General features: G+C 65.8%; 183 protein-coding genes and 2 pseudogenes (2 of these 185 cut by a window edge). 120 read left to right on the top strand and 65 right to left on the bottom strand.

The genetic code is table 11. The features are described from left to right. Positions 1–825: the 5' portion of a replication initiation protein gene (locus ABE464_RS03055; RefSeq protein WP_346470700.1), read on the bottom strand. It extends 108 nt beyond the left edge of the window; 825 of the gene's 933 nt are visible here — the first part of the coding sequence; it begins with the start codon at positions 823–825; its stop codon lies off the left edge, out of view. A 1429-nt stretch (positions 826–2254) separates the two neighbouring features. Between ABE464_RS03055 and ABE464_RS03050 the strand changes: the two are divergent. The 9 genes and pseudogenes from ABE464_RS03050 to ABE464_RS03010 form a co-directional block, all read left to right on the top strand. Next, positions 2255–2713 (top strand): annotated as a pseudogene (locus ABE464_RS03050) (tyrosine-type recombinase/integrase); the annotation flags it as partial. 146 nt (positions 2714–2859) lie between these two features. Then, a complete protein-coding gene (locus ABE464_RS03045) occupies positions 2860–5844 on the top strand; it encodes a TrlF family AAA-like ATPase (protein ID WP_346470664.1) in 2985 nt (994 codons plus the stop codon). Between the two features lie 621 nt (positions 5845–6465). Next, positions 6466–10188, top strand: coding sequence for a hypothetical protein (locus ABE464_RS03040; protein WP_346470663.1), 3723 nt, complete (start codon positions 6466–6468; stop codon positions 10186–10188). A 992-nt stretch (positions 10189–11180) separates the two neighbouring features. Next, positions 11181–12203, top strand: coding sequence for a phospholipase D-like domain-containing protein (locus tag ABE464_RS03035; RefSeq protein WP_346470662.1), 1023 nt, complete (start codon positions 11181–11183; stop codon positions 12201–12203). 101 nt (positions 12204–12304) lie between these two features. Beyond that, positions 12305–13222, top strand: a complete 918-nt coding sequence (locus ABE464_RS03030; protein WP_346470661.1) for a hypothetical protein — start codon at positions 12305–12307, stop codon at positions 13220–13222. 11 nt (positions 13223–13233) lie between these two features. Continuing rightward, positions 13234–14361, top strand: a complete 1128-nt coding sequence (locus ABE464_RS03025) for a hypothetical protein (RefSeq protein ID WP_346470660.1) — start codon at positions 13234–13236, stop codon at positions 14359–14361. A gap of 461 nt (positions 14362–14822) precedes the next feature. Next, the gene (locus tag ABE464_RS03020) at positions 14823–16145 is read left to right on the top strand and encodes a DUF6361 family protein (RefSeq protein WP_346470659.1); all 1323 of its coding nucleotides are present in this window, start codon (positions 14823–14825) and stop codon (positions 16143–16145) included. After that, a complete protein-coding gene (locus tag ABE464_RS03015; RefSeq protein WP_346470658.1) occupies positions 16145–17938 on the top strand; it encodes a hypothetical protein in 1794 nt (597 codons plus the stop codon). The genes ABE464_RS03020 and ABE464_RS03015 overlap by 1 nt, the downstream gene beginning before the upstream one ends. Then, positions 17935–21066, top strand: coding sequence for a helicase-related protein (locus ABE464_RS03010; protein ID WP_346470657.1), 3132 nt, complete (start codon positions 17935–17937; stop codon positions 21064–21066). Before ABE464_RS03015 ends, ABE464_RS03010 begins: the two co-directional genes overlap by 4 nt. A 225-nt stretch (positions 21067–21291) precedes the next feature. Here the strand turns inward: ABE464_RS03010 and ABE464_RS03005 are convergent, their stop codons facing one another. Beyond that, entirely contained in the window at positions 21292–22275 is a 984-nt protein-coding gene (locus ABE464_RS03005; protein ID WP_346470656.1) for a LacI family DNA-binding transcriptional regulator, read from the bottom strand. 165 nt (positions 22276–22440) lie between these two features. On the opposite strand from ABE464_RS03005, the gene ptsP reads away from it, so the two are divergent. From ptsP to ABE464_RS02985, 4 genes are all read left to right on the top strand, one after another. Next, the gene (gene ptsP, locus ABE464_RS03000; protein ID WP_346470699.1) at positions 22441–24942 is read left to right on the top strand and encodes a phosphoenolpyruvate--protein phosphotransferase; all 2502 of its coding nucleotides are present in this window, start codon (positions 22441–22443) and stop codon (positions 24940–24942) included. After that, positions 24939–25895 carry a 1-phosphofructokinase family hexose kinase gene (locus tag ABE464_RS02995; protein ID WP_320490904.1) on the top strand — a complete coding sequence of 319 codons (957 nt, stop codon included), beginning with the start codon at positions 24939–24941 and terminating at the stop codon, positions 25893–25895. The genes ptsP and ABE464_RS02995 overlap by 4 nt, the downstream gene beginning before the upstream one ends. 86 nt (positions 25896–25981) lie before the next feature. Further along, positions 25982–27685 carry a fructose-specific PTS transporter subunit EIIC gene (locus tag ABE464_RS02990; protein WP_346470655.1) on the top strand — a complete coding sequence of 568 codons (1704 nt, stop codon included), beginning with the start codon at positions 25982–25984 and terminating at the stop codon, positions 27683–27685. Between the two features lie 80 nt (positions 27686–27765). After that, a complete protein-coding gene (locus ABE464_RS02985) occupies positions 27766–29022 on the top strand; it encodes a carbohydrate porin (RefSeq protein WP_346470654.1) in 1257 nt (418 codons plus the stop codon). Between the two features lie 82 nt (positions 29023–29104). Here ABE464_RS02985 and ABE464_RS02980 read toward each other — a convergent pair whose 3' ends face one another. Next, entirely contained in the window at positions 29105–30025 is a 921-nt protein-coding gene (locus tag ABE464_RS02980; protein WP_346470653.1) for a type II CAAX endopeptidase family protein, read from the bottom strand. Positions 30026–30345: 320 nt separating this feature from the next. On the opposite strand from ABE464_RS02980, the gene ABE464_RS02975 reads away from it, so the two are divergent. Both ABE464_RS02975 and ABE464_RS02970 read left to right on the top strand, forming a co-directional pair. Further along, a complete protein-coding gene (locus ABE464_RS02975) occupies positions 30346–30861 on the top strand; it encodes a helix-turn-helix domain-containing protein (protein ID WP_346470652.1) in 516 nt (171 codons plus the stop codon). Beyond that, positions 30858–31778, top strand: coding sequence for a type II CAAX endopeptidase family protein (locus ABE464_RS02970; RefSeq protein WP_346470651.1), 921 nt, complete (start codon positions 30858–30860; stop codon positions 31776–31778). The genes ABE464_RS02975 and ABE464_RS02970 overlap by 4 nt, the downstream gene beginning before the upstream one ends. 276 nt (positions 31779–32054) lie before the next feature. Here the strand turns inward: ABE464_RS02970 and ABE464_RS02965 are convergent, their stop codons facing one another. Continuing rightward, positions 32055–32771, bottom strand: coding sequence for a hypothetical protein (locus ABE464_RS02965; RefSeq protein WP_346470650.1), 717 nt, complete (start codon positions 32769–32771; stop codon positions 32055–32057). A gap of 481 nt (positions 32772–33252) precedes the next feature. On the opposite strand from ABE464_RS02965, the gene ABE464_RS02960 reads away from it, so the two are divergent. Next, positions 33253–41820 (top strand): glucoamylase family protein, encoded by an 8568-nt coding sequence (locus tag ABE464_RS02960; protein ID WP_346470698.1) that lies wholly within the window; start codon positions 33253–33255, stop codon positions 41818–41820. Then, the gene (locus tag ABE464_RS02955; protein ID WP_346470649.1) at positions 41817–42056 is read left to right on the top strand and encodes a hypothetical protein; all 240 of its coding nucleotides are present in this window, start codon (positions 41817–41819) and stop codon (positions 42054–42056) included. The genes ABE464_RS02960 and ABE464_RS02955 overlap by 4 nt, the downstream gene beginning before the upstream one ends. A gap of 125 nt (positions 42057–42181) precedes the next feature. On the opposite strand, the gene ABE464_RS02950 is transcribed toward ABE464_RS02955, so the two are convergent. Beyond that, positions 42182–42877, bottom strand: a complete 696-nt coding sequence (locus ABE464_RS02950) for a hypothetical protein (RefSeq protein WP_346470648.1) — start codon at positions 42875–42877, stop codon at positions 42182–42184. A gap of 132 nt (positions 42878–43009) precedes the next feature. After that, positions 43010–46003, bottom strand: coding sequence for a TonB-dependent receptor (locus ABE464_RS02945; RefSeq protein ID WP_346470647.1), 2994 nt, complete (start codon positions 46001–46003; stop codon positions 43010–43012). A 223-nt stretch (positions 46004–46226) separates the two neighbouring features. Here ABE464_RS02945 and ABE464_RS02940 point away from each other — a divergent pair, with 223 nt between their 5' ends. Then, a complete protein-coding gene (locus tag ABE464_RS02940; protein WP_346470646.1) occupies positions 46227–47780 on the top strand; it encodes a thioredoxin family protein in 1554 nt (517 codons plus the stop codon). Positions 47781–47841: 61 nt separating this feature from the next. On the opposite strand, the gene ABE464_RS02935 is transcribed toward ABE464_RS02940, so the two are convergent. Both ABE464_RS02935 and fusA read right to left on the bottom strand, forming a co-directional pair. Next, positions 47842–48768: a M14 family metallocarboxypeptidase gene (locus tag ABE464_RS02935; protein ID WP_346470645.1), complete on the bottom strand. Its 927-nt coding sequence runs from the start codon at positions 48766–48768 to the stop codon at positions 47842–47844. 164 nt (positions 48769–48932) lie between these two features. Beyond that, a complete protein-coding gene (fusA, locus tag ABE464_RS02930) occupies positions 48933–50930 on the bottom strand; it encodes an elongation factor G (protein WP_346470697.1) in 1998 nt (665 codons plus the stop codon). A gap of 619 nt (positions 50931–51549) precedes the next feature. Between fusA and ABE464_RS02925 the strand changes: the two genes are divergently transcribed. Continuing rightward, on the top strand, positions 51550–53748 hold the full coding sequence (locus ABE464_RS02925; RefSeq protein WP_346470644.1) for a TonB-dependent siderophore receptor: 2199 nt from the start codon (positions 51550–51552) through the stop codon (positions 53746–53748). 68 nt (positions 53749–53816) lie between these two features. Here ABE464_RS02925 and ABE464_RS02920 read toward each other — a convergent pair whose 3' ends face one another. From ABE464_RS02920 to ABE464_RS02890, 7 genes are all read right to left on the bottom strand, one after another. Continuing rightward, positions 53817–54584 carry a heme ABC transporter ATP-binding protein gene (locus ABE464_RS02920; RefSeq protein WP_346470643.1) on the bottom strand — a complete coding sequence of 256 codons (768 nt, stop codon included), beginning with the start codon at positions 54582–54584 and terminating at the stop codon, positions 53817–53819. Further along, positions 54581–55615: an iron ABC transporter permease gene (locus tag ABE464_RS02915; protein WP_346470696.1), complete on the bottom strand. Its 1035-nt coding sequence runs from the start codon at positions 55613–55615 to the stop codon at positions 54581–54583. Before ABE464_RS02915 ends, ABE464_RS02920 begins: the two co-directional genes overlap by 4 nt. Positions 55616–55635: 20 nt before the next feature. Then, positions 55636–56670 (bottom strand): ABC transporter substrate-binding protein, encoded by a 1035-nt coding sequence (locus tag ABE464_RS02910; RefSeq protein ID WP_346470642.1) that lies wholly within the window; start codon positions 56668–56670, stop codon positions 55636–55638. 69 nt (positions 56671–56739) lie between these two features. Next, on the bottom strand, positions 56740–58122 hold the full coding sequence (locus ABE464_RS02905) for an ATP-binding protein (protein ID WP_346470641.1): 1383 nt from the start codon (positions 58120–58122) through the stop codon (positions 56740–56742). A 121-nt stretch (positions 58123–58243) separates the two neighbouring features. Further along, a complete protein-coding gene (locus ABE464_RS02900) occupies positions 58244–59251 on the bottom strand; it encodes an alpha/beta hydrolase-fold protein (protein WP_346470640.1) in 1008 nt (335 codons plus the stop codon). A gap of 74 nt (positions 59252–59325) precedes the next feature. Continuing rightward, the gene (locus tag ABE464_RS02895) at positions 59326–60081 is read right to left on the bottom strand and encodes a hypothetical protein (protein WP_346470639.1); all 756 of its coding nucleotides are present in this window, start codon (positions 60079–60081) and stop codon (positions 59326–59328) included. Positions 60082–60167: 86 nt separating this feature from the next. Next, positions 60168–60728 carry a TetR/AcrR family transcriptional regulator gene (locus ABE464_RS02890; RefSeq protein WP_346470638.1) on the bottom strand — a complete coding sequence of 187 codons (561 nt, stop codon included), beginning with the start codon at positions 60726–60728 and terminating at the stop codon, positions 60168–60170. A gap of 123 nt (positions 60729–60851) precedes the next feature. Between ABE464_RS02890 and ABE464_RS02885 the strand changes: the two genes are divergently transcribed. After that, on the top strand, positions 60852–61457 hold the full coding sequence (locus ABE464_RS02885) for an NAD(P)H-dependent oxidoreductase (protein WP_346470637.1): 606 nt from the start codon (positions 60852–60854) through the stop codon (positions 61455–61457). A 40-nt stretch (positions 61458–61497) separates the two neighbouring features. Here ABE464_RS02885 and ABE464_RS02880 read toward each other — a convergent pair whose 3' ends face one another. After that, a complete protein-coding gene (locus ABE464_RS02880) occupies positions 61498–62043 on the bottom strand; it encodes a hypothetical protein (RefSeq protein ID WP_346470636.1) in 546 nt (181 codons plus the stop codon). Positions 62044–62201: 158 nt separating this feature from the next. Between ABE464_RS02880 and ABE464_RS02875 the strand changes: the two genes are divergently transcribed. Beyond that, the gene (locus ABE464_RS02875; protein WP_346470635.1) at positions 62202–64367 is read left to right on the top strand and encodes a glycoside hydrolase; all 2166 of its coding nucleotides are present in this window, start codon (positions 62202–62204) and stop codon (positions 64365–64367) included. A 59-nt stretch (positions 64368–64426) separates the two neighbouring features. Here the strand turns inward: ABE464_RS02875 and ABE464_RS02870 are convergent, their stop codons facing one another. Beyond that, on the bottom strand, positions 64427–65872 hold the full coding sequence (locus tag ABE464_RS02870; protein ID WP_346470634.1) for an amidohydrolase family protein: 1446 nt from the start codon (positions 65870–65872) through the stop codon (positions 64427–64429). 122 nt (positions 65873–65994) lie between these two features. Beyond that, positions 65995–66600: a glutathione S-transferase family protein gene (locus tag ABE464_RS02865; protein WP_346470633.1), complete on the bottom strand. Its 606-nt coding sequence runs from the start codon at positions 66598–66600 to the stop codon at positions 65995–65997. A gap of 96 nt (positions 66601–66696) precedes the next feature. Here ABE464_RS02865 and ABE464_RS02860 point away from each other — a divergent pair, with 96 nt between their 5' ends. Both ABE464_RS02860 and ABE464_RS02855 read left to right on the top strand, forming a co-directional pair. Then, positions 66697–67713, top strand: coding sequence for a YafY family protein (locus tag ABE464_RS02860; RefSeq protein ID WP_346470632.1), 1017 nt, complete (start codon positions 66697–66699; stop codon positions 67711–67713). A gap of 53 nt (positions 67714–67766) precedes the next feature. Next, positions 67767–68660, top strand: a complete 894-nt coding sequence (locus tag ABE464_RS02855) for a LysR family transcriptional regulator (protein ID WP_346470631.1) — start codon at positions 67767–67769, stop codon at positions 68658–68660. On the opposite strand, the gene ABE464_RS02850 is transcribed toward ABE464_RS02855, so the two are convergent. From ABE464_RS02850 to ABE464_RS02825, 6 genes are all read right to left on the bottom strand, one after another. After that, positions 68653–68925: a hypothetical protein gene (locus tag ABE464_RS02850; RefSeq protein ID WP_019184750.1), complete on the bottom strand. Its 273-nt coding sequence runs from the start codon at positions 68923–68925 to the stop codon at positions 68653–68655. The genes ABE464_RS02855 and ABE464_RS02850 overlap by 8 nt on opposite strands. 95 nt (positions 68926–69020) lie before the next feature. Then, on the bottom strand, positions 69021–69419 hold the full coding sequence (gene crcB, locus ABE464_RS02845) for a fluoride efflux transporter CrcB (RefSeq protein ID WP_346470630.1): 399 nt from the start codon (positions 69417–69419) through the stop codon (positions 69021–69023). Then, on the bottom strand, positions 69419–70720 hold the full coding sequence (locus ABE464_RS02840; protein ID WP_346470629.1) for a replication-associated recombination protein A: 1302 nt from the start codon (positions 70718–70720) through the stop codon (positions 69419–69421). Before ABE464_RS02840 ends, crcB begins: the two co-directional genes overlap by 1 nt. A gap of 121 nt (positions 70721–70841) precedes the next feature. Further along, on the bottom strand, positions 70842–71480 hold the full coding sequence (lolA, locus tag ABE464_RS02835) for an outer membrane lipoprotein chaperone LolA (protein WP_346470628.1): 639 nt from the start codon (positions 71478–71480) through the stop codon (positions 70842–70844). A 107-nt stretch (positions 71481–71587) separates the two neighbouring features. Further along, positions 71588–73540, bottom strand: coding sequence for a DUF3857 domain-containing transglutaminase family protein (locus ABE464_RS02830; RefSeq protein WP_346470695.1), 1953 nt, complete (start codon positions 73538–73540; stop codon positions 71588–71590). A gap of 38 nt (positions 73541–73578) precedes the next feature. Beyond that, positions 73579–75936 (bottom strand): DNA translocase FtsK, encoded by a 2358-nt coding sequence (locus ABE464_RS02825; RefSeq protein WP_121036781.1) that lies wholly within the window; start codon positions 75934–75936, stop codon positions 73579–73581. 255 nt (positions 75937–76191) lie between these two features. Between ABE464_RS02825 and trxB the strand changes: the two genes are divergently transcribed. From trxB to ABE464_RS02800, 5 genes are all read left to right on the top strand, one after another. Next, positions 76192–77154, top strand: a complete 963-nt coding sequence (gene trxB / locus ABE464_RS02820) for a thioredoxin-disulfide reductase (RefSeq protein ID WP_319209043.1) — start codon at positions 76192–76194, stop codon at positions 77152–77154. 115 nt (positions 77155–77269) lie between these two features. Further along, complete coding sequence (locus ABE464_RS02815; protein WP_346470627.1) at positions 77270–78397, top strand: GNAT family N-acetyltransferase; 1128 nt, start codon at positions 77270–77272, stop codon at positions 78395–78397. Further along, complete coding sequence (aat, locus tag ABE464_RS02810; RefSeq protein WP_346470626.1) at positions 78394–79143, top strand: leucyl/phenylalanyl-tRNA--protein transferase; 750 nt, start codon at positions 78394–78396, stop codon at positions 79141–79143. Before ABE464_RS02815 ends, aat begins: the two co-directional genes overlap by 4 nt. Positions 79144–79229: 86 nt before the next feature. Next, positions 79230–79448 (top strand): translation initiation factor IF-1, encoded by a 219-nt coding sequence (infA, locus tag ABE464_RS02805; protein WP_005409596.1) that lies wholly within the window; start codon positions 79230–79232, stop codon positions 79446–79448. A 199-nt stretch (positions 79449–79647) separates the two neighbouring features. Further along, positions 79648–80028 (top strand): hypothetical protein, encoded by a 381-nt coding sequence (locus ABE464_RS02800; protein WP_346470625.1) that lies wholly within the window; start codon positions 79648–79650, stop codon positions 80026–80028. Between the two features lie 78 nt (positions 80029–80106). On the opposite strand, the gene clpA is transcribed toward ABE464_RS02800, so the two are convergent. Both clpA and clpS read right to left on the bottom strand, forming a co-directional pair. After that, complete coding sequence (gene clpA / locus ABE464_RS02795; protein ID WP_282259506.1) at positions 80107–82386, bottom strand: ATP-dependent Clp protease ATP-binding subunit ClpA; 2280 nt, start codon at positions 82384–82386, stop codon at positions 80107–80109. Between the two features lie 257 nt (positions 82387–82643). Next, positions 82644–82976, bottom strand: coding sequence for an ATP-dependent Clp protease adapter ClpS (clpS, locus tag ABE464_RS02790; protein WP_123729237.1), 333 nt, complete (start codon positions 82974–82976; stop codon positions 82644–82646). Between the two features lie 95 nt (positions 82977–83071). Between clpS and ABE464_RS02785 the strand changes: the two genes are divergently transcribed. The 7 genes from ABE464_RS02785 to ABE464_RS02755 all read left to right on the top strand — a co-directional run bounded on the left by ABE464_RS02785 (position 83072) and on the right by ABE464_RS02755 (position 88676). Beyond that, positions 83072–83536, top strand: a complete 465-nt coding sequence (locus ABE464_RS02785; protein WP_346470624.1) for a hypothetical protein — start codon at positions 83072–83074, stop codon at positions 83534–83536. Between the two features lies 1 nt (position 83537). Then, on the top strand, positions 83538–83999 hold the full coding sequence (locus ABE464_RS02780) for an NUDIX hydrolase (protein WP_346470623.1): 462 nt from the start codon (positions 83538–83540) through the stop codon (positions 83997–83999). Next, entirely contained in the window at positions 83996–85135 is a 1140-nt protein-coding gene (gene mnmA, locus ABE464_RS02775) for a tRNA 2-thiouridine(34) synthase MnmA (protein ID WP_346470622.1), read from the top strand. Before ABE464_RS02780 ends, mnmA begins: the two co-directional genes overlap by 4 nt. Continuing rightward, on the top strand, positions 85132–85746 hold the full coding sequence (hflD, locus tag ABE464_RS02770) for a high frequency lysogenization protein HflD (RefSeq protein WP_346470621.1): 615 nt from the start codon (positions 85132–85134) through the stop codon (positions 85744–85746). Before mnmA ends, hflD begins: the two co-directional genes overlap by 4 nt. 164 nt (positions 85747–85910) lie before the next feature. Beyond that, the gene (locus tag ABE464_RS02765) at positions 85911–87101 is read left to right on the top strand and encodes a methyl-accepting chemotaxis protein (RefSeq protein ID WP_259260893.1); all 1191 of its coding nucleotides are present in this window, start codon (positions 85911–85913) and stop codon (positions 87099–87101) included. A gap of 114 nt (positions 87102–87215) precedes the next feature. After that, positions 87216–87482: a hypothetical protein gene (locus tag ABE464_RS02760; protein ID WP_346470620.1), complete on the top strand. Its 267-nt coding sequence runs from the start codon at positions 87216–87218 to the stop codon at positions 87480–87482. A gap of 60 nt (positions 87483–87542) precedes the next feature. Continuing rightward, positions 87543–88676, top strand: coding sequence for a crosslink repair DNA glycosylase YcaQ family protein (locus ABE464_RS02755; protein ID WP_346470619.1), 1134 nt, complete (start codon positions 87543–87545; stop codon positions 88674–88676). 75 nt (positions 88677–88751) lie between these two features. Here ABE464_RS02755 and ABE464_RS02750 read toward each other — a convergent pair whose 3' ends face one another. After that, on the bottom strand, positions 88752–91538 hold the full coding sequence (locus ABE464_RS02750) for an EAL domain-containing protein (RefSeq protein WP_346470618.1): 2787 nt from the start codon (positions 91536–91538) through the stop codon (positions 88752–88754). A 148-nt stretch (positions 91539–91686) separates the two neighbouring features. Here ABE464_RS02750 and ABE464_RS02745 point away from each other — a divergent pair, with 148 nt between their 5' ends. Together ABE464_RS02745 and ABE464_RS02740 are read left to right on the top strand one after the other, a co-directional pair. After that, positions 91687–93792: a PAS domain S-box protein gene (locus tag ABE464_RS02745; protein WP_346470617.1), complete on the top strand. Its 2106-nt coding sequence runs from the start codon at positions 91687–91689 to the stop codon at positions 93790–93792. A 3-nt stretch (positions 93793–93795) separates the two neighbouring features. Further along, entirely contained in the window at positions 93796–95550 is a 1755-nt protein-coding gene (locus ABE464_RS02740) for an EAL domain-containing protein (RefSeq protein ID WP_346470616.1), read from the top strand. On the opposite strand, the gene ABE464_RS02735 is transcribed toward ABE464_RS02740, so the two are convergent. From ABE464_RS02735 to flgA, 4 genes are all read right to left on the bottom strand, one after another. Further along, positions 95551–96774, bottom strand: a complete 1224-nt coding sequence (locus ABE464_RS02735; RefSeq protein WP_346470615.1) for an ATP-binding protein — start codon at positions 96772–96774, stop codon at positions 95551–95553. A gap of 85 nt (positions 96775–96859) precedes the next feature. After that, positions 96860–97198, bottom strand: a complete 339-nt coding sequence (locus tag ABE464_RS02730) for a flagellar protein FlgN (RefSeq protein ID WP_123729227.1) — start codon at positions 97196–97198, stop codon at positions 96860–96862. Then, the gene (flgM, locus tag ABE464_RS02725) at positions 97195–97497 is read right to left on the bottom strand and encodes a flagellar biosynthesis anti-sigma factor FlgM (RefSeq protein ID WP_346470614.1); all 303 of its coding nucleotides are present in this window, start codon (positions 97495–97497) and stop codon (positions 97195–97197) included. The genes ABE464_RS02730 and flgM overlap by 4 nt, the downstream gene beginning before the upstream one ends. Positions 97498–97606: 109 nt before the next feature. Next, positions 97607–98254, bottom strand: coding sequence for a flagellar basal body P-ring formation chaperone FlgA (gene flgA / locus ABE464_RS02720; protein ID WP_346470613.1), 648 nt, complete (start codon positions 98252–98254; stop codon positions 97607–97609). Positions 98255–98359: 105 nt separating this feature from the next. Here flgA and ABE464_RS02715 point away from each other — a divergent pair, with 105 nt between their 5' ends. The 64 genes and pseudogenes from ABE464_RS02715 to ABE464_RS02400 all read left to right on the top strand — a co-directional run bounded on the left by ABE464_RS02715 (position 98360) and on the right by ABE464_RS02400 (position 167440). Further along, complete coding sequence (locus ABE464_RS02715) at positions 98360–99304, top strand: chemotaxis protein (RefSeq protein ID WP_346470694.1); 945 nt, start codon at positions 98360–98362, stop codon at positions 99302–99304. 244 nt (positions 99305–99548) lie between these two features. Next, positions 99549–99944, top strand: a complete 396-nt coding sequence (flgB, locus tag ABE464_RS02710; RefSeq protein WP_088435082.1) for a flagellar basal body rod protein FlgB — start codon at positions 99549–99551, stop codon at positions 99942–99944. A gap of 3 nt (positions 99945–99947) precedes the next feature. Continuing rightward, the gene (gene flgC / locus ABE464_RS02705) at positions 99948–100355 is read left to right on the top strand and encodes a flagellar basal body rod protein FlgC (RefSeq protein ID WP_088435081.1); all 408 of its coding nucleotides are present in this window, start codon (positions 99948–99950) and stop codon (positions 100353–100355) included. 26 nt (positions 100356–100381) lie between these two features. Next, on the top strand, positions 100382–101068 hold the full coding sequence (locus ABE464_RS02700; protein ID WP_346470612.1) for a flagellar hook capping FlgD N-terminal domain-containing protein: 687 nt from the start codon (positions 100382–100384) through the stop codon (positions 101066–101068). Between the two features lie 31 nt (positions 101069–101099). Beyond that, complete coding sequence (flgE, locus tag ABE464_RS02695) at positions 101100–102323, top strand: flagellar hook protein FlgE (protein WP_346470611.1); 1224 nt, start codon at positions 101100–101102, stop codon at positions 102321–102323. Positions 102324–102358: 35 nt separating this feature from the next. Then, positions 102359–103114: a flagellar basal body rod protein FlgF gene (locus ABE464_RS02690; RefSeq protein WP_346470610.1), complete on the top strand. Its 756-nt coding sequence runs from the start codon at positions 102359–102361 to the stop codon at positions 103112–103114. Positions 103115–103219: 105 nt separating this feature from the next. Further along, a complete protein-coding gene (gene flgG / locus ABE464_RS02685) occupies positions 103220–104005 on the top strand; it encodes a flagellar basal-body rod protein FlgG (RefSeq protein WP_123729220.1) in 786 nt (261 codons plus the stop codon). A gap of 22 nt (positions 104006–104027) precedes the next feature. Continuing rightward, complete coding sequence (flgH, locus tag ABE464_RS02680) at positions 104028–104720, top strand: flagellar basal body L-ring protein FlgH (RefSeq protein ID WP_346470609.1); 693 nt, start codon at positions 104028–104030, stop codon at positions 104718–104720. Positions 104721–104841: 121 nt separating this feature from the next. Continuing rightward, positions 104842–105912 (top strand): flagellar basal body P-ring protein FlgI, encoded by a 1071-nt coding sequence (locus ABE464_RS02675; RefSeq protein ID WP_346470693.1) that lies wholly within the window; start codon positions 104842–104844, stop codon positions 105910–105912. Between the two features lies 1 nt (position 105913). Next, positions 105914–107131, top strand: a complete 1218-nt coding sequence (gene flgJ / locus ABE464_RS02670) for a flagellar assembly peptidoglycan hydrolase FlgJ (RefSeq protein WP_346470608.1) — start codon at positions 105914–105916, stop codon at positions 107129–107131. A gap of 8 nt (positions 107132–107139) precedes the next feature. Continuing rightward, a complete protein-coding gene (flgK, locus tag ABE464_RS02665) occupies positions 107140–109020 on the top strand; it encodes a flagellar hook-associated protein FlgK (protein WP_346470607.1) in 1881 nt (626 codons plus the stop codon). Next, entirely contained in the window at positions 109017–110219 is a 1203-nt protein-coding gene (flgL, locus tag ABE464_RS02660) for a flagellar hook-associated protein FlgL (protein WP_346470606.1), read from the top strand. The genes flgK and flgL overlap by 4 nt, the downstream gene beginning before the upstream one ends. 378 nt (positions 110220–110597) lie before the next feature. Next, on the top strand, positions 110598–111830 hold the full coding sequence (locus tag ABE464_RS02655) for a flagellin (RefSeq protein ID WP_346470605.1): 1233 nt from the start codon (positions 110598–110600) through the stop codon (positions 111828–111830). A gap of 72 nt (positions 111831–111902) precedes the next feature. Next, entirely contained in the window at positions 111903–113138 is a 1236-nt protein-coding gene (locus tag ABE464_RS02650) for a flagellin (protein WP_346470604.1), read from the top strand. A gap of 85 nt (positions 113139–113223) precedes the next feature. Beyond that, a complete protein-coding gene (locus tag ABE464_RS02645; RefSeq protein WP_346470604.1) occupies positions 113224–114459 on the top strand; it encodes a flagellin in 1236 nt (411 codons plus the stop codon). A 451-nt stretch (positions 114460–114910) separates the two neighbouring features. Beyond that, positions 114911–116293: a flagellar filament capping protein FliD gene (gene fliD / locus ABE464_RS02640; RefSeq protein WP_346468339.1), complete on the top strand. Its 1383-nt coding sequence runs from the start codon at positions 114911–114913 to the stop codon at positions 116291–116293. 128 nt (positions 116294–116421) lie between these two features. Continuing rightward, positions 116422–116838, top strand: coding sequence for a flagellar export chaperone FliS (gene fliS, locus ABE464_RS02635; protein WP_123729210.1), 417 nt, complete (start codon positions 116422–116424; stop codon positions 116836–116838). Then, the gene (locus ABE464_RS02630) at positions 116835–117131 is read left to right on the top strand and encodes a hypothetical protein (RefSeq protein ID WP_346470603.1); all 297 of its coding nucleotides are present in this window, start codon (positions 116835–116837) and stop codon (positions 117129–117131) included. Before fliS ends, ABE464_RS02630 begins: the two co-directional genes overlap by 4 nt. Then, positions 117128–117709: a PilZ domain-containing protein gene (locus ABE464_RS02625; RefSeq protein ID WP_346470602.1), complete on the top strand. Its 582-nt coding sequence runs from the start codon at positions 117128–117130 to the stop codon at positions 117707–117709. The genes ABE464_RS02630 and ABE464_RS02625 overlap by 4 nt, the downstream gene beginning before the upstream one ends. A gap of 87 nt (positions 117710–117796) precedes the next feature. Next, positions 117797–118429 (top strand): response regulator transcription factor, encoded by a 633-nt coding sequence (locus tag ABE464_RS02620; protein ID WP_259260918.1) that lies wholly within the window; start codon positions 117797–117799, stop codon positions 118427–118429. A 263-nt stretch (positions 118430–118692) separates the two neighbouring features. Then, positions 118693–120102, top strand: a complete 1410-nt coding sequence (gene rpoN / locus ABE464_RS02615; RefSeq protein WP_346470601.1) for an RNA polymerase factor sigma-54 — start codon at positions 118693–118695, stop codon at positions 120100–120102. A gap of 14 nt (positions 120103–120116) precedes the next feature. After that, on the top strand, positions 120117–120497 hold the full coding sequence (locus tag ABE464_RS02610) for a response regulator transcription factor (RefSeq protein WP_346470600.1): 381 nt from the start codon (positions 120117–120119) through the stop codon (positions 120495–120497). Further along, positions 120490–121986, top strand: coding sequence for a sigma-54 dependent transcriptional regulator (locus ABE464_RS02605; protein WP_346470599.1), 1497 nt, complete (start codon positions 120490–120492; stop codon positions 121984–121986). The genes ABE464_RS02610 and ABE464_RS02605 overlap by 8 nt, the downstream gene beginning before the upstream one ends. A gap of 814 nt (positions 121987–122800) precedes the next feature. Beyond that, on the top strand, positions 122801–123163 hold the full coding sequence (gene fliE / locus ABE464_RS02600; RefSeq protein WP_346470598.1) for a flagellar hook-basal body complex protein FliE: 363 nt from the start codon (positions 122801–122803) through the stop codon (positions 123161–123163). A 12-nt stretch (positions 123164–123175) separates the two neighbouring features. Next, complete coding sequence (gene fliF, locus ABE464_RS02595; RefSeq protein WP_346470597.1) at positions 123176–124816, top strand: flagellar basal-body MS-ring/collar protein FliF; 1641 nt, start codon at positions 123176–123178, stop codon at positions 124814–124816. A 10-nt stretch (positions 124817–124826) separates the two neighbouring features. Continuing rightward, the gene (gene fliG / locus ABE464_RS02590) at positions 124827–125813 is read left to right on the top strand and encodes a flagellar motor switch protein FliG (protein ID WP_123729202.1); all 987 of its coding nucleotides are present in this window, start codon (positions 124827–124829) and stop codon (positions 125811–125813) included. Next, the gene (locus ABE464_RS02585; protein ID WP_346470596.1) at positions 125810–126448 is read left to right on the top strand and encodes a FliH/SctL family protein; all 639 of its coding nucleotides are present in this window, start codon (positions 125810–125812) and stop codon (positions 126446–126448) included. The genes fliG and ABE464_RS02585 overlap by 4 nt, the downstream gene beginning before the upstream one ends. After that, a complete protein-coding gene (locus ABE464_RS02580) occupies positions 126445–127824 on the top strand; it encodes a FliI/YscN family ATPase (protein WP_123729200.1) in 1380 nt (459 codons plus the stop codon). The genes ABE464_RS02585 and ABE464_RS02580 overlap by 4 nt, the downstream gene beginning before the upstream one ends. Before the next feature lie 3 nt (positions 127825–127827). Continuing rightward, the gene (gene fliJ, locus ABE464_RS02575; protein ID WP_346470595.1) at positions 127828–128286 is read left to right on the top strand and encodes a flagellar export protein FliJ; all 459 of its coding nucleotides are present in this window, start codon (positions 127828–127830) and stop codon (positions 128284–128286) included. Beyond that, a complete protein-coding gene (locus ABE464_RS02570) occupies positions 128283–129446 on the top strand; it encodes a flagellar hook-length control protein FliK (RefSeq protein WP_346470594.1) in 1164 nt (387 codons plus the stop codon). Before fliJ ends, ABE464_RS02570 begins: the two co-directional genes overlap by 4 nt. 114 nt (positions 129447–129560) lie before the next feature. Further along, entirely contained in the window at positions 129561–130076 is a 516-nt protein-coding gene (locus ABE464_RS02565; protein WP_123729197.1) for a flagellar basal body-associated FliL family protein, read from the top strand. A gap of 9 nt (positions 130077–130085) precedes the next feature. Beyond that, complete coding sequence (gene fliM, locus ABE464_RS02560; RefSeq protein ID WP_346470593.1) at positions 130086–131093, top strand: flagellar motor switch protein FliM; 1008 nt, start codon at positions 130086–130088, stop codon at positions 131091–131093. Then, entirely contained in the window at positions 131090–131443 is a 354-nt protein-coding gene (gene fliN / locus ABE464_RS02555; protein WP_123729195.1) for a flagellar motor switch protein FliN, read from the top strand. The genes fliM and fliN overlap by 4 nt, the downstream gene beginning before the upstream one ends. After that, positions 131440–131841, top strand: coding sequence for a flagellar biosynthetic protein FliO (gene fliO, locus ABE464_RS02550; protein WP_346470592.1), 402 nt, complete (start codon positions 131440–131442; stop codon positions 131839–131841). Before fliN ends, fliO begins: the two co-directional genes overlap by 4 nt. Positions 131842–131843: 2 nt before the next feature. Further along, complete coding sequence (gene fliP, locus ABE464_RS02545) at positions 131844–132626, top strand: flagellar type III secretion system pore protein FliP (RefSeq protein ID WP_121036736.1); 783 nt, start codon at positions 131844–131846, stop codon at positions 132624–132626. A gap of 39 nt (positions 132627–132665) precedes the next feature. Further along, positions 132666–132935, top strand: a complete 270-nt coding sequence (locus tag ABE464_RS02540; protein ID WP_019184809.1) for a flagellar biosynthetic protein FliQ — start codon at positions 132666–132668, stop codon at positions 132933–132935. Positions 132936–132945: 10 nt separating this feature from the next. Further along, complete coding sequence (gene fliR, locus ABE464_RS02535) at positions 132946–133737, top strand: flagellar biosynthetic protein FliR (RefSeq protein ID WP_346470591.1); 792 nt, start codon at positions 132946–132948, stop codon at positions 133735–133737. Positions 133738–133941: 204 nt separating this feature from the next. Beyond that, positions 133942–136086: an EAL domain-containing protein gene (locus ABE464_RS02530; RefSeq protein ID WP_346470590.1), complete on the top strand. Its 2145-nt coding sequence runs from the start codon at positions 133942–133944 to the stop codon at positions 136084–136086. Positions 136087–136189: 103 nt separating this feature from the next. Then, positions 136190–137320: a flagellar biosynthesis protein FlhB gene (gene flhB, locus ABE464_RS02525; protein ID WP_346470589.1), complete on the top strand. Its 1131-nt coding sequence runs from the start codon at positions 136190–136192 to the stop codon at positions 137318–137320. 23 nt (positions 137321–137343) lie between these two features. Further along, positions 137344–139425 (top strand): flagellar biosynthesis protein FlhA, encoded by a 2082-nt coding sequence (gene flhA / locus ABE464_RS02520; RefSeq protein ID WP_346470692.1) that lies wholly within the window; start codon positions 137344–137346, stop codon positions 139423–139425. A gap of 149 nt (positions 139426–139574) precedes the next feature. Further along, positions 139575–141230: an AAA family ATPase gene (locus ABE464_RS02515; protein WP_346470588.1), complete on the top strand. Its 1656-nt coding sequence runs from the start codon at positions 139575–139577 to the stop codon at positions 141228–141230. Then, positions 141217–142104, top strand: a complete 888-nt coding sequence (locus ABE464_RS02510) for a MinD/ParA family protein (protein ID WP_123729189.1) — start codon at positions 141217–141219, stop codon at positions 142102–142104. The genes ABE464_RS02515 and ABE464_RS02510 overlap by 14 nt, the downstream gene beginning before the upstream one ends. After that, positions 142101–142847 carry an RNA polymerase sigma factor FliA gene (locus ABE464_RS02505; protein ID WP_123729188.1) on the top strand — a complete coding sequence of 249 codons (747 nt, stop codon included), beginning with the start codon at positions 142101–142103 and terminating at the stop codon, positions 142845–142847. The genes ABE464_RS02510 and ABE464_RS02505 overlap by 4 nt, the downstream gene beginning before the upstream one ends. A 16-nt stretch (positions 142848–142863) precedes the next feature. Next, the gene (gene cheY / locus ABE464_RS02500) at positions 142864–143256 is read left to right on the top strand and encodes a chemotaxis response regulator CheY (RefSeq protein WP_184997074.1); all 393 of its coding nucleotides are present in this window, start codon (positions 142864–142866) and stop codon (positions 143254–143256) included. Then, positions 143256–143870, top strand: coding sequence for a protein phosphatase CheZ (locus ABE464_RS02495; protein WP_346470587.1), 615 nt, complete (start codon positions 143256–143258; stop codon positions 143868–143870). Before cheY ends, ABE464_RS02495 begins: the two co-directional genes overlap by 1 nt. A gap of 5 nt (positions 143871–143875) precedes the next feature. Next, on the top strand, positions 143876–145714 hold the full coding sequence (locus ABE464_RS02490) for a chemotaxis protein CheA (RefSeq protein ID WP_346470586.1): 1839 nt from the start codon (positions 143876–143878) through the stop codon (positions 145712–145714). Positions 145715–145793: 79 nt separating this feature from the next. Beyond that, the gene (locus tag ABE464_RS02485) at positions 145794–146534 is read left to right on the top strand and encodes a flagellar motor protein (protein WP_121036725.1); all 741 of its coding nucleotides are present in this window, start codon (positions 145794–145796) and stop codon (positions 146532–146534) included. 1 nt (position 146535) lies between these two features. Further along, positions 146536–147366 (top strand): annotated as a pseudogene (motD, locus tag ABE464_RS02480) (flagellar motor protein MotD); the annotation flags it as partial. A gap of 182 nt (positions 147367–147548) precedes the next feature. Then, positions 147549–148331: a ParA family protein gene (locus ABE464_RS02475; RefSeq protein ID WP_346470585.1), complete on the top strand. Its 783-nt coding sequence runs from the start codon at positions 147549–147551 to the stop codon at positions 148329–148331. Continuing rightward, a complete protein-coding gene (locus ABE464_RS02470; RefSeq protein WP_346470584.1) occupies positions 148328–149524 on the top strand; it encodes a chemotaxis protein CheW in 1197 nt (398 codons plus the stop codon). The genes ABE464_RS02475 and ABE464_RS02470 overlap by 4 nt, the downstream gene beginning before the upstream one ends. A 77-nt stretch (positions 149525–149601) precedes the next feature. Beyond that, positions 149602–149910, top strand: a complete 309-nt coding sequence (locus tag ABE464_RS02465; RefSeq protein WP_123729183.1) for an STAS domain-containing protein — start codon at positions 149602–149604, stop codon at positions 149908–149910. Further along, a complete protein-coding gene (locus ABE464_RS02460) occupies positions 149907–150272 on the top strand; it encodes a response regulator (RefSeq protein ID WP_259260940.1) in 366 nt (121 codons plus the stop codon). Before ABE464_RS02465 ends, ABE464_RS02460 begins: the two co-directional genes overlap by 4 nt. Before the next feature lie 45 nt (positions 150273–150317). Beyond that, on the top strand, positions 150318–152288 hold the full coding sequence (locus ABE464_RS02455; RefSeq protein WP_346470583.1) for a chemotaxis protein CheA: 1971 nt from the start codon (positions 150318–150320) through the stop codon (positions 152286–152288). Positions 152289–152655: 367 nt separating this feature from the next. Next, positions 152656–154914, top strand: coding sequence for a methyl-accepting chemotaxis protein (locus ABE464_RS02450; protein WP_346470582.1), 2259 nt, complete (start codon positions 152656–152658; stop codon positions 154912–154914). Positions 154915–155139: 225 nt separating this feature from the next. Beyond that, positions 155140–155616, top strand: a complete 477-nt coding sequence (locus ABE464_RS02445; protein ID WP_346470581.1) for a hypothetical protein — start codon at positions 155140–155142, stop codon at positions 155614–155616. Positions 155617–155621: 5 nt separating this feature from the next. Further along, entirely contained in the window at positions 155622–157805 is a 2184-nt protein-coding gene (locus tag ABE464_RS02440; protein WP_346470580.1) for a methyl-accepting chemotaxis protein, read from the top strand. Between the two features lie 140 nt (positions 157806–157945). Continuing rightward, positions 157946–158725, top strand: a complete 780-nt coding sequence (locus ABE464_RS02435) for a flagellar regulator YcgR PilZN domain-containing protein (RefSeq protein WP_346470579.1) — start codon at positions 157946–157948, stop codon at positions 158723–158725. 134 nt (positions 158726–158859) lie between these two features. Then, complete coding sequence (locus tag ABE464_RS02430) at positions 158860–159354, top strand: chemotaxis protein CheW (RefSeq protein ID WP_123729178.1); 495 nt, start codon at positions 158860–158862, stop codon at positions 159352–159354. A gap of 172 nt (positions 159355–159526) precedes the next feature. Next, positions 159527–159910, top strand: coding sequence for a hypothetical protein (locus ABE464_RS02425; protein WP_346470578.1), 384 nt, complete (start codon positions 159527–159529; stop codon positions 159908–159910). 95 nt (positions 159911–160005) lie between these two features. Further along, entirely contained in the window at positions 160006–162369 is a 2364-nt protein-coding gene (locus ABE464_RS02420; RefSeq protein ID WP_346470577.1) for a methyl-accepting chemotaxis protein, read from the top strand. A gap of 222 nt (positions 162370–162591) precedes the next feature. Continuing rightward, complete coding sequence (locus ABE464_RS02415; protein WP_346470576.1) at positions 162592–164865, top strand: methyl-accepting chemotaxis protein; 2274 nt, start codon at positions 162592–162594, stop codon at positions 164863–164865. Positions 164866–164919: 54 nt separating this feature from the next. Next, positions 164920–165783, top strand: coding sequence for a CheR family methyltransferase (locus ABE464_RS02410; protein ID WP_346470575.1), 864 nt, complete (start codon positions 164920–164922; stop codon positions 165781–165783). Continuing rightward, on the top strand, positions 165780–166376 hold the full coding sequence (gene cheD, locus ABE464_RS02405) for a chemoreceptor glutamine deamidase CheD (RefSeq protein ID WP_123729173.1): 597 nt from the start codon (positions 165780–165782) through the stop codon (positions 166374–166376). The genes ABE464_RS02410 and cheD overlap by 4 nt, the downstream gene beginning before the upstream one ends. Further along, positions 166373–167440 (top strand): chemotaxis response regulator protein-glutamate methylesterase, encoded by a 1068-nt coding sequence (locus ABE464_RS02400; RefSeq protein WP_346470574.1) that lies wholly within the window; start codon positions 166373–166375, stop codon positions 167438–167440. Before cheD ends, ABE464_RS02400 begins: the two co-directional genes overlap by 4 nt. A gap of 31 nt (positions 167441–167471) precedes the next feature. Here the strand turns inward: ABE464_RS02400 and ABE464_RS02395 are convergent, their stop codons facing one another. From ABE464_RS02395 to ABE464_RS02375, 5 genes are all read right to left on the bottom strand, one after another. Continuing rightward, positions 167472–167975 (bottom strand): hypothetical protein, encoded by a 504-nt coding sequence (locus tag ABE464_RS02395; RefSeq protein WP_346470573.1) that lies wholly within the window; start codon positions 167973–167975, stop codon positions 167472–167474. Positions 167976–167983: 8 nt separating this feature from the next. Next, on the bottom strand, positions 167984–168529 hold the full coding sequence (locus ABE464_RS02390; protein WP_346470572.1) for a hypothetical protein: 546 nt from the start codon (positions 168527–168529) through the stop codon (positions 167984–167986). A 195-nt stretch (positions 168530–168724) separates the two neighbouring features. Beyond that, positions 168725–171310 carry a bifunctional aconitate hydratase 2/2-methylisocitrate dehydratase gene (acnB, locus tag ABE464_RS02385; protein WP_088435021.1) on the bottom strand — a complete coding sequence of 862 codons (2586 nt, stop codon included), beginning with the start codon at positions 171308–171310 and terminating at the stop codon, positions 168725–168727. A 49-nt stretch (positions 171311–171359) separates the two neighbouring features. After that, the gene (locus ABE464_RS02380; protein WP_019182936.1) at positions 171360–171758 is read right to left on the bottom strand and encodes a type II toxin-antitoxin system VapC family toxin; all 399 of its coding nucleotides are present in this window, start codon (positions 171756–171758) and stop codon (positions 171360–171362) included. A gap of 7 nt (positions 171759–171765) precedes the next feature. Continuing rightward, a complete protein-coding gene (locus tag ABE464_RS02375) occupies positions 171766–171990 on the bottom strand; it encodes an AbrB/MazE/SpoVT family DNA-binding domain-containing protein (protein WP_019182937.1) in 225 nt (74 codons plus the stop codon). A 283-nt stretch (positions 171991–172273) separates the two neighbouring features. Between ABE464_RS02375 and acnA the strand changes: the two genes are divergently transcribed. The 3 genes from acnA to ABE464_RS02360 all read left to right on the top strand — a co-directional run bounded on the left by acnA (position 172274) and on the right by ABE464_RS02360 (position 177984). After that, on the top strand, positions 172274–175030 hold the full coding sequence (acnA, locus tag ABE464_RS02370; protein ID WP_346470571.1) for an aconitate hydratase AcnA: 2757 nt from the start codon (positions 172274–172276) through the stop codon (positions 175028–175030). Positions 175031–175279: 249 nt separating this feature from the next. Then, positions 175280–176956 (top strand): long-chain fatty acid--CoA ligase, encoded by a 1677-nt coding sequence (locus ABE464_RS02365; RefSeq protein ID WP_346470570.1) that lies wholly within the window; start codon positions 175280–175282, stop codon positions 176954–176956. Between the two features lie 158 nt (positions 176957–177114). After that, on the top strand, positions 177115–177984 hold the full coding sequence (locus ABE464_RS02360) for a crotonase/enoyl-CoA hydratase family protein (protein WP_346470569.1): 870 nt from the start codon (positions 177115–177117) through the stop codon (positions 177982–177984). 51 nt (positions 177985–178035) lie between these two features. Here ABE464_RS02360 and ABE464_RS02355 read toward each other — a convergent pair whose 3' ends face one another. The 4 genes from ABE464_RS02355 to prfB all read right to left on the bottom strand — a co-directional run bounded on the left by ABE464_RS02355 (position 178036) and on the right by prfB (position 184322). Further along, positions 178036–180210 (bottom strand): ATP-binding protein, encoded by a 2175-nt coding sequence (locus ABE464_RS02355; RefSeq protein WP_346470568.1) that lies wholly within the window; start codon positions 180208–180210, stop codon positions 178036–178038. Between the two features lies 1 nt (position 180211). Continuing rightward, a complete protein-coding gene (locus ABE464_RS02350; protein ID WP_346470567.1) occupies positions 180212–181351 on the bottom strand; it encodes a two-component system response regulator in 1140 nt (379 codons plus the stop codon). A 201-nt stretch (positions 181352–181552) separates the two neighbouring features. Beyond that, positions 181553–183070, bottom strand: a complete 1518-nt coding sequence (gene lysS / locus ABE464_RS02345) for a lysine--tRNA ligase (RefSeq protein ID WP_346470566.1) — start codon at positions 183068–183070, stop codon at positions 181553–181555. A 126-nt stretch (positions 183071–183196) separates the two neighbouring features. Then, a protein-coding gene (gene prfB, locus ABE464_RS02340; protein ID WP_179459037.1) for a peptide chain release factor 2 occupies positions 183197–184322 on the bottom strand; the annotation gives its coding sequence in 2 pieces (ribosomal slippage) (positions 183197–184246 and positions 184248–184322; 1125 coding nt in all). Between the two features lie 204 nt (positions 184323–184526). Here prfB and ABE464_RS02335 point away from each other — a divergent pair. Continuing rightward, on the top strand, positions 184527–185276 hold the full coding sequence (locus tag ABE464_RS02335; RefSeq protein WP_346470565.1) for a M48 family metallopeptidase: 750 nt from the start codon (positions 184527–184529) through the stop codon (positions 185274–185276). A 50-nt stretch (positions 185277–185326) separates the two neighbouring features. Here ABE464_RS02335 and ABE464_RS02330 read toward each other — a convergent pair whose 3' ends face one another. Then, entirely contained in the window at positions 185327–186196 is an 870-nt protein-coding gene (locus ABE464_RS02330) for a LytTR family DNA-binding domain-containing protein (protein WP_346470564.1), read from the bottom strand. 190 nt (positions 186197–186386) lie between these two features. Here ABE464_RS02330 and ABE464_RS02325 point away from each other — a divergent pair, with 190 nt between their 5' ends. Further along, on the top strand, positions 186387–187400 hold the full coding sequence (locus ABE464_RS02325; RefSeq protein ID WP_346470563.1) for a phosphatase PAP2 family protein: 1014 nt from the start codon (positions 186387–186389) through the stop codon (positions 187398–187400). Here the strand turns inward: ABE464_RS02325 and ABE464_RS02320 are convergent. Beyond that, the gene (locus ABE464_RS02320; protein WP_346470562.1) at positions 187339–190218 is read right to left on the bottom strand and encodes a VIT domain-containing protein; all 2880 of its coding nucleotides are present in this window, start codon (positions 190216–190218) and stop codon (positions 187339–187341) included. The two genes, ABE464_RS02325 and ABE464_RS02320, sit on opposite strands and share 62 nt — an antisense overlap. Positions 190219–190366: 148 nt before the next feature. On the opposite strand from ABE464_RS02320, the gene ABE464_RS02315 reads away from it, so the two are divergent. Beyond that, the gene (locus tag ABE464_RS02315; RefSeq protein ID WP_346470561.1) at positions 190367–191416 is read left to right on the top strand and encodes a DUF1176 domain-containing protein; all 1050 of its coding nucleotides are present in this window, start codon (positions 190367–190369) and stop codon (positions 191414–191416) included. 39 nt (positions 191417–191455) lie between these two features. Here the strand turns inward: ABE464_RS02315 and ABE464_RS02310 are convergent, their stop codons facing one another. The 12 genes from ABE464_RS02310 to ABE464_RS02255 all read right to left on the bottom strand — a co-directional run bounded on the left by ABE464_RS02310 (position 191456) and on the right by ABE464_RS02255 (position 204311). Then, a complete protein-coding gene (locus tag ABE464_RS02310) occupies positions 191456–192100 on the bottom strand; it encodes a hypothetical protein (protein WP_346470560.1) in 645 nt (214 codons plus the stop codon). After that, entirely contained in the window at positions 192093–193757 is a 1665-nt protein-coding gene (gene recJ / locus ABE464_RS02305) for a single-stranded-DNA-specific exonuclease RecJ (protein ID WP_346470691.1), read from the bottom strand. Before recJ ends, ABE464_RS02310 begins: the two co-directional genes overlap by 8 nt. A 155-nt stretch (positions 193758–193912) precedes the next feature. Beyond that, positions 193913–194833: a phosphoglycerate mutase gene (locus ABE464_RS02300; protein ID WP_346470559.1), complete on the bottom strand. Its 921-nt coding sequence runs from the start codon at positions 194831–194833 to the stop codon at positions 193913–193915. 5 nt (positions 194834–194838) lie between these two features. After that, entirely contained in the window at positions 194839–195303 is a 465-nt protein-coding gene (gene greA, locus ABE464_RS02295) for a transcription elongation factor GreA (protein WP_179459625.1), read from the bottom strand. Between the two features lie 8 nt (positions 195304–195311). Continuing rightward, the gene (gene carB, locus ABE464_RS02290) at positions 195312–198554 is read right to left on the bottom strand and encodes a carbamoyl-phosphate synthase large subunit (RefSeq protein WP_346470558.1); all 3243 of its coding nucleotides are present in this window, start codon (positions 198552–198554) and stop codon (positions 195312–195314) included. 54 nt (positions 198555–198608) lie between these two features. After that, positions 198609–199193: a hypothetical protein gene (locus ABE464_RS02285; protein ID WP_346470557.1), complete on the bottom strand. Its 585-nt coding sequence runs from the start codon at positions 199191–199193 to the stop codon at positions 198609–198611. A gap of 43 nt (positions 199194–199236) precedes the next feature. Further along, entirely contained in the window at positions 199237–199791 is a 555-nt protein-coding gene (locus ABE464_RS02280) for a hypothetical protein (RefSeq protein WP_346470556.1), read from the bottom strand. Then, positions 199791–200921 (bottom strand): glutamine-hydrolyzing carbamoyl-phosphate synthase small subunit, encoded by a 1131-nt coding sequence (carA, locus tag ABE464_RS02275; protein ID WP_346470555.1) that lies wholly within the window; start codon positions 200919–200921, stop codon positions 199791–199793. The genes ABE464_RS02280 and carA overlap by 1 nt, the downstream gene beginning before the upstream one ends. A gap of 229 nt (positions 200922–201150) precedes the next feature. Continuing rightward, the gene (gene dapB, locus ABE464_RS02270) at positions 201151–201891 is read right to left on the bottom strand and encodes a 4-hydroxy-tetrahydrodipicolinate reductase (protein ID WP_346470554.1); all 741 of its coding nucleotides are present in this window, start codon (positions 201889–201891) and stop codon (positions 201151–201153) included. A 52-nt stretch (positions 201892–201943) separates the two neighbouring features. Beyond that, a complete protein-coding gene (locus ABE464_RS02265) occupies positions 201944–202198 on the bottom strand; it encodes a DUF6587 family protein (protein WP_346470553.1) in 255 nt (84 codons plus the stop codon). Further along, complete coding sequence (gene feoB / locus ABE464_RS02260; protein WP_346470552.1) at positions 202198–204057, bottom strand: ferrous iron transport protein B; 1860 nt, start codon at positions 204055–204057, stop codon at positions 202198–202200. The genes ABE464_RS02265 and feoB overlap by 1 nt, the downstream gene beginning before the upstream one ends. Then, entirely contained in the window at positions 204054–204311 is a 258-nt protein-coding gene (locus ABE464_RS02255; RefSeq protein ID WP_346470551.1) for a FeoA family protein, read from the bottom strand. The genes feoB and ABE464_RS02255 overlap by 4 nt, the downstream gene beginning before the upstream one ends. A 114-nt stretch (positions 204312–204425) precedes the next feature. Here ABE464_RS02255 and ABE464_RS02250 point away from each other — a divergent pair, with 114 nt between their 5' ends. The 7 genes from ABE464_RS02250 (at position 204426) to ABE464_RS02220 (ending at position 211165) form a co-directional block, all read left to right on the top strand. Then, positions 204426–205214 carry an enoyl-CoA hydratase-related protein gene (locus ABE464_RS02250; RefSeq protein ID WP_346468385.1) on the top strand — a complete coding sequence of 263 codons (789 nt, stop codon included), beginning with the start codon at positions 204426–204428 and terminating at the stop codon, positions 205212–205214. A gap of 11 nt (positions 205215–205225) precedes the next feature. After that, positions 205226–205612: a VOC family protein gene (locus tag ABE464_RS02245; protein WP_346470550.1), complete on the top strand. Its 387-nt coding sequence runs from the start codon at positions 205226–205228 to the stop codon at positions 205610–205612. Positions 205613–205777: 165 nt separating this feature from the next. After that, a complete protein-coding gene (locus ABE464_RS02240; RefSeq protein ID WP_346468387.1) occupies positions 205778–206671 on the top strand; it encodes a hydroxymethylglutaryl-CoA lyase in 894 nt (297 codons plus the stop codon). Then, a complete protein-coding gene (locus ABE464_RS02235) occupies positions 206668–209256 on the top strand; it encodes an EAL domain-containing protein (RefSeq protein WP_346470549.1) in 2589 nt (862 codons plus the stop codon). Before ABE464_RS02240 ends, ABE464_RS02235 begins: the two co-directional genes overlap by 4 nt. A 52-nt stretch (positions 209257–209308) precedes the next feature. Continuing rightward, positions 209309–210079 (top strand): SDR family NAD(P)-dependent oxidoreductase, encoded by a 771-nt coding sequence (locus ABE464_RS02230; protein WP_346470548.1) that lies wholly within the window; start codon positions 209309–209311, stop codon positions 210077–210079. Between the two features lie 68 nt (positions 210080–210147). Further along, a complete protein-coding gene (yeiP, locus tag ABE464_RS02225) occupies positions 210148–210714 on the top strand; it encodes an elongation factor P-like protein YeiP (RefSeq protein WP_019182972.1) in 567 nt (188 codons plus the stop codon). Then, positions 210704–211165 (top strand): hypothetical protein, encoded by a 462-nt coding sequence (locus ABE464_RS02220; RefSeq protein WP_346470547.1) that lies wholly within the window; start codon positions 210704–210706, stop codon positions 211163–211165. Before yeiP ends, ABE464_RS02220 begins: the two co-directional genes overlap by 11 nt. 45 nt (positions 211166–211210) lie before the next feature. Here the strand turns inward: ABE464_RS02220 and ABE464_RS02215 are convergent, their stop codons facing one another. The 4 genes from ABE464_RS02215 to ABE464_RS02200 all read right to left on the bottom strand — a co-directional run bounded on the left by ABE464_RS02215 (position 211211) and on the right by ABE464_RS02200 (position 215615). Beyond that, complete coding sequence (locus ABE464_RS02215; RefSeq protein ID WP_346470546.1) at positions 211211–211951, bottom strand: MliC family protein; 741 nt, start codon at positions 211949–211951, stop codon at positions 211211–211213. Between the two features lie 103 nt (positions 211952–212054). Then, on the bottom strand, positions 212055–213869 hold the full coding sequence (locus tag ABE464_RS02210) for a DUF4105 domain-containing protein (protein WP_346470545.1): 1815 nt from the start codon (positions 213867–213869) through the stop codon (positions 212055–212057). Then, entirely contained in the window at positions 213869–214165 is a 297-nt protein-coding gene (locus tag ABE464_RS02205; RefSeq protein WP_346470544.1) for a DUF2388 domain-containing protein, read from the bottom strand. Before ABE464_RS02205 ends, ABE464_RS02210 begins: the two co-directional genes overlap by 1 nt. A gap of 61 nt (positions 214166–214226) precedes the next feature. Then, complete coding sequence (locus tag ABE464_RS02200; RefSeq protein ID WP_346470543.1) at positions 214227–215615, bottom strand: FAD-binding oxidoreductase; 1389 nt, start codon at positions 215613–215615, stop codon at positions 214227–214229. A 204-nt stretch (positions 215616–215819) separates the two neighbouring features. Here ABE464_RS02200 and serA point away from each other — a divergent pair, with 204 nt between their 5' ends. Next, on the top strand, positions 215820–217061 hold the full coding sequence (gene serA / locus ABE464_RS02195; RefSeq protein ID WP_346470542.1) for a phosphoglycerate dehydrogenase: 1242 nt from the start codon (positions 215820–215822) through the stop codon (positions 217059–217061). A 1-nt stretch (position 217062) separates the two neighbouring features. Here the strand turns inward: serA and ABE464_RS02190 are convergent, their stop codons facing one another. After that, positions 217063–217644 carry an NUDIX hydrolase gene (locus tag ABE464_RS02190; protein WP_346470541.1) on the bottom strand — a complete coding sequence of 194 codons (582 nt, stop codon included), beginning with the start codon at positions 217642–217644 and terminating at the stop codon, positions 217063–217065. Between the two features lie 186 nt (positions 217645–217830). On the opposite strand from ABE464_RS02190, the gene ABE464_RS02185 reads away from it, so the two are divergent. The 5 genes from ABE464_RS02185 to mtnC all read left to right on the top strand — a co-directional run bounded on the left by ABE464_RS02185 (position 217831) and on the right by mtnC (position 223159). Continuing rightward, complete coding sequence (locus ABE464_RS02185) at positions 217831–219309, top strand: amino acid permease (RefSeq protein ID WP_346470540.1); 1479 nt, start codon at positions 217831–217833, stop codon at positions 219307–219309. A 69-nt stretch (positions 219310–219378) separates the two neighbouring features. Further along, positions 219379–220806, top strand: coding sequence for an amino acid permease (locus tag ABE464_RS02180; protein ID WP_346470539.1), 1428 nt, complete (start codon positions 219379–219381; stop codon positions 220804–220806). A 328-nt stretch (positions 220807–221134) separates the two neighbouring features. After that, on the top strand, positions 221135–221776 hold the full coding sequence (locus ABE464_RS02175) for a methylthioribulose 1-phosphate dehydratase (RefSeq protein ID WP_293982938.1): 642 nt from the start codon (positions 221135–221137) through the stop codon (positions 221774–221776). A gap of 117 nt (positions 221777–221893) precedes the next feature. Further along, a complete protein-coding gene (locus ABE464_RS02170; RefSeq protein ID WP_346470538.1) occupies positions 221894–222457 on the top strand; it encodes an acireductone dioxygenase in 564 nt (187 codons plus the stop codon). Positions 222458–222460: 3 nt separating this feature from the next. After that, entirely contained in the window at positions 222461–223159 is a 699-nt protein-coding gene (gene mtnC, locus ABE464_RS02165; protein ID WP_346470537.1) for an acireductone synthase, read from the top strand. Positions 223160–223276: 117 nt separating this feature from the next. On the opposite strand, the gene ABE464_RS02160 is transcribed toward mtnC, so the two are convergent. The 6 genes from ABE464_RS02160 to ABE464_RS02135 all read right to left on the bottom strand — a co-directional run. Continuing rightward, on the bottom strand, positions 223277–225919 hold the full coding sequence (locus ABE464_RS02160) for a glycoside hydrolase family 2 protein (RefSeq protein WP_346470536.1): 2643 nt from the start codon (positions 225917–225919) through the stop codon (positions 223277–223279). An 89-nt stretch (positions 225920–226008) separates the two neighbouring features. Then, positions 226009–227202 carry an AGE family epimerase/isomerase gene (locus ABE464_RS02155; RefSeq protein WP_346470535.1) on the bottom strand — a complete coding sequence of 398 codons (1194 nt, stop codon included), beginning with the start codon at positions 227200–227202 and terminating at the stop codon, positions 226009–226011. Further along, positions 227199–228194 carry a carbohydrate kinase gene (locus tag ABE464_RS02150; RefSeq protein ID WP_346470534.1) on the bottom strand — a complete coding sequence of 332 codons (996 nt, stop codon included), beginning with the start codon at positions 228192–228194 and terminating at the stop codon, positions 227199–227201. Before ABE464_RS02150 ends, ABE464_RS02155 begins: the two co-directional genes overlap by 4 nt. A gap of 7 nt (positions 228195–228201) precedes the next feature. Further along, on the bottom strand, positions 228202–229512 hold the full coding sequence (gene fucP / locus ABE464_RS02145; RefSeq protein ID WP_346470533.1) for an L-fucose:H+ symporter permease: 1311 nt from the start codon (positions 229510–229512) through the stop codon (positions 228202–228204). 44 nt (positions 229513–229556) lie between these two features. Beyond that, positions 229557–230600, bottom strand: coding sequence for a LacI family DNA-binding transcriptional regulator (locus ABE464_RS02140; protein ID WP_346470690.1), 1044 nt, complete (start codon positions 230598–230600; stop codon positions 229557–229559). Between the two features lie 58 nt (positions 230601–230658). Then, a protein-coding gene (locus tag ABE464_RS02135; protein ID WP_346470689.1) for a GH92 family glycosyl hydrolase crosses the window boundary here: on the bottom strand, positions 230659–230686 show its 3' end. The gene runs 2372 nt beyond the window's last position; the window shows 28 of its 2400 coding nt (coding positions 2373–2400); the start codon falls outside the window, past its right edge; it ends in the stop codon at positions 230659–230661.

Below are 230686 nucleotides of genomic sequence, written 5' to 3'. Positions count from 1 at the left end.
CTTACGGATGTCGGCTTCAGTGCCGAGCGCTTCACGTGCCGATACGGGGGCTTTCCACCACCGCAGTTCGCGGCGGGATTCTGTGTCGAGGCCACCGCAACCATGCGTGCGAAATCCCTTGGGGAACGCAGCAGCAATGACGCTGGTGAACTTCGATGCGTACTTGGCGAGATACCCCACCGCGTTGCGCGCTTTCTCAATCTGGCTGCTGCCGTGCGGCCACCAACCGCGGTGATCGACCTTGCCGAAATAGATGCCCTTGGGCACCCAAATTAGGAGGTGGTAGTGGGGTCGGCCACGCTGGGTAAGCTCACCGACCCATAGGTAACGGAACACCTCACCCGCGAACCGTCTGGCCCGAGCGACAATTCCATTGAAGTGCCCCCGCATGCGTTTAAGTAGCTCGCTAACGTCACGAGGGCCGCTACGGCTTCCGTCTCGGTAGGTGAGCGTGAGCATGTACCACGCCCCACGGCGCGATCCCTTCTTGGCTTCTTGGTCATGGAGTCGTGCACTCGTGATTACGGACTTGCGCAGCCGTTGCGCCCGCGCCAGCAGCGGGTCGATTTCGATGGACAGACGGCCGTGCTTCGGCCCGTTGTCACTTGTTTTGTAATGGACAAGCCCAAGGGCCAGCGCTTCGCGCTGGCCCTCCGGGGTCAACGCGACCGGAGCCGCCGCGAGGTACGATTTGAGAGAAGCACCCGATGCGCGTTTATTGCGTTGCATGGCCTCTGAGGCCATCTCGGTGCGGCGTGCTGAGGCATGCATCACGCCGATGGCGTCATCAAACGCGGCAAGCTCTGCGCGCGGCGCAGGCGTCATGCCGTCGAGCTTGATTCGGGCGTTCTTGCCGGTACAGGCGGCACACAGCCCACCGGGGAAGAAATACACAGTCACATCGCCGCAGAAGGCGCAGGTAGTACGCGGAGCGCGGGAGCCGTCAGCCACGCCGCACCTCGGATGAATGACGAAGCTGGCTGGGTGTAGGAAGGAATTCGGCGCGTGCCTGAGCGACACGAGAAGCGTCACGTATTGCCCTGGCGCCCTGCTCTTCTCGGCGGTCGATCAGCCATACAGCGAGGCGCGCAATTCCGACCACAACGCTAAGCGCTGCGACGGCCGCTACGGCGAACATGTATCCGTGCATCCCCTGCCCCTGCCCCTAGCCCCTAGATTCCCGCCAGCGGCCTAGGGGGACCGGCTGGCGGGTGTCCACCGCCGGTGGACAGGGCGCAACGTACACTGGGGGTGGACAGAGTGTCAACACAGGGTGGACAGATGAACTTCGATCAGATTCTCGCCAGAGCTATTGAGGCCAGTGGAGCGGCCTCAGATAGCGACCTCTCGCGGAAGCTGGGCGTCTCGCGGCAGGCTGTGAGCAACTGGCGGGGAGGCAAGAAATTCCCCGACACCGTGACGTGCGCGACCATAGCCGGAATCACCGGGATTCCACTGGCTCAGGTGCTGGGGGTGGTGGGCGAAGCGCGAGCGATCAGCCGTGAAGAGAAGGCTGTCTGGCGAAAGCTGGCCGCGACTGCAATGCTGGTGGCCATAAGCGCGGGAATGAGCGTCACGCCTACTGCCGCAAGGGCTTCCGGATTTGAGCAAGGCCCGGTTTGTATATTATGTAAGAACGCAGTTCGGTGGACGAGCGGTCACTGTCGGTGTCGGTGTTCCTAATTGATGTCCTTTTGTTCCTAGATCGTGCCCCCTATTGAATTCAAAGGCTTTTTTCTACCCAAAACGCCAGTCGGGACATCAACTAGGAGCAAATCATCGTCAATAGTGATCCTAATTGATGTCCCGAGAGGGGCTCTGGCCGCGCCAGTGTTCCTAATTCGTGTCCTTCGGTGAGCTCTTCTTAGCTCTCTGCTTGGAGCTTGTCCTCCGTGGGCGAGCGGTCACCTGGGTTCTCCTAAGCGCAGCCTCTAGATCCGCCGGCAAGTTCTGGAGCTTGGCCAGCTGCTCTTCTAGAGCTGCACATCGGCCCCGCTGATTGTCCGCCGTTTGTACTGCCGCCGCAGTGGCTGTGCGTGCCTTTTCTAGGTTACCGCGCATCTCTGCTTCAATCGACGCATGTCTTTTCAGTGCGCTGGCTAGCTGCGCCTGCAACACCTTGCTCTCTTGTCTAGCGCGATCAAGATCACCCAATGCGCGGCTCTCGACAGATCTGACGTGCTCAGCCAGGCTCTCGCGCTCAGATCTCGCTGATTTTTCAGCATCTTGGAGCCTGTCGTAGAGCGCCTGGCGTATCGCGGCCGCGGATATGCGCGACCTGCGCAAGGTCGGCGAGGACGGCTATATCTATCGGCTGGAGTATTCCAAGACTCAGCAAGCGGGCGTGACACCGGATTCGACCCCGGACAAACCGATTTTGGGGCGCAGCGCTGAAGCACTGGCGGCCTGGCTAGAAGCGGCGGGGATCCATGATGGGGCGATCTTCCGGCGCATCTGGAAGAATCGGGTTGGGCCTGCCCTCCTCCCCGGCTCGGTGGCCACTGTTGTGAAGCGTCGGGCCACCCTGGCTGGACTGGAGGGCGATTTTGGGGCACATAGCCTAAGGTCAGGGTTTGTTACCGAGGCAGGCAAACAAGGGGTCCCCTTGCCTGCGGTCATGGCGATGACGGAGCATCGCTCCGTGGCGAGTGTGATTGGGTACTTCCAGGCCGGAGCAGCGGAAGACAACCCTGCTGCTCGTCTGCTGAAGTGACCTGAGCTCGTCTGCAAACGGCCAAGACTGGACGATTGAATTGGCGGTCTAAGTAGCCATCCATGCTCACGAGAAAGGCCCCAACAATCGGTCGGCTTCAACCTGCACAATGGTAAGCCAAATCTGACCACAGCCCTCCGACGCCCGTGAAGACTCAATTCGATATACAAAGCAAACGAGGCTCCATCTGGCATCGCTGGGACCCTCACATCCACACACCCGGCACTGCTCTGAACGACCAGTACGGGGGTCCAGATCCTTGGGCCGCATTCTTGGACGCTATCGAGGCGTCGAACCCGCCAATTCGCGCAATAGGTGTCACCGACTATTTCGGTATCGAACGCTATGAGAAGGTCGTTGACGAAAAGCGTCTTGGACGCTTACCTGGCGTAGGCCTGATATTTCCCAACGTCGAACTGCGGCTTGGCATCGAAACTACGAAGGCATCGGCGGTCAACATCCACCTGCTCTTTTCTCCACATGATGCCGACCACGTACATCGGATCAAGCGCTTTCTGCTGGAGTTCGAGTTCTCTTATCTGGGCGAGTCCTACCGCTGTCAACGCAGCGACTTGATCCGCTTGGGTCGCGCCCACAAACCAGGCCTGACAGACGACGAGGCAGCCCGGTCCGAAGGTGCCAACCAGTTCAAAGTGAACTTCGACCAGCTCAAGCAGGCTTGGTCAAAAAACGAGTGGATCAAGAAGAATGCCCTGATCGCTGTCGCCGGCGGAGAGAAGGACGGAACCTCGGGTCTGCGCGACGCAACCGCTTCTTTCGCGGCGCAGCGCAAGAACCTCGAGGGTCTTGCGCACATCATCTTCAGCTCCAATCCCAAGCAGATCCGCTTCTGGCTGGGCAAGGAGTCGGCCACCGTCGCGGAACTTGAGAGCCAGTACAACGGATGCAAGCCTTGCCTGCACGGGTCGGATGCGCATTCGATCGCCAAGGCCGGGCAGCCTGACGGTGACCGCCGCTGCTGGATCAAGGGCGATCTGATGTTCGATTCGCTACGCCAGGCCTGCATCGAACCCGAAGAGCGTGTTTCCATCGGCGCCGAGCCACCGCGAGGCGCGTTAGGCAGCCACACCATCAACTCGCTGTCGGTGACGAACGCGCCCTGGATCGCGAATGGTGCCGTTGAGCTGAACGCGGGACTGGTTGCCGTTATCGGCGCACGGGGCTCGGGGAAAACCGCCTTGGCAGATATGATTGCGGCAGGAGGCCTTGCGCTCTCCCCTCATTTGAACGAGCGGTCCTTCATCCTCCGCGCGAAACAGCACCTCTCTGACAGCAAAGCCGAATTGCAATGGGCATCTGGCGAAACGACTGGTAATGAGCTCTCCCAGACTGACATGGAGGACTTCCTAGCCAACCCTTACGTCCAGTACCTGTCACAGCAGTTCGTTGACCAGCTCTGCTCGGCGGAAGGCTTGAACGATGCGTTGGTCACCGAAATCGAGCGTGTGATTTTCAATGCCCATCCTCTCAACAAACGTGAAGGCGCCGACTCTTTCCAGGAGTTGCTGGGCCTTCGGCTGGAAACTTCGCGCCAGAAGCGTGAACGCCAGCAACAGGCTCTGACCAGGGCTTCCGCCGACCTCACCGACGAACGTGTCAAGAAGGACGGCCTGAAGTCGCTTGAGAAGGACCGGGACGAGAAAAAGCATGCGATCGAAAAGGACAAAACCGACCGCAAGTCACTGGTTGCCAAGGGCAACGAAGACCGCGCAAGGCGCCATGAGCAGGTTTCGCTCGCGGTCGATCGGAAGCGACAACTGGTAGACGAAGCCAAGCGCCGACACCAAGCCCTACTTCACTTGCAAGACGACGTGCGCGACTTCCGCACCCGCCAGGCGCCATCTCTACTCGCCGATATGAAGCAAGAACGTGAGCATGCCGGCCTCAGTGCCACTGACTGGGAAGCCTTCAGGCTCGACTATGCCGGCCCGGTTGACACGTTGTTGACCGAGCGCATCAAACAGGCAGGCCTGTCTGTTGCTGCGCTGCAAAGCCCCGCGGAAACCGATCCGGTGGCTCAGGCCAATCCCGACTCGGCCGTCGCGCTGATCCCCGTGGACGTTAACCTCGCTGATCAATCGCTCTCACTCCTTGAGCGGGAGCTCGCTCGCCTGGGCACCCTGGTCGGTGTAGACGCGCAAAACGCCAAACGCTTCACTACCCTTTCGGACAAGATCACCAAGGCCGAGGCCGGGCTGACCAAGGTTCTCCAGCAGATCGCGCGCATTCAAGGGGCAGACGAGCGCATCCGCGCCTTGGTCGATGCGCGCCGCGGAGCCTATACCGCCATCTTCGAAGCCATCGTTGAGGAGGAGCAGGAACTTGCCGATCTCTACGCGCCCATCAAGGCGCGCATCGATAGGGCGGCAGGCTCCTTGTCGAAATTGTCTTTCTCGGTGCGTCGAAATGTAGACGTGGCACGATGGGCCGCCAAGGGTGAGGATCTACTGGATTTGCGGACCAGCGGTCCGTTTAAGGGGCGCGGTGAGTTGCTGCGGTCGGCGCGCGCCGCGCTAATGGCGACGTGGGCGACCGGTGACTCTTCGCAGGCTGCCGCGGCCTTGCTCGATTTCGTTAAGGCCAATGAGGCGGCGCTCCGGTCCCACAAGCCGGAGAACGCCGAATTCCGCGTTTGGGCCCGCAACATCTCGGACTGGTTGTACGGCACCGATCACATCACTGTTGGCTACGGCTTGCAGTATGACGGCGTAGATATCGAGCAATTGTCGCCTGGTACGCGCGGCATCGTCTTGCTGCTGCTCTATTTGGCCATAGATGCGGAAGATGACCGGCCACTGATCATTGATCAGCCCGAAGAGAACCTGGACCCTCAATCCATCTACCAAGAGCTGGTGCATCGCTTCCGCGACGCAAAGAAGCGGCGTCAGATCGTGATTGTGACGCACAACGCCAATTTGGTGGTGAACACCGATGCGGACCAAGTGATTGTGGCGCAGTGCGGACCACACAGGCCGGGCCAGTTGCCGCGCATTACGTACGAGAGCGGCAGTCTTGAGAACCCAGTTATTCGTCAGCACGTGTGCGACATCCTCGAAGGCGGAGAGCGTGCCTTCAAGGAGCGCGCCAAGCGCTTGCGAGTGAACATTTGATCTGCGACCAGAAGCGGAGAACTGGCGCAGAGGTGTCAGAGTGCCCTCTGCAGCGCAATGCGGCGTGTCCGCTTCGGCTCGATGGCTGTCCCTGCCCTACCCCCGATGCATCTTCCAATTCGCACTCCTGCTCGGCGCCATTTTGGGACTATTGAGACGGGCCCTTGCCGCTCCATCAATGGACCGCTCACCGACTCCGCCGATCCAAGCAGGCGGCGTACCTAGAACTTGTGTGGGGGGTGCTCCATCGCGGGGTCAGGCGAGTAACCATGGCTTGTTCATTACCCGCTTGCTCACGCTTACAGTCGTTAATCGCTCAACTGCAGTAGGACAAGCGATCAAAGCAAATTCGTCGCCGAACTTACGGCAGGTGGCAACTTCCCCCGCAGAACGCTGCCCAAGCGCCGCCTGTATGATTATCGTGTGAGGTTGGGCTGCACCCCCTGCCTGCCCATCTGCTGCGGCTGGATGGCGGGCCGCCGAAAGCGCTATCCGTCAGGCAATAGCGCAGATGGCCGACCGTAGGCAACCGCCTTCTAAGGCGCGGGTCACTGTTACAGGCGCTCGCGCTGCGCTAGTCTTCACGCCGTAGGTATCGCCACCAACTTTGGACAGGAAGTCATGAATAGCGGTGGTTATCACAGCCCAGCCCCGGCGGTCACAAAAGAAAAACCAGGCGCGGCCCTCGAAGACGCCGCAACGGCGGCTGATCTTTCCCAAGGACAGCCCAGTCGACAAGGGGATCTCCTTGGGCTTTCAGTTTTAACGCCGGCGTATAGCCAGGCGGACCATGAGATCTACGTGCGCGAGATTCAGCACGCACTGGACGGGAATGATGTCCGGAACATCGCCCTTTCGGGCAACTACGGGGTCGGCAAGAGCAGCATCCTCAGGCAGGTTGTTGTGCAAAACGCAGGGAACATCGTAGAGATTTCGCTTTCCGCGCTCTCGCCTGCAGTTCCGCAGTCTGGAACGACGGGCGACGCCTTCAGCACGACGAACCAAATCCAGCAAGAGATCGTTAAACAGCTTCTCTATCGCGAAAAGCCAAGCAAGACCCCCGGGTCCAGGTTTAGGAGAATCCAGCGTTTCCAGCGCTCTCGCGAAGCAATGGGCGCATTGGTAGCGGGTTTCGTCATTTCCCTCGGATTTCTGCTCGTCGATTGGTCGCAGAAGATCGGTTCCGGGCTTGGGATTATGTCCTGGGGACCTTTGCTTCACCTCGCAATCTTTGCCACTGCTGCCGCACTGACCTACCTTGTCCGGTCGCTAGCTTATGGCCGACTCAGCATCAAGCAGCTTTCGGCCGGCCCGGCTACGGTCACTTTGGACGAACAGTCCCGCTCCTACTTTGATCAATACCTGGACGAAATATTTTACTTTTTTGAGACCTCGGGTCTCAACGTCGTGGTTTTCGAGGACATTGACAGATTCGATGACCATCGGATTTTTGAGACTCTGAGGGCGCTCAATACGTTGTTGAACGCACCCTCCGGCGGACGCCCTATCCGCTTCATCTACGCAATGAAGGACAGTATCTTCGAACGTCTTGGCGAAATCACCACTGGCGAGAAGTCTGCGCCAGAGGATCCGGAGTCGGCGCGGTCGCACTCTGAAAGTCAAAGGGCCAACAGGACAAAGTTCTTTGATCTAGTCATTCCGGTTGTGCCATTCATTACGCATCACAATGCCAAGAATGTGGTGTCCGGGCTCATGTCCGGGCACGATTTCAGCGTATCCAGCGATCTAATAGACCTGGTGAGCCGGCACGTTCCTGATATGCGCTTCCTGAAGAACGCTCGCAACGAGTTCTTGGTGTTTCGCAATCGAATCCGCTCTGGGGCGGGATCCGAGCTACGAATTACCGATACTGAGCTCTTTGCGATGATGTTGTATAAGGGCACGCATCTTGCCGATTTTGAGAACATTCGTCTCGGTGACAGTGCGCTAGATAAGCTGTACAGGACGGCGCGAGAACTGGTCTCCGATGGGATGCACGCAATTGGAGAAGCATCAGCAGCAGCCACAAAGCAAATATCTGCAATTGACAGCATCTCTCGTCGAAGTGTAGCTCTAGGTCAGGCCCTACGGAGCCATGCCAAGCGTGTCGCCCGTGCAGCCTCGTTGCCTGAGGGTGATATACGGTTTGTGGCGCATGATGGCTTTGTTCCGGCTGATGATATCGAGAAGCCTGCGTTCTGGCAGTCGTTCTTTGACCAGCCTGACGGCCCAGACATCGAGGCATACATCTACATCGGTCGGTCTCACCAGAACACTCTCAAATTTAGCAGATCGGATCTCGATGCTTCTATTGGGCCTTTTACGGTGGATGACTGGAAAGATAGCGATCGCCAGGCCATTTCTGCTCAGTTGGCCAGACTTGCCAGCGCGGCGCGGTTCTTGCGCGGGGCTGACGTCCAGGACTTGATCAAGCGGCAAGACATTGCACCTTACTTGGCAACGGGTGGGCTGACGGTGGCGAGGTTCGTGCGTGATGTGCTCCCATCCGTTCTGGCATATGAGCTGGTCCGGGATGGGCACATCAATCGAAATTTTGCTCTGTGCACCGCCATCTTCCATGGCACGCGTGTCACCTCGGCTGCTACGAACTTCCTGATGCATCATGTGCAGCGCGGCAAGCCTGACATCTACTTCGAGCTGTCAGCCGACGACATTGAATCGGTCATTCGCGAAGCGGGCGAATCCCTGCTATCCGACCCTGCGCTGTACAATATTTGCGTGCTGGATCATCTCCTCGGCGACCAGGGCAACCTCGAGAACACCCGCCGCATGATCGGCGCGCTGGTGGCCATGGGCGAGTTGGAGGCGAACTTCCTTGCGGCCTATCTAAGCAATGGAACCCAACAGATTGCCCTTGCCCGAGAACTGTCACCGCTGTACAGGGACGTGTTTTCATTCTTCGTGAGCAGCTCACAGATCGATGACGCGTTGCGGGCGGAACTTGTTGGTGCAGCGCTGACGTCTTTGAATGATGGAATCGATTACAAGACCGATGCCGCCGTGCGGCAGTACTTGTCTACCGCCTATTCCAGCATTCCATCACTTACCGGCGGCTCTGTTGGTGCCAATGAAGCACGCCGGATTGCCTGGCTTTTCTCCAAGGCTCAGGCCAGGGTGGAGTTTCTCGATAAGCTGTCCGTTGAGCTCATTGAGGCCTTCACGGCACGTAGCTTGTATCTGATCAATCACGCAAACCTTGTGACTGCCAATGGAGGGCGCGCCGACATTTCGTTAGATACGCTGGAAGCAGCCAATCCAAGCATCTTCAAATACGTTCTTGAGAACTTGCCTATCTACTTGACGCAGCTTCAGCGCGGGGAGTATAGCGTCACCTCTGCTGCTTCGTTCCCTCGAATGCTTCTCGCGGCGGGTAATTGGGACGAAAAAGTAGTGCGTCATTTGGTCCGGTCGGCCTCGCCTAATTGCTTCGTGGATGATCTTGAATTAGCACCGGCCAGCTGCTTCCCGGTGCTGGCAGGCGAATTGCGGTGCCCGGCTACGCTGGTTAACGTTTTGACCTATCTGGACCATTACGAAGCGGTCGACCAAAGTTTGGCGCATCTCTTGAAAAATGTCGGCAGCATTTTTGTTCCGCCCGAGTCTGAATGGGAGGATACCTCCCGAGCGGCTTTGGCCATATTGAGGGCGCAGGACGTTTTGTCGCCCGAGCTACGCGCAGAGATCGTTAGCAAGATGGATGTGAGGCTCAGCACTGCCGACGTGCCAATTGAGAACGGAGTGTTGATTTCGTTGCTCGTGCGGGACGAGGTTGTTGAAGACGACGAGTCCTTGTATGTGCGTCTATCTGAGGCAAATTGGCCTACGCGTGAGTGCTTTATTGCCCAGTCGGTGAGGTTCCCTAAATACATGAGTGCCGAACTTCTTAATGAAGACCTCTACAACTTGGTGCGAAGCGGTCTTGTGCCTCAGCAGGTGAAGGTCGCCATCGTCACCAGGGCGGAGGAATTCGCCGAAACCTCGTCGGTAGAAGGTCTCAGTGCATTGGGTCACTTTGCAGCCGCCAACTCAGTGGTTCTGCCGTTGAATGTAGTGCTGAGGCTTGCGCACGTCCTACGGCCCCCAGAGACCTTCGTCAAACTGATGGAGCCTCACCTCTCGGTAATGACCTCTGCTCAGATGGTCGAGGCTCTTGGTCGCCTAGGCAAGCCTTACAGTGATCTATCAGCCGTTGGAGCCAAAAAGCCCTTGGTGCCGAACACACCTCCGGTAGTGGCGCTACTCGGCAGGTTGTATCAGCTGAAAATCGTAAGCAGCTGGACGGAGGTGAGAGACGGTTTTCGCGTTCACAAGAAACGAGGATGATGCGAAGGGGCGCTCACCGTGTAGCTCTTTCGGTGACACCAACCGCCCCCCAGTACATCCGTCACCGACGCCGCTGCGTGTAGACCCGGCAGGCGGTGTGGCAAGAATGTATGTTCGGTCAAACTATCAGTACGATGGGTAAAAAATGCTGCAGGGTGGACCAGCAGCCGAGCTCGGTGCGCCGCGCGGCCAGCCAAGCCTTCTGATCGGCTGAATCTGCTCGATGCCCACTACGCCCATCGTCGCGATGTAGCTCCCGACGTATGGGCGACGGGGGCCTGGCCAAGTGAACTCGCTACGGCGCGCATGGACTCACCGACAGCCACACTCCCGGAGATTTATGCGCTCTGATCGTCGGCGCGGAGCTGGCAGGATGCCTCCGAACTTTGGCAGTACCGCGCGAGCCGAGCCGTGGTTACGGTCAAATATAGCTGCAATTTGACGAAGCGATTCGCCTCGTCGCAACCGGTTCCACATCAGAGCCCTCTCGGCGTCGCTATAGCAGATCCCGCGCCTGCGCTCCATTCGCAACAGTCCTGCTGCCGGTATTTAGTCTTCAGTGTGTTGCGTCGACAGGTTGAATTCATGGCCAAAAGCGGAATTTCCACCGTACCCTTGACAAATCTTCCTAATCTACTACCCCGCCCAACGTTCGCTCTCGGCAGGTCTTCGATCACAAGACAAAGCTCTCTCAGCTTATGCTGCTCCTATCTCAAGGCTTTGATGCTGTGTGTTAGAGGGGGCATACCCCACCAATCACGTTCACGGCAGAATGCCGGAACAAGAGACAATTAACGCGTCCACTTCGATCTGTGGTAGGCGTATTCGGAGGCCCGTCCTCTCAGCCGCCGAACGCGTCAGTGCTAGCGGAGGCCTGGCGGGAGGATCAATGGGGCTGCGACACTCCGGTAGTTGCTCTCGATACTAACAGTTTGCATCGGATCCAACCTGAAGATACATACTGCCAGCCACTAGTCGTCTTATTAGAACCTATGCCAAGCGCCTGCCTTATCTTCAATGGACACAGTGGAACCACGTACCTGCAGGCCCTGCAGGGCATCCATGGCCGTGAACTGACGATCGCATCTGCGTTCGGCGTCTCGCATCAGCAAATCGATCTGCTGAGGGCGCTCGCCCGGCAGAATCGCAAAGTCACCTTCATCGTCGGTACCCAGAGCGGCTTCACATCACCGGATTTCATAGAAGCGGGGCGCAAGCTAGCACTGCAGCTGCCGACGCTGGACTTCATTGTCGACTTCCGTATCAGTGACAGCCTCCATCACAAGTGGGCGCTGGCATCCCCCTGTACCGTGATTATCGGCAGTTCCAACTTCACCCAGAAGGGACTGGACGGGGCCTGCGACCTGATGGCCGAGTTGAACGACAAGTCGCTGTACCGTCGCATCCAGGCGGAACTAACTCGGATTCGTCGCATCAACGGCGTGTTCGCCGCCAGTGACGCCGAGTTCGCAGCGGCGCAGAAGCGCTACAAGGTCGTAGCTGAGGAACTTTCGGATATTGAACTGAAGAAGGTCGCCGTGAAGTCAAAGGCTAATCCATACGCGACCTCTACCGAACTGCCAAGTCTTACCGAATGGCTCAATAGTGATGCCGCTGCGTCACTTCGAATCTTCGGGTATGAGCGCCACCTGGACAGGGAAGAGAGGCGTGCGGCGGCGAAGTTCAGGAGGGAGGCTTTGAGCCACGGGGTCACATTGAAGGGGGCCACAGCTTACTGTCCTACTCGCGTCTTCAAAGGCCCCTTCCTAGATGTTGATGGCACCCAACCGGGGCATCGCACCGTTCATCCCGCTGAAGTCGTGATCGCCAACAAGGTTGATGGCATCGGTTTGGTTCTCGCACGCCGTTTACCTTGGAAACACTTCGGTTTCAAGATGAGCTCCACCGAAGCAAGGCTTATTGCCGCCGTCGCGGTGAAAAAGTGCGAGGGCCGGCTATCAGTGAGCACTATGCGCAAGGCGCTCAAACCGCTCACTGACGGCGACGTATCCTGAGCGCCAGCGCCCTCCTCCCTCGCTAAAGACTACTAGAGCGCAGCCGATAAGTAGGCACCGGCAGGTGTTTCAGTGTCGCTTACAACAAGGAAGCCAAGGGAATGGAAATACCAGAGAACTATCGCCTAAAGGCTTTGGTGGATGTAACCAGGCCGGGTCAAATCAGTACGCTATATAGGCCGCGGCTGAAAGGCCAGAACGAGACGATCGCCAGCTGCGAACTATCTTCGGAGCATGTCCGGGCCCTGGTCGAGCGGCTCGCCGGAACTTCAATACCGGGCGATTTGGAGTACTTCTTTGAGGATGATTCCCCTCACGTTATCGCCAGCTATCCATTCCACAGTTTCTGGGAAAGCATTAACAACTTGGCGTGGATCGCCCAGTATACAAAGGAGTACTCTTTAGCACTGGGTCAGACGCTTAACAGCGGCCTTCAGATTGAGAACTTGAAACTCCCGCATTTCGTTCGCCTGCAGCTACCGATCTTCAATGACGAAAGCGCGCTTGCTACGGTACAGGCCCTGCCGAATGGACCAACGTCAGCATCGTTCCAATGTCGGGCAGACATCATCGCACACGCCACACATATCGAGGGCATGCTCCACAGGATTATTACCGACGGCGGTGCAGCCAAAGCCAGCGCGGCAACGGAGTTGAGCTTCAACGACAAGATCGAACTATGCAAAGACAGCAGGCTTGTCCCGACGGATCTCCTGCACATCGTTCGGACGCTGAAGAACATGCGCAACCAAGCGACACACCATTTCTCTTTCAGAACCAGTGACTCCGATAGGACAATTTTGGTCGTCAATCCGGTCAACGAAAAGATGATGATGCTGATCGATAAATTCGTAACTTCCTGTGAGGCCCGATACGCCCTCGGCCCAGCCAGGATTCGCCGCTTCCATCGTTCCGTCGGCTGTTTGGCGGACGAACTGAACAAGAAGGCCGGCCTCACGCGGCACGTTACTCTCGGCAAGCAGTACCCGGCTGCGCTGGCAGCATATTTCTACGGTTGATGGGAGCAAGCATGCACGCAACGAATCTTGGGGCATCCGCTCCCATCGCGCAGATCACGCGCGATGAATTCCTCAGCCGGTATTGCAGGAAAGACGACGACGGCGACCCCCGCCAGCGATATGCCGAGCCGTTCCGCAATCTTCACGACCTGGCGAAGCGAAACGGCGCTACGTCGATTGTGGTCGGCGGATCGTTCGCCGATGAGAGCACTCCCGATCCGCGGGACATCGACATGCTGATCTTCTTCAGGAATTCTGCAAGCATCCAGAGGGTGTCCGAGGCACTGTTCTATACAGATGTCCGCTTCGATATCCAGTTCCTTGCCGAATCGCAGAAGGATCTGGCCAGTGCGTTCTTGTACCTGTTGGGCCGGTCCAAGGCAGGGGTGCGCGCGAATCTGGTCCACATCAAATTGGACCCTGGGGTGAGCGATCTGCATGTTCCGCTGCACGCGCCTTCACTGGTGGAACCGGCGCTGCAGTCTTATATGAACAGAGTGCAGATCAATGTAGAGCGCAGGAAGGGGCTAATCATCCCGATCCACGGGATCAGGACTCATGCGCCATGGTTGCACTTTTTCTCTCTGATGGCGACGCATACGGGTTGGGGATTCGCCCCTTTTGTGTATGGCCGTGAATCCGTGACAACGCTGGTGAATCCATGGCGGCTAGACCACCTTGTGCAGGAGTTCCGCCTTTGGCTCAACGAAGTGCGCATTGTCCATCGGGGTCCGATCTGCATCTTCGCCCACTCGCTGGGGAGCTACGTGTTCGCCCGCTACCTGAGGGACATGGGGGGGCTCAACGAGCGCTTCTGCGGCGTCATCTTTACCGGCTCCATTGTTGATCGTAAATTCGATTGGCCCGGCCTAATCGGTCAAGGAAAGGTCACAGCCATGCTGAACACGTTCTCCTCGAACGATGCCTGGGTCCGCGTGATGCCATCCGTATACGGGTATGGGCGTGCGGGCGCCAGAGGATTTGTCGGTAGGCACCCACGTCTGCGCCAGGTCGAGGTATCACTCCTCGGCCACACCAACATGTTCGCGCGTGACCTGATCAGCAGCACATGGATGCCGTTCTTCGAAGAGACTCTCGCCATGTACGACAACGATCCTTCCGTGTGTTTCATGCCTTGAGGAAAGAGGCTTGGCACTAAACCCTTTCCCCAATCCAAGGGTGAAGCCCCTGCGTTGCCGTTGGTGTCCAAGCTGATCGCATGGAGCACGGAGAATTCCCGCTTCGACCTTAAGCCGCTACCCTACCCTCGATAAACATCCCTTATCTTCCTGCTGGCTTGGCACGGGCGCGAATTCGAAAAGGTATGGGCCAGAAGAGCTTTCTACCGAATCTAACTGTCAATGTTGATGTACCTCATACGCCGCATACCCAAAACGAGCCTCGCATCCCTACCCCAGCATCTGCGCTCGGCAGGCTTTATCCGCACACTACCTAGCGCGCAGCATAGAGAAGCTTCCCGTGTCCCCGAAGGGAGACAGCGCGCCGTCCTGATAGCGAAGAAAGGGAGGCACCGCAGATTCCCTGAGCTCATGGATGACGGTTCACGTAAACTTCCGTTCAAGAACGCACGGGGGGAGCTGTGGTAAGCCAAATCGCGTGGTTGAGCTTCGATCAGACGCAGCAGCAACGAACACAGCTGTTCCTTAACGCGCTCTCCCAGCAGGGTACGGTTGACGAACTTGGGACCGGAAACATCCGCGATCTGATCTCGGACGCGCTGTTTCCAGGCCACACCGTGCTGCACACTCGGGCGAAGTACCTCCTGTTCCTGCCGCGTGACCTATCGCGACTGGCATCGAAGACCGTCGATGCCCTGGCCGAGGAAGGAAGAAGGGCCGAAGGACAGCGCATCAAATCCCTGCGCCAGCGCTACAAAGACGATGGTCTTCGCAGTCGGGGCATCATCGGCTACACCACCGGCTCGGAAACCAAGCAGCTTCCGAGCAGCAGCTACTGGGGCTTACTGCGCCAACTGGATATCTACCGCGGCACCGGTTCGCTCTGGGACTACTACCGTGCGCTGGCGACATACAACGCCGCGCACGCCCAGAAGTCGATCCTCCACTCAGAAGAGGATGCCGAGCAGCAAGCGATGTCCGGACTATGGGCCGAGTACCCCGCCGAGTCACCCAAGTACGATGGATTCACGCTGAGTCCGGATGAAGCCGAGTGGCTGAGGGAGCGGTTCCTGGCATCCGACAAAGCCCCACGCGACGAGCGATCACTCACCAGCTGGCTGCTGGACAAGGGCGGACCCGATTCCCACCGGCCGTGGGTATCGGGTCTGGCGTACGCGTGGAATCACCCGCTGGCGGATCAGTTCCCGGCACGTACCGCCGAAGCGATGTGGTTGGGTCGCGATGTTGACCAGCTGTTGTTCGGGGCGCGCATTCTCTACAACTACCTGTGTGCGCACCATCGCCCGGACATGGGAGCGGATCGCGACACGTTGTTGGACAAGTACCGGATTGCAATGGGTCAGTGGCGTGCACAGATCGAGATGGAACCGCCGAGAGCCAATCTCCTGCATGAACTGGATGCCTGGGCGCAAAGACGATTCGCGGCAATCGAGGCAGCGCCCGCCGCGCGGTTGCGGTGGCGTTCCACACTGAAGTTCGCGCAGCGATGGCAGCAACTCGTGACAACTTCTTCGGACCTTCTGACTGACGACCAAGCACACGCGCACATCGCCGAACGCGAACGAACGATCAAGCCAGGACGCGCCCGGCTGCTGGAACCCTACGAGCGATTGCGGGGCTGGGGCGGCGGCTCGGGCTACTTCCGGTTCAAGTACAACTGGTCCCCGGCAGCTCAAATCCTCTGCGACATCCATTCAGGGCTGGGCACCCCGCGTACCAAGATCATTGAAGAAGCCAATACCGCGACGAAGGAAGCTGACTGATGCTGCGCCTGAACGAGACTGCTCTTCTCCTCAACGCGCTTCAACCGCCGCAGGGGATGTCGATAGATGCTGCCCTCGGCACCTCCTTCACGCTCGATCTCACTGCGCTGTTGTCGATCCCGGTCGCGGCAAGCTTCGAACGCCAGGATGCGCACGAGCCTGCCAACCTGCTCGAGACCGTCCGTCGCTATGCCGATCGGACAATCCTGTTCTGTCAGGCCGGTGCCATCAGCGTGCCGGCCCGGTACCGAGCCGCACACACGCTCATCGAAGACACCGTGGTCGAGGTCCGCCGGCCCGAGGGCGGCCTGTTTCATCCAAAGCTGTGGGTCATTCGCTTCAAGAAGGGCGACAGCTATCTGCATCGCGTGCTCGTGATGAGTCGGAACCTGACCTTCGACCGCGCATGGGACGTCCTGGTCAGGCTTGATGAGGACCCTGATGCCGACGGGGCTGTAGACACGAGCGGACTGCTCGAACTGCTTGGAGAATTGCGCGGAATGGCCGTGCGCTCGATGACGAGCGCGCAGGAGAAGCTTCTCACCTCGATGTTGTCGAGTGTCGGCACCGCCTCGCTTGCGTTACCGGCCCCGTTCGCAAGTGGCAAGTTTGTCCCCTTCCTTCCCGGTGCCCGGTCTTGGCCATTCCGGTCCAGGTACGACGCTGCCCTGGCCGTTTCGCCGTTTCTCACCGGTGGCGCTGCAGCGCGCTTCTTCAAGCCTGGCGCAAAGCGGAAGGTGATCGCGTCGCGACAGGGTGCGCTGGATGCGCAGGCCACGGCCCTGGCATCGGTTCACGAGGTATACCGACTCAAGGATGCACTGCTGAGCGCGCAGGACGACCTTGAAGCACTGGACGGCGGTCCCGGCGCGTCCGACGACACCGGCGTCGAGGCGCCATCGCTGAAGGGGTTGCATGCCAAGTTCTACGTGCAGGATCACGGTGCTCGGGCAACCGTTTGGCTAGGGTCAGCCAACCTTACCGACGCCGCGTTCAGTACCAACGTCGATCTGCTCGTCGAGCTGACCGGTTCTGTCCAGGACGTCGGTGTCGAGTGCGTTCTCGCACAGAAGGGGCGCAAGGATGACCTCAGCTGGTTGGTTGAACCTCATGAGCTGCCTGGCGATGGCGGCGAGGTCGATCCTGAGGAGGGTATCGACTCAATGGCACAACATGCCTACGACCTCGCCTCTTCGTCGTGTGACATCCGCTGTGAGGAACACCCAGGTGGCTGGACGGCGCAGCTGACCATCACCGGCTTCAATCCTGCGTCCATGGTCAACGTATCGGCCCGGCTGCTGAGTCTCCCGAAGGCGCGCGCAATGCCGGTGCAGAACGGACCGGCCGCATGGACCAGTCTCGCAGTCGAGGAACTCACCCCATTTGTTGTCATGAACTTGTCGAGCGAAGGTGCCAGCCGCACGGTGTTGGTCAGGGCCAACATCCACGGTGATCCGGAGGATCGCCGCAAGTCTGTGCTCGCAAGAGCCATTCGCTCACGGGAAGACTTCATGCGATATCTCGCAGCGCTGCTCGGCTACGACACGGGCGGCTTCACGCGAACGGCGGGGAGCGAGCACGATCCGGGCGAATCCTGGCTCCCAGGTATTGGTGTCGACCGGATATTGGAGGATCTGCTCACCACCGCCTCCCGCAATCCAGAGCAACTCACATCACTTGGACAGACACTTGATGTTCTCGGCCGCGATCCGCAGTTCGACGCGATCGTCCCTGCCGACTTCAAACTGCTGTGGGATGCGGTCTATGCGTCCCGCAAGCGTGTGATCGCATGAGTCGTCGCGGTGCCCTTCCGGCTGAGGTGCTGAATCAAGCCACCGAGGGCCTCAAACAGTTTCAGCTCGATACCGCCGCAGCGGTGATTGACGCGATGTACGAGCGCAACCAGCGACGCTTCCTCGTCGCCGACGAAGTGGGCCTTGGCAAGACCAAGATCGCCCGGGCAACCGTCGCCGAGACGATCCGACGCCTCTGGGACGACAGGTCCGTCAAGCGCATCGACGTGATCTATATCTGCTCAAACAGCCAGATCGCCCGGCAGAATCTTCGGGACTTGAACGTACTCACGACCGAAGAGGAGCCCATCCGCACCGCCGACCGGCTGACGATGTTGCCCACCACCCTGGCCAACCTGGGGAAGGTCAATGTGGTCGCCTTTACGCCTGGCACATCCTTCCAACTCGGAGACAGTGCAGGCCGGGTCGGTGAGCGCGCAATGTTGTGGACGCTTGTCAAGGACCATGCAGTGGGCTGGGCTGAACTGCTCGCACGCGACCGAGCGCTGCAGATCTTCAGGGGGCGCGCGTCGGAAAGTCGCTTTCGGAACGAGCTCGATGCGCTTGCCGAGTTCGATCCGCCCCGTTCGGTGGTTACGAAGTTCGGCCAAAAAATACGTGCAAACAAGCTTGGGAAAGAGTTCACATTCATCTCGGATGGACGCCGAGCATACGACGACATGCGCGGGCGAAAACTGCTTGCTGACTTGCGTCGTCTGCTCGCTGAGGTCTGTATCGACCAACTGAGCCCGGACCTGGTCATCCTCGATGAGTTCCAACGCTTCAGCCATCTATTGGACGGCAAAGGCGAGGATGCCGAGCTGGCCAGCCAGCTGCTCAAGCATCCCACGGCACGCGTGCTTCTGCTGTCTGCAACCCCGTACAAGATGCTGACCAACCCCGAGGATGACGAAAGTCACTTCGAGGGATTCGGCCGCACGGTGAAGTTTTTGCTTGGCGAAGGGCGCGAGCCGGAACTGACGGAACTACGTCGCTCCCTGGGTGCGTTGCGGACAGGAATACTCGGGCATCGCGATCCAGAGCGCCTTGCATCAGCCCGCGACAAGGCCCAGTCGATACTCCGCAGTGTGATGGTCCGCACAGAGCGTTTGGCCGCAACACCGGATCGTGACGGAATGCTTGACATCAGCCCGCCCGACATCCCCTGCACCGTTACACCTGCTGATGTGGATTCTTTTGTAGCGGTCGACAAGGCAGCTCAGGCACTGGCCGACATCCCGTCGATGATTGAGTACTGGAAGTCGGCCCCGTATCTGTTTAACTTCATGGATGAGTACGCTGCAAAAAGACGCTTGCAGCAACAGCTTCCACAGAGCACAGAACTGCAAGGCGCGCTCCAGGGAAAGCACATGTTGACGTACAAGGATGTCAACCAATACCGGCACATCGATCCTCGCAACGGGCGGCTCCGCTGGCTGCTTGAAGACCTGGACGCGGCTTCCGCATTCGATGTGCTGTGGGTGCCGCCCGCGCTGCCGCAGACGCAGCTGGGCGGACGGTACGCAACGGGCGCTGCCCTTACAAAGCGATTGATTTTCTCAAGTTGGAGCGTGGTGCCGAAATCCGTTGCCGCCCTCACCTCCTATGAGTTCGAGCGCAGACACGGACGTGTTGCGTCGGGCCAGACCGAACGCCCGTCATACAACAAGGTGCGCGAAGGCTCACGCCCGTTCGACCTCACAACGCTGCGCGGAACAGCGATGGATAACTTCACCGGCTGGTTCGCCCTGCTCCTGCCATGCAAGTACCTCGCTGATATCGGAGACCCGCTCGCCGTCGCGAGTGCCCTCGGCGAAACAGTGCCACTCTCGCTCGCTGCGTTGCGCAGACACGTCACCGAGGTTCTAGAGGCGCGACTTGCGCCGCTGCTTTCGATGGCACCGCCATCGGGCGCCGGGCGCAGCATCTGGTACTCCGCCGCACAACTTTGGCTTGACCCCGACCTGGCCGAGCTCACCGCCGAGCACTGGATCGGCACCGAAAGGGACTCCCAGGCATTTCGAGAGCATTGGGCGCGTCTGGTCGAGGTTGCGGGATCGCCCGACACATGGGGCCCTTGGCCAAGCGATCTCGTACGTTGGCTCACCGACCTGGCAATCGCAGGCCCTGCCATCTGTGCACTTCGAGCGATAAGGCGGCAACGCAGCCGGTTCGACACCGATGTCACCGCTCACGCCCTGCGGGCTTCCACGGCTTCCATTGCCTGGGCGTTCACCAGCTTCTTCAACGCTGCCGAAGCGCAGGCGATTGTCGAGTCAAGCGTTCCAGTAAGGTTCGACCACTGGAAGAAGCTCCTGGTCCACTGTGCCGAAGGCGGGCTTGGCAGCGTGCTTGACGAGTGGTTCCACCTCATCCCCGACCAATGTCGGCTTAACAAGGCGTCGGACACGCCATTAAAAGATATGGCTGCATTGGCATCGGAAGTGTTGCGCCTCAACGATGGGCGAAGCTTCAGCGACTTCTATGATCGAATCCGCCGTACGGGAGAGGCCAGGTCACACGCGCTTCGATCACACTTCGCCATGCGTTACGGCCAAGCGCGTGGGGCCACTGCCGAGGGAGAGAACCCGGTTGCGGTGCGCAACGCGTTCAACTCTCCATTCCGCCCATTCGTACTGGTGTCGACCTCGGTTGGACAAGAAGGGCTGGACTTCCACTACTACGCCCACGCGATCGTCCATTGGAACCTTCCCGGCAATCCGGTCGATCTCGAACAACGCGAAGGGCGCGTCCATCGTTACAAGAACCACGCCGTGCGGAAGAACGTTGCTGCGCGCTTTGCGCACGACCCTGCGATCTTGACCTCAACCGATCCTTGGGAAGGCCTCTTTGCGTTGGCGACCGATAAAAAGAGCAGCGATGGCGGCCTACGACCCCACTGGATCTATGACGGTGAGGCACAAATCAAGCGCCTCGTTCCGATGCTCCCATTCAGCCGCGAGGTCGGGAAGCTGCAGCAGCTCGTGGAAGCTACGAGCTTGTATCGTATGACGATCGGCCAGCCGCGCCAAGCCGAGTTGATGGAAGTACTCGCTGGACTCAGCAAAGAAGAGCAAGACACACTCCGTGCGGCCGTCTCGATTGATCTCAAGCCCGGTAAAAGCTGATCTATTTGCTCCCTCCACATGACCAGAACCTGGCTAGCTGGCGAGCCACAATTCAGTCAAGAGACTACGCGCTGCAACCAGCAAGACAACATCTGCTCTCAATGCCATACCTGCGTCAATAGGGGTTCGAAGCGAAGGCTTATTCACCCCCGATAACGCCCCCTAATCTTTCCAGCTCGTTCCGGCTCCATACTCTCGTCACTCATTCCATCGCGAGAGCTCGGCTTACTTCCCCGCCGTCGATCCCCGCATCACGTATCTTCCCGTCATCACCAGTCTGCGCACCGGCAGCTCGGGGGTGCGCAGACGCTCGAGCAACAGCGACATCGCTGCTCGTCCCATCTCTTCGACCGGCTGTTCCACCACGGTGATACCCGGTTCGACCAGTTCGGTCCAACGTTCGTTGTCGAATCCTGCCAACGCCAGCGCTCCTGGAATCGTCAGTTCCGCACTGCGTGCCGCCTTCAGTGCCCCCATCAGTAGCAGGCTGTTGCTGGCGACCAGCGCGTCAGGCCGCGACGGGCTCGCCAGCCACTGGCTGGTCGTGGCGATGGCAGCTTCCGCCGTGGGCTCGACTTCCCGGTAGTCCGGCTCCAATCCGTGCGCGCGCATCGCAGAGAGATAGCCATCGCGGCGCTCGGCCGCGGTTGTGCTGGTACTGCCGAACAGACCGCCGATGCGGCGATAGCCGCGTTCGACCAGGTGTTCGACCAGCCCGGCCATCGCCGCCGGGTTATCAAGCACCACGCTGTCGATCGCCCCGCCGCGCACGGCGCGATCCACCAGCACGGTGGGATGGTCCAGCGTCAGCCGCTCCAGCCGGCCCAGCGTGGTCCGGGTCGGCGCGAAGATCAGCCCGCTGATCCGCTCTTCCTGCATCAGGTGCAGGTACAGCGCCTCACGCTCGGGGTCCTCGTCGGTGTTGCAGAGGGTGACACGCAAACCTTCGCGATAGGCGACCTCCTCCACCGCGCGGATCAGCGCCGTGAAGAACGGGTTGCGGATGTCTGCCACGATCACCCCGATGATGCCGGTATGCCGGGAACGCAGCCGCCGCGCCTGCAGGTTGGGGCGATAGCCTGTCTGGCGGATCGCCACCTCGACCCGGCCGCGCACCTCCTCGCTGACCGGGCCGCCACTCAGCGCCCGCGACACCGTGGATTTGGACACGCCTGCCACGCGCGCGACGTCATTGATGCTGATGCTCATTGGAAACGTTCCCGGAAAATGGCGCCATTTCTGGCCAATCGGCCCTGCCAAGCCATGCTAACCGCAAACGCGCAATGAACTTTTGTGCAGTGCACATTGAAATTTGAAGTGGGAACGTTCCCAATACATACCAGCACAACGCTCCTGGAGCCTGCCTTGCCTTCCCTGCCCCCCACCTCCCCCGTCAGCCGGGAACTGATCCGCCTGGGCGTACGGGCCCGCGACAAGGCCGACGCCATCGCCCAAGCGGCGCAGATGCTGGTGGCCGCCGGCTGCGTCGCCCCTGGCTACGAGGCCAGCATGGGCCGCCGCGAGCAGCTGGCAGATACTTTCCTCGGACACGGCGTGGCAATTCCGCACGGCCTTGGCGAAGACCGCCACCTGGTTCGTCGTGACGGCATCGCGGTGCTGCAGGTGCCGGAGGGCGTGGAATGGAACCCGGGCCAGGTCACCCGGCTGGTGGTCGGCATCGCCGCCCAGTCCGATACCCACATCACCCTGCTGCGCCGACTGACCCGGCTGATCCAGGATGAGGCCACGCTGCAGCGCATGTTCAGCACCAGCGACGCGAGCGAGATCGTAGCGGCGCTGGCCGGCGACGCGGCGATCACCGCTGCAGGTGCGCCGGCAGCCGACCTGGCCGAACGTTTCGACTGGACCATTGCCTACCCCAACGGCCTGCATGCCCGCCCCGCCACGCGCTGGGCCGAGACCGCGCGCAGCTTCGCGGCCCGCGCCCAGGTACGTGCGGGTGATCAGGCGGCTGATGCCAAAAGCCTGGTCGCGCTGCTGCAACTCGGTCTGCGCCATGGCGACGCGGTCAGTGTGTCTGCCGAAGGGAGCGATGCGCCAGCACTGCTGGCGGCGCTGCGCAAGGTCATGGAGGGGCTGGTGGCCCAGGAAAAGGCTGATGCGGAGCGCGCTGCGCAGCGCAAGGCTACGCAGGTCGCTGGCTGGAATCCGCCTGAAGTGCAGGCGGCGATCGTCGGCATCGGCGCCAGCCCCGGGCTGGCCATCGGCCCAGTGCATGTACTGGCCAGCGCGCATGCCGAAGTCGCCGACCGCCCCGCCCCGCTCGGCGAAGGCGGGGCGCGCCTGCAGGATGCGCTCGGCCGTACCCGCCAGCAGCTGGCCGCGCTGCAGGACGACACCCAGCGCCGCCTCGGCGCCTCCGATGCGGCAATCTTCAAGGCACAGGCCGCGCTGCTCGACGACACCGATCTGATTACCCGAACCTGCCAGCTGATGGTCGAAGGCCATGGCGTGGCCTGGTCGTGGCATCAGGCAATCGAACAGATCGCCTGTGGGCTGGCGGCGCTGGGCAACCCGGTACTGGCCGGGCGCGCGGCCGACCTGCGTGACGTCGGCCGGCGGGTCCTGGCCCAGCTCGACCCGTCTGCGGCCGGCGGCGGCCTTGATGACCTGCCGGCGCAACCGTGCATCCTGCTCGCGGCCGATCTGTCGCCATCGGATACCGCCAACCTCGACACCCGCCGCGTGCTCGGCCTCGCCACCGCACAGGGCGGGCCGACCTCGCACACCGCGATCCTCTCGCGCACGCTGGGGCTGCCGGCGCTGGTGGCCGGTGGCAAGGAACTGCTCGCGATCAGCGCAGGCAGCGAGGCGATCATCGACGGCAGCAGTGGTCGGCTCTATTTGTCTCCATCCCCGGCCGACCTGTCCTCGGCACGCGTCTGGATCGCCGAACAGCAGCAGATCCGCGAACGCGAAGCGGCGCAACGCGCACAGCCTGCGCAGACCCCCGATGGCCACCGCATCGACATCGGCGCCAACGTCAACCTGCCCGAGCAGGTGCCGCTGGCGCTTGAACAGGGCGCGGAAGGCGTCGGCCTGATGCGCACCGAGTTCCTGTTCCTCGAACGCGGCAGCACGCCAAGCGAGGACGAACAGTACGCCACCTATGTGGCCATGGCGAAGGCGTTGGACGGCCGCCCGCTGATCGTACGCGCGCTCGACATCGGCGGCGACAAGCAGGTGGCCCACCTGGAACTGCCGCACGAGGAGAATCCGTTCCTTGGCGTGCGTGGCGCGCGCCTGCTGCTGCGCCGCCCCGATCTGCTGGAACCGCAGCTACGTGCGCTGTACCGCGCGGCGAAGGACGGTGCGCGGCTGTCGATCATGTTCCCGATGATCACCTCGGTGCCCGAGCTGATCACATTGCGCGCCATCTGCGAGCGCTTGCGCACCGAGCTTGATGCGCCGGAAGTACCGGTCGGCATCATGATCGAAGTGCCGGCCGCCGCTGCGCAGAGCGACGTGCTGGCACGCCACGCCGACTTCTTCTCGATCGGCACCAATGACCTGACCCAGTACGTTCTGGCGATCGACCGCCAGAACCCGGAACTCGCCGCCGAGGCCGACAGTCTGCACCCGGCAGTGCTGCGCGCGATCCGCGCCACCGTCGAGGGCGCGCGCGCGCACGGACGCTGGGTCGGCGTCTGTGGCGGTCTGGCCGGCGATCCGTTCGGTGCGGGGCTGCTGGCCGGTCTTGGCGTGGACGAACTATCCATGACCCCGAACGATATCCCGGCGGTGAAGGCGCGCCTGCGCAGCACCGCGCTTGCCGATCTGCGGGCATTGGCCAGTACAGCACTGGACTGCGAAACCGCCGAGCAGGTGCGTGCCCTGGACGGAGCGCGGACATGAGTGCCCACGCCGTCACCATCACCCTGAACCCGGCGATCGACCAGACCGTGCGGCTGGCGCGCCTGCAACCGGGCCACGTGCACCGCGCCCGCAGCAGCCGTGACGACGCTGGCGGCAAGGGCATCAACGTTGCCGCCTGCCTGGCCGACTGGGGCGTGCCGACGACCGCCCTGGGCGTGCTCGGCGACGGTAACGACGGCGTGTTCCGCACGCTGTTCTCGGCTCGTGGCATCGCCGACGGCTGCGTGCGCGTACCGGGCCGGACCCGCACCAACATCAAACTGGTGGAAGAAGGCAGCAGCGAGACCACCGACATCAATCTGCCTGGCCTGCCGCTGGGCAGCGCCGATCTGGACGCGGTGTCCCGTGCGCTGGCCGACCTGCTTGCACCAGACCTGCCGGTGGTGCTGTCCGGCAGCCTGCCCTCGGGGCTGCCGGCCGATGCGTGGGCGCGACTGCAGGCGCAGGCCGTCGCCGCTGGCGCGCGCGTGCTGCTGGATACCAGCGGCGACGCGCTTGTTGCCGCCTTGGGCGGCATGCAGGGCGCACTGCCTTACGCGGCCAAGCCCAATCGCCACGAGCTTGAGACGTGGGTCGGCAGGCCGCTGCCCGATCGCAGTGCTCTGCGGGTGGCCGGCCAGCGCCTGATCGAACGCGGGGTCGCGCTGGTGGCGATCTCAATGGGCACCGACGGTGCGTTGTTCATCGATCGCAGTGGCGCAGTGGTCGCGCGACCGGCGCGGTTGGCCCAGGGCAGCTCGGTCGGCGCGGGTGACGCCATGGTTGCCGGTATCGCCGCCGCACTGCTGGAACCAGCCTTCAACCTGGCCAACTGCGCCCGACTGGCGACAGCGTTCTCGATGAGCCGGCTGGAAAGCGGGGATGCGCGACAGCTGGATCCGGCGCAGGTGCGCGAGTGGACCGGCGATGTACTGATCGAGCGGTTGGATTGAAACCACCGCCGGAGTGACTGCTGGTGGCCGTGGGTCATCGGCGGTATCTCCTGCAAGCACGAACCCGAAGAATTCCAGGAGTTTCCATGCACCCTTCCATCGTCGTCATCGCCGCAGGCGAACGCAGCATTGAGGCGGTTCTCGCCGCAGAAGCGCTGCGCCGCGCTGCCCGCCAGCGTGGGCTCGAACTGGTGATCGAAATCCGCAGCGACCAGGGCGTGACCGACGCCTTGCCCGCCGCACATGCCGCCGCCGCGACACAGCTGCTGTTGGTGGGCGACGGCGAGGCCGACACGGCCCGCTTCGGCAATGCCGGCATCGTGCGCGCCAGCCTCGGTGAAGTGCTGGACGACCCGCTCGCCGCACTGGCGCCGTTGGCTGTCGCGGCGGCGAGCACTTCCACTGCGAACGCCGGCAAGCACATCGTCGCCGTTACCTCCTGCCCCACCGGCATCGCCCACACCTTCATGGCGGCCGAGGGCCTGCAGCAGGCCGCCAAGGCGTTGGGCCACGTGATCCGGGTGGAAACCCAGGGCTCGGTGGGCGCACAGGATGCGTTGAGTGACGAGGAAATCGCCGCCGCCGACCTGGTGCTGATCGCTGCCGACCGCGAAGTCGATCTGTCGCGCTTCGCCGGCAAGCGGCTGTTCAAAAGCGGTACCAAGTCGGCGATCAACGACGGCCAGAACCTGATCCGCAAGGCGATGGCCGAGGCCGGCGTGCAGGCCGGTGCGGTCGCTGCCGGCCGCACAACCGAAAAGACCAAGGCCACCGGCCCCTACAAGCACCTGATGACCGGCGTGTCGTTCATGCTGCCGTTCGTCACCGCCGGCGGCCTACTGATCGCACTGGCGTTCGCACTCGGCGGCATCTACGCCTTCGACGATGCACACAAGGGCACGCTTGCTTGGTCGCTGTTCCAGATCGGCGCCAAGTCCGGCTTCATGCTGATGGTGCCCGCACTGGCCGGTTACATCGCCTACTCCATCGCGGACCGTCCCGGCATCGCGCCAGGCATGATCGGCGGGCTGGTTGCGGTCAACATGGACGCAGGCTTCATCGGCGGCATCCTCGCCGGCTTCATCGCCGGCTACGGCGTGTATTGGATCAACCGTGCGCTGCGCCTGCCGCGCAGCCTGGAAGGCCTGAAGCCCGTGCTGATCCTGCCCGTGCTGGGCACGCTCCTGGTCGGCCTGTTGATGATGTATGTGATCGGCACGCCGGTCGCTGGCCTGCTGGCCTGGCTGACCGACTGGCTGCGCGGCATGCAGGGCAGCAGCGCGATCCTGCTCGGCCTGCTGCTGGGCGGGATGATGGCGGTGGACATGGGCGGGCCGGTCAACAAGGCCTCCTATGCGTTCTCCACCGCGCTGATTTCCAGCCAGGTCTACACGCCGATGGCGGCGACGACGATCGGTGGCATGACGCCGCCGCTGGGCATTGCACTGGCAACGTGGCTGTTCAGCAACCGCTTCACTGCCGAGGAACGCGGCACTGCCGGTGCCGCCGGCGTGCTTGGCCTCAGCTTCGTTACCGAAGGTGCGATCCCCTACGCCGCGCGTGATCCGCTGCGCACCATTCCGGCGCTGATCCTCGGCTCTGCCGTGGCCGGCGCGATCTCGATGGCCGCTGGCATCGAACTGAAGGTGCCGCACGGCGGTGTGTTTGTGCTGCCGATCCCGAACGCGGTCACCCACCTTGGTATCTACGTGCTGGCGCTGCTGGCCGGTGTCGCGGTCACCGCGGTTGCGCTGCGAGTCCTCAAGAAGCCGGTCACGTCCGCGGCCTGATTCTGTCGTCCCCACACTTATCCGCGGGTCCCTGCACACGCAGGGGCCAGGCGACCTACGCCCTGCACAAGGAGCCCCGCATGACCTGCCCTTCCCGCCGCCGCCTGTTGCTGGTCGCGACCCTGGTGGCCCTGCCGTCGCTGGCGACAGCCGCCGATGCAAGCGAAGTCTTCGTCCCCAAACTTGCCTACACCGGCGAAGCTGCCGCCACACTCGACGGTGGCAAGCGCAGCGGAACGGCCTATGCCGGCCAGTTGATGCTCGGCGCCGACGTGAACCTGGATGCCGCGTTCGGCTGGCGGGGGGCGACGATCAAGGCCTACGGCATCAACCGCCATGGCACCAACCTCGCCAGGAGCAGCACCGGCAACAGCACCTCGGTGCAGGAAATCTATGGTGGCCAGGGCACCCGCCTGGCCAACCTCACACTCGAGCAGAAGCTGCTCGACGATCGTCTGGTGCTGGAAGCCGGCCGCAGCGTGGCCAACATCCATTTCCTCGGCTCCGAGCTGTGCCAGTACTTCCAGGGCAACTCGGCCTGCGGCAACCCGACCTACGTGTTCCGCACCAGCAATTTCACCTGGTGGCCGGTATCGAGTTGGATGGCCGATGTAACCGCCTGGGTGACGCCCGATGTCTACGTGCGCGTCGGCGCTTACCAGGTCGATCCGAGCCAGGCCGAGGAGGGCCAGCACGGCCTGAAATGGAGTACGAACCAGGCCACCGGCTGGGTCATGCCGTACGCGATCGGCTGGCGCAGCCCGGCGTCGGCGCGATTGAAGGCAAGGTATGAACTCGGCGGCTGGCAGGACAACTCGAACTACCGCGATCCGCTGCGCGACGCCAGCGGCATCCCGGCGCTGCTCAGCGGCCAGGACTACACGACCGGCCACGGCCGTTCAGGTGCGTTCGCCCGCGTCGAGCAACAGCTCACCGGCGACGGCGACGGCCGCGGCCTGACCATCTTTGGCGCCGCGCTCAAGGGCACGTCCGGCCAGTTGATCGAAGATCACTTCCTGCAGGCCGGCCTGGTGCAGAAAGGCACGTTTGCCAGCCGACCGCAGGACACCATCGCCTTTGTCGTCACCCAGCAGAAATACAGTGCCATCGCCTTGGAAAACCTGCGCCTGGCCCGCGCCGCGGCCGGTGGCAGCGGCACCCCGCACGATAGCCAGGTGATGATGGAGTTGAGCTATGGCATCCAGCTCACCACGCAGCTTCGCATCGCGCCGAACCTGCACTACGTCATGCATCCTGACCAGTTCGACGAACCGGCACGCCAGCGCGACCTGCCGAATGCGCTGATTGCTGGCATGCGGATCGATTGGAGCCTGTAGGGAAACAGGCAGTCCATAGAGCGATGCGTTCTGTCTGGCCACACCACGCCGCCGGTGAGCCCCCGGGAGGCTGTAGCACCATTCAACCGGGGAGAACCTGCCGGGGAGGTGGGCAATCAGCTTTGCGCGTCTTTCGCCACTGGATCCACGCGATCGCGGCGACGAAGAAGACGCTGCACAGGTAACTGCCTTCCGGCCCTTGCGCGCCACCGGTCAGGGCGTCGAGGCCTTGCGGGCGAAGCGCCACCAGCAGCGCCGGCAAGTGCGCATCCATGCCGGTGACGGGCAGCTCGAAGCCGGTTGCAAGCAACCAGTTCCACCCCGCGTGCCAGCCCATCACGCCCCAGATAGTGCCGGTCTTCAGCGCCCAGGCGCAGGCGAACAGCGAGAACAGGAACGTACCGAGCATGACCCGGGGCGGCTGGTGCGGACTGAAATGCAGGAAGCAGAATACGAGCGACACCAGCAGCACTGCCACCGCGACATTGGTCTTGCGCGCCACCACCGACAGCATCCAGCCGCGGAAGATGACTTCCTCCACGCTCGCCTGGAACATGAAACTCACTAGCAGCAGACCGATGTGCAGCAGACTGACGGGCGACCGCCAAGCCTGCCCCACGCCCGCCGCCTGCATGCCGCCAGCCATCCAGATCGCGACTACGACCAGCGCGATCGTGCCGAATCCAACGGTCAGTCCGCGCAGGAAAGTCTTCAGCGGCGCCGGCCCGGTCAGCCCGATACTCGCCAGCGAGCGCCCTTCGACGAAGCGTACCCAGGCGAGCACGGCCACCAGCGTCGGCGCGAAGCCGATCCACAGCAGCGCATGCAAGCCAGCGAGACCGATCGGATCGCCGCTCGGCGTCGACCAATGCTGCGACTGCATCCACCCGTCCAGCGCGATCACCGGTACCGCGTTGAACAGGATCATCAGGATCGGCGTCAGCCAAGCCCAGGGCAGCCAGCCGCGGGCGCGATCGGGCGAATACAGGGCAACGGGGGTCATGCGGGGCTCCAGGTCGACGTGATCGCTGCTGCAAGGTGCCGTCCGCGCGGGGGCGTGGCAACCCGTTTGCGACCAAGCCACAGAAGCCGCGGATGAATCGCCCGGGTCGCCGACGAAAGGGTGCTGAGCCGTCGCCCCTGGTGTCCGCTTTGGGTGTCCGGTATGCCGCGAGGGAACTGACGCACGCGTTGCGTGGACAGATCGAAACGCCCCCCCCACCTTCCCAACACCAGGGGGGCGTCGGCGGCGGACTCTCCTCCAGAGTCGCCCATGACTTCCAGCACATGTTGCATATATAACAGGGCTTATACATTTCCCACATGGACGCCCCTTCCCCTACCCTTGGCACCTTGGTTCGCCACCTGCTCGAGCAGCTGGATGGCGACCTTGAGGCCGTCTACATAGCCTCGGGACTGGAATGGCGGCCACGCTTTACCCCTGTCCTGCGCGTGCTCATGCGGCACGGCCCTGCATCCATCAAGGTCCTTGCGCAGGAGATGGGCATCTCTCACTCCGCAGCTAGCCAGACCGTGGCGCAGATGGCCAAGCAGCGCCTCGTGGCATTGAAGCCAGGTACCGATGCGCGCGAGCGCATCGTCGTACTCACTGCCAAGGCCCGGAACATGGTTCCGGCCCTCCAGCGCCAGTGGGCCGCGACCAATGCAGCGGCCACGCAGCTCGATGCGGAGTTGTCAGTCCCGCTAACCGCTGTGCTTTCCGAAGCCATCGCCGCACTGAATCAGCGTCCTTTTGCAGCCCGAATCGCCGCGGCAGCTGCCGCACCCGCCCGCACCACCGCCTCTACTGCCGTAGTACACACAAGGAATCGCACATGAACGCAGTGACGCAGTCCCTCGACCTCCCCAGCGTCGGCATACAAAAGGCGCAACCTCTCGTGCTTGGCGAGCACGGCGTGCTGAAGCCAGGCAGGTTACGTTGGCTGCGTGCCTGCAGCTGGGCCATTCCACTGTTCTTCCTGGTGGCCATTCCGACCGGTGTGTTCACCCGCTTCTTCGGCGGGTTCTGGCCCAAAACCAATGAACCGATGCAGTTTGTCGTCAGCTTTCTCGGTGCCTTGGTCGCGCTTGGTATCTATGTGTTGGCCGTGCGGCTGGCAGAAAGGCGAAACCCATCAGAGATTGCACTGCGTCCAATGCTCCCGCAGCTCGGCCTCGGCCTGTTCACCGGCGCGGCGATGTTCTCTGCCGTGATGGGCATCATGGCAGTGTTTGGCCTCTACGACATCCAGGCCATCGACCCGGCCCCGGCATGGACCCCACTGCGCAAGGCACTGCAGGCGGGTGTGGTGGAAGAGTTGATGATGCGCGCCGTGCTGTTGCGCCTGATGTGGCGCGCGTTCGGTCCATGGACTGCGTTCGCCGTGTCATGCGCGGTGTTCGGTCTCAGCCATCTTGCCAACCCGAACGCCACGGTATTTGCTGCTGTCTGTATAGCGTTGGAAGCCGGTGTGATGCTGGGCGCGTTCTATGCCCTGACGGGGCGCATATGGGTCTCCATCGGCGCACACCTGGCGTGGAACTTTACCCAGGGCTACGTGTTTGGCGCTGCCGTTTCGGGCATCGAACCTGGCCCGGCCATGGCGCATAGCACGCCCAATGTCGGGATGCCCGAATGGCTTACTGGTGGTGCCTTCGGGCCTGAAGCATCGCTCCCCGGCATGGTGGTCTGCCTTGCGGTCGGGCTTGCGGTGGTGTGGCTGGCATGGCGTCGGGGGCGGTTTGCCACACAGTGAAGGTGTAGTTCGTGTAGATAGTCTTTTGTCATGCCCGTCGCAGGACATCCGTGGCCCGGATAAGGCGTGCGCAGCGCGCCGCATCCGGGTCGCGGATGTTCGGTCCACGGATGGTCAAGGCGGAAAGCCCTCCCCACTATGTGTCCAATCCCGGTTAAGCTCCATTTTGCATGTCTTGAGCTCGAGTGCGCGGCCTCTGACTTGCACTGAGATAGTGTCCCTGCAGCTCAGATCACCTTCGAAATGCACTGCCAAGTCAATGAATTCCATTGCACATCATTGGTTTTCCATAGGCATTTTTCCCGAAGCATCATTAGGAACGCTCACAGCATGCTTCGCTTCAGCCAGCAGTCGCTGACCAGGACCAAGGTGAGACTCCTCTCTGTCACTTACCGCCAGCCTGTTCACATCTTCCAAGAAGCCATCACCAAGCCTCGCTGCCGCTGCCCAAGCGTCGGTTCGCCATAGGGCAACGCCCGATACGGCTATCAGGATGATGCCCCACAAGGAAGAGGCAACAGAAGCCGAAATGCTTACGTTGGTGGAGCCGGCTATAAGCACAAAAAGAATCATTGCTCCCGAGAAAGCTGACACGAAGTAGATAGCCCAGAAGGCCAGATTCCACTTCGCTCGCTTCGTATCCGATGCCGCCTTGGCCTTCCAATTAACCCGCTGGGTTTTCTGATCCCACTCAACCAGGCTCCATACGTCGGCGAGATCACCTAGCATCCGACAAACCTCAGCACCAGATCGATCACACACCCTTCTGACCACGGCTGCAGGTAGATAGGCGCCGAACAACTGGCGCGATAGAACCTCCACACTTAATGCGTCGAGTTCCCACGGATTCTTCCAATACTGAAGGAATTCGCGTCGGCGGACGAACTGAAGATCTCTCCGCCCAATCAGCCACCGAAAGCCCCCAAGTACCACGATAGCCAAACCCATGACCATCTTGAGCTGACCCCCAGCTAGACCAATCAAATGCTCCATGTTTCCCCGGCCAAGATCGATGCGTTACTCGAACGATCACCGACGAGGTGTGGCAGGTCAACATCTGGATCTCACCGAGGCAGGTAATTGCCTTAGGTGGCCTCGTAACGAGACTGGATATAGCCCACCTCCTGCTGGACCAACGTCCGGTCGGCTAGCACCATGCCGGCGCCCCCTGCTGGCGCCCTGGCGAGAACCAGCCCCAAGGCGCCGCTAAGTGGAGTGCGCCAAACGTCTGTCGGGCGTCTATGCGGGGCCGGCAATGACCCTACCTTCACAGTTACCACGCCACCCCGAATGCAACTATGCAAGGACGCGACCTCCCCCTCGGTAACCCATGCCCCACTTTCGTCGTCTTTTTGGTCGTTGGCTCCGCCTGCGTCGGCTCGTGCGTTGGCGTTGGCGTGAGCGCCATGCCTCAGTCCCGGCCATCGAAGCCACCGAGGTCCCACTGCGTGCCGCGCTGTACAGCGTTGAACAGATGGAGGTGTACGGCCGCGCACTGGCGCGCCAGCATCGGGTGCGGATGCGACCTGGCGCAGAGCGCCTGCTCGATCGCCTGCAGGCCAACGAACGTGTCCTGGAAGATGCCAACACGTTGCTCAGCAACGTAGTGCGCGAACAGCGGCCGGTGACCCCGGCCGGGGAATGGCTGCTCGACAACTACTACCTGATCGAAGAACAGATCCAGACCGCGCGACGCCACCTGCCGCGCGGCTACAGCCGGCAGTTGCCTTCGCTGGTCGCCGGCCCCTCGGCCGGGTTGCCGCGCGTGTATGAGCTGTCGATGCAGGCGATCGCGCACGGCGATGGCCGCATTGATGGCGATACGCTGGGCCGCTTCATCGCCTCGTACCAGTCGCTCGCGCCGCTGAGCCTGGGCGAACTGTGGGCCGTTCCGATCATGCTGCGCCTGGCCCTGCTGGAGAATCTGCGGCGCATGGCGGCGCGGGTGATGCGCGACGGGACGGACCGTGGCCTGGCTGCCCAATGGGCGGACAGTCTCAATCGCGCGGCGTCCGACACCCCGACCGATGTCGTGCTCGTGGTGGCGGACATGGCACGCTCCGAGCCACCCTTGACTGGCGCCTTCATCGCCGAGCTGACCCGGTCGCTGCAGGGGCGCGGCGGCGCGTGGGCCATGCCCGTCGCCTGGCTGGAACAGTGGGCCGCCGCGGCTGGGCAGCGCATCGACGAACTGGTCGCCGCCGAGGGGCAGCAGCAGGCGGCTGACCAGGTCTCCATCGGCAACAGCATCGGCAGCCTGCGCTTCCTCTCCACCATGGATTGGCGCACCTTTGTCGAAGACATGAGTGTGGTCGAGCAGCGGCTGCGGGAAGACCCGATGGCCGTTTATCCGCAGATGGATTTCGGCACCCGCGATGCCTATCGCCATGTCGTGGAGAAGATCGCGCGCGGCAGCCGCGTTGCGGAAGAACGCGTTGCGACCATCGCGCTGGATCTGGCACGGGCGGCGACGCCGGTCGACGGACCACGCACGCACGTGGGCTACTGGCTTGTCGGTGAAGGCGTGAACGCCACTGTTGACGCCGTAGCCGAGTCAGCACCGCGCCACCGCAAGGCCCGCCGACTGGCGCATCGCGTGCCCCTTGCGCTGTATCTGCTGCCGATCGCCCTGCTGGCGGTGGTAGCCACCGCTGGCCTCCTGGCATCGGGCAGTGGCACGGTGCCCATCTGGCTGGCCGGGCTGCTCGGGCTGCTGGTGTTCAGCGAACTGGGCATCGTCCTGGTGAACTGGACGGCGACGGTACTGGTCACCCCCAGGCCGCTGCCCAAGCTGGATTTCAGCGAAGGCATTCCTGCCGCCTGCTCCACTGTGGTCGCGGTCCCCTCGATGCTCTCCAGCATTGAGGGCATCGATGTCCTGACCGAAGCGCTGGAGGTCCGCTTCCTGGCCAACCGCGATCCTCAGCTGCGCTTTGTGCTGCTCACGGACTTTCTCGACGCCGCGGCCGCCGAGACACCGACGGATGACACCTTGCTGGCGCACGCCGCCGCAAGGATCGAGGAATTGAACCGTCGTTACGCGCCGGAGCGCGGCGATCGCTTCTACCTGCTGCACCGCCCCAGGCAATGGAACCCGGGCGAAGGGGTGTGGATGGGACACGAGCGCAAGCGCGGCAAGCTGGCCGCGCTCAATGCCCTGCTCCGCCAAGGCAATGCGGCCGCGTTCATGCGCATCGTCGGCGATGCGGCTGCCCTGATCGGCGTCCGCTACGTCATCACCCTGGATTCGGACACGCAGCTGCCGCGGGATGCGGCACGTGCCTTCGTGGCCACCCTGGCGCACCCGCTCAACCGGCCGCGTTTTGATCCGACGCTGCAACGTGTGGTGGAGGGCTACGGCATTCTGCAGCCCAGCGTCGGTACCAGTCTGGGCACCCGTCGCACCTCGCGTTTTGCCCGGATGTTCGGCAGCGAGCCTGGCATCGATCCGTACTCGCGGATGGTCTCGGACGTCTACCAGGATCTGTTTGATGAAGGCTCGTTCGTGGGCAAGGGCATCTATGACGTCGACGCCTTCGAGCATGCGTTGGAGGGCCGCCTGCCCGAGAACCGCATCCTCAGCCATGACTTGTTGGAAGGCTGCTATGCACGCGCCGGACTGGTCAGCGACGTGCGCCTGTACGAAGACTATCCCGAACGCTACGCCGCCGATGCCAAGCGCCGTGCGCGCTGGATCCGCGGTGACTGGCAGCTGTTGCCCTGGTTGATGCCGTGGACACCGCGCCCGGGATCCGGCTGGGAACGCAACCGGCTCAGCCTGCTCTCGCGCGGCAAGTTGCTGGACAACCTGCGCCGAAGCCTGGTGCCGATCGCTGCCCTGGCCTTGTTGGTGGCGGGCTGGCTGCATGCCGAAAACCCGTTTGCCTGGACGGCGTGGGTATTGGCACTGTGGTTTGCGCCGCCGCTGATCGGCATGCTGCGCGATGCACTGAGCGTTCCGGACGACACCCCGCTGGAAGCGCACTACATCATGGTCGGGCGCGGCACGCTGCAGTCGCTGCTGCGCGCGGCCACCCAGGTCGCGTGTCTGCCCTACGAAGCGTTGCTGGCCGGTGGTGCGGTGCTGCGCACGCTCTGGCGCATGACCATCACACGCCGCCATCTGTTGCAGTGGAACCCGTCCAGCGAAGTCGAACGCCGCCTTGGCGGCGACCGCGGTGCGGAATGGCGGGTGATGGCGCCGGCGTCGCTGCTCGCGGTTGCGCTGGCGGTCGTCGTGGCCAGCGTGGCGCCGCAGGCGCTGCCTGTCGCCCTGCCCCTGCTGTTGGCGTGGGTCTTCGCCCCTGCGCTGATGGCGTGGCTCGGCCGACCGCCGGCCGCGAGCGTGGCCGAACTGTCCGTGACACAGCGGGCGTTCCTGGGCCGGCTGGCACGACGCACCTGGTCGTTCTTCCAAGCGTGGGTGCGTGAGCAGGATCATTGGCTGCCGCCGGACAACATCCAGGAGCACCCGACGCTGGTGGTGGCGCGGCGCACTTCGCCGACCAACATCGGTCTGTCCCTGCTGGCCAATCTGTCGGCATGGGATTTCGGCTGGCTCCAGCAGGGTGACGTCGCGGAACGTACCGCACTCACCTTCGATACGCTGGACCAGCTGCCGCGCCATCGCGGCCACTTCCTGAACTGGTACGACACCGAAACCCTGGCGCCGCTGCCGCCGCGCTACGTCTCCACCGTGGACAGCGGCAACCTGGCCGGCCACCTGCTGACGCTGCGGCAAGGTCTGCTCGCGCTGGTGGACGCGCCGGTGCTGGCGCCGCACACGTTCGACGGCCTCGCCGATACGCTCGGTGTGCTGGAAGAGGAACGGCAGCGCCATCGCCCCGCCGACGCCCTACTGGGCGAGGCGCTCAACCACCTTCGCCAGCGCTTGGCATCCACGCGTACCGACCGCCCCCACGGGATGGCGCCGCTGCTCGCCCGGTTGCAGGAGCTGGCGGAACTGGCCGATGCCGTACTGGCGCAGTGGCCTGCACCGCCATCGCCGGAGGACGGTGAGCTGCACTGGCCCGCCCTGTTTGCGGCCGAATGCCATGCCGCCCACGCAACACTCGCCGACCTCCCTGCAGATGTGAGCGCGGACGCCGAGGCCCCGGTGCCCAGCCTGCGCCAGTTGGCCGCCCTGACCGGTTCCACCGGTGCGGACGCGCGCGCGCGCATTGAGCAGTTGCAGGCACTGGCGCACCGCGCCGGGCAGTTCTCGCTGATGGAATACGGGTTCCTGTTCTACCGCACCCGCAACCTGCTCTCGATCGGCTACAACGTCGACGACCACCGCCTCGACAACAGTTTCTACGACCTGCTGGCCTCCGAAGCGCGGCTATGTGCGTTCGTCGCCATCGCCCAGGGCCAGCTGTCGCAGGAGAGCTGGTTCGCGCTCGGGCGGATGCTCACAGAGGTCAACGGCACGCCGACGCTGTTGTCCTGGAGCGGCTCGATGTTCGAGTACCTCATGCCGCAGCTGGTGATGCCCAGCTATCCCGACACCCTGCTCGACCAGACCACGCGGCACGCGGTCGAAGCGCAGATCGTCTACGGCCGTACGCTCAACCTGCCGTGGGGCGTGTCCGAGTCCGGCTACAACGCCGTCGATGCCCGCCTGAACTACCAGTACCGTGCGTTCGGTGTGCCAGGGTTGGGGCTCAAGCGTGGCCTGGGCCAGGATCGGGTCATTGCCCCTTATGCCAGCATGATGGCGCTGATGGTGGCGCCGGAGGCGGCGTGCCAGAACCTGCAGGCGCTTGAAGGACTGGGGTTCTCTGGACGCTTCGGCATGTACGAGGCGATCGACTACACCCCCGCGCGGGTGCCGCCGGGCCAGGATCACGTGCTGCTGCGGTCGTTCATGGCCCACCACCAAGGCATGGGCCTGCTGTCGCTGGATTACCTGTTGCGCGATCAGCCGATGCAGCGCCGCTTCGTCGCCGATGTCGAGTTCCAGGCGACCTTGCTCCTGCTGCAGGAACGCATCCCGCGCATCGGGGTCTTCCATCCGCATGAGGTCGAGGCCTTGGGCGAGCACGCCGCCATGGCCGAGGATGAGACCTCCCTGCGCGTCCTGCGCGATCCGGGTGGCCCGCGCCCGGAAGTGCAGCTGCTCTCCAACGGTCGTTACCACGGCATGCTGACCCATGCCGGCGGCGGCTACAGCCGCCTCGGCGATCTGTCGCTCACCCGCTGGCGCGAAGACGGCACCACCGATGCCTGGGGCTCGTTCTGCTATCTGCGCGACGTGGACAGCGGCGAGTTCTGGTCTGCCGCCTACCAGCCCACCTGCGTACCGGTGGACAATTACGAGGCGATCTTCTCCGACGCGAAGGCCGAGTTCCGCGGTACCCGCCGTGGCTGCGAGAGCCACCTGCAGGTCGCCATCTCCGCCGAGGACGACATCGAGCTCAGGCGCCTGCGCCTGACCAACCGCAGCCGTCGCCAGCGCATCGTGGAGATCACCACCTACGCTGAAGTGGTGCTGGCACCCGCGGCGTCCGATGACGCCCATCCGGCCTTCAGCAACCTCTTCGTACAAAGCGAGATTCTGGCAGCCAAGCAGGCCGTGCTGTGCACGCGCCGGCCCCGTTCGCATGACGAAGTACCACCGTGGATGTTCCACCTGGTCGCGGTGCATGACGCGGAGGTGGTGGCGATCTCCTACGAAACCGACCGTGCGCGCTTCCTGGGTCGCGGCAACACGCCACGGACGCCGCAGGCGTTGACCACCGATACCGATCTCTCCGGCGCTGATGGCTCGGTGCTCGACCCGATCGTGGCCATCCGCGTCCGCGTCGTGCTTGAGCCCGAACAGACCGTGCAGCTGGACATGGTGTACGGCATCGGCACCGACCGCCCCGGTTGCGAGGCGCTGGTGGACAAGTACCGTGATCGCCGCCTGGCCGACCGCGTGTTCGACCTGTCCTGGACACACAGCCAGGTGGTGCGCCGGCAGATCAACGCCAGCCAGGCCGAGGCGTCGCTGTACGAGCGCCTGGCCAGCCACGTCCTGTATGCCAATCCGCTGCTGCGCGCGGGCGCTGCGGTCCTCCAGCAGAACCAGCGAGGACAATCCGGGCTGTGGGGCCATGCCATTTCGGGCGACCTGCCCATCGTGCTGCTCAAGGTGACCGACGCGGAGAACGTGGAACTGGTCAGGCAGCTGGTGCAGGCGCATGCGTATTGGCGCCAGAAGGGACTCAACACCGACCTGGTGATCTGGAACGACAGCAAGGCCGGCTATCGGCAGGAACTGCAGGACCAGATCCTGGGGATGGTGGCGGCCAGCTCGGAGACGGGCCTGCTTGATCGCCCCGGCGGCATTTTCGTCCGGCCGGTGCAGAACATGAGCCACGAGGACCGCGTGCTGTTGCAGGCGGTGGCACGGGTGGTGATCAGCGACGAGGACGGCACGCTGGCCGCACAGGTAGGCCGCCAAGCTATGCCTGCGCGCCGGATTCCCGCCCTCGTCCCGCAGGAGGAGCAGCAGGTGCTGGCACTGTCGATGGAGGCCGAGCCCGGGCTGCCCGTCGTCGCTGAACAGGGATCCGAGCCCGGATTGCCCCCGGGCGTGGGGCAGGACGAAGAGGTGGACGACCCGTGGCCGTTCCTGCCGTTCCGCGGCGCCGGCAAGTTCGACAACGGTACCGGCAGTTTCAGCGAGGACGGACGCGAATACGTGGTGGTCGTGCGCGAGGGCGCCAAGACGCCGGCGCCATGGGCGAACGTGATCGCGAACGCCCGGCTGGGCACGGTGGTCAGCGAGAGCGCACCGGGCTACACCTGGTTCGAGAATGCGCACGAGTTCCGCCTGACGCCGTGGCTCAATGACCCGGTGTCGGACACGGGCGGCGAGGCCTTCTACGTGCGTGACGAGGACACCGGCCGTGTCTGGTCGCCGATGCCGCTGCCGTGCAGAGGCACCGGGGCGTACCGCACGCGCCACGGCTTCGGCTACACCGTCTATGAGCATGTCGAGGACGGCATCGCCAGCGAACTGTGGGTCTTCGTCGACGTCGATGCGCCGCTGAAGTTCTCGGTCCTGCGGTTGCACAACCTGTCGGGCAGGTCACGGCGGCTGTCGGCCATCGGCTACGTGGAATGGGTGATGGGTGACCTGCGTCCGAAGTCGCGCATGCATGTGGTGACCGAACGCGATCCGCAGACCGGGGCGCTGCTGGCGCGCAACAGCTACAGCACCGAGTTCGGCGGCCGGATGGCCTTCTTCGATACCGATGCCGAGGGCTGCGGCTGGACCTGTGACCGCCTCGAGTTCATCGGCCGCAACGGTGGCCTGCACGCACCGGCGGCGCTGCGTCGTGAACGCCTGGATGCACGGGCGGGTGCGGGTCTGGATCCCTGCGCGGCGATCCAGGTGCCACTCGAGCTGGCCCCGGGCGACCGCAGTGAAACAACGTTCCGCCTGGGCGCGGGGCGCGATCGCGAGGAAACGCTCGCGTTGGCACGAAGCCGCCAGGGCAATCAGGAAGCCATCGATGCGCTGGACGCCGTGCGCATCCACTGGCGCAATGTGCTGGCTACGGTGCAGGTGCGCACGCCGGACCCGGCGCTGGACGCCCTGGCCAACGGCTGGCTGGTCTACCAGACCTTGGGCTGCCGCTACCTGGCACGCAGTGGCTACTATCAGTCCGGCGGCGCATTTGGCTTCCGCGACCAGCTGCAAGACGCGCTCGCCCTTGTCCACGCTCGCCCGGACCTGACCCGCGAGCACCTGCTGCTCTGCGCGGCACACCAGTTCGCCGAAGGCGATGTAATGCACTGGTGGCACCCGCCGCAAGGTCGCGGCGTACGCACCCGCTGCTCGGACGATTATCTCTGGCTGCCTCAGGGTGCGTGCCGTTACCTGGAGGTCACCGGCGACGCCAGCGTGCTGGACGAAATGGTCGGTTTCATTGAAGGCCGCGCGGTGACGCCGGAGGAGGAAGGGTATTACGACATGCCCACACCGTCGGCGATGCGCGGCACCCTGTATGCGCACTGCGTCCTGGCGCTCGAGCGCGGTTGCCGATTGCTCGGCGAGCGCGGTCTTCCGTTGATGGGGAGCGGCGACTGGAACGACGGCATGAACCGCGTCGGCGACCAGCAGCGCGGTGAAAGCGTGTGGCTTGGCTTCTTCCTGCACGACACGCTTCGCCGCTTCATCGTCCTGGCCAACGCGCGTGGTGATGAACACCGTGCGCACTGGTGCCAGCAGCAGGCCGACAGCCTGCGCCAGAACCTGGAACACCATGCCTGGGACGGGGCGTGGTATCGCCGTGCCTGGTTCGACAACGGCGCCATGCTGGGTTCGTCACAGAACCAGGAATGCCGCATCGATTCGATCTCCCAGAGCTGGTCGGTGCTGTCAGGCGTTGCCGCGCCGGAACGTGCCACACAGGCGCTGGATTCGCTGTACACGCACCTGGTCCGAAAGGACGCACAACTGATCCAGCTTCTGGATCCGCCCTTCGACCAGACCACGGAGGACCCTGGTTACATCCGGGGCTACGTTCCGGGCGTGCGTGAGAACGGCGGCCAGTACACCCACGCGGCCGTGTGGGCGGCGATGGCCTTCGCACAACAGGGAGATGCGGTGCGTGCCTGGGAGCTGGCGGACATGATCAACCCCCTCAACCATGCATTGGACCCGGAGGCGGTCCAGACCTACCGCGTCGAGCCTTATGTGCTGGCGGCCGATGTCTACGCCGTATCTCCGCACGTGGGTCGCGGCGGCTGGACGTGGTACACCGGGTCGGCCGGCTGGATGTACCGCCTGCTGGTTGAATCCCTGCTGGGCATACGTCGTGAGGGCGATCGTCTGTCGCTCGCACCTTGCCTGCCCGACCACTGGCCATCATTCGAACTGAGCTACCGCTTCGGCCGCAGCCTCTATGAGTTTGTGGTGACCCGCACGGCGCAGGGTCAGCCGACGCTGCATGTGGATGGCATCCTGCAGCCGGACCTCACAGTCCTGCTGCGCGACGACGGCCATTACTACAAGGTCGCGCTTGACCTGGATGCACCGCCGGAATGAGCCTGCGCCCTGAAATACAGGCGCAGCTCGATGGGCTGGCCGACATGTTGGCCCACTGGGTGGCGCGCGTGCGCCATCCAGCGCAGTTCTGGCCGCAGTTTGAAATGCTGGCCGCCGAGATTCTGGATCAATGTGCGCCCACGGAGAGGGACCAGGTGCGCGCACGCCTCCAGGACATGCTCGGACGCCATGGGCTGGAGCCGCCGCCGGGGCATGACGGGCAGTCCTTATCGTAGACAGCCAAGGCGGCATCCCACGAGCCAAATAGGTGTTTCTCCGGCTGGAGCAGGGAAGTCTCATCATCAACATGAGCGACCCAGTAACCAGACTCATATCGAAAGCCGCCTGAGGAGAGCCTCCGTCACTCCACCCAGTACACCGCCTTGAGCGCCTCCGCCAGTCGCGATCCCGCCTCCTGCTGCGTGAACGGTGGCGTGCGCGGCGGATCGTAGACCTCCGGGCGCGTGCCAGCCACGACGAGGTCGATCGCATAGCAACTGCCATGGCGGACCGCACGATAGCTCTCCGCGTTGACGTAATGGCTCATCGCCGCATCGCCCACGGTGAAGTGTGTAAACGGAACACCGCCGATATCGACCGTGCTCGCTGCCGCAGCGCCGGTCGCTTCGGCAGGCAGCTCGAGACAGGCGTTGACCGCCCCTGCATCCTCGCTCCGCCCGATCCGCATTTCCCCGGCAGTGACACGATCCGAGCCCTCCAGCACCAGCGCTACCAGCGGTTTGCCCACGCTGTCCGGGGAAGCAAACAGCTTCCATGTGGGCGATGCCAGGTACTCGCGCTGGAAGTCGTGCTCCACCCGCACCCCTGCAACCGGGCCCACCGCGATGCCTGACGCCCCCTCCTGATACACGGGGGACGGGCGCCCTGCCGTGGTTGACGCCGGCGCGGGATCGGCGGTTTTCGCCGCCCCCGGGTCCGCGCCGCTGGGCGACGCGATCGGTGCGGCATCACCCTCTCCCTGCGGCGAACAGGCGCACAGCAGCATCGTCAAACCGACCGCGGCCAACCCTGTCTTGATGCGGATATGGTTCTGCATGAGGGGCTCCACTGGCAATGGCCCCAGACTGCATCGCCAACCGTTAACGGCGCGCCACGTTCTGCGTGAAAGGCGCCCACGCCATTGCAAGCAGGCAGGGATTCCCTCCCCTGCCCGCACTACCCTCCTCCCTCAGTAGTCGTAGCTCACGCTGACCCGCAGCGAACGCGGCGCCTGACGGATGGTCGCCGCCCCATAAAGTGGGTCCGGCTGCCCGGGATCCAGCTCGGAATACGGCGACTTCCACAGCGCCACCTGGCTGTTGAACACGTTGAAGACGTCCAGATTGAAGCCCAGCCGGCCGTCAGCCACCGCAGGTCGATAGGACACCCCCAGGTCCAGTTGCTTCAGCCACGGCAGGCGTCCCTGGCTGCCGGGAGGTGCCGGCTGTCCGTTGTAGAAGTGGTACGCGATGCCGTAGCCGGAGGGATCTTCGAAGTCCGGGCCGTATGAGCCCAACGCACTGAACGGTGACCCCGAGAGCACCTTGAGGTTGGCCGAGACCAGCCACTCGGGTGTGAGCTGGTAGTAACCGTGCAGCTTGAATTGGTGGGTGTGGTCGTTGCTCTGGGGTCCGTTGGTGTGCTCCATCAACTGGGCGTAGTCCCACGCCTGGGTAGTAGAGACTGCGGTCTGGCCAATGCCAGAGAGCAGCTGCCCTTCGGTGGTGCCGTAACTGCGCGACCAGGTGTAATCCCCGCGGGCATACCAGCGGCCGTCAAACGGATGCTCCAGTGAGAGGTTCGCCGCGTAGTAGTTGCGCTTGAACTGCGGGAAGCCCATTTCCGCATTGCTCAGCGGGACGGTCACGTAATTGCCGCCGGTATCGACGAGATTGAACGTATTCGCGCGCCCCGGATTGATCAGCCAGCAGCTGACCGGGTTGCTGTCCTTGGTGACGTTGTAGCCCAGACTGCTGGCCTTGCCGAGTACCGCATCGATATCGCAGTAGTCATCCACGCCACTGCGCAGGACGCGGTAGGTCGCCTTCGCGCCGTACACCCAGTTCTGGCCAAGCGCTTTGCTGAAGCCGAGAATGAACTCATCCTGGTAGGAAGGCTCGATGCCGGAGGTGGCCACGGTCTTTGCGTCGGGCAACAGGCCGTAGTTGTTGTTGGCCGACACCGGATCGGAGAACCGGGTGAGGTCGGTCGGGTAGCCGTTGCTGTCGATGCCGCCGTAGGTGTAGTACGTCGAGGTGGCAAGCGTTGCACCGGCGGCATTGAACGCCGGGTTCAAGGGCAGCGCGAGGTAGTAGCGACCGACGTTGCCGAAGACCTTGAAGCGGCCATCGCCATCGACATCCCAGCTGAAGCCCAGGCGCGGCGCCCACTGCCCGCTGGTCTGCTTGATGTACGCATCGCCATCGCGGTTGTAGTTGGTGAACTGATCCAGGCGCAGGCCCAGGTTGAGCAGCAGGCGATCGGTCACCTGCCAGTTGTCCTCGATGTACTGCGCCCGCTGTGAGGCACGCACCGACGCCAACGCACTATAGACATACTGGCGAACGTAATAGCCGTCCTCACCATTGCGTATCCCGCCGGTGGCCGGCACGCCCAGGCCGGTATTGATCGGTACGTTCGGGTTGGATTGCCCGTAGATCCAGTAGTAGCCATCGGCCGAGGCCACCGAGCCGCGGTTCAAGGCACGCGCGTTCTGATTGTCGATGCCGACGGTGATGCTGTGGTCGCCCCAGACGTAGTTGGCATCGAGGCGCAGGTTGTTGCTGCGGTTGCCGCGGTCCGGGTTGACCAGCAGCGAGGTGGTCTGGGCATTGGTGATCGGCGCGCCACCGGTCAGCGCCGGATTCTGCAATGTGGGGCTGTTGATGTAGGTCAGGCTGCCGTCGTAGGCCGGGTTGCCGATGTAGTCATCCGTGCGCATTTCACCGTACTGCGCGCTCACGGTGAGCCGGTCGGTCAAATAGCCGGTGTACTTGGCTGTCCACAGATCGCCGCCGGTCTTGGTGGTGTCTTCTTTGCCACGCTGCGCGCCGCGGGTGAGCGTGTCGTAATCGTAGGCGAAGATGTCGCCACGGAACACATTGCGGCTGGAGGCGCCGGTCAGCTCCAGCAGGTGGTTGTCGGTGATGTTCCAGTCCACCTTGGCGTACCAGCGCGGGCGTTCGTACTCGTACTTGGAGTAGGAGTTGGTCGCCTCCACGTTCTTGACGTCGGTGCCTTCGCGCCGCTCCAGCTCGTAGGAGCCGAAGAAGAACAGCCGGTCTTCGATCAACGGGCCGCCTGCGTAGAGGCTCTGCGTGCTGACCCATTCGCGGTCCTTGCTTTCAGGCGCATACAGCGCGCCATCGCCCGGGTAGCGCACATCGTCCTTGTCCGAACGTGTGGAAGCCGGCTCCCAGGTCGCCTGGCCGCCGAAGTGCCAGGCATTGGTGCCACGCTTGCCAACGGCATTGATCACGCCGCCGTCGGAACGGCCGTACTTGGCGCTGTAGCCGCCCGTGTAGATTTCCTGCTGGTCGATGCTGCCGTACGGCAGCGTCAGGCCACCCAGGCCGCGCAGTGGGTCAGTGCTGTTGAAGCCGTTGATGTAATACGCATTTTCTGCGGCGGACGAGCCGCCAAAGCTCACCAGCTGGGCGCCGGTGGGGCCGGCATACGTGCCGTTGCCACTGTTGCCGATCACGCCGGGTGCGAGCTGTGCAATGGCCTCGGCCGAGCGGCCCAGCGGCAGCCGCTGCAGCTGCTCGGCCGTGATCACCGTGCGCGAGTCGACGCTGCTGACGTCGATTGCGGCCGCGGCACGGTCCGCGCTGACCTGGACGCCGTCCAGCCGGGTGACCTCTGCGAAAGAGACTTCGGTACTGGTGCCGACCGTCAGCGCAACATCCTGTCGGGTCTGCAATACCGTGCCTTCAGCATCACGCGCTTCCACCGTGTAGCGGCCAAGCGGCAGCTGGGCGATGGTGTAGCGACCGCGTGCATCGACCGTTACTTCCCGGGTAAGGCCCGTATCGCTACGAACGAAAATGCGCTGCGCGGAGGGCGGCGCCTGACCGGCGATCGCGCCGGTGGTGGACTGTGCATGTACCAAGGGAGAAGCGGTGGCAACCAACACCGCCAACGCCAGGATGTGCGGGCGCAGGGAAGAACGAGCTGTCGTCATCGTGGGGCAATCGGTAGTGGGGGAAACGATTTCATTAACCCCGCTCGTGCCCCAATGCAGAAATGCGCAGACGTTATGTCGTGTTCGCCGATGGCGATCAGGCGCCTTATCACGCCATGGCCTGCCGTCATGAGCAATCCGCATCAAGGTGCCGCCACTGGAGCCGTCCACGCTTCCTACAATCAAGCACGCCTCCTGCCGCTGCCTCTTTCTGGATTCCACAATGCGCCTTGCTCTGTCCCTCGGTCTTCTGGGTATGGTCACTCTGCTGCCCGCCTGCACGCCCGCTCCCTCCCCTGCTGCCACTGCCGCGCCTGCGTCAGCCGAACAGGCGCCTGCGGAAATCGCCTGGCGACACGGCGATGTCGACGATGCCTTCGCCGAGGCCCGTGACAGCGGCAAGCCGGTACTGCTGTATTGGGGCGCGGTGTGGTGCCCGCCCTGCAACCAGCTCAAGGCCACCTTGTTCAAGGACCCGGCATTCATCGCACTCACGCGCCAGTACGTGCCGGTCTATCTCGATGGCGATGAGGAGGGTGCGCAGGCTTGGGGCGAACGCTTTGGCGTGCGCGGCTACCCGACCCTGATCGTGCTCGACCCGCAGCGCAATGAACTCACCCGCCTGGCCGGCGGCAATGACAGCGAAGCACTGACCCGCGCCCTGACCCTGGCCGTCAGCCGGCGCACCGCGGTCAGCGAGGTCCTGCAGCACGCGTTGACGGCGCCACAGGACGTCAGCGCGGAGGATTGGCACGTGCTGGGCGATTACGGTTGGGAGGTAGACGCCAACCGCCTGGCTGGCGAGCGCGATGCGGCCTCTCTGCTGCAACAGTTGGCCAAGGCGGCGCCCGAGCCCGCCCTGCAGCGGCGGTTCGCACTGCTGGCGCTGGGTGTCGGCAAGCCGGAGGCGACGCCGACAGCCTCACAGCGCGAAACGACGCGTGCCCTCGTGGAGGCTGTGCTGGCCGCGCCCGCGGAAGTCCGTGCCAATCGCGATCTGTTGGGCTACCAGGGTCCCGCCCTGGTGAAACTGGCCAGTGCCACGCCCGCGCAGGCGCAGCAACTGGGGACGCACTTGCTGAGCGCGCTGGACGCTGCGGATCACGCGCTGGGTGACAAAGCCGATGCGCGATTGGGCAACGTGATCACCGAGCTGGCCCTGCAGCGCCAGCAGCACCCCGATGAGGAGATTCCGGCCGCCCTGAAGCAGAAGGCGCTACAGCGTGTCGCGGCCGCCGATGCCGCGGCGACCACGCCGCACGAGCGCCAGGCCACGATCAGCACCGCCGTTTATGTGCTTCGCCAGATCAAGGACGACGCCGCGGCCGAGAAGCTGTTGCTTGCCGAGCTCGACCGGAGCCAGACGCCGTACTACTACATGCCGGAACTGGCGGAGCTTGCCGAAGAACGCGGCGACACGGCCTCCGCGATCTCGTGGCTGCACAAGGCCTACCAGGGCGCGCAAGGACCGGCCACCCGCGTGCAATGGGGCGTGCTGTATGTCGAGGGCCTGCTTCGGCTGACACCCGAAAATGCGCCCGCCATCGAGCAGGCCACCGGCGAAGTGATTGCCGATCTGGCGGCGCAGCCGGCGGGCTATCACCAGCGCACGCGTCAGCGCTTCGAACGGCTGGGCACCGCGTTGCAGGCGTGGAGCCGCACGCACCACGGCGCGGAGAGCCTGGGCCGGCTGCAGGCGCAGATGAGCGCGACCTGTGCCAAGGCCGCGTCCTCTGCCGAGGGCACCGCGGACTGCGAGCACTGGCTGAAAAGCTGACGGCAAAGGAACACGGCCGCCGCGCAACCACGGCGCGGTGCGCCGTGTGATGCGGATCTGTTCAGCCCTGCGGATGGGCCAATGCGTAATCCAGCCCTGCGCATACCGAGGTGACCTGCGCTGCATTGCACTCCTGCGGCGACGTGCGGGGGCTGTCCGGATACACCTCGGTGGTGGTCGCATACCGCGCATCGGTGAAACCGGCACAGGCGCCGATCGAGCGGGATTCGCCCCAGACCACACCCGGCGACTGCAGCGGCATGCCGATCAGTTCGCCCTTCGCATCGGCCGGGGCAATGTGGGTCACTTTCTCGACCGCGGCGATCAATGCCTGCTGGAACGCCGGCTGCGGGTCCTCGCTGTTGCCGATCACGTAGAAGCCGTCGGGGATGATGTCCGGCACCAGCGCAATGCCATCTCGGGCGCAGCGCGCCGGATCGAACTCCTGCAGATCGCTGTCGGTGGTTTCATGCAGATCGACATGCATCAGCAGCGTATCGCCGCGCGAGGCGATCCAGCGCATCAGCGCAGCCGCTTCCTCGATCAGGCCTTCGCCACGGAAACTGCGGTTGGGATCGATGGCGTCCGGATTCCAGCGCTGGATGCGTTCATAGCCCCACGGACTGACGCAGGGCGCCACGATCAGATTGATCCGGCCTGCATAGGCTTCGGCGTCCTGGTCCAGAAACTGCAGCGCGCCATGCACGCCGCTGGTTTCGTAGCCGTGCACCCCGCCGGTCACCAATGCAGTCGGCAATGCCGGCTCCCAGTCATGGCTCACCGCCGCAAACAACGGGTAGTGATCCGGGGCGTAATCGAGCTGACCGTACTGCACCACGTCAAAACGATCGCCCAAACGCTCAAGCGCGGCGACCACATCGTCCTGATAGCTGCGTTGACGTTGCTGGCTGGCACGCCACTGCGCGCGCTCGGCGTCGCCCCACGGCTGGCCGGGGGTGCCGATCGGATAGAAATGCGTGCTGCTCATCAGGTACTCCAAGGGGGATTCCGGTCGCGGCGCGATGGGTGCGACGCGCGACACTGCAATGGATATTCTAGCCGGGCCGGGCATCGCGGGACTGTGCGGCGTGCCAACGCTGACATGGAAAAGGGAGCCGGCTGCCCGGCTCCCCTCCCATTTCCTTCAACCACTCAGGCGCTCTGCGCGGCCTCGTACCCGTTCAAGCGCATGTCACTGGACGCACGCCCCTGGGTCAACGAACGCAGCGAGGTGGTGTAGCCACCCAGCCGTGCCAGCGGGGCATAGCCGAGCACTTCGGCCTGCCCATCCTGGTCCTCGATCGAGGCCACCCGCCCGCTGCGGCGGTTGAGGTCGCCGACCACATCGCCGACATTGCCTGACGGGGCGTGGATGGCGATTTCCATCACCGGTTCCAGCAGCTGCGTGCCCGCTTGGGCCAGCGCTGCTTTCACCGCTTCACTGCCGGCGCGATGGAAGGCCATGTCCGAGGAATCCTTGACGTGGGTCTGGCCATCGACCAGCGTCACCTCGATACCGACCACCGGGTGGCCCAGCGGGCCTTCGCCGAGAGCTGCACGAATGCCCTTCTCCACCGCGTTGACGAACCCGCGCGGGATCGCGCCGCCTACGGTGCGGTCGACGAAGGTCACCTCGCCATCCTCGCGTGGCGCGATGTCGATCAGTACCTGGGCGAACTGGCCCTGGCCGCCGGTCTGCTTGGCGACCTTGCCTTCCACCCGCTGCACGGCGCGCTTCGGGGTTTCCTGGTACGCCACGCGCGGCTCGCCGGTACGGATGTTGACGCCCCACTCCGTGCGCAGACGCTCGACCATCACCTCCAGATGCAGCTCGCCCATGCCCCAGATCAGGGTTTCACCGCTGTCCGCATCGGTCTCGACACGGAACGACGGATCCTCCTGCGCCAGGCTGGCCAGCCCTTGGCTGATGCGGATCAGGTCCGAGGCCTTTTCCGCCGTCAGCCGCCATGCCAGCACCGCATGCTGCGCCTGGATCGTATCGAGCAGCAGCGGGCGCGACGGCGCACTCAGCGTTTCACCGCTGACCGCATCCTTCCAGCCCAGCACCGCGACGATGTCACCGGCCACGGCCTGCTTGATGTCATGGGTCTGGTCAGCCTGCACCCGCACCAGGCGACTGACCCGTCGACCCTGTGCGTGCTGCGAACTGGCCAGTGCGTCACCCACCTTCAGCGTGCCCGAATACACCCGCACGAAGCTCAGCGCACCGTGGTTCTGGTGCGTGATCTTGAACAGCAGCGCCGCAAGCGGGCCCTCCGGATCCGGTGGCAGCAGCACGTCGTTGCCGTTCTCGGCGGCGACCACCGCCGGCCGATCCAGTGGCGAGGGCAGATAGTCGACCACCGCATCCAGCAGCGTCTCCACGCCTTTGCTCTTGAACGCCGAACCCGCCAGCACCGGTACGCCCGCACCGGCCAGGGTGCCGCGACGGATCGCCGCGCGCAGCTGTGCGTTGTTGATCGCCGCGCCTTCCAGCCACGCCTGTGCCAGCTCGTCGTCGGCATCGGCAACCGCTTCGATCAGTGCCTCGCGCTGCGGCAGCCACTGGGCCGCCTCATCGGGCGTCCACGCATGGCGCAGCGCAGTGCCCTTGTCATCCCAGTGCACAGTGCTGCGGTCGACCAGGTCCACCCAACCGCTGAACTGGCTTTCGGTCCCGATCGGCACGCCCAGCGCCCACGGCGTCGCGCGCAGTTTCTCGCGCAGTTGGGTCAGCACGCGTTCGAAGGATGCACCGGTACGATCCATCTTGTTGGCGAAGGCGATCAGCGGCACCCCGTGGCGACGCGCCTGGCGCCAGACCGATTCGGACTGGGGCTGCACGCCATCCACTGCGGAGAACACCGCGACCGCGCCATCCAGCACGCGCAGGGAGCGCTCCACTTCGATCGCGAAATCGATGTGGCCCGGGGTATCGATCAGGGTCAGGTGGTGGACCGGCTGGTCGCGCGGTGCCCAATGCGCCTGCACGGCGGCCGCGCCGATGGTGATGCCACGCTCGCGCTCGATCGCCGAGAAATCGGTGGTCGCCGCGCCGTCGTGTACCTCACCGACGCGATGGATCTCGCCGGTTTTCCACAACAGGCGCTCGGTGAGCGTGGTCTTGCCGGCGTCGATGTGGGCAATGATGCCGAGGTTGCGCCGGAGGGTAAGGTCTGGGTATGGGTGTTCATGGGATAGGTCTCGCTGCCAACATCGGGGAGCCGCACGCCGCCGTTGGCTAACGGGCGTGCGGCCAGGTTTGGGGCTCGGCGATCTGGTGCATGGCACGTTCTCCTTCAAACAGTTCTGGTGCGTGGAAACGAAAAGAGCGCCCGATGGGCGCTCTGCGTGGGGTCCAGGGTGACCGGTGTTCCGGTCAGCAGCCTCGCACTCCGAGTGGCAGACGCGCCCGTGCCGCGTAAACGCGGGTCAGGGTAAAAAACGTCAAAAGCGGCATCGAAGTCATGAGGGTCACCTGGGGTGTAGCCGGCATTGTAGACCTCCCATCGCGCGGCACAAGCGCTTATTGAGCTCATCCGCGCAACACTGAACCTCATTCCTGGTTATTAGAGACACCCATAGCCCCATCAAGATCGACTCATCGGAACCATGTGCGAATGTGTCGCAATTGCGAATGCAGTGGTAATCCTTAAAATAGGACCAGACGCGTCGCCCCTCGCGACGCCCGCGATGCTGGCTCCGCCCGACCACGAGGCAACGAGCCGTGCCCCCGCGCCCCTTCCTCCGCGTTGTCGAGTTGTTGCCCATGCCCTCCTCTCTGCCCCTGAATCCGCGCCGGTTGCGCCCCAACCTGCTCGCCTTGGCCTGCCTGGCCGCTACCGTTGTTCCCGCCGCCTACGCCCAGACCGCCACGGATCTGGATGCCGTGCGCGTCAATGCCTACCGGGCAGCCAACAGCACCAGCGGGGCGACCAAGACCAGCACCGCGCTGGCCGAAACCTCGCAATCGGTGTCGGTGATTGAACGGGCCGAGCTGGACGCGCGTGGCGTGCAGTCGCTCAACGATGCGATGCGCTATGTCGCCGGCGTCAGCCTGGAAAGCTCGGGCATCGACAACCGCGTGGACGACTTCCGCATCCGCGGCTTCGATGCCGGCAGCTGGTCCAACAACGTGACACTGGATGGCATGCGCGCGCCGCAGGGCAGCCAGTGGAACCGCAGCATGTTCGACAGCTGGAACCTGGAGCGCGTGGAAGTGCTCAAGGGTCCGTCCGCCGTGATGTACGGCCAGGTCGCTCCGGGCGGCATGGTCAACCAGGTCAGCAAGACGCCGACGCCGGATCAGGTGCAGCAGCTGCGCCTGGGCGTGGATGCCAATGGCCAGTACAGCGCGGCCTTCGACGTGGGTGCCGGCACGGCTGGGGATGATCACCTGTTCCGCCTGGTCGGCCTCTATCGCGACGGCCAGACCCAGATCAAGCGCACCGAGCAGGAACACTGGTTCCTCGCCCCCAGCTACACCTGGCAGCTCGCCGAGCGCACCCGCCTGACCCTGCTGGGCATGTACCAGAAGGACGATGGCGGCTCGACCTACCAGTTCCTGCCAGCCGCCGGCACGCTCAATCCGACTGCGTCGGGCTACATGAAGAACAGCACCTTCATCGGTGAGCCGGACTGGAACACCTTCGACCGCACGCTGTGGACCGCCGGCTGGATGTTCGAGCATCAGTTCAACGACCACCTCACGCTGACCCAGAGCGCACGCCGTACGCATGTCGATTCGCTGTTCCGCAGCGTGGTCACCTTTGGCGCACTCAATGCCGACGGCCGCACCCAGAACCGTCGCGGCGTGATGGGCACCGGCGACTCCGATGGCGACACCTTTGATACCCGCGTGCAGGCGCGCTTCAGTACCGGCGCGGTGGATCACACGGTGCTGCTCGGCTGGGATTGGCAGCGTGCCGACTGGGAGGGCGTGCGCAGTGCCATGAGCAGCCCGCGCCCGATCGACATCTTCAACCCGGTCTATTCGACCTACCGCCCGACAGTGAGCACGGAAACCCCGACCGCCGGCATCAACCGGCAGAGCGGCGTCTACCTGCAGGACCAGCTGGCGCTCGGCAACTGGCGGATGACGTTCGGCGGCCGCTACGACTGGACCAAGGACGACAGCAGCAGCGCCAACCGCAACATCGCCACCGGCATCTCCACGCCGGGCGGGCGCAATGTGATCAAGAGCGAGGCCTTCACCGGTCGCGCGGGCGTGCTGTATGTGTTCGAGAACGGGCTGACCCCGTATGTGAGCTACGCCGAGTCGTTCCAGCCCTCGACCAAGTCGCCGCTGGATAGCTTCACCCAGACCGCGTTCGAGCCGGTGACCGGTTCGCAGTGGGAAGCCGGCCTGAAGTACCAGCCCGCCTCGGTAGATGGCCTGGTGACGCTGTCGGTGTACGACCTGCGCCAGCAGAACATGATCGTGGATGATCCGGTGGCCTCGCACCGCAACTGCGGGGCGACCGGCACCGCCACCTGCTCGATCCAGGGCGACGAAGGCCGCGTGCGCGGCATCGAGCTGGAAGGTCGGATCACGCCGATCGAGGGCTTCAGCCTGATCGGCGCCGCCTCGCGGATGGACTCGGAGATGACCCGTTCGGCGCCTTACAAGGGCAAGGAACTGGCGATGGTGCCCGACTACAGCGCCTCGTTCTGGGCGGATTACACCTTCCAGGGTGGTGCGCTGCAGGGCCTGAGCCTGGCTGCGGGCGCGCGCTACAACGGCGTGAGCTACGGCGACAGCGCCAATCTGTACCGGATCCCGTCGTACACGCTGTTCGATGCGGCGATCCGTTATGACGTGGGCCAGATCGGCAGCACCCAGGTGCAGCTCGCCATCAATGCCAGCAACCTGGCCGACAAGCGTTTCGTGTCGACCTGCACCGGCGTGTCGTCGTGCTACTACGGCAGCGGCCGCACGGTGATGGCGACCGCCAGATTCGGCTGGTAATCCGTAACTGACGGGGCCGGCCGCTGGCCGGCTCCCATCACACCGTCAACGCGCCGGACAACCCGGCGCTAGGCGTCCGTCACCACCACCAACGGCACATCGCGCTGCGGATGCCGCAGCACCAGCACCGGCTGCTGGTACACCCGCTCGATGTGTTCCACCGTCAGGACCTCGGTCGGCGTGCCATCGGCTGCCACGCGGCCCTGCTCCAGCAACACGATCCGATCCGCGTAGGCGGCCGCAAGATTCAGATCATGCAGCACCACGATCACGCAGGCGCCGGCGTCCGCCAGCTCGCGGACCGCGCGCAGCGTGCGTTCCTGATGACGCAGATCCAGCGCAGCCGTCGGCTCATCCAGCAGCAACAGCGGGGTGTCCTGGGTCAGCACGCGGGCAAAGGTCGTGCGCGCCGCCTCACCACCGGACAGATGTTCCACTTCCCGCTCGATCAACGCATGCAGGTCCGCCCGTGCCAGCGCATCGGCGATACAGGCGGCATCTTTGACCGGGTCCGGCGGATGCGGCAGGCGACCCATCGCGACCACTTCATGCACCCGGAACGCGAACCGCACCGCGTGCTCCTGAGGCATGACCGCGCGCTCCCGTGCCAGCGGCTTGGCTTTCCAGTCCGCCAGCGCCTGTCCGCGCAGCAGCACCTTGCCCTGCTCTGCGTCCAGATCACCCGCGGCGACAGCCAGCAACGTCGACTTGCCCGCGCCGTTCGGCCCGACCAGCGCAGTGACCGTGCCGGGCACGAAATCCAGCGTGATGTCATCCAGAATGCGCCGCGCGCCGCGACTCAATTGCACGGACTGCAACTGCAGCAGCGCACTCATGTGCCGCTCCGGTGGCGCTGACGCATTACCAGCCACAGAAAGAAGGGTGCACCCAGCGCGGCCGAGAACAACCCCAGCGGAATCTCGGACGGCGGATCCAGGGTGCGCGCAGCCGTATCGGCGACCACGATCAGCAGTGCACCGGCCACGGCCGAGACCGGCAGCAACCAGCGATGGCCCGGGCCGACCAGCAGGCGCACGACATGCGGCACGACCAGCCCCACGAAACCGATCGAGCCGGCGAAGGCGACTGCGGCACCAACGAGCAGCGCGCTGAAGGCAATCAACTTGAGCCGAGTCCGCTTCACATCCAGCCCCAGATGCTGGGCCTGGCGTTCGCCGAGCGCGAGCATGTCCAACGGCGTGGCCAGTCGCAGCAGTGCGATCGTGCCGAGCACGAACACCGGCGCCACCGCGATCACATCCATCCAGTCGGCCTGGGCCAACGAGCCCATCTGCCAGAACACCAGCGACTGCAGCTCGCTCTCGCTGGCGATGTAGGTCAGGAAACCGATCATCGCCGAGCAGAACGCAGCGATCGCGATACCGACCAGCAGCAACGTCGAGGTGCCGCTGCCCTGCCCCGGTCGCGCCAGCAGATAGGTCAACGTGATTGCCCCGCCGGCACCGGCGAACGCGGCCAATGGCAGCGTCCACGCCCCGAAGGCGCCCGCACCCAACACGATCGCCGAGACCGCGCCCAACGCCGCGCCCTGCGTCACGCCCACAATGCCGGGGTCCGCCAGCGGATTCCCGAACAGGCCCTGCAGGCTGGCACCGGCCATCGCCAGTGCAGCGCCCACCATCGCGCCCAGCAGGGCACGCGGGATGCGCAGTTGCCAGACCACGGCCAGATCGCGGGTACTGACGCTGGCCGGATCGGCCAACCCAAGTTTCACGCCGATAGCCTGCAGCACCTCCATCGGCGGCAGCCGCAACGGCCCCACCGCGAAGGACGCGATCACCGCGACCAGCAATCCGACCGCGGCCCAGATCAACACGGTCGCGCCACGGCGACGCGCCGGACTCAACACCGCCATGCCTCAAGCCCTCACGGGCGCGGCAACGTTGCGAATGCCGCGGCCAAGGCGACGGCGCCACTGCCCGACGCGACGCTGGCGGACTTGAGCTCTACATCCGGCATTACCCAGACGCGGTTGGCTGCACCGGCGGGGGTCTGGCGCAGCGTCGGGTACGCGCGCCACAGGCCAGCCTGGCCGCCGAACAGCGCCAGGTCATTCTCGGTCACCAGGATCACGTCCGGTGCAGCGGCCACCACGCCCTCATTGCTCAACGCGGAATAGTTGGCCACACCGGCTTCGTCGCCGATGTTGATGCCGCCAGCCAGCGTGATCAGCTTGCCCGACGCACTGTCCGAGCCCGCCACCGTCGGCGCACCGCCGGCACCGGTCGCGGAAACATGGATCACACGCGGGTGCCACGCCAACGCGGCACCGCTGGCCTTGGCCGCATCCAGCTGCGACTGCACTTTCGTCGCCAGCGCTTCACCCTGCCCGGCCATGCCGACCGCGGCGGCGACTTTGCGAACCTTGTCCGCGGCCGGCTGCAGATCGTCGACGATCACCGCCGCTTCGCCTGCACCGCGCAGCTTGGCGGCGAGGTCAGAGTGACGGCGCAGGCTGTTGCCCAGGAACAGGGTGCCCTGCAGGCTCAGCACGCCTTCCACACCGGTGGTGCGGTTGAACAGGAATTGTTTGGGGGCCTTGCGGCCGGAAACGGTGGCCGAGCGCAGCGGCGCGGCATACACCTGATCATCTAGGCCAAGCGCTTCGAGCACGGCGATGATGTCATCCCCACCGGCAATGATCTTCGACGTGTCGGTCACGGTGGTGGCGACGCCATCGTCGGACGTCACCGTCGCCGGCAACTGCTGGGTAGCGCCCTCGATGTCGGGTACGTCCACGCCTACCACACGCTGCCAGCCGGCCGGCAATGCTTCAGCGCCCTGCGCGGCAGGTGCCGCAGCGGTGTCGGCGGCAGGCGCGGCAGGCTCTTTCGAGCAACCGGCGATCACGGCAACCAGGGACAGCGCCAGCAGGCTGTGGCGGACAACAATCGACTTCATGGCAGTTCCTCTTCAATCAGAACGGCGGGGCTGTTCGCCCCGCCGCCAGTGCAACGCACTGCGCGGAAATCAGTTCGCGCGGGTGCTGATGCGGGTGATGCGATCGCCCTTGGGGTCCTGGGCATCACGCGACTTGTTGACGGCAAACACATTGCCCTTGCCATCCTCACGCACATGGTTCGGGAAGGTGCCGCCATCCAGATTGCCCACCACCTTGCCGTTGCCATCGACCACGGTCACCGTGCCGGCACCGCGGTTGGTCACGTAAGCCAGCTTGGAGACCGGCTCGAAGGCGACGTTCAACGCACCTGCACCCACCGGCACGTCGTGCAGCACCTTGCTGCTGGCGACATCGACGATCAGCAGGTTGTCGGTGCCCTGCGAGGCCACGTACAGGCGACCGGCCGAGGCGTCGTAGGCCACCCCGGAGGCACTGATCGAGTTCCCCAGATCGATGACCTTTTCCACCTTGCCGGTGGTGGTGTCGATCACGGCCGCTTCGGGCGTGCCGATGCTGACGGTGAACAGCTTGCCGGCCGCTTCATCCAGCACCAGGCTCATCGGGACGAACTTCTTGTCGTCCACGCCCGAGGCCAGCGTGATCGACTCCAGCGGCTGCAGGGTGCGGGCATCGAACACCGACAGATGGTCTTCACCTGTAGCAGAAGCGAACACCTTGCCATGACGGCCATCAACCACGATGTCGCGGGCATGCGGCACCGCGCCGACATCGAACTGGCGGACCAGCGACAGGTCCTTCTGGCGGTACACGGCCACGGTGTCCTGGCGGGTATTGGTGACCCACACGTTGCCGTTGGCATCATCCACGCCCACGCCGTATACAGCGAACACCGCACCACCCTTGCCGCCCGGCACTTCCGCCGGAGTGATCTTGGCGGTGACCTTGAGCGTCTTCGGGTCCAGCTTGAGCAGCTGCGACTGGGTCACCGGCGGGCGACCGACGGCAGAGGTCACGAACACGGCATTGCTGGCCGCACTGTAGGCGGACTGGTACAGGCCCTGGACCAGCTTGGCCGAGGTCTGGTTGAAGTTCTGCTGACCGCTCAGCGGCAGGTTCGGCGAGACGCGCAGCGACAGCACTGCGGCAGCGGACGGCTGGCTGGCGCGCACGATCACCGGCTGCTGACCGGGCACGGCATCGGCCGGAATCGCGACCTTGCCCTTGAAGTTACCCTCGGCATCGACCACGTACGGGGTGGCGTTGAGCACCGTTTCGCCGCGCAGCAGGGTCACCTGCTGGCCTGGAACGAACTGGCGACCGACGACCTCGGCCTCGCTGCCCGGCACGACGTTCTGACCACGGCTGACCACTTCACCACGGAAGCCGTTGGCCGGCGCATCGAACACCGGCTGGGCGAACACGGTCGGGCTGGCCAGCGACAGCGCAAGGGCCAGGGTGGCGACGCGCGGGAGGGTTTTCAGGGTGTACATCAGCAGACTCCTTCTGTTGGGGGCGCGCCGGTTGGCGCGTTGTCACAGTGCTTGCCTTGGCGTGGCCGCGGTCCGTTGCGGCGGTGGCACAGGGCCACGGAACTGCCTGGGTAACGAAAAATCAGGGGGCCGGCGCGGGCGTACCGCTGCGATCGGCGATGCCATACAACTGGCTCAGCGTCGCCTTGAGCGATGCCGGCAGCATCGGCCCATGGCCAAGGCCGGGGAATTCGCGGTACTGCACGGTCAGGCCCGGCACCTTGGCCAGGCGGGTAGCCAGCTGCTGCGCGGCATCCGGGGTAGCCCCACCGATACGGCGCAGATGCGCGACCACACGCGGATTGGTCATGTCACGCACACCACGGTTGCCGGTGCGCTCGTCGCCACCGAGCATCACCGTGACCTGTGCGGGCTGACCCTGGGTGTTGGCGATGAACTGGCGCTCCATGTCGCCCAGCGGCGCGCCCTGGCTCCACCACAGCGACGGGCTGGCCGAGACGTAATGCTGGAACGCGGCCGGGCGGGTGTACAGCGTGCTGATCACGAACAGGCCGCCGAGGGAATGGCCCCACAGCGACTGCTGCTGCAGATCGATGCTGGCGCGGCGCTGCACTTCCGGCTTGATGCGGCGTTCGATCAGATCCAGGAACGCATATGCACCGCCGCCGCTGGACTGCGAGGTGCCGTTCTCGTCGTCGGCGGTGTCGATCCACGCGGTGTAATCGCGGGTGCGTGACGGCGAATCGATGCGCAGGTCGTTGTCGTAGCCGATGAACACCAGCACCGGCGCGGCGTGCGCGGCGAGATCGGCCAGCATGGACTGGTCGAGCACCATTGCCGCGGCGTTGCCGTCGAGCATGTACAGCACCGGTGCCGGCGTGGCCGAGGCCTTGGCCGGCACGCCGACATTGACCCGCCAGCGGCGGGCCTTGTCGGGGCTGTCGAGCACGAAATGTTCGAAACGGTAGCTCTGCGCCGGCTGATCCAGCACCGTTTCACCGACCTTCTGCTCGGGATTGCGCTGCTGCGCCGCGGCAGGCGACAACGCCGCCATGCCGATGGCGGTCGCCACGCCCAGCGTGCGCAACCACGGCGATACGGAAGAGATCAGCGACGACGAAACAATCATGACTACCCGGAGCGAGGGACGGTGCTATCGCGCCAGTGTAACTCAAATGAGAATGGGTATCACTGACGTTCGGTTCAGCGCGCGCAATCGCCCGACGCCTTGCGGGCTGCACCCACCGTCGCGCCGCCCTTGCCGCTGGCCGACATCCAGCCCTTCAAGGACATATCCTCCGTAACGGACGCGGCCATTGGCGCCGCGGAGATCACCAGCTCGCGCGAGGTACCGACCGGCTCAAGCTCGGCCAGGCGCGCAGCCTTGTCATCGTCGGTGCTGACGACATCATCCCGCCCCGACGATGGGGTTCTCGTGGTGTTTCCCGTCTTGGTCACCTTGATCCGCAGCACATCGTCGGCCCCGTTGCTCACCCTCACTGCGTACTGCTCCTTGCCATAGGCCCAGGGTGTCTCGCGCTGCACCGTGGCGGCCTGCCCTTCGGCGGGTACCTCCAGCGTGTCGCCCACGATGCTCTGCGCCATCGCCATGCCACCCATCACCGCCATGTACAGGCCGTACGCACGCATCTGTTTTTCTTCCTGCGTCTTCGCCGCCGGCGCACCCGGCCAGCGCGCGTCGAGATTCATATGCGCCTTGCCGTTGCACAACGTCAGCACCACCGGCTCGCCTTCGCCCTCGCCGAGGCGGATCAGGCTGTCGCCATTGCGGAACTGCTCCACCCGACCGATCAACGATGCGCCACTCGCCGGAACCTGATTGACCTGGACCACCGAGGCGCCCTTCAAGCGCTCGTTCAAGGACAAGGTCGCAGCGGCGGCCGGCAGTGCCACACCGATCCCGGCAGCAAGTACAACAACAGACAGAACAGTGCGCATGGCATCCAGTCCAAGAGGGCGCGTCATCATACGCGCCCGGTCCGCGTCCACATCGCTCCCGGCGGCAACGTGCACCGCGGCGACATTCAGCCGCGCGCGACCACCGCCATGATCGTCGCGGCCAACTCCTGTTGGGCCTGTGCAGGCGTAATGTCACCCGTGGTCGCCGCAGAGGAGAGTCCTTCGGCGGCACCCAGCATGCCCCACAGCCCCGCCTGCGCCAGCGTTCCCGCGGGCGCGAACGGCGATAACAGCGCGCGACACTGCTCAAGAAACACGATGTCGTACTCACGTTTGATGCGCGCCAGCTCCGGCGATCCAGCCAGCGCAGCGATCACGCCGGGAATCTCCCGCCCCTGTTTCATCACGCAGGCGACGTATGCCTCGGCGATGACATGCGCTTTCTCCGCGAGTGTCGAGCCGCTGCTGGCAAACCGCGCGTCCATCACCTCGCCCTGCCTTGCATCGAAATCACGGTACAGCGCAGCCAGCAGCCCGGCCCGCGTACCGAAATGGTCATACACCACCGGCTTGGTCACGCCCGCCTGTTCCGCCAGACGCCCCAGGGTCAACGCATCGGTACCCTCCTGACGGATCAGCCGCCAAGCCTGCTCCAGGAGTTGGCGCAGGCGGTCATCGCGGGACATGCGGCGGCGAGGGGCGGCAGACGCCGCGGGATCGGACACGCTTGACATGGCTATATACCAATCGTAACTTACGGGGAGTAACTTACCGAAAGTATACAAGCCCTCGCCCATCCCAGGAACGCCATGCACACCCTCATCGCCGTCGCTCACCCACATCCCGCCTCCTTGACCCACGCCGTAGCAAACCGTCTTGCCGCAGGCGCCTCGGCCTCGGGCAACGACACCATGGAGATTGCCGATCTCAGTGCAGAGGGGTTCGACCCCCGTTTCACCCAAGCTGACCTGTTGGGACACCAACGCCGCGCGCCCTTCCCTGCCGATGTCCTGGCCGAGCAGGCCCGCCTGGATCGCGCTGATGCACTGGTGCTGGTCTTTCCGGTTTACTGGTGGAGCATGCCGGCCCTGATGAAGGGCTGGATCGACCGGGTATTTTCAAACGGCTGGGCCTATGACGACAGCAGCGGCCAAGGTGTCAGCAAGAAACTCAGTCACCTGCCCATCCACCTGGTCGCTCTCGGCGGTGCAGATCACCGCACCTGGCAGAAGCGCGGCTACACCGATGCGATGAAGACCCAGATCGAAACCGGCATCTTCGATTACTGCGGCGCGCCGGTGCGATCGTCCACGCTGTTGCTGGAGACGGACGCGGGCGATGCAGAGGTACATCTGCAGACGGCGTACACCCTGGGCCAGCGCATTGCCGGCGAGACGGTTGCAGCGGCTCACTGAAAGATCCCTTCAGTGCCGCACAGGCGCCTGACAGAAACGATCAGATGTGCTCGTGCTCACCTCGGCCGGCCTCCGGATAAGGCCCCAACTCGCAATCCTGCCGCAGCCGATTGATGTTGCTGATGCGCCATGGCCCGTCACGCAACTTCACCACCTGCACGTCGATGTCATTCCATGCCGTTCCATCCGGGTAGGTCGCCCGGACACGGTACTGCGCCCAGTCTGTGCGCCGTGCCACTTCAGTTGCCGGATACGACGAAGAGAGCGCTTCCTGCGAACCAGTCAACGGGTCGTAGTTGATCGTCGGCACCAGATCGGTCGGCGCACCGGGCGCCTCAAGCGCGCGCTGATAGCGGGCACAGCGCGCGAGCAGGCCGGGACTGAGGAGCGAACGCAACGCCGAGAAGGCATCCGGATAGGTCGGCCCGTGTGTCGCCCGAAACCCATACAGCGCATCGACCACCTTCCGGGCCGGGTCGTCAGTCGCTGCGTAGGCAGGCGACGCAACCGCCATCGCGATTCCTGGGAGCGCGGAAAACAACGCCGCAAGCGCCACGCCACACCCTCTGATCGTAGCGATATCCATCGTTCTCCCCTCCATTTTTCATGACGGAGTGACGATTCCAGCACATCCGCGGCCTCGGGTGCGTGCAACTGTGATGAACCACCACGGGCGCGCGCGGGATCAGCGCTAGGCTCCGGGTCGATACGGGCACCCGTGCCGCACCTTCCAAGAGATCACCCATGCAATTCCCCCGGCTGCTGATCCTCCTCGCCCTGGCCGCTGCGCCCAGCACCCACGCCATCACCCTGGCCACTGCACGCTGGCAGGTCGACATTGACCCGTCGACCCTGGCAGTGAGCGCCACCACCCCCGACGGGACAGCGACGGTCATCTCGTCGGCCACGACGCGCGAGACGGTCAGCGACCTGACGCAAACGCCCGCCAGCGCGCAGTGGCAGCACGGCGACTCGCTCATCCATGCCCGCCTGGAAGGGGACGCATTTGAACTGCGCTTCGAACGCCGCACCGCAGGCGTTGTGCGATGGCCGCTCCTGCCAGCCCAGGGCGCCGCCCTGCTGCTGCCACTGCACGAGGGGTACTACATCCCCGCCGACGACGCCGCGTGGCGTGATGAACTGATCCATGCCCATGGGGAAGTCAACACCACCGAAGATCTGACGCTTCCAGTGATCGGCCTGTCGTGGCCGGACCGGGTGCTGTCGGTCCTGTTTGCGACGCCGTTCAACAACACGGTGCGCTTTGCTGCTGACGGCCAGGGCACCGCAATGACAGTCGAGCACGCGTTCAACGCACTCAATCAGACCGATGCCTATACCGTTGTGGCGCACCTGGATGGGCCGGACTGGCTCGCCCCTGCCAAACGTTATCGCCAGTGGCTGCAGGCGCAGGGGGGCTTCGTGTCGCTGAAAGACAAGCTGGACCGCCTGCCTGACGGCGGCAAGCTGATCGGCGCCAGTCATGTGTATCTGTGGGGTGACAGGCTGCTGGTCGAGCAGGACGTGCGCGACTGGGCGCAACTGAAGAGGCTACTGCCCCGTGCGTGGATCCGTACAGACCAGGACGCACGGGAGGCGGTGGACTCAACCCATCTCGGCCCCTACGTGCAGCAGGTTCTGGTGGCGGCGATCAATGCTGCGCTGATCGACCGTTTTCCCGGCGACACGGCCGAGGCCATGCAGCAGCGCCGGGACGCGCTCGTGGCGACCGTTGGCACCGCCCTCCAGCCCGAAGCGCTGCGTGGTGACAGCGCCTCTCCACGGATAATCCATGCACTGCAGGCTGCCGGCCTTCCTAGGCTATGGCTTGGACTGCCGGACTGGACCGCCGCCTGGGCAAGCCCCGGCGCTGCGGAGGCGGCCGTACATGCGGGGTACCTGGTGGCACCGTACGATTCCTATGACACCGCCCTGCCCGATGGCAACGACAATCCTTCCTGGCTCTCGGCACAGCTGGGCCAGGACGCCTTCGAGCGCTGCGGCATCATGAAACCTGACGGGCAGCGCATCAAAGGCTTCCAGGGCAGCGGGGTCTACACCAATGCGGCCTGCATCCGCCCTCTGATGGAGCGCCGCGTGCGTGCACTGCGCGCCCAGACCCCCTACAACAGCTGGTTTCTCGACGTCGCCGCGACAGGCATGCTGTTCGATGACAGCGACCCGGCCAAACCCACGTCGCAGGCGCAGGACGCCGCCAACCGCAATGCCGCCCTGGCCTGGCTGGCGGACAACCAGAAACTGGTCACCGGCTCTGAAGTCGGCTCGGCGGTGGTCAACCGGCATGTCGCCTTCGCCCACGGCGCGCAGACCGCCGGCTTCGGCTGGCGCGACCCGCAGATGCGGCGCGAGCGCGCTTCGCCTTACTACCTCGGGGCGTGGTCACCCGAGCATCAGCCGGCCTTCTTCTTCAAGCAGAGCCAGCTCAAGCCGCGCTATCAGCAGCTCTACTTCAATCCAAGCCGGCGTCTGCCACTGCTGCAGGCCGCCTTCCACGACAGCGTAATCAGCACCCACCACTGGACGCTGGACAGCCTCAAGTTCCGGGAAAGCCGCAGCACGACCGAGCTGTTGCAGCAGCTCTACAACGTGCCGCCACTCCTCAATCTCAGCGTGGCTACCGCCACGCCCCGGATCGCCTATCTGCGCCAGCTGGACGCCTTCTTCCGGCCGCTGCACGAGGCGCTGTTCAATCAGGCACTGGTGGACTTCCGCTGGCGCGATGCCAATGGCCAGGTGCAGCAAACCACCTTCGCCGATGGCAGCGTGATCGTGGCCAATTTCTCCGATCAACCGCAGCAGGTCGATGCGCACGCCCTGCCCCCGCGCAGCGCGACCGCGCGCCTTGCAGATGGCCGAACGTTCACCTTCACCTCGCCGACATCGCCGTAGGCCGGCTCACCGCCCTGCCCCATGCGCGCCCACGACACCGGTGAGCGCGCCCGAACCCATTACTCCTTCGCGTCTTCAGCCTTCCACGCCGCGACCTTGGCCTTGGTCTGCTCCAGCAGCGCATCGAGCGCTTTGCGGTCATACCCCTGGCCACGCAGCACCACGTACTGGATGCCACGTGTCGCCTCGATGTCCTCCAATGGGTTGCGCTCCAACAACACCAGATCGGCCGCCTTGCCGGGCGCAATCGCGCCGTAACGATCCAGCGTACCGAACCAGGCCGGGCCCGCACGGGTCGCGGCCGAGAGTGCCTGCGCGGGCGTCAGCCCTTCCTTGACGAACAGCGACAGCTCCTCATGCAGGCCGATGCCCGGATAGTTGAAGGAATTGAGGAAGCCCGCATCGGTGCCGGCCATGATCATGACGCCGGCCTGCTGCAGCATCGGCAGGACTGCCGCGACCTGGTGGTACTCCTGATGGCGGGCCTGGATCTGTGCCGGCGTCGCCTTGGCGGCACGCTCCACGCGCCAGGCGTAGGTGGCCTGCAGCTTCGGCCCAATGTAGGCCAGGTACGGATCGTCGCGATGGTCATCCTGATCCAGGAAATCCAGGATGCGGCCGCCGTTGAGGGTCGGCGTCACGAACACGCCCTTCGCGGCGAAACCACGGTAAGCGGCCATGGCGGTGTCGCGATCAAAGCCTGCATCCAGCCGTGCGTTGGCCTGCGCGCGATCGATCCGCTTGGCCGCGAAGTCCGCAGCGATGGTCGCCTCATCCTTGACCCCGGCCTTGTAGGCGTAGTCCAGGTGCTCGATCGAGCTGATGCCGGCATCGACTGCCTGCTGCACGGTCAATGCCATCGGAATATGGCCGGAGGCGCGCAGGCCGTTGGCGCGCGCGCCGCGTACCGCCGCCAGGAACAGCTCGGGGGTCAGGGTGCTGTCGGTGATTTTGACGAAGTCGACGCGGTCGCGCTTGAGGCGCACGAACGCTGCCTCCAGGTCGGCCTGCGAACCCACTTCGATGGTGCCCTTCCACACCGGCTTGATGCCCTCGATCTTCGCGCCGGAGGTGAACAGCTGAGGGCCGGCCAAGCGACCGTCGGCAATCTCCCCGCGCCACTGCAGCACCTGCTCGGGCAGATCGCCGGACGCATCGCGGATGGTGGTGATGCCATGGGCGATGTACAGCGGCAGCAGCGCCTTGTTCTCTTCGATGAGCTCCGGCCCGCCGCCGAAGTGCACATGCATGTCCCACAACCCGGGGATCAGATAGCGCCCTTTGCCGTCCACCTGCTGCCTGGCCTGCCATGCCTTGCGCATGGCCCGGTCGGTGCCGACGGCGACGATGTCCTGACCACGGACCACGACCGTCTGGTCGGCCACCGTCGTGGCGTGCTCGACGTCGACCACGGTGGCATGCCGGATCATCAGATCCGCCTGCTCGGCCGCGAACGCGGAAGGGGTCAGTGCAAGCAGCACCGGGATCGCAAGACGCAAAGACATGGAGTGCACACCAGAGAGAGAACCGGGCCACCTTACGGTCAGGCCCGGCACATTCACCAGTTAAATTTCAGCATGAAGCACATGCATGATTGCGATGCTGCGCGCTGCCGGATACGGCTGCGTCAATTCTCGCCCTGCATCGCCGGGCGGGCCTGCACCCGCTGCAGCCAGCCGGCCACCGCCGGATGCGCATCCAGCACCACGCCCAGATGGGTGCCGTAGCCCACCACCTGGCCTACCACCAGATCCACCAGCGAGTACGCCTCGCCAAGCATCCACGGCTGCTGCGACAGGCGCGCTTCCAGCAGATCCAGCAGTTCGTTGGCGGCACGGATACCCGCCGCAGCATGCTCGTCGCTGCGCAGCGCATCGTCCACGGTCGCCAGCCATACCCGCCCGAGCACCGCTGCGTAGGTGACGTACGCCCATGTGGACCAGGACATCGCCTCCAGTCGAGCCGGGGTCCCCGCCGCCGGCCACAGGCCCTGCTCCACGCCGTACTGCTCGCCCAGCCACAGGTGGATGGCCAGGCCTTCAAACAAAGGCGTGCCGTCCACCACCAGGCACGGCACCTTACCGTTCGGGTTGATCGCCAGATACGTCGGCGTGCGCTGTTCGCCACTGCGGATGTCGATCTTGACCCGATCATGCGGGACGGACAGTTCGGCCAGGGCGCAGGCGACCGGGGAGGCGCTGGACATCGGGTGCCAATAGAAAACGAGGGACATCGAAGAACTCCTTGAGAGGGGTGGAAAGGTGCGGCGGAACCGGTGCTGCACCGTGCGTTCAAGACTAGGCCGCATTGCGGACAGAATCGGCCCGCAATGACTGCTACGCTGCCGCGCATGCTGACCGCCTCCGCCCGCCTGCTGAGCCTGCTTTCGCTGCTGCAATCCCGCCCGCACTGGACCGGCGGCGAGCTGGCCGAATGCATGGCCATCCATCCGCGCACGCTCCGGCGTGACATCGACCGCCTGCGGCAGCTCGGCTATCCCATCCATGCCAGCACCGGCGTCGCCGGTGGCTATGCGTTCCGCCCAGGACGCGCGCTGCCACCGCTGTTGCTGGATGACGAGGAAGCGCTGGCGACCGCTGTCGCACTCCGCACCGCCGTGACCGGCACGATCAGCGGCATCGAGCAGACGGCGATCACGGCACTGGTGAAGATCGAGCAGGCCATGCCACCGCGACTGCGCCCCCGCTTGGCCGCACTGCGCTCAACGCTGCTGCCCGCCAACCCGATCGGGCCACGGGTCGATGCGGGGCGGCTCACCACACTGGCAGCCGCGTGCCGCGACCAGGTACAGCTGCGCTTTGACTACACCGACCGCGAGGGTGTCTCCAGTGCACGCCAGGTCGAACCTCAGGGCGTAGTGCACGCTGATCGCCGCTGGTATCTGGTCGCCTGGGACGTCGGGCGCACTGACTGGCGCACCTTCCGCATCGACCGGATCGCGAGCGCGCCACTCGCCGGCGCCCACTTCGCGCCGCGAGCCGGCCCGGGCGATGGCGATCTGCGCCAATGGGTCGCCCGCTCGCTTTCACTCGGACAGGACCACGAGCAGGCACGGATCATCCTGCACGCACCGCTGTCCGTCATGCGCCAGCAGATCCCGGCATCGGCCGGCGAACTTGAAGCGGTTGACGCCACGCGCTGCCTGCTGCGTTGCGGCGCCAATCCTTTGGGCGGGGTGGTGTACTGGCTGTTGGCATTGGGCCTGGACTTCGAGGTGCTGGGACCCCCTGCCCTGCATCAGGCGCTGCGCGAAGCGGGCGAGCGGATCACACGCAGTCTGGCGCGGAGCCCAGTGGATGCATCCGCTGACGCCAACGCACGCTGACCACCGGCGCGCCAGCATTGGCGCCGGCGGCCATCGCGATCCAGAATGACAGCATGACCGCAAGTGAAAAACCGAATCGCACCCTGTTCGACCTGGATCTGTTGCGCGCCATGGTGATGGTGGCCGACTGCGCCAGCTTCACCACGGCTGCGGCGCGCCTGCATTCCACCCAGTCCACGATCAGCCAGAAGATCCGCCGCCTGGAAGAGATGGCCGGCCACCCGCTGCTGGTGCGGGGCAACCGCGACGTGCACCCCACCGATGCCGGGCAGCTCGTGCTCGGCCATGCCCGCCAGCTGCTGGCGCTCAATGACCAGCTGCTGGAAGCACTGGCCGGCACCACGGTGGCTGTCACCGTCCGCCTGGGTGTGCCCGAGGACTTCGTCAGCGCGGCGACCACCCAACTGCTTGGTGCGTTCAATCGTGAGCATCCGCAGGTCAAGCTCGAAGTCACCAGTGGCCTCAGCCGCGACCTGGCCCATGGATACGATCACGGCGAGCTGGATCTGATCCTGGTCAAACAGCGCCGCAACAGCCGCACTGCCGTAGCCTGCTGGCCCGAGACCATGGTGTGGATCGACAGTGCCTGCAACGGCTGCATCACCCTTGACCCGGTCCCTCTGGTCACCTTCCCACCGCGCGGGCTGTACCGCGACGACATCATCGACGCCATCGAAGCACTCGGCCGCCGATGGCGGATCAGCTTCACCAGCTCCAGCCTGAGTGGCATCCAGGGTGCGGTAGCCGACGGCATGGGGATCAGTCTGCTGCCAGCGCGGGCACTGAGCCGCGAGCACACGGTGCTGGGACCGGAGCAGGGCCTGCCACCGATCGACACATTCGAGATCGCCCTGCTCCACCGCACCACCGCCGACCCGCTGGTCAAAGCCCTGGCAGTGCGCCTGACTGGCCTGCTCGATCAGGAACGGACCGGCGCGCTCACTTGAGCTGCAACGGGTAGCGCTGCCACAGCACGTGCACCAGGAAGCCGGTCAGCTCCGGGTCCTTGCTGGTGATCGAGGCACGGATCTTGTCCAACAGCACCATGTCGCTGCAGTTGCGCACATCGGCGTGGCCGGCCTGTCCGGCGCGGCGCGCACGGTAGCGGGCCGCACGCTGTGCATCGGTCATCGCGTAGCCGAACGTGGGCGGACGGCCGCGCTTGCGCGGCAGCGTCAGTTCCAGTGTTCCGGGGTCTTGTTCATCGCGCATGACGGACGAGGATGCAAACGGGGGCGCGCACGATATCGTGAGACATCACTTTAATCCAGCGTTTTCCGTGGATTTCTGCGTTTGCGACTCGCGCATCAGCGCCAGGCCTCTGCCACGCGCGCTCCCGCCCACACCAACACCATGCCGCCGACCAGACTCACGCCCAGGTACAGCGGCACCATCGCACTGCGATCGGCGCGGGTAAACACCAGCGATTCCAGCATCATCGAGGAAAACGTGGTCAACCCGCCCACGATCCCCACGATCAGGAACGCACGCCAGTACACCGCGGCAGTGCCACGGCTCTGCAGCCAGATCATCACGTAGCCGGCCACAAAGGCGCCGACCAGGTTTACCGTCAGCGTGCCCCACGGGAAGCCCGTCCCGAACTGGCGCAGCATCGCATCGCCGACCATGAAACGCAGCGCCGCACCCAGTGCACCTCCGGCCATCACCAGGCCGAGCTGCTGCCACCAGACGCCGGCGCCGTCCATCAGTCCACACTCTTCTCGGCGCGCGCCTGTTCCCGGGCGGCACGCAGGCGGTCCAGCTTTTCTTTCAGCTTGATCTCCAACCCGCGCGGCACCGGCTCGTAATACACGCGCTCGCCCATCGCATCGGGGAAGCCGGTCTGATCCAGCGCGATCCCGCCATCGGCATCATGGTCGTACTGGTAGGTCTTGCCGTAGCCCAGCTCCTTCATCAGCTTGGTCGGGGCGTTGCGCAGGTGCAGCGGCACCTCCTGGGTACCGGTCTCGCGCACTTCCTGCTTGGCCTTGTTGAACGCGGCATAGCCGGCATTCGATTTGGCAGTGCTGGCCAGATACAGCACCAGCTGCGCGAACGCGAGTTCGCCTTCCGGGCTGCCCAACCGCTCGTAGATGTCCCAGGCTTCCAGCGCCATCGACTGCGCACGCGGATCGGCAAGGCCGATGTCCTCGATCGCCATCCGGGTCAGGCGACGTGCCAGATAGGACGGATCGCAGCCGCCATCGAGCATCCGGGTCAGCCAGTACAGCGCGGCATCGGGGTTGGAGCTGCGCACGGATTTGTGCAGCGCCGAGATCTGGTCGTAGAACTGCTCGCCACCCTTGTCGAAGCGACGCGTGCGGTCGGCCAGCACCTGCACCAGCATCTCCGGGCTGATCCGCCCGCCGTCGCCACTGGCCAGTTCGGCTGCGATCTCCAGCAGGGTCAGCCCACGGCGCACGTCGCCATCGGCCGCGGTGGCGATCTCCAGCAACGCCTCGGGCGCCACCTGCAGATGCTCCGCGCCCAGACCACGCTCGGTGTCCTGCAGCGCACGCTCAAGTGCCTCGACGATGTCGCCTGGCGAAACCGACTCGAGCACGTGCACGCGGCAGCGCGACAGCAGCGCCGAGTTCAGTTCGAACGAAGGATTTTCGGTAGTCGCACCCACGAACACGATCGTGCCGCGCTCGATGTGCGGCAGGAACGCATCCTGCTGGGCCTTGTTGAAGCGGTGCACCTCGTCCACGAACAGCACCGTGCGGCGCCCTTCGGCGAAGCGCTGCGCGGCCTCGGCCAGCACCTGGCGCACCTCCGGCAGACCGGACAGCACGGCCGAGATCGCACGGAACTCGGCATCGGCGTAATGCGCCAGCAGCAGCGAGAGTGTGGTCTTGCCGCAGCCTGGCGGGCCCCACAGGATCATCGAGTGCACATGGCCGGACTCGACCGCCCGGCGCAGCGCGCTGCCCGGTGCGAGCAGGCGCTTCTGGCCCACCATCTCATCCAGCGTCTGCGGACGCATCCGCTCGGCGAGCGGACGCATGTTGTCCCGATCCACGGTCAGCAGATCGGGCCCATTGAAAGTCGTTCGGTTTCTGGCCACGTGTCTAGTGTATCGCGGCAGATTGCAGCGGGGATGCCGGCCAGCGGCCGGCACTACACCGTCATTCGCCGATGACGTCCACACCCTTGGCCGGGGTGAAGCTGAAGGTACCGGCGGCAAAGCTCGGATTGCGCTTCCAGCCGGTGAAGTTGATCACCGTGCGCTGGCCGACCGCATCCACGACTTCCATGCGGGCCAGGCCCTGACCATTGAAGCCCAGCGCGGCGTACTGGAAGGCGGTGTCGGTGTCGCGCTTGGGGCTCAGCGCCAGCCACTGCAGGCCATCGCGCACGGCCGCTTCTTCGCTGACGTCGTACTGCTTGTCCAGCAGGGCCGGATTGATCAGCGCGGTCAGCGGGCTGTTCTGCTCTTCCTGCCCCTGTGGGCGCACGCTGGCCTGCTCCAGGTCCGGCTCGTAGACCCAGACCTTCTTGCCATCGGCCACGATCAGCTGCTCATGCGGCTTGATGTACTCCCAGCGGAACAGGCGCGGCGCGGACAACGCAACGCGGCCGCTGGTGTTTTCCTTGACCTTGCCCTTGCTGTCGAACACCTGCTGGCTGAACTGTCCATCCAGGCCCTTCAGGCCCTGGGTGAAGCGGTTGAGCTCATCACGGGCGCCGGCCCAGGCCGACGCCGACCCGACACTGGCAACAACCAGAGTGGCAGCAAGCAGGGAGCGGCGGAAGGTGGTGTGCATGCGAGGTATCCAGGCGAATGGGAAGGATGGAAGGCAGTGTGCCCATTCAATCCTGAATGGGCGATCAGGGGCGCATTATGCGCTGGAAGCGGGTGTGCCGAGCGTACTCATGGCCCGGCCTGCACCGTCTTCAGATCGCCGTACACCACCTGCCCGCGGAAGCCGCGCCGGACCTGCTGGTACAGCTCGCGGAACGCCGCGTAGTCCTGCGGCTGGCAGAGCGCGTCCGCCCCGCGCACGGCGCGTTGATGCAGCCGGTGGCGCGCGGTGACCACCTGCCCTTCGCGCGTCCACTCCACCGTGTACTGCCCACCCGCATTGTCGAACTGCTGGCTGCGCGGAATCGCCACGATCGGCACGCTGGCCGGGAAGGTGAGCCGATAGCGCTCCTCGCGCAGACTGTCGTTGCAGTAGAACGGCGTAGCGTTGTCCGGCGCCGAGGTGCTGGCGTACAGGTCACGGAACGACTCACCGCCCGGCGCATCGGGCAGCACCATGCCGCCGAGAACCGCGAAATCGACGTAGTCGCTGGCCTGGAAGTCGTAGCGGAAGTTGAACGGACGGGTCAGGTCCTGCGGATCCCCGAGCAGGGTGAGCGCGCCACTGCCATCGAAACCGGAGGCGGCCATGATCGATTCTTCCGCCCGCGCCCGGTTCTGTGCGTTGAGCCGTGCGAAGGCGGCCCGCATGCCGATCTCGGCCACGCCGCTGGGCTGCTGCAGGGTCTGGCCGACCAGGTTGCCAGCCGCGTCGAAGCGGAAATCAACCTCCAGCCCGGTGCCGTTGCGGCTGGCATCGTTGGCGGGGGTGCGCGCCACCACGGCCTGGCGGGTGTGCAGCACCGGTGCGCCGAGATCAGCGTCGGGCAGTTGGCCGAAGCGCGCGTAGGAGGTCGTCGAGTCCAGATACAGGTCGAACTCGGGGAGATAGGTGATCGCGTGGTTGAAGCGGCCCAGCAGCGGAATGGTCGGCAGGGTCGGCCCGCCACCGGCGCCGATCAGCACCGGGGTGCTCTGGATGCCCCGTGCAGCCAGCAGCGCCTCCAGGATCACTACATGGTCTTTGCAGTCGCCGTAGTGATTGTCGAGGATGCTCTGCGCCGGGTTCGGCTCCAGCCCACCGTTGCCCAGGTAGACCGCCACGTAGCGGATGTTCTGGGCGACCCAGCGGTACAGCACGGCGGCCTGCTCGCGCCGGTCGGTGATGCCTCGGGTGAGCTCATCGGCCAGCGCCTGGATCTGCGGCGTGACAGCGGCGGCCTCGCCGCCCTTGAGCTGGTAGGCCTGCGCCACCTGCGACCAGTCACGATACGTACTGGCCATGATGCTGGGACTGTACTCCCACGCGGCGGCGGACCAGTTCTGCGCCTTCAGTGGATCCGTTCGCCGGTATGCCCATTCCCAACGTGCCATGCCATTGCGCACGCGCGGCGTCTGGCTGCCCTGCACGCCACGCTGCTCCACCTGCATGGGCAGATCAGCAGGCGCGCTCAGGGTCACGCGGGCATCGTCGTACTGGGTGAACACGCTGAAGGTTTCCCACAGGCCAAAATAGCCCGGGAAATACGGCGTCTTCTGGGTACGACGGGTCTGGTAGACCACACGCGTACCAGGCGCCAGATTCGGGAACACGACCACGCGCACCTTGCGGTCGGCATACATCGCCGCGGCGGCGCTGGAGTAACTTTCCTGCGTATAGATGCGGTCGGCCGGCACATCACGGCGCTGGCCATCGGCGGTGAGGGTGTAGGCCTGCAGCACCTCCAGCGTTTCCATCTTCTCGCTGTAGCTCAGCCGCACCTGGCTGAACTGCTCGACCGCTGATTTGGTCTTGAGCAGGATGTCGTACTCTTCGGTCTGCGTATTGCCCGCATCGGGGCGCACCACGTAATCAGCCCGATAGCGCACGTAACTGAAGTTGTTGCTGGCCTGCGCCTCCGCGCCAGTGCCCGCGCCCGGCCCGCCCGGCGTTACCGGCGCGGCCGCTGGCGGTGAAGGCTGCGCCTCGCCGCGCACGGCCGCCGGCGCGACCATCAGGGCGCCCACCATTGTCCAGAGCATCAACGTCATCGCAGGGTCCTTGCGGGCAGCGCCCGGTATTACTTGGGCGGGGGCGGCGCCAGCACGCTGCGGTCGCCGTTGTGCTCGGGCGGGCTGACCACGCCAGCCGCCTCCATTGCTTCGATCAGCCGCGCGGCGCGGTTGTAGCCGATCTTCAGGCGACGCTGCACACCGGAGATCGACGCGCGGCGGGTTTCGGTGACGATGCGCAGGGCTTCGTCGTACAGCGGATCGGACTCATCGCCGCCACCGCCGCCCGCCTCGGGCAGGCCACCGGGGCCGACCACGACGCCATCGCCCATCATCTGCACTTCGTCCAGCACGCCGGTGATGTAGTCCGTCGGGCCGCTGGCCTTGAGGTGCTCGACCACGCGGTGCACTTCCTCATCGGAGACGAACGCGCCGTGCACGCGGTCCGGCAACGCCGTACCCGGCGGCAGATACAGCATGTCGCCGTGGCCCAGCAGCGTTTCCGCGCCGGACTGATCGAGGATGGTGCGCGAATCGATCTTCGAACTGACCTGGAAACCGATGCGGGTCGGGATGTTGGCCTTGATCAGGCCGGTGATCACGTCCACCGAGGGGCGCTGGGTGGCCAGGATCAGATGGATGCCGGCCGCACGCGCCTTCTGCGCCAGGCGGGCGATCAACTCTTCCACCTTCTTGCCGACGATCATCATCATGTCGGCGAATTCGTCGATGAAGATGACGATGAACGGCAGGGTCTCCAGCGGGCGCGGGGCCTCGCCGAGTTCCGGGTTGGGCTTGAACAGCGGGTCCATCATCGGCTGCCCGGCGTCCTGGGCATCCTTGACCTTCTTGTTGAAGCCGGCCAGGTTGCGCACGCCCACCGCGCTCATCAATTTGTAGCGGCGCTCCATCTCGGCCACGCACCAGCGCAGGCCGTTGGCGGCCTCCTTCATGTCGGTGACCACCGGCGCCAGCAGATGCGGGATGCCTTGGTAGACGCTCAGCTCGAGCATCTTCGGGTCGATCATCAGCATGCGCAGGTCTTTCGGCGAGGCCTTGTACAGCAGGCTCAGCACCATCGCATTGACCGCCACGGACTTGCCCGAGCCGGTGGTGCCCGCCACCAGCAGGTGGGGCATGCGCGCCAGGTCGGCCACTGTCGGCCGGCCAGCGATGTCCTTGCCCAGCGCCAGGGTCAGCACGCTGGCCGACTTGTCATATTCCTTGGAGCGAAGCAGTTCGGAGAGATAGATCATCTCGCGGGTGACGTTGGGGATTTCCAGACCCACCACCGACTTGCCCGGGATCACATCGACCACGCGCACCGACTTCACCGACAGGCCGCGCGCGATGTCCTTGTCCAGCGAACTGATCTGGCTGACCTTGATGCCGGGGGCCGGCTCGATCTCGAAGCGGGTGATCACCGGGCCGGGATACGCACCGACCACCTGCGCATCGATACGGAAGTCCTTGAGCTTGAACTCGATCTGGCGCGAGAGCGTCTCCAGCGTGCCCTCGTCGTAGCCTTTGGGCTGCGGCTTGGGATCATCCAGCAGCGCCAGCGGCGGCACATCCGAGCCATCGCCATTGACCCCGCGGAACATGGGAATCTGGGTCTCGCGCTTGGCGCGATCGCTCTTCTCCAACACCGGCTCCGGGCGTGGCTCGATCTTGACCGGCTCGCGCTTGGCGCGGACCTCGGCGTCGACCTTGCGCACTTCCTGGCGTTCCTCGCGCATGGCGCGGGTCTGCTGCCACTCGGTGGCCTGCTCTTTCTTCTTGTTGAACAGCGGCGGCAGCGCCAGCACCCAGTTGCCGATCTTCTCCATTACCACGAACCAGGAGATGCCCGTGGCCAGGGTGATCGACGCCAGCAGCAGTACCAGCACGAACAGGTTGGCGCCCAATGCGCCGAAACCGACGCTGAGCGAGCTGCCCACCAGCTTGCCGAGGATGCCACCGGCGTGGGCCACATCGGCCACGAACAGGCGCAGATGCAGGAAGCCGGTGCCGGCGATCAGGAAACCGACCAGGCCGACCAGGCGCAGCGCCGGATCCAGGTCATGCTCACCCTTGGCCTCCCGCTTCAGGCCGAACATCGCGATCCAGGCCAGTGCGCCCAGCACGATCGGCAGCACGAAGGCCATGTAGCCGAACAGCTGCAGCAGGACATCGGCGATCCAGGCACCGGCGCGACCGCCCATGTTGTGGACCGGTGCGACCACGCTGCCGGTATGCGACCAGCCGGGGTCGGTGGCCGAGTAGGTGAACAGACTGGCCACCAGATACAGCAAGGCCGGGGCGACTGCGATCAACCCCAGATCGCGCCACAGGCGCTGCCGGCGCGGATTGTCCTCGCCGGCCGGTTTGCGCGGCGCTGCCTTGCTGTCGGACGCCTTGGCTCGTTCCGGGACCTGTTTCGCCACCTTAGACCACACCTTGGGAATGCACTGTTAGTGCTTGATAATAAACGACTGAGACCTACGCTGGTAGGTGCGGACGGCTGCCCGGCGCGGTCAGCGTCAAAACACCGGCACAGGGATGACAGTCGCACTCGGCGGGCCGCCGCGTTCCACTGCGCGCCTTGAATCGCCCCGCCCCTGCCGCCACTCTATGACTTCGCTCGGACGCCGCGCAATCACCCTGCCCGCGTCCCGCCCTACCTTCTATTGCGAGCTTACATGAGCAACTCCAAGCACTCCCGCCTGTTGATCCTTGGTTCCGGCCCGGCCGGCTGGACCGCCGCCGTCTACGCTGCGCGCGCCAACCTCAAGCCCGTCGTGATCACCGGCCTGCAGCAGGGCGGCCAGCTGATGACCACCACCGAGGTGGACAACTGGCCCGGGGATGCACACGGCCTGATGGGCCCGGACCTGATGAGCCGCATGCAGGCGCATGCCGAGCGCTTTGAGACCGAGGTCATCTTCGACCACATCCACACCGCCGATGTCTCCCAGCGCCCGTTCAAGCTGATTGGCGACAGCGCCGAGTACACCTGCGATGCCCTGATCATCGCCACCGGCGCCACCGCCAAGTACCTGGGCATTCCCAGCGAAGAGGCCTTCAAGGGCCGCGGCGTGTCGGCCTGCGCCACCTGCGATGGCTTCTTCTACCGTGATCAGGACGTGGTCGTGGTCGGCGGCGGCAACACCGCCGTGGAAGAGGCCCTGTACCTGTCCAACATCGCCCGCAAGGTCTACCTGGTCCACCGCCGCGACACCCTGAAGGCGGAAAAGATCATGCAGGACAAGCTGTTTGCCAAGGTCGCCGCCGGCAAGATCGAGACCGTGTGGCACCACCAGGTGGACGAAGTGCTGGGCAACGAGGCCGGCGTGACCGGCGTGCGCGTCAAGTCCACGCTGGACGGCAGCACCCGTGACATCGAGGCCCACGGCTTCTTCGTGGCGATCGGCCACCACCCCAACACCAGCCTGTTCGATGGCCAGCTGACCATGAACAACGGCTACCTGGACATCCGCTCGGGCCTGGGCGGCAACGCCACCCAGACCTCGGTGGAAGGCGTGTTCGCCGCCGGCGACGTGGCCGACCAGCATTACCGCCAGGCGATCACCTCGGCCGGCTTCGGCTGCATGGCCGCACTGGATGCCGAGCGCTACCTGGATGCGAAGGGTCAGGCGAGCTGATCTGCCGCCCGTATCGCGCAGCACAACGAAGGCCGGTGAATCATTCACCGGCCTTTTTACTGACCGGTACGTTCCGCGCGCACTGCGCTCGCCCCACCTGCTCTATCCTCTGCGCATGCCCGATCCACGTTTCCTGCATCGCCTGTCCGATGTCCCCGCCGCTGCCTGGGACGCCCTGCACGACGGTCGCAACCCCTTCCTGTCGCACGCCTTCCTGGCCGGCCTTGAAGAACATGGCTGCCTGCGCCCGGAGTGGGGCTGGCGGCCACGCCACTTCACCCTGTGGGACGGGGACACCCTGGTCGCGGCGATCCCGGGCTATCTCAAGGACAACTCGCACGGCGAGTTCGTGTTCGATCACGCCTGGGCCCATGCGTACGCCCAGCACGGGCTGGACTACTTCCCCAAGTGGCTGGGCGCGGTGCCGTACTCGCCCGTGACCGGCCCGCGTCTACTTGCCGGCACAACGGAGGATCGTGCAGCGCTGCTGGCAACGCTGGCGGGCGAAGTGGCACGCCTGGGGTGGTCCTCGGCCCACATCAACTTCCACCCCGCCGACGAAGACCCCGCCTTCAGCCCGGACTGGTTGCTGCGCGAGGACATCCAGTTCCAGTGGCACAACCCCGGAAGCTGGAAGACCTTCGACGACTTCCTCGGCGCGATGGACCACAAACACCGCAAGAACATCCGCCAGGAGCGCGCCAAACTCGCACGCAGCGGCGTCACGTATCGCATCGTGCATGGCGATGACGCCACCGATGCCGACCTGCGTGCCATGCACGGCTTCTACCTGCAGACCTTCGCCGAGTACGGCAACTCGCCCGCGTTGACGCTGCCGTTCCTGCAGCATCTCGCCCGCACGATGCCGCGCGCGTTGGTGATCTTCCTGGCCCTGCTCGATGGCGAGCCGGTCGCCGGCGCGCTGTGCCTGCGCGGTGCGGACACGCTGTACGGCCGCTACTGGGGCGGCGCCACCCTGCCCGGCCTGCATTTCGAGACCTGCTATTACCAGGGCATCGAGTACTGCCTACGCGAAGGACTGGCCCGCTTCGAACCCGGCGCCCAGGGCGAGCACAAGCTGGCGCGCGGCTTCCTGCCGCACCGTGTGCGCAGCCGGCACTGGATCGCCGAGCCGGCCTTTGCCGAAGCACTGGTGGCGTGGTGCGCGCAGGAACGCGCCGAGGTGGCCCACTATGCGCGGGTGCTGGCGGCGCACAGCCCGTTCAAGAGCGCCCCGGCATGACGCGCCGCTTGCCCTGGCGCCTGGACGATGCACCCGACGCCCCGTTCCCGCCCGCCGAGACCGCGCTGCGCGATCCAGACGGCCTGCTGGCACTCGGTGGCGACCTCTCGCCGGTGCGGCTGCTCAACGCCTATGCCGGCGGCATCTTTCCGTGGTTCTCCGACGGCCAGCCACTGCTGTGGTGGTCGCCGGACCCGCGCATGGTGTTCCGCACCGACGGCGTGCACCTGTCCAGCCGCTTTCGCCGCTCGCTCCGGCGCAGCACCTGGACACTGCGGGCCGACACCCGTTTCGAGCGGGTGATCGATGCCTGCGCGGCCAGCCCGCGCCCCGGCCAGGACGGCACCTGGATCACGCGCGACATGCGCGACGCTTATGTCGAACTGCACCGACTGGGGTTCGCGCACTCGGTGGAGGTGTTCGATGGCGACCAGCTGGCTGGGGGCATCTACGGCGTGGCGATCGGGCGGATGTTTTTCGGGGAAAGCATGTTCAGCGCGGCGTCCGGTGGCTCCAAGGTCGCCCTGGCCGGATTGGCCCATCGGCTGGCCGGTTGGGGCTGGCCGTTGATCGATGCGCAGGTGGAAAACGACCACCTGCTGCGCATGGGGGCAGAGCACTGGCCGCGGCAGCGCTTTCTCGCACTGGCCCGTGAACAGGTCCAACAGGCAGCCCCCGCAGGCGATTGGGTGGATGTGTTTGGCATCCTGGCCGCCGCCAAACTCGCCGATCCGGGACCGCCTTAACCAAAACTTTGCATCAAACGCCCGACGCGCGTAAAATGCCCGCTCTTCAGGCCAGCTCGGCCGGTTACAGAACTGCACAGGACTACATGTCGAAAGACGACTCCATCGAGTTCGAAGGCACCGTCAGCGAGACGCTGCCGAACACCACTTTCCGCGTACGACTGGAAAATGGGCATGAAATCATCGCCCATATCTCCGGCCGCATGCGCAAGAACTACATCCGCATCCTGACGGGCGACCGCGTCAAGGTCGAAATGACCCCGTACGACCTGACCAAGGGTCGCATCACCTACCGCATGAAATAAGCGGTCCGGGGGTTGTTCCCGCCAGAAGGCCAGCCAGGTGCTGGCCTTTTCGCGTGGGCGCCATTCAGCCGGCGACCCTACCCTGCCATGCGGCACCCTGACCCAGTGCACCCTGACGTCGGTCAGGATGCCTTGATGCAGATTCGCCCTTGCCGGCAACCGTCCACCCTGGCTCTCGATCCAATCCGGATCCTGCCCGATGGCCCCCGCCATGAAGTGCCTGCCTTCCCTGCTCCTGCTCGCCTCCTGCGTTGTCACCGCTTCGTCGGCCCAGGCCGCCGAGCCCGCCACACCCACGGACTGCATCACGCTGTCCGCCGACCAGCAGGTTGTGCGCAACCGCGCCGATCGCGATGTGCTGCTGCGCAATGGTGACCAGCACTACCTCGTACGCTTTGAGCGTTCGTGCACCAGCGCGGCGATGTCTCCGAAACTGACGTTCGCCACGCCCGGCCAGGACGGTCAGTTGTGCGGCGCCGGGGTAACCAAGCTCCAGACCAGTTCCCAGAGCTGCGCCGTCGCTGCGGTGGAGCCCCTTAGCGCCGAAGAGTTCGCCCGCAAGGCGCGCATGCGCCGCTGAGCAGGCACCTTGGGCCCACGCACAAAAAAGCCCCCTCGCGGGGGCTTTTCGATTGCAGGCAACGAGACGAGGCCCGCGTTACACCGTGGCCGGCAACAGACGCTCCGGCTCGGCTTCGGTCTCCACGAACAACTGGTCGTCGCGGACGTCGATGCTGACCTTGCCGCCGTTGACCAGCTTGCCGAACAGCAGCTCGTCGGCCAGCGGACGCTTGATCTTGTCCTGGATCACGCGGGCCATCGGGCGCGCACCCATCAGCGGGTCGAAGCCATGGTGGGCCAGCCAGTCGCGCGCGGTCGGGGTGGCCGACAGGCTGACGTGCTTTTCCTGCAACAGCATTTCCAGCTCGATCAGGAACTTGTCCACTACGCGCAGGATGTGCTCGAAGCCCAGCGCCTGGAACTGCACGATCGCATCCAGACGGTTGCGGAACTCCGGCGTAAAGCTCTTGCGGATGACTTCCATCGCGTCGGTGGCATGGTCCTGGCGGGTGAAACCAATCGAGCGCCGCGAGGCCTGGGCCGCACCGGCGTTGGTGGTCATCACCAGCACCACGTTCTTGAAGTTCGCTTCACGGCCATTGGTGTCGGTCAGCACACCGCGATCCATGACCTGCAGCAGGATGTTGAAGATGTCCGGGTGGGCTTTCTCCACCTCGTCCAGCAGCAGCACGCAGTGCGGGGTCTTGACGATCTTCTCGGTCAGCAGGCCGCCCTGGTCGAACCCGACATAGCCCGGAGGGGCGCCGATGAGACGGCTGATCGAATGCGACTCCATGTACTCGCTCATGTCGAAGCGGACCAGTTCGATGCCCAGCTGCAGCGCGAGCTGCTTGGTCACCTCAGTCTTGCCCACGCCGGTCGGGCCCGAGAACAGGAAGTTGCCGATGGGCTTTTCCGGATTGGCCAGGCCTGAGCGGGCCAGCTTGATCGCCGAGGACAGCGTCTCGATGGCCGGGTCCTGGCCGAAGATCACCATCTTCAGGTTGCGCTCCAGATGCTGGAGCACGTCCTTGTCGGTCGCGCTGACCTGCTTGGCCGGGATCCGCGCCATCTTGGCGACGATGGTCTCGATCTCCTCGATGTCGATCAGTTCCTTGCGCTCGCCGTCCGGCAGCAGGCGCTGGCGGGCACCGGCCTCGTCGATCACATCGATCGCCTTGTCCGGCAGCAGACGGTCGTTGATGTGCTTGACGGACAGATCCACGGCTGCCTGCAGCGCATCATCGGCGTAGGTCACGCCGTGGTGGGCTTCGTACTTCGGCTTGAGGCCCTGCAGGATTTCGTAGGTTTCGCCCACGGTCGGCTCGACGATGTCGATCTTCTGGAAGCGGCGGGCCAGCGCCCGGTCCTTCTCGAAGATGCCGCGGTATTCCTGGAAGGTGGTCGAGCCGATGCAGCGCAGCTCGCCCGAGGCCAGGGCCGGCTTGATCAGGTTGGAGGCATCCATGGTGCCGCCCGAGGCCGAGCCGGCCCCGATGATCGTATGAATCTCATCGATGAACAGCACCGCGTTCGGCAGCTTCTTCATCGCGGTCAGCACGCCCTTCAGGCGCTTTTCGAAATCGCCGCGGTACTTGGTCCCGGCCACCAGGGCGCCCAGGTCCAGCGAATAGATGACCGCATCGGCGAGCACGTCCGGCACCGAGCCTTCCACGATGCGCTTGGCCAGGCCTTCGGCGATCGCGGTCTTGCCCACGCCGGCCTCACCCACATAAAGCGGGTTGTTCTTGCGGCGGCGGCAGAGGACCTGGATGGTGCGCTCGATCTCATCGGCACGGCCGACCAGCGGGTCGATCTTGCCGTTGCGGGCCTGCTCGTTGAGGTTGCTGGCGAACTCGGCCAGGGCATCGCCCTTGCCTTCGCCCTCGGCCCCCTCCGCACGCCCTTCGCCGTCGGCGGCAGGCGGCACTTCGCCCTCCTCGCCCAGCTTGGCGATGCCGTGGGAGAGGTAATTGACGATGTCCAGCCGGGTGACGTCCTGCTGGTTGAGGTAGTACACGGCATGCGAGTCCTTCTCGCCGAAGATCGCCACCAGTACGTTGGCGCCGGTGACCTCCTTCTTGCCCGAGGACTGCACGTGGTACACCGCGCGCTGCAGCACGCGCTGGAAGCCCAGCGTCGGCTGGGTATCGCGCCCATCATCTTCGGCCAGGCGCGAGACGGACGCCTCGATGGCCTGTTCCAGTTCCTGGCGCAGGCGGTCGGCATCGGCACCACAGGCCTTCAGGACGGCCTGGGCGGACGGGTTGTCGAGCAGTGCCAGCAGCAGGTGTTCCACCGTCATGAATTCATGCCGGGCCTCACGGGCGCGCTTGTAGCACTGTCCGATGGTGTGTTCGAGGTCTTTACTGAACATGATTAACTCCGGCGGCAGTTAGGAACAATATGCGGCCAACCTTCACGATTTCCATCACCCTAGCGGATCAGTGCGTTCAGACGGCGTTAGCACTTGCCTGATCGCTTCGTCCATTCGACCAGGCTCCATCATGCACGATCTTCCGGCCACGAAATGGCAGTTCGGCCGTGATGGCAATGTCACGGTCGTCCGAGGGTGTCGTTATCCATGGAACAGTGCGGATCGCGGGCACACGCAGTGCGGGCCCGCGCCAACGGTCAGCCGCTGGTCTTTTCCATCGTGCACAGCAGCGGATGCTGGTTCATGCGCGAGAATTCGTTGACCTGGGCCACCTTGGATTCGGCGACTTCGCGGGTGAACACCCCGCACACGCCGCGGCCGCGGGTATGCACGTGGAGCATCACCTGGGTGGCTTTGTCCAGATCCATCGAGAAGAAGTGCTGCAGAACGGTCACCACGAAATCCATCGGGGTGTAGTCGTCGTTCAACAGCATCACCTGGTACATCGGCGGTGGCGCGACCTCAGGGCGTGCAGGCTCAAGCAGCACGCCATGGTCGTGATGAGTTTCGTGGGAAGTCTCGCGGGGCATCCCCACATTATAGGGCCCTGCCCCGCCGGATTGGACGTTGCCCCCCGCCGCCCTTCACAATCTGCACTCTCCAACCAGACTTTCACAGGGATTTCATGAAAAGGATTGCTGCCGCACTGCTGCTGGCCATCACTGCCACCGGCGCCCATGCGGCCGAAGCAGACAAGGCTGTCGGGCGCGCTCTGGACAAGCTGGAGTACACCTACGAGGTGGACGAGGACGGCGACTACAAGATGGTCTTCGACATGGATGACGGCCGCAGCCAGCTGGCGTTCGTGCGTTCCACCGTCGAGGAATTCGGCAAGCACAAGATCCGCGAGATCTGGTCGCCGGCCTACAACTCGCCGGGCAAGCAGTTCCCGGCCGCCGTGGCCAACCGCCTGCTCGAGGACTCCCAGGATGCCAAGATGGGCGCCTGGGTGAAGCAGGATCAGCTGGCGATGTTCGTGGTCAAGGTTGACGCCAATGCCACCCCCGAGGCACTCAGCGACGCCATCGATGCGGCCATCCGCACCGCCGATGCGATGGAGCTGGAGCTGACCGAGCAGGACGAATACTGAGGTGAATGACGTGCAGGAACCGCGCTGGGCGCCCCATGTCACCGTGGCCACGGTTGTGGTCCGCGATGGGGGCCTGTTGCTGGTCGAGGAAGCGATCGACGGCCGCCAGGTGCTGAACCAGCCGGCCGGGCATCTGGAGCCGGACGAAACCCTGGCCGAGGCCGCATGCCGCGAAACCCTGGAAGAAACCGGCTGGACGGTGCGCCTGAGCGCCTTCATCGGCACCTACCAGTGGACCGCCCCGGATGGCACGCCGTTCCTGCGCTTTGCCTACGCGGCCGAGCCGCTGTCGCACGATCCCGCTCGTCTACTGGACGACGGGATCCTGCGCGCCCTGTGGCTGACGCCCGCCGAACTGAAGGCCGATTCCACCCGCCTGCGCAGCCCGCTGGTGTGGGAGGTGGTGGCCGACTATCTGGCCGGCCAGCGCCACCCGCTGTCGATCGTGCGGGAGGCCCGATGAGCACGCCGCGCGTGATGGTAGGCGTTTCCGGGGGGGTGGACTCCTCGGTGGCGGCCTGGCGGCTGGTCCAGCAGGGCGAGCCGGTCGCCGGCCTGTTCATGCAGAACTGGGCCGATGACGGCAGCGGCGACTGCCGTGCCGAGGATGACCGCCGCGACGCCGTGGCGGTCTGCGGCCTGCTGGGCATCCCGTTCCACTTCCGCGATTTCTCCAGCGAGTACTGGCAGGGCGTGTTCGAACACTTCCTGGCCGAGTACGCCGCCGGGCGCACGCCCAACCCGGACGTGCTGTGCAACCGTGAAGTGAAGTTCAAGCATTTCCTCGACGCCGCGCGCGAGCTCGGCGCCGAGCGCATCGCGACCGGGCATTACGCCCGCATCGCACAGGTCGGCGGGCGCTGGGCCCTGCTGCGCGGCGCCGACCGCAGCAAGGATCAGAGCTACTTCCTGCACCAGCTGGGCCAGGAGCAGCTGGCCGCCACCCTGTTCCCGATCGGCGATTTGCAGAAGAACGATCTGCGCCGGATCGCCCGGGATGCGCGCCTGCCGACCCATGCCAAGAAGGATTCCACCGGGATCTGCTTCATCGGCGAACGCGACTTCCGCGAGTTCCTCGGCCGTTACCTGCCGGCCAAAAGCGGCGAGATCCGCGATCCGGATGGCGCCCTGATCGCCGAACATCCCGGCGTGTTCTACTTCACATTGGGCCAGCGCGAGGGCTTGAACATCGGCGGCGTGCGTGGCCGGCCGGCGGCGCCGTGGTACGTGGTCGGCAAGGATGTCGCCAGCAACGTGCTGTACGTCGACCAGGATCGCGAGAGTCCGTGGCTGCAGTCGACCCGGCTGCATTCCGAGCCCGCCCACTGGATCGCCGGTGCGCCGCCTGCGCGCCAGTTCGACTGCGCCGCCCAGACCCGTTACCGCCAGCCCGACGAGCCGTGCACCGTCACCGTGCACGACGATGGCACCCTGGCGGTGCGCTTCGCCCGGCCGCAGCGTGCCGTCACCCCGGGTCAATCGCTGGTGTTGTATGACGATGAGGTCTGCCTGGGTGGCGCTGTCATCGCCGCCACCGATGCCCCCCTGGAACAGCGCCTGCGCGCCACCCCTTCTCCTTTCGAGGTATCTGCTGCATGAGTTTTTCCGTCGACGACCGTGTTCTTGCTCTGGCCGGGATCGCCCAGGCCCTGCAGCAGGTGCGCCGCATCGCCGAAACCGGCCACTCCGAAGCCGCCGTGGTCCGTACCGCGGTGGACAGCGTGTTCCGCATTGACGCTGCCACTCCGCAGGAGATCTACGGCAGCGCCAGCAATGTCGCCCCCGGGCTGCGCCTGCTGCATAACTACCTGAGCAGCCAGGGCCAGGACGAGCACCTGCCGCGGCTGGCGCTGTCGGTCCTGCAGCTGGAGCGCCGCTTCGTGCGCGAGCACGAGATCGTGGCCAAGGTCAGCACCGGTATCGAGCGCGCCCAGGCCCAGGCCACCGAGCTGGGCGACAGCGCCCACCCGGACGTGCTGGCCGCGCTGGGGGGGCTGTACGCCGACACCATCAGCAATCTCAAACCCCGCGTGATGGTCCAGGGCAACCCGCATTACCTCGGCCAGGCCGGGGTGGTCGCCGAGATCCGCGCGCTGCTGCTGGCGGCGGTCCGTTCGGCCGTTTTGTGGCGCCAGACCGGCGGCCAGTACTGGGACTTCCTGTTCTCGCGCAAGGCGATGCTGGAAGCGGTCGCCCGCCAGCTGCGCTGAGGCAAACCGCGGTAACACCCGGTCGCCGGGTCCTTGCGGGGGCCGGCACCGGGGCGTGTGCAGGGTCGCGAGCCCGCCGCCGTGATGCATGAAAATTACGCGGATGGCTAAAGCAAACCGGGGTACGGCCGATACAGCATCCGTGCACCTCCCCGAGAACGTCCATGTACTCACGCCTCTTCATCCGCTTGGCCGCCCCCCTGGTCCTGACCCTTCTGCTCCCCGTTGCCATCGGCTTCGAGTGGCCAGCCGCCCTTCGCTGGGCGATCCTGACCACGATGACGCTTAGCTGGCTGGGCTTCGCCTGGTGGACGGCTCGCGCCCAGAACCAGCGGTCGCCCGAGCAGGCCCGCATCCTGCGTGAGCAGGACCAGTTGCTGAGCGAGCTGCGCTCGTTCGTCGGCAACGAAATCGAAGGCTCCCGCGGCGAAGTCGAACGCGCCCGTGACCTGATCCGCCACGCCGTCAGCGGCCTGGGTGGCAGCTTCGATGCCATGAACCGCAAGTCCCGCCAGCAGAGCCAGGCCCTGGCCCGCATCGTCGATCGCGCCGGTGAAGACGGTGGCGCCGGCGTCGATGTGGCCCGCTTCGCCCAGCACGCCAGCCACCGCATGGAACAGCTGGTGGAAGCGCTGGAACAGGTCAGCGGCCAGAGCAGCAACACCGTGCAGCACATCGATCAGATGGCGCAGCACCTGGATGGCATCTTCGCGCTGCTGGAAGACGTCAAGTCGATTGCCGACCAGACCAACCTGCTGGCCTTGAACGCCGCCATCGAAGCTGCGCGTGCCGGTGAAGCCGGTCGCGGGTTCGCGGTGGTCGCCGACGAAGTCCGCAACCTGTCCGAGCGCTCGACCACCTTCAACGAGCAGATCCGCAAGCTGGCCCACAGCTCCAAGGACGCCATCGCCAAGGTCCGCGAGACGGTTTCGCACATGGCCTCCCGCGATATGGACCGGTCCCGCGAAGCGCGCCAGGAAGCGGCAGCGATGCTGGACAACGTGGCCCAGATCAATGCGTCGCTCGGCGACGGCATGCGCGAGATTTCCGAGTGCGGCCGGGCGATCGACAGTAGCGTGGCCGAAGCGGTCCGCGCCCTGCAGTTCGAAGACATCGCCACCCAGGCCCTGGGCGGCGTGCATACCCACTTGGACCGCCTGACCGCCATCAACCGCGAAGCGGTGGCCCTGCAGGAACTGCTGCAGCGCAATGGCGGCGTGATCGACGAAGAGATCGTCACTGCCCTGCAGCGCACCGGCAACCGCCTGCGCGACATGCGCAGCGAATGGGAGCGTCCGCCGCACAAGGCCGTCGCCCAGCAGAGCATGGCCGCCGGCGCGGTCGAACTGTTCTGATCCCGCACTACCGTGCCCCTCCCGGCACACGCTGCGGCCCCGGTTCATCCCGGGGCCGTTGTGCTTGCATTACCCGCCTTGGCTGCAGATGATCGACCGATGTTGAATGCGTCCATGCTGTCCGTTGCATCCCCAGCACCCACCGACCTGGAGCCGGTGGTGCAGACCGCCGACGGCGCCCTACCGGCAGCCAGCAAGGAACGCCCTCCCCTGCAGGGCCGCGCCCTGATCGCGCATCTGGAACGGCTGGCCCAGCAGGAGCTGGCGAAACTGGCCAGTCAACCGATCGATCCGGCTGCCACGCCCATCGATCCCGCCCTCGCCGGCCTGGCGTGGGACCTTGGCTTGAGTGGTGATGATCTGGGTGCTGCCGCGCGCTGAAGGTGAGGCGGCGGTCCGGCCAACCCGGATATCCTTCATCTTCACACAAGGTGAGTGCGCATGAAGGAACGCCTGAAACACGTGGCATTGCATGCCCAGGGACTGGGTTCGGCCCCGCTGTTCAACCCAGCGGCCGATGGAGCCCTCCACGCCATCTCGCATCTGGGCTACGTCCAGATCGACACGCTGTCGGTCATCGAGCGCGCACATCACCACGTGCTGTGGAACCGGGTACCGGATTACGAACCGGCGAATCTGAACCACCTCGTCGGTGAGAAGAGAATCTTCGAGTACTGGTTCCACGCCGCTGCCTACCTGCCGATGCGCGACTACCGCTTCGCACTGCCGCGAATGCTCTCGATACGCACGGGCGAAAGTCGCTACTTCTGCAACGGCGACAAAGAGCTGATGAAGGAGATCCTGACGCGGATCCGGTCAGAGGGTGCACTGCGGCTGCGGGACCTTGAAACGGGCGATAAACGCAGCGGCAGCTGGTGGAGCACTGGCCCAGGACGGCGCGCTGTCGAAACGCTGTTCATGCGTGGCGACCTGATGGTCTGCGAGCGACATGGCGCCGAGAAGCGTTACGATCTCGCCGAACGCTGCCTGCCGGGAGATCTGGACCTGCGCATTCCCACGCCGCACGAGTCTGCCGTCCACCTGTTCGATACCACGCTCAGGGCGCACGGCGTATTCACATCCAAGCAGCTGCTCCACCTCAGGACCGGCACAGCGCTTCGCGCCGCCATGCGCGAGGTGGTCCATGACCGGAAGACTGCAGGCAGCATCCAGCAGCTGAAAGGCCTCAACGGTGTGGACGTGTACGTGAACAGTGCTGCGCTGGAATCCGCGCCAGTCCCCCGCGCCGCGGTCACGATTCTCTCGCCGTTCGACAACCTGATCATCCACCGTGATCGCCTCGGCGCGCTGTTCGATTTCGACTATCGGATCGAATGCTACACCGCCGCAGAGAAACGCAGATTCGGCTATTTCTGCCTGCCGGTGCTGTTCGGAGACTCTCTGGTGGCACGCATCGACTGCAAGGCCCATCGGGCGGAGGGAAGGTTCCAGGTGATCAGCGCGCATTGGGAACCAAGGGTGGACCAGGATGCGGTGCGTCCGCCGCTCATCAAGGAGCTGCAGCGCTTTGCCACCTTCAACGGTTGCCCGACGCTGGATGCCGCTCGCGTCTGAGACCACTGGATCGCGCGATGCCAAGGGCGCGCAGACGCGGCCCTTGTGCGCCATTGCTGGTAAAGCGCAGCGCGCCTACACGCTTTGGGTTACTTCAACATAGCTCTCACGCGGCGGCGTCTGCGTGCCCTGCTTCAACCACAAGGCCAGGTCACGCGGGGCCAGCGGACGCGAGTACAGGTAACCCTGGATCTCGTCGCAGCCCTGGCGGCGCAGCATGGCCTCTTCCTGCGCGGTTTCCACGCCCTCAGCCACCACCTTCATGCCCAGGGCGTGGCCCAGGTGCACGATCGCCTGGGTGACTTCCGCGGTGCCCGCGTCGTGCAGCATGCCTTGAACGAAACTGCGGTCGATCTTCAGGCGCCCGACCGGGAACCGGTTGAGGTAATGCAGGTTCGAGAAGCCGGTGCCGAAGTCGTCCACCGCGAGCGGGACGCCGTGGCGCTCCAGCACATCGAAGCAATGCCGCAGCACATCGGTGTCACGGATCAGCGCGGACTCGGTCAGCTCCAGCTCCAGCCGCTGCGGCGGCCAACCGTGGGCATGGCAGATGTCAATCACCCGCTCGGCAAAGCCGCGGTCACGCAGCTGCACGGCCGAGACGTTCACGGCCACGCGGTCGAACTCCAGCCCGGCCGCGTCCCACGCCGCCGCCTGGCGGCAGGCCTCTGCCAGCACCCAGTCGCCGATGCGCACGATCTCGCCGCACTTTTCGGCGATCGGGATGAACTCGGCCGGGCTGCAGTAGCCGATCCCGGGCCGATGCCAGCGCAGGAGCGCTTCGATGGCCGGCGGCTGGTCATTCTCGGCGTGCAGAAGCGGCTGGTAGGCCAGGGTGAACTCTTCGCGCTCGATCGCGCCCAGCAGCGCGTGCTCGATCTCCAGCTTGCGCTGGATCTTGGCCAGCGCGTCCTGGCTGTAGTACTGGTAGGTATTGCGTCCGGCTTCCTTGGCGGCATACATCGCCGCATCGGCGGCGCGCAGCAGCGACTCGAAATCCTGTCGACTGTCGTCCAGCATCGCGATGCCGACGCTGGCACCTACCTTCAGGGTGCTTTCGCCACGCTGAAGCGGTTCGGCCAGCGAGGCGATCAACTTGCGCGCCACGTGGCCAGCATCTTCCGGCGCGGCCAGGTCACGCAGCACGACAATGAATTCATCACCACTGAAGCGGCCGAACAGGTCGTTGTTGCGCAGGCTCTGATGCAGGCGCGAGGCAGCGGCCTTGAGCAGCGCATCACCGGTGGCGTGGCCGAAGGTATCGTTGATGGTCTTGAAGCCATCCAGGTCGATAAACAGCATCGCCAACGGACTGCCGCGATCACGCGCCACCTCGATCGCATCGGCGGTCTGCTCGCGCAGCAGCATGCGGTTGGGCAGGCCGGTGAGCAGATCATAGTGGGCCAGCAGCTCGATGCGCTCGTTGGCCTCACGCTCGCGGGTGATGTCACGGAACAGCACCACGAACCGCGTCGGCAGGCCGTCGCGGTGATCCAGCTCGATCAACACCTGCACCCAGATGCGCAGGCCGGACTGCCGGTAGAAACACAGGTCAAGCTGCTCGGGCAGACCGCCGTCGGCGATACGCAGCAATGCCGCTTCGAAGGCGTCGCGCGAGTCCTGGGTGTATAGGCTCAGCGCCTGGTCCAGCGTGATCGGCTCCTTGCGCAGCCCGTGGATGCGGTAGCACTCCTCGGTCCACTGCATGTGGCGGGTGCTCACCTCGATCTCACAGCCGCCGATGCGGCCCAGCGCCGAAACGCGGTTGAGCAGTTCGGTGCGCCAGCGGATCAATGCGTCGGTCTGGTGCTGCTCGGTGATGTTCTGGACCTGGCCCAGCAGGCGCTGGATGCGCCCTTCCGGCCCGACCAGCGGCTGCATCCACACGCGCAGATGCAATGCATTGCCGGCGCTGCGGATCAGTTCCAGATCCAAGGTCGCCGCCGCGCCATCGCGCCACATCCGCCGCCAGGCGCGCCGCAGCCGGCCGCGCGATTGCGGCTCCAGCTGACGCAGCCAGTGGCGACGGCCATGCATGGGGTCGTCGCCAGTCTGGAGCAGCGCACGGAATTCCGGCGACCACCAGAACTGGCGTGCCGCCGGATCCCACGACCAGCTGCCCATGCTGGCGATGCGCTGGGCTTCGCGCAGGTGGACCTGCTGCTCGTGCAGCTGGGCTTCCATCTGTTTCTGGGCCTGGATGTCGGTATGGGTACCCACCATCCGCAGCGGCTGGCCATCGGCGGTCCGGGAGACGACGCGGCCGCGGTCCAGCACCCAGCGCCACTCGCCATCGGGATGGCGGGTGCGGAACTGGGCGGTGTAGGCAGCGCTGTCCCCTCGCAGGTGGGCGTCCAAGGCGGCGCGCACCGCCGGCTGATCGTCGGGGTGGACATGCTCCAGCAGCGCACTGACGCCGTCAGCATGGGCATCGGACTCCTCGATCGGCTGGCCATCCCAACGTCGCGAGCGGCGCACGCTGTCACTCGGCAGGTCCCAGTCCCACAGGCCATGCCCGGCGTGATCCAGCGCGACTTCCCAGCGGCTGCCGGCGACGCTGGCGACCGGCTCGGGCACGCTCACGGTGAAGGCCAGCAGGTGGCCGTCCGGATCGTGCACGGCGCGCATCCAGCCGTCGAAGCGACCGGCCGGGCCGCCCGGCAGCTGGCAGGGAATCAGCCCGCCATCGGCGGCAAGCAGGCGCAGGTCCTCCAACATCTCGCCATACGCGGCAATCGTCGCCGGCAGGCCGTGTTCACGCGCGGCCGGGTTGGCCGCAAGCGGACGCCCGGCACGGTCGAGGATGACCAGCGCCGAAGCCAGCGGGTGCTGCAGCAGACTCGCGATAATCCCTTGGTCCACGCCTGTAACTCCGATAACGCCCCCGACAGCCGGGAACGCAATCGTTAGCGGCGGGTTTTGCGGATTATTGAGCGTCCCGGCTACCTGCATGCGCTTCCCGGACAGGTAAGATGACGTTCGCCTTTCCTGATCGGCCCCGCCCTGCCCCATGCCCACCGACCTGCCAGGCCCCCTCGCCCCCGCCACCGCGACCTTGCTGGCCCGTGACCTGCGCCGCGACCGGTGGCGCGTGGTGGTGGCCTACCTGGTGCTGGCGCTGGTCTGGATCCTGTGCAGCGATGCGGCCGTCAAGGTGGTCGCCGGCGATATGCAGACGGCGGCGCAATGGCAGACCATCAAGGGCACCTTCTTCGTACTCGCCAGTGCCGCCCTGATCTACCTGCTGCTGCGCCCGCTGGCCCAGCATGTGTTGAGTACCCATGCCCGGCTGGAGTCCTCGGAGACCCGGCATCGCCAGATGTTCGAGGGCAATCCCGGGCCGATCCTGGTCTATGACCTGGACTCGCTGGCCATCCTGGACGTCAACCCGGCCGCGGCCAGCTTCTTCGGCTTCAGCCGCGACGCGTTCACCGCGATGTCGATCAACGCCCTGTGGCCACCTGGCGATGTCCCGGCGCTGGAAGCCAAGCTGGCGCAGATACGCGACAACCCCGAGCAGTTGTGCGTGATCACCGCCGATCTGTGCCTGAGCGATGGCAGCACCCGGCGCATGGAGATGCGTAGCAATCTGATCAGCTATGGCGGTTGCCGTGCACGCCTGCTGATCGCGATCGACCGCACCCGCGAAGACCAGGCCCTGCTGCGTCGCGACCAGGCCTTGGCGCGGGTAGAGGAAGCCCACGAGATGGCGCGTATCGGCGCGTGGGAGATCGACCCGGCCACCGGCCTGGGCCGCTACGCCAACCAGGTTTACCGCCTGCTCGGCCGGCGCCCGCCCGAGGCCCGACGCTGGCATCGCTTCGAGGAGCTGCTGGTGCCCGCCGACCCGGCCACCGCCGCGCTCAGCGAACAGCTGTTGCAGGACATGAGCTCCGGCGAGCCGGTGCAGATCGATGTGCTGCTGCCGCTGCTGGCCATGGATGGGCGGTCACTGATGGTGCACCTGCGCGCCGAGAGCGGCCAGGACGATGCTGGCCGACCGCGCGTGCTCGGTACCCTGCAGGACGTCACCGAGCGCGAGCAGTCGCGGCGCCTGCTGCGCGAACGTGAGGAGCAGTTCCGCGAGCTGGTGCGGGTGCTGCCTGACGGCGTGGTGATCCTTTCCGAAGAACATGTGCTGTACGCCAATGCCTGCGCAGCGGCGCAGTTCGGCTACGGCCAGCACACGCTGCTGGGTGAGCCGCTGGCCGCCCTGGTCGCGCCGGAGGATCTGGCGCGGGTCCGCAGCCAGCTGTTTGCCCAGATTCCGCTGCAGAGCGTGGGGGCCGGCGAGGTGATCGGCATGCGCCGGTTCAACGGCCAGCGCTTCCAGGCCGGCCTGGCGGTGGGTGACGTGCGCTACGGTGGGCGCAACTGCAAGCTGCTGATCGTGCGCGATCTCAGCGAACCGGAGCGTATCCGCGAGGCGCTGGAGACCAGCAACCGCGAACTTCAGGCCATGGCCGGCCGCCTGTTTTCGCTGCAGGAAGATGAGCGCCGGGCGATCTCGCGCGACCTGCACGACGACATCGGCCAGGCCATCACCGCGATGAAGCTGTCGGCCTATGCCGCGCAGGACGAGCAGGACGCTGCGCGCCGTGACGAGGACCTGGCCCAGATCATCCAGCTGGCCGACGCCACCGTGGGCAAGCTGCGCGACATCTCCACCCTGCTGCGCCCACCGCAGCTTGATGCGCTGGGCCTGGAAGCGGCGCTGCGCTGGCAGGCCGGCGTGCTGTTCCGCTCGGCGGCGATCGAACTGCTGCCGGATATCCAGTCACTGCCACGGCGGCCGGCCGGCGATATCGAGCAGGCCTGTTTCCGTATTGCACAGGAAAGCCTGACCAACGTGCTGCGCCATGCGCGCGCCAGCCAGGTGAACCTGCACCTGCGCGATGTGGACGACCAAGGCCTGCACCTGCAGGTCCGCGATGATGGCGAAGGTTTCGACCCCGATGGCCCGCGCGGGCTGGGCCTGATCGTGATGCGCGAGCGCGCGCAGAGCGTGGGTGGCACATTGCGCATTGAATCGGCGCACGGTGCCGGTACCCTTATCGACCTCTACCTGCCGTACCGCGCCTCGGGCGCGACGGCTCACGACGCTCTGGAACACTGACCCATGTGGAACCCTTCCCTGCCCCTGGTCAGCATCGAGGATGCACCGCCCCGCCTGGGCGCGGGCAATCCCGAGCTGCAGGCCATGGTGACCGAGGCTGCCTCCGGCGGCACGCCGCTGATGCTGATGCACGTGGACATCGACCACTTCGCCTCGGTCAACGAGAACATGAGCGCGGAGGTGGGTGATCAGGCCCTGGTGCTGGTCGCCCAGCGCCTGCAGCACCACCTGCGTGGCCGCGGCAAGCTGTGGCGCCACGGCAGCGATGAATTCCTGCTGGCGGTGCCGCGCACCGCGGACATGCCGCTGCCCGAAGACCTGGCCGAGGAAATCCGCCAGCAGCTGGAGCTGCCGCTGTCGGTGCTGCCGTACACGCTGTTCATGACCGGCAAGCTGGGCGTGAGCCTCTGCCCTGAGCACGCCACCGGCGTCTCGCGTCTGCTGGATCACGCCGAAGACGCCCTGTACCAGGCCGCTCGCGAAGGCGGCAACGCGGTGCGCATCCATGCGGTGGACACCCCCTCCAGCGCGCACAGCGAGAGCATCATCGCGCGCCAGATTGTCGACGCCATCCCCAATGGCGAGCTCAAACTGCGTTACCAGCCGCTGGTGAGCGCCCGCGATGGCCACGTGGTCGGCATGGAAGCGCTGCTGCGCTGGCAGTCGCCCACGCTGGGCATGCTGGTGCCCGAGCGCTTCATGCGCACGGCCGAGCGCTTGGGCATCATCGTGCAGATCGGCACCTGGGTGCTGGAGGGCGCGCTCAAGCAGGCCAAACTGTGGCGCGATCAGGGCTTCGATGATTTCACCATCGCGGTCAACGTCTCCACCCTGCAGCTGCTGCGCCCGAACTTCTTCGCCGAGGTGATGTCGCTGATGCAGGCCGCTGGCGTGCCGGCGCACATGCTCACGCTGGAGATCAACGAAAGCGCGCTGACCAACAACGTCAACTTCGTCCACGAAACACTGGTCAACCTGCGCAACGAAGGCATCAGCCTGAGCCTGGACAACTTCGGCACCGGTGATTCCAGCCTCAGCGCGCTGGTCCGCTACCCGGTGGACAAGCTGAAGATCGACCGCAGCTTCATCAAGAGCGCGCCGGCCGGCAACCGCGAGGCCGCCATCGCGCGCGCGATCATCGCCATGGGCCACCAGCTGGGCATGACGGTGATCGCCAACGGGGTGGAATCGCAGGCACAGCTGGGCTTCCTGCGCCGCAACGACTGCGATGTGTTCCAGGGCTATCTGTTCGGCGAGCCGATGTCGGCCGATGCCGCCGGCATGACCCTGCGCCGCCGCTACCTGCGCCCGGAAGCCTTCGCCGAGACCCGTCCGGACCGCACCCTGCTGTTGCTGGATGACGAGGAGAACGTGCTGCGCTCGCTGGTGCGTCTGTTCCGCCGCGATGGCTACCGCATCCTGGCGGCCGGCAACGTGCGTGATGCGTTCGATCTGCTGGCCATCAACGACGTGCAGGTGATCCTGTCCGATCAGCGCATGAGCGACATGAGCGGCACCGAGTTCCTGGGCCGGGTGAAGATGCTCTATCCGGACACGATCCGGCTGGTGCTGTCCGGCTACACGGACCTCAACACGGTGACCGACGCGATCAACCGCGGCGCGATCTACCGGTTCCTGACCAAGCCGTGGAACGACGACGAGCTGCGCAAGCACATCCACCAGGCGTTCCGCACCCACGAAGAGCAGCGCCGGGCGAATACCTCGCCGATGGTGGCCGCCGCCCCGGCAGACGACTGATCAGCGCGGCTGCTTGATCGGCAGCACCACGCGGAACTTCGACCCCACGCCCGGGGTGCTGTCCAGATCGATGCGGCCGTGGTGCTTGTTGATGATGCTGTAGGAGATCGACAGGCCCAGGCCGGTGCCGCTACCGACCGGCTTGGTGGTGAAGAACGGATCGAAGATGCGCTGGCGCAGCTCCGGCGAGATGCCGCCGCCGGTATCCTCGAACTCCACCCAGACCGTGTCGCCGTCCACGCCGGTACGCACGTTGATCGTGCCGCGATCGGCGATGGCATGGCCGGCGTTGAGCAGCAGGTTCATGTAGACCTGGTTCAATTCCGACGGCAGGCATTCCACCAGCGGCAGCTGGCCGAACTCGCGGTGCAGGGTCACCTTGTACTTGAGCTCGTTCCAGATGATGTTGATCGTCGATTCCAGACCGGCGTGCAGATCGACCAGCTTCCACGACTCATCGCGGCCCGAATACGAGAAGTCCTTCAGGTCGCGCACGATACGCGTCACCCGCTCGATGCCCTCGCGCGACTCGGCCATCAGCTGCGGCAGATCGCGGCTGATGAAATCGATGTCGAAGCGTTGGCGGATATCGTCGATCTCCGGGATCAGCGCCTTCGGGTCGGGCGCGCGCAGCGCACGCTCATAGGCTTCGATCACGGTGAACAGGCTGCGCAGGTATTCCTGCAGGCTGCCCAGGTTGGAGTGCACATAACCGATCGGGTTGTTGATCTCGTGCGCCACGCCGGCCGCCAGCTGGCCGATGGAGGCCATCTTCTCGGACTGCAGCAGCTTCTCCTGGGTGCCGTTGAGGCGCAGGTAGGCCTGCCGCAGCTCGGCGTGCCGCTGCTGCAGCTCGCGCTCGTAGTCTTCCTGGCCTTCGATGCGACGGAACAGCGCCAGATAGTGCCGCTGGCCGCCATCGTCGTGGTGGTACACGTGAGCGATGACCATGCGCTCGCCGACCGGCAGGCTGCCATTCCAGTGGCCGTGGAGGCGCGCCTGTTCCAGCGCATCGGGCGGCAGCAGCTGGCGCAGCCATTGCGCGGGCGTCAGCTCGGCATCGCGTTCGGCCTGGCCGAGAATCTCACTGACCGCGGTGTTGGCCAGCGCGACGCTGCCGTCCTCACGAAACAGCAGAACCCCTTCCTTGATCCGCTCGAACAGGGCAAGCAGGACCGGATGCGGGGGCAACGGGGCGGTGACAAGAGAGGACGTTACGGTCACGGTCACATCGAGGCGGCTGGAAACAGGCGCTCAATATACGCGGTGACGTCATCGTCGGCAGCCTCGGGCCGCCGGATCGGGCTGCTCAGGCGACCGCGAGCGGCCGCCGGGTATGCAGCGTGTGCGACTGTCCCTTGGCGTCGTACGCCGAGGAATCCTCGCTGCGGCCGAGCTGGCGCAGCGCCCAGTTGACCTCGCGGCGCCGACGCGAGAGCAGCACGCCGTTGGCGCGGTTGCGCTCGGCCAGCTCCTGCACGCGCTCGGCCTGGCCGAGTGGCAAGGCGGCCTCAAGGGCCCGCAACGCCTCCAGCTTGGCGCCGGTCGCGCGGATCAGGGCCTGCACGTCATGCTCGACCAATGCCTGGCGTTCGACGTCCAAGGCATCGCTGAGGCGCTGCAGCGGCTCGCTCATCGCCAGCTTCATCCCTGCAGCTGCTGGTCCAGCTCAAGCATGCGCGAGGCGATCGCGTCGGGATTGATCTTGTAGGTGCCGTTCTGCAGCGACTCGCGCACGGCCTGGACACGGTCAGCGTCGATCGCCGGGGCCGTGGACAGTTCGCGCTGCATGGCCTGCAGGCTGGTCGCTTCGCCGGTCAGGCGCAGGCTGTCAGCCGCTTCCACCGGGCGTGCCGGGGCATCGGTGCTGACGCTGGGCTTGTTGCCGAGCGCAACACTGCGCAGATGGGCGGTGGCCTGCAGGTTGCCGTCGATTTTCTGGCTCATGGGTTTGTCCTGGGATTGCGGTTCACAAGGGATAACGGCACGTCAGCCGCCATCTTTAGGGGAATATTGCAGGTTCTACGGTAAAAGTGGCCCGCATTCACAATTGTGGTCAGCGCGCCACTAAAACGTCACCGCTGGCGGCGACGGTGCCCTGCACGATCTTGCGGGAAGAGAGGTTCTCGACCGAGACCCGCTCATTCTCGCCGGCATCGGCCATGGCACGCCCGGCAACCCGGACCTCCACCCCGCCGCGCCGGGACACCAGGGCGACACTGTCGCCCCGCCGGACCAGCCGCTGGGCAACCAGATCGTTGGCCGAGAGCAGGCTGCCCGCACTCAGTGTCCTGCGTGCCACACGGCCCACCGCAGCGGCGGGATCGGCCAATGCTGCGCCGGCGATCCGTGCCGCATCACGCTGGCCGGTAGTGATATCGGCCGCCGAGAGGGTTTCTCCAGCCGCCACGCCTCTATTGAGAATGAGCACGGTCTGGTTGCGCCGCACCTTTACCGGTACGAACAGGCGCCAGCCGCCCGCCTCGGGGCAGCTGACCTCCACCGTACTGGTCCCGGTGGGCTGGGCGGCCAGCGGTTGGCCACAGGCCGGCAGGCGCAGTGCCGAGTCCAGGGTGGTGTCACCTTCGCTACCGGCCGGCAACGTACCCAGCGCCGCCTGGCGGATGCTGTCCACGGGTTGCCAGCCCCCAGCGGCCCAGGCGGGCGCGGCCAGCAACAATGCGGCAAAGACAAGAGAACGCATGGGCACTCCACGGGCAAGGATCATGCGCAGCTCGATGCAAGGGTCATGCCGAACTGCTGCGTGCACGGCACTCAAGTCGCCGCCGGTGCCGCCGATACCAAGTCCATGTCCCATGACCTGCTCAACCGCATCGACCAGCGTACGCGACTGGCCGGCCACAATCGTCTGGCCCTGCTGCTGTTTCGGCTGGGTGGACGTCAGCTTTTTGGCGTGAATGTGTTCAAGGTGCAGGAAGTCCTGCGGCGCCCTGGCTTGTTCCAGGTGCCGGGGCTGCCCAGCCAGTTCGCCGGTGTGGCCGATGTCCGTGGCCGCTCGGTGCCGGTGCTGGACCTGGGCCTGGCGATCGGACACCCCGAGCGTGAACCCGATGCCGACAAGGCACCGGGCTACCTGGTGGTGACCGAGTTCAACCGTTCCATCCAGGGCTTCCTGGTGAGCGGTGTCGAACGCATCGTCAACATTGCCGTGGAAGACATCCACCCGCCGCCGGAACTGGGCGCCGAGTCGAGCTATCTGACTGCGGTAACCCGCTTCCAGGGCGAGCTCATCCAGGTCATCGACGTGGAAAGCGTGCTGGCCGACATCGCCGAAGTCCGCGGTGAGGCCGTGCTGGATCCCTCGATGGCACTGCCGGCCGATGCCCCGCCGATGCAGGTACTGGTGGTGGACGACTCGCGCGTGGCCCGCCAGCAGATCCGCAGCGTTCTGGACCAGCTGGGGGTCGGGGCGACCCTGCTCTCGGACGGCAAGCAGGCGCTGGACCACCTGCTGCAGATCCACGCCTCGGGGGAAAACCCGGCCGAGCGCTATGCCATGGTGATCTCCGACATCGAGATGCCGGCGATGGACGGCTATACCCTGACGACGGAAATCCGGCGTCACCCGGGCCTGGCTGGCCTGTACGTGCTGCTGCATACCTCGCTGTCGGGCGTGTTCAACAATGCGATGGTCGAGCGGGTGGGCGCGAATGCGTTCGTGGCCAAGTACTCGCCGCATGAGCTGGCGGACTTCCTGCTGGACCGCCTGAAGAAGGTCGCGATGGCGGCATGAGGGGCGGCTGGCGCTGGCGTCGGCGTCCTTCCCCCGGTGGGTTTACGGCATCCATGCGTCGCGTGGATGCACACCCGGGGCATGGCCTGCTCATCCACGCATGGCGTGGATCTACCCCGGGGCATGGCCCCCTTGCCCTGGCGTGGTGAATTCCCTGGCGTGAACATGCCGCCAGGTACCTTCTCGCCCTGCCCTCTGGCACGCCGCTTGCACTGCCCCTGGCATCGTCCCGTGGGAGTGCGCCATGCCCAATCTGATTTCCAACTATCTGGGTGTCCATGCCCAGGCCATGCCGTTGCGCGAGCAGCGGATGAAGCTGATCGCCAGCAACCTGAGCAACGCCGATACCCCCGGCTACAAGGCCCAGGACCTGGATTTCGATGCCGCGTTGCGTAATGCCCAGGGCCTGGATGCAAACGGCCTGATGAAAACCACCAACGAAAAGCATTATGAGATCGGCGGCGGGTTGAACCCGTTCCAGATCGCCAAAGAAGGCGTGCAGCCGAGCATCGACGGCAATACCGTCGACCCGGATGCCGAACGCGCCGCTTACGGCCGCGCTGCGCTGGAGTACCGCGCTTCGCTGAGCTTCGTCGAATCCAAGGTGCGCTCGATGCTCACCGCGATCACGGGGCAATAAGCCATGAGCAACCTGCCCATTTTCGATATCGCCGGTTCCGCGCTGCAGGCGCAGTCCGTGCGCATGAGCACCATCGCCTCCAACCTCTCCAACGCCGATACCGTCGCCGGTTCGGCCGATGCGGTCTACAAGCCGCTGGAGCCGATCTTCCAGTCGGTCACCAGCCGCACCGACCCGAACATCACCACGGTGCAGGTCAAGGAGATCAGCCAGAGCAACGCCGCGCCGATCCAGCGCTACGAGCCGGGCCACCCGCTGGCCGATGCCGATGGCTACATCTACCAGCCCGACGTCGACCCGGTCGCGCAGATGGTCAACCTGATCTCGACCTCGCGCAATTACCAGGCGGGCGTGGAGATGCTGACCACCGCCAAGGAACTGGCGCTGGCCACGCTGACCATGGGTCGCTGACCCTCACTCCCCAGGAATCGACCCCCATGAGCACCACCAATGGCGTTGGCCAGAACAACAGCGACATCTACACCGCGCTGGGCCTGAACGCACCCAACAGCGACACCAGCAAGAAAAAGAGCACGCTGGACCAGGCCGACTTCATGCGCCTGATGACCGAGCAGCTGCGTCACCAGGATCCGCTCAAGCCGATGGACAACACCCAGATGGTCGCGCAGATGGCGCAGCTGTCGCAGGTCCAGGGCATCACCGACCTCAACAACACGGTCAAAGGCTTCCAGGATTCGATGTCCAGCGACCAGATCCTGCGCGGCGCGGCCCTGGTGGGTCACGAAGTGCTGGTGCCCTCGGAGAAGCTCGCGCTGGAGAAGGACGGCGACGTCACCGGCATGGTGGCCGCGCCCGGCGCCGGCTTCGTGACGGTGGACATCACCGATGCCAACGGCGTGAAGGTCAACCAGATCAGCGTGGAAGCCAAGGCCTCCGGCGAAGTCACCTTCGACTGGGACGGCAAGGACGCCAATGGCAACCGCATGGCCGAAGGCACCTACACCATCGCCGCCTCCCATACCGATACCGCCGGCACCAAGACCAAGCTCAACACCTATGTGCAGGCCCCGGTAGAGAGCGTCACGGTCGGCACGGACGGCCTGTACCTCAACCTCAAGGGTCTGGGCACGGCCCCGATCGACTACGTGCTCCGCATCAGCTGAGCCGCACCACCCGAATCCACAGGAGCAACCCATGGGCTTCAACGTCTCGTTGTCCGGCATCAACGCAGCCAATGCCGATCTGAACGTCACGGCGAACAACATCGCCAACGTCAACACCACCGGCTTCAAGCAGTCGCGCGCCGAGTTCGCCGATCTGTTCTCGGCCACCAGCTACGGCCTGTCCAAGAACGCGGTCGGCTCGGGCGTGCGCCTGACCAACGTCGCCCAGCAGTTCTCGCAGGGCAACAACGAGCAGACCGGGCGCAGCCTGGACATGGCCATTTCCGGTGAGGGCTTCTTCACCATGACCATGAACGGCGCCCGCGTGTACTCGCGCGCCGGCAACTTCCAGACCGACCAGGCCGGCTACGTGATCAACCCGCAGGGTGCACGCCTGCAGGTGTTCGCACCCAACGCCGACGGCACCAACTTCGATGCCGGCCGCCTGACCGATCTGCAGCTGCTGACCACTGACAGCCCGCCCAAGCAGACCACCGGCGTCAACATCAGCTTCACCCTGCCGGCCAATGCCAAGCCGCCGACGGTCACCGACTTTGATCCGGCCGATTCGAACAGCTACAACCATTCGACCGGTGGCATCACCGTGTACGACTCGCTGGGCGTCAGCCACACCCAGACCTCGTACTTCGTCAAGACCGCAACCACCAACCAGTGGCAGGTCTACAACTTCGTCGACGGCCAGCAGGTCGGCGCCGCAACGCCGATGGCCTTCAACGAATCGGGTGCATTGACCAACCCGGCCAACGGCAAGATCGCGTTCACCGCGTTCAGCCCGACCACCGGCGCCGGCGATCTGTCGCTGACCCTGGATATCAGCGGCTCGACCCAGTACGGCGAGAAGTTCGCCCTGCGCAACACCCAGCAGGACGGCTACGCGGCCGGCAAGCTCAACGAAATCACCGTGTCCGAAGAAGGCGTCGTCTACGCGCGTTACTCCAACGGCGATGACCGTCCGCTGGGCCAGGTCGCGCTGACCACCTTCAACAACGCGCAGGGCCTGGAAGCCAAGGGCAACAACCTGTGGGTGGAAACCTTCAACTCCGGCACCCCGCGTACCGGCGCGCCGGACAGCTCCAACCTGGGCAAGGTCCAGGCCGGTTCGCTGGAAGCCTCCACGGTCGACCTGACCGAGCAGCTGGTCAACATGATCACCGCCCAGCGCAACTTCCAGGCGAACTCGCAAATGGTCTCCACGCAGGACCAGATCACCCAGACCATCATCAACCTGCGTTGATGAGCCACTGACCGCAACACGGGACTACACCACCGATGGACAAGGCACTCTACGTCGCGATGACCGGTGCACGCGCCTCCCTGCAGGCGCAGGGCACGCTGTCGCACAACCTGGCCAACACCGACACCCCCGGCTTCAAGGAGGCACTCGCCAATACCGAGGCCTACCCGGTGAAGGGGACCGGCTACGCCTCGCGCGTGGATGCGATGCACGTCGACGCCGGCTTCAACCGCCGGATGGGCGCACAGCAGCTCACCGGCAACCCGTTGGATCTGTCCCTGCAGGCCGGCAACTGGCTGGCCGTGCAGGCGCCCGGTGCCAACGGCGGTGAGGCGTACACCCGTGGTGCGGCACTGTCGATCACGCCCAATGGCCAGCTGGTCACCGCCGGCGGCCATCCAGTGCTTGATGAGAACGGCAATCCGCTGGCGGTGCCCCCGCACCAGGCCATGGATATCGGCAACGACGGCACGATCTCGATCATCCCGCTGGGCGAAGGCCCGCAGACCATGGCCAACATCGGCCGCATCCGCGTGGTGCAGGCCGAGGACGCCCGGCTGGAACGCGGCCTGGATGGGCTGATGCGCAATACCGATCCGCAGCAGCCGTTCGTGCAGGCCCAGGGCAAATCGCTGGAAAGCGGCCAGCTGGAAGGCAGCAATGTCGACGCGGCCGGTGCGCTGGTGCAGATGATCCAGCTGCAGCGCCAGTACGAAATGCAGGTCAAGGTCATCAAGCACGGCGACGACAACGCCCGCAGCGCCAACAGCCTGCTGCGCCTGGGCGGCTGATTGCCGCCTGCGACGTAATCCCGGCGCCGTTGTGGCACGCGCCATGCATTGACCTTCACAAGGGCCGCGCCACGCGGCCATCCGCTACAACACAGGAATGACGCCATGAACCAGGCATTGTGGATCGCCAAAACCGGACTGGATGCGCAGCAGACGCGCATGTCGGTGGTTTCCAACAACCTCGCCAACACCAACACCACCGGTTTCAAGCAGGACCGTGCCAGCTTCGAAGACCTGCTGTACCAGCAGGTTCGTCAGCCGGGTGGCGCCTCCTCCGCCCAGACGCAGCTGCCCTCGGGCTTGCAGCTGGGTACCGGTGTGCGTGTGGTCGCCACCGCAAAGAACTTCGAGCAGGGCAGCCAGCAGCAGACCGGCCGCGCGCTGGACGTGATGGTCAACGGCCGCGGCTTCTTTGAAGTGCAGATGCCGGACGGCTCCTCGGCCTACACCCGTGATGGCTCGTTCCAGCGCAACCAGGATGGCGAGCTGGTCACCAACAGCGGCTACCCGGTGCAGCCGGGCATCCAGATTCCGGAAGGCGCGCAGTCGCTGACCATCGGTACCGACGGCACCATCAGCGTGAAGATGGCCGACGACGCCGCCACCGTGGAAATCGGCGCGCTGACCCTGACCGACTTCGTCAATCCGGCCGGCCTGCAGGCCCGCGGTGAAAACCTGTTCCTGGAAACCACCGCTTCGGGCCCGGCCCAGAACGGCAATCCCGGCCTCAACGGCCTGGGCACCGTGGTGCAGGGTGCGCTGGAAGGCAGCAACGTCAACGTGGTGGAAGAGCTGGTCTCCATGATCGAAACCCAGCGCGCCTACGAAATGAATGCCAAGGCGATTTCCACCACCGACGCCATGCTCGGCTACCTCAACCAGAACGTCTGATCGGTCGAACCGGGAACCTGCCATGTCGCGTCTTGCCCCTACCCTCCGCCTGCTCACCGCCGCCGTGATCGTCGCCACGCTGAGTGGCTGCGTGATTGCCGGCGATGTCCGTCCGTATCCGGCCATGGCTCCGGTCACCCCCGTCATGCCGCCGTCCGCCGAAGCCACCGCCGGCGCGATCTACGCCGCCGGCCCCGGGCTGCAGCTGTACTCCGACCGCCGGGCACGCGATGTGGGCGACCTGCTCACGATCACGCTGACCGAGAACACCACCGCGCAGACCACCGCCAACACCTCCACCTCGAAAGAGTCGGAGCTGAGCATCGGCACCCCGACGATCTTCGGCGCGCCGGTCACGCTGGGCGGCAAGGACATCCTCAGCGCCAGCGCCGCAGGTTCGCGCGACTTCACCGGCAAGGGCACCAGTGCGCAGAGCAACCGCCTGCAGGGCAACGTGACCGTCACCGTGATCCAGCGCCTGCCCAACGGCAACCTGGTGGTACAGGGCGCCAAGAACCTGCGCCTGAACCGTGGCGATGAGCTGGTGCAGGTGCAGGGCATCGTGCGCGCGGCGGACATCTTCCCGGACAACACCATTCCCTCCAGCCGCGTTGCCGATGCCCGCATCGTGTATGGCGGCCGTGGCCCGATCGCCCAGTCCAACGCGATGGGCTGGTTGAGCCGCTTCTTCAACTCGGCGCTGTCGCCGTACTGAGCCTGACATGACCTTCTTCCTTTCCCTGTTCGGGCAGCGACGCATCGCGTCGCTCTACACGTCGAAGCAACGACGCGTGGTGTCGCACGGCGCGACGCGGGCGCTGCTGGCGCTGCTGGCCATGTTCGCGGTGGTTGCGCCCGCCTCCGCCGAGCGCATCAAGGATCTGGCGCAGGTTGGCGGCGTGCGCGGCAACGCGCTGGTCGGGTACGGCCTGGTGGTCGGCCTGGATGGCAGCGGCGACCGCACCAGCCAGGCCCCCTTCACCGTGCAGAGCCTGAAGAACCTGCTCGGCGAACTGGGCGTCAACGTGCCGGCCAACGTCAATCCGCAGCTGAAGAACGTGGCGGCCGTGGCGATCCACGCCGAGCTGCCGCCGTTTGCCAAGCCTGGCCAGCCGATCGACATCACCGTCTCCTCGGTGGGCAACGCGGTCTCGCTGCGCGGCGGCTCGCTGCTGATGGCACCACTGCGCGGTGCCGACGGGCAGGTCTATGCGATCGCCCAGGGCAACCTGATCGTCGGCGGCTTCGGCGTGCAGGGCAAGGATGGCTCGCGCGTCTCGGTCAACGTGCCCAGCGTCGGCCGCATTCCCAACGGCGCCACCGTCGAACGCGCGCTGCCGGACGTGTTCAGCGGTGGCGGCGACATCACCTTGAACCTGCACAAGAACGACTTCACCACGGTCTCGCGCATGGTGGCGGCGTTGAACAATGCCTTCGGCGAAGGCGCTGCCCGTGCCATCGATGGCGTGACCGTCTCGGTGCAATCGCCGTCCGATCCGGGCGCACGCATCGGCCTGCTGGCGCGTATCGAGAACCTGGAACTCACCCCGGGCAGCGCGCCGGCCAAGGTGGTGGTCAACTCGCGTACCGGCACCGTGGTGATCGGTTCCCAGGTGCGTGTGGGCGCGGCGGCGATCTCGCATGGCTCGCTGACCGTCACCATCAACGAGAACCTCAACGTGAGCCAGCCGGGCGCCTTCAGCGGCGGCCAGACGGCGGTCACGCCCCAGTCGACGATCACCGCGACCGCCGATGGCAGCCGCATGTTCAAGTTCAATGGCGGCACCACCCTGGATGAAATCGTGCACGCGGTGAACGCCGTCGGCGCGGCCCCGGGCGATCTGATCGCCATCCTGGAAGCCCTCAAGCAGGCCGGCGCGCTGAGTGCCGAGCTGGAGGTGATCTGACATGCGCATTCAACCGGCGCTGGAACTCAACCCCGCCCAACCCAACAGCCCGGCCAAGGTCGACAAGGTCGCCCGCCAGCTGGAGGGCCAGTTCGCCCAGATGCTGATCAAGAGCATGCGTGAGGCCAGCTTCGGCGATTCGCTGTTCCCCGGCGAAAACACCATGTTCCGCGAGATGTACGACCAGAAGATCGCCGACGCGATGACCCGCGGCCGCGGGCTGGGCCTGTCCAGCATGATCGCGCGCCAGCTCGGTGGCGGCGAAGGCGAGACCGCCAAGCCGGTGGATACCTCGCTCAACCCGGCCGCCGCACTGCGCGCCTACCGCCTCAATGCCCCGGCCGCCGCTGGCCTGCCGCTGCCGGCAGCGACCGCGCCGGTGGTGCCCAGTGAAGTGGATCTGCTGCAGCAGCTGGGCGGCAGCGAGCCGTCGGCGGTCCTGCAGCCGATGGAGCGCGCGCTGGACCTGATCGCCGGGCGCGAGAGCAGCCAGATGCACGAGGCGATCGGCAGTCGTGACCCCTACGCCGCCGCTGCCGAGGCCGATCCAGCCAGCACCAACTGGGCGATGGCCGACGATCGCTGGCAGGACGTCAACCGCACGGCCGCCGCAGGCCCCAGCGCGGTCGACAGCCTGGCCGCCTCCACCGCGGCTGCGGAACTGGGTCCGCACACCCCGGCCGGCTTCGTCGCCAGCATCTGGGGCCATGCCCAGCAGGCCGCCCGCGAACTGGGCGTGGACGCCAAGGCGCTGGTCGCCCAGGCTGCCCTGGAAACGGGCTGGGGCCGCAAGCTGGTGCGCCGCAGTGGCGGTGACAGCTCGCACAACCTGTTCGGGATCAAGGCCAACGGTTGGCAGGGCGAGCGCGCCACCAGCGGCACCCACGAGTACGTCAATGGCGTACGCCGTAACGAAACCGCCAGCTTCCGCGCCTACAACTCGGTGGGCGAGAGCTTCGCCGATTACGTTCGCCTGCTGAAGACCAGCCCGCGTTACCAGAACGCCCTCCAGGCCGGCAGCGACGTCCGCAGCTTCGCGCAGGGCCTGCAGCGCGCCGGCTACGCCACCGACCCGACCTATGCCGCCAAGATCGCCGCGATTGCCGGCGGCCCGACCATCGAACGCGCCGTCGCGGCCGTGACCGATGCCGGCCAGCGCCTGGGTCGCACTTTTGCCAGCACCGCCAGCCCGACCGGGCTGGGTGTCATCCGTCGTTGAGGTAATCCATGTCCAGCGTTCTCTCCACCGGCACCAGCGCCCTGCTCGCGTTCCAGCGCGCCCTGGCGACCACCAGCCATAACGTCGCCAACATCAAGACGCCGGGCTACAGCCGGCAGAAGGTGGATTTCGCCACCGCCAACCCGCAGAACTACGGGTATGGCGACGTCGGCAACGGCACCCGCATCACCGACGTGCGTCGCGTGGCCGACCAGCTGGCGATCTCGCGCCTGCTCGACGGCAGCGGCGAACTGGCGCGCCTGAAGCAGCTGTCCACCATGGCCGACCGCGTGGACGCGATGTTCTCCGACACCGCCACCAACGTCGCTGGTGTGTGGTCGAACTTCTTCGACTCCGTCAGCGGCCTGTCCTCCAATGCCTCCGGCAGCGCCGACCGCCAGAACGTGCTGGATGCGGGCAAGACCCTGTCCGGCCGCTTCCAGCAGCTCAACACCCAGCTCAACAACCTCAACGGCGAGGTCAACAACGGCCTGATCGCCGGTGCCACCGAGATCAACCGGCTGGCCAAGGAAATCGCCCAGCTTAACGGTGCGATCGGTGGCAACGCCGCCACGGCCGCCCCGGACCTGCTGGACCGCCGCGATGAACTGATCGCCAACCTGGTCGGCTACACCGGCGGCAACGCGGTGATGCAGGACGGCGGGCTGATGAACGTCTACACCGCCGGCGGCCAAGCGCTGGTGGTAGGCACCACGGCCTCCAGGGTCACCACCGTCACCGACCCCTACCAGCCCGAGCGCCTGCAGCTGGCGCTGGAGAGCCAGGGCCAGAAGATCACCATCGAGCCCAAGACGCTCGGCGGCCAGATCGGCGGCCTGCTGGAGTTCCGCGACACGGTGCTCACGCCGGCCCAGGCCGAGCTCGGCAAGCTGGCGATCGGCATGGCCAGCAGCTTCAACGACGTCCACCGCCAGGGTGCCGATCTTTACGGCCAGATGGCCGGCGACTTCTTCAACATCGGTAACCCGCGCATCACCGCCAACAGCAACAATGCCGGCACCGCCCAGATGACCGCGCGCTTCGGCGATCTGGCCAAGCTGGACGGCCAGAACATCGTGATGAAGTTCGACGGCACCCAGTGGCTGGCCTCGCGTGCCGACACCGGCGCCAGTATCCCGATGACCGGCACCGGCACCGCTGCCGACCCGCTGGTGCTCAACGGCGTCGAGCTGGTCATGACCGGCACCCCGTCCACCGACGACCGCTTCCTGCTGCAGCCCACCGCAGGCGTGGCCGGCAGCATGGAAGTTGCGATCACCGACACCTCCCGCCTGGCCGCGGCTGCCCCGATCAAGGGCACCGCCGCGATGGCCAACACCGGCACCGGCAAGCTGACCGGGGTCAAGGTGACCGACGCTGACAATGCCGCGCTGCGCAATCCGGCAGCGATCGTGTTTACCAGTGCCACCGAGTACACCATCGATGGCGTAGGCCCGAACACCTATACGGCTGGCCAGACCATCACCGCCAACGGCTGGAGCTTCGTCCTCGACGGCGCGCCCAAGACCGGCGACACCTTCAACATCGGGCCGACCCCGGCTGGCTCCTCGGACAACAGCAACGCGCTGCTGCTGGCCAAGGTCGAGCAGGCCAAGGCGTTCAACGAAGGCACGGTCACCCTCAGTGGCGCCCTTGGCGGCCTGACCACCCAGGTCGGCGCCGCCGCCCGGTCGGCCGAGTACTCCCTGATGGCCCAGCAGGTGATCACCGACCAGGCCCAGGCCGCCCGGGACTCGATCTCCGGCGTCAACCTGGATGAAGAAGCCTCGGACATGCTGCGTCTGCAGCAGGCCTACCAGGCCGCCTCGCAGCTGATCTCCACCGCCGACACCATGTTCCAGACGATCCTCGGAGCCGTACGCTCATGAACAATCGTATTTCCACCGGCATGATGTTCAGTCAGTCGGTATCGCTGATGCTCGCTTCACAGGCCAAAATGAACCACCTGGAGCGGCAGATCGCCACCGGCAGCAAGATCGTGACCGCCAAGGACGATCCGGTCTCGGCCGGCAGCGCGGTCGGCCTGGACCGCACCCTGGCTTCGCTGGACCGCATGCAGCTCAACGCCGGCAACGTGCAGAACCGGCTGGGCGTTCAGGAAAACGCGTTGGCCCAGGTCGGCGACATGATGGGCCGCATCACCGAGCTGACCATCTACGCCAACAACCCGGCGCTGGCCGCGGCTGACAAGCAATCCATGGTCACGGAAATCGAAGCGATCCGCGGCAATCTGCTGGCGGTGGCCAACAGTACCGACGGCACCGGCCGCTATGTATTCGGTGGCACCGATGACGGCAGCCCGCCCTTCAGCCAGATCGATGGACGGATCATCTACAACGGCGACCAGAACCAGCGCCAGGTCGAGGTCGGCCCGGACACCTACGTGCTCGACGCCCTGCCCGGCAGCGAGATCTTCATGCGCATCGTCACCGGCGATGGGCATGTGGATGCCGCGGCGGCCACCGGCAACACCGGCACCGGCGTGCTCACCAACGTCACCCGCAATGGCGACGGCGGCTGGAATGGCGAGGGCTTCAGCGTGCGCTTCACCGCCGCCGATGCCTACGAACTGGTCGATGCCGGCGGCACCGTGGTCTCCACCGGGAGCCTGAAGACCGGGGACGACATCGTGGTCAACGGCGTGCGCCTGCATATCGACGGCGTGCCAGCGGCCGGTGACACCTTCGAAGTAAGCCCGTCCTCCAGCCGCGACATCTTCAGCACCCTGGATTCGCTGATCGGCGCCCTGAAGATGGACACGGGCACCCCTGCCCAGCAGGCAGCCCAGCAGAACCTGCTGCAGAGCGGCCTGCGCGACGTGGCCCGTGCCTCCGAGCGGATGATCGACTCACGCGCATCCGGCGGTGCCCAGCTGAAAATGCTGGATAACGCGGCGGACATGCGCGAATCGAATGTCGTGACGCTCAAGACCACGCTGTCGCAGATGCGCGACGTGGACTACGCCGATGCGTTGAGCCAGTACCAGCTGGAAAAGACCGCCCTGCAGGCGGCACAGACCCTGTTCTCGCAGATGCAGCAGATGTCGCTGTTCAACACGATCCGCTGATCGCCCTTACAACCTGGGTTGGCCTGAAGGCCGCGATGCTTTAAGCATCGCGGCCTTTTCGTTTTGGGGCCGGGCATATCGATGACCAGGCCTGAGTAGCACTACGACGACGCTCGCGGCGCGCTAAGAATGGCCCCCTAAAGCCACCCAGCCTCGTTTCACGGTATCCCGCGACGGCTCACACGAACCGCGGGAGCTCCCGGATGACCGTGGAGTAGCCGCCCCCCTCCTCCCTGTAAATCAGCGTGAATCTCCTCCTAAAGGTTGTTGACAAAGCGCCGTTATTGATTTGGCAACAGCGAAGCACACAGCCAAAAACAAAAAAACGGCGGCGCTTCGTTCCTTTCACCACCAGGATTCCAATAAGGGAGACGATCCATGGCACAGGTAATCAACACCAATACGATGTCGCTCAACGCTCAGCGCAACCTGAGCACCAGCGGCAGCTCGCTCGCTACCACCATCCAGCGCCTGTCGTCGGGCCTGCGCATCAACAGCGCAAAAGACGACGCCGCAGGCCTGGCGATCTCCGAGCGCTTCGGCACCCAGATCCGCGGCACCGATGTCGCCATCCGCAATGCCAACGACGGCATTTCGTTGGCGCAGGTCGCCGAAGGTTCGCTGAACGAAGTCGGCAACAACCTTCAGCGTATCCGTGAACTGGCCGTGCAGGCTTCCAACGCCACTAACTCGACCAGCGACCGCAAAGCGCTGCAGGCCGAAGTGACCCAGCTGGTGAGCGAGATCGACCGCGTCGCTAAGCAGGCTGACTTCAACGGCACCAAGCTGCTCGACGGCAGCTTCACCAGCCAGCTGTTCCAGGTGGGCGCGAATGCGGGTCAGGCCATCGCCATCAACAGCGTTGTGAATGCCAAGGCGGATTCGCTGGGTGCAGCGAGCTTTGCAAATGTTTACGAGGGGACCAGCCTGGCTACCGACGATGCGGCCACTGCTGATTCGGTGTTCTCCAAACTGCAGATTGTCGTCACCTCCGAAGGTGGCACCGCAACCCCGATCAACATCGGTGATATCAAGGTAAAGGCCGGCGAATCGATCACGGCCGCCACCGCCGCCGCGATCAATAGCAAGCTTGGCGAAACGGGTGTCATGGCCAAGGTGGACAAGGGGGTGATCAGCCTCACCTCCGTGAAAGCCGGCCAGAGCTTCGCGCTTGACATGGCAGGCCCCGACTCGACATCGACGGATCCTGTTCCGACGCCTGTTACCGACCTGGCTCTCGTTGGTCTGGACACCGCTGATGCAGATGGCGGAAGTCTGACAGGTGTCACGAGCAGCTTCGTTCAGGACCTGAATGTCACCACTGCTGAAGGTGCCCAGCAGGCGCTGGAAATTGTCGACAAGGCGCTCGAATCGGTCAACAGCGTCCGCGCCGACCTCGGCGCCATCCAAAACCGCTTCACCTCCGTGGTCGCGAACCTGCAGACCTCCTCGGAAAACCTGTCGGCCTCCCGCAGCCGCATCCGCGATACCGATTTCGCAAAAGAAACTGCGGAACTGACCCGCACCCAGATCCTGCAGCAGGCCGGTACGGCGATGCTGGCCCAGGCCAACCAGGTACCCCAGAACGTGCTCAGCCTGCTGCAGCGCTGACATGAGCCGCTCCTGAAGCACGTCAGGGGCGTCTAACCCAACTCACGTGCAACTGCTCAAGGACCCTTCCTCATGGCACAAGTCATCAACACCAACACGATGTCGTTGAATGCTCAGCGTAACCTGAGCACCAGCGGCAGCTCCCTGGCCACCACCATCCAGCGCCTGTCGTCGGGTTCGCGCATCAACAGCGCCAAAGACGACGCCGCAGGCCTGGCAATCTCGGAACGCTTCGGCACCCAGATCCGCGGTACAGACGTCGCCATCCGAAATGCCAACGACGGTATCTCGCTGGCCCAGGTCGCCGAAGGCTCGCTGAGCGAAATCGGTAACAACCTGCAGCGCGTCCGCGAACTGGCTGTGCAGGCCTCCAACGCCACCAACTCCGCCAGCGACCGCAAGGCCCTGCAGGCCGAAGTGACCCAGCTGGTCAGCGAAATCGACCGTGTTGCCAAGCAGTCCGAGTTCAACGGCACCAAGCTGCTGGACGGCTCGTTCTCCAGCCAGCTGTTCCAGGTCGGTGCCAATGCCGGCCAGGCCATTGCTATCGACAAGGTGGTTAACGCCACTACCGCTAAGCTCGGCACCTCCAGCTTCAAATCCGCGGAAATGGCATCGATCGGCGCTACCCTGCCGACCGAACGCTCTCAGATCACCGGCACTGTCAGCGTCACCGGTGCTGACGGCAGCGTAAGCACCATCGACCTAGGCAAGGTAGAGGTTGCGGCGGGTGGTTCGGAAGCCGATTTCAATCGCGCTGCCGTGACGGCAGTCAACTCCAAGCTGGGCGAAACGGGCATTCTCGCCACCATCAGCGATGATGGCACGGCAATTACCTTGACGCAGGTCAAGGCTGGCGGCGACCTCGCCGATGGCGTCGATGACACCGTGGCAGGCACGGTGGCACTGACCGTGGCCGAGTGGGACGACGCGACTGGCGACTTCGGCACTGCTGACGCAGGCTTCGCAGTGTCCGCCACCGCCGCCGCAACCGAGAATGTCATCGATCTGGACATCTCCTCGGTTGCCGGTGCCCAGAAGGCGCTGTCGCTCGTCGACAACGCACTGGAATCCATCAACAGCACCCGTGCAGACCTCGGCGCCATCCAGAACCGCTTCACCTCGGTGGTGGCCAATCTGCAGACCTCGACCGAAAACCTGTCCGCGTCGCGTAGCCGCATCAAGGACACGGATTTCGCCAAGGAAACTGCCGAACTGACCCGCACCCAGATCCTGCAGCAGGCCGGTACGGCCATGCTGGCCCAGGCCAACCAGGTGCCGCAGAACGTGCTCAGCCTGCTGCGCTGATCCGCGCCAGAGTGACAGCCGAGCGCAGTCAATGACTGCGCTCGGACTCTGAATTCGGCCTTACCTTCGCCAAAGGAATTGCACCATGGCACAAGTCATCAACACCAACACGATGTCGTTGAATGCTCAGCGTAACCTGAGCACCAGCGGCAGCTCCCTGGCCACCACCATCCAGCGCCTGTCGTCGGGTTCGCGCATCAACAGCGCCAAAGACGACGCCGCAGGCCTGGCAATCTCGGAACGCTTCGGCACCCAGATCCGCGGTACAGACGTCGCCATCCGAAATGCCAACGACGGTATCTCGCTGGCCCAGGTCGCCGAAGGCTCGCTGAGCGAAATCGGTAACAACCTGCAGCGCGTCCGCGAACTGGCTGTGCAGGCCTCCAACGCCACCAACTCCGCCAGCGACCGCAAGGCCCTGCAGGCCGAAGTGACCCAGCTGGTCAGCGAAATCGACCGTGTTGCCAAGCAGTCCGAGTTCAACGGCACCAAGCTGCTGGACGGCTCGTTCTCCAGCCAGCTGTTCCAGGTCGGTGCCAATGCCGGCCAGGCCATTGCTATCGACAAGGTGGTTAACGCCACTACCGCTAAGCTCGGCACCTCCAGCTTCAAATCCGCGGAAATGGCATCGATCGGCGCTACCCTGCCGACCGAACGCTCTCAGATCACCGGCACTGTCAGCGTCACCGGTGCTGACGGCAGCGTAAGCACCATCGACCTAGGCAAGGTAGAGGTTGCGGCGGGTGGTTCGGAAGCCGATTTCAATCGCGCTGCCGTGACGGCAGTCAACTCCAAGCTGGGCGAAACGGGCATTCTCGCCACCATCAGCGATGATGGCACGGCAATTACCTTGACGCAGGTCAAGGCTGGCGGCGACCTCGCCGATGGCGTCGATGACACCGTGGCAGGCACGGTGGCACTGACCGTGGCCGAGTGGGACGACGCGACTGGCGACTTCGGCACTGCTGACGCAGGCTTCGCAGTGTCCGCCACCGCCGCCGCAACCGAGAATGTCATCGATCTGGACATCTCCTCGGTTGCCGGTGCCCAGAAGGCGCTGTCGCTCGTCGACAACGCACTGGAATCCATCAACAGCACCCGTGCAGACCTCGGCGCCATCCAGAACCGCTTCACCTCGGTGGTGGCCAATCTGCAGACCTCGACCGAAAACCTGTCCGCGTCGCGTAGCCGCATCAAGGACACGGATTTCGCCAAGGAAACCGCCGAACTGACCCGCACCCAGATCCTGCAGCAGGCCGGTACGGCCATGCTGGCCCAGGCCAACCAGGTGCCGCAGAACGTGCTCAGCCTGCTGCGCTGATCCACGCCTGCATCGTCCCCGCCGCCGACTTCGGCTGGCGGCGGGGACAACTCGAAGCATCGCAATCGTCACGCAGGAACGGGCCATGGCCATGAGCCGGACTCTCTCCAGGTCGCCACATCTTCGTGGCCATGGCCCGCCCCTGCGGCAGAACTGTTATCAGCGCTGGTTGTTTGACTGAACACCCCGGGTGGCTTCGTCTCCCCCCGTTTTTCAGTAGCCTGACCCCTCCTCTGCATTGGAGGAGGGTTTTTTGCAGACCCTCTGGCATGAGCGCGCATCGCCGCCCTGCCCCAAGCTACCTGCAACCGCCGTGCCAAACCCGGCGCCAAGTTGCTGGCACAACTCCTGCATCAACGAGAGTTCTAAAGACCCGGCGGCTACGGCCGCTAATTTCGTTGATGGCATCGCCCTGCACCATGTGGCAGCGGCAACACACAGGAGATACAACGTGGCGGACTTCGGTTACGGCGGCATCGGTTCAGGACTCGATATTTCCGGCATGGTCAGCAGCCTGGTGGCTGCCGATCGCAAGCCGGCGGACAATGCACTGAACCTGCAGCAGTCCAAGGCCAAGATGCAGCTCTCGGCGATCGGTACGGTAAAATCTGCGTTCGACACCCTTAATACGGCGCTGAAAGCGCTGAAGGCCGAGACCGCGTTCGATGCGCGAACGGTAACCGCCAGCAAATCCGGCACTGACGAGATTTTGACAGCCACCGGCACCAATGCCGCTGCAGCTGGCACCCATCTCATCAACGTGACGAAACTCGCCACGGCCAACAAGTGGATCGCTGACACGGCACTGCCGAAAACCGAGACGTTTGGTGCCGGAACCCTGACACTGACTGTCGGAGAGGGCGACAAGCAGAAGACGTTGAACATCGACGTGGCCGCGGATGACACGCTCAGCTCGATCCGCACCAAGATCGAAAAAGCGGGTCGCGCGTCCGGGGTGCAGGCAACGCTGATCGCTTCAGGCGACAGTCAGTACTTGTCGCTGTCGCAAGGGAAGTCCGGCGCCGCCAATGCAATCAAGCTGACTGCAGACGCAGGCAATCCCAAGCTGGTCGCGCTCGCTGGGAGCCTGAAGGAGCATACGAAAGCAGCAGACGCGGAGTTGACCATCGATGGTGTGGCCGTCACCAGCAGCGAAAACACCGTCAGCAGCGTTATACCCGGCCTCACACTGAATCTGAAGAAAGAGGGCGAAAGCACCGTCACCATCACCACCGATGCCGCCGCAGCGCGCAAGGTGATGCAGGACTTCGTGACCGCCTACAACGGCGCAATCGCTGCGATCAACACCGCGACCAAGTACGACATCGAGAACAAGGAGCCCTCGTCCCTGACCGGCGATGCGCAGATGCGCGGCGCCTCGAGCCAGCTGCGTGGCCTCATGGGAGGCATCCTGAAGGATCTGTCGGCGGCCGGCCTGGATCCCAAGACGCTGGGGCTTCAGACCCGGGGCTATCCGAATGCCGATGGCAGCCTGGTGCTGGACACCGCGAAGTTCGACGCCGCGCTGGTCAATCAGGGTGGCGCGGTCCGTGAGGCTTTGACTGGCGATGACGGTGCGGCCGCCAAACTTTTCGCCGTGGTCGACGGCTACGTCAGCACTGCTGTAGGCAAGGAAGGGGCGTTTGTATCGCGCACCAAGGGCATCAACGCGACGCTGACCGACATCGACAAGCGCCGCAAAGCCCTGGACGTCCGCATGGAAGGCGTGTCCGAGCGTTACAAAAAGCAGTTCCTGGCACTGGATGCACTCATGAGCAAAATGAGTCAGTCGATGACGAGCCTGACCACGCAGCTCTCGCAGCTCGGCGGCTGATCGATCACGGCAGCGGACTCAAGTTGAACCGGTCCGCTGCCGATACCACACGCAGGACACCCCGCAGGCTCCACCCGGTGCCGACGATGTCGCGAACCTCGCGGCCCCGAACGAAGGAGACATGATTGATGTACGGTTCCAACCGTCAATTCACCGAGCAGTACCGTCAGGTCGGCGTACAGAGCGCCATCACCGATGCCGACCCGCACAAGCTGGTCGCGCTGCTGCTCGCCGGTGCCTGCGAACGACTTCGACTCGCCCTGGCCTGCCTGGAACGCGGCGACCAGGCGCGCAAGGGCAAAGCCATCGGCGAGGTCTGCGCGATCGTTGGTCACCTCAACGGCTCGCTGGACCATGAAGCCGGTGGCGAGATCGCCGGCAATCTGTCCTCGCTGTACGACTACGTGATGCAGCGCCTGACCGAAGCGAATCTGCACAACGATCCGGCCGCACTGACCGAGGCGCTGGAACTGCTCGGCGAGATCGATGCGGCCTGGAATGCGATCCCGCACCAGCAGCGCCACGCTGAGCAGGCCACCCCATGACGTCGCTGGGCTCGCTCAACGCCCGTCTGGATGCTCTGGAGACGGCGCTGCAGGAAGAGAACTTCGATGAGGCCGGCCTGCAGCTGGACGCCCTCGATGCCGCCCAGACCAGGTACCTGGCCGGCCCGTCGGCATTGTTCGACGTCCCGGGCCTGTCCTCGCTGCAGGCACGCCAGCAGCGCATCATGCTGTTCATGATGCGCCAGCGCGAAGAAGCCAGCCGGCACATCCACAATGGCCGCCAGTCGCTTCGCGCCGCGCATGCGTATCTGACGGCAGAATCCCTGTCATGACCGACCTTCGCACCAGCGAGATTCATCACCCCGCCGAAAGCGAGCTGTTCGATGAGACGCTGAGCTGCGAACTGGCGCTGCCGGCCGAGTTCCGCATCGGCAGCGCGGTGATCCGCCCTGGCACCGCCGAAACCCTGCTGCGCAGTGTGGCCCTGGTGGAAGATGCCCGCAGCGATGACGGGCACGACGACCGCAGCGACGCCACGCTGCAGGTGCAGCGGCTGGAAGCCAAGCTGGACCTGGTGATGGTGCTGCTGGGCCGGCTGGTCCGCCAGAGCGCCCAGGATCTGCCGCTGCGTCCGCTGCGCTGGTCCCGTCGGGGCATCCGGATTGAACAGGGCATGCGTACCGGCGCCGCGACGGGCAGTCAGGGCGTGATCCGGCTGCAGCCCTGCGAGTGGCTGCCCGACCATATCGATCTGCCCGTGGTGATCGTGGCCGAGGCTGCCAACGGCGCTGGCGCGCATTATCTGTGGCTGCGCTTCGAAGGCCTGAGCGATGCGCTGGAAATGGCGCTGGAGCGACATTTGTTCCGCCTGCATCGCCGCCAGATCGCTGAAGCCCGGCGCCTGCGCTGACCATACGGCACCGACTGTGACCCAGTCGGCTTGGCGCTGGCCCGCCACTCCGTTAAGGTTACCGCCTCCCCGCTCCCCTAGTAGCCTGTGCGCGTACTCATAGTCGACGATCACACCCTGGTCCGTGCCGGCCTCAGCCGCCTCCTGCAGGGCTTTACCGACGTGGACGTCGTCGCCGAGGCGAGCAATGCCGAGCAGGCCCTGCAGCTGAGCGTGCAGCACGCGCCGGACGTGGTGCTGATGGACCTTTCCCTGCCCGGCCGTACCGGGTTGGAAGCGCTGAGCGACATCCTGCTGCGTACCCCCGGCTCACGTGTGGTGATGATGACCATGCACGATGACGCGGTCCATGTGCGCGATGCACTCGACCGTGGCGCCGTCGGTTTCGTGGTCAAGGATGCCGCCCCCCAGGAACTGGAACTGGCCCTGCGCGCCGCGCACGCCGGCCAGGTATTCCTGAGCCCGCAGATCTCGGCAAAGATGCTGGCGCCGATGCTCGGCAAGGAAAAGCCGGTAGGCGTGGCGGCGCTGTCGCCGCGTCAGCGCGAGATCCTGCGCCAGATCGGCAAAGGCGAGAGCAACAAGGAAATCGCTGCGGATCTCGGCATCAGCGTCAAGACGGTGGAGACCCACCGTGCCCGCATGATGGAGTCGCTGGGCTGCCGCCGCGCCACGGATCTGGTGCTGCTCGCTGCACGCCACCAGCACGAACTGGAATGACCGGCGACGGTTCAGTGGCGCTTTGCGGCCACGGGCAGGCCCCCACGTCAGGATTCTGATGCGGCAAAGAACCAGCAGGTGGCGGTATTTACGGGTTGCACCGGCAAATGCGTCAAAATGACGTGCTGTTGTAGTGGTTTTCCCTACATGCTGTCGGGGATTGGATGACCCGACTCAGGAACCCCCTGATTTCGGTGCCACCGGAACAGAAGCAAGATGTGTTCCATAACGCGCCGGGGACTCGGCGTGATCGGGGAAACACCTTGAAAGCCTCCATGTCGACCCAGATGGGTCAGCAGCTTCACCTCACGCCGCAACTGCTGCAGTCGATCCGTCTGTTGCAGCTCGATGGCATGCAGCTGGAGCTGGAAATCCGCCGCGCACTGGAAACCAATCCACTGCTGGAGATCGAAGAGGCACCCGAGCCTGTCGCCGCCGACACCGCCGAGGCGGTCACGGCCCAGGACGTGGCCGCCTTCGACGAACTGCCCGAAAGCACCATGTGGGACGTGGCCGGTGCCGGTTGGCAGGACGGCGATGATGACCGCATGCAGCGCGTTGCCGCCGGCGAATCCACCGACCCGCAGCTGCGCGTCCTGCAGCGCCTGGCGATGGAACTGGATGACCGCGAACTGGCCGTGGCCGGCTTCTGGCTGGAGCATTGCGATGACACCGGTTATCTCGATGCACCGCTGGCGCAGCTGACCCTGCTGGCCAGCGCGCATTGCGACGTTGATGCGGCCGGCGTGGAAGCCGTCCGTCAGCGCATCCTGCACGGCGACCCGGCTGGCCTGGCCGCCCAGAACCTGCACGAATGCCTGAGCGTGCAGCTGCGCACCCTGCCCGGCCGCGTACCGGCCCGGCACCTGGCCCAGCGTGTGCTCGATGATGGGCTGGCCGCACTGGCCACGCATGACTACGCCGGGCTCGCCCAGCAGCTGGACGCCGAAGTCGCCGACATCCACGAAGCCGTCCGCCTGATCCTGTCCCTGCAGCCGCGCCCGGGCGAAAGCCTGCTGCCCGATAGCAACGGTGTGGTGATCCCCGATGTGATCGCCTGGCATGCCGATGGCCAGTGGCGCGTCGCGCTGAACCCCGCTACCAGCCGCCGCCTGAGCATCAATCCCCACTACGAACAGGCCCTGGCCCAGACCGCTGACGCGGCGCAGCCGCTGCGCGACATGCTGCAGGAAGCCCGCTGGCTGACCCGTGGCCTGTCCATGCGCTATGACACCCTGCTGCGCACCGCGCGGGTGATCATCGAGCGCCAGTCCGGCTTCCTGACCCGCGGCGAGGAAGCGATGGCGCCCCTCACCCTGAAGGAAGTGGCCGACGAAATCGGCATGCACGAGTCCACCGTCTCGCGCATCACCACCGGCAAGTACCTGCAGACACCGCGCGGCACGCTGGAACTGAAGCACTTCTTCGCCGTCCGCCTGGAAGGCGCCAGCGTCTCCGGGCAGGCGGTCAAAGCCATGGTGCGCCGCCTGATCGAGTCCGAGCCGGCGGCCCGCCCGCTCGCCGATGAGGCCATCGCCGGCCTGCTGTCGCGCCAAGGGGTGAACATCGCCCGCCGTACCGTTGCAAAATACCGCGAACAACTGGACATCGCTCCGGCGCGCGAACGCCGCCGCAGCCATGCCGGCACCCCGCAATTGGCCCGGGTGGGCTGAAGGAAATGGACGACATGAACAAGCTCACCGTGCTGCTGGTCGATGACCACGAGGGTTTCATCAACGCTGCGATGCGCCACTTCCGCAAGGTCGATTGGCTCGATGTCATCGGCAGCGCCGCCAACGGCCTGGAAGCGATCGAACGCTCCGAGTCGCTGCGCCCGCAGGTGGTGCTGATGGATCTGGCCATGCCGGAAATGGGCGGCCTGCAGGCAACCCGCCTGATCAAATCGCAGGATGACGCGCCCTACATCGTGATCGCCAGCCATTTCGATGATGCCGAACACCGCGAGCACGCGCTGCGCGCCGGGGCCAACAACTTCGTCAGCAAGCTCTCCTACATCCAGGAAGTGATGCCGATCCTGGAAGGCCTGAAGGAACCGGGCCATGAGTGAATCGCGCATCCTGGTGGTGGACAACGACGCGGTCCGCGCCGAGCGCACCGTCGCGCTGCTGGAGTTCATGGACTTCAACCCGCGCTGGGTGGCCGACGCCAACGATTTCGACGTCACCCGCCACCGCCCCAATGACTGGATGGCCGCCATCATCGGCAGCCTGGACAACTCCGACCGCAGCGATGCGTTGTTCGCGTGGCTGGGCAAGGGCGCCCTGCCCCCGCCGGTGATGCTGATCGACGGTGATACCACCGCGTTCGCGCAGCAGCATGGCCTGCACGAAGCCAATGTCTGGCCGCTGGAGGCGCCGCTGCGCCACGCGCAGATGGAAGGCCTGCTGCGCCGCGCCAGCCTCAAGCGCCTGGATGCCGAACACCAGGCCGGCGCCGTGCAGGACCAGGGCCCGACCGGCGAAGGCGTTGCGGTCACCCAGCTGCGCCGGATGATCGAGCAGGTCGCCGCCTTCGACACCACCGTGCTGGTGCTGGGCGAATCGGGGACCGGCAAGGAAGTGGTCTCGCGCTCGATCCACCAGCGCTCCCCGCGCCGTGATGGGCCGTTCGTGGCGATCAACTGTGGCGCGATCCCGCCGGACCTGCTGGAAAGCGAATTGTTCGGTCACGAAAAAGGCGCCTTCACCGGTGCCCTGAGTGCGCGCAAGGGCCGTTTCGAAATGGCCGAAGGCGGCACGCTGCTGCTGGATGAAATCGGCGACATGAGCCTGCCGATGCAGGTCAAGCTGCTGCGCGTTCTGCAGGAGCGAAGCTTCGAGCGCGTCGGCGGCAACCAGACCATCCGCTGCAACGTGCGCGTGATCGCCGCGACCCATCGCGACCTGGAAACGCGCATCGCCGACGGCAAATTCCGCGAGGATCTGTTCTATCGCCTCAACGTATTCCCGATCGACGTGCCGGCCCTGCGCGAGCGCAGCGAAGACCTGCCGGCGCTGGTGACCACGATCGCCGGCCAGCTGGCCCGCACCGGCCGCGGTGAAGTGCGCTTCACCGGCGAGGCGCTGCAGGCGTTGGCCAGCTATGAGTGGCCGGGCAACGTGCGCGAGCTGACCAACCTGGTCGAACGCCTGGCCGTACTGCATCCCAGTGGCAACGTGCGCGTGCAGGATCTGCCGGCCCGTTACCGCGGCGATTTCGCCATCACGGCCCCAGTCGCGGCCGCGGCACCGGCGCCGCTGGCCGATGAACGCCTGGACCTGCGCAGCTTTTCCTTCCACACCCCGGGCAGCCAAGGCGCTACCTCGGCAGAGAACGGCACCGCCCCGGCCAACCGCGCCCCGGCCCTGCCCGACGATGGCCTCGACCTGCGCAACCACATGGCCAACATCGAACTGACCCTGATCAACGAGGCGCTGGAACGCACCCAGGGCGTAGTCGCCCATGCCGCCCAACTGCTCGGCCTGCGCCGCACCACGCTGGTGGAGAAGCTGCGCAAGTACGGCATCGAGCGCGACCAGACCGAACTGGCTGGCTGAGCAGAGCAACACATGGAAACCAGAAGCCCGGGCATGTCCCGGGCTTTTTTTTGGTTCGTTTCCCCTCCTTGTGGCGAGACAGCACTTGCACGGTGATGCGTTCCTGAAGCGGGGCCGGTGCCTGGCGCTGGGGCGCGATGCCCTTGCCGGCGAATGTCCCCCGGGGCCGGCCCGCGGCCGCCCCCTCCTCCTTTATTTCGCCCACAAGGGCATCACGCCCCACGTGGACAGAACACTGGCGCCCAGCACCAGGTCCGATTTTAGGCGCGCGTACAACACGCGAAGTCCCGTAGCGGCCGGTAGGCCACTGGGCAAATGTCCCCCGGCCGCCGCCTTGCGCCGACGCCCTCCTCCTTGATTTTGCCAAGGATCTAATGGCCGCTACGGAGCGCCGGCTTACGGTAAGCAAGCGGAGAAACCCAGCCTTTCTGCCGGCCGCCAGCAGCCTCGACACGTTGGGTCGCGATGCCCTTGTGGGCGAAATAAAGGAGGAGGGGTCGGCCGCAGGCCGGCGCCGGGGGACATTCGCCGGCAAGGGCATCGTGGCCCAAAGCCCGACCGACCCACCGGTCTCCGCCTCGAAGGTTCAGAGCACCCTCCGCCGGTTTTCCGGCGTCGACTCTCCGGCACGCCAGCGCGTCAAACCGCCGCTGGGTCAATCGACCGCACCTTGCGTACACCACGTCCACCTCTGCGGGAGCGGCTGAACACGCAAACCCCCGCCACCGTTACGAAACTGAACCACTCATCACTTTCGGCACGGCACTTGCAACGTATTCACTCGAAACCCATCCCCTGCTTCGGAACGTTCCAGATGTCGCACTCCGTCACCTCGATCCTTTCTCAGATCCGCACCTTCCAGACCCAGATGGGGCAGCCCGCCGTCAGCCCGCTGACGGAGGCCCCGCGCAGCAATGCCATCCAGGGCCTGGTGTCCCCCCAGGAGATCCAGGGCCCCAGCTTCACCGAAACCCTGCGTGGTGCCATCGCCGGCGTCAACGATGCACAACAGAAATCCGGCGCCCTGGCCAAGTCCTTCGAACTGGGTGAACCCGGTGCGGACCTGGCCAAGGTCATGGTCGCCTCGCAGCAGTCCCAGATCGCCTTCCGCGCCACCGTGGAAGTCCGTAACCGTCTCGTCCAGGCTTACCAGGACGTGATGAACATGCCGCTGTAAGGATAGAAACGCATGGCCCTGTCGCTCTCCAAAGAATCGCTGAACACCGAAAAGGCTGGGCAGTGGTTCGACCGGCTGCAAAGCCTGCAGATCACCCGTCGGCTTGGCCTGATGGCTATGATCGCCGTGGCCGTGGCGGCAGGCCTGTTCGTGTTCTTCTGGTCGCAGAAGCCCGGCATGGTGCCGCTGTACACCGGGCTGGATCAGAAGGCCACGGCCGAGGCCACCGACCTGCTGCGCGCCGCGCAGATTCCATTTGAACTGGACCAGGCCACCGGTGGCATCACCGTGCCGGAAAAGAACCTGCACGATGCCCGCCTGAAGCTGGCCAGCTCCGGGCTGACCGACAGCGGTCGTCTGGGCTTCGAGCTGATGGAGCGTGACCCGGGCTTCGGCGTCAGCCAGTTCATGGAGAACGCCCGCTACCAGCACTCGCTGGAAACCGAGCTCTCGCGCACCATCAACACGCTGCGCCCGGTCCGCGATTCGCGCGTGCACCTGGCCATTCCCAAGCCCAGCGCCTTCACCCGCCAGCGCGACGTCGCCAGCGCCTCGGTGGTGCTGGAACTGCGTGGCGGCCAGCAGCTCGAACGCGGCCAGATCGATGCCATCGTGCACATGGTCGCCGCCAGCATTCCGGATCTGGCGCCGGAGCGTGTCACCGTGGTCGACCAGAGCGGGCGCATGCTCAGCGTCTCCGACCCGAACAGCGAGGCGGCGATGAATGCCGCACAGTTCGAGCAGGTGCGCCGCCAGGAAACCTCGTTCAACCAGCGCATCCGCGAACTGCTCGAGCCGATGACCGGCCCCGGCCGCGTCAACCCGGAAGTGAGCGTGGACATGGATTTCTCAGTGATCGAGGAAGCCCGTGAGCTCTACAACGGCGAGCCGCAGAAGCTGCGCAGCGAGCAGATGAGCGAAAACAGCAGCAACGTGCCCGGCCCGCAGGGCGTGCCCGGTGCCGCCAGCAACACCCCGCCGGGTCCGGCGGCCGCCCCGGCCACCGCACAGGCACCGACGGAAACCTCCAAGAACGCGACCCGCAATTACGAGCTGGACCGCACCCTGCAGCACACCCGCCAGCCGGCGGGCCGCATCAAGCGCGTCTCGGTGGCCGTGCTGGTGGACAACGTGCCGCGCGCCGGCGCCAACGGCAAGATGGCCGACCAGGCCCTCTCCGCTGCGGAGCTGACCCGGGTGGAAGCACTGGTCAAGCAGGCGGTCGGCTTCGATGCCGAGCGTGGCGACACGGTCTCGGTGATGAATGCCCCGTTCGTGCGGGAAGTCACCCCGGTCGAAGGGCCGAAGTGGTGGGAACTGCCGCAGGTCCAGGACGCGCTGCGTCTGCTGCTCGGCGCGATCGTGGTGCTGGCCCTGGTGTTCGGTGTACTGCGCCCGGCGCTGCGCTCGATCACCGGCCAGAACAAGGCCAAGGAAGAAGAGCTGGAACCCCATACGGCCGACGTGCAGCTGGTCGACGATGGCGAGGGCCTGCCCGCCCTCGGCAGCGAACGCTTGAACGCGGCTGGACATGAACCCCTGGCACTGCCGGTGGACTCTTACGAGGAACGACTGCGCATGGCGCGTGAAGCTGTAAAGACCGATTCCAAGCGCGTGGCCCAGGTGGTCAAGGGCTGGGTGGCCAATGACTGAGAACGCCCCCATGACCGGCGTCCAACGCGCCGCAGTGCTGCTGCTCTCGCTGGGTGAACTGGATGCGGCCGAAGTGCTGCGCCACATGGAACCCAAGGAAGTGCAGAAGATCGGTATCGCCATGGCCACCATGACCGATATCACCCGCGAACAGGTTGAGCGGGTCATGGACCAGTTCGGTGCAGAACTGGGCTCCAAGACCTCGCTGGGCGTGGGCTCGGACGACTACATCCGCAACATGCTGGTGCAGGCGCTGGGCACGGAAAAGGCCGGCAACCTGATCGATCGCATCCTGCTCGGCCGCAATACCACCGGCCTGGATGCGCTGAAGTGGATGGATCCGCGCGCCGTCGCCGATCTGGTCCGCAACGAGCACCCGCAGATCATCGCCATCGTGATGGCCCATCTGGAAACCGACCAGGCCGCCGACGCGCTCAAGCTGCTGCCCGAACGCACCCGCGTGGATGTGCTGCTGCGCATCGCGACCCTGGATGGCATTCCGCCGAACGCACTCAATGAGCTCAACGAGATCATGGAGCGCCAGTTCGCCGGCAACCAGAACCTGAAGTCCTCCAACATCGGTGGCGTGCAGTGCGCCGCCAACATCCTGAACTTCATGGACAGTGGCCAGGACCAGGCGATCCTGGGCGAGATCGCGCGCATCGATGCGCCGCTCAGCGGCCGCATCCAGGACCTGATGTTCGTGTTCGACGATCTGGTGGATCTGGACGACCGCGAACTGCAGCTGGTGCTGCGCGAAGTCAGCGGCGAGCGCCTGGGCCTGGCCCTGCGTGGCGCCGACATCAAGGTGCGCGACAAGATCACCCGCAACATGTCCCAGCGTGCGGCCGAAATCCTGCTGGAAGACATGGAAGCCCGTGGCCCGGTGCGCCTGTCGGATGTGGAAGTGGCACAGCGCGAGATCCTGGCGATCGTCAAGCGCATGGCCGATGAAGGCACCGTCACCATTGGTGGCAATGCGGAGGCCATGCTGTGAACGCTGCCGTGCGCTGGCTTGCCCCGGATCTGCTGGCGGTGCCCGAGCCGGCGCCGGAAGAAGAGATCTTCGAACTCACCGAGCCGGATCCGGAGTTGGAACCGGAACCCCTGCTGCAGCTGCCGACCCTGGAAGAGATCCAGGCGATCCAGGACAGCGCCGAGAAGGACGGCTTTGACCAGGGCCATGCCGATGGTCTCGCCCAGGGCCAGGCCGAGGTGCGCCGGCTGATCGCACAGATCGAAGGGATCCTGGACAACTTCAGCCGGCCACTGGTGCGGTTGGAAAATGAAGTGGTGGCCGCGCTCGGCGAACTGGCCGTGCGGATCGCCGGCAATCTGGTCGGCCGGGCGTATGAAGCCGAGCCGGAACTGCTGGCCCAGCTGGTCAACGAAGCCGTCGATGCCGTCGGCGGCGCGGCCCGCGAGGTCGAAGTACGTCTGCACCCGGACGACATCGCCGCGTTGACGCCGGTATTGAACCTGTCGTCCAACCAGCGGCTCACTCCGGATCTCAGCCTGAGCCGCGGTGACCTGCGGGTACATGCCGAGACCGTCCGCATCGACGGCACCCTGGACGCCCGCCTGCGCGGCGCGCTCGATGCCGTCATCCGCAAGGCAGGCACCACGCCATGAACACCGATACCCTGCCCCCGCCGGCCGATTGGACCGCCGTCCGCAACCTGCGGCTGGCCTCGCGCCTGGACAACATCCGCCCGGATACCGCGCATGGCCGTGGCCTGATCCGCGAAGGCGTGCTGCGCCGCGCGGTCGGCCTGACCCTGGAAGCGGTCGGCTGCGAGGCGCCGATGGGCGCCAGCTGCAAGGTTGAAGTGGCCGACGGTGGCTGGGTGGATGCCGAAGTGGTCGGCTTTGCCGGTGAACGCACCTATCTGATGCCGAGCGCGGAGCTGCACGGCCTGCTGCCCAATGCGCGGGTCGTGCCCGCGCTGGGTCGCGGCGGCGTGGAAGTCGGCGAAGGCCTGCTCGGCCGCGTCATCGACAGCGATGGCGTACCGCTGGACGGCAAGGGTCCGATCCGCGCCGAAGGCACCGTCGGCATGGCCGGCGTGTCGATCAATCCGCTGGCCCGTGAGCCGATCACCCAGCCGCTGGACGTGGGCGTGCGCGCGATCAACGCGCTGCTGCCGATCGGCCGTGGCCAGCGTGTCGGCCTGTTCGCAGGCTCCGGTGTCGGTAAATCGACCCTGCTGGGCATGATGACGCGCTACACCGCTGCGGACGTGATCGTGGTTGGCCTGATTGGCGAGCGCGGTCGCGAAGTCCGCGACTTCGTGGAAAGCACGCTGGGCGAGGAAGGCCTGCGCCGCGCCGTGGTGGTGGCCAGCCCGGCGGATCGCCCGCCACTGGCCCGCCTGCACGGCGCCTACCGTGCCACGGCGATCGCCGAGTGGTTCCGCGACCAGGGCTTGAACGTCCTGCTGCTGATGGACTCGCTGACCCGCTTCGCGCAGGCCCAGCGCGAGATCGGCCTGTCCGTCGGTGAACCGCCGACCACGCGCGGCTACCCGCCCTCGGTGTTCGCCAAGCTGCCGGCCCTGGTCGAGCGCGCCGGTAACGGCGCCAAGGGCCGCGGCTCGATCACCGCCTTCTACACCGTACTGACCGAAGGCGATGATCCGCAGGATCCGATCGCCGATGCCGCCCGCGCGATTCTCGACGGCCACATCCTGCTCTCGCGGCGCGTGGCCGACAGCGGTCTGTATCCGGCGATCGACGTGGAATCGTCGGTCAGCCGCGTGGTCACGGAAATCGCCGACGAGCCGTGGCGCCTGCGCATCCGCAAGCTCAAACGGCTGGTCTCGGCGTATTCGGCCAACCGCGACCTGATCGCGATCGGCGCCTATCAGCGCGGCAATGACCCGGCGACCGACGAGGCGCTGGAGCGCTGGTCGGACATCGTTGAATTCCTCGGCCAGGACGTCGGCAAGGCCGCCGACCTGCCGCACAGTCAGGCCGCCCTCAAGCGGCTGGTGGAACCAGAGAGTTAAGCCATGATGCAATCCAAGCGATTCGACCCATTGCTGAAGCGCGCCCAGGACCACGAGGACGAGGTCGCCCGCGACCTCGCCGAGCGCCAGCGCTCCCTCGACACCCATGTGTCGCGGCTGGATGAACTGCGCCGCTATGCCGACGAATATGCTGGCGCGCAGATGGCCGCAACCAGCCCGGCCCAGCTGATGAACCGGCGCGCGTTCCTGGATCGTCTGGACAGCGCCGTGGCCCAGCAGCGCCAGACCGTGGACAACAACCGCGAGAAGGTGGAGGCCGAACGTGCGCGCCTGATCCTGGCCAGCCGTGACAAGCAGGTGCTTGAGCAGCTGGCCGCCAGTTACCGCGCGCAGGAGAAGGTGGTCACCGATCGCCGCGACCAGCGCGAGATGGACGATCTGGGTGCGCGTCGTTCGCGCCAGGCCCAGCGCGAAGACAGCGACAACGGAGGCACGCCATGACGCCCTCGGCCCTGCTTGGCGGTACCGCGCCGCTGCAGAACGGCAGCACGGGTACGTCCTCTGCACGCCCTGAGGTGTCCAGCGGCAGCGATCGTCGAGAGTTTGACGCGATGCTCTCGCCCGGGACTGACACGTCACGCCCGGCAGCATCCAGCAAGCCAGCCGGGCGCCGCGATGCACCTGCGGGCAAGGACGCTGCAACACCGGATACCGGCAAGGACACCGCACCACGCCCCGGCAGCGCCAGCAGCAAAGACACCGCCGAGGTGCCTGCCACTACCGATGCCGGCGCCGCGCCCCCCGCCACCGCCGACAAGCCGGTTGCTGAGGCCGCCGACGATGATGCAGCGTGGCCGCCGTTCGGTCTGGCCGGGTTGGCGTTGAACGGGCTGCCCGTTCCAGCCCCCGTGCCGGTCGCGCCCGCACCTGTGGGAACGGCCGCCGGTACCGCGCCCGCAACGGCGGCACTGCCGACGCTGCCCACCGCCACTGCGGACAACACCGCGCCGGCCACGGGCCCGCTGGCAACGGCCGCACCGGCGGCGAGCGGCATCGCCCTGCCCGCCCTGGCGGCCGATGCCGCCCCGGCCGATGCGGCGCCGCTGTTGAAAACCTTCACCGAGGCCTTGAGCGCGGCCGCCAGCGATGGTCCGGATGCTCCGGCCACGCCGGTGCTGCACGCCCTGCAGAGCATCGCAGACGTCAAACCGGCGGCGCCTACGCCATTCACCGGCTCGCCGACCGCCACGCCGCAGCTGGGCGCTGGCGATTTCGATGATGCCGTTGGCGCCCGCGTCAGTTGGTTGGCGGACCAGAAGATCGGCCACGCCCATATCAAGATCACCCCGAACGACCTGGGCCCGATCGACGTGCGACTGCATCTGGACGGTGACAAGGTCCATGCGACCTTCACCAGCGCCCATGCCGACGTGCGTCATGCACTGGAAAGCAGTCTGCCGCGCCTGCGCGACATGCTTGGCGAACAGGGCTTCCAGCTCGGCCAGGCCGATGTCGGCCAGCAGCACACCGCGCAGGATGGCGGCCGCGGCGAGGGTAGCCGGACCGGCGCGGGCGATGACGGCGAGCCGCTGATGGCCGAGACCACGCTGTCGCCCTCGCAGTTGATCCGTCAGCGCGGATTGGTCGACGCCTACGCGTGATCCCCGGGTGCGACGCCGCTTCGGCGGCGCCGCCAGAAACCCGTCGCCCGCCCGCTTCAGCATTCAGGCACAGCCTTTGCATGTAGTCAGGAAGCAATCCTCTGGAGCTTCCTCGTGGCCGCAGCCGCCGATAAAACCAAGAAATCCGCCGACAAGGACGCCACGGCCAAGCCGCGTCGTCCGATCCTGATCACTGCCCTGGTCGCGGTGCTCGCCGCCGGTGCCGCCGGTGGCGGCGTCTGGTATTTCACCCAGTCCCAGCACGACGACAAGGCCGCCAAGCCGGCCGCCAAGGCCGCGGTGCCTGCACCGGCCCAGTACTTCGGCCTGGAGCCGCCGTTCGTGGTCAACCTCAACAGCAGCTTCGACGGCCCGCGCTACCTGCAGGTCGAAGTGCAGCTGATGAGCCGCGATCCGGCCGCGATGGAAGCGATCAAGCTCCATGCCCCGGCCATCCGCGCCAAGCTGCTGATGCTGTTCTCGCAGGTCGAGCCGACCGACATCGCCGACCGCGCGGGCAAGGAGCGCCTGCAGGCCACCTCGCTGGCCGAAGTGCAGAAGCTGCTCAAGGCCGAGACCGGCAAGCCGGGCGCCGACGAATTGCTGTTCACCAGTTTCGTCACCCAGTAAGGGCCGACCATGAATGACCTGCTTTCCCAGGATGAGATCGATGCGCTGTTGCACGGCGTGGACTCCGGTGCGGTCGAGACCGACGTCGATGCTGGCACGCCCGGCGAGGCGCGCTCGTATGACTTCGCCAGTCAGGACCGCATCATCCGCGGCCGCATGCCGACCCTGGAAATGGTCAACGAGCGCTTCGCACGCCTGTGGCGCATCGGCCTGTTCAACCTGATCCGGCGCTCGGCCGAACTGTCCGTCCGCGGAATCGAGCTGATCAAGTTCAACGACTACATGCACTCGCTGTACGTGCCGACCAACCTCAACCTGATCCGCTTCAAGCCGCTGCGCGGCACCGGGCTGATCGTGTTCGAGCCGACGCTGGTGTTCGCCATCGTGGACAACTTCTTCGGGGGCGACGGCCGCTACCCGACCCGCATCGAAGGCCGCGAGTTCACCGCGACGGAAATGCGCGTCATCCACCTGCTGCTCAAGCAGACCTTCGCCGACCTGCAGGAAGCCTGGGCGCCGGTGATGGATGTGGAGCTGGAGTACATCAACTCCGAAATCAATCCGCACTTCGCCAACATCGTGACGCCGCGCGAGTACGTGGTGGTCTGCCGCCTGCATGTCGAACTCGACGGCGGTGGCGGCGACATCCACGTCACCCTGCCCTACTCGATGCTCGAGCCGATCCGCGAGCTGCTCGACGCCGGCATCCAGAGCGACCGCAACGACCGCGATGCCAGCTGGGGCGTGATGCTGCGCGAACAGCTCAACATCGCCGAAGTCACGCTGTCCAGCGTGCTGGCCAGCAAACGCATGACCCTGCGTGAACTGACCGGCCTGAAGGTCGGCGACATCCTCTCGATCGACATGCCGGCGCAGGTGCCGTTGTGCGTGGAGAACATCCCGGTGTTCACCGGCGAGTTCGGCATCGCCAACGGTTGCAACGCCGTCAAGATCACCGCCACCCATCCCCCGGGCACCCGCCCACGCGTTCCCGTACTCCAGGAAGTCTCGAAATGAACGATATCGAATCCAACGAACCGCTGTCCCCGGCGGAACCGGCACCGGCGCAGTTCACCACGCTGCAGTCCGATGAGAACCTCGGTCCCGAGCTGAACCTGGATGTGATCCTGGATGTGCCGGTGACCCTGTCGCTGGAAGTGGGCCGCGCGCGCCTGCCGATCCGCAACCTGCTGCAGCTCAACCAGGGCTCGGTGGTGGAACTGGAACGCGGTGCCGGCGAGTCGCTGGACGTGTTCGTCAACGGCACCCTGATCGCCCATGGCGAGGTGGTGGTGATCAACGACCGCTTCGGCGTGCGTTTGACCGACGTGGTCAGCCCGAGCGAACGGATCCGGAGACTGCGTTGAGCACCGGGCTGCTGATCGCCGCCGGCGCGTCGACCGTCAAGGTCGGCCAGCATGCCGCCGCCGCACCGGGCATGTTCGGTGCGGTACTGGCACTGCTGGGCGTGCTGGCCTTGATCGTCGGTCTGGGCTGGCTGCTCAAGCGCATGCCCGGCAGCGGGTTCCGTCCGGCCGAAGGCCTGCGGGTGGTTGCCAGCCTGACCGTCGGCGCGAAAGAACGCGTGGTGGTGGTCGAGGTCAATGGCACCCAGCTGCTGCTGGGTGTCACCGCCGGCGGCATCAACACCCTGCATCAGCTGCCCGAACCTCTGCCGGCCCCGACGCCGGCACGCCTTCCCGATTTCAAACACCTCCCGAATTTCGCCCAGCTGCTGCAACAGCGGCTGCGCAAGGAACCCTGAACATGCGTGGCCCCCGTACCTCCTGGACCCGTTACCTGCCGCTGTTGCTGACTGCCCTGCTGTGCGCGCTGCCGGCCCTGGCCTGGGCCGCGCCCGGCGTGCCGGGTGTGCCCGCGCTGCCGGACGTGAATGTCGGCAAGATCGGTGGCCAGCCGGTCAGCCTGCCGTTGCAGACGCTGCTGCTGATGACGGCGATCACCCTGATCCCCTCGATGCTGCTGGTGCTGACCGCCTTCACCCGCATCATCATCGTGCTGGGCCTGCTGCGCCAGGCGCTGGGTACCGGCCAGACGCCGTCCAACCAGGTGCTGCTCGGCCTGGCCCTGTTCCTTACCGCGATGGTGATGCTGCCGGTCTGGCAGAAGGCCTGGGGCAGCGGCATGGCGCCGTACCTCAACGGCGAGATCGACTTCCAGACCGCCTGGACGCTGACCACCCAGCCGCTGCGCGCCTTCATGCTGGCGCAGATCCGCGAGACGGATCTGATGACCTTCGCCGGCATGGCCGGTCACGGTACCTACGACAGCCCGGATGCCATTCCGTTCCCGATCCTGGTTGCCTCGTTCGTCACCAGCGAGCTGAAGACCGCCTTCGAGATCGGCTTCCTGATCTTCATCCCGTTCGTGATCATCGATCTGGTCGTGGCCAGCGTGCTGATGTCGATGGGCATGATGATGCTCTCGCCGATGCTGGTCTCCGCGCCGTTCAAGATCCTGTTGTTCGTGCTGGTGGATGGCTGGGTTCTGGTGGTGGGCACCCTGGCCGCCAGTTTCAATGCGGTCTGACCGCCCTGCCCTGTTGATCGATACGGACCCGAGACTGCCATGACCCCCGAACTTGCCCTGACCGAACTGCGTGGTGGCCTGATCACCGTGCTCTGGGTCGCCGGCCCGCTGCTGCTCACCGTGCTGATCGTCGGCGTGGTGGTCGGCGTGGTGCAGGCTGCCACCCAGCTCAACGAACCGACCATCGCCTTCGTGGCCAAGGCCGCGGCCTTGACGGTGGTGTTGTTCGCGCTCGGCAGCCTGCTGATCGGCCATCTGGTCGAATACACCACGCTGCTGTTCCAGCGCATTCCCCACCTGATCGGCTGAGGCAGCCGCCGTGGATTCCGCGACCCAGATGGCCGCCGATGGCCTGCAGGCCTTCGGCATGATCGGCACGATCCTGTGGACCATGCTGCGCATCGGCGCCATGATCATGGCGATGCCGCTGATCGGCACCCGCGCGGTGCCCTCGCGGGTGCGTGTGATGCTCGCCGGCGCTCTGGCGATCGCGCTCTCGCCGATGCTGCCGCCGGTACCGGAATGGACCGGCTTCGATGCAGCGACGGTGTTGACCATCGCCCGCGAACTGGCCATCGGCATCTCGATCGGCTTCCTGCTGCGGCTGGTGTTCGAGGCCGGCGCGATGGCTGGTGAACTGGTGGCCCAAGGGACCGGCCTGGCGTTCGCGCAGATGAGTGACCCGATGCGCGGTGGCAGCTCCGGCGTGATCGGCCAGTGGTTCTATCTGCTGTTCGGCCTGCTGTTCTTCGCTTCCAACGGGCATCTGGCGCTGATCTCATTGTTGATGGACAGCTACAAAGCCCTGCCGATCGGCGCGGCGCTGCCGGATCCGCACGCCTTCTTCGCCATCGCTCCCACCTTCCTGCTGCAGGTGTTCCGTGGCGCGCTCACGTTGGCGCTGCCGCTCACCGTGGCGATGCTGGCCATCAATCTGGCCTTCGGCGTGCTGGCCCGCGCGGCCCCTGCGCTCAACCCGATCCAGCTTGGCCTGCCGGTGGCGCTGCTGCTGGGCCTGTTCCTGCTGACCGTCTTGGCCGGCGAGATGGGGCCGCCGGTGCAGCGTCTGTTCGATGCCGCCTTCGACGCGGCCGACAGCGTCAGCCGCTGACCCGGGACACACCCGGGACAGCGCGGAAACCCGCCGAAAGCGGGCCATTCGTCACTTGCGGCGCCCCCCGGTCGAGTTGTTAGTCTGGGCCCTGCGTTACGCTGCGCCATCGCACGGCGATGACGAAACCTTCACCCGCTGTCTGCGGTGATGGCGTGGCGTTCTGTCGTATCGCTCAGGTGTTGACCAGGGAGAGAGTCATCCATGCTGATCGGCAGCTACACCCCGTGGTTGGTCGTTGTGTCGTTTCTGGTGGCCGTGCTGGCCTCCTTTACTGCGCTGGACATGGCCAGCCGGGTCACCACCGCGGCCACGCGCCGCTCCACCTGGCTCTGGTTGACCGGTGGCGGAGGTGCAATGGGGCTGGGCATCTGGTCGATGCACTTCATCGGCATGCTCGCCTTCCAGCTCCCTATCCCGCTGGGCTATGCGCTGGGCCTGACCACGGTCTCACTGCTGGCCGCCATGGCCTCGTCCATCTTCGCGCTGTGGCTGGTCTCACGCCGAACCCTGCCGCACGGCCGCCTCGCGCTCGGTGCGCTGTTGATGGGCAGTGGCATCGCATCGATGCACTACTTGGGCATGGCCGCACTGCACATGCAGCCCGGGATCGACTACCAGCTCGGCTGGGTGGCACTGTCGCTGCTCATTGCCGTGGCCGCGTCCTGGACCGCGCTGCACATCGCCTTCCGGCTGCGCAGCAGCCACCGCCGCCGTCGTGATCGCATCGCACCGGCCCTGGCACTCGGCGCCGCCATCGCCGGCATGCATTACACCGGCATGGCCGCCGCGCGCTTCCCTGCCGGCAGCATCTGCGGTGCGGTCGCCGGTGATGGTCTGCAGACGCAGTGGCTGGCGCTGGTGGTGCTGGTGCTCACCATCGCGATCCTGGCCATCGTGCTGATCGTCTCCTGGCTGGACCAGCGCATGGAGGCGCAGCTGCTGCGCCTTCGCAATACCGACCTGAGCAGTTCACTGGATGACGCACAGGCCGAGCTGACCCAGGCCGCCCTGCACGATCCCCTGACCCGCCTGCCCAACCGCCGCCTGCTGCAGCAGCGGATTGAGCAGGCGCTTGCCGAAGCCGAGCAGCGCGGCAGCCGGTTCGCGGTGATGTTCATGGATCTGGACGGCTTCAAACAGGTCAATGATGCCTACGGTCACCAGACCGGTGATGCATTGCTGGTCGCCGTTGCCGACCGCACCCGCAAGCTGCTGCGGCCCGCAGACATGATCGCGCGCCTGGGCGGCGACGAGTTCGTGCTGGTGGTGCCGATCGAGAACGATGAGGATGTCGCCACGCTGGCCAGCCGCATCATCCAGACCGTGGGTCGCGAGCCGCTGCTGGGCTATCAGGACCTGCAGGTCACCGCCAGCATCGGCATCGCCATCTGCCCGGACCATGCCGCCAGTGAGCGTCAGCTCATGGCCTTCGCCGATGCGGCGATGTACCAGGCCAAGGAGGCTGGCCGCAATGCGTATGTGCGCTTCGCCGATTGGATGAACGACAGTGCCGAGCAGCAGTTCCAGCTGCTCGCCGACCTGCGCCGGGCGATCGGCACCGAGCAGCTGTTCCTGCACTACCAACCCAAGACGCGCGTCGCCGGCCAGTCGATCAGCGGGGCCGAAGCACTGATCCGGTGGCGCCACCCGCAACAGGGCCTGATCCCGCCGGACCGCTTCATCCGCCTGGCCGAGCGTAGCGGCGTGATCAACGACATTGGCCGCTGGGCACTCAACGAAGCCTGCCGCCAGCTGCGTGTGTGGCACGACGCCGGTCATGACGGCTGGACGGTCTCGGTGAATCTCTCGCCGATCCAGTTCGCCTCGCCCAACCTGCTGCAGGAAGTGCGCGAGGCGCTCAAGACCCACCATCTCGAGCCGCGCCGACTGATCCTGGAGATCACGGAAAGCACCGTGATGCGTGACACCGAAGTCAGCCTGACCCTGTTGCAGGCGATGGCCGCACTGGGCGTGGGCATTTCCATCGATGATTTCGGCACCGGATACTCCAGCCTGCTGTACCTCAAACGGCTGCCGGCCACCGAGATCAAGATCGACCACGCCTTCGTGCGCGACCTGGAGATCAGCTCGGAGGACGTGGTGATCGTGTCGGCGATCGTGGCGCTGGGGCATGCCCTGGACATGGACATCGTCGCCGAAGGCGTCGAGACCGCCGGCCAGCGGGCCTATCTGGAGCGACTGGGCTGCGATTACCTGCAGGGGTATCTGCTGGGGCGGCCGGTGGACCCCGAGCGCTTCATGCAGCTGCATGACCTGCCCCGCCCCCGAGTAGAGGTGGCGGCAGACTGGAAGGCCCACGCGCGCCCAGGCGCCTCGGCGGGGTGATGCTGGAGACCCGGTAGTGCCGCCACTGGCCGGCACTACCTTCTCGTAGCCCGCGGAACGGTTCTTGCACGGACACCGGTATCTCCTCCCGTGTCGTGCCCTGATGTCCGAGAACGAACAAGCCGGCGAAAAAACCGAATTACCCACCGAAAAACGCCTGCGCGATGCCCGGGAACAGGGCAACATCCCGCGCTCGCGTGAACTGGCCACGGCGGCCGTGTTCGGTGCCGGTGTTCTGGCGCTGATGGCGTTCTCCGGCACCATCGCCCGCAACACCAAAACCTGGATGCAGTTCGCGCTGAGCCCCGAGCCGGCCCTGTGGCTGCACCCGAAGGCGTTGTTCGGGCACTTCGGCGAGCTGCTGCTGCGCCTGATGCTGGCGATGTGGCCCCTGATCGTGATCTGTCTGCTGGCCAGTTTCCTGTCGCCGGTGGTGATGGGCGGGCTGCGCTGGTCCAACAAATCGATGATGCCGGACTTCACCCGGATGAGCCCGATGGCCGGCATGAAGCGCCTGTATGGCCCCGAAGCGATCGCCGAGTTCACCAAATCGCTGCTGCGCATCGTCTTTGTCGGCACCGCTGCCGGGCTGGTGGTCTGGCACGGCATCCGCTCGCTGCGCGACCTCCTCAACCAGCCGCTGGAGGCTGCCATGGTCCACGGCCTGGGCTTCACCCTGAAGCTGATGCTGGCCACCGGCGGCGCCATGATGCTGCTGGCCTTCATCGATGCCCCGTACCAGCGCTGGAACTGGATGCGCAAGCTGAAGATGACCCGTGAAGAGCTGCGCCGGGAAATGAAGGAAAGCGAGGGCAGCCCGGAGGTCAAGGGCCGCATCCGCCAGCTCCAGCAGCAGCTGGCCAACCGCCGGATGATGGAAGCGGTGCCCACGGCCGACGTGGTGGTGGTCAACCCGACCCACTACGCGGTCGCCCTGAAATACGAGGGCGGAAAGATGGGCGCCCCCACCGTGGTGGCCCTGGGCGTGGATGAAACCGCCCTGCGTATCCGTGAAGTGGCCGACGGCAACAAGGTCGCCATCGTTTCCGCCCCGCCTTTGGCACGCGCCTTGTATCGGGAAGGTCAACTTGGAAAGGAAATTCCCGTGAGACTGTATTCGGCCGTGGCCCAGGTCCTCTCCTACGTCTACCAGCTGCGCAGCTGGCACACCGGCCCGATGCCGGCCAGCCCCAGCATCGACATCGACGAATTCGGCAAGGGAGCCCGCCCATGAGCGCACAGCCTGCTTCGGGCGGCATGACCGCGCGCCGCGCCCTGGACATGATCCGCAACGGCCTTGGCGCCCCGCTGATCGTGCTGGCCCTGCTGGCCATGGTGGTGGTCCCGCTGGCCCCACCGGTGCTCGATGCACTGTTCACCTTCAACATCGCCATCTCGCTGATGGTGCTGCTGGCGGTGGTGTACGTGAAGCGCCCGCTGGACTTCACCATCTTCCCGATCGTGCTGCTGATCACCACCATGCTGCGGCTGGCGCTGAACGTGGCGTCCACCCGCGTGATCCTGCTGAATGGCCAGAACGGCCACGATGCAGCCGGCAAGGTGATCGCCGCGTTTGGTGAGTTCGTCATCGGCGGCAACTACGCCGTCGGTATCGTGGTGTTCGCGATCCTGACCATCATCAACTTCGTGGTCATCACCAAGGGTGCCGGCCGCGTGTCCGAAGTGACCGCGCGCTTCATCCTCGATGCCATGCCCGGCAAGCAGATGGCCATCGACGCCGACCTCAACGCCGGTTTGCTGACGCGCGAAGAGGCCAAGGCCCGCCGCGAAGAAGTCCGCGAGGAAGCCGATTTCTACGGCGCGATGGACGGTGCCAGCAAGTTCATCCGCGGCGATGCGATCGCCGGCATCCTGATCCTGTTCATCAACTTGATCGGCGGCCTGGCCGTCGGCGTGCTCCAGCACGGCATGCCGTTCGGTGATGCCGCCGCCACCTACACCCTGCTGTCCATCGGTGACGGTCTGGTGGCGCAGCTGCCGGCGCTGCTGGTGTCCTCGGCGGTGGCCATGCTGGTGACCCGCGCCTCGCGCTCGCAGGACATGGCCCAGGCCATGATGGGCCAGGTATTCGGCCAGTACCGCGCGCTCACTATTGCCGCTGCGATCATGGGTGTGGTCGGTCTGGTCCCGGGCATGCCCAACGTCGCCTTCTTGACGCTGGCAGTCATCCTCGGCTTCGTTGCCTGGAAGGCCTGGAAGAAGAGCGTGGCCGCTGCGCGCGCCGCCGAATCCCCCGCCGCCAGCCGTCCCGAAGCCTTGGGCCTGCCCGGTGCCACCCCGTCGCCCACCGCTGAGCTGACCTGGGACGAACTGCGCCCGGTTGATCCGCTGGGGCTGGAGGTCGGCTATCGCTTGATCCCACTGGTCGACAAGAACCAGGGCGGCGAGCTGATGGCGCGGATCAAAGGCGTGCGCCGCAAGCTCACCCACGACATCGGCTTCCTGATTCCCTCCGTCCATATCCGCGACAACCTCGAGCTGCCGGCCACCGCCTACCGCCTGCTGATCCACGGAGTGCCCGTGGCCACCGCCGAGATCCACCCGGACCGCGAACTTGCGCTGGACCCGGGCAGTGCACTGGGCACGTTGGAAGGCATCGCGGGCAAGGATCCGGCCTTCGGCCTGGACGCCACCTGGATCCAGCCGCACCAGCGCGCCAACGCTGAAACCATGGGCTACACCGTGGTCGATCCGGCCACCGTGGTCGCCACGCATCTGTCGCACCTGATCCGCGAGCACGCCCCGGAACTGCTTGGCCATGAAGAAGTGCAGCAGCTGCTGGCCAACCTGGCCAAGAGCGCACCGAAGCTGGTCGAGGATCTGACGCCCAAGTCGCTGCCGCTCTCGGCCGTGGTGCGCGTGCTGCAGAACCTGCTGATCGAACGCATTCCTATCCGCCAGCTGCGCAAGATCGTCGAATCGCTGGTGGAAAGCGCCCCGACCAGCCAGGACCCGGCCGTGCTGACCGCTGCCGTGCGCAACGCACTGGGCCGCTTCATCGTGCAGGAGATCGCCGGAATGTCGGCGGAGCTGCCGGTATTCACCCTCAACCCGCAACTGGAACGCGTCTTGCAGGAGTCCACTCAGGGCAACGGCGCCGCGCTGGAACCCGGACTCGCCGAGCGACTGCATCAAAGCCTGGCCGAATGTGTCGGCAAGCAGGAAGCGAAGAACGAGCCGGCGGTCGTGCTGGTCCCCGGCCCGGTACGTGCCGCGCTGGCACGGCTGGTACGCCACAGCGTCCCCTCGCTGTCCGTACTTGCCTACAGCGAGGTGCCCGAGGACAAACGGTTGAAGCTGGTCGGCACGATCAGTTGAGCCAGGCGCCCGACGGCACCGCGACAGAAAACAGACACCTCATTCGAATTCACCGCAGCAGGAAATAAAGGGAATCCCTGACCGTGCAGACCACCGACAACCAGCGTTTCCCTTCCACCACTCCGCCGCCCCAGTCCCGGTACCACAGCATGAAAATCAAACGCTTCGTCGCCTCCGATATGCGCTCGGCCATGAACCTGGTGCGCAAGGAACACGGTCCGGACGCCGTGATCCTGTCCAACCGCCGGATCGCGGAAGGTGTCGAGATCGTGGCGGCGGCGAACTACGATGAAGGCGCCGTGCAGCGTGCCCTGGAAGCGGCCCGCAAGGACGTCGCTCCGCCGCCGGCCCCGCGCCCGCGCAGCGCCGCCGATGCCGTGATCGCGGCGGTGACCCGTCGCAAGACCCCGGTTGCCACGCCCGAGCCGGTCGCGGCCACCACCTCGGCCGTTGCCGCCCTGGCCCGCGCCGCTGTCGGCGCGACCGGTCGCACGCTCGATACCGCCCACGAAGTGGTGCCGCCGCGCGGCAGTGATGGCTTCGCCGCCACCCTGGCCCGCGCCGGCCTCAACCCGGCTGTCAACGAACCGTCGCTGCCGGAGCAGATCTTCGCGCCGTTCAATGTCGAGCAGGCCGCGGCAGCCTCGCCCGCCGAGCCGGTGGAGGCTGTTCCCGCGCCGGCCCCGATCAACCGCGCCCGTTTCGTGATCGATCCGCCCCTGGATGAAATGGACGAGCCCGCATTGCCGGCCGCGGCCGTGCTCGCCCCGGCCGCGATCGTGGCCACCGCCGTACCGCCGGCGCTGCCGCTGCCGTTGCCGGTGACCACCGCTGCCGCCGCCAACGAACCGGCACCGGTCGTGGCCAGCGTGCCGGACCTGGCCCTGATCCCGCGCGACGACGAAGAAATCCGCCAGCTGCGTCACGAAGTGGCCGGCATGCGCCACGTCATCGAGCGTGAAATGCACCGCTTCACCGACGAGCGCCTGCGCGGCTCGCCGGTACGCGCCGCCGCACTGGACCTGATGGACGAATATGGCTTCGATGCCGGTATCAGCCGCGACGTGGCCATGCAGATCCCGCTGGACACCGAAGCCCACCGTGGCCGTGGCCTGATGTTGGGGTTGCTGTCCAAGAAGCTGCCGATCGCCCCGGTCGACCCGCTCGAAGCGGGCGGCGTGATCGCCCTGGTCGGCCCCACCGGTGCCGGCAAGACCACCACCATCGCCAAGCTGGCCTCGCGCTTCGCCGAAGCCCATGCCGCCCGCGATGTGGCCCTGGTCACCACCGATACCGGCCGCATCGGCGCCCGCGAGCAGCTGTACGGCTTCGGCCGCCAGCTCGGCATCGCCGTCCACGAGGCCAGCAGTGGAAGCGATCTGAACCAGCTGCTGGAACGCCTGAAGGACTACAAGCTGGTCCTGATCGACACCGCCGGCCTGGGCCCGCGCGACCGTGCGCTGGCCGCCCAGCTGCAGTGGCTGCGGGCCGCCGAGCAGATCCGCACCCTGCTGGTACTGCCGGCCAACACCAGTTTCGGCGACATGGACGAGGTGGTCCGCCGCTTCAGCGCCGCCAACCCGCAGGGTGTGGTGCTGAGCAAGCTGGACGAGACCGGTCGCTTCGGTACCGCCCTGTCGGTGGCCGTCGACCACCGCCTGCCGATCACCTGGGTCACCGATGGCCAGGACGTTCCTGAAGACCTGCACCGTGCCAGTGCGGCCAATCTTGTACTTCGCCTTGAAGATTTGCGCCGCGCGGCCGATATGCCCTGCAACCCGGAGTTGAACCATGCCGTCGCGTGAGTACGCCAAGCTGACCCAGACCTTCCCGTTGTCGGCTACCCGAAGCCAGCCGCTGGGCCCGGTCCGCACCATCGCCGTCACCGGCGGCAAGGGCGGCGTGGGCAAAACGAACGTTTCGGCCAATCTGGCCGTGGCGCTGGCGAGCATGGGCAAACGCACCCTGCTGCTGGATGCCGACCTGGCCCTGGCCAACGTCGATGTGATCCTGGGCCTGAAGCCGACGGTGACCCTGGCCGACCTGGTCGCCGGGCGCTGCACGCTGGAGGAGGTCATCATCGAAGGCCCCGGCGGCGTGCTGGTGGTGCCGGCCGCCTCGGGCCGCCGCAACATGGCCGAGCTGCAGCAGGCCGAGCACATCGGCCTGGTCAACGTGTTCTCCGAGCTGGAGCGCGAACTGGACATCATGGTCGTGGACACGGCCGCGGGCATCACCGACGGCGTGCTGACCTTCTGCCAGGCCGCCCAGGACACCGTCGTCGTGGTCTGCGATGAGCCGGCCTCGATCACCGACGCCTACGCCTTGATCAAGGTGCTCTCGCGCGAACGCGGCGTGGACCGGATCCAGGTGGTCGCCAACATGGTGCGCGACCCGAATGAAGGCCGGGTGCTGTACGAGAAGCTGACCCGCGTCTGCGAGAAGTTCCTCGCCGATGTGTCGCTCAACTACCTGGGCTGTGTGCCGCAGGACGACTGGCTGCGCCTGTCGGTCCAGCGCCAGCAGCCGGTGGTGAAGGCCTACCCGTCCAGCCCCTCGGCGCTGGCATTGACCGAGATCGCACGCCGTACCGCACGCTGGCAGGCCCCGACCGAGCCACGTGGCGGCGTCGAGTTCTTCCTGGAACGCATCCTCAAGCAACGCGGGGTGACCGCATGAAAGGCGCCGCACAGTACAAAGAGGTCCAGCGGGTCGCCGCGAACGAGTGCATTGCCCAGCACTCCGACCTGGTCCGCCGTATCGCCCATCACCTGGCGGCACGCCTGCCGGCGAGCGTGGAAGTGGACGACCTGATCCAGGCCGGCATGATGGGCCTGATCGAAGCGTCGCGCAGCTACGACGCCGACCAGGGCGCCTCGTTCGAGACCTATGCCTCGATCCGCATCCGTGGCTCGATGATCGATGAGATCCGCCGTGGTGACTGGGTGCCGCGCTCGGTCCATCGCCGGGCCCGCGACGCCGCCGCCACCATCCGCCGGCTCGAACAGAGCACCGGCCGTGCCGCCAGCGCCACGGAAGTGGCCGCCGCGATGGACATGCCGCTGCCCGACTATCTGCGCCTGATGGAAGATGCCTCGCGCGGCCAGGTGCTGAGCCTGGAATCACGGATCGAAGACCAGGGCGAGCTGGACACCGTCGCCCAGGGCGGCCCGACCCCGCAGCAGGTGCTGGAGCGCGGTGAGTTCGGGCGGGAGCTGGGCAACGCGATCGGGCTGCTGCCCGAGCGCGAACAGCTGGTCCTGTCGCTGTACTACGAGCAGGAACTGAACCTGAAAGAGATCGGCGCCGTGTTGGGCGTCAGCGAATCGCGCGTGTGCCAGATCCATGGCCAGGCCGTATTGCGCCTGCGTGGCCGACTGAAAATCTTCGAGGCGGCCGACGCCGGCCTCGAGAACCATTAAGACCGAGGAAAGAGCTTTGGACAAGAACATGCGTATCCTGATCGTCGACGATTTTTCGACCATGCGTCGTATCGTCAAGAACCTGCTGGGCGATCTGGGCTTCACCAACACGGCCGAAGCCGAGGACGGGCATGCCGCGCTGATGCTGTTGCAGAGCCAGCCGTTCGATTTCGTGGTCACCGACTGGAACATGCCGGTGATGACGGGCATCGACCTGCTCAAGGCCATCCGCGCCGACGCCAAGCTCAAGACGCTGCCGGTGTTGATGGTGACCGCTGAAGCCAAGCGCGAGCAGATCATCGAAGCGGCCCAGAACGGCGTCAACGGCTACATCATCAAGCCGTTCACCGCCCAGACCCTGGAAGAAAAGCTCGGCAAGATCTTCGAGCGTCTGGCGGCGAGCGCCTGATGGAAACCCTGAGCGACAAATCAGCGCTGGTGCAGCGCCTGCAGGATGCACTGGCCGCGCTGGAATCAGGCGACGAAGCGGCGTGGCGTCAGGAAATCGACGCACTCGCCGCACTGCGCACCCAGCCGATGATGGCCGGGTTGAACCGGCTCGCCCGCGAGCTGGGCCAGGCGCTGGGCGAGCTGCCCAGCCTGCCCAGCGAAGCCGGCGAACTGGACGATGCCTGCGCACGCCTGGATCACGTGGTGGCGATGACCGAACAGGCCACCCACCGCACCCTGGACCTGGCCGAAGAATGCCGCACGCTCACTGAGCAGCTGCGCGCCAATGGCTTGACGGCCGACCAGGACCAGCAGCTGGACCGCATACGCCACAACCTGACCGAGATCGCCCTCAGCCAGAGCTACCAGGATCTCACCGGGCAGATCATCCGCCGCGTGGTGGGCATCGTGCGTCGCGTGCATGAGGGCTTCGGTGCACTCGGGCTGCCGCCGCAGGACGACACCGCGCACAAGCGCGACAACGGCCTGGCCGGCCCGGCCGTGACCGGTCTGGACCGCCACCAGGTTTCACAGGTCGACGCTGACGACCTGCTCTCCGATTTGGGACTTTAACGATCATGAGTGCTGTTCCGGACGATATCGCTGCCGACTTCATCCTCGAGGCCCAGGAGATTCTGGATCGCCTCGGCGAACAGCTGGTGTCGCTGGAGCAGGCGCCCCAGGACGGTGACCAGCTCAACGCCGTGTTCCGCGGGTTCCACACGCTCAAGGGCGGCGCGGGCTTCCTCGGCATCCAGGCGATGGTCGAGCTGTGCCATGCCGCCGAGGAAACCCTCGGCATGGCGCGCTCGGGCCAAGCCACGCTGCAGGCCCATCACTTCGATGCGGCCCAGCAGTCGCTGGACTACCTGCAGTCGATGCTGGATTCGGTCTCGGCCGGCACCGAGCCGGGCTATGCCCCGCCGGAGCTGATCGCACAGTTCGACGTCAACGGCCCGGCCACTCCGGCGGCGGCACCGAGTGCCGCGGCCGGCCCCAGCAGCGGTGAGCTGATCACCGACGATGAATTCGAAGCGTTGCTGGACCAGCTGCATGGCGGTGCCGCACCGACCGCGGTCGCCGCCAGGAAAGACGACGGCATGATCAGCGAGGACGAGTTCGAATCCCTGCTCGACCAGCTGCACGGCGGCGCGGCACCCGGTGCCAAGGCCGTGACGGCCGCGCCGGCACCGGCGCCACGTGCAGTAGCTGCGCCCGCCGCGCCTGCCGCCAACAAGCCGGCGCCCAACAAACCGGTCGCCGAGGCCGAGCACACCGTGCGCGTGGACACCAAGCGCCTGGATGCGATCGTCAACCTGATCGGCGAGCTGGTGCTCTCGCGCAACCGCCTCAAGACCCTGCGCGCACGCCTGCACGATGAAGAGCTGGACCGCGCGGTCTCCACCCTGGACATTGCCACCGCCCGCCTGCAGTCGGCGGTGATGCGCACCCGCATGCAGCCGGTCGGCAAGGTGTTCTCGCGCTTCCCGAAGGTGGCGCGCGATGTCGCGCGCTCGCTGAAGAAGGAAGTGGAGCTGGAACTGATCGGCGCGGAAACCGAGCTGGACCGCAACCTGGTCGAAGCACTCGCCGATCCGCTGGTCCATCTGGTCCGCAACGCGATCGACCACGGCGTGGAAATGCCGGACCTGCGTGAAGCCCAGGGCAAGCCGCGCAGCGGCCACGTACGCCTGTCGGCCCAGCAGGAAGGCGACTACGTCAGCATCGAAGTGCAGGACGACGGCGCGGGCATCGATCCGGAACGTCTGCGCCAGAAGGCGCGCGAGAAGGGCCTGATCGACCCGGAAGCCGCCGCCCGCCTGAGCAGCGAGGAATGCCTGCACCTGGTGTTCCTGCCCGGATTCTCCACCAAGCAGCAGGTGACCGACATCTCCGGCCGCGGCGTGGGCATGGACGTGGTCCAGTCGCGCATCCGCGAGCTCAGTGGCCAGATCCAGATCCAGTCCGAGCTGGGCCGCGGCAGCCGCTTCATGATCCGCGTGCCGCTCACCTTGGCCATCCTGCCGACCCTGCTGGTACAGGCCGGCGAGGACGTCTACGCCCTGCCCCTGGCCCGCGTGATGGAGGTGCTGCACGCCCCCAACACCTCGCTGGGGTGGTTCGACGGCCGCGCCGTGCTGGACCGCAAATCGCACACGCTTGCCCTGGTGGATCTGCGCCACTGGCTGGATGTGGAGCCGATGCCGTCCTCGCTGCTGACCATCGTGGTGCTGCAGGCCGGTGAAGCCCGCTTCGGTCTGGTGGTCGACCAGGTCCGCGGCCGCGAGGAAGTGGTGATCAAGCCGCTGCCCAAGGCGCTGCGCGGACTGCGTGGCTATGCCGGCGCCACCCTCATCGGTGACGGCCGCATGGCGCTGATTCTGGACGTGGACGGGCTGCGCACCAACCACGATTGACCGCGTGAAAGTGTGACCGCCGCATCAGTGGATTCCTTCGGCGTCTCAAGTCCCATTCACACAAGCCGATAACGGACCCATGGACAGACTCAGCCTCATTGGACTTTTCCTCGCGCTGGCCTCACTGGTCGGCGGCAGCATCCTCAAGGGGGCCGGTCTGGCGTCGCTGTGGTCGCCGGCCGCCTTCGTGATCGTCATCGTCGGCACCATCGCATCGATCCTGCTGCACACCTCGCCGGCCGTGTTCAAGCATGCCTTCAAGATCGTGAAGTGGGTGATCCTGCCGCCGAGCAGCGACCGCCGGCACCTGATCCAGCAGATCGTGGAGTGGAGCAACATCGCCCGCCGCCAGGGCCTGCTCGGCCTGGAAGCCCAGGTCGATGCCCAGGACGACCCGTTCCTGCGCAAGGGCCTGCAGCTGCTGGTGGACGGTGTGGAGCCGGAGACCATCCGGCACATGATGGAAATCGAGCTGAGCAGCCAGGAGAGCCAGGATCTGGCCGCCTCCAAGGTGTTCGAGGGCATGGGCATCTATGCGCCGACGCTGGGCATCATCGGCGCCGTGCTCGGCCTGATCGCGGTGATGAAGAACCTCGCCGACCCGAGCAAGCTCGGCCACGGCATCGCCGCCGCCTTCACCGCCACCATCTACGGCATCGCCTCGGCGAACCTGCTGTTCCTGCCGGTCTCGGCCAAGCTCAAGAGCGTGATCCACCACAACAGCCGCGACCGCGAGATGATCATCGAAGGGCTGATCTCCATCGCCCAGGGTGAAAACCCGCGCAACATCGAAACCAACCTGTCCGGGTTCCTGCACTGACATGGCCCGCCGCAAGCACCACGAAGAACATGCCAACCATGAGGCCTGGGCTATCCCCTATGCCGACCTCATGACGCTGCTGCTCGCCTTCTTCGTGGTGATGTACGCCATCTCCTCGCTCAACGAGGGCAAGTACCGGATCATGGCCGACGCCCTCACCACCGCTTTCGGTGGCGCGCCGCGCACCATCAACCCGGTGCAGGTCGGCAACCAGCAGGTCCAGGGCGGCGGCTGGGACAGCCCCTCGGTGATCAAGGCCGGGACCAAAGTCGGGCCGTCCGCTCCCGCGCCCAGCAACGACCCCACCCTGCTGCCGGCGATGGCCTCGCAGATGCGCATGCCCGTCTCCATGCGCAACCAGGAACAGCTGCAGCGCGCCGAGCGCCAGCTCAACGGCATCGCCGACAAGCTGACCGCCACCCTGGCCCCCTTGATCGAGCGCGGCATGATCACCGTGCGCCGCACCGAGCTGTGGATCGAAGTGGAGATCAACAGCGACATCCTGTTCCCCACCGCATCGGCCACGCTGGACGTGCATGCGCGCGAGACCCTGTCCACCCTCGCCCAGGTGCTGCGCGATGCGCCCAACGGCGTGCGCGTGGAAGGCCACACCGACAACATCCCGATCGCCACGGCGCTGTTTCCCTCCAACTGGGAACTGTCCGCCGCGCGTGCGGCCAGCGTGGTGCATCTGTTCGCCGACCAGGGACTGCAACCGGCACGGCTGGCGATGGTCGGGTACGGCCAGTTCCGGCCGCGCCAGAGCAATGCCAGCGCCGACGGCCGCAACCGCAATCGGCGGGTCATGGTGATCATCCTCGCCGACACCGCTGCAGGCGTCGACCCGATCACCGACCGGCTCAGTGCCGATGCCGAGCCGGCCGATACGGCCGCCGCACCGAGCGCCGCCCGTACCTCCCCTGTTACCCCCATCGCACCGGTGCAGTTGCCACCGGTGCCGGCCGGCAGCCGTGTTGGCGCCGCCGTTCCGTCTGCAATGAAGGAGTGAACCGCATGCGTATCTGGGCTGTTGCCAATCAGAAAGGCGGCGTGGGCAAGACCACCACGACGCTCGCGCTCGGCCGTGGTCTGGCCACGCAGGGCCACCGCGTGCTGTTGATCGATCTGGATCCGCATTCGTCGCTGACCCGGGCCTTCGGCGTGCCGCTGGATCCACCGCCGCAGGGCGTGCTGGAGCTGTTCGGCGCGCCGCCGGCCGAGCTGGCCACGCTGGCCCACCACAGCAGCATTCCCGGCCTGGACTACGTCTGCGCGCAGGCGGCACTGGCCACGCTGGAGCGCCGCAGCGCGAACCAGCCCGGCCTCGGCCTGGCGCTGCAGAACGCGCTCGCCCGCCACCAGGGCCAGCACGACTACATCCTGCTGGACTGCGCCCCGACCCTGGGCCTGCTGATGATCAACGCCCTTGCCGCGGCCGACCGCCTGATCATCCCGACCCAGGCCGAACCGCTGGCGCTGCACGGCCTGGACGGCATGGTGCGGACCGGCGAAATGGTCGAACGTTCGCGTCGCCGCCCGTTGCCGATGTCGATCCTGCCGACCCTGTTCGACCGCCGCACCCGCGCTGGCAACGAAACCGTCAAGCTGATGCAGGACAAGCACGGCCAGCGGGTGTGGGAAGACGCGATTCCGGTCGACACCCGCATCTGCAATGCCGCCAGCCTGACCATGCCGCCCCAGTCCGAGGATTACCCGGGTCGCGGTTTGGCTGCCTATCGGCGTGCGCTGGAATGGATCCTGGCCGACGACGCGCAGCAGATGGAGCGCGCGGCATGAACACGGCCGGCGTACTGGATGATTACCTGGAACAGCTGCTCGGCGACGCCGTCCCGGCACCCGCGGACGCACCGTCACCGGCGGCGTCGCTCGGTGCGGGCGAAGCGCCAGCCGTCGTGGCCGCGCCGGTCGCCATGCCCTCGGCCGTGCTGGACGATCTGCTGGACGAGGTCCGCAACGATCCCTCGCTCAGCGGCCTGATGACACTGCCCGATACCAGCGCGGGCACCGCCGATGATGCCCGCCCGGACTGGAACGACCTGCCGCCGGAGGTGGTCTACGAGACCGACGCCCCGGTGGCCGCCGCAGCAGTCGAGGCCATTGCACCCGCGCCGGGCTTCGACGACCTGCTTGACGAGGTCCGCAACGATCCCTCGCTCAGCGGTGCGATGACGTTGGCCAAGGACGAGGATCGCCCCAGCTGGGACGATCTGCCGCCAGAGGTCGTGTACGAGACGGCGCCGGTCGTCGCACCTGCCGCAGTGACCGCTCCCGGTTTCGATGACCTGCTCGACGAAGTCCGCAACGACCCGTCGTTGAGCGGCCTGATGACCGCCGGTGAGGACGTGGCACCCTCCGCGGTGGTACTACCGCCCGCCCCTGCCTCCCCACCGGCTCCCACCGCCCGCACCATGCCTGCCATGCCACTTGCCCCCAGCATCCGCGCCAAGACGCCCACGTTGGCTCACAGCCGCCCTGGCAGCTGGGAAGAGCTGCAACGGCAGGCCCGCGACCCGGCCTCCAGCCCGCGCGAGAACCGGCGGGCCAGCGAGCGCACCTCGCGCTGGCTGCGCCTGCGCTGTGGCGCCCAGGCCTATGCGCTGGAACTGCTCAAGGTGCAGGAGGTCGTCCTGCCCGTGCCGCTGTTGCCGTTGCGCGGCACCGCGCCGGAGATGCTCGGCATCATGAACCTGCGTGGCCAGGTCGTCCCGGTGATGGATCTGGGCATCCATCTGGGCAGCAGTGCGATCATCAACGATGCCAACACCCGCATCGTGGTGCTGGAGGAGAACGGCGAAACCATGGGCCTGCGCGTCTCGGCCGTGGAAGACGTCGCCAACCTCACCGACTCGCAGATCGAGCCGCCCGATACCGCCCGCATCTGCCAGATTTCCAACGACCTGTTCCGCGGCGTGGCGCGCGTGACCGCCCAGCCGATGATCCTGCTGGATGCGACGCAGCTGTTGAACTGACCGGGAACCGGCAGCTCCCCTAAAGCTTTGTTGGTTTAGGCCGTTATAGACCTCGGAACCGTTTGTCCGGAGCAAAGATGAGCACTGTCGCACTGGGTGATGATCTCGGTATCGAGACCAGCACCGAGCTCAAAACACGTTTGGCCCCCCTGGTGGACCAGGAAGGCGATCTGACGCTGGATGCCAGCCAGGTTGGCCGTATCCATACCGCCTCGGTGCAGGTGCTGTGCGCATTCGTCGAGGCCCGCCGCAAGGCCGGGCATCCCACCGGATTCCACGGTTGCACCGCAACCTTCCGTGATGCCGCGCGTCTGCTCGGCGTCACCCAGGCCCTAGGCCTGGAAGCACCCCATGACAACCTGAAATCTGTGGAGAACGCTGCATGAGCGCACGTATCTTGGTGGTGGACGATTCGGCGTCGATGCGCCAGATGGTCTCTTTCGCCCTCACCTCGGCCGGCTATTCCGTCGAGGAAGCCGAAGACGGCGCGGTCGCCCTCGGGCGTGCCAAGGGCCAACGCTTCAATGCGGTGGTCACCGACGTCAACATGCCGAACATGGACGGCATCTCGCTGATCCGTGAGCTGCGCCAGCTGGCCGAATACAAGTTCACGCCGATGCTGATGCTGACCACCGAATCGGCCGCGGACAAGAAGTCCGAAGGCAAGGCTGCCGGTGCAACGGGTTGGCTGGTGAAGCCGTTCAACCCGGAACAGCTGGTGGCCACCGTCCAGAAAGTCCTGGGCTGATCCCGTTTTACCCTCCCCTCCCCTCGCAACCGGACACCCCGCACCATGAGCATGGATCTGCAACGTTTCCACGCCACTTTCTTCGAAGAGAGCCGCGAGGGGCTGGACGCGATGGAAGCTGGCCTGCTGGCGCTTGAATCGGGCCAGCAGGACCCGGAAATCATCAACTCGGTGTTCCGCGCCGCGCACTCGATCAAGGGCGGCGCCGGCACCTTCGGCTTCGACGCGATCGCGTCGCTGACGCATGTGCTGGAGACGCTGCTGGATGAGCTGCGCGCTGGAAAGCGCGCTCTGGAGCCGGTCGCGGTTGATGCGATGCTCGCCTCCGTGGACGTGCTGCGCGCCCTGCTGCGTGAAGCCGAACACGGCCAGCCGGCCGACCCGCAGTCCGTTGCCGATATCAAGGCACGTCTGGAAGCGGTGCTGACCGGCCAGGCCGCCACCGCCGCACCGGTGGCCGCGGCCAAGGTCGATGACACACCCGAGGCGTGGCAGATCGGTTTCGTGCCGGCGCCGTCGCTGTTCATGAGCGGCAACGACCCGCTGCGCATCATCCGCGAGCTCGAACACCTGGGCTCGCTGCAGGTCGCCGCCCGCATGGAGCGCCTGCCCGGCTTCGATCAGCTCGACCCGCTCGAGGCCCACCTCGCGTGGGACCTGGGCCTGGTCGGCAAGGTCCCGCGCAGCAAGATCGAAGATACCTTTGCCTGGGTCGTGGACGATTGCGAACTGGACATCCGTCCGGCCGCACCGCCGAGCCTGGCCACCAGCGCACCGGTCGAGGCCAAGCCTGCTGCACCCGCAGCACAGGCCGCCGCAGCCGCTGCGCCTGCCGCGGCCCACGAAGCGGAAACCTCGATCCGCGTCAGCGTGGACAAGGTCGATGCACTGATCAACCTGGTCGGCGAACTGGTCATCACCCAGGCCATGCTCAAGCAGGTCTCGCATGCACTGGATCCGGCGCAGGCCGAGCAGTTGCTGACCGGCCTGGACCTGCTGGAGCGCAACACGCGCGATCTGCAGGAAGCAGTCATCGGCGTGCGCATGCTGCCAGTGGATGCGGTGTTCCGCCGCTTCCCGCGCCTGGTCCGCGATCTGTCCTCGCGCCTGGGCAAGCACGTGCGTCTGCGCACCATCGGCGAAGGCACCGAGCTGGACAAGGGCCTGATCGAAAAGATCGCCGATCCACTGGTGCACCTGGTCCGCAACTCGATCGATCACGGCCTGGAAATGCCGGACGTGCGTCGTGAGGCGGGCAAGGACGAAACCGGCACGATCACGCTGGCGGCCTCGCACCAGGGCGGTCACATCGTCATCGAAGTCAGCGACGACGGCCGCGGTCTGAACCGCGACAAGATCCTGTCCAAGGCGCTTGAGCGTGGCCTGAGCGTGCCGGACAACCCCACCGATTCGCAGGTGTGGGACCTGATCTTCCAGCCGGGCTTCTCCACCGCCGATGCCGTCACGGATCTGTCGGGGCGTGGCGTGGGGATGGACGTGGTCCGCCGCAACATCCAGGCCCTGGGTGGTGAAGTCCAGCTGGAAAGCCAGGCCGGCAACGGCACCCGCGTGCTGATCCGCCTGCCGCTGACCCTGGCCATCCTCGACGGGATGACCGTCTCGGTCGCCGGTGAAACCCTGATCCTGCCCCTGGCCTATGTGCTGGAAGCCCTGCAGCCCAAGGGCGACGACATCCGCACCATGGCCGGCGAAGGCCGCGTGCTGCGGGTCCGTGGCGAGTATCTGCCGATCCTGTCGCTCAGCGATTACTACGGCTACGGCGGTCATTCCCAGGAAGAACCCCTGGTGGTGGTCGTCGAAGGCGATGGCCAGAAGATCGCGCTGGAAGTGGACGAACTGGTCGGCCAGCAGCAGGTGGTGGTCAAGAACATCGAGAACAACTACCGCCGGATCAGCGGGGTCTCGGGCGCCACCATCCTCGGCGACGGCCGCGTCGCACTGATCGTCGACATCGGCGGGCTGGTGCGCTCGCTCAAGGTGCCACAGGCGGCCTGACCGCCCTGCCATACGCTGCCTCCTGACGCCGCCGCTCCCCCGGAGTGGCGGCGTTTTTGCGCGCCTGCGCGATCCGGCACGGCTCCCGGCGCAATGGTGAACTTCGTCGGTACCCGGCGTGCCAGCGAACGCTCGCAACCTCCTCGGACAGCACGTACTTGGGCGAAACACCCCGTTTTTGATCGAGTTCACAGAAAAAATGTGAACTCAATGTGATGAGCGCTATCAAGTTGTTCCGCTGCAACGCCGTTATCGGCAATAGCGACACCGATAGATGTCGCGCAGCGGTCGCCTCACCTTTCCCCACCACGCCATCTCGCCCAGTTCCCCACGGCTGCGCGCCTACGCCCTGCCCGGAGTTCCCATCATGAAGTGGTTCCACGATCTTCCCATCGCCCGAAAGCTCACCGTGGGGTTCGCCCTCACCACGCTGATGACCTTGGCGCTGGGCATCTTTGCCCTGGTGCGCCTGGGCGAAGCCAATGAACAGCTGCGTGCGATGAGCACCAACGACATTCCGTCGGTGCAGCACCTGGGCGAAATCCGCGCCCAGCTCGGCGAGTTCCGCACCTATGAAATGGCGCAGCTGACCGTGCTGGACAAGCCGGAGTCGGTTGCCGACTACGACAAGCGCATGGAAGCGACCGGCAAGGTGGTCCATGACGAGATGGCGGCCTACGCTGCCCTGCCGGCCGAGCCCAAGGAACGCGAACTGTACGAAGTGGTGGCCGCGCGCAATGCGGACTACTTCAAGGCGAATGCGGCCATCAAGCAGGCCATCGCCGCCGGCGACCACGTCGGTGCGCAGCAGATCTCCGATGAGCAGTCCCGCCCCGGCCGCCGCGCACTGTTCGCTGCCATGAAGGAACTGGGTGAGTACAGCAACGGCGTCATCGCACGCCGCGTGGAAAGTGCCAACGTCATCCACCAGAACAGTGTCTACGCGATCATCGCCTGCATGGTGCTGCTGGCACTGCTGGCTGCCGCCATGGGCGTGGTCATCGCGCGCGCCATCACCCGCCCGCTGGCCCAGGCCGTGCACGCGATCCAATCGGTGTCGCGTGGCGATCTGTCGGTCAACATCCAGGCGACCAGCCAGGACGAAGCCGGCAAGATGCTGGCCGCGACCCGCGACATGACCGTGATGCTGCGCCGCTTCTCCGCTGAAACCCAGCGCATGGCCGAGATGCATGCCGGCCCCGACATCAGCCACCGCATCCCGCAGGACTTCCCGGGCGTGTACGGCGAACTGGCGAAGGGCATCAATACGATGATCTTCGAACACCTGGACGCGATCACCGATTCGGTGGCGATCCTCAACCAGTACGCCACCGGCGATCTGTCGCAGAACGCCCGTCGCCTGCCCGGCACCCGCGCGATCCTGCATGAATCGATGGATGCCGCCAAGGCCAGCCTGCTGGCGATCAACACCCAGATCCAATCCCTGGCCCAGGCCGCTGCGGCGGGCGACTTCACCCAGCGTGGCGACGCGATGCGCTTCGAGCACGACTTCCGGGTCATGATCGAAAACCTCAACACGATGATGGAAGTGGCCGACGGCAATCTGTCCCAGCTTTCGCACCTGCTGCAGTCGATCGCCAACGGTGACCTGACCGCCCGCATGCACGGCGAGTTCCACGGCGTGTTCGCCAGCATGCGTGACGATGCCAACACCACCGTCGCCCAGCTGACCCAGATCGTCGGCCGCATTCAGCAGGCCTCATCCAGCATCAGCACCGCCGCCGGCGAGATCGCCTCGGGCAACAACGACCTGTCGCGCCGCACCGAGCAACAGGCCGCCAATCTGGAAGAAACCGCCGCTTCGATGGAGGAACTGACCTCCACCGTGCGCCAGAACGCCGAGCATGCCCGTCAGGCCAACCAGCTGGCCATCGGTGCGCATTCGGTCGCCTCGCAGGGCGGTGATGTGGTCGGTCGCGTGGTCAGCACCATGCACGAGATCGATGCCTCCTCGCGCCGTATCGCCGACATCATCACCGTGATCGACGGCATCGCCTTCCAGACCAACATCCTGGCGTTGAACGCTGCGGTCGAAGCCGCCCGTGCCGGTGAACAGGGCCGTGGCTTCGCCGTCGTCGCGTCCGAAGTGCGCACCCTCGCCCAGCGTTCGGCCGGTGCCGCCAAGGAGATCAAGGGCCTGATCGATGAGTCCGTCGGCAAGGTCGCCGAAGGCTCGCAGCTGGTCAACCAGGCCGGTGCCACCATGGGCGAGATCGTCGCCTCGGTGCAGCGAGTGACCGACATCATGGCCGAGATCTCCGCCGCCTCGCAGGAGCAGTCCGCCGGTATCGAGCAGGTCAACCAGACCGTGGTGCAGATGGACGAAACCACCCAGCAGAACGCCGCGCTGGTGGAAGAAGCCACGGCCGCCGCCCGTGCGATGGAAGAGCAGGCAGGCGATCTCACCGACGCGGTCGCGCTGTTCAAGCTCGATAGCCGCGCGGGCGTGACACCGGTGCCAGCCGCGCGTGCAACGGTTGCGCGTGCTGCCGCCGCCCCAGCAGCGCGTGCCGCCACCCCGGCCAAGCCGAGCAGCGCCACCGCGCGTCGGCCCATGACCCGTGAACCGGCGATGGTCAACGACAGCGAGTGGCAGGAATTCTGATCCTGGCCTGCGGTCGCCATCCGTGACGACGACACCCCGCTCCGGCGGGGTGTCGTCGTTTTCACCGTTGCGCATCGCGGTCGCGATGTGCGCGTCCATCGGCCAGAGGGTTGCCTGCCGTCATCTTGCTTACCGGATTCAGCACAATGATGTATGCCTGCCATCAAGTAAGCGGCGGTGTGCGCCGCTAACGGGACTATCGAGTTGCGCAGGGACGCCAGCAGGATGACCACCGCGATGACACCGGTATGTCAGCAGCCGCAGATCACGACGCGCCGTGCCGTGGCAGGTCTGGTTCTGCTGTCACTCTGGCTGGGCTGGGTCCTGCCTGCGCTGTTGCGCACACTGCCCGCCGCGCCACCGGCCATGACCGCCGAGCAGATCCTGGCCCGGCTGGGCGGATCGCTGCCGGCAGTTGGCGCGCCCATTCTCCTGCTCGCCGACGGCCAGTGCACCTGCGCCGCGATGACCGCTCCGCGGCCGGCGTTGCACACCCTCGACCGACGCGACGCTGCCGCACCACTGCCCTATGCCTGGGTGGTACTCGACGCCTCCCGCCGACTCGTCTACGCCGGCCCGGCGCAGCTTGACCCTGGCTGTGGCGGCCTCGCGCGTTCGGCTGCACCTCTGATCCAGCAGCTGCTTGCGCATCCGCAGGCGCCGCTCATCGTTCCATCCCATTGTTCATGCCCACAGGAGTGACCCGCATGTCCGCCCACGCAACGCCCCTCCCCTCGCTGGTGGGTCACGAGAAGGTGCCGTACCTGCAGGTCATCGCCGCCGAGGCAGACCGCCTGTTCCTGATGGTCACGGCGCTGCTGTCGGTCGCCTCATTGGTGCTGGCCGCGCGCAGCGGCCAATGGACGCCCTTGCTGGCCATCACCCTGCCCAGCCTCGTACTGGTCGCCCTGCAGACCCGCTGGCTGCCCGGCACCCGCCTGTCGCGCTGCACGGTCGCGCTGGCATGGATGGTGTTGGCCGCCACCTTGATCCACCAGACCCACGGCATGCTGGAAACGCACTTCACGGTGATCGTGCTGATCGCCCTGCTGCTGTATTACCGCGACTGGCTCCCGATCGTGGTCGCGGCCGGGACCATCGCCGTGCACCACCTGCTGTTCTTCTACCTGCAGTCACGGGGTGCCCCGACGCCGGTGTTCGCCACCGGCGGTAGGTTCGGCGTGGTGATGTTGCACGCCACCTATGTCATCGTGGAAACCGCGCTGCTCAGCGCCATGGCCGTTCAGATGCGGCGGCAGCTGCTGCTGATCGGCCACGACCCGCGCGCACTGGCCGCCATGGCGCGCGGCGTGGTCAATGACCAACCGCTGCCGGCGAACGTGCAGCCCGACCAATTCCCGGCCGACTCGCTGGCGCGCACCCTGGTGCAGACCAGCCAGCAGCTGCTGGATCGCCGCCATCGCGAACAGGCCAGCCTCGCCGACACCCTGCGCATCCGCACCGCACTGGATGACGTCACCACCCACGTCATGATCGCCGACCGTGACCGCAACATCGTGTTCGTCAACCGACCACTGCAGCACATGCTCAGCGGGGTAGAGCAGGATCTGCGCCGCGACCTGCCGCAGTTCAACGCCCGCGATCTGATTGGCCGCAACATCGATATCTTCCATCGCCACCCGGCTCACCAGGCCAAGCTGCTCGATACGCTGGAAGGCACGTATCGCGCACAGATCCGGATCGGCGGCCGCGTGATGCGCCTGATCGTCAACCCGATCATCGGCGGTGACGGCCAGCGCCAGGGCTTCGTGGTGGAATGGGCCGACCGCACCACCGAACTCCAGGTGGAAGAGGAACTGGGCCGCATCGTGCACGCGGCCGCCAACGGTGACTTTGCCGGCCGCGTCGAGACCGCCGGCAAGGAGGGGTTCTTCCTGCAGCTGGCCGAGCACCTCAATGGCCTGCTGGATGCCAACGCAAGCAGCATCGAGCAGATCTCGCAGCTGCTCTCCGCGCTGTCGCGGGGCGATCTCACCACACGCATGGAAGGCGACTTCCACGGTGTGTTCGCGCGCATCCAGGACGACGCCAATGCCACGATCGATCAGCTGACCGGCATCGTGTCCAGCATCCAGTCCGCGTCCAGCAGCCTCAGCGCGGCGGCGAGCGGCATGTCCGAGGGCAACGGGCGCCTCTCCAGCCGGACCGAGCAGCAGGCGGCCAGTCTGGAAGAGACCGCCGCCACCATGGAAGAGCTCACCGCCACCGTGCGCCAGAATGCCGAGCATGCCCGCCAGGCCAACCGACTGGCCAGTGGTGCATCGGAGGTGGCCTCGCAGGGCGGCGAGGTGGTTGGCGAAGTCATCCGCACCATGAGCGGCATCCAGGCCTCTTCCCGCCGCATCGCCGACATCATCTCGGTGATCGACGGTATCGCGTTCCAGACCAACATCCTGGCCCTCAACGCCGCGGTGGAAGCGGCACGCGCCGGTGAGCAGGGCCGCGGCTTCGCCGTCGTCGCCACCGAAGTGCGCACCCTGGCCCAGCGCTCGGCCGACGCCGCCAAGGAGATCAAGACGCTGATCGACGATTCGGTCGGCAAGGTCGCCCATGGCAGCCAGCTGGTTGATCGCGCCGGCGCCACCATGGGTGACATCGTCACGGCCGTGCGCCAGGTCAACGACATCATGGGCGAAATCTCCGCTGCCTCGCAGGAGCAGTCCATGGGCATCGAACAGGTCAACCAGAGCATCGCGCAGATGGACGTCAACACCCGCCAGAACGCTGCGCTGGTGGAAGAGTCGATGACGGCCACGCATGGCATGGAGCATCAGGCCGGCCTGCTCGCCGAAGGGGTGGCGCGCTTCCACCTGGACGACGGCCAGACCTCGGTGCTGCAACGGATCCGCCAGATCGCCAGCGCCAACTGAGGGGGCCACGACGCGCCGGCCACGCGCCGGTGCGCCGGTCACCCGGACATTTGCCCCTACATAATTGTGATCGGCTGCCGATAAACGGACTGAGCCCTGGCATCCGCGGATGTCGTCACCCGCCCAACTCAGCAGATTCCATGTCCGAAGGCAGCCTCGACGCACACGACCCCTCCCATGCCGCGCACGACGACGGCACGGACGACCGGTATCTGGTCCGCAACCCTCGCCAGATCCGGCAGTTGCTGCAGGCGCTGATCGATCAGCGTTCGTTGATCAACGCCCACCTGGGCGGGCGCGACCAGTCCTTCCCGACGGCCGTCCTGGAACTGGACGAAGACGACGACTGGCTGCTGCTCGACGGCAGCCCGTCCGAGCCCTCCAACCGCGCGGCGGAAGAAGCTGGCCACCTGCTCTGCTTCGCCCAGCTGGACCGGGTGATGGTCCGCTTCCGGCTCGACGGCCTGGAGCGTACGCAGAACGACGGCCACGTGGCCTTCCGCGTGCCGTTCCCGGACGAGCTGGTGCACCTGCAGCGCCGCGAGCTGTACCGGCTCGAGACCCCGATCACCGATTCTCCGCACCTGAAGTTCCCGATCAACGAAGACCGCAGCGAAGCGCTCCACCTGCGGGTGGTGGACATCAGCGGCGGCGGCCTGGCCGTGACGGTGCCGGTGGACTGCAATGTCTTCTCCCTGCAGAAGCGCTATGCCGCCCAGCTGGACCTGCCTGACAGCAGCCCGCTGCACATCTCCCTGATCGTGTGCAATCAACTGGCCGTCAAGCTGCCCAATGGCGTGGAGATGAAGCGCATCGGCATGCGTTTCGATGACCTCCCGCGCGGCGGCGACAGCGCGATCCAGCGCTACATCTTCCGCATCGACCGGCAGCGCAGTGCCCGGAAAAACGGGGAGATTTGACGGCCGCTGCAACCGCGCGGCGCCGTTGAAGCGTGATCCAGGCGCCCCCGCCCCCCTAAAGTCGCCCCCAACGAGGCCGATATCCAGCGTGAAGCCGGTTTTTTCGACCGCCACGCCCGACCCAGGACCCCTCGATGAACGACAAGAACACCACCGCTGCCAGCGACGGCGGCGAATACCTCAGCTTCACCCTCGGCGCCGAGCACTACGGCGTGGACATCCTCAAAGTCCAGGAAATCCGCGGCTACGACTCCGTCACCCGCGTCCCCGATGCGCCCGACTACATCAAGGGCGTCATCAACCTGCGCGGCACCATCGTCCCCGTCATCGACCTGCGGCTGAAGCTGCGCCTGGAAAACGCGACCTATGACGCCTTCACCGTCATGATCGTGCTCAACGTCGAAGACCGCGTCGTCGGCATCGTGGTGGACAGCGTCTCCGACGTCATCCCGCTGGCGGCCGACCAGATCCGCCCGACCCCCGAGTTCGGCGCCGCCGTCGATACCCGCTTCATCTCGGGCATCGGCACCCAGGACGACCGCATGCTCATCCTGCTGGACATCGAAACCCTGCTCGACAGTGCCGATATGGGGCAGACCCATCTGGTCGTTGACGACGTCGCCGCCTGAGACGCCCGTCACAGAATTTGATCTTCCTGCCCGCGTTTGCAACCGCAATGCGGGTCACGGAAAAAAAGTGCTTCAGTTCCACAATAGCCGGCCGATAGCTGGATTCAGGACCCGGCTGCACTGGATCGCCCACGGCCGGGCCAACTTGCCCATATCCCCGGAGAATTTCCCGATGAAGTCCCTGCTTGCCCTGTTCTCGGTCGCCGTGCTCGCCACCTCCGCGTCCTCTGCGTTCGCCCAGTCCAACGAGATGATCCCGCCGGAAATGGCGCCGCGTTCGGTCGGCAAGGACGGCATGGTCTGTGGCAAGGTCGAAAAGGCCCGCTACGCCGAAGGCTCCGAAGGCCAGCCGACCTTCCTGTACATGGGCGGTGCGTTCCCGCGCCACACCTTCTCGGCCCGCATCGCCGGCGCCAACCGCGACAAGTTCAGCTTCCCGCTGGAATCGCTGGAAGGCAAGACCGTCTGCGTGATCGGCAAGATCGCCCGCGATGCCTCGCGCGCTGAAATCGAAGTCAGCTCGCCGTCCAGCCTGAAGCTGGCCAACATCAAGTAATCCCCGTACGCCCTGCCACGCCGGCATCGGCCGGCGTGGTCGCTGCAACCGGCCACCTCGGCCGGACGCGTTTGCCACTGGAGACCGCACCTGCCATGCCGTGGATCAACAACCTCAAACTGATGCCCAAGTTGATGCTGACTTTCGGCGTCCTCCTGCTGGTGATGCTGCTGCAGGGCATCGTGGCCTACCGTGGCCTCAACTCACTCAACAACGTCACCACCGAGCTGGCTGGACACCGGATGGACAGCATCCGCATGGCCGGTGAAATGCGCGGCATGGTCGGCGAATACCGCAACTCCGCCTACCAGGGCCTCATCCGCGCCAGCGATGACGTCAAGACCGAAGCCAAGACCCGCGCGGCGGACCTGCGCACCCAGATCGACGCGTCGATCAAAAAATACCCCGAGCTGATTGACAATCCCCAGCAGAAGAAGCTGTTTGACACGTTCGCCAAGGATTGGGCCGATTCGCTGGCGTCCTATGACGCCGTCACCGAAATGCTCGAGCTGGACCTGCCCGACGATGCCGTGGACACCTTTGTCGGTGAAACCCGCGCCAAGCACCGCAAGGCATCCTCCGCGCTTGAAGCCCTGATCGCCGAAGACAACCGCCTCTCCCGCGCCTCGCGCGAAGAAGCTGAATCCACCTATGCCGCCTCGGCCACGCTGACCGTCATCACCCTGCTCGGCGGCGCCGCCCTGGGCCTGGTGCTGGTGTACCTGTTCGCGCGTTCGCTGGTGGGCAGCATGCGTGGCGCCGTCTCCGTCGCCAACGATGTCGCCAGCGGCAAGCTGGACGGTCACATCGATGTCAGCCGCAAGGACGAAGTCGGTGACCTGCTGCAGGCCATGCAGCGCATGCAGCGCGATCTTCGCGAGCGCACCGAGACCGACCAGGCCATCGCCCGTGAGAACCTGCGCATCCGTACCGCGCTGGACTACAGCTCCACCGGCGTGTGCCTGACCGATACCGATCTGAAGATCGTCTACACCAACCGTGCCCTGCAGCAGACGCTCACCCAGCACGCCGAGGAGCTTCAGAAGGATCTGCCGGAGCTCGACACGTCCGCCGCCTTGGTCGGCAAGTCCGTGATGATCCTGGAGAAGCACCACCGGATCGACGATCGTTTCATGAGCCAGCTGAGCCAGCACGGCGTCGCCCATCGCCAGCTGCAGTTCGGCGAGGCACAGTTCGCGCAGTCGGTCACCACCATCCTCAACGAACAAGGCGAAACCGTCGGCCACGTCGCCGAATGGCGTGACCGCACCCCGGAAGCGCTGGTCGAAGCCGAAGTGGCCCGCGTGATCGCGCAGGCTGCCGCCGGCGACCTCTCCGGCCGCATCGACAGCGAGGGCAAGGACGGCTTCTTCCTGCAGCTGGCCCAGCAGATCAACGGTCTGCTGGATGCCAACTCGGCCAGCATCGAACAGGTCTCCAATCTGCTGACCGCCCTGTCCCAGGGCGACCTGAGCGTGCGCATGCACGGCGACTTCCAGGGCGTGTTCGCCCGGATGCGCGACGACGCCAACGCCACTGCCGAACAGCTCAGCAGCATCGTCACCCGTATCAAGGACTCCAGCCAGGCCATCAGCTCGGCCGCCAGCGAAATCGCCACCGGCAACAGTGACCTGTCGCGCCGCACCGAGCAGCAGGCCGCCAACCTGGAAGAAACCGCCGCCTCGATGGAGGAACTGACCTCCACTGTGCGCCAGAACGCCGAGCATGCCCGCCAGGCCAACCAGCTCGCGATCGGCGCGCATAGCGTTGCCTCGCAGGGCGGTGATGTGGTCGGCCAGGTCGTCACCACGATGAGCGCGATCCAGACCTCGTCCAAGAAAATCGCCGAGATCATCTCGGTGATCGACGGCATCGCCTTCCAGACCAACATCCTGGCGTTGAACGCCGCCGTGGAAGCGGCGCGTGCCGGCGAGCAGGGTCGCGGTTTCGCGGTCGTCGCCTCGGAAGTGCGGACCCTGGCCCAGCGTTCGGCCGGCGCCGCCAAGGAGATCAAGGGCCTGATCGACGACTCCGTCGGCAAGGTCAATGACGGCTCGGCGCTGGTCCACAAGGCCGGTGCCACCATGGGCGAGATCGTCGCCTCGGTGCAGCGCGTGACCGACATCATGGCCGAGATCTCCGCGGCCTCGCAGGAACAGTCGGCCGGCATCGAACAGGTCAACCAGACCGTCGTGCAGATGGACGAAACCACCCAGCAGAACGCTGCGCTGGTGGAAGAAGCCACGGCGGCCGCCCGCGCCATGGAAGAACAGGCCGGCCACCTCACCGACGCGGTGTCCATCTTCAAGCTGGACGAGCACGCACAGGCTTCGGCACCAGCACGCGCCGTGCGCGCACCGGTGGTCGCCGCAGCGCCCGCCGCTGCACCGGCGGCACGTCGCCCGGCGGCGCGCCCGGTCGCCACCGAGCTGGCCGACGGCGACTGGCAGGAATTCTGATTTCCTGACGGCTCGCGTTGTCACACAAAGGCCCCGGTGCTTCGGCATCGGGACCTTTTTCGTGCAGAACCGGTGACCTGAATGGCCTACGGCTAAATACTCGCCGGAATCGGCCGATAACAGCATTGCCAGACACTTCGTCGCGGCCGGCCAGGTGGGTGAACGTCACCGCGATTTCCCTGGCATCGCCACGTGCTTCCCTGCCGATCAGATGCCCTGCCCATGACTCTATTCCACCGCTGGAACCAGTACTTCGCCAACCTCTCCGTCCGGCGCAAGCTGAACATGCTGACGCTGCTCATCGCCCTCGGCGTGATTGCGCTGTCGGTGGTCGCTGCACGCATGCAGTACCTGGACCTGACCAACACCCGCAAGGACAGCCTCAAGGTCCAGGTCGAGCTGACCTACGGCATCCTGGACCACTATCACGGCCTGGCCCAAAGCGGCGAGCTGAGCGAGGAGGAGGCCAAGCAGAGCGCGCTGGAAGCCTTGGGGCGCATGCGTGCGGACAACGACGCGTTCTACTACAGCGTTTACGACGGCCAGTACCGCGTGATCATGCATCCGTTCCGCAAGGACCTGATCGGCAAGGACATGAAGGACTTCCGTTCTGAAGATGGTGTCCGCCTGTTCTACGACCTGGTCGGCATGGCCCGCATTGGTGGTGGCGTGGTCACCTACAAGTGGGAAAAGGCCGGCGAGAAGGGCCTGTTCGTGAAGTCCGCCTATGCGGGCATGTACCAGCCGTGGCAGTGGGTGATCAGCAGCGGCGTCTATATGGATGACGTGCAGGACCAGGCGCTAGCGTTCACCGGGATCATGACCGCCACCGGCGGTGGCGTGGTGCTGATCGTGCTCGCCCTGAGCTGGCTGATCGGCAACCGCATCACCCTGCCCCTGCGCCAGGCGACCAACGTGGCCGAGAGCATCGCCCGCGGCAAGCTGGACAGTCGCATCGGCGAGCAGGCCCATGACGAGCCTGGCCGCCTGCTGGAAAGCATGGCCCGCATGCAGGAACAGCTGCACGCGGTGATCAGCGGACAGCGCGAGATGGCGACCCATCACGACGCCGGCAACACCAGCTACCGCATGGATGAGGGCGCCTTCCCGGGCGAGTACGGCCTGATGGTGCATGAGACCAACACCCTGGTCGGCGCGCACGTGCAGACCATGAGCGAGGTGCTGTCCGTCGTGCAGCGTTACGCCCAGGGTGACCTGAGCGCGGATCTCACCCGCTACCCCGGCGAGAAGGCGCAGATCACCGCTACCGTCGATGCGGTCAAGCAGAACCTGGGCAACATCAACGGCGAGATCCAGCGCCTGGCATCGGCCGCCGCGTCTGGCGACTTCAGCCAGCGCGGCGACACCGCCCGCTTCAATCACGATTTCCGCCTGATGATCGCCAACCTCAACGCGATGATGGAGGTCAGCGACGAGAACCTGGGCAAACTCTCCCAGCTGCTGTCGGCCATCGCCGAAGGCGACCTGACCGCTCGCATGGACGGCGATTTCAAGGGCGTGTTCGCCACCATGCGCGACGACGCCAATGCCACCGTCGCGCAGCTGACCCAGATCGTCGGCCAGATCCAGACCGCCGCAGGCAGCATCAACCTGTCCGCGGGCGAAATCGCCACCGGCAACAGTGACCTGTCGCGCCGCACCGAGCAGCAGGCCGCCAACCTGGAAGAAACCGCCGCCTCGATGGAGGAACTGACCTCCACCGTGCGCCAGAACGCCGAGCATGCCCGCCAGGCCAACCAGCTGGCCATCGGCGCACATACCGTCGCCTCCCAGGGCGGCAGCGTGGTGGGTGAAGTGGTCACCACCATGGCCGCGATCCAGACCTCGTCGAAGAAGATCGCCGAGATCATCTCCGTCATCGACGGCATCGCCTTCCAGACCAACATCCTGGCACTGAACGCTGCGGTGGAAGCCGCCCGCGCCGGTGAACAGGGCCGTGGCTTTGCGGTCGTCGCTTCCGAAGTGCGCACCCTGGCCCAGCGTTCGGCCGGTGCGGCCAAGGAGATCAAGGGGCTGATCGATGATTCGGTCGGCAAGGTCGCCGAAGGCTCGCAGCTGGTCAATCAGGCCGGTGCCACCATGGGCGAGATTGTCGCCTCGGTGCAGCGCGTGACCGACATCATGGCCGAGATCTCGGCGGCCTCGCAGGAGCAGTCCGCCGGCATCGACCAGGTCAACCAGACCGTGGTGCAGATGGATGAAACCACCCAGCAGAACGCCGCCCTGGTGGAAGAAGCTACCGCTGCCGCCCGCTCGATGGAGGAGCAGGCCACGCAGCTCGCCGATGCCGTCGCCATCTTCCGCCTGGACAACCAGGTCGCCGCCGCCGTCAGCGCCGTCACGGCGCGCGCCGGCGCCGAGCTGCCGCCGGTGCGCAGTGCCCCTCGCCCGGCGCCCGCCGCGCCGCGCCAGGTCGCCGCGGCCAAGCCCCTGCGCGCCCTGCCGGCCGATGACGGCAACTGGCAAGAGTTCTGAGTTCCTGCGGCGGTCGCACGACCGCCGCACCCCCCTTTTTCTGTGAGCCTGCCCGTGTCCACGCCTCCTGCCACTGCCGCTTCCTCCACCGGCCGCGAATTCGAGTTCGCCGACCGTGATTTCCGCCGTGTCTGCGAGCTGATCTACCAGCGGGTCGGCATCTCGCTGGCGCCCGCCAAACGCGACATGGTCTATGGCCGCCTCTCGCGCCGGCTGCGTGCGCTCGGCATGCGCAGTTTCAGTGACTATCTGGACCAGCTCGAAGCCCATGGCGGCGAGGAATGGCAGGCGTTCACCAATGCGCTGACCACCAACCTCACCGCGTTCTTCCGTGAGCCGCATCATTTCGAAAAGCTCACCGACGAACTGCGCCTGCGCGGCAACGGTGGCGGCACGCTGCAGCTGTGGTCGTGCGCGGCCTCCACCGGCGAAGAGCCCTACTCGATGGCCATCACGGCCTGCGAGACCTTCGGCACCCTCAAGCCGCCGGTACGCATCCTTGCCACCGACGTGGACACCCAGGTGCTGGCCACCGCCAGCCGTGGCGTCTACGCGATCGACCGGGTGTCCGGCCTGGATCCGGCGATCCGCAAGCGCTACTTCCAGCGCGGCACCGGGCCCAATGAAGGCCACTGCCGCGTACACCCGGCCCTGCGCGAGCTGATCGACTATCGCCCGCTCAACCTGCTGGCCAACCGCTACGACGTCGGCGGCCCGTTCGACGCCCTGTTCTGCCGCAACGTGATGATCTACTTCGACAAGCCGACCCAGCGCGGCATCCTCTCGCGCCTGATCCAGCACATGGGCGACGACGGCCTGCTCTACACCGGCCATTCGGAGAACTACCTGCACGCCGCCGATCTGATCCAGCCGTGCGGGCGCACCCTGTACAAGCGCGCGCCCGGAGCGCCGGTATGAGTCTGCCGATCCGCAACGATGAGGTGATGCGTTACTACGACAGCCGCTTCCAGGTCACCGCCGCCAAGCTGCTGCCGACCCAGTACCTGGCGGTGGACGACAACACCGCACTGACCACCACGCTGGGTTCCTGCGTGGCCGCCTGCCTGCGCGACCCGGTACTGAAGATCGGCGGCATGAACCACTTCCTGCTGCCCGAGGGCAACGTCGGTGACGGCGCACCTGCGCGCTACGGCAGCTACGCCATGGAACTGCTGATCAACGACCTGCTCAAGCGCGGCGCGCACCGCAAGCGCCTGGAGGCAAAAGTCTTCGGTGGCGCCAACGTGCTCAAGGGCTTCACCAGCAACCCGGTCGGCACGCGCAACGCCGAGTTCGTGCGCCAGTATCTACAGGCCGAACACATTCCGATCATTGCCGAAGACCTGTGTGGCATCCATCCGCGCAAGGTGTGGTTCTTCGCCGACACCGGCCGCGTCGTCGTGCAGCGCCTGCCGCACGCGCATGAAGCCGAAGTCGCCGCGACCGAATCGGCCGTGCGCGCCCGTCTGTCCAAAGCCCCGGTCACCGGTGGCGTGGAGCTGTTCGAATGACCCATGGTGCACCCTGCAAAGTCCTGATCGTCGACGACTCGGCGGTCGTGCGTCAGATGCTCAGCGAAATCCTCGACAGCGACCCCGGTATCGAAGTGGTCGGCACCGCCGCCGACCCGCTGCTGGCGCGCGAGAAGATCAAGCGCCTGGCACCGGACGTGATCACCCTGGACGTGGAAATGCCGCGCATGGACGGCCTGGCCTTCCTTGAGAACCTGATGCGGCTGCACCCGCTGCCGGTGGTGATGATTTCCTCGCTGACCGAGCGCGGCGCCGACACCACGCTGCAAGCATTGGCGCTGGGCGCGGTGGACTTCGTCTCCAAGCCCAAGCTGGATGTCGCGCGAGGCCTGCAGGGCTATGCCGACGAGATTATCGCCAAGGTCAAGATGGCCGCGCGCTCGCGCGTGCGTCCGCTGGCGCGCCCGAATCCGCCGCGCATCACCCTCGGCGCCGCGGCTCCCGTCGCGCCGCGCTCCATCCAGTTCCGCACCACCGACCGCCTGATCGCCATCGGCGCCTCGGCTGGCGGCACCGAAGCCCTGCGCGTGGTACTGGAAGGCATGCCCGCCGATGCGCCGGCCGTGGTGATGACCCAGCACCTGCCGGCGACCTTCAGCACCCCGTTCGCCGAACGCCTGGACCGCCACTCGGCGATGTCCGTGCGCGAAGCCACCGACGGCGAAGCCGTGCTTCCTGGCCATGCGTATCTCCCCCCGGGCGGCAAGCACCTGCGGATCATCCGTGACGGTGCGCGCTGGCGCTGCCGGATCGACGATGGCCCGCCGGTCAACCGGCACAAGCCGGCCGTTGATGTGCTGTTCCGCTCGGTCGCCGAAAGCGCCGGCGCCAATGCCATTGGCGCGATCCTCACCGGCATGGGCGACGATGGCGCCCGTGGTCTGCTGGATCTGAAGAACGCGGGCGCGCCCACCTTGGTGCAGGACGAAGCGACCAGTGTGGTCTGGGGCATGCCCGGTGCGGCGTTCAAGCTGGGCGCAGCGGAGGAGATGGTGCCGCTGGAGCGGATTGCGGAGCGGTTGATGGCGTTGACGCGGGGGTGATCGCACCTCTGGTGCAGGTCGGCTTACGGCCTCATGGCTCCTGGACCCGCAAGATGCGTGAGATGTATGGCTCAGAGAAAGATCCCACGCAGGCGCCATTCACTGCGCCATCCGTGTAGCGCCCTTGCACCATCACGAAGTAAATACCCGGTTCGAGGTCGGTGGTGGAATCTTCGTACCGCACGCCGGCCAGGTCGACATCGACACAGCTCAGAAAGTCGATACGCCGCAGTGCGTCCGGAAATGGTCCGAGAACGTCTCGAGGCCCCTTCTCGTGGAGTAGGTAACCGAAGGTGGCCATCTGCCTGCCGTCGAACGCATCGGAGTTCGCGAGGATCGCATGGATAGGCGCCTGGCAGTACTGCACGCCTTCCCGGGCACCGCTGAGGGATTGGCATCTTCCTATTGCTGCAACGGATGTCGCGTGGGTCACCTGTGCTGCCGGACTGTTCACTGCGACGGCCTTTTCACAGATAACGGCCAGCAGAAGACCCCCAACTACCGCGCTGATGAGCCGCCAAGACACCACACTCATACCAAGAGTCACTGGTCCCAGTCCTTGGGCTTGGGCGGTCGGCCACCGGGCATCTTCAATTTGGTTGCTGGATCGGACATCGGGCAGTCCGCGCCATCCGATTCAATGTTCAGACGTGTGCCGCCTGCCTCTATCCTTCCCATGGATCCGAAATCAGCGACGCTTCCATCCCTGAACACGCCGACGACGGACACCGGGCAGGGCGCGAAGTACTCCCAGTCACTCATGTCTTCCTCCGCTACCTTGCGCATCTCTGCGCGCGCCGCCTCGAAACCAGCATGATCCATCTCGATGGAGATTCCCCCGATGCCACGCTGAAAGAAGAAATAGTCGAACCCCGGATACAGGATCAGCCTTCCAAATCCGGAGACCAGAAAGCCGTTGAGGATGACTGTCCGCCCGTCGTATTGTTCAGAGCGTGCCCAGAGATCGCCAAAAGCAAGATAGCAAATGGCATCTTCACCATCGCCTCCACATCGCCGCGGCGTTGCCGAGGCTACGCCGCACGCGAGAGCGAGCAGAATTCCGCACAGTAATGCACTGACCCAACGCATGTTCTCTCGTCCTTGATCCAGAGCTGGCTCAGTCTACGCAAAAAATCCTCTTCGTCGAACGACTCGCACCACAGGCATTGGCGCGGCGCACGACCAACGGTCATGCGCTACCGGCCGCGGGATTGAGATTGGCCGCAAACAAAAAACCCCCAGCTTTCACCGGGGGTTTTCGTTCAACACATCAATCGATCACGCTCAGGCAGCAACCGTACCGGCCACGTCCTGATAGTCCTCGATCTGGTCGAAGTTCATGTAGCGGTAGATGTCCTTGCTGCTGGCATCCAGCACGCCGATGTCGGCCATGTACTCTTCCTTGGTCGGGATGCGACCCAGACGCGAGCAGATCGCGGCCAGTTCGGCCGAACCCAGGTACACGTTGGAGTTGCGGCCCAGACGATTCGGGAAGTTGCGGGTCGAGGTCGAGAACACCGTCGCGCCCTCACGCACCTGCGCCTGGTTGCCCATGCACAGCGAGCAGCCCGGCATTTCCATGCGTGCGCCGGCGGTGCCGAAGGTGCCGTAATGGCCTTCCTTGGTCAGCTCCGAAGCATCCATCTTGGTCGGCGGGGCCACCCACAGCTTGGTCGGGATGTCGCGCTTGCCTTCCAGCAGCTTGGCGGCCGCACGGAAGTGACCGATGTTGGTCATGCACGAACCGATGAACACTTCGTCGATGGCCGCACCGGCCACGTCGGACAGCGTCTTGACGTCATCCGGATCGTTCGGGCAGGCCACGATCGGCTCGTGGATGTCGGCCAGGTCGATCTCGATGACGGCGGCGTATTCGGCGTCGGCATCCGGGGCCAGCAGCTCCGGGTTGGCCAGCCAGGCTTCCATCTTCTCGATGCGGCGCGCCAGCGAACGGGCGTCCTGGTAACCCTCGGCGATCATCCACTTCAGCAGCGTGATGTTGCTGGTGAGGTACTCGATGATCGGCTCCTTGTTCAGGTGCACCGAGCAACCGGCGGCCGAACGTTCGGCCGAGGCATCGGACAGTTCGAACGCCTGCTCGACCTTCAGCTCCGGCAGACCTTCGATTTCCAGGATGCGGCCGGAGAAGATGTTCTTCTTGCCGGCCTTGGCCACGGTCAGCAGACCGGACTTGATCGCGTACAGCGGGATCGCGTTGACCAGGTCACGCAGGGTCACGCCCGGCTGCATCTTGCCCTTGAAGCGGACCAGCACCGATTCGGGCATGTCCAGCGGCATGACGCCAGTGGCGGCAGCGAAGGCCACCAGGCCCGAGCCGGCCGGGAACGAAATGCCCACCGGGAAACGGGTGTGCGAGTCGCCGCCGGTGCCGACGGTGTCGGGCAGCAGCATGCGGTTGAGCCAGCTGTGGATGACGCCGTCGCCCGGGCGCAGCGAGATGCCGCCGCGGGTGGAGATGAACTCGGGCAGCGTGTGGTGGGTCTTGACGTCCACCGGCTTGGGGTACGCCGCGGTGTGGCAGAACGACTGCATCACCAGGTCGGCCGAGAAGCCCAGGCAGGCCAGATCCTTCAGCTCGTCACGGGTCATCGGGCCGGTGGTGTCCTGCGAGCCCACCGAGGTCATCTTCGGTTCGCAGTAGGTGCCCGGGCGCATGCCCTGGCCTTCCGGCAGGCCACAGGCGCGGCCGACCATCTTCTGTGCCAGCGAGAAGCCCTTGCCGGTATCCGGCGGATCCATCGGCAGGCGGAACAGATCGGTCGGGGCCAGGCCCAGCGCTTCACGCGCCTTGGCGGTCAGGCCGCGGCCGATGATCAGCGGAATGCGGCCACCGGCGCGCACTTCGTCGAACAGCACGTCGGACTTGACCTTGAACTCGGCGATGACGGCGCCGTCCTTCAGGGCCTTGCCGTCGTAAGGGCGCAGCTCGATCACATCGCCCATGTTCATCTGCGACACGTCGAGTTCGATCGGCAGCGCGCCGGCGTCTTCCATCGTGTTGTAGAAAATCGGGGCGATCTTGGAGCCCAGGCACACGCCGCCGAAACGCTTGTTCGGGATGAAGGGAATATCTTCGCCGGTGAACCACAGCACCGAGTTGGTGGCCGACTTGCGGCTGGAACCGGTACCGACCACGTCGCCCACGTAGGCAACCAGGTGGCCCTTGTCCTTGAGCGATTCAATGAACTTGACCGGGCCGCGCTTGCCGTCTTCTTCCGGCTCGATGCCATCACGCTTGTTCTTCAGCATCGCCAGGGCGTGCAGCGGGATGTCCGGGCGGGTGGTGGCGTCCGGGGCCGGCGACAGGTCATCGGTGTTGGTTTCGCCGGTCACCTTGAGCACGGTGATGGTCAGGCTTTCCGGCACCTGCGGGCGGCTGGTGAACCATTCGGCATCGGCCCAGCTCTGCAGCACGCCTTGGGCGTTGGCGTTACCGGCCTTGGCCTTTTCCTGCACGTCGTGGAAGGCATCGAAGACCAACAGGGTGTTCTTCAGCGCATCAGCGGCGATCGCACCGACGGTGGCGTCGTCCAGCAGCTGGACCAGCGGCGCGACGTTGTAACCGCCGAGCATGGTGCCCAGCAGTTCGGTGGCGCGCTCGCGCGTGATCAGCGGATTGACTTCGCTGCCCAAGGCGATCGCGGCCAGGTACGAGGCCTTGACCTTGGCAGCGTCATCGACGCCGGCCGGCACGCGGTGGGTCAGCAGTTCCAGCAGGAACTCGGCTTCGCCGGCCGGCGGGTTCTTCAGCAGTTCGATGACGTCGGCCGTCTGCTGGGCGCTCAGCGGCAGCGGCGGGATGCCAAGCGCGGCGCGCTCGGCTACGTGGTGGCGGTAGGCTTCCAACATGACAACTCCCGGGTGATTCTTTGAAAGAATGCGGTTTAAAAGTATGGGCTCAGGCGTGCGGCACGATCAGCTTCAGGCCCTTGAAGTAGTCGCGGTAAAACGTATCGTTCCAGGTGATCAGGCCATCGCACTGCAGCAGTGCATGCGACCCGACCATGAATTCATCCAGCCCGCGCGGTTTGGCACCCCGCTGCCGGTGGCGGCGGTGCATCTCACCGGCGCGCAATGCGGATTTGGCCTCCAGCGGACTGAAGTGGACGCCCATTTCTTCCAGCGCCTCCTGCACTTCGGCGCCGCCGCGCAGCGACGCGCAGATCTCGGCGAGGGTCACCCCGCAGATCACCACGCGGCCGCCGACCAGGCTCTGGCGCAGGCCCGCTTCGACCGCATCGGCCTGCGGACCATTGCTGAGCAGCTCGATCAACACCGGTGAATCGACGGCGATCATCACGCGCTCATTCCTCGTCGCGGACCGCGCGCACGGCCGCTTCGGCCGAATCGAAACCATCCAGCGCGAACTTGCCGCGGGCACGGGAGATCGCATCGTCCACGCTCTTGCGCAGGATGATGCGGCTGCCCTCGAGCTCCACCTTCAGCTGGGTGCCCTTGGTCAGGCCAAGCGCATCACGGACCGCCTTGGGCAAGGTGATCTGCCCGCGTTCTGCAACGGTAGCTTCCATCGGTACGCCCTCCAAAGTATGCACAAATTATACATACTTCCGTGGGCATACTTCCACTGGAGTACCGATCTGGCCGCCAAGACCCTTGGCACAGAAAGGATCTGTCTCATCCATGACATGAGGGATACATATCTCCGTGTAGCCTGAGACCAACTGCCGCAGGTAGGCGCCGCGCTGAATCGTTCATACTCACGACGATCGCCGGCCTGCCGGTCAGCGGCGAACGCAAGCAGGTCTGCCTCGGGCGGGCCAACGCAAGCCATCCGCAAGAGGAGTTTCTGCAATGAGCGATTCGTTCTCCACCCGCAGCCAGCTGGACGTCGGCGGCACGACCTACGACTACTTCAGCCTGCCCAAGCTGGGACAGACATACGACATCTCCCACCTGCCCTACTCGATGAAGATCCTGCTGGAGAATCTGCTCCGGCACGAGGATGGCGGCGTCACCGTCGGCAAGGACCACATCCAGGCCGTCGCCCAGTGGGACCCGAAGGCCGAGCCGGACATCGAGATCGCCTTCATGCCGGCCCGCGTGGTGCTGCAGGATTTCACCGGCGTGCCCTGCGTGGTCGATCTCGCCGCGATGCGCGATGCGGTGGTCAAGCTCGGCGGTCGGCCGGAGCAGATCAATCCGCAGATCCCCTCCGAGCTGGTGATCGATCACTCGGTGCAGGTTGATGTATTCGGTACCCCCGATGCGCTGGACCTCAACGGCAAGATCGAATTCCAACGCAACCAGGAACGCTACGGCTTCCTGCGCTGGGGCCAGAAGGCCTTCGACAACTTCAAGGTGGTGCCGCCCAACACCGGCATCGTCCACCAGGTGAACCTGGAAAACCTGGCCCGCGTGGTCATGACCGCGGACAAGGATGGCAAGGCGCTTGCGTATCCGGACACCGTGTTCGGGACCGACAGTCACACCACCATGATCAATGGTATCGGCGTGCTGGGCTGGGGCGTGGGCGGTATCGAAGCCGAAGCCGCCATGCTCGGCCAGCCCTCCTCGATGCTGATCCCGCAGGTGGTCGGCTTCAAGCTGACCGGCCGCATGCCTGAAGGCGCCACCGCCACTGATCTGGTGCTGACGGTTACCCAGATGCTGCGCAAGCACGGCGTGGTCGGCAAGTTCGTGGAGTTCTTCGGTGAAGGCCTGCAGCACCTGCCGCTCGCTGACCGTGCCACGATCGGCAACATGGCACCGGAGTACGGCGCTACCTGCGGCATCTTCCCGATCGACGAAGAGTCACTTACTTATCTGCGCCTGTCCGGCCGCAGCGAGGCGCAGATCGACCTGGTCGAAGCGTATGCCAAGGCCCAGGGCCTGTGGCACGACGCCAACACCGCGCACGCCAGCTACAGCGCCACGCTGGAACTGGACATGGGCGAGGTCAAGCCGTCGCTGGCCGGCCCGAAGCGCCCGCAGGACCGCGTGCTGCTGGAAGACGTCAAGCAGAACTACCGCGAGAACCTGGTTGGCCTGACCACCAACCGCGACAAGCGCAACGATGACGTGTCCACGTTCGTCAACGAAGGTGGCGGCGCGGCGGTCGGCAACGAACAGCTGGCCAAGGGCTACAGCGATGTCGAGCTGGATGGCCAGAAATTCCGTCTGAAGGATGGCGCGGTGGTGATCGCCGCGATTACCTCGTGCACCAACACCTCCAATCCGGCGGTGATGATCGGTGCCGGCCTGCTCGCCCGCAACGCCGCAGCCAAGGGCCTGGACCGCAAGCCATGGGTCAAGACCTCGCTCGGCCCGGGCTCGCGCGTGGTCACCGATTACCTGGAAAAAGCCGGTGTACTCACCGAGCTGGAGAAGGTCGGGTTCTATGTGGTCGGCTATGGCTGCACCACCTGCATCGGCAACTCCGGCCCTCTCCCCACCGAAGTCAGCGCCGGCATCGCCGCCGGTGACCTGGTGGTGGCCTCGGTGTTGTCGGGCAACCGCAACTTCGAAGGCCGCGTGCACCCGGAAGTGAAGATGAATTATCTGGCCAGCCCGCCGCTGGTCGTTGCCTACGCCATCGCCGGCACCACCGATATCGACCTGACCACCGAGCCGCTGGGCACGGGCAGCGATGGCCAGCCGGTGTACCTGCGCGATATCTGGCCGAGCAACAAGGAAATCGGCGACGTGATCGCCGCGACCATCGGGCCGGAGATGTTCAAGAAGAACTATGCCGACGTGTTCAAGGGCGACACCCGCTGGAACACCATCAAGTCGCCCGATGGCGATCTGTACGAGTGGGACGGCAGCTCGACCTACATCAAGAACCCGCCCTACTTCGACGGCATGACGATGGACGTCGGCCACATCGACGACGTGCACGGCGCGCGGGTGATGGGCCTGTTCGGCGACTCGATCACCACCGATCATATCTCCCCGGCCGGCAACATCAAGAAGGATTCCCCGGCGGGCCGTTTCCTGCAGGAGCGCGGCGTGCAGCCGGCAGACTTCAACAGCTACGGCAGCCGCCGCGGCAATGATGACGTCATGGTGCGCGGCACCTTCGCCAACATCCGGATCAAGAATCTGATGTTCGGCGGCGAAGAAGGCGGCAACACGCTGTACTTCCCGAAAGACGGCGGCGAGCCGCAGAAGCTGGCGATCTACGATGCGGCCGTCAAATACAAGGCTGAAGGCGTCCCGCTGGTCGTCTTCGCCGGGAAGGAGTACGGCACCGGCTCCTCGCGCGACTGGGCGGCCAAGGGCACCAACCTGCTGGGGGTCAAGGCGGTGATCGCCGAGAGCTTCGAGCGCATCCACCGCTCCAACCTGGTCGGCATGGGCGTGCTGCCGCTGCAGTTCAAGAACGGCGAGAACGCGCAGAGCCTGGGCCTGGACGGCTCGGAAGTGGTGGACATCACCGGCCTGGAGGATGGCGCCAGCAAGTCGGCCACCCTCACCGCGACCAAGGCCGATGGCACCAAGAAGACCTTCCAGGCGCATGTGATGCTGCTGACCCCGAAGGAAGTGGAGTACTTCAAGCACGGCGGCCTGCTGCAGTACGTGTTGCGCCAGCTGGCGGGGAAGAAGTAAGTACGCCAGCCGGCCAGGTGCCGGCGGTACCGGGTCACGCCCCTGCGGGCGTGACCTTCCGGCAGCCCACGACCAACGATCGTGGTCAGGAACCGCGGATGTCGCAAACAACGCGCCCCGCAGCCTCTCTGCGGCCGTTCTTCACCGGCCCTTCGCGTTTTCCATTCGGGACGGTATGCTGCCGAGGCATGAAACGACGGATACTCTCCGTCATCGCTTTACATCATCCACGTTTCCTGGAGGGGGAATATGAGTCTGGAACGACCCTGGCTGCAGAGTTATCCCAAAGGCGTACCCGCCGAGATCGACGTCAACGAGTTCCATTCGGTCTCGGCCGTCTTCGACACCTCGGTGGCCAAGTTCCGCGACCGCCCCGCCTACTCCAGTTTCGGCAAGGTTCTGACCTACGGGGAAACGGACGCATTGGTCGAGCAGTTCGCCGCCTACCTGCTCGGTGAGCTGCAGCTCAAGAAGGGCGACCGCGTCGCCCTGATGATGCCCAACTGCCTGCAGTACCCGATCGCGACCTTCGGCGTGCTGCGTGCCGGCCTGACCGTGGTCAACGTCAACCCGCTGTACACCGCCCGCGAGCTCAAGCACCAGCTGGTGGATTCCGGCGCGGCCGTGCTGGTGGTGGTCGACAACTTCTGCGACACCGTGCAGCAGGTCATCGCCGATACCCCGATCAAGCAGGTGGTGACCACCGGCCTGGGCGACATGCTCGGTGCCAAGGGCATCGTGGTGAACTTCGTGCTGAAGTACATCAAGAAGATGGTGCCCAACTACAGCCTGCGCGGTGCGATCCGCTTCAACCAGGCGCTCAAGCTGGGCAGCCGCCACACCCTGCCCAAGGTCGAGATCGATCACGACGATGTCGCCTTCCTGCAGTACACCGGCGGCACCACCGGCGTGGCCAAGGGCGCGATGCTGACCAACCGCAACCTGGTCGCCAACATGCAGCAGGCTTCGGCCTGGATCTCCGCCTCGGGGATCGAAATGGGCAAGGAGGTGATCATCACCGCCCTGCCGCTGTACCACATCTTCGCGTTGACGGCGAACGGCCTGGTCTTCATGAAGTTCGGTGGCTGCAATTATCTGATCACCAACCCGCGCGACATGAAGGGCTTCGTCAAGGAGCTCAAGGCGACGCGCTTCACCGCGATCACCGGCGTCAACACGCTGTTCAACGGCCTGCTCAACACCCCCGGCTTCGATGAGATCGACTTCTCCTCGCTGAAGGTCACCCTCGGTGGCGGCATGGCGGTGCAGCGCGCCGTTGCCGAGCGCTGGAAGAAGGTCACCGGCGTGACCCTGGTCGAAGCCTACGGCCTGACCGAGACCTCGCCGGCCGCCTGCATCAATCCGCTCAGCCTGGCCGAGTACAACGGCGCGATCGGCCTGCCGATTCCGTCCACCGACGCCTGCGTCAAGGACGACAACGGGCAGACCCTGCCCGCCGGCGACGTCGGCGAGCTGTGCATCAAGGGCCCGCAGGTGATGAAGGGCTACTGGCAGCGTCCGGAAGACACCGCCGCGGCGGTCGATGCCGAGGGCTGGCTGCACACCGGCGACATGGCGCGGATGGACGAACAGGGCTTCTTCTACATCGTGGACCGCAAGAAGGACATGATCCTGGTGTCCGGCTTCAACGTGTACCCCAACGAGGTCGAGGACGTCATCGCGATGATGCCCGGCGTGCTCGAGGTCGCGGCGGTCGGTGTGCCCGATGACAAGTCCGGCGAGGTGGTCAAGGTGGTCATCGTCAAGAAGGACCCCAACCTCACCGCGGAGATGGTCAAGGAACACGCGCGTGCCAACCTGACCGGCTACAAGCACCCGCGCATCGTGGAGTTCCGCAAGGAGCTGCCGAAGACCAACGTCGGCAAGATCCTGCGCCGCGAACTGCGCGATACGCCCGCGCCGTAACGGCTCCCCAACGGTTGCCTGTCCACAGGGCCCCTGCCGGCAACGGCGGGGGCCTTTTGCATTGTGTGAGATGCCGGGGGTGTAGGATCGCGGCGTGTGGACCCGTCAGGCCCGCCGCCCACCGTCCTCCCAGCGGGCCAGCCTCCGAGGAAATCGCCATGAGCACCATTGAAAAGCTGCCCGTCAACCATCGCTACGCCACCATCCGCACCGCGACCACCGGCAACGACGATGCCCATTGGCTGTACATGCATGCCGATGCCTCCAGCGGCATCCGCCCGTGCTGCCGCAAGGACATGCTCGATGAGATGTGGAATTTCATGAGCGCGATCACCCGTACCCCGGCCGAACGCAACAGCGGCAAGCTGCGCCATTTCGTGCTGGCCTCCGATGCGAACGCCTACAACCTGGGCGGCGATCTGGACCTGTTCACCCGGCTGATCCGCGAGGGTAACCGCGACCGCCTGCTGACCTACGCACAGCGCTGCGTGGAAGGGGTGCATCACCTGCACACCGGCTTCGGTGGTGACGTGCGCTCGATCGCGCTGATCCAAGGTGACGCGCTCGGCGGTGGCCTGGAAATGGCGCTGGCCTGCCACACCATCGTGGCCGAGGAAGGCTGCGGCATGGGCCTGCCGGAAGTGCTGTTCGGCCTGTTCCCGGGCATGGGCGCCTATTCGTTCCTGTGCAAGCGCGTGGCCCCGCAGTTGGCCGAGAAGATCATCCTCGACGGCCGCGTGTATTCCTCCGAAGAGATGTACGCCATGGGCGTGGTCGACGTGCTGGTGCCCAAGGGCCAGGGCATCAAGGCCGTGGAGGATCTGATCCGCCAGCACCAGCGCATTCCGCACTCGTACCTGGCGATGAATGCCGCGCGCAACCTGGCCCAGGCCGTGCGTTACGACGAGCTGCTGGAAATCACCAAGGTATGGGTCGATTCGGCACTGGCGCTGGGCGACAAGTCGCTGCGCACCATGGACCGCCTGATCAAGGCCCAGACCCGCCGCGCCACCCTCGACGTCGCCTGAGCCTCCCCCTCCCCTGCTGTTGTTCAAGCCCGGCTGCCGCCGGGCTTTTTTTCAGCGCATGTCGCCGCCGTCGTCGGCCTGCCCCTGTGCCTTGCGCTGCGCGCGCGCGTCCAACGCCTGACGCCCTTCCTTGATGCCGGCCTGCAACAGGCTGACGCGCTGGCGCCACTCGCTCTTGAGCTGCCAGTCGGCCATGCGCATCAGGTCGCCCGCGCGATTGGCCACACGCACCAGGCCCAGGTTGCTGGCCACGCCCTTGATGGCGTGCGCCTGCTCGCGGAAATGCACCCAGTCGCCGCGCTCGCCATCGGCCAGCGCTACACCAATGCACTGTTCGGCATCGGCGAGGCATTGGCGGATGAACTCCCGTTCGAAGCCATCGCCCATGCCCAGTGAGGCAAGCTCATCCAGCACGCCCGGATCGAGCACGCCATCCAAGGCGGTGGCCGTGCGCACGATCGGTGCGCTGGCCTTGAGCTGGCCGTTGGAAGCGATGTCGGCCAGCACGTCCAGCAGCCGCACCGCGACCACCGGCTTGGCCAGGAAGGTATGCGCACCGGCCTGGGTGCAGCGCTGGATCGCTTCGGGGGTCACGTCGGCACTGAGCACCAGCACCGGCGTGCGTGGCCCGCCGCCAGCCTGCATCACCCGCAGTTCCTTGAGCATGTCCAGGCCGCTCATGCCGGGCATGTGCAGATCCACAATGGCTGCATCGAAATCGCTCTCGGCCATCGCATCGAGCACTGCTTCGCCGCCATTGACGCACAGCACCTTGTGGCCAGCCTTCTGCAGCAACCGCTGCAGCACCATGCGGTTGGCCTCATGGTCGTCGGCCACCAGGATGTGCATGCTTCGCACGCGGGCGCGGTGGCGCAGGAACGGATCGGCGAACGCGATGACGTTGCCGTTGCTGTCCGGCAGCCCATCCCCCACCAGGGCCGGGGTCACGGTGCCCAGCGGCACGCGCGGCGGCGCGAAGGGCAGTTCGACCCAGAAATGACTGCCCTGCGGCGGGTTGTCTTCGTACCCGATCTGCCCGCCCATCGCCTCGACCAGGCCTTTGGCGATGGTCGTGCCCAGACCGGTGCCTTCGTGGCGACGGGCCATGCTGACATCGGCCTGCTCGAACGCCTCGAACAGGCGCGGGCGCATCTCAGGCGGGACACCGATGCCGGTGTCCAGAATGTCGAAGCGCAGCCGCACCCCGCCGTTGGATTCGGCATTGAGCACGCCGACACGGATTTCGACGCGGCCATGGTCGGTGAACTTGACCGCGTTGCCGGCCAGGTTGAGCAGGATCTGGCGCAGATGCCCGACGTCACCACGCAGCAGCGGCGGCACGGTCTCGGCCACCTTGACCCGGTAATCCAGCCGTTTGCCTTTCGCCTGTGGCAGCAGGATCAGCCCGATCGCCTGGATGACATCGGCCAGCGCGAAATCCTCGGCGTTGACGCGCAGCTTGCCCGCTTCGATGGCCGAGATGTCCAGCACTTCCTCCACCAGCGCCAGCAGGCTGCGTGAGGAGGCCTGGATGGTATTGACGCACTCGCGCTGCTCTTCATCCAGTTTGGTCGTGGCGAGCACTTCGGTCATGCCGGACAGGCCATTGAGCGGCGTGCGGAACTCGTGGCTCATGTTGGCCAGGAAGCGGCTCTTGGCTTCGTTGGCGCGACGCGCCTCGGCCATGGTCCGGGTCAACTGGCGCAGCAGCGTGGAGAAATACAGCGGCACCGCGGCCAAGCCCAGCCAGAGGCCAAACGCCAGGCGTGCGTTCTGCCCCCAGTACGGCGTCAACAGCGCAGTACTGCCAAAGCTCACCATGGCCATCGCCACGGCCACGTAAAGATAGTTGTTGCCGAACCGCATGCCGTTGCCGACCGTGACCCACATCACCACGATGTAGACCCACGCCAGCGGCTCGCCCATCTGCACCATGCCTGCCGCGATCAAACCGTAGTCGGCCAGCATGCCGGCCACGCGGCGCGGGTCCGAGCGCCCGGGTCGCCACAGCAGCCACCCGAACAGCCCCAGCGACAGGGTCAGCCCGGTCAGGACGATAGCCAGAACGCCGTGGTACTGCGCCGGCGGCAGATCGTGGCGCGGGCCAGGCATGAGGACATACATCAGGATCAGCGTGATCAGCGCTATCCGCACGATCGCCTGGCCGTGTTCGGAATCCGGGCGTTGCGCCAGACGTTGTTTCAGGCGCGGGTACAAACGGCGCATATCACATCCCCGGGCGGGATGACGCAGTGGAGTGCTGTGCGCAGATGTCCTCAAGCTGGAGACGGCCGCGCATCAGGGCATCGACGCAGCGCGGATCGAACAACCGTCCACGCTGGGCGTACAGATAAGCCAGCGTGGCTTCCATGGTCCATGCTTCCTTGTACGGACGCGGTGAGATCAGGGCATCGAACACATCGGCCACGGCCACGATGCGCGCTTCCAACGGAATGGCGTCACCGACCAGACCATCCGGGTAGCCGCTGCCGTCGTAGCGCTCATGGTGGCGCAGCGCGATCAACGCACCGACCTGGATGAAACGGTTCTGGCTGCCACTCAGCAGTTCATAGCCGATGCGCGGGTGCCGGCGCATGATCGCCTGCTCCTCATCGCTCAGCTTGCCCTGCTTGAGCAGCACCGCATCGGGAATGGCGATCTTGCCCATATCGTGCAGGGGCGCGGCCATCTCGATCAGCTTGACCTCTTCCTCCGGCAGCCCGAGCTGCTCGGCGATCAGGCCCGCCACATGCGCCATGCGCTCCAGATAGGCACTGGTGCCGGCATCACGGAACTCGATCGCACGCGCCAGGCGCGAGAGCGTCTCACGCTCGCGCTCTTCCACCTCGTGCATGCTGGCCAGCAGGCGCTGCTCCAGCGACAGCGCGCGTTGTTTGACGTTCTCCGACTGCTGGCGCAGCTGCAACAGGTTGTAGCAGCGCGCGCGCAGTTCGCGCGGGCGGATCGGCTTGACCAGGAAATCGATCACCCCGGCTTCCAGCGCGGCCTGGCGGATCGGCTCGTCGCCAACCACGGTGATCAGGATCACGGGGATATCGCGGTGTTTGGGCAGGCGACGGAACCGACGGGCGAACTCCAGCCCGTCCATCTCCGGCATGCGGTAGTCGAGCAACAGCAGATCCACGGCATGCGACTCGCACCAGGCGAGCGCCGTCAGCGGATCGCCGAAGTCGTGCACGGACAATTCCGGCGCGATGTCCTCGATGACATGGCGCAGCATGGTACGCGCGGACGTCTGATCGTCAACGATGACAATATTCAAGGCTGCTTCTGCCTTCTTCCTTGACCACACTGGAACATGCTGCGGAGAGGATACTCCGCCGCTCTGGACACTGGCACCTTGCATCGGTCCGCCTCCCGTCATGAACACCCCAGTTCATGATCGTCGTCACAGTGTGATGCCGGTGTCGGCACCTCCTGCGATCCGTCATGATCCGTGGCCATCACGCCATAGCACCTGGCTAAGGCCACGCAGAAACCATACTCGCGCGGCCACGGGAGCGGAACCCCCATCCGGACGTGCCCCAAGCACGCCCGGACCTGCGTCTCAGTTTTCGGGACGCATGTACGGGAACAGGAGCACATCACGGATCGAGCTGCTGCCGGTCAGCAGCATCACCAGCCGGTCGATGCCGATACCCAGCCCGCCGGTCGGCGCCATGCCGTACTCCAGCGCGCGGATGTAATCGGCGTCGTAATGCATGGCCTCGTCATCGCCGCCCTCCTTCGCCGTGACCTGGGCCTGGAAGCGGGCCGCCTGGTCTTCCGGGTCGTTCAGCTCGGAGAAGCCGTTGGCCAGCTCCTTGCCATTGATGAACAGCTCGAAGCGGTCGGTGTAGCCCGGCTGGTCGTCGTTGGCACGCGCTAGCGGCGAGACTTCCACCGGATGGTCGGTGATGAAGGTCGGCTGGATCAGGGTGTGTTCCACCGTGGCCTCGAAGATCTCCAGCAGCAGCTTGCCCCAGCCGTAGGACGGCTTGATGCGGATCTTCAGGCGCTCGCAGTGGGCCACCAGCGCATCGCGATCGGTGCAGTCGGCCGCACTGATCTCCGGATTGTGGTGACGCACCGCCTCGTCCATGCGCCAGCGTCGGAACGCCGGGGCCAGATCGATCGTAGCGCCGTCCCACTCCACCGTGGTGGTGCCCAGCACCTTGCTGGCCACGTCCCGGATCACACCCTCGGTCAGGTCCATCACTTCGGTGTACGTGGCGTAGGCCTCGTACAGCTCCATCATGGTGAATTCCGGGTTGTGGCGGGTGCTGACGCCTTCATTGCGGAAGTTGCGGTTGATCTCGTACACGCGCTCCAGCCCACCCACGACCAGGCGCTTGAGGTACAGCTCCGGGGCCACGCGCAGGTACAGGTCAAGATCCAGCGCGTTGTGGTGGGTGGTGAACGGCTTGGCCGTAGCACCGCCGGGGATGTAATGCATCATCGGCGTTTCGACTTCCAGGAAGTCGCGGTTGTCCAGCCAGGCGCGCATGGCGCGGATGATCCGCGAGCGCTTGATGAACACCTCGCGCGACTCCGGGGTCACGATCAGGTCCACGTAGCGCTGGCGGTAGCGCTGCTCCACGTCGGCCAGGCCATGCCACTTGTCCGGCAGCGGGCGCAGCGACTTGGTCAGCAGGCGGATGCTGGTGGCCTTGACCGACAGTTCACCGGTCTTGGTGCGGGTCAGCCCGCCCTCCACGGCGATGATGTCGCCCACGTCCCAGCCCTTGAAGGCGGTGTAGGCATCGCCCAGGGTGCTGCCCTGCAGGAACAGCTGGATGCGGCCGGACTCGTCCTGGATCTGGGCGAAGCTGGCCTTGCCCATCACGCGCTTGGCCATCAGGCGGCCGGCCATCTTGACCTGGCGGTCAGTGGCTTCCAGCGCTTCGGCGGTCCACTGTTCGGCGTCGGCGAACTCGGCCTGCAGGGTGCCGGCGAAGTGCTCGCGGCGGAAATCGTTCGGGTAGGCGATGCCCTGCCCGCGCAGGGCGGTCAGTTTCGCGCGGCGCTCGGCGATGAGGCTGTTCTCGTCGACGGGGGGCTGCGGCGCGGCGGTCTGATCGTTCATGGCGTGGGTCTATGTATGTCGGGGGGAGGTACGGTCCCCGCCATCATGCCGATGGTCGGGGCGGATTGCGAAACCGGGCGTCACCCGGGCACAACGGATCGGGGCCGCGCGCGGCGGCCCCGACGGTCAGGCGTCGGTGCGTTTGGCACCCACGGCCAGGCCGGACTTCAGGCTGGCTTCGACGAATTCGTCGAGGTCGCCGTCCAGCACCTTCTGCGTATCGGAGCGTTCGATGCCGGTGCGCAGGTCCTTGATGCGGCTCTGGTCGAGCACGTAGTTGCGGATCTGGCTGCCCCAGCCGATATCGGACTTGGTGGCTTCCACCGCATCGCGCTCGGCGTTGCGCTTCTGGATCTCCAGCTCGTACAGCTTGGCGGCCAGCATCTTCATCGCGTTGTCGCGGTTCTGGTGCTGGCTGCGGCCGGTCTGGCAGGCCACGACCGTGTTGGTCGGGATGTGCGTGATACGCACCGCCGATTCGGTCTTGTTGACGTGCTGACCACCCGCGCCCGAGGAGCGGTACACGTCGGTACGCAGGTCGGCCGGATTGATGTCGATCTCGATGTTGTCATCGACTTCCGGGGACACGAACACCGAGGTGAAGCTGGTGTGGCGGCGGTTGTCCGAATCGAACGGCGACTTGCGCACCAGGCGGTGCACGCCGGTTTCGGTCTTCAGCCAGCCATAGGCGTAATCGCCTTCCACGCGCAGCGTCGCGGACTTGATGCCCGCGACGTCGCCGCCGGAGACTTCCATCAGCTCGGTCTTCCAGCCGCGCGATTCGCACCAGCGCAGGTACATGCGCAGCAGGATTTCGGCCCAGTCCTGGGCTTCGGTACCGCCGGCACCGGCCTGGATGTCGACGAAGGCCGCCGCGGTATCCATCTGCCCGGAGAACATGCGCTGGAACTCCAGCTGTTCGACGTGCTTCTGGTACTTGTCCAGGTCGCTGACCACGGCCAGGGCGGTTTCTTCGTCCTGCTCGCTTTCGGCCAGTTCCAGCAGTTCACCCGACTCGGTCAGGCCGTCGAGGATCGTGGCGATGCCGCCGACGGTCTTGTCCAGATTGGCGCGTTCGCGGCCAAGATTCTGGGCGTACTCGGCGTTGTTCCAGATATCCGGGTTTTCCAGTTCCCGGGTTACTTCTTCCAGACGCTCTTTCTTGGCGTCGTAGTCAAAGATACCCCCTGAGCGAGAGCACGCGATCGGTGAGATCGGTGATGCGCTGGCGGACAGGATTGAGCTCGATCATGTCGGCGATTAATGCGTGCGAAAAGACTGTCCATCATAGCCTATCCGGGGCTTTCCGGCGGCAGCCGGGGTGCAGGGCCCCCTCTCCCGGCTGCGAAAACGACATCACTGAACACGGGCGCCCGGCCAGACGGTAGACTTCGCCCCCGCTGCGCGGCCCCCTGCCCGCGGCGTCCCCCAACGCACTACATGGAGCACTACCCCGATGAGGACGTCATCCTCCGCCCTGCTGCTGGCGCTTGCCTGCCTGACCGCTTCCACCACCGCTTCGGCCCTGGACCTCAAGCAGCTGACCAGCACCGGCCTGAAGGCCGGCCAGGCATTGACCCTGTCCGACCAGGACGTGGCCAAGGCCGCCGACGAAGCCTGCGTCTACATGGACCAGCAGAACAAGGTCGCCCCCGCCAACAATCCGTATGCCCAGCGCCTGGCCAAGATCACCCAGGGCCTGGCCAACGAAGACGGCATGAGCCTGAGCTTCAAGGTCTACCTGACCGAAGACGTCAACGCCTGGGCCATGGCCAACGGCTGCGTGCGCGTGTACTCCGGGCTGATGGACATGGCCTCGGACGATGAGGTGCGCGGCGTGATCGGTCACGAGATTGGTCACGTCAAACTGGGCCACTCCAAGACCAAGATGCGCACCGCCCTGCTGGCCTCGGCAGGTCGTGACACGCTGGCCGCCTCAGGCAATGCCAATGTCGCCGCCCTGACCCAGGGCCAGCTCGGCGAACTGGCCGAAGGCTTCGTCAACGCGCAGTTCTCGCAGAAAGAAGAAAGCGCTGCCGACGAATACGGCTACCGCTTCATGAAGCGCCACCAGTACGACCCGGCCGCATTGGCCAGCATGTTCCGCAAGCTGTCCAGCGATGGCGGCCTGATGTCCTCGCACCCGGGCTCGGAAGCCCGCGCCGGGCGCATCGACGCAATGATCAAGAAAGACAGCAAGCGCTGAGTGCCACACCGGCATCCTGGTCCGCCAGGGTGCCGGTCAGCCAGGCAGGATCAGTCCGGCGCCTGCACCGCCAGCGCCTGCCGGAACGAGGGAAGCTGCCGCCGGCTGCACGGCACCCGGCCTCCATCGTCCATGTGCAGCAGGGCCTCGCCCCCGTCCAGCGGCTCGATCGAGACCAGGTGACGCACGTTCACCAGCCAGCTGCGGTGGGCACGCACGAAAATTCCCGGATCCAGTCGCTCTTCCAGTGCCGCCATGGTGCTGCGCAGCGGGTAATCGTGCCCGCGCACCCGCAGATTGACGTAGTTGCCGGCCGCCTGGGCATATTCGATATCACCGGTGGCCACCAGGAAGTCGCGCCCCAGCTTGCGTACCAGGAACCGCTCCGGGCGCTCCACTGCGTCCACCGGCGGGGCATCGTCCGGTGCGGCCAGCAGATGCGCCTCGCCCTGCCGACGCCGCCCGAACCAGCTGAAGAAGTGCTCGATCGCCACGAAGGTGAAGAACGCACGGACGTCCTTGAGGTACTCGTACAGCAGGCGTACCGGCCAGGTGGCATCGTCCTGGTAGTGGTAGCCCAGCGCGGCATAGGCCAGATGCCGCAGCGCCATCATCCCGGTCACATGCACCAGCGACCACGCCACGCTGGCCAACAGGTACAGGGGCAGCCGTCGCTTCCAGGTATCGGCGTGCAGCGGCCAACGCTGGCAGCCCCACCACAGCACCGGCAAGGTCAGCAGGATCATCGCGACGCTGCTCAGCTCCCAGATCATCGGTTGCCACAGGCCGAGATCGTCACCACGGCGAGCCGCATCCATGACTTCGACCAGCGCATTGGCCACCGCACTGGTCAACAGGATTACCGACCACACCAGCATCCGTGCACCCGGCCGCCACCGCGCGGCCCTTCCGTTCGCCATTGAATCGTCCATTCGCAAAGGGTCGTCAGCCTGCCTCATCTCTCCATGGTAGTGCGCCCCACCCGTCCCCGGGCGACCGCCATTCGTCACTTGGCGCGGCGTCGCCTGGCTGCGTCCTCTTTTCGGACTGCGCCGGCAGCGGCTATCGTTGCCGGTCACGCGGGCGGTGGCCCAGCACTGAGGAATACGGATGTTCCAGACCCATTGGCATGTGTGGCTGCAGTCGTTCTTCGATGCAGCATGGATGTTGCCGCTCATGAGCTTTGTCAGCACGCTGGGCTACGAGTGGGCGTACGTGCTGTTGATCGTGGTGTGCAGCTTCGGGGTGCGCCTGCGTGCCGGGCTGGGCGTGATGCTCGCGGTGCTGCTGATGTCGATGGCCACGCACGCGATCAAGCAGGGTGCTGCCCTGCCCCGCCCCAGCGATGTCGACATCCTCGTGCTGGACAAGGGCCGCCCTGGCCATGCGCTGGTGGCCGATGGCGCTGCCGGATCGTTCTGGTCGCTGCCGACCGATGAGGCAATTGCAGCGTTGCGTGCGCAGCCGGATCCAGACTACGGATTCATCAGTGGTCATGTGGGCGTGGCCACGGCGGCGATGACGGCGCTGGTGCTGTGCTTCGGCACCCGCAGCCGCGGCTGGCGGCTCGCGCTGCTGATCGGCTGGCCGCTGTTGATGGCGCTGTCACGCATGTACCTGGGCCGGCACTTCCTGTCCGATGTACTGGGCGGCTGGCTGGTCGGGATGGCCTTGGGCTGGTTTGCCTGGCAGTGCCTGCCCACCCCCGCGCATCACAATCGAACGCGTTACCTGCTCCTTGCCACGCTGGGCGTTGGGGTGACGGCAGCGGCGTTGACCGGCGACCTCGTCCCGGCAGACAGCGCCGGGCGTTACCTGGGGCTGCTGCTGGTCTTCGGCTTTCTGCACTGGCGCGGCTGGCCGGCGGATCCGCACACGCCGTGGCAGCGGATCGGGCGGGTGCTCGTCGTGGTCGGGCTTTATCTTGTCATCAGCCCTGTTCTGGGCGCAGTCGCCACTGCACTGGCACTGCCTGACACGGCGGTGGTGGAGGCAGTGTTCAACGCCATCGGCAACGCGGCGATCTTCATCGGCGGCATCGCCTTGGCAGGGTATTGGCCGCTCACTTCACCTCGAATTCCCCGACCAGCACCGTCTCCGCACGGTCCTTCAACCGCAGCGTGACCTGCTGGTCGCGCTGGTCGCGGCTGCCCCACTTGGTGCTCAGGCGCAGCATCAAGGTGGTGGCGCCGGTAACCACCTGCTCGCGGCTGCCGAAGTAGTTCGCTTCGATCTTGTAGGTGCCGGGCTTGGCATCACGCAACGAGAACTGCTCCGGTCCATAGCCGCCGGTGAAGTCCTGCGACATCTGCCCGCCCTGGTAGGTCAGCCGGTTGCCGTAGTAGGCGCGCTCGCCATTGGGATCGGTGACCCACAGGTCCATGTCGCTGTTGTCGCTGTCCCAGCTCAGCACCACGCGCAGGTCCAGCGGCATCGCACGGCGCAGGCGCGGGTCGATGGCCGAGGCGTCGACGCGCTCGCGTGCGATCAGTCGGGTCAGTTCATCCAGCGCGATCAGCGAGATGCCGTCGAAGCGGCCATCCCACGGTCGCACCACCACTTCATACAGCGATGCCACCGCCGCCTGGTACTCCCCGGCTGCTTCCAGCGCCAGGCCGAGATCACGGAAACTCTGCGGCTCCTCCTCGCCCATCACCAGCACCTGGCGGAACACCGGCACGGCCAGCGCCGGCGCCTTGGCCTGCATCAGGCGATAACCAAGCACGCGCAGCACGTGGCGATTTTCCAGTTCCATCTCGGCAAGGTTGGAGAGCACGCGCAGGGCCAGGTCGCGCTGTCCGCTGGCCAGCAGTAGATCGGCCACGTCCAGATAGAAGGCGCTGCTACCAGCGTGCTGTTCGCGCTCCTGCAGATACAGCGGATACAGCTGCGCCGGCGTGGCGTGGCGCAGACGGCGCGCGTAGGGCGAGTCGGGCGCCCACGGCGCCAGGGTCAGGGTGATCTGCCCGCGGTTGGCTTTGGGGGCCGATTTGGCGAGGCGCTCGCTCGAGGCGTCGGCCTGGTCCGCGACCAACGAAGCCGTCATCTCCACCCTGTCCAAGGCCATCGAAGCCGAAGGCGCCGGCGGTGGCGGCGCCATCGCCATGGCGACCGGTGCGGCGACGGACCGCGATTCCGGCTTGGGCCGCGGCGGCGCACCCTTGGGCCAGCGCGTGTTCCACCACTGTTCGCGCTCGGCGAACTGGCGGGCGATGCCATCCAGGCGGCGCTTCCGCTCGCTTGCCACATCCGCCACCGTCAACGCATGGCGCTGGTCGTAGGCCGCGCGCAACGGACCCGGCGGACGGATGCCGTAGCGCAGGTAATCTTCCAATGTTTCAAGAACCAGCAGCGAGGTATCGGCGGTCACCACACCGAACTGCTGCGACAACGCCTTGGCGGCCTGCGCCCCGGCCGGGTCCGCCGCCAGGGCCGCCAAGCGGGCATTCGCCCACGCGTGAGCCACCAGGCCGCCTTCCACCCCCCGTGCGTTCGCGACGTTGAGCGTGATCGGTTGTGGATCACTGCCGCCACCGCGCAGCGACAGCAGCACTGTCGCATCGGGACGCAGCACACGGCCGGTGACACGGATCCAGCCCTGTGTGGCGCTGGAGGCATCCACGTTCACGTCCTCCACGCCACGTGCCACGACATCGGCCACGTCGACCGGCTGCTGGAGCAGCAGCGGCATCACGCCCGGCACGTCTGCCTCACTGCTCACCTGCAGCAGCTGCCCATGATGGGCGCCGGTCCAGGCGCGCAGGCGCGGGGTGTCGGTCTTCGCACCGGCGCTGCTCAGCGCATAGAGGCGTTGATTGGGCGACAGGGTGGGCAACGTCTGGCTGCCGTAGTTGGCCAGGCCATCGCTGACCAACAGGTACTCGCCGATGGCGGGGTTCGGCGTCCAGTCGCCCAGCGCACTGGCGCCATCGTTGGGCAGTGCCCTCAGGTACTCGCGCAGTGCTGACCAGTCGCCCTTGTTGACGGTGAACTCCCGCGGCGTTTCGCTGCGGTCACGCAGCACGGTCAACTGGACCTGACCGGTGCCGAGGGCCTGGAAGTAGCGATCCAGCACAGCGAGTTCAGCCGCACCGTTGCGCGTACCGGCCGAGCCAGACGCATCCCAGAGCAGGCCGATACGCGCCGGCAGGATGCGCGCAGCGGTGGACGTGCGAACCGGCACGCTGGCCAGCAGATAGCGCTGCCCCTCATGCAGACCGGTGACCACGTCAGTGCTGCGCGCGAGCGGAAGGCTCCACTGCAGCTGTGCAGGCAGATCCGCGCCCCGCCCCTGCCACTGCGCCGCATAGGCGCCGGTCTTCACTGTGAATCCCAGTGGATTGGAGCCCACGGCGACCGGCTGGCCCGTCCCGCTCGCCTCGAGCTTCACCGTTACCTGCTCGGCCTGGCGTGCGAAGAACACGGGCAGTGACCACTGCAGGCCCTGCGGAACGGTCGGCAGGCTGTCGCGCAGCACCAGACGGACGCGACGCTCACCACGCGCCGGGATGGGATAGAGCCGCAGCCGGAACTGATTGCCGGCGGTCTGTTCCAGCTGCCCCGGATCAACCTGGCGCCGCTCGATCGCCTCGAACACCTGGCGGCCCTGCGCCTTGGGGACCGGCACCGCGTCGCGCAGCGCGCCATCGATATCCAGTGCGAACCCGGCCACCTGTTGGCCCGCGGCCAGCGGGAACGCCAGCTGCCCTTCCAGCACCCGCGCGTTGGGATTGTGGAAGGTCAACTCGATCGTGGTCTCACCCAGCCCCGCCATGACACGACTGTCGATACGGGCCTCGGTCAGCCGCACCGGCACCTCGGCGCCGGCGACCTGCAGGATGGGGGGGCGTGGCGGCGGGAAACGCCGCGCCTGTGCGTGGGCGCTGGGCAGCTGCCAGCACAGCAGCGCGAGCAGACCGATACTGCGCAGTGCGATTCCCATGTGACGCTCCTGATCTGATGACACCTCCTTGAACGCACGGCGCACGAGAACGGGGTTGAGCGGCGGCAATCGCCTGTTCCGGTCATGGACGCCTCATCCGTGCTGGGCCAAGATCGCCCTCCACGGATTGATGGACCAAGGATGCCGCATGCTCCTGTTGTTGACCGCCCCGCTGTTGATGGGGCTCACCCTGCCCGGTTACGCCGCCGCCCCCATCGAGGGCGTGACGTTCACCCACCACGACTGGACGCTGGCCTGCGACAACACCCGTACCTGCCGCGCCGCCGGTTATCAGGCCGACGACAATGGCGGCGACCCGGTCTCGATCCTGCTCACCCGCGCGGGCGGGCCGGACCAGCCGGTGCAGGCTGAACTGATGCTCGGCCAATACGACGACAACTCCGCCACCCAGCGGCTCAGCCTGCAGATCAACGGCACCTCGCTGGGCCCGATGCAGTTCGACGCCGCCGATGGAACCGCCACCTTTTCCGCGAAGCAGCTGGCTGCCCTGCTCGCTTCGTTGGCACGCAACAGCCGCATCGAGCTGATCGGCGACGATGGCGCGCGCTGGACGGTCTCTGATCAGGGCGCCTCGGCCGTGCTGTTGAAGATGGATGCGTTCCAAGGTCGCCTTGGCACACCCGGCGCGTTGATGCGCAAAGGCACCCTCGCCGAATCCTCGGTGCCGCCCGCACTGCCGATGCCGGTCGTGCGACTGGGCAAGCCGGTGGCGACCCGCCCGGCGGACACCGCGCTGGCCGCATCGCCGGCGCTGCGTGCCGCCCTCGCAGCAGTGACTTCAGCCGACGATTGCGAAGCGCTGGGACCCAGCGGCAGCGTGTCGCCCGGCGAGGAACCCGAAGCGCTGACGGTGCAGCGGCTCAGTGCCGACAAACTGCTGGTCTCGCTGAGCTGCTGGCGCGGCGCGTACAACACGGGTGACGGCTACTGGGTGATCAACGACCGCGCGCCGTACCAGCCGCGACTGGTCACCACGGCAGCGGTCGGTGATGAGGTGCGCACCATCCAGGAGGCGCACAAAGGCCGTGGCCTTGGCGATTGCTGGTACTCCACCACCTGGGGCTGGACCGGCACACAGTTCGTCAGGACCGCCGACAGCAGCACCGGCTTGTGCCGCCTGGTGTCCGCCGGTGGCGCCTGGGAAATGCCGACGCTGGTGACCAAGGTGCAGGAATAAACCACTCGATCGACGCGATCACCGTTGGCCCGGCGATGCTCAGTCGTCGCCGTCTTCCCAGCCGTCGAACGGAAACAGCGCGGGCAGGATCGTCTCCATGACCGCCATGCTCTGCATCACGGCGTGGTCGGCCGAGTACGGGCGCGAGAATACGGCGTGATGTGCGTGCACAGACCTGTCCGGTGCGCTGGACAGGTGTTCGACGTAAGCGGCCAGCAGACGTTGCGCGGCCTGATGCCGATCCGGACCGTCCTGGGCCGCGCGCAGCGCTGCATGCACGGGACGCAACGCAGCGGGATCGGGCAGCTGGCAGGTATACGCCAGCGCCCCTGCCTGATCGTCGGCATCCCGGTAATCGTCCGGGTCGTCCGAGGGCTGGTAGGCCGTGGCCACGCAGCGGGTCCTTCTCAGCCGCGCCATCACCGCGGCAACCGCATCGTCGACTGTGATCGGACCGGTGGACGCGCCGTCTCCGCCCTCGATCCGTGCGGCCAGTTCCTGCCGCAACAACCATGCCACGCTCTGGCGCGAGCCTTCCAGGTCCGGGAATTCGAACCCTTCGCGGGCGGAGAGTCCGGTGCGTGCGGTCTCGTCACCCTGCAGCACGATGCGGCTCTGCAGATCGAAACGTTCGGTAGGCGACAGGCGCATGTGGGTCTGCGCGGTGCGGCTCAGGTCAGGCATCCGCGCAGTGCTCCACGATCAGCTGGATCGCCCCGCCGCCACGGTAGTCATCGCTGACCAGCCGGTACGCGATATGGACGTTGTTGGCCGGTGCGTTGCCGGTCCAGCCGCTGAAGTGGATCGCGCTGATCGGCTCGGCGCGGCCCGGCACGCGCAGGCTCAGTTTCAGGTGCTTCTCTTTGAGCACCTGCCAGCGCGCCACCTGGAAGTGGCCATCGAACAACGGCTCGGGAAAGCCCTGCCCCCATGGGCCAGCCAGACGCAGCGCCTCGGCATGCGCGAAGTCCAGCTCCTGCGGCAACAGCTCACCGTCGGTGAGCAGTTGCTGCTGCAGCGAGAGCGGATCCAGGGTGCGCTCCACCACGTCGACGAAGGCCTGCTCGAACGCCGCCAGCTGCGCGTGCGGCAGGCTCAGGCCGGCGGCCATGGCATGCCCACCAAACTTGTCGATCAGGCCCGGGTGCGCCGCGTTGACCAACGCCAGCGCATCCCGGATGTGGAAGCCGGGAATCGAGCGCGCCGAACCACGCAGCGAATCGCCGCCCGGCTCTGAAGGCGCAAACGCGATCACCGGGCGGTGCAGGCGATCCTTCATCTTGGAAGCGACCAACCCAACCACGCCCGGATGCCATTCGGCATCGAACAGACATGCCGCAACCGGGCGCACGCCCTCCGCACTGAGCACCGCACGGGATACGGCCAGTTCGGCGTCGTCGGTCATCAGCTGCTGGACCGCGCGGCGCTCGGTGTTGATCGATTCCAGCGTCGTGGCGATCTCACGCGCCTGGGCGCGGTCTTCGGTGAGCAGCAGCTCGATGCCCAGCGCCATGTCTTCCAGCCGGCCGGCCGCGTTCAACCGTGGGCCGAGCGCGAAGCCAATGTCGCTGCCGGTCAGCCGCGAGGCATCACGCCCGCTGGCTTCGATCAGCGCCTGCAGACCGACGCAGCCCTTGCCGCTGCGCAGCCGGCGCAGACCGGCCGAGACCAGGGCGCGGTTGTTGTCATCCAGCGCCACCAGATCGGCGACGGTACCCACCGCGACCAGATCCAGCAGGGTCAGCAGGTCCGGCTCGGGCGTGGTGGCGTACGCGCCCTGCTCGCGCAGGTGGCGGCGCAGCGCCATCAACACATAGAAGATCACCCCGACGCCGGCCAACGCCTTGCTCGGGAAGGCATCGCCGCTGATGTTGGGGTCCACGATGGCGTCGGCCGGCGGCAGGTGCTCGCCCGGCAGATGGTGATCGGTGACCAGTACTTTCCAGCCCAGTGCCTTGGCCGCGTTGACGCCGGCATGGCAGGCGATGCCATGGTCGACCGTGACCAGCAGGCCGGGTTTGAGCGGGGCCAGCTCGGCCACCAGTGACGGCGACAGGCCATAGCCGTGCAGCATGCGGTTGGGCACCGCGTGCACCACATCGCGCGCGCCAAGCATGCGCAGGCCGCGCACCCCGACCGCACAGGCAGTGGCGCCGTCGCAGTCGAAATCGCCGACGATCAGGATCCGTTCGTTGTTGGCGATCGCATCGGCCAGCAGCGTTACCGCAGCCTGCATGCTGCCCAGCAGATCTGGCGCATGCAGCTGGGCCAGCTTCGGCTGGGCCTGTGCGGCATCGGTCACCCCGCGCGCGGCGTACAAGCGCTGCAGCAGCGGCAACATGGAGGACGGCCACTCGCTGACGGCGGCGGCAGGACGGCGCTGGATACGGGGTGCTTCAGACTGGGTCAAAACGGGCTCGATCAATGACGTGCGCGACCATGATACCGCCCTGCCACGGATGGAGCCGGCGGCTGGCCGGCTGCCGATCGACGCACTCAGAGGTCGTGCAGTTGCACCGGCTTCTTCCAGAACCGCCAGCGCTGGGTCTTGTCGATCTCCACGCGGGCGCCGTCCTCGAAATCCAGCACCAGCCGTTTCAGTTCCCCGCGGGCAATCGCCGCCAGCAACGGGCGGATCGCCTCATTGCCCAACTGTTCCAGCGAACGCAGCTGACGCAGGTCCACCAGGGCATCCACGGTCTGCTCGCCATCGGCCTGCAGACCTGCGGCCTTGGCCAGCGCCTGCAGCAGCGCATCGCGGCTGCGGACCTGGGCATGCGCGGTGGTCACGCGTTCGGGCAGCTTACCGCCACCCCAGAACCACAACGAGTTGATCGCCCGTTTGCCGTCGGCCACGCGCTGCTGGTTCCACTCGTGCTGGTGCAACACCACCTGCGCTTCGGTCAGCAGGGCGCGCCAACGGCGGCCCGCATCGCCTTCAGGCAGATGGGCAAACAGATCATCGCCAAGCACTTCATCAGGCTCGGCGAACGCGGGCAGCGTGGTGCCTGGCGGCAGGCGCAGGTACCAGCGTGACGGCACCGGGGCATCCAGCACGAAACCGAACCCGGCAAACAACGGCTGCAACGCCGGCAGCAGATGCATGACATCGGCCAGATCGGGACGCAGGGTGTCCCCGTGCCCCATCAGGCGAGCACCGTGCATGTCCGGCACCACGTTGGCCGGATCGGCCCGCAGCCACACCGCCCCGTCGGCATCGCCGACATCCAGCTGGCGGGTCAGGGCGGCGGCAGACCACGCGTCCGGCTGCGTCTGGAAATGCCGACGCAGCTGGGCGCGTTCGCCCGCCTCGGCGCTGCGGCGCTGCGCACGCCCCAGCGCCTTGGCGACGTCATCGGGCAACGGCGCCGCCGGAAACCGGCTGCGCGCCGGCAGCAACAACGTCGCCGTGGCCATCGCCGTCAGTCCAGGTACTGGACGCTGACGATTTCGTACTCGCGCTGGCCGGCCGGTGCGTCGATGGTGACCGCATCGCCTTCCAGCTTGCCGATCAAGGCACGGGCCAGCGGCGAGGAGATCGCGATCAGGCCCAGCTTGATGTCCGCTTCCAGGTCGCCAACGATCTGGTAGCGCTTCTCTTCCTCGCTCTCCACGTCCGACAGCTCGACCGTGGCGCCGAACACCACCTTGCTGCCGGCGTTGAGCTTGGTGATGTCGATGATCTCGGCATGCGAGAGCTCACCTTCCAGCTGCTTGATGCGGCCTTCGATGAAGCCCTGCTCTTCGCGCGCGGCGTGGTACTCGGCGTTCTCTTTGAGATCGCCGTGTTCGCGTGCCTCGGCGATCGCCGCGATGACCTTCGGGCGCTTGACCGACTTCAGGTGGTCAAGCTCTTCGCGCAGACGCTGCGCGCCCTTCAGGGTGATCGGTGCTCTCATGCGTTCAACTCCTTGTGCAGTTCCTGCAGTGACCAGACCGGGCCGGTCCCGCGGAATTCCAGTGATTGCACCAGCGCCATGGCGCCGGCGATGGTGGTCGAATAGGTCACGCGATGCTGCAGCGCTTCGCGACGGATCGAGAAGGAGTCGTTGATCGCCGCGCGACCTTCGGTCGTGTTGACGATGTAGACGATCTCGCCGTTCTTGATCGAATCGACGATGTGCGGACGGCCTTCGACCACCTTGTTGACGATTTCGCAGGTCATGCCGTGCTCCTGCAGCCACGCGCCGGTGCCACGGGTGGCGACCAGGGTGTAGCCGCGCTCGACCAGCGCCTTGGCGACCGGCAGCACGCGCTTCTTGTCCGGATCACGGACCGACACGAACGCCTTGCCCAGCGGCGGCGCCTTGATGCCACCGGCTTCCTGCGCACGCGCGAAGGCGGCGCTGAAGCTGCGGCCCACGCCCATCACCTCACCGGTGGAACGCATCTCCGGCCCGAGGATCGGATCGACGCCCTGGAACTTGGCGAACGGGAAGATCGCTTCCTTGACCGAGTAGTAGCCCGGCACGATTTCCTTGGTCGCACCCTGCTCGGCCAGCGTCTTGCCGGCCATGCAGCGCGCGGCGATCTTGGCCAGCGGCATGCCGGTGGCCTTGGACACGAACGGCACGGTGCGCGAGGCACGCGGGTTCACTTCCAGCAGGTAGACGATGTCTTCGCCGTTCTCGCCGGCCTGGATCGCGAACTGGGTGTTCATCAGGCCAACCACGTTCAGGGCCTTGGCCAGCTCCACCACCTGGCGACGCAGCTCGGCCTGGGTTTCTGCCGACAGCGAGTACGGCGGCAGCGAGCAGGACGAATCGCCCGAATGCACGCCGGCTTCTTCGATGTGCTCCATCACGCCGCCGATCAGAACATTACCGTCCTTGTCGGCAATGATATCCACGTCCACTTCCACGGCGTTGTCCAGGAAGCGGTCCAGCAGCACGGGCGAATCGTTGGAGACCTTCACCGCGTCGCGGACGTAGCGGGCCAGATCGGATTCACCGTAGACGATTTCCATCGCACGGCCGCCCAGCACGTAGCTCGGGCGCACCACCAGCGGGTAGCCGATTTCGCGGGCCAGCAGCAGCGCTTCCTGGTCGTTGCGGGCGATGCGGTTCGGCGGCTGCTTCAGGCCGAGCTTGTCGACCAGCTGCTGGAACCGCTCGCGGTCTTCGGCCAGATCGATGGAGTCCGGCGAGGTGCCGATCACCGGCACGCCGTTGGCTTCCAGCGCGCGCGCCAGCTTCAGCGGGGTCTGGCCGCCGTACTGCACGATCACGCCCTTCGGCTGTTCCAGCTCGACGATTTCCAGCACGTCTTCCAGCGTCAGCGGCTCGAAGTACAGGCGGTCGGAGGTGTCGTAATCGGTGGAGACAGTTTCCGGGTTGCAGTTGACCATGATGGTTTCAAAGCCATCATCGCGCAGCGCCAGCGCAGCGTGCACACAGCAGTAGTCGAACTCGATGCCCTGGCCGATGCGGTTCGGACCGCCACCCAGGATCATGATCTTGTCGCGGTTGCTCGGTGCGGCTTCGCACTCGTCCTCGTAGGTCGAGTACAGGTACGCGGTGCTGGTGGCGAACTCGGCGGCGCAGGAATCCACGCGCTTGTACACCGGGCGCACCTTGTGGGCACGGCGCAGTGCGCGCACGGCCGCTTCGTTGGTGCCGGTCAGCTCGGCCAGGCGGGCGTCGGAGAAACCGGCGCGCTTGAGCTTGCGCAGGCGCACGGCGTCCAGCGCGTCGATGCCATCGGCAGCCACCTCGGCCTCGGCCTGGATGATTTCTTCGATCTGATCCAGGAACCACGGGTCGATGTGCGACAGCGCGAACACCTCTTCCACGCTGAAACCGGCGCGGAACGCATCACCGACGAAGAACAGACGCTCCGGACCCGGGGCCTTGAGCTCGCGCTTGAGCGTGGTGATGTCGTCCTCGTTGGACAGGTCCAGACCGGTCGGGTCCAGGCCGATCTTGCCGGTTTCCAGGCCACGCAGCGCCTTCTGCAGCGACTCCTGGAAGGTGCGGCCCATCGCCATCACCTCGCCCACCGATTTCATCTGGGTGGTCAGGCGTGCATCGGCCGCCGGGAACTTCTCGAAGGCGAAGCGCGGGATCTTGGTGACGACGTAATCGATCGACGGCTCGAACGAGGCCGGGGTCAGTCCACCGGTGATTTCGTTCTTCAATTCGTCCAGGGTGTACCCCACGGCCAGCTTGGCCGCGACCTTGGCGATCGGGAAACCGGTGGCCTTGGAGGCCAGCGCCGAGGAACGCGACACGCGCGGGTTCATCTCGATCACCACCACGCGGCCGGTGGTCGGGCTGATGCCGAACTGCACGTTCGAGCCGCCGGTATCCACGCCGATCTTGCGCAGCACGGCGATGGAGGCATCGCGCAGGCGCTGGTATTCCTTGTCGGTCAGGGTCTGGGCCGGGGCCACGGTGATCGAGTCACCGGTATGCACGCCCATCGGGTCCAGGTTCTCGATCGAGCAGACGATGATGCAGTTGTCGGCGGCGTCGCGCACCACCTCCATCTCGAATTCCTTCCAGCCCAGCACCGACTCTTCCACCAGCACTTCGGTGGTCGGCGACAGTTCCAGGCCGCGGGTTACGATGTCGACCAGCTCTTCGCGGTTGTAGGCGATGCCGCCACCGCTGCCGCCCAAGGTGAAGCTGGGGCGGATGATGGTCGGGTAGCCGACGCGGGTCTGGATCTCGATCGCTTCTTCCAGCGTGTGCGCCACCGCCGCCGACGGGCACTCCAGGCCGATCTCGCCCATGGCCACGCGGAACAGCTCGCGGTCCTCAGCCATGCGGATCGCATCGCGCTTGGCGCCGATCAGCTCGACGTTGTACTTCTCCAGCACGCCGTTGTCGGCCAGGTCCAGCGCGCAGTTCAGCGCGGTCTGGCCACCCATGGTCGGCAGCAGCGCATCGGGCTTTTCCTTGGCGATGATTTTCTCGACTGTCTGCCAGTTGATCGGCTCGATGTAGACGGCGTCGGCCATCTCCGGGTCGGTCATGATGGTGGCCGGATTGCTGTTGACCAGCACCACGCGGTAACCCTCGTCGCGCAGCGCCTTGCAGGCCTGCGCGCCAGAGTAGTCGAACTCACAGGCCTGGCCGATGACGATCGGGCCAGCACCGATGATGAGGATGGTTTTAAGGTCAGTGCGCTTGGGCATTGTCTTCTCTAAGTCAGTACAGCGTGGCGGGGGGAACTGATCGCACGCTGTCGATCAAGTAGCTTGGGGACTGCTGACACCGCAGTCTGACTGGAACCGTTGATGCAATTGCTGTGATCGCTTGAAGCTGAAAGTGGGCTGGCCCGACAGCGCATTGACGAAGGCCGCGAACGGCGCCGACGCCATGAAGGTTTCGGCCTCCGCGCGATACGCTGCCGGCGGCAACGGAGCCTGGCTGTCGTCGCCCGACACCAGCTGCGCCTGTGCGTTGGCCGCGAAAGCGGCCATGAACGAAGCGCCGGCCGGGGTGTCACCAAAATCCAGCCAGTGCTGGACCTGCGCGCTGGTCATCCGCTCAGCCAGCCGCTCGCGCGTCATCTCATCCAGGGTGAGGTTGAGCACCTGCGTGACGCAGGCGCGCTGCGGGCCATCCAAAGCACCCAGGCGGTCGTCGTCGGCCACCAGACCGTCGGCGATCAGGGCCAGCGTCCGTTGCCACCGTACCTGCTCCACCAGTTGGCCGACCCGCTGCGCGTGACCACCGGCCTGCGCCATCGCCATCGATGGGGCCATGGCCAGCGCCGACAGCATCCCGGCACGAACCAGCACGGCGACGCAGGAGGTACGCGACGTCAGCATGTGCGGTGCGGCATGACAAGGCGGAGTGAACGCACACTGTCCATCAGGCGATCTCGTCCGGTGCCAGTACGATCCGGCACTGGTCCTGCAGCCCTTTCGCCAACTGCACGCCGATGTCGTCGGGCAGCCCCGATTCGGTATCGAATGTGGCGATGAAGCGGGTGTAGGCCGGGCTGGCGAGAAACGCCGCTGCATCAGCGCGCTCTTTTTCGCTCAGAACCGCGTGGGTCCTGGCCGCCATCGTTTCCGGGCCGGCCGCGGCAAATGCCGAGGCCAGACCTTTGCCAGCGGGCGTGGCCAGGAAGCGCGACCACTCGGCGATCACCTCATCGCCATCAGTACCGAGACCGGCGATCACCGAGCGACGGAACTCCGCATCAAGCAGGTCCTTGATCGGGGTGTGCGCGCACTCGCGGTCAGCCTCGGGCAGGCTGTCGAGGGCCGGCAGGTTGTCGACCATCATCTTGGCCATGTCCTTGCCCAGGGTGCCCATGCTCAACTGCTGCATGACCGCCTTTACCTCGGCATCGGTGGCCGGTGCGGCGTGGGCCACACCGGTGACGCACAACAACGACAGCAGCAGCGCGTGGCTGCGCATCAAGCGTTCGCCTCGGCCATCATCGCAACGAACCGGTCGAACAACGGACCGACATCATGCGGGCCCGGCGAGGCTTCCGGATGGCCCTGGAACGAGAACGCCGGCACGTCGGTGCGCGCGATGCCCTGGTTGGTGCCGTCGAACAGCGAGCGGTGGGTCACGCGCAGGGTGGACGGCAGCGAGGCCTCATCGACCGCGAAACCATGGTTCTGCGAGGTGATCATCACGCGGCCGCCGTCCAGGTCCTGGACCGGGTGGTTGGCGCCGTGATGTCCGTGGCCCATCTTGACCGTCTTCGCACCGGAGGCCAGCGCCAGCAGCTGATGGCCCAGGCAGATGCCGAAGACCGGCACCTTCTTCTCGAGGAAGGTCTTGATAGCAGCGATCGCGTAGTCGCACGGCTCCGGATCGCCCGGGCCGTTGGACAGGAACACGCCGTCCGGGTTCATCGCCAGCACCTCGGCCGCCGGGGTCTGCGCCGGCACCACGGTCAGCTCGCAACCGCGCTCGGCCAGCATGCGCAGGATGTTCAGCTTCGCGCCGAAGTCATAGGCCACCACCTTGAAGCGCGGTGCGGCGTTGACGAAGGCGTTGCTGTCCAGATCCAGTTGGCCCTCGCTCCAGGTGTAGCGCTTGTCGGTGCTGACCACCTTGGCCAGATCCATGCCCTTCAGGCCCGGGAATTTGCGTGCTGCTTCCAGCGCCGTTTCAACGTTCAGCCCTTCGCCCGCCATCAGCGCACCGTTCTGGGCGCCGCGCTCGCGCAGGATGCGGGTCAGCTTGCGGGTATCGATGCCCGAGATGGCCACCACGCCGCGCTGGATCAGCCAATCCTGCAGCGACACCTGGCTGCGCCAGTTGCTCGGGCGGCGCGGCACATCGCGCACGATCAGGCCGGCCGACCACACCTTGGCCGCTTCATCGTCCTGGTCGGTCATGCCGGTGTTGCCGATATGCGGGTAGGTCAGCGTGACCATCTGCCGGGCGTAGGAAGGATCGGTCAACACTTCCTGATAGCCGGTCATGGCGGTGTTGAACACCACCTCACCGACGGACAGGCCGGGCGCGCCTACGGATTCGCCCTCGAATACGGTGCCGTCTTCGAGGACGAGGATTGCGGCTTGGGTCACGGAAATCTCACTTTGGCTACCGAGGGGTCACCGAAGTCACGCCTGCGCTTCACGAAAAAGCGGCTGCAAAAAAGCGCGGACTGCGGTTCTGGACCGGTCCGGCTGTCGTGATTCGGCGAGCGGGAATTGTAAAGGGAACCCGGGTGCGACGCCAGTATCCGCGTGCAATTGCCCTGTTCAGCCTGACAGAAGGCGCAGCGCCGGTTCAGGCCTGCGCCGTGTTCCCCATTCAGACGGCCGGCGGCGGCGTGGCCCCGTCCAGCAGGTCCCGGACCCGGTAGCTGCCCGGCGCGCGGCCCGGCAGCTGGCTGGCCGCAAACAAGGCCCCACGGGCAAAGATGTCCCGGTTGGTGGCACGGTGGGTCAGCTCGATACGCTCGCCCAGCCCAGTGAACTGGACCAGGTGCTCGCCGACGATGTCGCCGGCACGCAGGCTGGCATAGTGCGGCTGCGCCCCACCCTTCGCCGCCGCCGCGCCCAGCGTCAGGGCCGTGCCGGAGGGCGCGTCCTTCTTCTGGGTGTGATGGGATTCGACGATGTCGCAGTCCCAGCCGGCCAGCGCCGCTGCCGCCCGCTCGACCAGTTCATCCAGCACCGCCACGCCGAGGCTGAAGTTGGAGGCCCAGACCAGCGGAATCCGGCCCGCGGCCTGGATCAGCGCCTGACGCTGCGCCTCGCTGATGCCGGTGGTACCGGACACGAAACCCGCGCCCCGCTCCACACACAGCGCCAGCACCGGGTCGAAGCCCTCGGGCAGGCTGAAATCGATGGCGACATCGAACTGGGGGGCACCGGCCAGCTCACTGCTGGCGAAATGCGGCACGCCCTCGACCACGCGCTGGGCGGGTGAGCGGCGGTTCACGGCAGCGACAACCTGCAGGGCGGCGTTGTCAGCGGCAAGGCGGAGCAGTGCCTGGCCCATGCGGCCGGAGGCACCGTGGATGAGCAAACGTAGGGGAGTGGTAGTCATGCATGCAGGCTAGCGGGTGGTGGCGCGGCTGCACAAGCGGTTTTGGCGCCGCTCAGTGCTGCTTTGGCGGGGTCGGCCCGCAACTGTCGCATCCACCACAGGCCCCACCGCCACCGGTGACCGGTGGCGCCATCTTCCGGCCGAGCGCCTGCAGCCAGGCGGCGCGCTGCGGCTTCACCAGCCCCAGCGCGATCGCCCCGCGCACCTTGCGCACGGTGCCCGGGAACTGCTTCTTCATCACCACCCACGCACTGACCACCACGGCCAGCGCGATCACGGCGTACTGCAGCAGCAGCCCGGTCTCCATCAGCCGCCGCCCAGGGCCACGGTCACCTGGTAGGTGATCAGCGAGGCGATGTAGGCAGCCGCGAACAGGTAGAACGTGGCAAAGCCCATCTGCTTCCACGAGTTGGTCTCACGCTTGATCGTGGCCAGCGTGGAGATGCACATCGGGGCGTAGATGTACCAGACCAGCAGCGACAGCGCGGTGGCCAGCGACCAGCCATCGCTGATCAGCGGGGTCAGCGCCTGGCTGGCAGCGTCGTCATCGGCAGCCGACAGCGCGTACACCGTCGCCAGCGAGGCGACCGCCACTTCACGCGCAGCCAGACCCGGGATCAGCGCGATGCAGATCTGCCAGTTGAAGCCCAGCGGCGCGAAGAACACGGCCATGGCGTGGCCGATCTGCCCGGCGAAGCTGTAGTCGATCGCCGGCATGGTCGCGTTCTCCGGCGCGCCCGGGAAGGACAGCAGGAACCACAGCAGGATGGTCAGCGCCAGGATGATGCCGCCGACGCGCTTGAGGAAGATCATGCCGCGCTCGTACAGCCCGACCGCCAGATCGCGCGGGTGCGGAATGCGGTAGGACGGCAACTCCAGCATCAGCGGGTGCTCGCTCTTGTCGCGGCGCCACTTCTTCATCGTCCAGGACATCAGCAGCGCGCTGACGATACCGGCCGCGTACAGGCCGAACAGGACCAGCCCCTGCTGGTTGAACACGCCCCAGATCTGCTTCTGCGGGATGAAGGCGCCGATCAGCAGCGCATACACCGGCAGACGCGCCGAACAGGTCATCAACGGGGCCACCAGGATCGTGGCGAGCCGGTCGCGCGGGTCCTGGATGCTGCGGGTGGACATGATGCCCGGCACCGCGCAGGCGAAGCTGGACAGCAGCGGGATGAACGAGCGCCCGGACAGGCCGGCCGCGGCCATCATGCGGTCCAGCAGGAAGGCGGCACGCGGCAGGTAGCCGGACTCCTCCAGCGCCAGAATGAAGGCGAACAGGATCAGGATCTGCGGCAGGAAAATGATCACGCCGCCGACGCCGGCGATGATGCCGTCGGTCAGCAGGCTGTTGAGCGGACCTTCCGGCAACGCGCCACCCACCCACTCACCGAGCGCACCGGTACCCGCTTCGATCAGGTCCATCACCGGCGTCGCCCAGGCGTAGACGGCTTGGAAGATCAGGAACATCACCACGGCCAGGGTCAGCAGCCCGAACACCGGGTGCAGCAGCCAGCGGTCCAGCGCGTCATCGATCTTGGCCGTACGCGTGGGCATGCTCACCGCGCTGCCCAGAATGTCGCGCACCTGGGCGTGATAGTCGGTCTCGGCAGCGGGCACCGCCACCGGGGCCTGCAGGTGCGGCACCATCGCATCCAGGCGCTCGACCAGCTTGGCGGCGCCGTTGCGGCGCACCGCCACGGTTTCCACCACGGGCACGCCCAGCGCCTGTTCCAGCGCGGGCACGTCGATCTTGATGCCGCGTCGCTCGGCCGCATCGACCATGTTCAGCGCCACGATCATCGGCTTGCCCAGCTCGCGCAGTTCCAGCGCGAAGCGCAGGTGCAGGCGCAGGTTGGTCGCATCGATCACGCACAACAGCACGTCCGGCGCGGCCTCGCCCGGGTAGAAGCCCCGGCACAGGTCGCGGGTGATCGCCTCATCCAGGCTGGCCGGCTGCAGGCTGTAGGCGCCCGGCAGATCGAGCACGGCGAACTCGCGGCCCGACGGCGCGCGCAGGCGACCCTCTTTACGCTCGACGGTGACGCCGGTGTAGTTGGCCACCTTCTGGCGGCTGCCGGTGAGCTGGTTGAACAGCGCGGTCTTGCCGCTGTTGGGATTGCCCACCAGGGCGATGCGCAGCGCGTTGGTCACAGCGCTCATGCGCGGGCCTCCTGGGCGTTCAGCGCGGTCACCACGATGCGGGCCGCCTCACTGCGGCGCAGCGCGAAGCGCGTGAACCCGACCTGCACCAGCAGCGGCTCGGCGCCCACTGGACCACGGGCTACCAGACGCACTTCTTCCCCTTTGACGAAGCCAAGCTCCTTCAGTCGGCGGGCGATCGCATCGTTTGCGTGTAGTTCCTGCACGGACTCCACCAGGGCGGAGTCGTACAGCGCCAGATCGGACAACGTCACGGAGCGCCTTCTCGATGATAGGAATGGTTATCAATTCTACCATCGCCGCGCCGCGTCATTGCCCGTGACCGATGGCCCGCTATGATCTGTACATGTTATGGAGCAAGCCGACCCATGAGTGATGCACTACGGATTGAACGCAGCGCCTCGGTGCTGACCCTGTGGTTGAACCGCCCCGCCCTGCACAACGCCTTCGACGCCTCGTTGATCGCCCAGCTCACCGCCGCCCTGGAGGCCGCCGGGCGCGACGACCGCGTCCGCGCGGTGGTGCTGGCCGGCGAAGGCGCCTCGTTCTCGGCGGGTGCGGACATGCAGTGGATGCGCGGCATGGCAGCCGCCAGCGAGGAGGACAACCGCCAGGACTCGCTCGCCCTGGCCCGCCTGATGCGGACCCTGGACGAGCTGCCCAAGCCGACCATCGCCCGCGTCCAGGGCGCCGCCTTCGGTGGCGGGGTCGGCCTGGTGGCCTGCTGCGATATCGCCATCGCCAGCACCAGCGCCCGCTTCGGCCTGACCGAGAGCCGCCTGGGCCTGCTCCCGGCGGTCATTTCGCCGTATGTGATCGACGCGATCGGCCCGCGCCAAGCCCGCCGCTGGTTTGCCACCGGCGAGCATTTCGACGCGGAGACCGCCCTGCGCATCGGGCTGGTCCACCAGCTGATCGAGCCCGAACGCATCGATGAGGCCGTGCAGCGCCAGCTGGGCCTGCTCGACAAGGCCGGCCCTGTCGCCTCGTCTTCGGCCAAGGATCTGGTCCGGCGCGTGGCGCTGGGCCGCGACCGCGACGCCACCGACCGTGACAATGCAGCCCTGATCGCCCGGCTGCGGGTCTCGGCCGAAGGCCAGGAGGGCCTGGGCGCCTTCCTCGACAAGCGTTCCCCCCATTGGGTCACCCAGGACTGAGGAGAGAAGTCATGCTCGATCATGTGGGCATCCGCTGCGCCGATTTTCCGCGCAGCCTGGCGTTCTTCCAGCAGGCCCTTGCCCCGCTGGGCATCTCGGTGGTGATGCAGGTATCGGCCGCCCAGACCGGCGACCATGACCATGCTGGCTTCGGCCGTACCGGCAAACCGGATTTCTGGATCGGCAGTGCCCCCGGCGCGCATGGCGGCGTGCATCTGGCCTTCAGTGCAACCAGCCGCGCCGACGTGGACGCCTTCCACCGCGCCGCCCTGGCGGCCGGCGGTACCGACAACGGCGCCCCGGGCATCCGCGAGCATTACCACCCCGACTATTACGGGGCGTTCGTGCTCGACCCGGACGGCAACAACATCGAGGCGGTCTGCCACCACCCCGGCTGACCTCACACCACCGGGATGGCCGCTTTGCCGCCCATCCCGCGTATCCCCTTTTCGTGGCCCGCCGGGGACCGTGGGCCGCCTTTCGTCTGACAGGACTCTCCGTGATCTCTACCCCACCCCGCCCCCCGCTGGTCGTCCGCCGCTCCGTTCGTGGAGCGCTGGCACATGGATGATTTCGTCCGCATCGTCGAGGTCGGCCCGCGCGACGGGCTGCAGAACGAGGCCCAGCCGGTCGCCACCGCCGACAAGATCGAGCTGATCCGCCAGCTCTCGCTCACCGGCCTGCGTACCATCGAAGCCACCAGTTTCGTCAGCCCGCGCTGGGTGCCGCAGCTGGCCGATGCCGCCGAGGTCTACACCGGCATCACCCGTGTGCCGGGCATCGCCTACCCGGTACTGGTGCCGAACGAACAGGGTTACGACCGCGCCCTGGCGGTGGGAGTGCAGGAAGTGGCGGTGTTCACCGCTGCTTCGGAAACCTTCAACCGCACCAACACCAACGCCGGCATCGATGAGTCGCTGGCGCGCTTCGCGCCCATCCTGGAACGTGCCAAGGCCGATGGGGTCAAGGTGCGTGGCTATGTGTCCACCGTGCTCGGCTGCCCCTACCAGGGCGAGGTCGCGGTGAGCGAGGTGGTCCGCGTCGCCCGCGCGCTGCATGAGATGGGCTGTTACGAAATCTCGCTCGGCGACACCATCGGCGTCGGCACGCCGCGCAAAGCGCGCGCGATGCTCAAGGCCGTCGCCAGCGAGCTGCCGATGGACGCGTTGGCCGTGCATTTCCACGACACCTACGGCCAGGCACTGGCCAACATCGATGCCTGCCTGGAAGAAGGTGTGCGCGTGGTCGACTCGGCCGTCTCCGGTGCCGGCGGCTGCCCGTACGCCAAGGGTGCCAGCGGCAATGTCGCCAGCGAAGATGTGGTCTACATGCTGCACGGCATCGGCATGCGTACCGGCATCGACCTGCCCGCGCTCGCCAGCACCGGGCGCTGGCTGGCCGCACGCCTGGGGCGCGAGACCGGCAGCAAAACCGGCAAGGCTCTGGCGGCGACATGAAACAGGGCGGCCCGCGCAAGGACGCTGCGGTCGGTGATCACCTCACCGCCCACGTCCACGCGCTGGCCGCCCTGGATCGCGCACTGGCACGCTCGCCCGGCGAGCTGCATGGCCTGCTGGAAGAGGTCCAGCAGGCGCTGCAGGAAGCCATGGATGAGCGCCAGCTGGCGCTGCGCCGGTACGCTGCCCTGTTCGATGCCGTGCCCGATCCGGTCAGCATCCTGAGCGAAGATGGCGTCGTGCTGGACCTCAACAAGGCGGGCGTGCGCGCCTACGGCCGCCCGCGCGAGGAGATCATCGGCCAGCCGATCGAGCTGTTGAACCCGGACCTGCCGAACGATCATCTGGATCCGGTCTGGGAGGCGCTGCGCCAGGGCGAAACCTACGTCATCGAAGTCACCAACATGCGCGGCGACGGCAGCCGCTTCCCGGTAGAGGTGCATTCGGCCGGCTTCGAACATCAGGGCGAGCACTGCATCGTGGCGGTGGCGCGCGACCTGAGCAGCCGCTGGCAGGCCGAGTCGCGCTACCGGCTGTTGATGGAGTCGATCGACAAGGGCGTGATCCTGTTCGACCGCCAGTTGCGGGTCGTGTCCGCCAACCCGGCCGCGCACCGCATCCTCGGCATTGCCGGCAATGGCGGCAGCCTGCAGGCGATGCTGGCGCCGGAAGACTGGATCAGCGTGGACGAGCACGGCCACCCGCTCACCCGCGAACAGTGGCCGGCCGCCGTCTCGCTGCAGACCGGGCGCATCGTGCGCAGCACCATCGTCGGCCTGTACCACCGCCCGCGTGGCCGCATGATCTGGATCTCCACCACCAACGTGCCGGTGTACGGCAATGGGCGCGATGCACCGGACCACGTGTTCGGCCTGTTCAGTGACATCACCGAACTCAAGCGCAACAACACCCTGTTCGACCGCGCGCAGTCGCTGGCGCACATCGGTGGCTGGGAATGGGACCGCGGCCTGCAGCGCCTGTACCTGACCGACGAGGCGACCCGCATCCTCGGCCAGGCGCTGCCGATGCGCGACATGGCCGAACTGCTCGAATGCCTGCGTCTGGATGACCGCGCGCAGCTGCAGCAGGCACTGCTGGACGTGATCGACAAGCAGGTCTCCTTCGAGCTGGAGCTGCAGGGCCAGCGCAGCGACGGTCACTCGTTCTGGGTGCGGATGATCGGCGAGGCCGAGGCCGGCGACGTCGATGCCGCGCGCATCGCCGGCACGGTGCAGGACATCACCGCGCGCAAGCAGGCCGAGGAGACGCTGCGCATCCAGGCGCGCACCGATCCCCTGACCGGCATCATGAACCGCGATGCCGTGCTCAATGACCTGGCCACGCGCATGGCCAACCCGACGCACTGCCGGGTCGCGGTGCTGTACATCGATCTGGACCGGTTCAAGACCGTCAACGACCTGCTCGGCCATAACGCGGGCGACGAGCTGCTGATCGATGCCACCCGCCGCATCGCCACGGCGATCGGCACCGAGGGGCTGCTGGCCCGTTTCGGCGGCGACGAGTTCCTGGTGATCTGCGATACCCGCGACCAGGCCGACCAGCCCGAGCGGCTGGCTGCGGCGATCACCCGCGCCTTCAGTACCCCGTTCCGCTTTGGTGCCGACGAGTTCCCGGTAACCACCAGCATCGGCATCGCGCGGGCCCCGCAGGACGGCCTGCGCCCGCAACAGCTGATCCAGAACGCGGACATCGCGATGTACGACTGCAAGCGGCGCACCCGCAACGGCTGGCAGGTGTTCTCGCCCGAGCTGGCCCAGCGCCAGCATGATCGCCTGCAGATCGAAAGCCGCCTGCACCGCGCGCTGGACGATGATGAGTTCCATCTGGTCTACCAGCCGCAGGTCAACCTGCACAGCGGCCAGCTGGTCGCGGCCGAGGCCTTGATCCGATGGCGCAACACGCAGCTGGGCGAGCTGCGCCCGGATATCTTCATCGCCCATGCCGAAAGCACCGGCGACATCGTCCGGATCGGCCTGTGGGTGCTGCGGGAGGCCTGCCGCCAAGTGCGCCAATGGCAGGATGAGGGGCTGGGCATCGTGCGGGTGGCGGTGAATGTGTCCTACCGACAGTTCGTCGGCGAGGATCTGGCCCGGCACGTACGCGCGGTGCTTGACGAATTCCACCTGCCCGGCAGCGCGCTGGAACTGGAATTCACCGAGCGGGTGTTGATCGAGGACGCACCGGACACCCTGCAGACCTTCGCCCGGCTGCGCGAGATGGGCGTACTGCTCACCATCGACGACTTCGGCGAAGGCTACAGCGCGCTGAACTACCTGCGTCGGCTGCCGATCCACGGGCTCAAACTGAGCCAGCTGTTCGTGGAGGGCGTGCCGGGCAACCGCTCGGACGTGGCGGTCTGCGAAGCGGTCTGCGGGATCGCCCGCAGCCTCGGGCTGGGGCTGGTCGCCGAGGGCGTGGAATCGGAGGCGCAGCGCCAGTTCCTGCAGACGTTGGGGGTCTCTGTCGGCCAGGGCTTCCTGTTCGCGCCGGGGCTGGCACCGGAGGAGTTCGCCCGCCGCCTGGCCCTGCGCGCAAAGGTCGCGGTGGGCAGTGCACAACGGTGATCGCGGCCGCTTCCGTTAGAATCGGCGGTTCTTGAACCAGCGGGATCGTGCAATGCAGCTGTCTTCTGTCCGCGCCGTCATCACCGGCGGTGTCTCCGGCCTCGGCCTGTCCGTGGCCCAGCACCTGGTCGCCAACGGCGCCAAGGTGGCCCTGTTCGACCTCAATGACGACAAGGGCGCAGCCGCCGTGGCCGAGCTGGGTGAGGCCAATGCACGTTACTACCGCACCAACGTCAGCGATGAAGCCGCCGTCGCCGCGCAGATCGATGCCGCCTGCGATTTCCTGGGCGGGCTGAACACCGCGATCAACTGCGCCGGCATTCTCGGCGCCGGCCGCGTGCTGGGCAAAGAAGCACCGATGCCGCTGGCCAACTTCCAGGGCACGGTGATGGTCAACCTGGTCGGCAGCTTCAACGTCGCCAAGGCCGCCGCCAACCGCATGCAGCACAACACTCCGGGCGACGACGGCGAGCGCGGCGTGATCATCAACACCGCCAGCGTGGCGGCCTACGAAGGCCAGATCGGCCAGGCCGCGTATGCCGCCTCCAAGGGCGGCGTGGTCAGCATGACCCTGCCGATGGCCCGCGAACTGTCGCGCTTCGGCATCCGCGTGATGACCATCGCCCCGGGCATCTTCTGGACCCCGATGGTGGATGGGATGCCGCCGGCCGTGCAGGAATCGCTGGCCGCGTCCATTCCGTTCCCGCCCCGCCTGGGCAAGCCGGAGGATTTCGCCGGCCTGGTCGCCTATATCCTGGGCAACACCTATCTCAACGGCGAGACCATCCGCCTTGACGGCGCCGTGCGTCTGGCGCCGAAGTAAGCGAGCACGCAACCCGCTGGGTGCCCGGTTACGGCACCCGCCACCTCCACGAACCGACCTTCATTCCCATGAAAGCCAGCGACATCAAGAAAGGCAACGTCGTCGAATTCAACAACGGCGTCTACCAGATCCGCGACATCGAACGCAGCTCGCCGCAGGGCCGCGGCGGCAATGTCCGCTTCCGTTTCATCATGTACAGCGTGCCGGGCGGCAACAAGCTCGACTCCAGCTTCGACGCCGATGACAACCTGCCGGAAGTCGAGCTGCTGCGCCGCCAGGCGACCTACTCGTACATGGATGGCGACGCCTTCGTCTTCCTCGATGACGAGGACTACACCCCGTACATGGTCGATGCGGACGTGCTCGGCGACGACGCCGGCTACATCACCGACGGCCTGACCGGCATCTACGTGCAGGTGATCGACGAGACCCCGGTGGGCGTGCAGCTGCCGACCAGCGTCGTGCTGGAAGTGGTCGAGACCCCGCCGGAACTCAAGGGCGGCACCGCCACCAAGCGCCCGAAGCCGGCCAAGCTCAACACCGGCATCGAGATCATGGTGCCGGAGTACATCGCCAATGGCGAACGCGTGCTGGTCAACACCACCACCGGTGAATTCGCCGGCCGTGCCGACTAAGCGGTCCGTACTGATCGTCCTGCTCCTGCTGCTCGCGGCGTGCTCGCCGCGGGCAGTGGAGCGTGAGACGCTGGATGCGTCGGCTCCGGGCGCGATCTCCGACAGCAGCAACAGCAATGCGCGCTGCGAAGTGCCCGCACAGGTGTTCGTGGCCGAGGACATCCGCATGTACTGCGCGATGCCGGGCGACGTGCAGGCCTTCCTGACGCGCGAAAGCGCCTGCCAGCACTTCGCTGGCGAAGAAGCCTACGACGAGGACCGCGCCCGCGAGCTGGCGTATGCGATCCACGCGTACTGCGACGACCGCGCCGGGGTGTTCAATCTCCTCCTGCAGCGGCATGCCGACAACTGCCTGGTGCACACCGAGCTGATGCTGCTGGGCACCCGCAACGAACTCGCGTTGGATGCCGACAGCCGCGTGCTACCCAACCCCTGCCCGCGCGGCATGTAACGGTTCACCCGACGCGCACGCGCGCATCCGGCGTCTTCAACTCGATCAGGGCTTGGCCGCCAACGATGGCGCGCCGGCGAAATCACCACAGCCGTGGTACTGGCGCGCGCCAACGGTCAGCATGGCCGTGGCACCGAAGGCCTGCCCACTCATATCGTCCTGGCACACCGTGCGCTGGAAGGTCAGCTTGACCGGCGTGCCATCGGCCGCATTGCCGGACCAGCCGTCCCGGCCCTGCGTGGGGCTGGCAATCTCGAGCGTGCGCTCGCCGTAGTCCAGTTCGATGTGCAGCGCCGGCGCGGCACCCGCCGCCACCTGGGCCAGCCAGCCCGGCTCGTTGCCGGTCGCACGGAAGCCGCCTGAAGCATCAGCATCAGTTGCGTCAGCCGTGGCATTGACCGGCGGTGCTTCGCCGCCCTGCTCGCCGGTGCCGGTGCAGGTGCGGTCCGGCTCGCCGTTGAGAATCAGGCTGCCCTCGGTGGTGCCCTTGGTCCAGAATTCGTTGCCCTGCCCGTCACCGTACTTCGCGCCCGATGCTGCGGGCTGGGAGGACATCGGGAAAGTGCGGTCGCCCACCACTACGGTGGCCGAATCCTGACCCCGATAGGTGGCATGCACTTCCAGCTCCCCACAGCGGAACGCATACGCGCGCTCTTCAGCGGTGGACGCATTGATCGGCGGGGGGGCTTCACTGCCATCGGCGGCGGGGCTGGTCTGACTGGCCGGCTGGCAGGCGGCGAGTGCGCCGGTAATGGCCAGGCTCAACAACCAGGGAGATGCGCGCATGAGGGACTCCTTGCGATAACGTCAACAACACTTGATCGTACCTGCCGCGCTGTGAGAGCAGGTGAAGCGAGGCTGACCTCGCGGGCATCACTGAACGCGCGGTTCAGTGCGCTGCGACCCGTCCTTCGTCCTCTCGCGCCAGCGCACGCATGCGCGCGCCCAGCCGTGCCAGGTTGCTGTCGATCATGGCCAGTTCGTGCTGCTGTGCCTGCGGCAGGCGTTGCTTGAGCTGCTGCTGCAGCGCCTTCCAGGCCGGTACGCCCTGCGCACTGAGCTGCGCCGCAGCGTCGGCGGCCTGGAGGCGCTCGTCGGCGGCCGGCAACCCGTAGCCACCGCCGGTCACCAGCGCCGCCGGGCTGACCAGTTGTCCGGTGTCCTCGAGCAACGCGCGCACGCTGTCGCGCGCCGCTGCGCCGCCCGTGTCTGGACGACCGAGCAGGCGCTTGAGCACATCGCGTGCGCGCAGTTCTTCGCGCCGCAGCGCCGCCTGCTCCAGCAACAGCATGGCCGCCGTGGCCCGCAGGTCGCCCTGCTCCACCCAGCGCGCACGCGCGCTGGCTGGCTGCCGCAACCAATCGCCGACCGTTGTCGTGTCCAGCGGCAGGTGTTGCCGGGCTGCATCGAACAACTGCTGGTATTGATCTTCGGCGGAGGCGAAGTAGTAGCCCTGCCGCGTTGCCTGCTCACGATCCGCCAGCACGCTGGCGTCGGCCACGCCCTGTCGCTCAAGGCGGGTCAGCAGACCGCGCGGTGTGAGGCGATTCAATCCGGGCGACGCCAGGCGTGGCACCCCTTCCTGCAGCAGCTTGCCGGTCTCCACCGCGCAGTTGTTGCTGACAAACAGGTAGCGGCCGTCATAGCTCCAGTGCACCTGCGCGACACGTTCGATCAGGTTGGCGACATCGTGCGCATCCAAGGCCAGCGGTACCGAGGAAAGGCCGCGCAGTTCCAGCTGGGTGTATTCGTTGATGACCTGGTTGAGCGGGAGCACGAACAATCGGGAGGGATAAGAGCCGGTCAGCCCACGCCAGCTGGAGATCTGCACATCCCCCACGAAGGCGCGGTAGGACAGCACCCGGTGATGGGACAAATCCATGCGGCAGGCCGGCCCGCGCGGCCGGCCCGGTGCGCAGATCACCAGCCGCAGCATGCTGTGGCCCCAGCGGCTCATCAGTTGGTCGTTGCCTTCGGCGAGCAGGTAGTCGACGGCGTAGACCCGGGCCGGATCCAGCTCAAGCAGGGTCGCGGCACCGGCCTCTTCTTCGGCCTGCATCAACGGGAGGCGGGCATCGCAGTCGGCTGTGCGCCCAGTCGCGCCCAGGTGCTCGGTGAACCACGCAGCGACGGCCGGCCGGCGGCAGGCGTAGTCAGGATCGAGCAGCATGTGCTCGGCGTTGACCGCCAGGAACTCGGCCGGGCTCGCGCGCTCGTAGGCATCCGGGCTGCGGCCACTGAACGCGTTGCCGGTGCGGCCCAGCTTCCACGGCCGCCGCTGCCAGCCGGCCAGATCGCGCCAGCGCCCATCGCGCGACCATCCACCCTGCGGCGAGCGATCCAGCACATGGGTCAGTTCATGGATCAGCGCCGCTTCGAGTGGCCGCGGCAGCGGCCGACCCTCCTGCACGGTGTCCAGCAACGCGCGCTGCAGGGTGATGCTGCCGTTGCGGGCACGGCCATGTATGTGCGCGGGGAGCGTGTCCGACCAGCGCACCTGTACAGGCTGCTGGAAGCGCGCCTGCCACTGCGGGGGCATGCGCATCCGTACCTGCTGCAGCGCACGCTCGGCGGCCACGATCTGCGCCGCGTTCAATCCCTGCGGCTGCAACTCCAGCTGCAGCGCCGCATGTGCGAACGGCGCGGCGAGCCACCCGATCAGGACCGCCCAGCGCCAGCGGCGGACCTGACCCGGCGTTCGCATCAGCGGGCCAGCAGGGTCCTGGCCAGCGCCATGTCACTGGCCTGCTGCTGCGCCATGCTCTGCTCGCGCAGGTGCAGCAGCGCCGCCTCCAGGCGTGCACCGCGGATGGCACCGTCGCTGGCCACGAAGGCTGCGGCGTCATCGCGCGCATCGAGCACGATCTTGTCATCGCTTGAGCTGGACGAACCGGCCGAGGACGCGCCAGAGGCGGAACCGGCAGAGCTGCCGGCAAAACTGGAGGCCATCGCCGACAACGGCAGGGCGAGCACGGCAAGAAGCAGGATCGGACGCATCATCAGGGTGTCGTTCGCGGTGGAAAGCACAGAGCGTATAGGCTGCGTGAAACGCTGTCTTGCCTCAGATGTCGAACACCTTGCCGGGATTCAGCAGCGCTTGGGGATCAAACGCACGTTTGACCGCCTTCATCAGTGCGATTTCCGGCGCGCTGCGCGTGCTGTCCAGGTAGCCCTTCTTGACCAGGCCGATCCCGTGTTCAGCCGAGATGCTGCCGTCAAAACGAGCAAGCACGCCGGCCAGCAGTTTGGTCACATGCTCGCACTGGGTCAGGAACTCCGCATCGGCGGTGTCGTCCGGCTTGAGCACGTTGATGTGCAGGTTGCCGTCGCCGATGTGGCCGAACCAGACCACCTCGAACTTCGGGTACGCCTGCCCGATCAGCGCCTGGGTTTCGGCAAGGAAGGCCGGCATCGCCGAGATCCGCACCGAGACATCGTTCTTGTAGGGCTTGTAGCGCGCCACCGCTTCGGTAATGCCCTCGCGCAGTCGCCACAGCTGCGCGGCCTGCGCATCGCTCTGGCTGACCACGCCATCGCTGACCCAGCCATGTTCCATGCAGTCTTCAAACGCCGCCATGGCTGCGGCTTCCTGCGCCTCATCGCCAGCCGCGAACTCGGTGACCACGTAATACGGATGAACCTCGTCGAACGGTGCCTGCGCGCCATGCGCCAGCACATGTTCAAGCGCGCGGTCGGTGAAGAATTCGAAGGCCTGCAGCTGCAAGCGCTCGCGGAAGGCGGCGAACACCTGCATCAGCACCTCGAACGAGGGCAGCGCCAGCAGCATCACATTGCTGGCTGGCGGCGGGTCGGTCAGCTTCAAGGTGGCTTCGACGATCACACCGAGCGTCCCCTCCGAGCCGATCAGCAGTTGCCGGAAGTCGTAGCCGCTGGAGTTCTTGATCAGGCCCTTGTTGAGCTCGACCAGCTCACCGGCCATGGTCACCACCTTCAGGCCGGCGATCCACTCGCGGGTGTTGCCGTAACGGATCACGCGGATGCCACCGGCATTGGTGGCGATGTTGCCGCCGATCGAGCACGAACCGCGCGCGGCGAAATCCACCGGATAGATCAGGCCGTGTTCGAGTGCGGTGTTGTGCACCGCTTCCAGCGCCATACCGGCCTGTACGGTCAGCGTGCGGTCGACCGCATCGAAGGCCAGCGGCTTGTTCATCCGCTCCAGGCTGAGCACCAGCTCACCGTGCGCGGCCACCGCGCCACCGGAGAGGCCGGTGCGGCCACCGGAGGGCACCACGGCCACGCCCTGGGCGGTCGCCCAGCGCAGGATCGCCTGCACCTCCTCCACCGTGCCCGGCAGGGCGATCGCCAGCGGCGCCGGGGTCCAGCGCCGGGTCCAGTCGCGGCCGTAATGCTCCAGATCGGCTGGATCGGTCTTCAGGCGCAGCCCGGGGCAAGCGAGCAACAGCGAATCGAGGCGCGGATCGGTCATGGGGCGTCTGGCGGTGCCGGGGGAGCCCGCAAGCCTGCCAGCCGCTACCGGCCGCGTCCAGTAGCAGGCGCGCCTGTGACGGCCACACGCACTCACGAAAATAGGTGCATCTGAAACCGTTCGGACGTTGATTGGCGCACCGCACCATCGCCGCCCGCTTCTGGCATAGTTGGGGGCTCCACCGCCATACGTCGCACGCCGCCCATGTCGCCGAAAAAGACCTCGTTCCCGAAGCAGGATATCCGCGTACTGTTGCTCGAGGGGGTCAGCCAGACCGCGATCGACGTGTTCACCGCAGCCGGCTATTCGCAGATCGAACTGCATAGCAAGGCGCTGCCGGAAGACGAGCTGAAAGCCTGCATCGCCGAAGCCCACATCGTCGGCATCCGCTCGCGCACTCAGCTCAGCGCGGATGTGCTGGCCAACGCCAAGCGCCTGATGGCGGTCGGTTGCTTCTGCATCGGCACCAACCAGGTCGACCTGGAGGCAGCGGAACTGGCCGGCATCCCGGTGTTCAACGCGCCCTACTCCAACACCCGCAGCGTGGCCGAGCTGGTGATCGCTGAAGCGATCATGCTGACCCGCGGCATCCCGCAGAAGAACGCCGAATGCCATCGCGGCGGCTGGTCCAAGTCGGCCGCCGGCAGCCATGAAGTGCGCGGCAAGACGCTGGGCATCATCGGGTATGGCCACATCGGCACCCAGGTCGGCGTGATGGCCGAAGCGATGGGCATGCAGGTGATCTTCCACGATGTGGAAACCAAGCTGTCGCTGGGCAATGCCCGCGCGGCGATCAGCCTGGATGACCTGCTGTCGCGCGCCGACATCGTGACAGTGCATGTGCCGGAAACCCCGGCGACACAATGGATGATCGGTGCCGATGAACTGGCCCGGATGCGTCCCGGTGCGCACCTGATCAACGCCGCGCGCGGCACCGTGGTCGATATCGACGCTCTGGATGCAGCGCTGCGTTCGGGCCACCTGGGCGGTGCGGCGCTGGACGTGTTCCCGGTGGAGCCCAAGGGCAACGGCGATGCGTTCGTGTCACCGCTGACCGCGCACGACAACGTGATCCTGACCCCGCACGTGGGCGGCAGCACACTGGAAGCGCAGGACAACATCGGTGTGGAAGTGGCGGCCAAACTGGTGCGCTACAGCGACAACGGCAGCACCCTGTCGGCGGTCAACTTCCCGGAAGTGACGCTGCCCGAGCACGCCGAGAGCCTGCGCCTGCTGCACATCCACCAGAACGTGCCGGGCGTGCTGTCCAAGGTCAACGAGATCTTCTCGCGCCACAACGTCAACATCGACGGCCAGTTCCTGCGCACCGACCCGAAGGTGGGCTACGTGGTGATCGACATCACCGCCAGCGAAGCCCAGGCCGGCGCCGTGCGCGACGAACTGGCCGCCATCCCGGGCACGCTACGCACCCGCGTGCTTTATTGAATCACCGCGCCAGCCATCGCTTGGCCATGCGCGGGAGGGAGTCATCCCCATCCGGGGTCTCGATCGCCGCATTGGCCACGTCACGGATATCGCGCCAGGCCAGCGCCAGTGACTCTTCGCTGATCGCGAACTGCTCGCTGCCCAGCGCCCGAACCACGTAGCGGGCGTCGTAGTGCCAATGGCCTGGCACGTCCGTGCGTTCGGGGATCCAGTGCTTGTCGATGTCGAACAGTTCACCATCTTCCAGCACCAGCGCGGTCAGCCCGGATTCCTCCTCGGCCTCTTTCAGCGCCACCTGGGCCAGATCGCGCTCGCCATCGGCGTGCCCACCCAGTTGCAGCCAGCGGTCCAGCTTGCGGTGATGGGTGAGCAGCACGCGCTGCCCGTCGGCGCTGACCAGCCACGCGCTGCCGGTGAAATGCCCGGCCAGACGCTCGCGCAGGAAGGGGTTCTCGGGATCGTCCAGCAATGTGCTGAATTCGTCAGCCAATGCCGCGTGCCCGGGGTGTCGGCGGGCGTAAGCGTCAAGCTGACTGCGCAGGGCAGCGTCAGGAATGGCAACGGATTCAGGGTTCAGCGACATGGCAGGTGCAGGCATCGTGCGGATTTGGCCGATTATCGCTCGGCCATGCTGCATTTGTGCTTGTACAGCGGCTTCAGCTTTGGCTAAGGTACAGCGGGCCCTGCACCGCTGGGGCGCCCAGTCGCCATCAGGGCGTGCGGCAATGTACCGCGCGCCTCACCTTTGTTCATTTTAGGGAAGCACTGCATGCTGAAGTCTCTGTTGAGGGTCAAACCGGTCGAGCCGGCCGGCCACGTCGATGCTGGCGAACCCATCGAAGGCAGCCTGGACGGCGAGCCCACACTGAAACGGACCCTCACAGCGAAACACCTCATCCTGCTCGGCATTGGTGCGGTGATTGGTGCCGGTATTTTCGTCATGACCGGCCAAGCGGCCGCCTTCCATGCCGGCCCTGCTGTCACTCTGTCCTTCATTGCGGCCGGACTGGCTTGCGCCCTTGCCGGTCTGTGCTATGCGGAGTTCGCGGCAATGATGCCGGTCTCCGGGAGCGCTTACTCCTACTCCTACGCCACGTTGGGCGAAGGCATGGCCTGGTTCATCGGCTGGTGCTTGGTACTGGAGTATCTGTTCGCTTCGGCATCTGTCGCGGTGGCCTGGTCGGCATACTTGATCAGCTTCATCACAACGACCCTGCACCTGCCCTTCCCGGACGCGTTGGCGTCGGCTCCTGTGGCTTGGGAAGCAGGACAATTCGTTTCCTCGGGCAAGCTGTTCAACCTCCCCGCCGTTCTGATCGTCGCGGCGGTCACCGGCCTGCTGTACGTCGGCATTACCCAGTCGACGTTCATCAACGCAATCATCGTCGCGATCAAGGTCGCGGTGATCTGCCTGTTCATCGGCGTTGGTGTGGCGTACATCGATCCCGCCAACTGGACCCCGTTTGTTCCGGAAAACACGGGCACGTTCGGCGAATTCGGCTGGAGCGGCGTACTTCGGGCTGGCTCCATCGTGTTCTTCGCGTTCATCGGGTTCGATGCGGTGTCCACTGCCGCGGGTGAAACCAAGGACCCACAGCGCAACATGCCGATCGGCCTGCTCGGTTCGCTGGCCATCTGCACCATCATCTACGTGATCGTCTGCCTTGTACTGACTGGCTTGGTGCCCTACACCCAGCTCGGTACCGCCAAGCCGGTGGTGACCGCGCTGGAAGCGCATCCGCAGCTGTCGTGGCTGAAGACCTTCGTTGAAGTCGGCGCCATCGCAGGTCTGTCCTCGGTGGTGCTGGTGATGATGATGGGCCAGACCCGCATCGCCTACACCATCTCGCGCGACGGCCTGCTGCCCAGGCTGTTCGGCAAGGTGCATGCACGGTTCAAGACCCCCTATGTGGCCACCATCATTGTCGGCGTCATCGCAGCGGCGCTGGCCGGTCTGATGCCTCTCAATGTGCTCGGCGAACTCGTGTCGATGGGCACGCTGCTCGCGTTTGCCACCGTCTGCGTGGGCGTACTGGTGCTGCGCTATACCCGCCCGGAACTGAAACGGCCGTTCCGCGTGCCTGCCGCGTGGCTGATCTGCCCGCTGGGCGCGCTGGCATGCTTGACGCTCTTCGGCATGGCATTCCGTGAGCATTGGCATCTGTTTGTTGGCTGGACCTTGCTGGGGACCCTGATCTACTTCGGCTACGGCATCCGCCACAGCAAGCTGAACAAGAAGAACGCCTGAGTGCTGCCGGGCCGGCCCAGTGCCGGCCCGGTCGTTTGATACGTCGCGCCTGAGAAGAAAAACCAAACCATGTTCAAGCAACTGTGGGCCACCAAGCATCCGCACGCCGCCCATGAAGACGCCAACGGCCTGAGCCTGCGCCGTACCCTCGGCCCCTGGGGCCTGACCGCGCTGGGCATCGGCGCGGTGATCGGCGGCGGCATCTTCGTGATCACCGGCCAGGCTGCGGCCAACCACGCCGGCCCGGCGATCATGCTGTCGTTCGTGCTGGCGGCGATCTGCTGCGCGTTCTGCGCGATGGCCTACGCCGAGTTCGCGGCAATGGTGCCGGTCTCCGGCAGTGCCTACACCTATACCTATGCCACGTTCGGCGAGCTCTCGGCCTGGTTCATCGGCTGGATGCTGGTGCTGGAATATGGCGTCTCCGCCTCGGCCGTGGCGGTCAGCTGGACCGGCTATTTCCTGAGCCTGCTCAGCCATTTCGATATCCACCTACCGGCGGCGCTGGTCAGTGCGCCGCTGGATGGCCAGCTGCGGCCGACGGGTGCGATCGCCAACATCCCCGCCGCCGTACTGGTGCTGCTGCTGACCTGGCTGTGCTACGTGGGCATCAGCAAGTCCTCCGCGATGAACATGGCGATGGTGGTGCTCAAGACCGCACTGATCCTGCTGGTGATCGTGGTGGGCTGGAAGTACGTTGATCCGGCCAACTGGACGCCGTTCATTCCGGAGAACGAGGGCCCCGGCAAGTACGGCTTCGATGGGGTGCTCCGCGGTGCGGCGATGGTGTTCTTCGCCTACATCGGTTTCGAGGCGGTGTCGGTGGCCGCACAGGAATCGCACAAGCCGCAGCGCGACATGCCCATCGGCATGCTGCTCTCGCTGGTGATCTGCACCGTGCTGTACATCGCCATGGCCGCAGTGATGACCGGGCTGGTGCCGTACCAGCTGCTGGGCACGGACGAGCCGGTGGTGACCGCGGTGGCGGCGCACCCGCAGCTGGGCTGGTTGCGCGTGGTCGTGGAGATCGGCGCACTGATCGGGCTCTCCTCGGTCGTGCTGGTGATGGTGATCGCGCAGCCGCGCATCTTCATGATCATGGGCCGCGACGGCCTGCTGCCGCCGCTGTTCACCAAGATCCACCCGAAGTACCGCACGCCGCACATCAACACCGTGATCACCGGCATCGGCATCGCGCTGCTGGCGGCGGTGTTCCCGCTGGACGTGCTCGGCGAGCTGACCTCGATGGGCACGCTGATCGCATTCGCGGCGGTCTGCGCGGGCGTGTTGATCCTGCGCCGCACCCAGCCGGACCTGCCGCGTCCGTTCCGGATGCCGATGGCGTGGCTGATCTGCAGCCTGGGCGTGCTCAGCTGCATTGCGCTGTTGACGGCGATGACGGCCCACAACTGGATGCTGATGGGCTTCTGGACGCTGGGCGGTTTCGCGATCTACTTCTGCTACGGGTATCGCCATAGCCGCTTGCGCGGGAAGTAAGGTCTGCGTCTCAGATCAAGAGCAGAAGACTCGGCTCTGCTGCTGACCTAGGTTTGGCGGGGTGGTGAGGGTTCGCGGGGGACGCCGTGAATCCATCCCTGGAGGCTTATGTCGCCGCATCCATGCGGCTCATACCCCCGCCAACCCACACCACCCCGCCTCTGACAGCGTGCGGGTGACGGTGCCCACGTCAAATGCAACGCCGAATACTCGGCCTTCGACTTCCGGTTCGGCTAAGGACGTACTTGCGGCGCCCCCCGCAAACCCCACCCCGTCCGGCCAAGCATAGAACCTGCTTTTAGCCGTTGACCTAGCTAAAATGACCGGCATGAACACCCCCACCTTCCCGTACGACACCGCGCGCCTGAGCGAACTGGCCCAGCTGCTGATCGACAACGTCCGCGAGCTGGCCCACGCCGGCTGGACCCCGGCCACCAGCAGCAACTTCTCCCACCGCCTGGATGACCGCCACGCCGCGATCACCGTGTCCGGCAAGGACAAGGGCCGGCTGGTGGAGGACGACATCATGGTGGTGGATTTCGACGGCAAGGCCGTCGGCCGCCCGCTGCGCCCCTCCGCCGAGACGCTGCTGCACACCCAGCTGTACCGCCGGTTCCCGGAGATCGGCTGCGTGCTGCACACGCATTCGCCGGTGCAGACCATCGCCTCGCGCCTGTATGCGCCGCAGGGCCATATCCGCCTGGAGGGTTATGAGCTGCTCAAGGCCTTCCACGGCAACAGCACCCATGAAATGGCGGTCGATGTGCCGGTGTTCGCCAACACCCAGGACATGGACGTGCTCTCGGCCCAGGTCGATGCCCTGCTCGACACCCAGCCGCTGTGGGGCTATCTGATCGACGGCCATGGTTTGTACGCCTGGGGCCGCACCATGGCCGAGGCGCGCCGCCACATGGAAGCCTTCGAATTCCTGCTCCACTGTGAGCTGGAACTGCGCAAGCTGCGCGGCTGATCGCGATCAGATTCCTGAAGAGAATCTGTATTCCGCGCATCGGCATCAGTGCGTCGCCCCCACCTCGGCGCCGCACTGGTACCCTTTCCTTCCCCTTTTCGCCTCGATGCCGCCGCCATGAGCCGACTCCGTATCTTTGATGACACCGCCCCGGACGTGCCGCTGTTCGACAGCCGGGATGGCGAGGCAATCGCCGCCGAGCTGAAGCCGATCGGCGTCACGTTCGAGCGCTGGCAGGCGGCCCACGAGGTCGCGCCGGGCGCGAGCCAGGACGAGGTCTTCGCTGCCTACAAGGTCGATATCGACCGTCTGGTCGCCACGCATGGCTTCAAGAGCGTGGACGTCGCCTCGATCGCGCCGGACAACCCGAACCGCGCCGAACTGCGCAAGAAGTTTCTGGACGAACACTTCCACAAGGAAGACGAGGTCCGCTTCTTTGTCGCCGGGTCGGGCCTGTTCACCCTGCACGTGGACGGCAAGGTCTACGAGATCGAGTGCGTCAAGAACGATCTGATCGCCGTGCCCGATGGGATCACTCATTGGTTCGACATGGGCGAGGAACCGAGTTTCGTGGCGATCCGCTTCTTCACCGAGCCGGACGGCTGGGTCGGCCATTTCACCGGCAGCGACATCGCCCAGACCTTCCCGCGTTACCACCCCGCACAGCACCAGGCCGACTGATCCATGCCGCATCCGACCGTCATCCTCACCGATATCGAGGGCACCACCAGCAGCATTTCGTTCGTCAAGAACGTGCTGTTCCCGTATGCGCGCAAGGCACTGCCGTCGTTCGTCGCCGCGCACGGCCAGGAGCCGCAGGTGCGCCGCTGGCTGGACGCGGTAGCGGTGGAGATCGGTGGGGCCTGCCAGGACAGCCTGGTCGTGGAGACACTGCAGGGCTGGATCGACCAGGACCGCAAGCACACCGCGCTCAAGGCGCTGCAGGGCATGATCTGGGAAGCCGGGTACCGCAACGGCGACTACAAAGCGCACTTCTACCCGGAGGTGGCCGCCGTTCTGAAGGGCTGGCATGCCGAGGGCAAGCCGCTGTACGTGTATTCCTCCGGTTCGGTGCCGGCGCAGAAGCAGTTCTTCGGCTTCAGCGAAGCGGGCGACCTGACCGGGCTGGTCTCGGGCTGGTTCGACACCGAAGTCGGCGGCAAGCGTGAGGCGGACAGCTACCGCCGTATCGTCGAGGCGATCGGCGTGCCGGCCGCGCAGATTCTGTTCCTGTCCGATGTGGTGGAAGAGCTGGATGCCGCGCGCGACGCCGGCCTGCAGACGCGCCTGATCGACCGCCTGGACGATTACCCGCTGCCGCGCAGTGGTGAGGCCACCCATGGCCACGACCGCGCCGAGAACTTCCAGCAGATCACGCTGTAACCGGTGGATCCACGCCACGCGTGGATCCTTTCCGCTCGTGATTCAAGGTAGATCCACGCCATGCGTGGATGCCTTTCGCACGATTCCGGTACCACGCCAGCCACGCATGGCGTGGCCCTACCTCCGGATATCTGCCAAGGAGTGCAGGCGCAATGCGCTGCGCAGCGTCGCCAGGTCCGTCTCCGCGCGCAGCCGGATCGTCACCGTTTCACCCGGCACCAGGTCCAGCGCATTGTCTTCCAACGCGGCGTCCAGCCCATCGAAGTCGATCCACAGCGCCCGCACCAACGTGGGCGAGCGCAGCGTCAGCAGATAGCCGTCGCCATCGGTGCGAAGCTCACTGTCGATCTTCGCCGGTGACAGCGCCAACGCTTTGGCCGGTACGAAGTAGACCACCTGCTGCGACAACAGCGTCGCAACATCGAACAACTCCACCACCGCCACGGTCCGCGCAGGATCAGCGCCCTTCAACAGGTCGGCATCGGCGAACTGCCCCACCTCCAGCGCGGACAGCGGTGGCACTGCCACGGTGTGCCGTTGCTCGCTGCGCTGGGTGCCATCGAGGTCGATCACCCGCAGCCGCCACGTGGCCTGCAGGCCCTGCTGACGGTCGTTGAGCAGGCTCACCCGGGTCACCCCTTCATCGCGCAGTGCCGCCACCGCGTGGTCGGCGAAGAAGCGCTTGGCGTGGAAATGCAGCGCTTTCCAGCGCCCGGCGTAGTCGATGCTGGACCACGACGCCCCCGGCCAGACGTCGTTGAGCTGCCAGTACAACGAGCCCATCGTGTACGGCCGCGAGGCCCGGTGATGCAGGGCAGCGAGCTGGATGCCATCGGCCTGCATCACCTGGCTCAGGTAGACGAACGTGGGGAAGTCACGCGGCGTGCCGTACTCCTCCTCGATGTACTTGAGCAGGCGCTGGTTGCCCTCGCCCGCCATGAACTTCTGGTGCGCGCGCACCATTGGGCTGTCCACCTGCTGCTCGGCGGCGGGAATGATGCCGTCCAGCGTGCGCAGCACCGGCCAGGCCTGCAGGCCGTATTCGGACATGAAGCGCGGCGTCTCGCGCAGGTAGGCGGTCACCGGCAGCGCCGGATTACCCCACACCTGCCAGTAGTGCTTGTCGCCGCGGGTGGAATCGTTGGCCTTCTGGTCGAGATCATTGCTCGGCGAGCTCGACCAGTACGGCACGCCCAGCCCTTCCTCGGCCACCACCTGGCGCAGATCATTGCCGAACAGGTCCACATAGCCCTGCCAGACCTTGGCGGCGAAGGCAGGATCGGCAGCGGTCAGGTCACGTCCGTGGCCCCAGTCCTTCCACGCGGTCTCTTCCTCGTTGTTGCCACACCACAGCACCACGCTGGGGTGATGGCGCAGGCGGCGCACATTGTCCCGCGCCTCTTCGACCACGTTCGCGCGGAATGCCGGGTCGTAGCCCGGCTGCATGCCGCCACCGAACATGAAGTCCTGCCAGACCAGCAGCCCGAGTTCGTCGGCGATATCGAAGAACACATCGTCTTCGTAATAGCCGCCGCCCCAGTTGCGCAGCATGTTCATGTTGGCATCGCGCGCCGCGGTCAGCTCGCGCCGGATCCGCGCCGCGTCCACACGCGCCGGGAACATGTCGAACGGAATCACGTTCGCGCCCTTGGCAAAGATCGGCACGCCGTTGATCACGAATGCGAAGCCCTGCCCGCCGTTGCGGTCCACTTCGCGGCGCAGCTCGACGGTGCGCAGGCCGGTGCGCTGCTCAATGTAGGTCGCACCCGACGTATCCGGGGCCAAGGTGGCACGCACGGTGTAGCGCGCCTGCTCGCCCTGCCCGGCCGGCCACCAACGACGCGGCGTCTGCAGCGCCACCGGCACTGCGATGCGGTTGTCACCGGCCTTGAGCAGCGTCTTGCGGTCGATGCGCGCCACGCGCCCACCGTCGGGGTCCAGCACCTCGATCCGCACCGCAGCCGAGCCCACCGCCGCGCTTTCCACCTCCACCGCGATCTCAAGGTCCGCCTTGGCCGCATCCAGGCTGCGGGTATGCACCGCCATCGCGGTCAAGCGCTGTGCGTCCCAGCTCTCGAGCTTCACCGGCCGCCAGATGCCGGCGGTCACGTACCGCGGGCCCCAATCCCAGCCGAAGTGGTAGCCCGGCTTGCGCACGAAATTGCCGACCATCGCGTCTTTGGGCTCATCGCCATAGGGCGAGGGGTAGTTGCCGGCAATCTTGTGCGGCATCGCCTGCACGCTGGGCAGCAGGGTGCGGATCGGCGACCGCAGCACAATCCGGAGTTCATTGCCGTGGGACCGCAACCGGCCATCCACCCGCGCACGCCAAGTGCGGTGGCTGTTATTGGCCTGCAGGAGGGGCTGGCCGTTGAGCGTGACGGTGGCGAACGTGTCCAGCCCTTCGAAGGCCAGCTCGGCATGCGCGCGCGCCAGCGTGGCCGCGTCCACATCGAACCGTGCGCGGTATTCCCAGTCGGCCAGGCCGATCCACTGCAGACCGGCTTCCGGTGCGCCCACGTAGGGATCGGCAATCAGCCCCTGCGCCAGCAGATCGGTATGCACCGCGCCGGGTACCTGTGCGGCACGCCACTGCGCCAGCTGCGGGTGGGCACGAAGCTGGGCATCGCCGGGCATCAGGCGGAATGACCACTCCGCCGCCAGCGGGGCGGCTGCCACGGGCAGTGCCCATGCTGCCAGCAGGACCAGCAACAGCCAGCAGGCAGGTGCAACGACATGGAGACGGCTGTGCGCGCGCATGGGGACCTGCCTGGCTGTGGGAGCAGCCGACCAACGGTCGGCTCTACCGGGGTTTCAGGGCAGCCGACCGACGGTCGGCTCTACCGGATTCAACGCACGACGTTGAGCACTTCGTAGCAGGCGCCCATGGTGTGGTAATCGGTCTTGCCGGCCGGGCTCTTCTCATCGCTGTACTTGCGGTTGTCCGCATCCAGGATGCGGAACCACGCGCCGTACTGGTGGTCGACCATGTGTGCCCACGCATACGCCCACAGGCGGTCGTACCAGTCCCAGTACACGGCATCGCCGGTGCGCTTGGCCAGCAGTGCGGCAGTGGCCAGCGATTCGGCCTGCACCCAGAAATACTTGTCGTCATCGCAGACGCTGCCATCTGGCGCGAAGCCGTAGTACAGCCCGCCACGCTCGGCGTCCCAGCTGCGCGCCACGGCCACATCGAACAGATGCCGCGCGGTCGGCACCAGCCAGTCGACCTGTACATGGCGATCCAGGATCAGCAGCAGCTTGGCCCACTCGGTCTGATGCCCTGGCTGGAAGCCCCAGGGGCGGAACAGGTGCTTGGGGTTGTCGCGGTTGTAGTCCCAGTCGATCTGCCAATCCGTGTCGTAGTGCTCCCACACCAGGCCATCGCCCTGCGCGGCCTGGCGGCGGGTCATGTGGTCGGCCAGCAGCAGCGCTCGATCCAGATAGCGCTGCTCGCCACTGGCTTCGAACGCGGCCAGCATCGCCTCGCACATGTGCATGTTGGCGTTCTGGCCGCGATAGTCGCTGAAGTTCCAGTCGGCATCGGCTTCGTCCTTGTACAGGCCAAACGCCGGTTCCCAGAAGCGCGTTTCCAGCAGCTGCCAGGTTTCGTCCATCCACGCACGCGCCTCGGTAATGCCTGCTTTCAGCGCGCAGCTGTAGGCCAGCAGCACGAACGCGACGCCATAGCAGTGGTTGGTCGCATCTTCGACCACGCCGTCACGCAGGGTCCAGGCGTAGCCACCGGTGGCCGGGTTGCGATGCACGTCGCGCAGGTAGCGCACGCCGTGTTCGACCGCCGCCAGATCCTCGGGCTTGCCGAACTCGCGGTAAGCCATCGCGTGGTTGAACACGAAACGCGTGCTGCTGACCAGATGACGGTGGCTGGCGTCGTACACGCTGCCATCGTCACGGTAGTAGTGGAAGAAACCACCGTTGGGGTCGATTTCATGTGGCTGATAGAACGCCATCGTGCGCGCGATATGGGCGCGCAGGAAATCCGGCGAACGGAAATCGGGCTGGGATGCGGTGGTGGTGCTCATGCGGCGGTTTCCTGTTGTTGCTGCAGCAGTTGCTGGACTTCCCCAAGGCTGGGCATCGCGGCGAACGCGCCCTTGCGGGTCACCGCCAGTGCACCCACGGCCGCGCCGAAGTGGATCGCCTCGAGCAGACCGGTCTGTTCGGCGCAGAACGCCGCGAACGCCGTGGCGTCACCGCCGCGTTCGCCGATGCCGAACAGCAGGCCGCCCACGAAGGCATCGCCGGCCGCGGTGGAATCCACGGTTGTCACCTGGAAACCCGTCAGTACGCCGTTGCCGTGGCGGGTGTGCCAGCGGATCGGCGCGGCGCCGTCGGTGATCACCACCGCCTGTGCCTGCGCGCCGAGCAGGCGCTCGATCACCGCCGCACCGCCATCAGCCACCGAGGCCGCCAGGTACTCCAGTTCCTCGCGCGACAGCTTGACCAGATCGGCCAGCGACAGCGCCTCCCACAGGCGCGGCAGCGGATCGACACCGGTCGGCCACAGCGCGGGGCGCAGGTTGAGGTCGATGCTGACCATCGCGCCGGCCTGGCGCGCGCGCCGCATGCCCTCCAGCGTGGCCTCGGCAATCTCCGCCTCGGTCAGGCTGTTGGAGCACACATGGAAACTGCGCGTGCCCTCGAAGCAGTTCGGGTGGAAGTGCGCGCTGCGGAACAGCAGATCGGCCGCCGGCGGGCGGTAAAAACTGAAGCTGCGCTCGCCGCTGGCATCGAGTGCGACGAACGCCAGCGCCGTCTTGGCTTCATCCGTGCGCACGATGCAATCGGTCGCCACGCCTGCACTTGCCAGGCTCTCGGCGAGGAAATCGCCGAACATGTCCTGACCGAGCATGCCGGCGAAATGCGTGTCCGCGCCCAGCCGTGCGGCCGCCACGGCCACGTTGGCCGGCGCGCCGCCGGCATATTGCAGGAACGCACGCGGCGTATCGGGAGACGCCGGCGGTTGGGCAAGTAGATCGATCAAAATCTCGCCGAAACAGACAATCTTGGACATCTTGGCCTCAATTTCCCTGGCGGATTCCAGCGGCCGGGCGCGAGCCCCACAGGCCGTAGAAGATGATGTAGCCGTAGCACAGCAGCGGCAGGATGAAGGACGGCTGCAGGCCGATATGGTCGGCCAGCTTGCCCTGCAGGACCGGGATCAGCGCTCCGCCGACGATCGCCATGATCAACAGGCTGGAGGCCTTGGTGGTCAGGGTGCCCAGACGTTCGATGCTCAGCGCGAAGATGGTCGGGAACATGATCGAATTGAACAGGCCGATCGCCACCACCGAGTAGAGCGCCACCTGCCCCTGGCTGAGCATGGTCAAGGCCAGCAGCGCCACGTTCATGCTGGCGAACAGGGTCAGCAGCAGGCGTGGCGAGAAGCGGGTCATGATGGCCGAACCGGCAAAGCGGCCGATCATCGCCATCGTCCAGTACGCAGAAACGTAATGCGTGGCCTGCTGCTCGCTGAAGCCGCCGATGTTCGGCAGCGACAGGTAATTCACCAGCACGCTGCCCACCGCCACTTCCGCGCCCACGTAGAAGAAGATGCCGAGCACGCCGAAGCGGACATGGCGGTGACGCAGCGCCTCCATCAGGGTGTGCTTGTCGCCGCTGTTCTGCTCGGTCGTCTCATTCAGTGCCGGCAGGCGGAACAGATAGACGAACACGGCAAGCAGGACCAGCGCGATCGCCAGGCCGACATACGGGCCCTGCACCGACTGGGCTTCCTGGGTGCGGTAGGCCAGCTGTTCGGCCATCGGCAGCACATTGATCTCGTCGGCCGTCTTGACGGTGTTGCCCAGGATGAGCAGCCCGCCGAAGATCGGCGCGATCGCCGTGCCCAGCGAGTTCAAGGCCTGCGCCAGCGTCAGGCGGCTGGAGGCAGTCTGCTCCGGGCCCAGCAGCGCGACGTAAGGATTGGCCGCCACCTGCAGCACCGTGATGCCGGTGGCCAGTACGAACAGCGCGCCGAGGAAGGCCTCATACACGCGCAGCTCGGCCGCCGGCCAGAAGCCGAGCGCGCCCACCGCGGCAATGGCAAGACCGGCCACGATGCCGTTCTTGTAGCCCAGCCGTGCGACCAGCCGACTGGCCGGCACCGACATCAGGAAGTACGCACCGAAGAAGGTGAACTGCACCAGCATCGCGCGGGCGTAGGTCAGGTCGAACACCGCCTTCAGATGCGGGATCAGGATGTCGTTGAGGCAGGTGAGGAAGCCCCACATGAAGAAGATCGTGGTCGCCACGGCCAGCGCGACACGCGTGTTCACCACGGGCGCAGCGGAGGATGAGGTCGGGAGACGGGGCGTTGGGGAAATGGGCATTCAGGTACGCGCCTCATTGCGCGAGCAGGTGAAAAGGGGCGATCTCAGGCGACAGGCGTGCCGCTGCTTTCGCGGATACGAAGTTGAACCGGTGCCACAGTACGCTGCGGCGACGCTTCCGGGTGATCCAATCGCTGCAGCAGCAGCTCGGCGGCCTGTTGCCCGCGCTCGCGCGGGTTGACCGTCAACGTGGTCAGCGGCGGCATCGCGACCGAGGCCTCGGAGATGTCATCGAAACCGGTGACGGCGAAATCACGGCCCGGCTGCACGCCGCGCGAGGCCAGGCCGAGCATCAGCCCGAGCGCGACGCTGTCGTTGTAGCAGACCGCTGCGGTCGGCACGGCATCCAGCGCGAACAGTTCGCTGGTGCGCGCCGCCGCGTCCAGGCGGCTGGGCGAGGATTCGATCAGCCACTCCGGCTGCACCGGCATGCCCGCCTCCACCAGGGCCTGCGCATAGCCGGTGCGGCGCTGGTGGCAGGAACTGGAGGCGGCGTGGCCACCATAGAAGGCGATGCGCTGGTGGCCCTGCGCGATCAGATGGCGCGTGGCCAGGTAGGCGCCCTGCTGGTTGTCCAGGGTCAGGAAGTCCCACTCGGCACCCGGCAGTTCCCGGTTGAACAGCAGTACGTTGGCATGACCGAGCACCTGGCGCAGCTGCCCGGCATCGCTGCCTTCGGCCGGCGACAGGATCAGCCCGGCCGGCATGTGTTCCATCAACGTGGTCAGCACAGCCTGCTGCCGCGCCGGCGATTCACCGGTGCTTCCCAGCAGGGTCACGAAGCCCTTGCCACCCAGCGCCTCATCCACCCCGGAGGCGAACTCGGCGAAGAACGGGTTGGACAGATCATTGATCACCAGCGCCACGCTGGAGGACGTGCGCCGACGGAGGTTGGCCGCGCCGCGGTTGTACACGTAGCGCTGGCGCCGCAGTTCGGCCTCCACCTTGGCGCGGGTATCGACGTTGACCAACGGGCTGCCACGCAGCACCAGCGACACGGTCGCGCGCGACACGCCGATTGCCTCGGCGATGTCGGTCACGGTGACCGCACGCGTGCTTTTGCCGCTGGGGGTGGCCTTGTCGTTCATCGGGTCGTCGGGTTCCTCAACCAAGGTGCAAGCCTAAACGATCGCGTTGACCTGCTGCTCATTCCAGCACCGCGCCCGGCGTGGCG

This window comes from Stenotrophomonas sp. TWI587 (assembly GCF_039674145.1).
Taxonomy (GTDB): domain Bacteria; phylum Pseudomonadota; class Gammaproteobacteria; order Xanthomonadales; family Xanthomonadaceae; genus Stenotrophomonas; species Stenotrophomonas maltophilia_AY.
This window is presented reverse-complemented; position numbering and strand designations above follow the sequence as displayed.

Bases quoted from the DNA above. Each gene is read 5' to 3' on its own strand.
- ABE464_RS02430 (WP_123729178.1), top strand. From the start codon at position 158,860: ATGAACGACAAGAACACCACCGCTGCCAGCGACGGCGGCGAATACCTC.
- ABE464_RS02205 (WP_346470544.1), bottom strand. From the start codon at position 214,165: ATGATGCGTCCGATCCTGCTTCTTGCCGTGCTCGCCCTGCCGTTGTCG.
- ABE464_RS02975 (WP_346470652.1), top strand. From the start codon at position 30,346: ATGGACGCCCCTTCCCCTACCCTTGGCACCTTGGTTCGCCACCTGCTC.
- ABE464_RS02865 (WP_346470633.1), bottom strand. From the start codon at position 66,600: ATGTCCCTCGTTTTCTATTGGCACCCGATGTCCAGCGCCTCCCCGGTC.
- ABE464_RS02320 (WP_346470562.1), bottom strand. From the start codon at position 190,218: ATGGGAATCGCACTGCGCAGTATCGGTCTGCTCGCGCTGCTGTGCTGG.
- ABE464_RS02880 (WP_346470636.1), bottom strand. From the start codon at position 62,043: ATGGATATCGCTACGATCAGAGGGTGTGGCGTGGCGCTTGCGGCGTTG.
- flgM (WP_346470614.1), bottom strand. From the start codon at position 97,497: ATGAGCCAGAAAATCGACGGCAACCTGCAGGCCACCGCCCATCTGCGC.
- flhA (WP_346470692.1), top strand. From the start codon at position 137,344: ATGACCGCGCGCCGCGCCCTGGACATGATCCGCAACGGCCTTGGCGCC.
- ABE464_RS02155 (WP_346470535.1), bottom strand. From the start codon at position 227,202: ATGAGCACCACCACCGCATCCCAGCCCGATTTCCGTTCGCCGGATTTC.
- ABE464_RS02745 (WP_346470617.1), top strand. From the start codon at position 91,687: ATGCCCACCGACCTGCCAGGCCCCCTCGCCCCCGCCACCGCGACCTTG.
- ABE464_RS02435 (WP_346470579.1), top strand. From the start codon at position 157,946: ATGTCCGAAGGCAGCCTCGACGCACACGACCCCTCCCATGCCGCGCAC.
- ABE464_RS02630 (WP_346470603.1), top strand. From the start codon at position 116,835: ATGACGTCGCTGGGCTCGCTCAACGCCCGTCTGGATGCTCTGGAGACG.
- ABE464_RS03025 (WP_346470660.1), top strand. From the start codon at position 13,234: ATGCACGCAACGAATCTTGGGGCATCCGCTCCCATCGCGCAGATCACG.
- ABE464_RS02840 (WP_346470629.1), bottom strand. From the start codon at position 70,720: ATGCGTCCGCTCGCCGAGCGGATGCGTCCGCAGACGCTGGATGAGATG.
- ABE464_RS02475 (WP_346470585.1), top strand. From the start codon at position 147,549: ATGCGTATCTGGGCTGTTGCCAATCAGAAAGGCGGCGTGGGCAAGACC.
- ABE464_RS02830 (WP_346470695.1), bottom strand. From the start codon at position 73,540: ATGCTCTGGACAATGGTGGGCGCCCTGATGGTCGCGCCGGCGGCCGTG.
- ABE464_RS03035 (WP_346470662.1), top strand. From the start codon at position 11,181: ATGCCAAGCGCCTGCCTTATCTTCAATGGACACAGTGGAACCACGTAC.
- ABE464_RS02265 (WP_346470553.1), bottom strand. From the start codon at position 202,198: ATGGAGACCGGGCTGCTGCTGCAGTACGCCGTGATCGCGCTGGCCGTG.
- ABE464_RS02470 (WP_346470584.1), top strand. From the start codon at position 148,328: ATGAACACGGCCGGCGTACTGGATGATTACCTGGAACAGCTGCTCGGC.
- mtnC (WP_346470537.1), top strand. From the start codon at position 222,461: ATGCCGCATCCGACCGTCATCCTCACCGATATCGAGGGCACCACCAGC.
- ABE464_RS02980 (WP_346470653.1), bottom strand. From the start codon at position 30,025: ATGACCCCCGTTGCCCTGTATTCGCCCGATCGCGCCCGCGGCTGGCTG.
- ABE464_RS02335 (WP_346470565.1), top strand. From the start codon at position 184,527: ATGAGGACGTCATCCTCCGCCCTGCTGCTGGCGCTTGCCTGCCTGACC.
- ABE464_RS02715 (WP_346470694.1), top strand. From the start codon at position 98,360: ATGTCCCATGACCTGCTCAACCGCATCGACCAGCGTACGCGACTGGCC.
- ABE464_RS02700 (WP_346470612.1), top strand. From the start codon at position 100,382: ATGAGCACCACCAATGGCGTTGGCCAGAACAACAGCGACATCTACACC.
- ABE464_RS02690 (WP_346470610.1), top strand. From the start codon at position 102,359: ATGGACAAGGCACTCTACGTCGCGATGACCGGTGCACGCGCCTCCCTG.
- ABE464_RS02870 (WP_346470634.1), bottom strand. From the start codon at position 65,872: ATGTCTTTGCGTCTTGCGATCCCGGTGCTGCTTGCACTGACCCCTTCC.
- serA (WP_346470542.1), top strand. From the start codon at position 215,820: ATGTCGCCGAAAAAGACCTCGTTCCCGAAGCAGGATATCCGCGTACTG.
- infA (WP_005409596.1), top strand. From the start codon at position 79,230: ATGTCGAAAGACGACTCCATCGAGTTCGAAGGCACCGTCAGCGAGACG.
- ABE464_RS02990 (WP_346470655.1), top strand. From the start codon at position 25,982: ATGCACCCTTCCATCGTCGTCATCGCCGCAGGCGAACGCAGCATTGAG.
- ABE464_RS02645 (WP_346470604.1), top strand. From the start codon at position 113,224: ATGGCACAAGTCATCAACACCAACACGATGTCGTTGAATGCTCAGCGT.
- ABE464_RS02440 (WP_346470580.1), top strand. From the start codon at position 155,622: ATGTCCGCCCACGCAACGCCCCTCCCCTCGCTGGTGGGTCACGAGAAG.
- ABE464_RS02985 (WP_346470654.1), top strand. From the start codon at position 27,766: ATGACCTGCCCTTCCCGCCGCCGCCTGTTGCTGGTCGCGACCCTGGTG.
- ABE464_RS02510 (WP_123729189.1), top strand. From the start codon at position 141,217: ATGCCGTCGCGTGAGTACGCCAAGCTGACCCAGACCTTCCCGTTGTCG.
- flgG (WP_123729220.1), top strand. From the start codon at position 103,220: ATGAACCAGGCATTGTGGATCGCCAAAACCGGACTGGATGCGCAGCAG.
- ABE464_RS02925 (WP_346470644.1), top strand. From the start codon at position 51,550: ATGCCCTCCTCTCTGCCCCTGAATCCGCGCCGGTTGCGCCCCAACCTG.
- trxB (WP_319209043.1), top strand. From the start codon at position 76,192: ATGAGCAACTCCAAGCACTCCCGCCTGTTGATCCTTGGTTCCGGCCCG.
- mnmA (WP_346470622.1), top strand. From the start codon at position 83,996: ATGAGCACGCCGCGCGTGATGGTAGGCGTTTCCGGGGGGGTGGACTCC.
- ABE464_RS03015 (WP_346470658.1), top strand. From the start codon at position 16,145: ATGCTGCGCCTGAACGAGACTGCTCTTCTCCTCAACGCGCTTCAACCG.
- fliJ (WP_346470595.1), top strand. From the start codon at position 127,828: ATGATGCAATCCAAGCGATTCGACCCATTGCTGAAGCGCGCCCAGGAC.
- ABE464_RS02895 (WP_346470639.1), bottom strand. From the start codon at position 60,081: ATGCGCACTGTTCTGTCTGTTGTTGTACTTGCTGCCGGGATCGGTGTG.
- ABE464_RS02175 (WP_293982938.1), top strand. From the start codon at position 221,135: ATGAACACCCCCACCTTCCCGTACGACACCGCGCGCCTGAGCGAACTG.
- yeiP (WP_019182972.1), top strand. From the start codon at position 210,148: ATGAAAGCCAGCGACATCAAGAAAGGCAACGTCGTCGAATTCAACAAC.
- ABE464_RS02365 (WP_346470570.1), top strand. From the start codon at position 175,280: ATGAGTCTGGAACGACCCTGGCTGCAGAGTTATCCCAAAGGCGTACCC.
- ABE464_RS02650 (WP_346470604.1), top strand. From the start codon at position 111,903: ATGGCACAAGTCATCAACACCAACACGATGTCGTTGAATGCTCAGCGT.
- ABE464_RS02675 (WP_346470693.1), top strand. From the start codon at position 104,842: ATGTTCGCGGTGGTTGCGCCCGCCTCCGCCGAGCGCATCAAGGATCTG.
- ABE464_RS02785 (WP_346470624.1), top strand. From the start codon at position 83,072: ATGAAAAGGATTGCTGCCGCACTGCTGCTGGCCATCACTGCCACCGGC.
- ABE464_RS02760 (WP_346470620.1), top strand. From the start codon at position 87,216: ATGCTGTCCGTTGCATCCCCAGCACCCACCGACCTGGAGCCGGTGGTG.
- ABE464_RS02755 (WP_346470619.1), top strand. From the start codon at position 87,543: ATGAAGGAACGCCTGAAACACGTGGCATTGCATGCCCAGGGACTGGGT.
- ABE464_RS02765 (WP_259260893.1), top strand. From the start codon at position 85,911: ATGTACTCACGCCTCTTCATCCGCTTGGCCGCCCCCCTGGTCCTGACC.
- ABE464_RS02490 (WP_346470586.1), top strand. From the start codon at position 143,876: ATGAGTGCTGTTCCGGACGATATCGCTGCCGACTTCATCCTCGAGGCC.
- lolA (WP_346470628.1), bottom strand. From the start codon at position 71,480: ATGCACACCACCTTCCGCCGCTCCCTGCTTGCTGCCACTCTGGTTGTT.
- fliE (WP_346470598.1), top strand. From the start codon at position 122,801: ATGTCGCACTCCGTCACCTCGATCCTTTCTCAGATCCGCACCTTCCAG.
- ABE464_RS02875 (WP_346470635.1), top strand. From the start codon at position 62,202: ATGCAATTCCCCCGGCTGCTGATCCTCCTCGCCCTGGCCGCTGCGCCC.
- fliN (WP_123729195.1), top strand. From the start codon at position 131,090: ATGAACGATATCGAATCCAACGAACCGCTGTCCCCGGCGGAACCGGCA.
- ABE464_RS02855 (WP_346470631.1), top strand. From the start codon at position 67,767: ATGACCGCAAGTGAAAAACCGAATCGCACCCTGTTCGACCTGGATCTG.
- ABE464_RS03030 (WP_346470661.1), top strand. From the start codon at position 12,305: ATGGAAATACCAGAGAACTATCGCCTAAAGGCTTTGGTGGATGTAACC.
- ABE464_RS02190 (WP_346470541.1), bottom strand. From the start codon at position 217,644: ATGTCGCTGAACCCTGAATCCGTTGCCATTCCTGACGCTGCCCTGCGC.
- ABE464_RS02150 (WP_346470534.1), bottom strand. From the start codon at position 228,194: ATGTCCAAGATTGTCTGTTTCGGCGAGATTTTGATCGATCTACTTGCC.
- ABE464_RS02210 (WP_346470545.1), bottom strand. From the start codon at position 213,869: ATGCGAACGCCGGGTCAGGTCCGCCGCTGGCGCTGGGCGGTCCTGATC.
- ABE464_RS02945 (WP_346470647.1), bottom strand. From the start codon at position 46,003: ATGACGACAGCTCGTTCTTCCCTGCGCCCGCACATCCTGGCGTTGGCG.
- ABE464_RS02935 (WP_346470645.1), bottom strand. From the start codon at position 48,768: ATGAGCAGCACGCATTTCTATCCGATCGGCACCCCCGGCCAGCCGTGG.
- ABE464_RS02245 (WP_346470550.1), top strand. From the start codon at position 205,226: ATGCTCGATCATGTGGGCATCCGCTGCGCCGATTTTCCGCGCAGCCTG.
- ABE464_RS02280 (WP_346470556.1), bottom strand. From the start codon at position 199,791: ATGCGCAGCCACGCGCTGCTGCTGTCGTTGTTGTGCGTCACCGGTGTG.
- ABE464_RS02400 (WP_346470574.1), top strand. From the start codon at position 166,373: ATGACCCATGGTGCACCCTGCAAAGTCCTGATCGTCGACGACTCGGCG.
- ABE464_RS02415 (WP_346470576.1), top strand. From the start codon at position 162,592: ATGACTCTATTCCACCGCTGGAACCAGTACTTCGCCAACCTCTCCGTC.
- fliF (WP_346470597.1), top strand. From the start codon at position 123,176: ATGGCCCTGTCGCTCTCCAAAGAATCGCTGAACACCGAAAAGGCTGGG.
- ABE464_RS02215 (WP_346470546.1), bottom strand. From the start codon at position 211,951: ATGCGCGCATCTCCCTGGTTGTTGAGCCTGGCCATTACCGGCGCACTC.
- ABE464_RS02885 (WP_346470637.1), top strand. From the start codon at position 60,852: ATGCACACCCTCATCGCCGTCGCTCACCCACATCCCGCCTCCTTGACC.
- ABE464_RS02160 (WP_346470536.1), bottom strand. From the start codon at position 225,919: ATGCGCGCGCACAGCCGTCTCCATGTCGTTGCACCTGCCTGCTGGCTG.
- ABE464_RS02730 (WP_123729227.1), bottom strand. From the start codon at position 97,198: ATGAAGCTGGCGATGAGCGAGCCGCTGCAGCGCCTCAGCGATGCCTTG.
- ABE464_RS02940 (WP_346470646.1), top strand. From the start codon at position 46,227: ATGCGCCTTGCTCTGTCCCTCGGTCTTCTGGGTATGGTCACTCTGCTG.
- ABE464_RS02625 (WP_346470602.1), top strand. From the start codon at position 117,128: ATGACCGACCTTCGCACCAGCGAGATTCATCACCCCGCCGAAAGCGAG.
- cheD (WP_123729173.1), top strand. From the start codon at position 165,780: ATGAGTCTGCCGATCCGCAACGATGAGGTGATGCGTTACTACGACAGC.
- ABE464_RS02905 (WP_346470641.1), bottom strand. From the start codon at position 58,122: ATGTACACCCTGAAAACCCTCCCGCGCGTCGCCACCCTGGCCCTTGCG.
- ABE464_RS02450 (WP_346470582.1), top strand. From the start codon at position 152,656: ATGAAGTGGTTCCACGATCTTCCCATCGCCCGAAAGCTCACCGTGGGG.
- ABE464_RS02250 (WP_346468385.1), top strand. From the start codon at position 204,426: ATGAGTGATGCACTACGGATTGAACGCAGCGCCTCGGTGCTGACCCTG.
- hflD (WP_346470621.1), top strand. From the start codon at position 85,132: ATGAGTTTTTCCGTCGACGACCGTGTTCTTGCTCTGGCCGGGATCGCC.
- recJ (WP_346470691.1), bottom strand. From the start codon at position 193,757: ATGTTGCCGCTGCTGCAGCGCTTGTACGCCGCGCGCGGGGTGACCGAT.
- ABE464_RS02920 (WP_346470643.1), bottom strand. From the start codon at position 54,584: ATGAGTGCGCTGCTGCAGTTGCAGTCCGTGCAATTGAGTCGCGGCGCG.
- ABE464_RS02240 (WP_346468387.1), top strand. From the start codon at position 205,778: ATGGATGATTTCGTCCGCATCGTCGAGGTCGGCCCGCGCGACGGGCTG.
- ABE464_RS02530 (WP_346470590.1), top strand. From the start codon at position 133,942: ATGCTGATCGGCAGCTACACCCCGTGGTTGGTCGTTGTGTCGTTTCTG.
- ABE464_RS02425 (WP_346470578.1), top strand. From the start codon at position 159,527: ATGAAGTCCCTGCTTGCCCTGTTCTCGGTCGCCGTGCTCGCCACCTCC.
- ABE464_RS02380 (WP_019182936.1), bottom strand. From the start codon at position 171,758: ATGATCGCCGTCGATTCACCGGTGTTGATCGAGCTGCTCAGCAATGGT.
- ABE464_RS02235 (WP_346470549.1), top strand. From the start codon at position 206,668: ATGAAACAGGGCGGCCCGCGCAAGGACGCTGCGGTCGGTGATCACCTC.
- ABE464_RS03010 (WP_346470657.1), top strand. From the start codon at position 17,935: ATGAGTCGTCGCGGTGCCCTTCCGGCTGAGGTGCTGAATCAAGCCACC.
- ABE464_RS02375 (WP_019182937.1), bottom strand. From the start codon at position 171,990: ATGGAAGCTACCGTTGCAGAACGCGGGCAGATCACCTTGCCCAAGGCG.
- ABE464_RS02350 (WP_346470567.1), bottom strand. From the start codon at position 181,351: ATGCAAGGTGCCAGTGTCCAGAGCGGCGGAGTATCCTCTCCGCAGCAT.
- ABE464_RS02310 (WP_346470560.1), bottom strand. From the start codon at position 192,100: ATGCCTGACCTGAGCCGCACCGCGCAGACCCACATGCGCCTGTCGCCT.
- acnB (WP_088435021.1), bottom strand. From the start codon at position 171,310: ATGTTGGAAGCCTACCGCCACCACGTAGCCGAGCGCGCCGCGCTTGGC.
- flgJ (WP_346470608.1), top strand. From the start codon at position 105,914: ATGCGCATTCAACCGGCGCTGGAACTCAACCCCGCCCAACCCAACAGC.
- ABE464_RS02570 (WP_346470594.1), top strand. From the start codon at position 128,283: ATGACGCCCTCGGCCCTGCTTGGCGGTACCGCGCCGCTGCAGAACGGC.
- ABE464_RS02955 (WP_346470649.1), top strand. From the start codon at position 41,817: ATGAGCCTGCGCCCTGAAATACAGGCGCAGCTCGATGGGCTGGCCGAC.
- ABE464_RS02495 (WP_346470587.1), top strand. From the start codon at position 143,256: ATGGAAACCCTGAGCGACAAATCAGCGCTGGTGCAGCGCCTGCAGGAT.
- ABE464_RS02355 (WP_346470568.1), bottom strand. From the start codon at position 180,210: ATGCGCCGTTTGTACCCGCGCCTGAAACAACGTCTGGCGCAACGCCCG.
- ABE464_RS02740 (WP_346470616.1), top strand. From the start codon at position 93,796: ATGTGGAACCCTTCCCTGCCCCTGGTCAGCATCGAGGATGCACCGCCC.
- ABE464_RS02285 (WP_346470557.1), bottom strand. From the start codon at position 199,193: ATGCTGACGTCGCGTACCTCCTGCGTCGCCGTGCTGGTTCGTGCCGGG.
- ABE464_RS02965 (WP_346470650.1), bottom strand. From the start codon at position 32,771: ATGGAGCATTTGATTGGTCTAGCTGGGGGTCAGCTCAAGATGGTCATG.
- ABE464_RS02800 (WP_346470625.1), top strand. From the start codon at position 79,648: ATGGCCCCCGCCATGAAGTGCCTGCCTTCCCTGCTCCTGCTCGCCTCC.
- flgE (WP_346470611.1), top strand. From the start codon at position 101,100: ATGGGCTTCAACGTCTCGTTGTCCGGCATCAACGCAGCCAATGCCGAT.
- fucP (WP_346470533.1), bottom strand. From the start codon at position 229,512: ATGCCCATTTCCCCAACGCCCCGTCTCCCGACCTCATCCTCCGCTGCG.
- ABE464_RS03005 (WP_346470656.1), bottom strand. From the start codon at position 22,275: ATGAGCATCAGCATCAATGACGTCGCGCGCGTGGCAGGCGTGTCCAAA.
- ABE464_RS02395 (WP_346470573.1), bottom strand. From the start codon at position 167,975: ATGAGTGTGGTGTCTTGGCGGCTCATCAGCGCGGTAGTTGGGGGTCTT.
- ABE464_RS02360 (WP_346470569.1), top strand. From the start codon at position 177,115: ATGAGCACCATTGAAAAGCTGCCCGTCAACCATCGCTACGCCACCATC.
- ABE464_RS02655 (WP_346470605.1), top strand. From the start codon at position 110,598: ATGGCACAGGTAATCAACACCAATACGATGTCGCTCAACGCTCAGCGC.
- ABE464_RS02900 (WP_346470640.1), bottom strand. From the start codon at position 59,251: ATGATTGTTTCGTCGTCGCTGATCTCTTCCGTATCGCCGTGGTTGCGC.
- ABE464_RS02170 (WP_346470538.1), top strand. From the start codon at position 221,894: ATGAGCCGACTCCGTATCTTTGATGACACCGCCCCGGACGTGCCGCTG.
- ABE464_RS02960 (WP_346470698.1), top strand. From the start codon at position 33,253: ATGGAGGTGTACGGCCGCGCACTGGCGCGCCAGCATCGGGTGCGGATG.
- ABE464_RS02445 (WP_346470581.1), top strand. From the start codon at position 155,140: ATGACCACCGCGATGACACCGGTATGTCAGCAGCCGCAGATCACGACG.
- ABE464_RS02390 (WP_346470572.1), bottom strand. From the start codon at position 168,529: ATGCGTTGGGTCAGTGCATTACTGTGCGGAATTCTGCTCGCTCTCGCG.
- ABE464_RS02910 (WP_346470642.1), bottom strand. From the start codon at position 56,670: ATGAAGTCGATTGTTGTCCGCCACAGCCTGCTGGCGCTGTCCCTGGTT.
- ABE464_RS02610 (WP_346470600.1), top strand. From the start codon at position 120,117: ATGAACAAGCTCACCGTGCTGCTGGTCGATGACCACGAGGGTTTCATC.
- carB (WP_346470558.1), bottom strand. From the start codon at position 198,554: ATGCCCAAGCGCACTGACCTTAAAACCATCCTCATCATCGGTGCTGGC.
- ABE464_RS02325 (WP_346470563.1), top strand. From the start codon at position 186,387: ATGTTCCAGACCCATTGGCATGTGTGGCTGCAGTCGTTCTTCGATGCA.
- ABE464_RS02970 (WP_346470651.1), top strand. From the start codon at position 30,858: ATGAACGCAGTGACGCAGTCCCTCGACCTCCCCAGCGTCGGCATACAA.
- crcB (WP_346470630.1), bottom strand. From the start codon at position 69,419: ATGGACGGCGCCGGCGTCTGGTGGCAGCAGCTCGGCCTGGTGATGGCC.
- ABE464_RS02180 (WP_346470539.1), top strand. From the start codon at position 219,379: ATGTTCAAGCAACTGTGGGCCACCAAGCATCCGCACGCCGCCCATGAA.
- ABE464_RS02580 (WP_123729200.1), top strand. From the start codon at position 126,445: ATGAACACCGATACCCTGCCCCCGCCGGCCGATTGGACCGCCGTCCGC.
- lysS (WP_346470566.1), bottom strand. From the start codon at position 183,070: ATGAACGATCAGACCGCCGCGCCGCAGCCCCCCGTCGACGAGAACAGC.
- fliG (WP_123729202.1), top strand. From the start codon at position 124,827: ATGACCGGCGTCCAACGCGCCGCAGTGCTGCTGCTCTCGCTGGGTGAA.
- ABE464_RS02315 (WP_346470561.1), top strand. From the start codon at position 190,367: ATGCTCCTGTTGTTGACCGCCCCGCTGTTGATGGGGCTCACCCTGCCC.
- ABE464_RS02485 (WP_121036725.1), top strand. From the start codon at position 145,794: ATGGACAGACTCAGCCTCATTGGACTTTTCCTCGCGCTGGCCTCACTG.
- ABE464_RS02420 (WP_346470577.1), top strand. From the start codon at position 160,006: ATGCCGTGGATCAACAACCTCAAACTGATGCCCAAGTTGATGCTGACT.
- flhB (WP_346470589.1), top strand. From the start codon at position 136,190: ATGTCCGAGAACGAACAAGCCGGCGAAAAAACCGAATTACCCACCGAA.
- ABE464_RS02300 (WP_346470559.1), bottom strand. From the start codon at position 194,833: ATGGCCACGGCGACGTTGTTGCTGCCGGCGCGCAGCCGGTTTCCGGCG.
- ABE464_RS03040 (WP_346470663.1), top strand. From the start codon at position 6,466: ATGAATAGCGGTGGTTATCACAGCCCAGCCCCGGCGGTCACAAAAGAA.
- ABE464_RS02515 (WP_346470588.1), top strand. From the start codon at position 139,575: ATGAAAATCAAACGCTTCGTCGCCTCCGATATGCGCTCGGCCATGAAC.
- ABE464_RS02815 (WP_346470627.1), top strand. From the start codon at position 77,270: ATGCCCGATCCACGTTTCCTGCATCGCCTGTCCGATGTCCCCGCCGCT.
- clpS (WP_123729237.1), bottom strand. From the start codon at position 82,976: ATGCCCCGCGAGACTTCCCACGAAACTCATCACGACCATGGCGTGCTG.
- ABE464_RS02540 (WP_019184809.1), top strand. From the start codon at position 132,666: ATGACCCCCGAACTTGCCCTGACCGAACTGCGTGGTGGCCTGATCACC.
- fliS (WP_123729210.1), top strand. From the start codon at position 116,422: ATGTACGGTTCCAACCGTCAATTCACCGAGCAGTACCGTCAGGTCGGC.
- flgK (WP_346470607.1), top strand. From the start codon at position 107,140: ATGTCCAGCGTTCTCTCCACCGGCACCAGCGCCCTGCTCGCGTTCCAG.
- ABE464_RS02460 (WP_259260940.1), top strand. From the start codon at position 149,907: ATGAGCGCACGTATCTTGGTGGTGGACGATTCGGCGTCGATGCGCCAG.
- fliM (WP_346470593.1), top strand. From the start codon at position 130,086: ATGAATGACCTGCTTTCCCAGGATGAGATCGATGCGCTGTTGCACGGC.
- acnA (WP_346470571.1), top strand. From the start codon at position 172,274: ATGAGCGATTCGTTCTCCACCCGCAGCCAGCTGGACGTCGGCGGCACG.
- clpA (WP_282259506.1), bottom strand. From the start codon at position 82,386: ATGTTCAGTAAAGACCTCGAACACACCATCGGACAGTGCTACAAGCGC.
- ABE464_RS02140 (WP_346470690.1), bottom strand. From the start codon at position 230,600: ATGAACGACAAGGCCACCCCCAGCGGCAAAAGCACGCGTGCGGTCACC.
- flgL (WP_346470606.1), top strand. From the start codon at position 109,017: ATGAACAATCGTATTTCCACCGGCATGATGTTCAGTCAGTCGGTATCG.
- fliP (WP_121036736.1), top strand. From the start codon at position 131,844: ATGCGTGGCCCCCGTACCTCCTGGACCCGTTACCTGCCGCTGTTGCTG.
- flgB (WP_088435082.1), top strand. From the start codon at position 99,549: ATGCCCAATCTGATTTCCAACTATCTGGGTGTCCATGCCCAGGCCATG.
- dapB (WP_346470554.1), bottom strand. From the start codon at position 201,891: ATGACTACCACTCCCCTACGTTTGCTCATCCACGGTGCCTCCGGCCGC.
- ABE464_RS02995 (WP_320490904.1), top strand. From the start codon at position 24,939: ATGAGTGCCCACGCCGTCACCATCACCCTGAACCCGGCGATCGACCAG.
- feoB (WP_346470552.1), bottom strand. From the start codon at position 204,057: ATGAGCGCTGTGACCAACGCGCTGCGCATCGCCCTGGTGGGCAATCCC.
- ABE464_RS02330 (WP_346470564.1), bottom strand. From the start codon at position 186,196: ATGGCGAACGGAAGGGCCGCGCGGTGGCGGCCGGGTGCACGGATGCTG.
- ABE464_RS02605 (WP_346470599.1), top strand. From the start codon at position 120,490: ATGAGTGAATCGCGCATCCTGGTGGTGGACAACGACGCGGTCCGCGCC.
- ABE464_RS02890 (WP_346470638.1), bottom strand. From the start codon at position 60,728: ATGTCCCGCGATGACCGCCTGCGCCAACTCCTGGAGCAGGCTTGGCGG.
- flgC (WP_088435081.1), top strand. From the start codon at position 99,948: ATGAGCAACCTGCCCATTTTCGATATCGCCGGTTCCGCGCTGCAGGCG.
- ABE464_RS02505 (WP_123729188.1), top strand. From the start codon at position 142,101: ATGAAAGGCGCCGCACAGTACAAAGAGGTCCAGCGGGTCGCCGCGAAC.
- ABE464_RS02455 (WP_346470583.1), top strand. From the start codon at position 150,318: ATGAGCATGGATCTGCAACGTTTCCACGCCACTTTCTTCGAAGAGAGC.
- ABE464_RS02185 (WP_346470540.1), top strand. From the start codon at position 217,831: ATGCTGAAGTCTCTGTTGAGGGTCAAACCGGTCGAGCCGGCCGGCCAC.
- ABE464_RS02950 (WP_346470648.1), bottom strand. From the start codon at position 42,877: ATGCAGAACCATATCCGCATCAAGACAGGGTTGGCCGCGGTCGGTTTG.
- flgA (WP_346470613.1), bottom strand. From the start codon at position 98,254: ATGCGTTCTCTTGTCTTTGCCGCATTGTTGCTGGCCGCGCCCGCCTGG.
- ABE464_RS02230 (WP_346470548.1), top strand. From the start codon at position 209,309: ATGCAGCTGTCTTCTGTCCGCGCCGTCATCACCGGCGGTGTCTCCGGC.
- ABE464_RS02465 (WP_123729183.1), top strand. From the start codon at position 149,602: ATGAGCACTGTCGCACTGGGTGATGATCTCGGTATCGAGACCAGCACC.
- flgH (WP_346470609.1), top strand. From the start codon at position 104,028: ATGTCGCGTCTTGCCCCTACCCTCCGCCTGCTCACCGCCGCCGTGATC.
- ABE464_RS02860 (WP_346470632.1), top strand. From the start codon at position 66,697: ATGACTGCTACGCTGCCGCGCATGCTGACCGCCTCCGCCCGCCTGCTG.
- ABE464_RS02200 (WP_346470543.1), bottom strand. From the start codon at position 215,615: ATGACCGATCCGCGCCTCGATTCGCTGTTGCTCGCTTGCCCCGGGCTG.
- ABE464_RS02850 (WP_019184750.1), bottom strand. From the start codon at position 68,925: ATGCGCGATGAACAAGACCCCGGAACACTGGAACTGACGCTGCCGCGC.
- aat (WP_346470626.1), top strand. From the start codon at position 78,394: ATGACGCGCCGCTTGCCCTGGCGCCTGGACGATGCACCCGACGCCCCG.